This is a genomic window from Streptomyces orinoci, from assembly GCF_003121295.1.
Lineage (GTDB): Bacteria > Actinomycetota > Actinomycetes > Streptomycetales > Streptomycetaceae > Streptomyces > Streptomyces orinoci.
Map to the genome: position 1 here is coordinate 115344 of NZ_PHNC01000031.1, position 225757 is coordinate 341100.

Here is a 225757-nt window from a genome sequence, read left to right on the forward strand (position 1 = left end):
TGACGCCAAAGGTCTTGCCCGCCGAGGAGATGGTCAGGGTGCGCTCGCGCATCCCCGGCAGCGCCGCGATGGTCCGGTGCTCCAGCCCGTCATAGACCAGGTGCTCATAGACCTCGTCCGTCACCACCGTCAGCCCGTGCTCGATGGCCACCTCGGCCACCACCGCCAGCTCCCCGGCGGTGAACACCTTGCCGGTGGGATTGTGCGGGGTGTTCAGCAGCAGCACCCGGGTACGGGGCGACACCGCCGCCCGCAACGCCCCCTCGTCCAGGACGAAACGGTCACCGTCCAGGGCCAGCGGAACCCCCACCAGGCGGGCCCCGGCGAACCGGGCCCCCGCCGGATAGGCGTCATAGCAGGGGTCGAAGGCCAGCACCTCGTCCCCCGGGTCGCACAGCCCCAGCAGCGCCCCGGCCAGCGCCTCGGTGGCACCGGTGGTCACCAGCACCTCGTCCTCCGGCCGGTACTCCAGGCCGTAACGCCGGGCCTGGTGCTCCGCCACCGCCCGGCGCAGCTCCAGACGGCCCCGGGCGGGCGGGTACTGGTTCTCCCCCGCCAGCACCTCCGCCGCCACATCCGCAAGCAGCCCCGGCGGGCTGGCCAGCTCCGGCACCCCCTGCCCCAGATTGACCGCCCCGGTGCGGCGGGCCAGCTCGGTCATCTCGGTGAACACCGAGGTGCCCACTCCGGTCACCCGCTGAGCGGGCCTGAATCCACCGTCCATCTCCGCTTCCTCCCCAGTCATCCGGCTCTCGGTCCGCTCACCCTAGGGCCTGGCCGACGACCACTGGGGGCGCCCCGTCAGGGGCGCGGGGAACTGCGCGACCAGCCCAAGCGGGCCCGCAGCCGAATGGCAACGCTCGTCGGCAGACTCGGTCTCGTTGCCGGGTGCGCCCCGGTGGACACAACCGGAGGCGCCCCCTCAGGCGCACGGGCCAGTCGCACCATGCGGCTCCACCGCGTGTGCGCGACCAGCCACAAACGACCCGCACACGAAACGCGACCCCGCATACGGAGCCCCGCGCGGGCGCACACCCCGCACGCGCCCCACCACCCCGCACTGAACGGGCGGACGCTGGGCAAATCCCTGACGGAATCCCGCAATCCACCGTGCGCCCGAGCGGGTGGAAGCCACACCCCCCACGGCGTTTACGCACCCGCCCGCCGAGCGCACGCCGCATGGTCGGTATACCGCCACCCTCGTACCGGAGGTGCCTCCTGTGTCAGCCGACACCGCCGTCCCCGTACGAACGCCGGAACCGCGGGGCAGCGCCCGCCGCCAGCCCCGCGCGGAGCGCATCCGCGAGGCACTGCGCCGGGCCACCCCGGCCCTCGGGCTCTACGCGGCGGCACGGCTGACCGGACTGGCCGCGATGGCCGCCTGGGCCTGGAGCATCGGCCGCCATCCGCGCAGTCTGCTGGGCCACTCCTGGGACGGCATCTGGTACGCCGGAATCGCCCGCAACGGCTATGGCCTGATCATCCCTTCCCCCACCACCCGTGGGGTGGTCTTCAACGACCTGGCCTTCTTCCCGCTCTACCCCGGCCTGGTGCACACCGTGGCCACCCTGCTGCCGGTCACCGTGGTCACCGCCGGGCTGCTGGTCTCCTGGAGCGCGGCCGGGGCCGCCGCCTGGGGCATCTACGCGGTGGGCGAGCGGCTGTACGGCCGCCGGACGGCCACCTGGCTGGTGCTGCTCTGGGGACTGCTGCCGCACGCCATCGTGCAGACCATGGGCTACACCGAGTCGCTGATGACCGCGCTGTGCGCCTGGTCGCTCTACGCCCTGCTCACCGGCCGCCGCCTGTGGGCCGGCGCGCTGGCCCTGCTGGCCGGGCTGTCCCGGCCCAACGCCATCGCGGTGGCCGCCGCGGTGGCCTGCGCCACCGTGCTCACCCTCTGCCGGGACCGCACCGCCCGCGCCGACTGGCGGGTGTGGGCCGGGGCCGCGCTGGCCCCGCTGGGCTGGGGCGGATATGTCCTCTGGGCGGGCTACCGCTCCGGCGGCGGGATGCTGGGCTACTTCCGGGTCCAGCGCCGCTGGGGCTCCCGCTTCGACTTCGGCGCCGACGCCCTGCGCTTTATCCGCCACCTCTTCGTGGGCCGGGACTACCTGGCGTACTACGGCTCACTGATCGTCCTGGTGGTGGCGCTGATCGCGCTGGCCTTCCTGATCCTGGAACGCCCGCCCGCCGCCCTGCTCTGCTACGTCCTGGTGCTCTGTGTCATCGCCCTGGGCGGCTCCAGCTACTTCGCCTCCAAGCCGCGCTTTCTGCTGCCCGCCTTCCCGCTGCTGATCCCGATGGCCCTGGGCATGGCAAGAGCCCGGCCGCGCACCGCCGTGGTGACGGTCGGCGCGCTGGCCGGGCTCTCCTTCGTCTACGGGACGTATCTGCTGACGATCGCCCGCATCCCGATGTGACCGCTCAGCTGAACGGACGTCACGCCTCGTCGTCCGGCTTGCCGTCCTCGCCCTCGATCTCGGCCTCCAGACCCAGCTGCTCAACCAGCCAGTTGTCGAACTCGATCGAGGCACGGACCCAGCTGACCGTGCTGGAGACAAAGTGCTCCAGGGAGACGCCGACACCGATCAGCATCTGGGCCTCACCGATCAGACGGACGGTGCCGTCGTCATTGGTGTGGGTGTAGACCTTGGGCCACAGGGTGCGGCGGTTCCAGTCGTCGATCGCCTCAAGGATCTTTCCCTTGTCCTCGATGGCGTGCGGCCGGTCGTAGAACGTCCGGACCGAGAAGACCTGCTGCTCCTCCTCACCACGGAACATGAAGTAGGTACGGAACTGCTCCCACGGCGCGGCGAGGTCGCCCTCGTCATCGACGAGGTACTTCAGCTCCATCTGCTCCAGAAGCTGCTTGACCAGGTCCTGGTCGGGGATGACGGGGCCGGTCGGGCCCGCCTCGGGCTGCGGCTCTGGCTGGCCCCCGAAATTCGGAATCGAGGACGGGTCGATGCTCACCGTGGACTTCCCTTCGTACGGATACCGCCATCCTCCCTCACACCCGCCCCCGCGATGCAACCCCTGGCGGGACCCGGCTCAGATCGCTTCCGCCACGGCGGCCGTCACCGACAGCCCCTCGCCCCCCTCCGGCACCCGGTCCACCCGGACGGTGTCGCCGTCCCGGACCTCCCCGGCCAGGATCGCCCTGGCCAGCCGGTCACCGATGGCCGTCTGCACCAGACGGCGCAGCGGACGGGCGCCATAGGTGAGGTCGGGCGCGGCGCCCTCGGCGTCCTGGCCCAGGGCGGCCAGCCAGCGCAGCGCCGCCTCGCTGACATCCAGGGTGAGCCGGCGGTCGGCCAGCCGCCGCTGGAGCTGGTCGATCTGGATCCGGGCAATCCGCTCCAACTGGGCGGTGCCCAGCGGGTGGAAGACCACGGTGTCATCCAGCCGGTTGAGGAACTCCGGGCGGAAGGAGGCCCGTACGGTCTCCAGCACCCGCTCCTTCTTCTGCTCCTCCTTCAGCAGGGGATCGACCAGGAAGGTGGAGCCCAGGTTGGAGGTCAGGATCAGAATGGTGTTGCGGAAGTCAACCGTCCGCCCCTGGCCGTCGGTGAGCCGTCCGTCGTCCAGCACCTGGAGCAGGATGTCAAAGGCCTCATGGTGCGCCTTCTCCACCTCGTCCAGCAGGATCACGCTGTACGGGCGCCGCCGCACCGCCTCGGTGAGCTGGCCGCCCTCCTCGTAGCCGACATAGCCGGGCGGGGCGCCCACCAGCCGGGCCACTGCGTGCTTCTCGCTGTACTCGCTCATATCGATACGGACCATGGCCCGCTCGTCGTCGAAGAGGAAGTCGGCCAGCGCCTTGGCCAGTTCGGTCTTGCCGACACCGGTGGGGCCCAGGAAGAGGAACGAACCGGTGGGCCGGTCGGGGTCGGCGATCCCGGCCCGGCTGCGGCGCACCGCGTCGGACACCGCCCGTACCGCCTCCTCCTGGCCGATCAGCCGCTTGCCGATCTCCTCCTCCATGCGCAGCAGCTTCTGGGTCTCGCCCTCCAGCAGCCGGCCGGCCGGGATGCCGGTCCAGGCGGCGACCACCTCGGCAATGTCGTCCGAGCCGACCTCCTCCTTGACCATCAGGTTCCTGGCCTCGGCCTCCTGCTCGGCGGCCGCCTCGGCCTGCGCCGCCTCCGCCAACTCCCGCTCCAGCGCCGGGATCTCGCCATAGAGCAGCTTGGAGGCGGTGTCGAAGTCGCCGTCCCGCTGGGCCCGTTCGGCCTGGCCGCGCAGATCGTCCAGACGCTCCTTGAGCTCACCCACCCGGTTGAGGGACTGCTTCTCCCGCTCCCAGCGCGCGGTGAGCCCGCGCAACTCCTCCTCCTTGTCGGCCAGATCGCGGCGCAGCTTGGCCAGCCGCTCCTGGCTCGCCGGATCCGACTCGTTGTTGAGGGCCAGCTCCTCCATCTTCAACCGGTCCACGGCACGCTGGAGTTCATCGATCTCCACCGGCGAGGAGTCGATCTCCATCCGCAGCCGGGAGGCCGCCTCGTCCACCAGGTCGATGGCCTTGTCGGGCAGGAAGCGGGAGGTGATGTAACGGTCGGACAGGGTGGCCGCGGCCACCAGCGCGGAGTCCGCGATCTGCACCTTGTGGTGCGCCTCGTAACGCCCCTTGAGGCCGCGCAGGATGGCGATGGTGTCCTCCACCGAGGGCTCGGCCACCAGCACCTGCTGGAAGCGGCGCTCCAGCGCCGGGTCCTTCTCGATCCGCTCGCGGTACTCGTCCAGGGTGGTGGCGCCGACCATGCGCAGCTCACCACGGGCCAGCATCGGCTTGAGCATATTGCCCGCGTCCATGGCGGAATCGCCGCCGGCACCGGCCCCGACGACTGTGTGCAGCTCGTCGATGAAGGTGATGATCTGGCCCTCGCTGGACTTGATCTCCGCCAGGACGGTCTTCAGCCGCTCCTCGAACTCGCCCCGGTACTTGGCACCGGCCACCATGGCGCCCAGGTCCAGCGCCACCAGCCGCTTGTTCTTCAGCGACTCGGGGACGTCACCCTTCACTATCCGCTGCGCCAGCCCCTCCACCACGGCGGTCTTGCCGACGCCCGGCTCGCCGATCAGCACCGGGTTGTTCTTGGTACGCCGCGACAGCACCTGCACCACCCGGCGGATCTCATGATCCCGCCCGATCACCGGGTCGAGCTTGCCGTCGCGGGCCGCGGCCGTGAAGTCCGTACCGAACTTCTCCAGCGCCTTGTAGGTGCCCTCCGGGTCCGGGGTGGTCACCCGCTGCCCGCCGCGCGCCTTCTCGAAGGCGGCCAGCAGCTTCCTGGCCGAGGCGCCCTGCTGCTCCAGCAGCTCGCCGGTACGGCCGCCGCGGGCCGCCAGGCCGATCAGCAGGTGCTCGGTGGAGACATACTCGTCCCCCAGCTCACGGGCCCGCTCGGCGGCGTCCGCGATCACCGCCAGCAGCTCCCGGCTGGGCTGCGGGGCGGCCACGGTGGAGCCCTGCGCACTGGGCAGCGCGGCCAGCTGCCGCTCGGCGCCGCCGCGCAGCGCGGCGGCGTCCGCCTCCACGGCGGCCAGCAGGTCCAGCAGATTCTCGTTCTCCTGGCCGGCGAGCAGCGCCAGCAGCAGATGGGCGGGCGTCATATCGGCGTGTCCGGCCGACACGGCCCGCTCCTGCGCGGCGGCCAGCGCCTCCCGGCTCTTGTTGGTCAGCTCGGCATCCACGGCTTGGGGCTCCTCCTCGTGCCTGGCCTGTTCTTCAGTGCTGTATTGCTTCCAGCAACATGCACTAAGTTGAGTCTATTCCACTCAAGGTTGGTTTGGGGAGTGCGGCTAGCAGGGTGCCGTCCCTCTTGCGAGTGAAGCGGCGGGAGGACGGTCCTGCCAGCGCGGCCCACCGGTAAGACTGGCTTCCGATCACAAGGGGGTGCAGCATGACGGCTATGACGGACGAGCGGCCGCGCACGCAGCAGGAAGAAGAAGCCCTCCTGGAGTTCTTCCTCGCCCTGGACCCCCCGGAGGGGATCAGGGTCGAGTTCATCGAGGGGGAGATTGTCGTGTCGCCGGCGCCGGATGGTGATCACGAGGACGCCATCGAATTGGTTCTCGCTCAGGTTTACGAGCACTCGAAGGTCCGTATGCAGTTCGCAGGCAACAAAGGGATCAAGCTGCCACGCGGCGGACGGTGCCCCAAGAACTACGCCATCCCGGACGCAACCTTCGCTCCTCGCGAGATGCGCCTCTACCGCGGTGCGCCGACATGGATGGAACCTGATGGCATCGCCATGGTCGTGGAGGTCACAAGCAGCAAGCCCGATGGTGACCGCATCGCCAAGCGGCACTGCTACGCCCGCGCGGGCCTTCCGCTCTACCTCCTCGTGGACCGCGATCAGGGCACGGTGACGCTCTTCAGCGATCCGACCGAAGCCGACTACAGCGAACTCCACACCGCCGACTTCGGCAAGCCAATCACTCTCCCCGAACCCTTCGCCTTCGACCTGGACACTTCCGACTTCCTCTGACTGCCAGACCCCCAACTACCCTGGCACCCATGGCCCACGACCTGCGCAACCTCCCGCCCGCCTACCTCACCTTCTGGCGTGAGCGGCACTTCCCCACCCTCACCACCCTCCGCCCCAACGGCACCCCGCATGTCGTGCCCGTCGGCGTCACCTTCGAGCCCGAGACCCGTACCGCCCGCGTCATCACCCGCAAGCACAGCCGCAAGGTGGCCAATGTCCTGGCCGCGGGCCCCGACGGCGCCCGGGTCGCGGTCTGCCAGGTCGCCCCCGGCGGCTCCTGGGCCACCCTCGAAGGAGTGGCCCGCGTACGCACCGAGCCGGAGGCCGTCGCCGACGCCGTCGCCCGCTACGCCGAGCGGTACGGCCGTACGCCCGCCCCCAACCCCGACCGGGTGCTGATCGAGATCACCGTCACCCGCGCCCTGGGCAGCGTCACCGCGCCCTGACCACCCGGCACTGTCAGACCCTCCCCCTAGCCTCGGCGCCATGACGACAACCGAGGACGCGACGATGGCCCGGATCCATGAGGCCATGACCCTGCACCGCGAGGGCGACCCCGCCGCCGCCCGGCAGCGCCTCACCGCCCTCTGGGAGGAGATCCACCCCGCCGGCGACCCCTTCCACCAGTGCGTCCTGGCCCACTACCTGGCGGACGTCCAGGACGACCCCGAGCAGGAACTCGCCTGGGACATACGTGCCTTGGCGGCCGCCGACTCCGTCACCGACGCCCGCGTCAAGGAACATGACTCCACCCTGGCGATCCGCGGCTTCTACCCCTCCCTCCATCTCAACCTGGCGGAGAGCCACCGCAGAACCGGCAACCTCACCGCGGCCCGCGAACATCTCGCCCTGGCCCGTGAGTTCGGCGACGCCCTCAACCAGGACGCCTACGGCGACGGCATCCGCGCGGCCCTCGACCGGCTGGCCGCCCGCCTGGACGAGCCCCCGGCCCCGTAGCAGCCACGGTGTGGCGGAGAACCGCCATTGACGCCCCGGCCGTCCACCACATCTCCTAGTCCGGCGCGTCCCCCGCCCCGAGCGCCGCCAGCAGTGCGGGCAGCCGCCCCAGGGCATGGAAGGTGCCCAGCGTGTCCATGTAGTCCAGGGCGTGCGTGATCAGACCGTCCCGCACCCGCAGGATCAACAGGCCGGTGATCTCAACCGGTTGGCCACCGTCCGCATGGGTGGCGGTGGCCTTCCACTGCCCGACGACCACCTCCGGGTCGGCCCCGTCGAAGACCACCACATCCCGAATGTCCCGCAGCCGCACCGGGCTGGCCCCCCAGGCCGCCCGGTACCCCTCCCGCACCGCCTCGCGCCCCTCATACCGCTCGGGCCACCCGGGCGTGAGGAAGGGGAACTCATGCACCGCGTCCGGGGCGTAGAGATCGGCGAGATCATCGGCGGACCAGGCCAGCATGGCCCGGTGATAGGCGGCGAGGACATCACGGGGGCTCGGCGGCATTACGCGCTCCATGTTCTTGAACCATTGATCGAATTCAGTCAACAGTACGCCGCCTCCGCCGAGTTCAGCCCGACACCCGTGCCGTGGGCTGCTCGCCCCGTCCCGCCTGGCGGGCCCGCTCGACAACGGTGGTGGCCAGCCGGGTCAGCATGGCGACGTCCGGGCCACCCGAGTCGCTCTGATAGCCGACCGCGCACACCACATTTCCGGCCCGCAGCATGATCTGCCCCGCCTTGCCGGAGCCGGCCGGCCGGGCCAGACCGGTGGACTGGTCGCCCACGGACGGCACTTGGAGCGCCGAGGTCCCCTGCTCGGCGGAGACGGCGGCGACCGCACTGCGGTACCCGCCGACCGCCGCTATCTCACCGGGGTAGGTGACGACCGAGAACATCGCCCGGGCGGACGAGGTGGTGCGGTAGACCGCGCCCGCCGCCCCGGTCGCCATCCGGCACATGCCCGAGGAGCGGTCCTCACAGCCGTCGGGTGGGGTGGTGGGCCCCATCTCGGTCGTCCAGCCGGAGGGCAGGCTCCGCAGGTCGGGAACGATCGCCATGGCCTGGCGGCCGGTCGCCCCGACATCCTGGCCGGACGCCTCGGGCATGACAGGGGGCGGGGCCAGCGGTGACGCGGCGTACGGAGTGCCGGTGACGCCCGGCATGGACGACATGGATGGCATGGACGGCAAGGACGAACTGGGCGCGGACTGCCCCGATTTGGAGTCGGCACTCTGCCGGTGAACGACCCAGTAGACACCGAAGGCAATCCCCAGAATCGCCACAAGTGCCGCGCCGGCCAACGCGAACCGCGTACCCCGGTTCGCCGGCGCGGGCGCCGCACCGATGCTGATGTGCCCCCTCATATTGTCGCCCACATGGATGGTCGTCCGGTCACCGCCGATCTGATCGCGGCCGGCGGTGGTGAAGGCGACCGCCCACCGCCGCTCCAGCTCCTGCCTGAAGGCGGGGTCGGCAGTCAGCACCGCGATCAGCAGGTCACGCATCCCCGCCACCGCCGCCGGGTCGGCGGGCGCCGCGTCAAGCCTGTTCAACGCGGCCCGGCCCTCGGCCAGCTGGCTCAGCCGCCCCCGTACGAGATCGGTCACCCCCTGCTTCAGCCCGTTCCCCGCCCCACTGACCAGCCCGGTGAGTAACTGCACCGCGAGATCAGCCAAGTTGTCCGCTTCCATGTGCGCCCCCTGCGCGCCTTTGACCTGTGGCCCAATAGGAGCACGCGCACCGGTGAACACGGAAGGTCTGCCGAACCGTGCGATGCACCACCCGCGTGCCCGCCGTCATCCCAACAGCACGCGCCACCACGGCCGTTCGGCACCTCTGACCACCCGTTCCGGCCCGGAGGGCGATCAACGGCAAGGCCCGCCGCCCCTGAAACCAGGGCGGCGGGCCTTGAGGGCAGAGGGACCGGTCAGCGCTCGCGGTCGCGTCTGGGGCGCCAGACGACCAGTGCGCTGGTCTGCTGGACGTCCTGGTACGGGACCAGGTCGCGCCGGTAGGAAGCGTGCACCTGGGCCTCGCGCTGCTGCATCGCCGCGGCCGCGCCGTCCACCACCGCCTGGAGCTCCGCGACGCGGGCGCTGAGGGCCGCGACCTGGTTCTCCAGCTCGATGATGCGCTTGATGCCGGCCAGGTTGATGCCCTCGTCCTGGCTCAACTGCTGCACCTGCCGCAGCAGTTCGATGTCCCGGGCCGAGTAGCGGCGGCCGCGTCCGGCCGTGCGGCCGGGCGAGACCAGGCCCAGACGGTCGTACTGCCGCAGGGTCTGCGGATGCAGGCCCGACAGCTGAGCCGCGACGGAGATGACGTACACCGGCGACTCGTCGGTGAGCTCGTAGGGATTACGTCGGCGGCCGTCGCCGGTCGCGGTCATGGGGGTCACGCTCCCTTCGCTGCCTGGAACAACTCCGCGCGGACATCCTCGCCCGCGGTGGCCTCACGATAGGTCTCCAGGGCGTCCCGGGCCTTGTCGCCCAGTTCGGTGGGGACCGCGACCTCCACGGTGACCAGCAGGTCGCCCCGGGTGCCGTCCTTGCGGACCGCGCCCTTGCCGCGGGCGCGCATGGTGCGGCCGTTGGGGGTGCCGGGCGGCAGCTTGAGGGTCACCGGGGGCCCGCCGAGGGTGGGCACCCTGATCTCGCCGCCCAGCGCGGCCTCCGGGAAGGTGACCGGCACGGTGACGGTGAGGTTGTCGCCCCGGCGGCCGAAGACCGGGTGGGAGCCGACATGGACGACGACATACAAGTCGCCGTTGGGCCCGCCTCGTTCGCCGGGAGCGCCCTTGCCGCGCAGCCGGATCCGCTGGCCGTCGGAGACTCCGGCGGGGATACGGACCTGCATGGTGCGCGAGGAGGTGGCGCGCCCGCTGCCCTTGCAGACCTCACAGGGGTTCTCGGGGATCAGCCCGCGGCCCTTGCAGTCGGGGCAGGGGTCGGTCAGCGAGAATCCGCCGCCGGTGCCGCGGGACACCTGGCCGGTGCCCACACAGGTGGGGCAGACCCTGGGGGTGCCGTTCTTGTCACCGGTGCCGGAGCAGGTCTTGCAGGCCGCCGAGGAGGACATCCGCAGCGGGACCGTGGCCCCCTCGACCGCCTCGCCGAAGCTCAGCGAGACCTCGGACTCGATGTCCTGGCCGCGGCGCGGCTGGGTGCGGGTGGTGCCGCCCCGGTTGAACAGCCCGCCGAAGACATCGCCGAGCCCGCCGCCGAAGCCGCCCCCGCCGGCTCCGCCCTGGGCGCCTCCGAAGAGGTCGCCCAGGTCGAAGTTGAACGATCCGCCACCGCCCGGACCGGGCCGGAAGCCGCCGTTGCCGAAGAGGGCGCGCGCCTCGTCGTACTCCTTGCGCCGCTTGGCGTCGGCGAGTACGTCATAGGCCTCGGAGATCTCCTTGAAGCGCTCCTCGGCCGCGGCGTCGCCCTTGTTGGCGTCCGGGTGGAACTCGCGGGCGAGCTTCCGGTACGCCTTCTTGATCTCCGCCTCGGTGGCGTCCTTGGAGACGCCGAGGGCCTTGTAATAGTCCTTCTCCAGGAAGTCCTTGGTGCTCATCCCCGGCGTCCCTCCTCCCGGTCGCTTGCGGGTGTCCTGGCGTCAGCCCTCGTCCGGGCCACCGCTCTCCTCGGCATCGTCGTCCGCTTCCGCCTTGGGCTGGGCGCCCGGCTGCGGCTCGGCGACCGCCACCCGGGCGGGGCGGATGGTCCGTTCGCCGATCCGGTACCCCGGCTGCAGGATCTGCACGCAGGTGGTCTCGGTGACGTCCGGGGCGTAGCTGTGCATCAGGGCTTCATGGATCAGCGGGTCGAAGGGCTCGCCCTCCTTGCCGAACTGCTGAAGGCCCATCTTGGCGACAACCGTCTCCAGGGACTCGGCGACGGACTTGAAGCCGCCGACCAGCTCCCCGTGGTCACGGGCGCGCCCGATGTCGTCGAGCGTGGGGAGCAGCTCGGACAGGAGGTTCGCCACCGCGACCTCCTTGACCTGCACCCGGTCGCGCTCGACCCGGCGACGGTAGTTCTGGTACTCGGCCTGGAGCCGCTGGAGGTCCGCGGTGCGCTCATTGAGCGCGGCCTGGGCCTGGTCCAGCTGTGCCTGGAGGCCAACCTCTACCAGCTCTTCCCCGGCCGGGGCCGGACCCGCCTTGTCGGCGGGACCGGCACCCTGCTCCTCGGGGGTCTCGGCGTTGGAGGGGCCTTCAGGCTTCTCTTCAAAGCCCGGGGTCTCCTCCGTCACGCCTGAGCACCACCCTTCGGCTTCTCCTCGTCCACGATCTCGGCGTCCACCACGTCATCCTCGGCCTTGGCCTGCTGGCCGCCGGCCGCACCGGCACCCGCGGCGCCGGCGGCACCCTGGGCGGCCTGGGCGTCGGCGTACATGGCCTGGCCCAGCTTCTGGCTGACCGCGGCGACCTTCTCGGTGGCGGTGCGGATCTCGGCGGAGTCCTCGCCCTTGAGCTTCTCCTTGAGCTCGGCGACGGCCGTCTCCACCTCGGTCTTGACCTCGGCCGGGACCTTGTCCTCGTTGTCCTTGAGGAACTTCTCGGTCTGGTAGACCAGCTGCTCGCCCTGGTTGCGGGTCTCGGCGGCCTCGCGGCGCTTGTGGTCCTCCTCCGCGTACTTCTCGGCCTCTTCGCGCATCCGGTCGACCTCGTCCTTCGGCAGCGAGGAGCCGCCGGTGACGGTCATCTTCTGCTCCTTGCCCGTGCCCAGGTCCTTGGCGGTCACGTGCATGATGCCGTTGGCGTCGATGTCGAAGGAGACCTCGATCTGCGGGACGCCACGCGGGGCCGGCGGCAGACCGGTCAGCTCGAACATCCCGAGCTTCTTGTTGTACGCCGCGATCTCGCGCTCGCCCTGGTAGACCTGGATCTGCACGGACGGCTGGTTGTCCTCGGCCGTGGTGAAGATCTCGGAGCGCTTGGTGGGGATCGTGGTGTTGCGCTCGATCAGCTTGGTCATGATGCCGCCCTTGGTCTCGATGCCGAGGGACAGCGGGGTGACGTCGAGCAGCAGGACGTCCTTGACCTCGCCCTTGAGGACACCGGCCTGGAGCGAGGCGCCGATGGCGACGACCTCGTCCGGGTTGACGCCCTTGTTGGCCTCCTTGCCGCCGGTCAGCTCCTTGACCAGCTCGGCGACGGCCGGCATGCGGGTGGAGCCGCCGACCAGGACCACATGGTCGATGTCGGACAGGGAGATGCCCGCGTCCTTGATCACGTTGTGGAAGGGGGTCTTGCAGCGGTCCAGCAGGTCCGCGGTCAGCTGCTGGAACTGGGCGCGGGTGAGCTTCTCGTCCAGGTGCAGCGGGCCCTCGGCGGAGGCCGTGATGTAGGGCAGGTTGATGGTGGTCTCGGTGGACGAGGACAGCTCGATCTTGGCCTTCTCGGCGGCCTCGCGGAGGCGCTGGAGGGCCATCTTGTCCTTGGACAGATCGACGCCGTGGCCGTTCTGGAACTGCTTGACCAGGTAGTCCACCACGCGCTGGTCCCAGTCGTCACCACCGAGGTGGTTGTCACCGTTGGTGGCCTTGACCTCGACCACGCCGTCGCCGATCTCCAGCAGCGAGACGTCGAAGGTGCCGCCACCGAGGTCGAAGACCAGAATGGTCTGGTCGTCCTTGTCCAGGCCGTAGGCCAGGGCGGCCGCGGTGGGCTCGTTGACGATGCGCAGGACGTTCAGACCCGCGATCTCGCCGGCCTCCTTGGTGGCCTGGCGCTCGGAGTCGTTGAAGTACGCCGGGACGGTGATGACCGCGTCCGTGACCTTCTCGCCCAGGTACGCCTCGGCGTCCCGCTTCAGCTTCTGCAGGATGAAGGCGGAGATCTGCTGGGGGTTGAAGTCCTTGCCGTCCAGGTTGATCTTCCAGTCGGTGCCCATGTGGCGCTTCACCGACCGGATGGTCCGGTCCACATTGGTCACGGCCTGGCGCTTGGCCACCTCGCCGACCAGCACCTCGCCGTTCTTGGCGAAGGCGACGACGGACGGCGTGGTCCTGGCGCCCTCGGCATTGGTGATGACGGTGGGCTCACCGCCCTCGAGAACACTGACGACGGAGTTCGTCGTACCCAGGTCGATGCCGACCGCACGTGCCATTTTTATTCCTCCATGACTTGAGTGGAACAGGCTCAAGGGTGCAGGACGAACGGCCGCATGTCAACGGAGCTGAGTCCAGGCGACTCAACTTTTATACGAGGCTTACGATCAGCCGCCGTCGCCCGCGCGGCCAAGGGTCGCCTGCGCGATGCAGATCACCGGCAGGGCGGGTTCAGGGGTGCGGGAATCCTGGGTACTCTCGGCAAAGGCCGGATAAGTTACTGCCTAGTAATCCGGAGTCCGCTCTCGCAGGTTCGAGGAGCCCGTCCCATGCAACTCGCCGCGATCATCGTGGTGCTGGTCCTCAGCGTTGTCGGCGTTGCGCTGCTCGGCCGCGCCATCGCGCAGTTCGTCCGCTTCTTCCGGCTGGGGGCCCCGCTTCCGGCCGGTGCCCGCACCGATGAACCAGCCCAACGCACCCTCACCGTGGCCAAGGAGTTCGTCGGCCACACCCGGATGAACAAGTGGGGCGTCATCGGCATCGCCCACTGGTTCGTCGCCGTCGGCTTCCTCACGCTCGGGCTGACCATCGTCAACGCCTACGGCCAGCTGTTCAAGGCCGACTGGACGCTGCCGGTCATCGGCGACTGGCTGCCGTACGAGCTCTATATCGAGTTCATCGGCTCCACCACCACCCTGGGCATCCTGGCGCTCATGGTGATCCGCCTGATGAACCTGCCGTCCAGGGCCGGCCGCAAGTCCCGCTTCGCGGGCTCGACCGCCTGGCAGGCGTACTTCGTCGAGTACGTCATCCTGGTGATCGGACTGGCCATCATGGTCCTGCGCGGGCTGGAGGGCGCGCTGCACGGCGCCGGCCACTACGAGGCCGCGTACTTCGTCTCGTACCCGCTGGTCGCCGCCTTCAAGGGGCTCAGCGTGGGCACGCTCCAGAACCTGGTCTACCTGACCGCGATGATCAAGCTGGGCGTGACCATGATCTGGATGATCACGGTCGGCCTGAACACCGATATGAGCGTGGCCTGGCACCGCTTCCTGGCCTTCCCCAACATCTGGTTCAAGCGGGAGGCCGACGGGGACGTGGCCCTGGGCGCCCTCCAGCCGATGGTCAGCGACGGCAAGCCGATCAACTTCGAGGACCCGGGCGAGGATGACCAGTTCGGCGTCTCCCAGATCGAGCACTTCTCCTGGAAGGGCCTGCTGGACTTCTCCACCTGCACCGAGTGCGGCCGCTGCCAGTCGCAGTGCCCCGCCTGGAACACCGGCAAGCCGCTCTCCCCGAAGATGCTGATCATGGCGCTGCGCGACCACTCGCACGCCAAGGCCCCGTATCTGCTGGCCGGCGGCGGCAAGACCGCCGAGGGCGAGGAGAAGGCGACCGAGGAGCAGCTGAAGGACGTCCCCGCCGCCGCCCTGGCCGAGGCGGAGCGCCCGCTGATCGGCACCCTGGAGGAGAACGGCGTCATCGACCCGGACGTCCTGTGGTCCTGCACCACCTGCGGCGCCTGTGTCGAGCAGTGCCCGGTGGACATCGAGCACGTCGATCACATCGTGGACATGCGCCGCTACCAGGTGATGATCGAGAGCGCCTTCCCCAGCGAGGCCGGGACGATGCTCAAGAACCTGGAGAAGAAGGGCAACCCCTGGGGCCTGGCCAAGAAGCAGCGCCTGCAGTGGACCAAGGAGGTGGACTTCGAGGTCCCGGTCGTCGGCAAGGACATCGAGGACCTCACCGAGGTGGACTACCTCTACTGGGTCGGCTGCGCCGGCGCCCTGGAGGACCGCGCCAAGAAGACCACCAAGGCCTTCGCCGAGCTGCTGCACATGGCGGGCGTGAAGTTCGCCATCATGGGCGGCGAGGAGAACTGCACCGGTGACTCCGCCCGCCGCCTGGGCAACGAGTTCCTCTTCCAGCAGCTCGGCCAGCAGAACGTCGAGATGCTCAATATGGCCTTCGGCGAGGACGCGGAGGAGGGCGTGACGGTCGCCAAGTCCAAGAAGAAGATCGTCGCCACCTGCCCGCACTGCTTCAACACCATCGCCAATGAGTACCCCCAGCTCGGCGGCGAGTACGAGGTCATCCACCACACCCAGCTGCTCCAGCACCTCATCGACGAGGGCAAGCTGATCCCCGTCACCCCGGTCGAGGGTCTGATCACCTACCACGACCCCTGCTACCTGGGCCGCCACAACAAGGTCTACACACCGCCGCGCGAGATCATCGCCAAGGTGCCGGGCCTGCGGAACGAGGAGATGCACCGCCACAAGGAGCGCGGCTTCTGCTGCGGCGCCGGCGGCGCCCGGATGTGGATGGAGGAGCGGATCGGCAAGCGCATCAACAACGAGCGCGTGGACGAGGCCCTCGCCCTCAACCCCGACATCGTCTCCACCGCCTGCCCGTTCTGTCTGGTGATGCTCACCGACTCGGTCAACGGCAAGAAGAACGACGGCACCGCCAAGGAGTCCATCCAGGTCGTGGACGTCGCCCAGCTGCTGCTGGAGTCGGTCAAGACCCCGGTGGAGCCGGAGGGCGACGGGGAGGCGGCGGACGCCCCGGAGCCGGATCCGGAGCCGGTGAAGTAAGTCCGGACGCCCACACGGCCGGTGCCCGCGCTTGTCCGCGGCACCGGCCGTTGTCGTCGCCCTAAACCCCGACCTTTCCCCTAGGGGATGTCACAGCTCCGCAGCAAAGGGCGCCCTGGACACCCCGGCCCGGCACCGCCCTCACGCGGGAGCGGGTACGTTCGAAGGCGTGGCTGGATTCAGGATGGGACGCGGAGGGGACTCGAACGAGCCCGGCCCCGCGCGGCAAGGACAACACCCCGGGCAGGCCGCCCCCTATGGCGACGGCCGGCAGTGGCAGCGGCCGGGCGGGCAGGACGAGCCGGAGTACTTCGGCGGCGGTCAGCAACCGCAGTACGGGCAGTACGCCGCGCCGTACAGCCCCCCGTACAACCCCCCGTACAACCCGCCGTACGACCCCTACGCCGCCCGCCCCGGCGACCACCCCGGCCAGACCCAGCAGTTCGCCATGGGCGAGGCCCCGGACGCCTACGGTCCCCCCGGCGCGGACGACCCCTATGGCGCCCCCAGCACCTACGGCGGCGGCCCCGGCCAGGCGCCCGCCCCCGCCGGGCCGCCGCCCGGCCCCCGGCTGCACTGGAAGGAGCTGCTGAGCGGCATTGTGCTGCGCCCCTCCGCCACCTTCTGGCGGATGCGGGACCACGCCATGTGGGGCCCGGCGCTGATCGTCACCTTTGTCTACGGCCTGCTGGCCGTCTTCGGCTTCGACAAGGCGCGCAAGGACGTCCTCAACGCCACCCTGAGCTCGGCCGTTCCCCTGGTGCTGACCGCCGGGGCGATCGTCCTGATCTCCGGGCTGATCCTGGGCGCCGTCACTCACACCCTGGCCCGGCAGCTGGGCGGCGACGGCCTCTGGCAGCCCACGGTCGGCCTGTCGATGCTGATCATGTCCCTCACGGACGCGCCCCGGCTGGTCGTCGCAATGTTCCTGGGCGGCGACAGTCCCTTTGTCCAGCTGCTGGGCTGGGCGACCTGGGTGCTGGCGGGCGTGCTGTTCACCTCGATGGTCAGCAAGTCCCATGACATCCCCTGGCCCAAGGCGCTGGGCGCCTCGGCGATCCAGCTGATCGCCCTGCTGTCGATCATCAAACTGGGCACGCTATGACGACAAGGCCCTGGCCGCACAAGCGCGGCCAGGGCCTTGTTCACATTCCGCCGACCGTCAGGCGTCGAGGACCTGGCCCTCGCGCCGCACCACCGGCGGCTCCACGCTCCACGGGAAGTTGATCCAGTCCTCGGTGCGCTTCCAGACGTACTCGCACTTCACCAGGGAGTGCGACTTCTCGTAGATCACCGCGCTGCGGACCTCGGCCACATGCTCCAGGCAGAAGTCGTGCACCAGCTTCAGCGTCTTGCCGGTGTCCGCCACATCATCGGCGATCAGCACCTTCTTGTTGGAGAAGTCGATCGCATTGGGCACCGGGGCCAGCATCACCGGCATCTCCAGGGTCTTGCCGACCCCGGAGTAGAACTCCACATTCACCAGGTGGATGTTCTTGCAGTCCAGCGCGTAGGCCAGGCCGCCCGCGACAAAGACGCCGCCGCGGGCGATGGACAGGACGATGTCCGGCTCATAGCCGTCGTCCGCGATGGTCTGGGCCAGCTCTCGGATCGCCTGCCCGAAGAGCGGATACGTCAGGTTCTCGCGCTTGTCACTCACTGTTGCTTCTTGCCCTGTCCTGCTCTGAGTCTGCTCAGACCTGAGTGCGGTGGAAGTTCTGGAAGGACCGCGAGGGCGTCGGCCCACGCTGTCCCTGGTAACGGGAGCCGTGCTTGACGGACCCGTAGGGGTGCTCGACCGGGGAGGTCAGCCGGAACATGCACAGCTGCCCGATCTTCATGCCCGGCCAGAGCTTGATCGGAAGCGTGGCCATATTGGACAGCTCCAGGGTGACATGACCGGAGAAGCCCGGGTCGATAAAGCCGGCCGTGGAGTGCGTCAGCAGCCCCAGCCGGCCGAGGCTGGACTTGCCCTCCAGCCGCGAAGCGACGTCATCGGGAAGCGTGATGACCTCGTAGGTGGAGGCGAGAACGAACTCCCCGGGGTGGAGGATGAACGCCTCGTCGCCGTCCGGCACCACCTCACGCGTGAGGTCCGCCTGCTCGACCGCGGGGTCGATGTGCGGGTACCGGTGGTTCTCGAACACCCGGAAGTAGCGGTCCAGCCGCACATCGATGCTCGACGGCTGCACCATCGACTCGTCGTACGGGTCGATACGCACCCGACCGGCGTCGATTTCTTTCCGGATGTCCTTGTCTGAGAGAAGCACGGATCGAAGGATACGCGGAGACGACGAAATGCGCGGGCCCGGTCCGGGGGGACCGGGCCCGCGCAGCACACCCGCGGTTTATGATCAACGCTTCGCCTGCGCCACCGGCACCGAGTGCCGCAGCCGCGCACAGCGCGGGCAGCGCAGCAGCCGCCCGGGGCCAAGCCGGTCGGGGCCGAGATTCTGCATCGGGAACGAAACGGTGCTGAACACGTGCCCTTCGGCACAACGAACGATGGTGCGCTCCATCGAAGCTCCCTTTCCCCGAATGAACAACGACAAAAGCCACATTAGGGGATATAAGGGATCTCCTCGAACATGGCACTCCCAGCACCCCCGGGCCGCTTTCCGCGCCCACACGCTACGCCCCAACTCCCGCCGCCCGTACGCCCGTCCCCACCCCGTCCACACCACCCGCGCATACGGAAAGCCCCTCGGGGGACGGTGCACCGAGGGCTTGCATGAGGTAGAGTGTGCGACGATGCGACGCCCTGAGGGGCGGCCGCGCGGGCGTAGTTTAATGGTAGAACATGAGCTTCCCAAGCTCAGAGCGCGAGTTCGATTCTCGTCGCCCGCTCCAAGCAGAAGGCCCAGGTCAGCGACCTGGGCCTTGCTCGTTGCTCGGACCAAGTGAGGCGTTCCGCACCAGATCCGCACCAGAAAAGCAGTGCCCAGTGGGCATCAGTGATCTTCTCGCAACCAACTCCGGCCCCCGGCCTCCTGCGGAATAATCGACGTATGGCACTCCCGCCCAGCGTCACCGAGCTTCGTCGCGCCAGGTTCGCCCGGCGACTTCCTGTTGAACTCTCGGAGCTCAAAGGCCCAGTGCACGGCACCGTCAGGCTGCCGCTGCACATCGCCTGGTCCGGCCTGACCCAGTTCGACCTCGATCAGGCTCGGCTGCGCATGAGCTACTACCGAATCCTTCTCGCCGAAGGACAGCGCGAGGACCTGGTTCGCCATTTGAACCGAGAAGTGCTCATCAGCATGTGGCCGATCCTGCGCACACTCATCAGCCGAGACATCCGCGACGTCTGGGAGAGCGCCTTCGACGAGCTGGTACCTGGCAACCAGGCCGCCGCGTGAATCTCACGGATCTACACCGCCGTCTGCTCGCGGACCTCCTCTCCGTCGGCGATGCCTACCCGCTGGTACTCACGGGTGGCTACGCGGTACAGGCTCACGGGCTGGTCGACCGGCTCAGCCAGGACCTCGATGTGGCCACAGAGAACCCCGATCCGATGGAGGAGATCGCCGCAACGGTGCACACCGGATTGACCGAACGAGGCTGGCACGTACGGGCCTTGGAGACGGATCCACTGTCCGCTCGGTTGATCGTGACCGATTCCACCACGGGCGACGAATGCGAGGTGGACATCCTCAAGGAGGCACTCTGGCGCCCACCCGTGCAAACAGAGCACGGTCTGGTGCTCTCCCTCGAAGACGTGGTCGGCACCAAGGTCCGCGCGTTGGCCGACCGAGGACTCGCCCGCGATCTGATCGACGTCCAGGCCACAGCAGACCGCTGGACCCATACCGAGCTCGAAGAACTCGGCCGCCGTCACGCACGTGACACGTTCGACCTCTCCGACCTCCAGGCCCGGCTCGCCGGCGCAGACTGGATCGATGACGCCGAGTTCGCCGCCTACGGTCTCAGCGAACAGGAGATCGCTGAACTACGACGATGGGCACAGCGCTGGGCTGACGAGATCACAAGGCGACTCCACAAATTCGAAGAAGAAGACGAATCCCTTTAGGGAGCTCCGCCCCAGCCTGGCCCTGCAGGCCAAAACCTACTTGCACCATGGCGGGTTCCATCCGTGTTGCGCATCGACCTCTGCACGCTTTGTCGCCTTGGCAAATCGAGCAGCGACGACCGCTGCAATAATCGAAGCGATTCCGGGCACTCCTGCCACGGCCAAAGGGAGTTCCCACGATCCATCTCCCGCGCCCATCGCCAGATACAGCACCGCACCCCTCTGTGTAGTACCCGACCTCGCGTTTTATCTCTAGCCCATACAACCGACAAGCCTGACGGTACAGTTGGGATTCCTGGATCTCGTGCCAACCCAGGACCGATACTGCTGGTCCACAGGCTCCGTCTCGGGTGATCTCGTGACCTCAGTTGCGGGGCGTACCCTGTCGGCTGTGTACCCCGCCGCTTGCTCGTAGACTCCGCCGAACTTCATTCCATGCATGGATAACCTCTGCTGTCTTCGCCAAGACATCGCGGAGCTGTGATAGCAGCAGAGTCAGCGCTCCTGACAGACCAAGGATCAACAGGGCCAGGCTGTCCAAATTCATCGGGATCCACTCTTTCGACCAACCGGCCTACTGGGCCGACCAGTTCGGCAGGGCAGCACCCTGTCCAGCCACTCTCGATTGGCCTCGAGATCTTCCAACCTCTCTCGCACGCCATCGCCGTAAACAGCATCTCCCCACCTGAAGCGGATCTGCATCGCCCCTCGTGCATCAGGGTGCTTGTGCTCCAGATAGAACGTGCACTGATAGCCCCGCCTCGCTGTCGCCTGCAGGATGCAATCGCAGTAGTGGCGCGCGATCCTCAGTGGAAGGCCCCAGACATCGTCCGTGAGGCGATCAAGGAAGGCGTCGTGTGCGAGAGATACGTCGCGATGCGTATCCAGCTCGAAGATCCACTCATCCTTGGTGGTCCATGAACGGGTCAAGTAAGCCGTGCTGAAGTTCTGGAAGATCGCGATGCGGCGGAGAAGTCCTGAGCCGAGCCAGGCCAGATCCCGCTCTGTTTGCACGAGTGACGCGTACTCACGCTCATCCTCGAGCTCGTAGGGCGATGGTTCCGCTTCGTCCCACAGGGGCACGAAGCCGCCCTCTTCCAGACCGCGCCAGAAAAAGGGGCAGCGCAGTGCCGGGACAGGCCACCTATCCGGCCTAGCCAGCGATGGTGCCGCAGGAGCCTCGCATACCGCAAGCCCCTCTCCCGGGTAATCATCAACGGCCGCCATCCGGCACGCGCTCGCCTGTGGCCGGTCCGGTCATCCCGAAGGCCCAATCGGCCACCCCACGGCTCCGTGCCACAACGTGCCATTCGGAGGGGTGAACAGCCGTCATCACCGGCTCCGACACGCCTCACCCGAGACGCAGAGCGAGAAGCATTTCCGCAGGTCAGGAGCTCTCTCGGCCATTCGACACCGGTTGATTCCCAAGCTTAGAGCGCGAGTTCGATTCTCGTCGCCCGCTCTTCAAAGAAACCCCAGGTCAGGCGACCTGGGGTTGTCTGTTGTCCAGACCTGTTGCGGGGCGGCGTGCCCGCTGCGTGCCCCAAGTCGCGGGAACGCCCTGCCCAGGGCTTGTTTGCTCCCTCAAACCGACCGCCTGCTCGCCTACACGGAACTGCCCCTGCCAGTTGGGCAACCTCGTCCCTTGTCACCGTGCGACTGCGGCAGGACGATGCGCGCTGAGAGGGTGCGCAGGGCAACTGCTCCGATCACCGCGTGACCGAGGGAGGCGCGAACCGTGATCACCCTGACCGAGACGCTCGCTGTGGACACTGTGGACGAGTTCTTGACCGCAGTGGAAGTCACCCACCTCAGCCAGGCGATCGACAACCACATCAAGCGAACAGACTGGCACCCGGCCTATGTTGGCCAGGAGCTGACCGAGATACCGGACGAGGTGCAACAGGTCCTCACCGCAGCGCTGCACCAGCATCTGCCGGAGATCCAGCGCACGTTCCCATCCGCGACCGGGTGCTCGCCCTGGCAGTTCATCCAGTTCGAGGCCGGCGAGGGCGCCACCCGGCACATGGACGGCGTCGCCGCCGATCCGATGGTCGAGCGCGGGCACGTCGCCCGGATCCAGGTCGCCGTGGAGGAGGCAGTGCTGGGCGGCGAATTCTTCTTCGAGACGACATCCAGCGACGAAGTGTGGGATCCGCACTACGCGGACATCCAGGCTCCCGGGTTCGCGGCAGGCATGCGCTTCGCCCGTATCGCTCCGCACGACAGGGTGTCCCGGGACGAGCCGGACACGGCCTGGATCCACACCGTCCGCGGAAACCCGTGGACCACCCCGGCCGGAGCCGGAACCGCCGTCGTCTACGGAGCTCAGCTCATCCACGGCGTCAGCCCCGTCCGCAGCGGCCGCACCCGCCGGTTCATCACAGGCCTCACCACCGGAGGCTGACCCAAGTCACCCCATCGTCCAAAGCGCGTGAGGCCGCCCACGCCCGGTGGTGCAGACCCCGCGCGCCCTCGCGCACGCGCTGCGGCGCTGAGACTCGGGCACGCTTCCGCAGACGGCCGCCAGGCGGTGGGACAGCACGTCCTCCCGGGTAGCCAGCGTCCGAACAAACGGGACGCCGGTGACGCATCCGGCGCCCAGGGCCCCTGGGGGGAGACGTATGTTCGGTACGCGTGGTGTCACGGTGGCTCTGTGCTCGGCGGCCTTGACCGGCTCAGCCCTGATCTGCGCTCCTGCTTCATCCGCCCACGACGACGCCAACGGCGCCATCTGTACCGGCCGCGAGGACGGTTACTCCAGCCCGAGCCTCGGCCTGCTGCCACAGCCGACCCGCATCCACGCCCGGGCCCGCTACTCCTGCTCCGGCCGACCCGGTCAGGACCTCCCGGCCACCGGAACCTTCGAAGGCTTCTCCCCGGCCGCGTCCTGCATTGCGGTCAATGACAACCCCACGGGAAGAGAGGTCGTCCAATACGCCGACGGCCACACCTCGATCATCGTCTACGACAGCTCCAGCACCTTCCGCGCAGTCGGTGTCAACATCGTCCGGCTGGAGGGCAAGGTGACCGAGGGGCGTGGCAAGGGCCTACGAGCCCACCGCACCCTGACCACCCTCGCCGACGGCGTCGCGGCCGAGTGCCTGATCCACACCCGCGTCCATCACGCTCCGGGAGGAGTACAGCTGGAGGTCGGCCCAGAGTGACCGCGGCCACTGCACCGTCATGCCACGACATCAGCAGGTACGAGAGAAGGCGGGAATGACACATCGCTCCCGCCTTCTCGTTCATGCCTCTGTTGCTACCGGCTGCCGGGCTGCTGCCTTCTGGCGTGCGGCGCGGCCCCTCGCATCGATGCCCTCCGCGACCTCTTGCTGCCGCTCGCCGTCGGAGTGCTGGTAGATCAGTGCGGTCTTCTCCGAGGACTGCCCGGCCCGGACCATCGTGTCCTTGAGCGTGGCACCGGACTGGGTGGACAGCGTGTGGCCGGTATGGCGGAGGTCGTAGAAGCGGAAGCCGTCCGGCAGCCCGACCTTGGCCCTGGCCTTCCGCCACTTGCGGCCGAAAGTCGAGCGGCGGATGGAGGCGCCCCGCTCTCCCACGAACAGCAGCCCGTTCGGGTCCTTCTCTGCGAACCAGTCGAGATGCCGCTTGACCTCTATGGAGAGAAAGGCAGGCAGGTAGATGGTGCGCTTGTCGGCCGCTGACTTGGTGTCGCCCTGGACCCGGCGGCCGGTGCACAGCTCGGGCTCCGCGACGGTGACCCGGACCGCGAGGGGTTCGAGCGTGACATCGGGCCGCCGCAGGGCAGCCTGTTCTTCGGGCCGCATCGGGCCGTAGCCGAACACCACCCCACTGTGCCGAGGGATCACAACGAGACAGACATCGTCGTCGTTTCGCCGAGTGCCGTTCCGCCTGCACGGCAAGGACTCCGCCACCGAGGAGCAGCAGACCTGGGCCCTCGGCGCGGTCCGCCGCCCGGTCGTCGGCGCGGCCCGCTCGGCACGGGGCCGGGAACGCGTCGAGGCGCTGTCGGGCGCGTACGAGATGGCGCCGTAGGCGTCACGGTGCCGTCGGCAGGGAGACCTCGAAGCGGCAGCCGCCGGGGACGTTGCAGACGGTGACGCGGCCGGCGTGGGCCTCGACGATGCCGCGCACGATGGCCAGGCCGAGGCCTGCGCCGGCCGGGGGCGTACGGGCCTCGGAGCCCCGCCAGCCGGTGTCGAAGACCCGGGGCAGGTCGTCCTCGGGGATGCCGCCGCAGGCGTCGGTGACGGAGAGGACGACGGTGCCCGGCTCCTGCCGGGCGGCGATGGCGACCGTGCCGTCGGCGGGGGTGCGGCGGATGGCGTTGACGAGGAGGTTGCCCAGCACCCGGGTCATCTCCTTGCCATCGACCTCCACGGGCGCCGCGTCCACGCGATCCCCGACCAGGCGGACGCCGTGTTCCCGGGCGAGTGGCTCCGCCCCGGTGAGGGCGTCGTCCACCAGGTCGTAGACCGACATGCGGCTCGGGCTGAGCGGCAGAACGCCCGCGTGGATGCGGGAGAGTTCGAAGAGGTCGCCGACCATCGCGTCGAGCCGGTCGCTCTCGGCCCGGATCTGCCGGAGGTACCGCTGCGGCTCCTCGGCCACGCCGTCCTCCAGGGCCTCGGCCATGGCGCGCAGCCCGGCCAGCGGGGTGCGCAGGTCGTGCGAGATCCAGGCGACCAGTTCGCGCCGCGAGGCGTCAAGGGCGCGTTCCCGTGCCCGGGACTCCTCGAGCTTGGCACTGGTCGCCGCCAACTCGCGGCCGAGGGCAGTGAGTTCGGCTGTGGCGTCGCCGTCGGGGGCGGCGAAGCTGCCGCTGTGGCCGAAGTCGCGGGCGGCCACGGTCAGGGCTTTGCTGCGGGCGACGACCCAGCGGCCGAGCAGCAGCGCGGCGGCCAGCGACACCACGGCGGCCATGGCGCACACCATGGTGACCACGGTCAGGTCGTGGGGGGAGAGGAACATCGCCCGGGCCACGCTGAGCGTGCCGGCGAACATCGCCGTCACCGACACCGCGGCCACCACCGTGAGGGACACGGCGACGGAGCGGTGCCGCAGCCGCCACAGTGCGAGGGCGCCGAGCGCACCGGCGGCGGCCGCACCGGCGAGCGCATACAGCGCGATCAGCAGGACGTCACGCATCGTCCCCGGCCTCCGGGGTCCGGGTGACGTCCGTACCGGCTGCGTCGAAGCGGTAGCCGACCCCCCAGACCGTGTGGATCAGCCGGGGCCGGGCGGGGTCGTCCTCGATCTTGGCGCGCAGCCGCCGTACGTGCACGGTGACGGTGGACAGGTCGCCGAACTCCCATCCCCAGACCTCCCGCATCAGCTGCTCGCGGCCGAACGCACGGCCGGGATGGCGCATCAGATGGGCGAGGAGATCGAATTCCCGGACGGTGAGGGCGAGTTCGGTACCGTCCCTGCCGGCGAGGCGGGCCACCGGGTCCAGGACGAGTCCGGCGGCACGCAGCGGCGGTGCCGGTGCCGGAGCGGCGGACAGGGCGCGGGCCCGGCGCAGCACGGCCTCGGCGCGCAGAACCAGTTCGCGGGGGCTGAAGGGCTTGGTGACGTAGTCGTCCGCGCCGACCTCCAGGCCGAGGATGCGGTCCTCCTCGTCGCCGCGGGCGGTCAGCATGATGACGGGCACGGGCCCGGCGGCGCGCAGGGTGCGGCAGACCTCGAGGCCGTCCATGCCGGGCAGCATCAGGTCGAGCAGGACGAGGTCGGGGCGGACGTCGGCGGCGAGGCGGAGCGCGGTCGGGCCGTCGGCGGCCCGCTCGACCGCGAAGCCGGCCCGGCCGAGGTAGCCGGCGACGACTTCGGAGACGGTCGGGTCGTCGTCGACGACCAGCACGCGCGCGGGGACTTCGGTGGGCATGCCGTCAAGCCTCGCACTGCCCGGAGCCCGCCGGCGCGGCGCGCTGCCGCCCCGGGGGGCAACGTCCTTGTTTTGTAAGGACCTTGTGTCCGAGATGTCCGAATTCTCTTCGTAGGGTGAGTGGTGTGACTCACTCCACCACCCCCTCCGCGGATGTCGTACTGCCGTGTCTCGACGAGGCGGCCGCTCTGCCCTGGGTGCTCCAACGGGTGCCCGCGGGCTGGCGGGCCGTCGTCGTCGACAACGGCTCCACCGATGGCTCGGCGGACCTGGCCCGCTCGCTGGGCGCCACCGTCGTCCATGAGCCGCGCCGCGGCTTCGGCGCCGCCTGCCACGCCGGACTGCTCGCCGCCACCGCCGACTTCGTGTGCTTCTGCGACTGCGATGCCTCACTCGACCCCGGTCTGCTGCCCGCTCTCCTCGCAGTGGTCCGGGACGGCACCGCCGATCTGGTGCTGGGCCGGCGCCGTCCGCAAGGGGCGGGTGCCTGGCCGCCCCACGCCCGCGCCGGCAACCTGGCCCTGGCCCGTATGGTCCGGCGGCGCACCGGCCTGCCGCTGCACGACCTGGGGCCGATGCGCGTGGCACGCCGGACGATGCTGCTGGGCCTCGGTCTGACCGACCGCCGCAGCGGCTACCCCCTGGAGATGGTGGTGCGTGCCGCCGATGCCGGGTGGCGGGTGGCCGAGACGGACGTCCCCTACCTGCCCCGGACCGGCGCCTCGAAGGTGACCGGTACCTGGCGCGGGACATGGCGTGCGGTGCGGGACATGCGGGCCGTGCTCCGGGCGCCCGCCGTGGTCCGGGAGGGGGCAGCACGGTGACGGTGCCCCCTCCCGGCCGGCCGGGCCCGGCACCGGCCGGCCCCACCACGCTGCTCGTCGTCGCCAAGGAGCCCGTGCCCGGCCGGGTCAAGACCCGGCTCACCCCGCCGTACACGCCCGCCGAGGCGGCAACCCTGGCCGAGGCGGCGCTGGCCGACACCCTGTGGGCGGTACGGGCCATGCCTGCCCGGCGCCGCGTCCTCGTCCTCGACGGCCGGCCCGGCCCCTGGCTGCCGCCCGGCTTCGAGGTCGTCCCGCAGTGCGCGGGCGGCCTCGACGAACGGCTGGCCGCCGCGTTCGCCGACTGCACGGGCCCGGCCCTGCTCGTCGGAATGGACACCCCGCATCTCACGCCGCGTCTGCTGGCCCCCGCCCTCGGGGCGGGCGGCTGGGCGGAGTGCGACGCCTGGTTCGGCCCTGCCCGTGACGGCGGGTTCTGGGCCCTGGGCCTGGCAGAACCACGGCCCGCCCTGCTGCGCGGCGTCCCCATGTCCACCGCCCGGACCGGTGCCGTGCAGCGGCACCGGCTGGTGGCCGCAGGGCTCAGGGTCCGGGACCTGCCCGAGCTGCTCGACGTCGATACCGCCGCCGACGCGGCCGAGGTGGCGACAACGACGCCTGGCGGCCGCTTCGCGCAGGTCCACAGCCGCATCGCAAGGCGGCGGACCACCGGTCAGAAGGGGGGTGTCCGTGCCGACCGGTGAGCTGACGACCCGCACCCCGATCCCGGCCCCCTGGCACGGCGATCCCTATGCCGATGCGGTGCGGACCGGGCGCGGCCCCCTCTTCCTGCGCCGGACCGACGGCTGGCTGCTGCCCCTGGAGGTCGAGCGGTGGTGCGCCGAAGCCGTCCCCGCCGATATGACGGTGCTCGAGCGGTGCCAAGGCCCCGTCGTCGACATCGGCTGCGGCCCCGGCAGGCTCGTCGTCGCGCTGGCGGAGCGTGGCCATCCCGTGCTCGGGGTGGACATCAGCCGGGCGGCCGTCACCCGCACCCGGCGGGCAGGCGGCGCCGCACTGTGCCGGTCCGTCTTCGAGGCCCTGCCCAGCGAGGGGCGTTGGGGCACGGCACTCCTCCTCGACGGCAACATCGGCATCGGCGGCGACCCCCGGGCGCTGCTCGCCCGCGTCGCCCGCATCGTGGCGCCCGGGGGGCTCCTCCTGGCGGAGGCCGCCGAGGCGGAGGTCGATGAACGCCTGCTGGTGTGCATCGACGACGGCCGGGGCCGGTCCGGTCCGGTGTTCCCCTGGGCCCGCGTCGGGGCATCCGCCCTGACGCGCCACGCGAGCGCGGCCGGGTGGCGCACGGCCGAGCAGTGGACCGCCTCCGGGCGGGTCTTCGTCGCCCTGCGCCACCGCACCTGAGCCGTGGGGGCTTTCCGGCCACCGGAACGCCCCCACGTGTGTGTGCCGCGCGGCTCAACGCACCGTCATTTCCTGCCCGTTCGGTCCCGGCGTCGGGCCCGGGCACCTGCGAGGGCGGCCACGAGTGTCGTCGCGGCGACGAGCCCGAGCGCGAGCAGCCAGTTCCGCGCATAGGACAACGGCAGCACCGACGGATTCGGCAGCGGGCCGGGCCGGAAGAGGACCGGGCAGGCCACCGCCGTCAGGCTCGCGGCGACGAGCAGGCCGCCGCGAACCGCGCGCCGGGCGGGGAGCCGGGCGACGACAAGGCCCACCAGCAGCGTCAACGGGGCCATGACCGCGTCGTGCACGATCAGCGGGCCCACCACCCAGCGCGCGACCTGCCCCGGATCCTCGGCTCCCCGGCCCAGAACCCACACGCCCACGGCGATGAACGCGACCCCGCAGACCCCGAGGACGACACGGGCCACGCGCATCACAGCGCCTCCATCCGGGCAACCCACTTGGTCTGCAGGACGCCGGGCCGGTTCGGGGCGATGATCCGCGCCGGAAAGCCGTGGTCGGGCGAGAGCACCTCGCCGTTGAGGCGCAGGGCCAGGAGCGTGAGGGGATCGCGGGCGTAGGTATGGGGCATGATCATGACCCGGTAGGCACCGTGCTGCTGCAGGGAGGTCACCCGGACCAGAGCACCCTCCGGAGCACCGGCCCGGTCCAGCAGGTCGCGCACGCAAACCCCGGTCCAGCGGGCCGACTTGCTCCACCCCTCCACACAGGCGATGGGCAGCGTCACCTCCCGCTGCGGCATGGCACGCAGCTCGTCCAGGGTGAGCTCATACGGCTGAGGGCCGCCGACGTACAGCCGCCAGCCCCGCAGCGCCTGCGCGGTGATCCCGGCACGGGCCGCGGTGCGGTTGACCGGCAGGCCCTGCTCGCCATGACCGGGGTGGCGGGGAGCGAGCAGATCGAGGCCCGCAAGCGGGGTGAACGACTGGCCGGCCGTGGTCAGCGTCACCGCCCCGACGGCGGCGCCCGTGGCAACCAGCAGCGCCCGGCGATCGACGGCGTCCTCGGCCGGCAGGGCGGCCGTCCCGGCCGACCGCCGCCGCCAATACGCCGTGATCTGCGGGTACTTGACGGCCACATGCAGCAGCAGGGAGCCGAACAGCAGCCAGCCGACGGCAAAATGCACGGGGACGAACGAGAACGGCCATGGGTACCACTGCGCGGTGTTGAACAGCCCCGAGAACAGTTCGAAGAGCGCCGAGGCCACCAGCACCGCGACCGACAGCCGCTCCAGGGCATGCGGCACCGAACGCACCGGCGGCCGGACGAAGAGCCGCGGATAGACCGTCCACAACTTCACCAGCAGCAGGGGAATCGCCGCAATGCCACTCGCCACGTGCAGCCCCTGGGTGACCCGGTACCCCCACGCCGGGCGGCTGGGCAAGGCGTTCGCGAACACCGCCGGCGGGTGCTGCAGCACATGACTGACCAGCCCGGTCACAAAGCAGACGGTCAGCGCCGTCCCGAGCAGGCGGCCCACGGCGGTGGCCGTACGCGCATCGTGCAACCGGCCCGTGAACGAGGGGGACTTGAGCACGGGGAAGCGTGGGGAATACCTCATGCCCTCCATCACACCCCGGGCGGCGGGCCGAGACCGGCCCGAAGACCTTACGGAACGCGGACATCACCGCCGGGCGGCCCCGCATCCCCCCGCCCCGGTGCCAGGCTGAGCATGTGATCACCCTGCCCCGCCGCCCCATTGCCGCCACAGCCGTCACCGTCGCATCCCTCACCGCACTCACCACGGTTCTCGCGACGGCCGTCCATGGCGACACCTATGTGACCGACCCCGCCGCCCTCACCGGCTGGTACGCGGCGGCCTGGGCGCTGTTCGGCGTGGCCGCATGGACACTGCGACGGGTACCGGCCCGCCATGTCGCCCCCCTGGTGCTGGCCGGGTCCATGGCGGTGGCGGTGAGCGGGCTGGCCGCCGAACCTCGCACCAGCTCCGACATGTACCGCTACGCATGGGACGGCCGGGTGCAGGCCGCGGGCATCTCCCCGTACGACCACGCACCCGGCGACCCGGCCCTGGCCCGGCTGCGCGACGACTGGCTGTTCCCCCGGGGCGCGGAGTGCGCACGCCCCGAGCGGTTCACGGTCGCCCCGGCGGCAGCCCAGCAGTCGGGTGCGGCAGCCTGCACACGCATCAACCGCCCTGCCGTACACACGATCTACCCACCCATTGCCGAGGGGTACTTCCTGCTCGTCCACTACCTCTCACCACCCGGGGCACGCCACAAACCGTTCCAAGTGGGCGGAGCCATCCTGTCCGTTGCCGTCTCCGCCCTCCTGCTCGCCGCCCTGCGCCGCCGCGGCCGCGCCCACTGGGCCGCCTACTGGGCCTGGTCGCCCGCGATCGCCTTCGAGGCGGTCAACAACGCCCATATCGACGCGCTCACCGCGCTCTTCACCGTCGCGGGCCTGACGGCGGCCTGTGCACGCCCGACCCGCGGCGGCAGCCTGATCGGCGCGGGCATCGCCACCAAGCTCCTGCCCGCCGTCGTCCTCCCCGGCGCCCTCGGCGGCTCACGAGGCACGCTCCGGCGGGCCCTCACCCTCCTGCTGCCGGCGGCAGCGGTCACCGCCCTCGCCTACCTGCCCTATCTCCTGGTCTCGCACGGCTCGGTCCTCGGCTACCTCGGCGGCTACGCCCAGGAAGAGGGATACGACGACCCGACCGTCAAGAACCGCTACGCCCTTCTCCGGCTCGTCCTCCCGCCCTCCTGGGCCCAGCCCGCGGTCCTGGCCGTCATGGCCTCGGCGGTGGCGTACGTGCTGTGGCGCGGCGACCCGGAACGGCCGTGGCGGGGCGGCCTCCTGGTGACGGGCGCCGCTTTCCTCCTCACCACCCCCGGCTACTCCTGGTATGCGCTCCTCCTCGTCGCCCTGGTGGCGCTCGACGGGCGCTGGGAATGGCTCACCGTCGCGATGGCGGGGGCGGCCAAGTACATCGGGGGCCGGGCCGTCGCCGACCCCAACCTCCTGGGAACGGCGGCCTACTGTGTGGCCGGCGCCGCAGTGCTCACGGGATGGCTCAGGCGCCGCTGGGGAGCACACGCGAACTCCGTCATGCCCTCCTCGAAGCCCACCCGCGGCTGCCAGCCGAGCGCCTGACGCAGCCGACGCGACGTCGCCGTGATGTGCCGGACATCGCCCAACCGGTACTCGCCGGTGACCACGGGTTCGGGACCCCCGCATGCCGCACTGAGCACCCGGGCCATCTCCCCGATCGTGCGTGGCGCGTCGCTGCCGCAGTTGAACGCCTCGAAGCCGCCCGCCGCGTGCGAGCCGAGCGCTTCCAGGGCCAGGACGTTGGCCATGGCCACATCGCGGACATGGACGAAGTCCCTGCGCTGCCGCCCGTCTTCGAAGACCCGCGGCGCCTCGCCGCGCGCCAGGGCGGAGCGGAAGAACGACGCGACGCCGGCGTACGGGGTGTCGCGCGGCATGCCGGGCCCGTAGACGTTGTGGTACCGCAGCGACACCGCACGGCCGCCCGTCGCCCGGGCCCAGGACCGCGCCAGGTGTTCCTGGGCCAGCTTGGTCACCGCATACACGTTGCGCGGGTCCATGGCGGCGTCCTCGCTCACCAGGCCGGGCACGAGCTCTCCGCCGCAGTGCGGGCACCGGGGCTCGAAGCGGCGGGCCGCCAGATCCCCGGCCCGCCGGGGACCTGGGCGCACGGGACCGTGCTCCGGGCAGTCGTAACGGCCCTCGCCGTAGACCACCATGGACCCCGCCAGCACAAGACGGTCCACCCCCGCCTCCGCCATCGCGGCCAACAGCACTGCGGTGCCATGGTCGTTGCAGCTCACATAGGCAGGCGTGTCCGCGAAGTCCTTGCCGAGTCCGACCATCGCGGCCTGGTGGCAGACCGCATCGACGCCGCCCAACGCCCGGGCGACTTCGGCGGGGTTCCGTACATCCGCCTCGAGGCAGGCAACGCCCTCCGGCAGAGTCGGCCGCACCGGATGGACGGCCGGCAGCAGGGCGTCGAGGACGACGGGGTCGTGTCCCCGCTCGAGCAGGGCGGCAACAATGTGCGAGCCGATGAAGCCCGCCCCTCCTGTGACAAGTACGCGCATATTTCGACGCTAAGGCCGGTCCCGGCCGCGCCGTGGCGGTGCGCGCAGCACGTCATCACCTCGTAAGACCTGGGCGTGGAGATGGCGCGGCGACGACAGGATCGGGGAAGAGTGGACTCTTCCCCTGCCGACATGGCGCTGGGCGGACCACATCCGTAGCGGTCGGGCAGCCGACGGCCCGCAGACGCGCCGTCACCGACAGCCCGTACGGTCGGTTCCGGTCGGCGTGATCCGTGCCGCGCCGGGGCGCGGCGTTCCGCGGGCCCCGACTGCGTCATCCGTCCTCCTCGGCCCGACCGTTGCCCATGCCAGGGCGTCCACAGGGTCAGGATGCGGAGGTGGCGGGGGTGTCGATGCCGCGGGCGGAGACGGGGTGGGCGCTGCCGTCGGCGAGGCGGTAAGTCAGGCCCACCACGGCGGCCTTGCCGTCGGCGACGCGTTCGGCGAGCACCCGGGAGCGGTCCAGCAGCAGATCGACGGTGTGCCGAGTGTGCTCGGCGATGATGTCCTCATCGGCGGTGAGGCCGGCGGCGCGGGCGGCGAGCACGCTGGGGGTGACGCGTTCGATGACGTCGCGCACAAATCCGCCGGCGCTGACGCCTTCCTCCAGGGCGGCGCGGGTGGCGCCGACCGCGCCGCACGCATCGTGCCCGAGGACCACGACCAGGGGGCAGTCCAGCACACTCACCCCGTACTCGATGCTCCCCAGCACCTCCGGGCCCATCACATGACCGGCGGTGCGGACCACGAACAGGTCTCCCAGCCCGCGGTCGAAGATGATCTCGGCGGCCAGCCGGGAGTCGGAGCAGCCGAACAGCACGGCGAACGGCTTCTGGACCGGTGCGGTCTCGGCGCGGCGTGCGGCGTCCTGGTTGGGGTGCTGCGGCGCCCCGGAGAGGAAGCGCTGGTTACCGTCCAGCAGTATCCGCAGAGCTTCGTCCGGGGTCGGCGTTGAGACGTTGGTCATGACCGCACCGTACGTCCCGGCCCGGCCCACTGCACAGTGGGGTCGGACTGCCGGCCATCAGGGCTCGCGGCCACGCTGCCGTCGCGGTCCGGCACCCGGCCGGAGCCAGGCTCAGGGCCGCTGGAGGGCGGGGATGGCCTTGCGGAGCTGTTCGATGCGGAGCGTGCCCTTGCGCCGCAGCAGCGGAACGTCGCCGGTGATGTCCACGATCGAGGACGACACCGCACCGGGCGTCGGGGGAACCGACAAGCACGGGCGAGGGCATGGGGCGGCCCCGGCCCTCGGGACGCCGCACCCCGGCGACCGCCTCGCGATCGAAGGCATCGGCGCCGACGCCGTACACGGTGCCGGTCGGCAGCACCACCAGCTCGCTCCCGCGCGCAGTCCGCCGGCGTACTCCGATGCGTCGGGCAGCCCGGCCGCCACCGTCCGTCCCCCGGTTGCCGCGGCGCTGCCCCCTCGGCCGGCACGGTGTAGCTCTTTCCCACACCCGGGACGGCGCCCGGATACACCTGCGGCCGTACGCGACCCACCCTGCGGCCACTGCCGGTGCCGTGCCGGCGATCGTGGCGCCGGTGCCCGGGCCCGCACGGACCCGGGTGGCGAAAGCCGCATTTCCGCCATAGTTTGCGGTTATGGCGGACGCCGCGATGCCGACTCCCGGGCAAGCCTTCGAGATGCTGCTGGCCGGCAACCACCGGTTCGCCTCGGGCACCCCGCACCACCCGAATCAGGACGCCGCCCGCCGGGCCGAGACGGCGCCTGGTCAGCGTCCCTTCGCGGTGCTGTTCGGCTGCTCCGATTCCCGGCTGGCCGCCGAGATCATCTTCGACCGGGGGCTGGGAGACCTGTTCGTGGTGCGCACGCTGGGCCACGTGGTGGGGGCGGAGGACCTGGGCAGCATCGAGTTCGGGGTGAGGGTGCTGGGCTGTCCGCTGGTGGTGGTCCTCGGCCATGACGAATGTGGCGCCGTAGCCGCTGCCCGGGCCACGGTGGAGGAAGGTACCGCCGGGGAGGGGTACGTACGGGACGTGATCGACCGGGTGACCCCCAGTGTGCTGGCCGCACGCGCCGCCGGCCTGCACAAGGACCGCGACCTCGTCGCCATGCACGTCCGGCGCACCGTGGACCTGCTGCTTGAGCGGTCCCAGATCCTGGCCGAACAGGTCGCCGCCGGACGAGCGGCGGTGGTGGGCATGTTCTACCTTCTGGCCGGCGGCACCACCCATCTGATCGCGGCCCGCGGCCTGTCGGCGGACGCGGCTGCCTGACTGGTTCCGGCCGCCTGACCGGCCGACCGGACAAGGCGGTCAGTCGTGGCCCCGGCGGCGTGCGGCCGCTCCGCTCGCCAAGTACGCACGCGCGCCGGGATGATGACGTTGATGTGCGGGGGTGCCGCGAGTCCTCGCTCAGGGGTCCAACGCGGGCGTAGTCAAGGGAAGGCACTTCGCCTGCGGTCGGGTCGATCCAGCTGGGCGTGGACGAGCCGTTCCGCGGGCGCGGCGTTGGGCGGGCCCTGGTGATGGCGCTTGCCGACATGGCGCGGCAGCGGAGTTGCTACGGCATGTGGACATCACGGACGAGGACAACGCAGCGGCACGAGCGACTCACCGCCGTGCCGGCGGCATCCCGGAACCGGAAGAGGAGCAAGTGGTGCTCGTCTGGGCCTTCGACCAGGAGTAGTTCCACACGGTGAAGTGGTCCGGCGGCGGGCCCGGATGGCGCTGCCGACCGCTCAGCGGAGGAACGTGGCGAAGGGCGCGAGGGGAGCCCGACTTGGGCTACCTCACCACTGCACTCGACGTGCCGTTCAACGCGCCCGGATGGCGAGGAACGGCGGCAGCCCGGCCCGTTGTGGTTGTGCGGCCGCGAGTCCGGCATTCGGGATCGGCTCGGTGATGGCTTCCAGGACGAAACCGTGGCGGAGCAAGGACGTCAAGTACGTGGACAGCGTTCGGTGTTGGTTGCCGGCCCGGCGGGCGCCCTCAGGGTTGTCCGAGCGCCAGAACCCTTCGGCGAGGTAGTCGCCGACGACCCGACGGGCGGCGCCATCGGCGGTCCGCGTCCAAGTGGCGTGCGGCGCTTCGAAGCAGGGGTGCGGGATGGTGAGGACGAGCGAGCCCCCCCACCGTCAGCACGCGCCGTACGGCCAGGAGCGCGGCCTCGAGGTCGGGAACGTTGTTCAGGGACAGCCCGGCAGTCACCCAATCCACCGAGTCGGCGGCGACCGTGCTCAGTACGCATCCGTCGTCAACCGAGTAGATCACTGTGCCGGGCCGCGCTGCCCCTGCGGCCCTCGCGTGTTCGATCATGCGCGGTGAGGGGTCGATGCCCACAACCGAGGCCCCGCGCTTGGCCACTGCGCGGGCAATGATGCCTTCACCGCAGCCGAGGTCGAGAACACGATGGCCGCCGAGCTCCTCGGGGAGGTGCTCAAGCAGAACCTCACGGTTGAAGTCGTGCATCGCGGAGCCGGCCCGCAGCAGTGCCGCGTACCAGTCGGCGATGGTGTCCCAGGAGTCACTCATGCTGCACCGTAAGTCGCACCAAGCGTCACGCCCAGCCGGAACCGGCTCCGTCTGCCGCCCGGAACTGCGGCGCTCCATGGCCGACCAGCCCGTGGAAAACCATTGCTGCATATATCGACGACCGGTATATATTGATCACATGACTCAACGCCCCATGCAGGAGCCGACATTGCTGCTCCTGACCGCCCTGAGCGACCAGCCACGGCATGGGTACGCGATCACTCAGGAAGTCCTCGCCATCTCCGGCGGCCGGGTGCGGCTTCGGGCCGGCACCCTGTACGCCGCCCTTGACCGGCTGGTCGGCGAGGGGCTGATCGAGGTCTACCGCGAGGAGATCGTCGATGGCCGGACGCGGCGTATCTACACCCTCACCGGCGATGGGCGGGTACGCCTGGCCAACGAGGCCGAGCGGCTGTACGCCACGGCCCGCGAGGCCCGGCGCCGGCTGGGCATCGCCGCCCGGCCCGGCTTCGGACCGGCGCCGAAGGGGGCGACCGCGTGAATCCGCGCCCCAGGGCCCTGGCGCTCTACCCCCGCGCCTACCGCACCGCGCATGGCGCGGAGATAGCCGACCACTTCGCCGAGTCCACCGCGAGCGCGCCGCGGTCCGAACGCTGGCGCGAGGAAGCCGACTTGGCGAGCCATGCCCTGCGCCTGCGGCTCCGGCTGGCCTCGGACCACTCCGGCGGCCGGATGCTGGCCGCGGCCGCTCCATACGCCGTGCTCGGGGCAGCGATACCCGCCGTACTCGGCCTGGCCCAGTATGTGTTGCTGCTGACGCGGCCGTCCCTGCCGCCACACCTGCCCCATGGCATCCCGCTGGCGCTGCGGATGGCCGGGGACCTGGTCCTGGCGGTGGCCGGCCTCGCCGCAGTGGGCGGACGCTGGCGCGCCGCGCGTTGGCTGATGCTCCTCGGCGTCCTGGGCCTGCAGGCCCTGTGGGCCGTACACGGCATCTACCGGCTCGAGGACCACAGCCGTCCGGTGGCGCTCGCCATCGCCCTGGCCCTGGCGCTCGGCTGCCCGCCCGACACCCCGCCGGTCGGACGCGGCCAACGCGGGCGAATGGCCGCCTTCACCGCCCTCGTCCTGCTTCCCCCGCTGGCGCTGCTGCTGTCGGGAGACCTGGGTTCGCCCTATGCCTTCGCCGGCTATGTGCTGCCGCTGCTGGTGCTCTCCGTGCTGCTGGCCGTCGAAGGTGCCCGCTCGGCCACGCCGATGGCCCACGCCACCGGTCTGGCCTTGTCGGCACTGCCCTGGCTGGCCTTCCACGTGGAGGTCGTGCGCCGGAACGGTGCGGGCGCGCTGGTCATCCTGGGCGGCTGCCTCAGCATGCTCGCGGTGGGCTCCCTGGTCGCCTGGGGGCTGCGCCAAGGCCCGGTCAACGGCGAGCAGGACGGCGGCAGTCGGAGCGCATGACGCGCCGCGTCGCACCGCGCATGACGCACCGTTTCCGTCCCTCCCCTGCCCATGCTGAAACTTGCCGGTACATACCGGCACACACCGAAAGCCGACGCCCGCTTATGACCTCGTCACCCGCCCCCTTACCCTCCGAGTCGCCGGCGCCCGCCCGGCACCGGCTGCGGATCCGCATCATCAACTCCGGTTTCCCGGCGGACCCTTGGGAGGACATCCAGATCAGGCCGCTGATCGATGGCGTGGACCTGCTCGAGGACGCCTTTGAGTTCGCGGAGCACCAACCGGTGTGCGGTGATCCCCGGCTTTGGCTGGTCCCCGAAGGCCCGTTGACGGCGCGCGAACAGCCGCACCGGGTACAGCTCGCCGATCAGGACTGCGGCTGCCACGGCGCCGTAATGCTGACCATACGGCGCGACGGCGACACGGTGCTCTGGACCTGGCAGGTCGAGACCGAAGATGCCCGCCCCATTCCCGAGTCCCGGTTCGACGCCGAGCAGTACGACGCCGAACTGGAGCGCGCGGCATGCGACTTCGGCTGGGAGTGGCCGGCCCAGACAGTCGCCCGGCTGCTGGGGGACACCCTGCGCTCCCACACCTCATGGCTCGAACGCTGGTCGTGCGGGATCGACGACATATGGACGAACTGCCACGACCATGTCTGCATCCGCTTCTCCTCCACCGAGGTGGACGCGGACGGCAGGCTCGTCTGCGTCGAGACCTTCAGCGGCACACTGCCGGTCATAAACGCCGATCCCGTGCGGCAAGCGCAGTCCCTTGCCGCACGGTTCCTCGCGGGCGACCCACGGAAAGCCGAGGGAATGCACGCCGACGACCAGGCCGAGAAGCTCGCCCATGGCTGCGAGAACGATGGATACTCGCCCCACTCCAACGGCCCGGTGCCGTCCGAATACCGAATGCCGGCGGACACCGTTGGGACCGCGCCCGGAGAGGCGTGACCGTCCGGCCCCCCGCCAGGCCCCCGGTCCGGCAGTGGGGCCGTCCCCACGGCACCGTCTCCGATGGGGGTGCTGGAGATCATTCCGCTCCGACGCGGGCCAGCCCCGTCCGGTAGGCGATGACGACGAGTTGCGCCCGGTCGCGGGCGCCCAGTTTGACCATTGCGCGGTTGACATGGGTCTTGGCGGTCAGCGGTGTGACATGCAGCCGCGCGGCGATCTCGTCATTGGACAGACCGGTGGCGACCAGGGTGACCACCTCCCGTTCCCGCGGTGTGAGGGCGGCCAGGAGCGGCACCTTCTCGGGGTCGGGGACGGCGGGCTGGGACAGGAAACGGGCGATCAGGGCCTTGGTCGCGGCCGGCGACAACAGCGCGTCGCCCGCGGCCACCAGCCGTATGGCGTCCAGCAGTTCACCGGGGTTGATGCCCTTGCCCAGGAAACCGCTCGCGCCGGCGCGGATGGCCTCGGCGACATATTCGTCGTCCTCATACGGCACGCCCAGCAGTTCACAGATCACCAGGGAGGGGATCGGCAGCGCAAAGTCCTGGACCAGGTCGGCCGGGCCTCCGGCGGCGGCCATGGCGTCCAGCCGCTCGGCGACGATCCGCTCCACGGCGGGGGCCAGCTCCCGCATCCGGCGCACGGTGAACCGGCCGGTGAGCAGCCGGCGGAACCGGGTGTGCTCCGGCGCGTCCATCAAAATGAACCACCCGGGTGCGGGCGGCGGCACCGCGCCCTCCTCCAGCGGGATGCTCGCCCGCAGCATGCGCCGCCGGGAGCTGAACCGTGGATCGGAGAGCACCGTCCGGATGTCCGCGTACCGGGTGACCAGCCAGCCGGCCGCCCCGTCCGGGAAGGTCACCCGGGCGACCGGGGCCTCCTCCCGGAACGCCCGGTACTCCGGCGGCGGGTCGAACGGGCAGGTCCGTGTCACGGGCTGGGTGGCGGTGGCCGGGCATGCGTCGCTCACAGGCGGTCCCTTCCAGACGGTGCGAAGTCCTGCCGCCCACCGTGCCGTTGTCGCCCATGACCTGTCGTCGCCCGCCCGCAGACACTTGACCTACCGCGACCGCGGTACGAGAGGCGAGCGCGGCTACCGCGAACGCGGACGGCGGGCAGGGGCGCCGGCCGCCGCCCGCCGCCGCACCTGAAGCGCCGTCAGGCGCCGTACCACGGCGAGGGCGAAGCCGCAGGCCGCGATCATCAGCAGATTGTCGATGACCCCGGGGACCAGCAGCAGCCTCGACTCGGCGGGGTCGTCGGTGTCGTACCAGGCGTCCTGGCCCGGGACGGAGAGGCTGAGCAGCCCGTAGATCAGCTCCACCACCCAGAACACCCACCAGGCGTTCAGCACCGCCCGGGAGGCGCGCCGCGGGCTGTGGCCGTCGGGGTCGCTGGCGGCCCAGATGTCATCGGTGACCAGCTTGGGTATCCAGAGACTGGCGACGGGCGTGAACCAGCCGCCGAGCGCCCAGCCCCGGCGGTAGCGCTGCCGGGCGGGCTCGAAGACTTCGGCGTTGATACGGACCCGCCAGAACCAGAGCAGCCACATCACGATCACCGGCACCATGAGCAGCCCTTCGAGCAGCTCCAGCGCGGTGAACCGGGACTGGGCCCGGTCGGCCTGGGCACCGGGATAGTCCGCCCCGGTGGAGATGACATGGGTCAGCGTACGGACCAGGCGGACCTGGAGGGCGAGGTACCCGAGCATCACCAGGGCCAGCGCGGCCAGCAGCGCCTGGAGGGCGATCGCCATGCCACGCGGGGACTCGGTCAAGTCGGCCTCCTCCCGCGGCACCACGGACCCGGACGGCGGCGGTCCGAAGCCGGGCAGGGGGGCGGCTCCGGGTACGGCCATGGCCATCGCTCCGGGGTCGGCCCCCGGCCCGGGCATGGCAACTGCTCCGGGCCCGGACCCGGGCCGGGGCATGGCAGCCGCTCCGGGCACGGCCCCCGGCACGCCCCCAGGCCCGGCAACGGGCACGGCCCCCACCACACCCCCCCGCCCAGCAACCCGCCCAGCCGCGGCCGCCTCCGCGACGGGGACCCCGGCAGCGGGGACCCCAGCTGCGGGCACCGTCCCGCCGGAACGCACCCCGCCAGCGGGCCCCGGCCCCGCGGCCGGGGACTCCACATCCAGCAGCTGAGCCGCCTGTCTGCCCAGCCCCGCGAGCACCTCGCCGGGCAGCCAGGGCCCGGCGGCCGCCGCGTCATGGCGGGTGTACTCCACCAGTTCGGCGACGTCCGGCCGTCCGTCGGGGTCCTTGGCCAGACAGCGGGCCATCAGCTCGCGCAGGGGCCCGTCCGCCACCCCCGTCAGGTCCGGCTCCTCCTCCGCGACCCGGAACATCAGCGCGTGCAGCCCGCTGTCCGGCGTACCGAAAGGCGTCCGCCCGGTGGCCGCGAACGCCAGCACCGCCCCGTAGCAGAAGACATCGGAGGCACTGGTGACGCGCCGGCCCCGCACCTGCTCGGGGGACATAAAGCCCGGCGAGCCGAGCACCGCTCCGGTGCGGGTGGCGGGCCCGTCCGGCAGCGGGTGCAGGGCGCGGGCGATGCCGAAGTCGATGACCCGGGGCCCGTCCACGGTGACCAGCACATTGGAGGGCTTGAGATCGCGGTGCACCAGGCCCGCGCCATGGATGTCCCGCAGGGCCAGGGCCAGCCCGTGCGCCAGGGCCCACACGGAGTGCCCGGGCAGCGGACCGTAGTCCTCGGTGATCACCGTGTGCAGAGACGGCCCGGCAACATAGCCGGTGGCCACCCAGGGGATGGCGGCTTCGGTGTCCGCGTCCAGCACCGGCGCCGTCCAGGCCGCGCCGACCTTGCGCGCCGCCTCCACCTCCAGCCGGAACCGGCGGCGGAACTCGGGCTCATGCGCGACCTCCGGCCGGATCACCTTCACGGCCACCGTGCGCCCGCCCTCGGACCGGGCGAGGTAGACCTGGCCCATGCCGCCCTCGCCCAGCTTGCGCAGCACCCGGTACCGGCCGACCCACTGCGGTACCGGCGGCTGCACCGGTGACATTCCGCCCATCGCGCCCGATTCCCTCTCGTGATCGAAGTCGCGATCGAAGTCGCGTCTGCAAGGAGAGCATAAAGAGCAGGCGTTACGGTCCGGACGGCGCCAAGTCCCCGGCCACCGGCCCGTCTCACCGGAACCGGACGGCGCCGAGCCCCCGGCCACCGGGCCCTCTCGCCGGAACCGGACAGCACAACCGCAGCACCCCAGCACCGTTCACCCGGCCCCACCGCGCTCACCGAGCACCCGCAACGCCCGTAGCCCCACCGCGAGATCGGCCACCGCGCCCGGGTCACGCAGTGAACGGCCGGTCAGTTCCTCCACCTTGCGCAGGCGGTAACGGACCGTATTGCGGTGGCAGTAGAGGGAGCCCGCCGCCAGGGCCGTGGAGCCCGCGGCGGCGAACCAGTGCTCCAGGGTGTCCAGCAGCCGGGCCCGTTCCCCGGATGGCAGGTCCAGGAGCCGGGCGAAGACCGAGCGGGCCACCCGCCCGGACTCCTCCGGGGCGGCCGCCACCAGCAGGTCAACCGGGCTGTCGGCGAAGCGGGCCACGCCCGCCGCCCGGCCGCGCAGCCCGGCCAGGGCCAGCCGGGCCAGGCGCAGCGCCCGGGGTGTGTCCTGGAGCGGACGGTACGGCGGGCTGACGCCGACCCGGCCGGCCGCGGCCCGGGAGAGCACCCGCAGGATCGTCTCCTCACCGCCCCCGTCGGGGACCGCCACCAGCCCGACCTGGAGGTCGGGCAGCAGCCGCCAGGCCGAGCGGGCGCGGTCGGCCAGCAGCCGGGCCTCGATGCCGGGCAGCGCCTCCCGGCCCGGCGCGGGCACCTCGGCGGCCACCACCACAAACGGCCCCCCGGCCGGCAGCCCCAGCGCCCCGGCCGCCTCCCAGAGCGTGGTGCGGTCGGTGAGCAGCCCCGAGAACAGCGCCTCCACCAGCACCGACCGTTCCCGCTCGCGTTGCAGCAGCAGTTCCGAGGCGGCCTCCCGGTAGGCCTCGCCGGCCGCCGCGGCCAGCCCTTCCTGCACCCACCAGGCGGCCAGGGCGGCGATGGTCTCGGCGGTGACGTCCTCGGCATCGCGGAAGGCGTCGGCCAGTTCGGCCCACAGCAGCCCGGAACCGATCCGGTAGGCGTGCAGCAGCTCGCCCAGCGGCGTCCCCTGACGGGCCCGCTGCCGGCCGGTGTCCCGCGCCACCGCCTGCTCGGCGGCGTCCTGCCCGCCCGCCAGCTGCCCCAGGACCAGGGCCGCGTTACGGCGGCAGGAGGCCCGCAACTCCTCGGCGGACACATGGACTTGACTGCCGTAGTAGGGCACCTCGGCGGCGATACGGGCGGCCATCCGGTCGCCGAGTTCGGCGGCCCGTTCCAGCAACAGGGCCGCCACGGGCGCTATTCGGGCAGGCGGGGACGGAGTGCGGCACATGACCGGCAGGCTACAAAGCCGTGTCCGGCCGGGGCACTTGTTGTGCCGGGGCACAACGGGGCGGGACGAGCCCTGTGCTTCGGCACATGGCCTGGGCGGCGGCGGGCAGCGACGATACCGACAACGTTACCGGCCGGTTTCGTAAGTTCCTTTCCGCTGCCCCCGGCAGTTCGACTGCCCGCGTCAGTTCCGCTGCCCCCGCAGCTCCGCTGCCCGCGGCAGTTCAGCTGCCCCGTCCAGGAGGAACCGTGCCCACAGCCGCATCGAAGCGCACCCAGCTCCGCACCGGCAAGCGCCTCGGCGAGCGAACCGGCAAGCGCCTCGCCAAGCCCACCGGCAAACGCACCGGCAAGCCCCTCGGCAACCGGCCCCTGGCCCTGGCCGGCTGCGCCCTGCTCAGCACCACCGTGGCCCTGGCAGCCACCCCAGCCCAAGCCACGCCCGCACGCCCCGCCGCAGCCACCGGCACCTTCGTGGCGCTGGGGGACTCCTATGCGGCCGGCGCCGGCATCCCCGCCCTCTCCGCGGGTCTGTGTCTGCGCTCGGACCACAACTACGCCCACCGTGTCGCCGAGAAGCTGGCCCCGGCCGCCTACCGGGACGTCACCTGTGCCGCGGCCAAGACCGGCGCGCTCACCGCCCGGCAGACCGATGCCGGGATCCCGGTCAACGGCCCCCAGCTGGACGCGGTCACCCCGGACACCTCCCTGGTCACCCTCACCATCGGCGGCAATGACATCGGCGTCACCGATCTGGGGTTTGTGGATGTGGTGGCCGTCTGCACCGCGCTGGCCCCCACCAACCCCCTGGGGGCGCCCTGCCGCGACCACTACGGGGACGGCCTGGCCAAACGGCTGGACGCCACCGCGCCCAGGCTGGCCGACGGGCTGCGGAGGATCCACGCCAAGGCCCCGGGGGCCCGGGTGCTGGTGGTCGGCTATCCGGCGATCCTGCCCGCGGACCCGGTGAAGTGCCTGGGCAAGGTGCCCGTCACGGTGGGCGACACCGCCTATCTGCGGTCGGTGCTGGGCCAGGTCAACAGCATGGTGGCGCGCACCGCCGCCGCCAATGGCGCCACCTATGTGGATGCCTTCAAGGCCACCGAGGGGCACGACAGTTGCTCCTCCGACCGCTGGATCGAGGGGCTGCTGCCCCTGGCGCCGGCGGTGCCGCTGCACCCCAACGCCCGGGGTGAACAGGCGATGGGCGACGCGGTGCTGGACACCCTCAGCGCCCTCGGGGACGCTCCCCGGCGGGCAGCGTCCACTCGTTGACCAGCAGCCGCGCCCGTCCCGCGTCCCGGGCGAAGACCAGCACCTGAAGCCGCCAGCGCGAGCGGCGGCCGCAGGGCGCGGCGGTGGAGCGGATGCCGCGGCCGCCGAGGAAGGCACGGACCTCCTCGGCGGCCGCGGCGCTGGCCACCCGGGCCACCGGGACCAGCAGCCCGTAGGGGTAGCGGCGCCGTCTGCCGAACACGGCCGGTCAGTGCCGGACTTCGGCCGGCTCGTGGTGATGAGCCGCCAGCAGCGCCTCGTATTCCTCCCTGGTGACCTTGGGGATCTGGCCGGTGGGGCCGAAGTACGCCTGGGACATCCGCACCCGCAGCCGCTCCAGCCAGCCGATCTGCCGGACGTTGCCGTTCTCGTCCACCGAGGGCGGCATTTCCAGCGGCTGGTACTGGTGGTGCACGGTGAGCGCGTAGCGGTCCTCCTGCACCAGCGGTTCGTGCACCTCGACGAACTCGCCGTGCGGCAGCCGTACGATGCGCCCCGACTCGCGCCCGTGCAGCACCTTCTCCCGGTCCCGGCGCTGGAGCCCCAGGCACCAGCGCTTGGTGACCACAAAGGTGAGCACCGGCAGCACAAAGAAGCCGATCCGCACCGTCCAGGTGATCGCGTTGATGGAGAGGTGGAAGTGGGTGGCCCACAGGTCGTTGCCGCCGCCGATCAGCAGCAGGCTGTACAGGGCGAGCCAGGCGGCGCCGAAGGCGGTACGGGTGGGGTTGTTGCGGGGGCGTTCGGTGACATGGTGTTCGCGTTTGTCGCCGGTGACCCAGGCCTCGAAGAAGGGGTAGAGCCACAGCGCCAGCAGCACACAGGGAAAGACCAGCAGCGGAATCAGCACGCCCAGCACCAGGGTGTGGCCCAGGAAATTGATTTCCCAGCCGGGCATCACCCGGATCAGGCCCTCGGAATAGCCCATGTACCAGTCGGGCTGGGCGTCGGTGGTCACCTGGTCCGGGCGGTAGGGGCCGTACGCCCAGATGGGGTTGATCTGCGCGATGGCGGCGAACACCCCGATGATCCCGGAGACCAGGAAGAAGAAGCCGCCCGCCTTGGCCATATAGACCGGCATCAGCGGCATGCCCACCACATTCCTGTTGGTCCGTCCGGGCCCCAGGCCCTGGGTGTGCTTGTGGTAGAAGACCAGGATCAGATGGGCCACCAGCAGGGCGGCCATGATGCCGGGGATCAGCAGGATGTGCACCATGTACAGCCGGGGCACCCAGATGGTGCCGGGGTACTGCCCGCCGAAGAGGAACATCACCAGATAGGTGCCCACGATGGGCAGCGAGAGAATGGCGCCCTCCATAAAGCGGATACCGGTGCCGGAGAGCAGGTCGTCCGGCAGCGAGTAGCCCATAAAGCCGTCGAACATGCCGAGGATCAACAGCCCGGCGCCAATGAGCCAGTTGAGCTCGCGCGGCTTGCGGAAGGCGCCGGTGAAGAACACCCGCGTCATATGTGCCAGCATCGACAGAATGAAGACCAGCGCCGCCCAGTGGTGCAACTGCCGCAGCAGCAGCCCGCCCCGGATGTCAAAGCTGATATCCATGGTGGACTTGAACGCCTCCGACATCCGGACGCCGTTCAGCGGGGTGTAACGCCCGTGGTACACCACCTCGTTGAGGCCCGGCTTGAAGAACAGCGTCAGATAGACGCCGGTGACGATGATGATGAGGAACGAGTAGAGGGCGACCTCGCCCAGCATGAACGACCAGTGGTCCGGAAAGATCTTCCGGAGGTTGGCCTTCGCCAGGGAGAACAGGCCGACCCGGCCGTCGGCCCAGGTGGCGATCCGCTCTCCGACGGGGGGTTGGGAGGTGCGGCCCGCCTGAGGTGCCTGCTGTTGCTGCGACATCCGATTGCCCGATCTGTCCGCTATGTGCGATTTTCAGAACAATCGCACGCTTGTCACCAGTCCTCCATCTTCCAGGCTTTTGGCGACCAAATCGGGATTTGCCAGGGAGTGTCGGGTCAGCCGGTCAGCGGAACTCCGCCAGCCTCGGCCGCAGCCCGGCCACGGTCAGCGCGGCCGCCAGCAGCAGCGCGCCGCCCGCCGCCGGCAGCAGGGTGTCCAGGTCCGCACGCCCCCGCCGGGACTCATCGGTGAAGACGGCCTGGTTGATGCCGATGTCCTGGGCCAGCGCGGCCATCCAGGCGTCGAAGTGGGCATTGGACTTGCCCGGATCCCAGCTGATGCCGAAGTCGGTGGCCTCGCGCAGCCGCCCGGCCGCCACCAGCTGCCGGATCCGCTGGTCGTCGCGCTGGTAGACCAGATAGGCGTCCACCGCGCGCTCGGCGGCGGCCCGCTCCCCGGGGAAGGTGAGATTGTCCAGCTCGCGCCGGAACTCGCCGGTGAAGGCCGCGTCATGGTGACCGGAGCGGTAGTCCCGCCAGGAGGCGGCCAGGTCGTCGGGGTAGCGGGCCAGGGTGCTGCCCTGGATGCCGTAGAGCCGCTGCGACTTGTCGAAGTACGAGCTCTCGTACTGCCCGCGCCGCCCGGCGTCCAGCAGATAGCGGCTCTCGTCGGCGTTGGCGTCATAGGCCAGCGCCCGCGCCCGGGACAGCGCCACCACCGAGTCGAAGGAGTCATGCCGGGCCACCCGCAGCCGCTCCGCCGACCCGGTGAACAGCGCGCCGCACAGGCCCAGCGCGGCCAGCGCGCACACCGTGGCCGCCAGCAGCGCCGGGTTGACCACCCGCCGGAAGCGCCGGGCCAGATACCACTGGAGCAGGCCCAGCAGCGCCAGCAGCAGCACCCCCAGCACCACCGCGGTGACCAGCTCCGCGGTGAGCCGGGAAGCCGCGTCCCGGTACTCCCGCTCAAAGGCGGCGTCGGTGCCGTCCACCAGGGTCCGCGCCCGGGGCAGCAGGGTGCTCTGCAGCAGGTCGGTGGCGGTGCGGTAGTGGCCGATGGCCGCCGCCCGGCCGTCCGGACGGGCATCGTCCTCCCGGGCCCGGCCGATCAGCTCCTGGTAGCGGGCGAAGCCGTCGGTCAGCTCCTCGACCGCCCGCTCGGCGCTCCGGTCGCCCTGGGCGGCCACCGCCAGGGTGCGCAGCTGATGGGCGGCGGTGCGCAGGCTGCCGTCATAGTCGCGGCCCGCCTTGTCATAGGAGACCCGGTCGCGGTCGCCGCCGCCGTTGCCGCTGGACAGCAGGAGGTTGGCGGCCTGGGCGTCCATGTCGTTGAGCGCCAGGTTCAGCTCGGCGGCGCCGACGGTACGGGGCGCCTCGCTGCCGGTGATGTCGGACCAGTTGCCGGACAGCGCCTGCCCGGACACCAGGAACAGCACCGCCAGGCCGGCGGCCACCAGCAGCGCGGCGGTACGCAGCAGCCGCAGCCGGGCCGGCACGCTCGCGGCGCGGCGCCGGGCCCCGGCGGCCAGCGCCTCCCCCAGGGCGCGCATCCGGTCGCCGGACACCGAGGGCGCCCGGGAGGATACGGCCGGGGCACCGGCCTTGGCGGCCGCCCCCGGCCGGTTTGTCGCGGTGACCGCCACGTGCCTTCCCCCTTCGCATCAATGCGAGGGGAGTGTGCGACATATGTACGAGAACCGAACCGCCGTTGACGGACCCCTGATGCCTCAACGCCTTGATCTTGACGTGGTGTTGACGCCTCCGCTCACTCGTCCTCCTCGTACGGCGCCTCCTCGGCCAGCCGTTCACCGATGTCATCGGCCCAGCCCTGGGCCCAGGCCCGCAGTCCGGCGATCTGCTCCGGGTCCAGGCCGCAGGCGGCGAACTCCCGGTCGTCCAGCCACTCCACGCCCTCCAACCGGGCCTGGAGATCGGCCAGTTCCAGGCCGTCCCGGGCATGCCGCCGGCCCCACTCCTCCAGTTCGGCCGGCGAATGGTCCCGGGCGGCCGCGCGTACCACCGCCAGGTCCGCGGCCAGCCCCCGGTCGGCCAGCGCCCGCACCCGGATGCCCACCAGGTCCTCCAGGGCGAGCACCGGGCCATCGGCACCGGGCACCGGCGGGCGCCAGAGGGTCTCCTTGCCGATGCCGACGCGGTACTCCCCGCCGCCCGCCGGATCGGAGACCGCCAGCCGTGCCTCCAGCGGCTCCACCGACAGCTCCCGCACCTGCCGGCCGCGCGCCTCCAGCCCCGCCCGCAGCACCTCGGTGAGCTCCGCCATGGGCGTCTGGGCGTCGGTGGCCAGCTCCAGCTCCGCACCGGCGTGCGCGGCCAGGCCGTGTGCCTCGGCCGCGTGCCCGCCCGCGAGGAGCAGGGGGCAGGAGCCGCCCACCGCCATCAGATCCAGCAGCAGCCGCCGCAGTGGTTCGTCCAGTGCCATGATCGTCACTATCGCCCGGCGGAGCCGCATGGTGCTACCGCACCGGCGCCCCTGACGGCGCGCCTCCCGCCGTAGAATCGGTTCACCCGCGCCGAGCCGAGCAGGAAGCGATTCCGTGGCCAACGCACTGCAGCAGTTGATGAGACAGCGACTGGACGGGCAAGGGTGGTCCTACGGAGAGGTCGCCCGCCGCGGTGGCATCCCCCGCTCGACCGTGCATCATCTGGCCACCTCGGAGCGCCTGGTGCGGCTGCCCCAGCCGGCCACCCTGGAGGGGCTGGCCCGCGGTCTGGAGCTGCCGCTGGACCGGGTGCGCCAGGCCGCCGCCGAAGCCTGTGGCATCCATCTGTCCACCGCCTGCCGCCCCGCCACCGAGGCGGACCCGCTGATCGCCGGTGTCCAGCGGCTGTCCGCGGAGGACCGCCGACATGTCGCCGCCCTGGTCGAGTCCTTGCTGGAACGATCCGCCAACTCCCCTCGCCCGCCCGGGCGTTAGCAGCCATCCCGGAACGGCGGAAAGCCGCCCCGGTGGGGGCGGCTTTCGCAGGCGGTACGGGCTCAGTGGTCGTTCGCCGAACCGTTGCCGGACAGGATCGGGATGTGGTCCAGGATGTGCGACAGCGGGTTGTCCCCGTTCTGCATCGTGGAGTTCTCGGTGCACATCTGCTGCTGCTGCGAGGAGAGGATCGGGACGTCCTGGATACCGATGTTGACCAGGCCGAGGACGGACTGGAGGCCCAGCTTCCCGATGGCGATACACGGCTTGTTGAACGAGCCGTTGATCAAGCCCATTTGCGGGCTCATATAGCCGCCGGTCCAGGTGTTTCCATACATCTGCATTGCCTGGTTGGCATTGGAGATGTCCCCGTCATGACCGCGGAACGGGGCGGCCATGGGGACGGAACCGGCGGCCATCGCCGGACCGACCGAGGCGCCCACTGCGGAGACCGTCAGCGCGGCCGTCGCCACTACTTTCTTGATCACGAATTGCCCTTCGCTGGAGGCCGACGGATTTGGAGAGCAACATGTCCAACCGGCACACCGGCCGGGAAGTTATCCCGCTTCATTCGTTCGGACGACCGCCACCGGCCCCGGAATTGCCCCCGGAAACCGGAAACCGGAAAACAGGAAAAACCCCCGGCAGCGGGGCCCGCACACCCGCCGCCGGGGGAATTCCGGTACCGGTACGGCGCTCAGGCGCCGTTGCCCGATCCGTTGAGCGACAGGATCGGAATGTCGTCGAGGATGTGCGACAGCGGGTTGTCCCCGTTGTCGATCGTCGAGTTGTCGGTGCACTGCTGCTGCTGCTCGGAGGAGAGGATCGGGATGTCCTGCAGGCCGATGTTGATCAGGCCGACCACGGACTGGATACCGAGCTTGCCGATGGCGATGCACGGCTTGTTGAGCGTGCCCTGGATCAGGCTCATCTGCGGGCTTTCCTTGCCGCCCGTCCTGGTGTTTCCATAAGCGGTCTTCGCGCCATTGGCGTTGGCGACGTCCTGGTTGTGGCCGTCACCGAAAGCCATCGCGGGACTGCTGACGACGCCCACCGTGGAAGCCGTCAGCGCGGCCGTGGTGAGTACCTTCTTGAGCACGTCTATAGCCTTTCGATCGTGTAGCGCCCCCACTGAGAAAGCGTTCTGCCCAACTCCCCCCGTATTGGAGAGGTTCCGGGCTTTCACTCATTCGAGCCAGCGGCCGGAACCGCCGAATTCTCATTGAATTATCGGCTGCGCGGCCGGTGGACGGGGCCCGCCGGAGCGGCTTACCTGCCAGCGGGTCAGCTGGGTAGGCTGGGGCGACCGGCCCCGCTCTCGCCGGGACCGGCCGAGTGAAGGGACAGCAGATGGGCAGCAGTGCACCGCGCCGCCGCAGTGATACCCGCGAGCGCATTCAGCAGGTCGCGCTGAGGCTCTTCCTGGACCAGGGCTATGAGAAGACGGCGCTGCGCGAGATCGCGGATGAACTGGGGGTGACCAAGGCTGCCCTCTACTACCACTTCAAGACCAAGGAGGACATCCTCGCCGGGCTCTTCGAGACGGTGGGGGCCGAGTTGGACGAGGTGATCGCCTGGGGCCGCGAGCAGGGCGGTGAACTGGACGCCGGGCTGGAGCTGTTGGAGCGGTGCAGCGTGATCTTCGCCAAGTCCGCACCGCTGCTGATCATTTTGCAGACCAACCAGGCGGCGCTGCACTGCATGAGCGTGGGGCAGGACTTCCGGGCCCGGGTGGGGGCGCTGGCCGGGCTGCTGCGCCGGCCGGACGCCCCGGTGGCCATGCAGGTCCGCTCGCTGACCGCCCTGCTGACCCTGCACTTCGGGGTGTTCGCCCTGCAGAGCGTCGAGGGTGACATGGAGGAGAAGCGGCTGGCGCTGCTGGCCAGCGCCCAGGAGCTGCTGGCCTCCGCCTACCGGGAGAGCGGCGTCGGCTGAGGCTCGGCCCCGCCGGGCCGGTGCGCGAGGATTCCGGCGCGGACCGCCTCGGCCAGGCTCTGCGCCCCGGCGTCCTTCTCCGAGAGCAAGGGTGAGGAAGCCATGGACCCCCCAGGGACGTGCACCGAGCGCCCCGAGTCCGCGTCCAGCACGGTGGAGTGGTAATGGCCGAAGTCGGCGAACCGACCCGCAGGTCCACCACGATGTCGCGCAGGGCACCACGCAGAACCTATGGGGCGGCGATCAGGCGGCACTGGAGGCGTGGTCGGGAGCCGGACGGTCGGCGGGGGGCTCGGGGAGCGAGCGGTCGCGGCGGCCGTTGCGGACGAACCAGGAGACGGCCAGGCTGACCAGGCCCACCGCGGAGGCGTAGAGGAACACCTGGTGGATGCCGCCCGCCACGGCGTGCTCATAGGCCGAACGGACCTTGGACGGCAGCTTGTTGAGGCTTGCGGCGTCCAGCCGGGACGAGCCGCCGCCGACCCGGCCGGCCGACGCGCCCAGCCGGTCGGCCATCACCCGCCGCACCTGATGCGAGAAGACCGCGCCGGCCACCGCCACGCCCAGAGTGCCGCCCAGGGTGCGGGAGAGGGTGACACTGGAGGAGGCCACGCCAAGGTCCTTGAGTTCCACGCTCTCCATGGCGACCTGGATGGTGTTCTGCATCAACAGGCCCACCCCGATGCCCAGTACGGCCATATAGCAGCCGGTTTCGGTGCGGCCGGTGCCCACATCCATCCGCAGCATCAGCGCCACTCCGGCCACCAGCAGGGCGGAGCCCGCCACCAGGAAGAGCCGGTACCTGGCGGTGCGGGTGGCGAGCTGGCCGGTGGTGAGGTTGGCGCCGACGATGCCCAGCACCATGGGGAGCATCAGCAGACCGGAGTTGGTGGCCGAGGCGCCCTGCACGGTCTGCTGGAACAGCGGCAGAAAGGTCATCGCGCCCACCATCACACAGCCCATCAGAAAGGCGATGGCGTTGGCCAGTGAGAGGTTGCGGTCGCGGAACAGATGCGGGGGCAGCACCGGTTCGGCGGCCCTGCGCTCCACCGCGAGGAAGAGGGCGGTGGCGGCCAGAAAGACCACCGCCAGGGTGGCGATCACCGGCGAGGTCCAGGGGTATTCGGTACCGCCCCAGGTGGACAGCAGCACCAGGGCGCTGATGGCGGTGGTCAGCAGCACGGCGCCGGCATAGTCCACCCGGGCTTGGGACCGCTGTTGGGGCAGGTGCAGCCAGGAGACCAGCAGGGCCAGGGCGAGCACGCCCAGCGGCAGGTTGACATAGAAGCACCAGCGCCAGCCGAGGTGGTCGGTGATAAAGCCACCCGCCACCGGGCCGCCCACCATGGCCACGCCCATGGCGCCGGAGATCAGCGCCTGGTACTTGCCCCGCTCGGCGGGCGGGATCAGCGCGGCCATCAGCGACAGTGCCCCCACCATCAGCCCGCCGGCGCCCAGGCCCTGCACCGCGCGGAAGGCGATCAACTGGCCCATGGACTGGGAGAGTCCGGAGGCGGCCGAGCCGGCCAGGAAGATGGCGATGGAGGAGAGGAAGGTCCCCTTGCGCCCGTACATATCGCCGAACTTGCCCCAGAGCGGGGTGGCCGCGGCGGTGGCGAGCATATAGGCGGAGGCCACCCAGGAGAGGTGGTCCAGGCCGCCGAACTCACTGACGATGGTGGGCATCGCGGAGCCCAGGATCAGATTGTCCAGCGAGGCCAGCAGCATGGCGATGACCACCGCGCCGATAACCACCTTGGTGGCGCGGGGGGTTGGGGTGGCGCCGGGGGCGGGTTCCTGCGGCATGTTCTCTCCCCAGAACAGGTGCGGGAGCTCCGGCAACACCGGAAACTTACTTGCCGCCGGGCTAGTTTGATGAGGCAACCGTAGGCCGCTAACTAGCCGGGCGTCAAGTAAAACAACGGCTTGGGGACATAGGGGACGGCCCCGGGGAGCGACCGTCCCCGGGGCCGTCCTTGAACCTCCGGCGTCAGCGGCCCGCCGACCGGCGTACCGCGTCCAGCAGGGCGGCCTGGGTGAGGATGGCCGGGTCGGGGGCGGTACGGTCCCGGACCGCGCGGGCGAAGGCGGCCAGGGTGGCAGCCACCTGGTCCTCGGCGGTCAGCCGGCGCTCGGTCAGCCCGTCCCGGGTCTCGATCAGCAGTACGGGGGTGTGGTCGGCGGGCGGGGTGAAGGCGCGGTCCAGGGTGATCCGGCCCTGGCTGCCATGGAGTTCATAGCGGTTGCGGTAGGCGTGCTCCATGCCGAAGGTCAGCTGGGCACTGACCCCCTCGGGGGTGCGCAGCAGCGCGGCGCCCGCGGTGTCCACCTCGCGCCCGGCGCCATTGACCAGATGGGCGCCCAGCACCTCAAGCCCCTCACCCAGCAGGTGCAGGGCGGCGCGGACGGGATAGATGCCCACATCCCACAGCGCCCCGCCGCCCAGGTCGGCACGGTGCCGGATGTCGTCCTCGGCGAAGGCCGGGACGGTGAAGGTGGCGTGCAGGGCGTGGAGTTGGCCGATGGCGCCCTCGCGCACCAGCTCGCGGACCACGGTGTGCTGGGAGTGATGGACGAACATCACATTCTCCATCAGCACCAGGCCGCGCTCCCGGGCCAGCTTCACCAGCCCTTCGGTGCGGGCCAGTTCGGTGGTCAGCGGCTTTTCGGCGAGGACGTGTTTGCCCGCCAGCAGCGCCCGTTCCACCCACTCGGCGTGCAGAGCCGCGGGCAGCGGGACATAGACCGCGTCGATGTCCTCACGTTCCAGCAGTTCGGCGTACCCGCCCACGGCGGTGGCGCCGTACGGGGCGGCGGCCCGTACCGCCTTTGCGGCGTCGCGGCTGGCGACGGCCCGTACCTCCGTGCCGGTGGACGCCGCCATCGCGGGCAGCATCCGCCGGACCGCGATATCCGCACAGCCCAGCACACCGAAACGCAGCGAGGCCGTCATCGGGCGCTCCCCGAACGGGCGTTGAGACAGGCGAGCAGGGTGCGGCCCTGGACATTGAGGTAATGACCATGCCGGACCAGGCTGGTGAGCTGGCCCGGAGTCACCCACGCATAACCGGGCGGGACCTCAAGACCGTCCTCGGCCTCCACCAGCAGATACCGGCTCTCCGCATTGAGGAAACGCCCGCCCTCCTCCGAGTGCACCGCCTCATACCAAGGCGTCGCCGACCGCACATAGTCCAGGAACAACGGCCGCTGCCCGACCGACAGCCGGGCGTAGTTGTCCGGGGTGTACTGCACCGTGGGCCCCAGCTCCACCGTGTCCAAAAACCCGCCCTCCACCCGGGCGTGCACCAGCACATGCAGCACCCCATCGAACTCCCGCGTCAAAAACGCGGTCACCCCCAGGCCCAGCGGCTCGAACAACGGCTGGGTCCAGCGAGTCACCTCACGGTTGCCCGCCTCCACCGACACCGCCACCACCCGGAAAAACCGGCCCTCCTCATGCTCGATGGCATCCTCCCCGCGCTTCCAGCCCGGCAGACCCGCCAACGGCACCCGCTCCGCCCACACATCGTGCCGGGAACGCTCGGCGGTGAACCACGACAACAGCTCCGTATCGGAGCGCACCGCCCGCTGATCAGGGTCAGCAAAGGGCAGACAGGACAGCACCGTGCGCGCGTCCATGTTCACCACATTGTCCCGCCCCAGCAGTTCGGCGATCTGGCCCAGGGTCAGCCAGCAGAAGTCCTCCAGCAGCGGCACCTCCCCCACCGCCTCCACCACCATGTTCCGATTGGACTTGCGCCAGAACCACGAACCATGCTCCGACTGCAGCACATCGGCCAGCACCCGGCCCCGCCCCGGCTCGATGAAGTACTCGATGTACTTCACATCCGCACCCTGATGCACCTTGGTGTAATTGCTGCGCGTGGCCTGCACCGTGGGCGAGAGCTGCAACAGATTGCGGTTGCCCGGCTCCATCTTGGCCTGCATCAAAAAGTGCAGCACCCCGTCGAACTCCTGGGCCAGGATGCCCAGAATGCCCACCTCGGGCTGCTTGATGATCGGCTGATGCCACTCCGGGAACGGAGCCATCCCACCGGCGACCCGCAGACCCTCCACCGTGAAGAACCGGCCACTGCGATGCACCAGGTTTCCCGTGCCCTCCTGGAACGACCAGCCCTCCAGCCCGGCAAAAGGAATCCGCTCCACCCGGAAGGCATTCGCCGCCCCCCGCCCCGCCAGCCAGGACGCGAACTCGGCGGTGCCTCCCTTGGTGGTGGCCGCCGAGAGCGCCAGGCGCTCCGGCAGGCGGGCGTCCACCCGCGGTCGCGGAGTGAGGCCGGTGGTGGAGGGCCCGGCAAGCTTGGCCGACATCTGCTGACTCCCTGGACTCGGTTGCTTCCGTCCGTCACTGCGTGGGTCTCACACCACACTTGAGTGACGAACGAGTCAGTGTCCAGATGCGCGGCGAAGACGGATCATGAATGGCGGAAAATGCCACGGACCTTGAGTGGCAAACCGGCAGATACGTATCTTTACAGCACGGCCGACCGGCCACGCTGCAGGTGATCCGATCAGCGTTCCGTTGGGGGAGCAATGTCCAGGAGCCGTACCTCCGTTGAGCCCGTCCGGCCGGCCGGCCGACTGCCCGTACCGCGTCTGACCACCACCGTGCCCAGGGAGTTCGTCCACCGGGCCGCGGTGGCCGAGGTGTTGCTGACGGGCTGGAGACGGCTGGGCGAGAACCGTTTTGCGGTGAGCGCCCAATGGCCGCGCGGGCACAGCTTTTTCACGCCGGTGCTGGGCACCCAGCACGATCCGATGCTGATAGCGGAGACGGTGCGGCAGGTCGGCTCGCTGCTCTCGCACGCGGAGTTCGGGGTGCCGCTGGACTACCGGTTCGTCATGTGGCACCTGGACTACCGCAGCCACCCCGAGCATCTGGCGGTCGGCTGGTCACCGGCCGAGCTGGAGCTGCTGGTGGACTGCTCGCGGATCCGATGGCATGGGGATTCCTTCGCCGGGATGCACTATGACGTGGTGATCCGCCGGGACGGCGCGGTGGCCGCCACCGGCAGCGCCTCGCTGAGCTGCACCTCGCCCAAGGTCTACCGGCGGCTGCGCGGCGCCCGGCAGGTGCGGCCGCCGGCCGATCTGGGCTCCCCGGTCTATCCCCGCCATGTGGGCCGGGCCTCGGCCTTCGATGTGGTGCTCTCCACGGCGGACGGTGCCGCGCCGCCGGGGCGCTGGCGACTGCGGGCCGATGTACGGCATCCGATCCTCTTCGACCACCCGGTCGATCACATCCCCGGCATGGTGCTGCTGGAGGCCGCCCGCCAGGCGGTGCTCGCCCTCGATCCCGCGGCCCCCGTCTGCCCGGTCGCGCTCAGCAGCTCCTTCCACCGGTATGCGGAGCTGAGCAGCCCATGCTGGATCGAGGCCGAGCGGGGCCCGGCGGACGCGTCCGGGGCGTGCGACACGCGGGTCACCGGCCGCCAGGACGGGGAGTTGCTGTTCTCCTGCGCGATTACCTCGATGCGCCGTTCCGAATAGGACCTGGACAAGCCCTTAGGGACGAATATTGCCGATCAAGTAGCAGACAATCGCGATCACAATGAGCGTCAGAACGACAACTGTCTTTCTCTCCTTGCGCGACATGGATTCCATCACGTCTCCCAGACGACCATCCGATGGGTCGGACTGCCTGGCCTGGAAACTACCCGCGATCAGGTGGTGACACTACGGATCGATCGAAAGTCTGAGGTTGACTTGAGGTTGATTGCCAAACGGCGCGGCGCCGGGGGAATTTGACCGGATGACGTCCCGTCCGGGTTCTCATGCCGCAATACCCCCGACGCTTCCGCTCTCGGTCGTTATGGTCGCCCCGTGACTCTCAGTCTCACCGGCACCGCGTTCTTCGCTCTGCTGGTCGCGGTGACCGTGCTGGCCGTGCTGGCCACGCTGCTGCTCTGGGCCCGGATTCCCGGCCCCCGGCCGCTGCGCTGGCTGGGACGGGTGTTGCTGATCGGCCTGTGCCAGGTGACCGCGATCTGTGTGGTGGCCGTATGGATCAACACCAGTTATGGGCTCTACGCCTCCTGGGAGGACCTGCTCGGCCGGGACGGGGACACCGCCGGGCCGGTGTCCATGCCGGGCCCGCCGGCCCAGCGGGCCAAGTTCACCAAGGGGGACAACGGGCTGCGCGAGACCTACTTCCATGGGGCGCGCTCCTCGCTCTCCGGGCAGGTGATGGTCTGGACGCCCCCGCAGTACGACGACCCGCGCTATCGCAAGACCGGCTTTCCGGTGGTGATGCTGCTGCACGGGGTGCCCGGCTCCCCCCAGTCCTGGCTGGAGCAGGGCAAGATGCCGGGCTCCTACCGCAAATTGCTGCGCGAGGGAACGACCCGGCCGTTCATCCTGGCGGTGCCGATCATCAATCCCGGTGGGGTGGACACCGCTTGCTCCGATATTCGCGGTCGCAAGGTGGCCACCTGGCTGGCCTCCGATGTCCCGGATCTGGTGCGGCACCATTTCCGCACGGCACACGGCCCCGGTTCCTGGGCGACGCTGGGGATTTCCACCGGCGGATTCTGTGCCGCGAAGTTGCCGCTGCAATTCCCCAAGGTTTTCAGTGCCGGGGCGGCGCTGGATCCCGACCCGCTCAACGGAGACGGCGGGGCCATCACCGACCAGGAACTTCGCAAACGCAACAGCCCCATCTGGCTGGTGCGGCACACCCAGGCCAATGTGGCTTTGTTTATGGCCACTTCACGGCAGGACCGGGACAGCCCGCCCCGCTATATCGAGGATTTCCAGCGGGAGGCGGTGGGCAGCCAAGTGCGGCTGCGCACCATGCTGCTGGACCGGGGCGGGCACAACTACCGCACCTGGGTCACCCTTTACCCGGCGGCCTTCGCCTGGCTCGCCGAGCAGCTGCCCGGCGGGCCCCCGGCGGGCTGAGCCACGCCGGCAGTCACGCCGACAGTCACGCCGGCCGCCGCGCGGGCTACTTCTTCTTGGGCGCGTCCTGCGCATCCTGCGGGAAGGTGAGCTGCTGGCTCATCCAGGTCATCACCGGGGCGATCTCCCGCCGCCAGGTGGAGAAGTGGTGGCTGCCCTCGGGCAGGATGATGGTCGCCGCCTTCATCGGGTCCTTGACCGCCTTGAGGAACTTCTGGGTGGCGTCGAAGTTCTTCTCGCCATGGCGGCTGGAGGTGACCAGCACCGAGACCCGGGGCGCCGGCTTGTTCTGCAGCCGCCACATCAGGTCGTGCTCCCGCTTGTTCTGCTTGCCCTGCTCCCCGGAGCCGAAGAGGTTGCCGGTGGCGATGTCGTTGTCCAGCTTGTAGTCGCCGGACAGCGCCGCTGCCGCCGGGTAGACCTCGGGCGCCCGCATGGCCAGCTCCAGCGAGCAGGTGCCGCCGGAGGAGTAGCCCAGCACACCCCAGGCGGTGGCGTCATGGCCCACCCGGTAGGCGCTGCGCAGCGCCTCCGGCAGGTCCTTGGTGAAGAAGGTCTCGGCCTGCGGCCCGCCGGGGACGTCCACACATTCGGTGTCCCGGGGCTGGGCGATGGTCGGGGAGAGCATCACCACGATGGTGGGCTGCATCTTGTTGTCGGCCAGCAGCTTGGCGGCGGTCTCCGGCACCTTGAGGTGCTGGGCCACGCTCTTGCGGCCACCCGGGTAGCCGCTGATGACCACCATCACCGGGAAGCGGGCCCGCTGGTACTGCGGCTGGAAGTACTGCGGGGGCAGATAGACATAGGCCGGGTTGACCGCCTGGGAGCGCCGCCCGACGATGCGTACCGAGTCCACCCGGCCGGTCTTGGCCTCCGGCCCGCGCGGGATCCCGCCGACATGGCTCAGGCCCTCGTCGCCGGTCGGCTGGACCAGGCCGTTCTTGGACTCGTTGACCATGGCCGCGGGACCGTTGGCCGGCACCTGTTCGTAGACATTGACCGGTGCCTTGTCCACCCGGCCCAGCAGCTGGTTCCAGGTGCCGAAGAAGCCAAGGCTGGAGTTGACGGCCAGCAGCACGGTGGTGATGATCATCAGCTGGGTGAGCAGGATGGCGCCCAGCCTGCCGAGGACGGACAGCAGGTTGCGCTTGGCCAGTCGCGGCCACACCCACACCATGAGTGCCACACACAACACGGCGGCGAAGCCCACCGTGTACACCAGTGACCTGCTGGTCAGGCCCATGTGTTTCTCACTCCCTGCCACCCCGTGGTGGGCATCCGCGTTCGACTGAACGGCCCGGTCACCGGATAAGAGGCGGGAACCGGTGGCCAGGGTTGCCCTGTTTTCTTTTCTTCCCCGGCTCTTGTCCTGGCCGCTTCCTGGGCTTGTCCCGCCGTTCCCCGCCCGGAAACGCCGCGCCGGGCACCGTTCGACAGGCCGTACGGGCTGGTCGAACGCGCTCTTCCGCCGGATGGTGGTGACACGGCCGCACGGGGCGGGCCGGGGCAGCGGCGAAGGTGGCGAGCAGGAATGACCGAGGACCAGTCGAAGACGGCCAATCCCTACCTCGGCGGACTGTTCGCCCCGGCCCGGGAGGAGATCACCGCCATGGACCTGCCGGTCACCGGCCGGGTCCCGGACGCGCTGCGCGGCCGCTATCTGCGCAACGGCCCCAATCCGCTGCGGGTGGACGACCCGGCCGGCCATCTGTGGTTCAGCGGCGAGGGCATGGTGCACGGGGTACGGCTGCGCGACGGCCGGGCCGCCTGGTACCGCAACCGCTGGGTGCGCTCGGACGAGGTGGCCCGGCAGCTGGGCGAGAAGGTGCTGCACGGGCCGCGCCATCTGGGCATGGACTTCGCGCCCAACACCCATGTCCAGGAGTTCGCCGGGCATCTGCTGGCGCTGGTGGAGGGCGGCTCGCTGCCCTATGAGCTGGACCCGGACCTCTATACGGTGGGCCCCTTCGACTTCCATGGCACCCTGCCCGGCGGGCTGGCCGCGCATACCGTGATCGACCCCCGCTCCGGGGAGCTGCACACCGTGGCGTACTGCCCGGCCTGGAGCTATGTCCAGTATCTGGTGGCCGCCACCGACGGCCGGGTGCGCCGCTGTGTGGAGATCCCGGTCGAGGGCCGGCCGATGATGCATGACTTCTCGCTCACCGAGCACCATGTGCTGCTCTATGACCTGCCGGTGGCCTTCGCCGCCGGCTGGGGCTCGCCGCCGGCCTTCCGCTGGGACCCCCGGCGCCCGGCCCGGCTGGGCCTGCTGCCCAGGGAGGGCGGGGCGGGGCGGGTGCGCTGGCTGGAGATCGAGCCCTGCTATGTCTTCCACGCCATGAACGCCCATGAGCGGGACGGGCTGATCACCGTGCACCTGGTCCGCTACGACCGCTTCTTCGACCTCACCCGGCCCGCCCCGTTCCGGCAGCCGGCCTATCTGGAGCGGTGGACGGTGGCCACGGCCGATGGGACCGTACGGCGCCTGGAGCTGGACGAGCGCCCGGTGGAGTTCCCACGGGTGGACCCGCGCCGGCTCACCCTGCCGCACCGCTTCGGCTACGCGGTGCACCAGCCGGCGGGCGAGGAGCGCACCGGCTTCGGCACCGGCCTGCTCAAATACGACCTTGAGCGGGGCACCGCCGAGGAGTTCCCGGTGCCGCCGGGCGGTGACATCGGCGAGGGCGTCTTCGTCCCGGCCGGGCCCGGGGCGGCGGAGGACGAGGGCTGGGTGCTGGCCTTCGCCTACGATCCCCGGCGGGCGGCCACCGATCTGCTGGTGCTGGCCGCCCAGGACTTCACCGCCGGACCGGTGGCCCGGATCCATCTGCCGGTACGGGTGCCGGTGGGCGCCCATGGCAACTGGATCCCGGACCAGCCGCCGGGGCCGTAGACAGGGGGCAGGAGCGGAGTCCGGCGGCCATAACACGGGCCGGTGAGGGCATGTACCTGACGGAGCGTTAGCGATAGCCTGCATACAAACAACGGGCATTTCGCCTCATCACCTAACAAATCCCTCGCTCCACAGACAAGGAATTCTCATGGGCCTTCGCAGCCTGCTGCGGACCGCGTTCGGCCGGGCCAGGACGGACGAGCAACAGGAACCCGACCTGCCCCAGCAGAGCACCGGTTCCCCGGCCGCCCCACCCCCCGTCTCGGTGCCCGCCCAGCCCACCGGTGACCGCATCCCCGACCCCGGACCGCTGGAGCCCACCCCCAGCCCGGCACCGGGCGAGCCGGTGCCGGAGCCCGAGCCCCGGCCCCGTCCCATGCCAGAACCGCAGCCCATGCCGGAACCCCAGCCCATGCCCGAACCGGACGGCCCCGGCCCGGTCCCCGAACCGTCCCCCTCCCCGGAGCCGGAGCCCTCGCCCGCCGGAGCGGCGATCAGCCTGGAGAAGGTGCGCTCCACCGCCCCCGGCCTGGTCAGCCTCTACAAGTCGGCGGGCGTCTCACTGCACAAGCAGGGGCTGGCCGGCCAGCGGGCCGCGGTCTATCTGGTGCTGGACCGGTCCGGCTCGATGCGCGAGTACTACAAGAACGGCAGCGTCCAGCATCTGGCCGAGCAGGTCCTGGGCCTGTCCGCCAACCTCGACGACGACGGCACCGTGCCCGTGGTCTTCTTCTCCACCGAGGTGGACGGCATCGCCGACCTGGACCTGACCAACTACGCCGGCCGCATCCAGCAACTCCACGAGTCCTATGGGCACATGGGGCGCACCAACTACGCGGCCGCCATGCGGGCGGTGATCGAGCACTACCGCGGCTGCGGGGCCACCGACCCGGCCTTTGTGGTCTTCCAGACCGACGGCGGGCCGGTCAGCAAGGCCCAGGCCGAGCAGGTGCTGTGCGAGGCGGCCGGGCTGCCGCTGTTCTGGCAGTTCGTGGCCTTCGGCGAACCCGGCAGCAAGGGCTTCGACTTCCTGCGCTCGCTGAAGTCGCTTCCGGTGCCGGAGCGGCGGGCGGTGGACAACGCCGGCTTCTTCCACGCCGGGCGCGACCCGCACACCATCGCCGACGACCGGCTCTACCAGGAGCTGACCGCCCACTTCCCGGCCTGGCTCAGCGCGGCCCGCGCGGCCGGGATCGTCCGCTAGCGCCGCCGCGCGGCAGTTCCACGGTCACCCGCAGGCCGCCCCCGGCCGCATTGGGGGCGGCCTTGACCGTGCCGCCGTGGGCCCGCGCGATGGACCGCACTATGGACAGGCCCAGCCCGGCGCCACCGCCCAGCCGGTCCCGTCCCTCACCGCGCCGGAACGGCTCGAACAGCGCGGGCACTTCGGCCGCCGGCACCTCCGGCCCGGTGTTGACCACCGTCAACCTCCCCGGCTCCACGGCCACTTGGACCGACCCACCCGGACGGTTGTAACTCACCCCATTACGCAGCAGGTTCCCCGCCAGCTGGGCCAGCAGCACCCGGTTGCCGCTGACCGGAGCGGGCACGGTGCGCACCGCGATCCGTACCCCCTCCCGGGCCGCCCGCCCGGCGACCGCCGCCACCTCCTCGGTGACCACCTCCGCCAGATCCGTCAACTCCCGCTTCTCCAGCCCGCGTTCGCTGTTGGCCAGCACCAGCAGCCCGTCGATCAGCCGCTCCGACTTGCGGTTGGCGGCCAGCAGCAGTGCCTTGGTACGGGCCAGCTCCTCGGCGGAGGGCTCGCCCTCCAGCCCCACCTGGATGGCCGCCCGCTGGGTGGCCAGCGGAGTGCGCAGCTCATGCGAGGCATTGGCGATAAACCGGCGCTGGCTGTCCAGGGCCCCCTGCACCGGGCTGAGGAACCGGCCCGCCGTCCACCAGCCGACGCCCACCGCCAGCAGGGCGGTGGCCAGCAGCGCCCCCGCCGACCAGACGGTCAGCTCCCGGGAGGCCGCCGCGCTGACGTCCCCCGACACCCGGTAGACCTCGGTCCGGCTGAGCGCCCCGCCCCGTACCGCCTCCTGCACCGGCAGGGCGGTACGGGCGATCACCGCCGCCCGTTCCTCGGTGCCCTCCCGCGACAGCACGTTCACCGTCACCAGCAGGGCCGTACCCAGCACCAGGAAGATCGCCCCAAAGGCCACCGCGATCCTGGTCCGCGCCGCGATCACCGGCCGCTTCACAGCGCGTACCCCACGCCCTGCACGGTACGGATCAGCTGCGGCTCGCCCAGCTTGCCGCGCAGCTTGCTCATCGCCACCCGGACCGCGCCGGTGAACGGATCCGCGTTGGCGTCCCACGCCCGCTCCAGCAGCTCCTCGGCGGAGACCACCGCGCCATCCGCCTCCAGCAGCAGCTGGAGCAGAGCGAACTCCTTGGGCGACAGCTCCAGCTCCCGCCCGTCCCGGCTGGCCGTCCGCCGTACGGTGTCCAGCCGCAGCCCATGCCGCTCCAGCAGCGGCGGCGCGGGGCGGGCACTGCGGCGGCGCAGCGCCCGCACCCTGGATATCAGCTCCGGAAACTCGAAGGGCTTGGGCAGATAGTCGTCCGCGCCCAGGTCCAGGCCCGCCACCCGGTCCTCCATGGACCCCGCCGCGGTCAGCATCAGAATCCGGGTCCGCGAGCCATTGGCCACCAGGCTGCGGGTCACCTCGTCCCCGTGCACCCGGGGCAGGTCGCGGTCCAGCACCACCACGTCGTAGTCATGCAGCCCCAGGTAGGCCAGCGCGGCGTCCCCGCTGTACACGGTGTCCACCGCGAACCCGGCCCGCCGCAGCCCGGTGGCCACCAGCTCGGCCAGCATCTCCTCATCCTCGGCGACCAGCACACGCATGGCTTCCGCTTCCTCTCTGTGCGGGTCTGTGCGGGGCGGGTCGTACGGGTACGCCCCTTTCCTTCCAGGATGCGGTGTCTAGCAGAGGGGGTGTTTCGCTGATGTCTCCGTCTCGCGGATGTCCGCGCCGCCGGCTCTCGCGGCCGGTGGGCCTCGCCGTCAACGGCCGGGGACCGGAAACCGCCGGAATGGCGATGCCGTACGGGTCCCTGCGTGCGTACGGTTCCCGCATGGAGACCTATCCGCCGGCGGAAGCGCGGGAGCAGCTCGGACGGCTGGTCGCCCGGGGCCGGGAGAGCCACGAGCCCATCGCGATCAGCGAGGGCGGGGAGCCGGTGGCCGCGCTTGTCTCCCTCCCGGAGCCGGCAGAGCTCCAGTGCCTCAGGGGACTCTCCCGCCAATGAGGCGGGGGGCGCATGGCCGTCCCGGCCCGGAGGTCAGTCCGTGTACTCCTTCAGCTCCTCGGTGTCGAGCTTGAATCCCACCGGAGCCGGCAGCTCGACGGGGGTGCCGTAGGGGCGCGTGGTGATGTCGCGGTAGACGCCGTCCGCCAGGCCCGCGTGGACGGTCACGGAGCGGTACTCACGGTCGATGAGCAGATAGACCGGGATGCCCGCCTGGGCGTAGCCGTGCGGCTTGTCGCGCCTGTCGCGCTGGTCGGTGTCCGAGTCGTTGGAGGTCACCTCGACCACCATGAGGATGCCGTCGGGATCCAGCCACTCGCCTTGGCCGCTGGTGTGCTTGTCGGGCGCCAGGGCGCCATCCGCGATGGCGCGGCCTTTGCGGTAACTCTCGACTTTCAGGCCCTGCTCCCCGTACAACCACAGGTCAGGCCGGTGCTGCATGCACAGCTTCTGCAGCCACCTGATGATGTCGCCGTGGTATCCGTCAGGCACCTGCTTGACCCCGATCTTTCCGTTGATGAACTCCAGCCGGACGGTCTCGGGGGCACTGCGGGCGAGCTGCTCGAACTCCTCGACCGTCATCTGCGGCCGGTTCACGGACCTGGGTGTCATGGCGTCGCCTCCTCCCCCCAATGGTGCCCCGATATCCAGGGGCGCTGCTTGCAGCGTGGTCATGTGCATCCCTCAGAGTCGGCCGGAAGCGGGCATCGAGCCTGAACGGCTCATCGGCAACCTAGAACGCTTGAACAGACAGTCGCAAGCCAGTCACCTAACGTTAACTCAACCGAGTTAAGGGCGAGTTGACCCCGCAAACACACCCGCCCGCCTCCGCCTCCAGTACCCCACCGTCAGCACCCCCACCACCGGCCCCCACAGCACCAGGCAGATAGAGGAAGCCGACCACCGTGTGGCCGGTGGGGGTCATTCCGGTGTCGGGGTAGTGCCACCAGAACAGGAACGGTGTCCACAGGAGCAGCAGCACCGCGCACCCGGCCGCGGCCGTGATCGTCGCCGCCCGGGCGGGAATGGGCCGGCCGCCGAGCCATCCGGGCAGGGCCTCGCCCCAGGGGCGGACCAGCCCCAGGGTCAGCAAGGCCGCCCCCTCGGTGAGGACGGTCAGGGCGAGCGGCCAGGCCGCGCCCCAGCCGGTGATGCCCAGCCGGTGGCGGCCCTCCGGGGTGTAACCGGCGGAGAAACCGCAGACCAGGGCCAGTCGCCAGAGCCCGGACGGCAGGGTGAGCAAGGCGGGCAGATGGGCGGCGTGTACAGCCCAGCGGGGTGCGGTGGCAGTGGTCATGGTGACGATCCTGGCGGCGGACGGGCGGCGTTCCCTCGTCCTGCCGAACCGGGTTCCTCCACCGCACGGTGGAACGGCCATGGCGTTAGGTTGGACACCGGGGCGGAGAAGGGGACGGCTCGGCCATGGACCGCGAGAAGATCACCCTGCACGGCGTACCGGAGACCATGCTCTTCACCCTCTACGCCCGCGCGCTGGACAGCCGCTCCCCCGCCCCCGTCCTGGGCGACACCGAGGCGGCCCGGATGGTGCCGCGCATCGACTATGACTTCGAACGGGCGGGCATGGGCCGGCTCACCGCCGCCGGGATCGCCCTGCGCGCCCGTCAACTCGACGACTGGACGCGGCGGTTCCTGCTGACCCACCGCGAGGCCACGGTGCTGCACCTCGCCTGTGGACTGGACAGCCGGGCGCACCGCATCACCCGGCTGCCCACCGTCCGCTGGATCGATGTGGACCTCCCCGAGGTGCTGGCCATCCGCGAGCATCTGCTGCCCCACCCGGCGGGTGACTACCGCACCCTCGCCGCCTCCGTCACCGACGAGGGCTGGCTGGAGCACGTCCCCGCGGACCGGCCCACGGTGGCGGTCTTCGAGGGGCTGTCGATGTATCTGCGCGAGGAGGACGGCAAGCGGCTCCTCCAGCGCATCGTCCACCGCTTCCCCGGCGGGCAGTTGCTCTTCGACTGCTGCAACTCCCTGGCCCTGCGGGTTGCCCCGCTGGTGCCCTCGCTGCGCCGGGCCGGGAGCCGGTTCCAGTGGGCGATCGACGACCCCCGCGAGCCGGAGGGCTGGGCGCCGGGCCTGCGCTGCCTGGACGCGCTGCCGACGGCCGCGCTGCCGGGTGTCGAACGGCTGCCGTGGCCCGGGCGGTTGAGCGCCTGGCTCACCGCCCGGGTGCCGGGGGTGCGGGACATGGGGCGCCTGCTGCGGTACGAATTCGGAGGCTAAGCCGCCCGGCGCATCAGCAGATGTCCACGCCGGAAGCGCTCCCCTTCGAGCGGCTCCCGCAGCATCCGGCCCACCTCGGCGAACCCCGCCGCGCCCGCCAGCGCCGCCAGTTCGTCGATCGGCCAGCGGTAGGCCGTGGTCACCTTGTGGTCGAACGCGGTGACCGGCGCGCCCTCGGACTCGAAGAAGCCGAGCAGCAGATGTCCGCCGGGCGCCAGCACCCGCCCGAACTCGGCCAAATATGCGGGGATTTCGCCCGGCGGGGTGTGGATCACCGAGTACCAGGACAGGATGCCGCCCAGCGCGCCGTCCGGGAGGTCGAGAGCGTCCATGGAGCCGACCTCGAACCGCAGGTCCGGATAGGCGTCACGGGCGATACCGATCATCGCGGGGGAGATGTCGATGCCGAAGGCGTCCAGGCCCAGGTCCCGCAGCAGGGCCGTCATCTGGCCCGGCCCACAGCCCAGTTCGGCCACCGGCCCGCCGCCGGCCGCCCGTACACACTCCGCGAACGCGGCCAGGAAGGCCCGGTCCAGCGGCAGCGGGTCCAGCCCGTTGCGGACGAAGTCGGCATAGCGGACGGCCATGGCGTCGTAGGCGTCCGCCGTCGTACGGAGATGTGCAGAGTCATGGGTCACGGGCGAGGACCCTACGCCAGGCACCCCCGTCACATTCCCGCGCCGCCATCCGTCAGGGCGGTGAGAGCAACGCGAAGCCGATCTACGCCCGGGCCTCCGAGCACTTCCTGATCGCCAAGCCGGTGCCGGGACGGTCGTTTACCGATCCCTGGGCGTAGGCACACTCCGCTGTGTCCGGGTACCCCGACGAGGGGAAGGGACGGTCACCATGACGCTCATGGCGCTTCTCGAACTGCAAGCGCTGGTCGCGGACGACGATCGGGGGGAGGGATACTCCCCCGGGCGGAGAGATGAAAGCACCGCGAGCCTCCTCGTCTGCGAATAGGCGTCAGACACGGGCCGTCTGAGGCCGGTCGCGCAGTTCGCCGTGCCGCTGACGGGACGCCCCGTCGCGAACTCCGGCCCGCAGCAGGGCGATTCGCTGGCGTACGTGCTCCTCGGCGAGGGCGTCCGGCCGCTGAGGGCGGGGCGCCTCGCCCCGACAGTCCCGGCAGAGCCCGCCCGGGAGGGCCTCCGGGCGGCCCGGTACGGCGCACAGGGCGCACTCCATGATGCGCAACGGCTGCCGGGCGGCCGAGAGTTCGGGCGCGGGGAGTTCGGGCGGCATCTTGTCGGTCAGCCGCCTGCGGACCAGCGCGCCCGCGCAGTGCACCGGCACCGGAAGCCCCGCGGTCAGCGCGGTGGTCAGCTGCCCCTCGTCCGCCCCGCGCGCCAGCCACTCGGCGGCCAGCGGCTCCAGGGCCGCGCACTCGGCGGCGGAGAGGCTGAGCCGGGAGTCGGCGCACCCCAGGGCGGCCAGCGCGGCGTACGCCCGGGAGCGCGCGGGACGCCCGGCAGGGGCGCGCGGGGGTGCGGCGGGGCGCTCCTCCTCCGCCTCGGCGTCCAGGTCACCGTCGAGGAACCGCTGCCACCAGGCGTCCGAGCGGGCGCTCCGGGAGAAGTACGTCCGGGTCACCCAGCGGCGGCCGCCCTCCACGGCGAGGTGCTCGGTGATCCGCCGGACGTGCCCCGCCTCGCTGAGCCGCTTCAGCGCGCTACGGCAGGCCGCCTGCCCGTACTCCGGGCTGAGCGCGGCCAGCGTCTTGGCGTCCATGGCGGCACCCTCCGGCAGCCGGTCGATCAACGCCGCGAGGGCCGCCTCACGGGCGGGCAGGTGTTCGAAGTCCCGCCGGGTGCGCGGCGATTGCCCGGGTGCGTTCCGCTTGCCGTAGCCGGGGTTGGCCATGGTGGGTGCGGGGGTGGGGAGGGCGGGGCTAAAGTGCTGGGCAGCCACGGATCGACCTGCTTTCGATCTTGTTGGTCAGACCCCGGTTGGGTGGTGCTACACCCGGGCACGCGCCTGCATGCTCAGGCGGTCGGCATATGCCCTGTACCGTTGTCTGCCTACCGCCCGCTAGTTTGCTGTGGTGCACGAGCGCGCGGCCCCCTCAATGCGTCTGAGGGGGCCGCGCTGTTGTAGCAGTGGTCAGACTGCGGGCGTGTCCTTAATGGAGCCGACGAAGCTGGACCAAGTACCTGCTGGGAAGAGGAGCACAGCACCGGCAGGGTTCTTGCTGTCGCGGACAGGGACGGCTCCGGGGAGGTCGTCGGAGACCTCCACGCACTCGACACCTCCCTGGCTGCGAGACGACTTCCGCCAGGTCATGGCGGACGGGTCAACGTTTGTGGTCACTGGTACTCCTTGATAGCGGTACGGATGTACTCCGCGGATTCGTCGGGGGGAAGGGCCCTGGCCTGCACGTGATCGTAGAAGGTCGTGTACACCCCAACTTCCTCCAGGCTGGTGGCGAAGGAAGAGTTCAAGCCGCTTTCCTGGTAGGCGACTTGATGCCCATCTGAGAGGCTTAGGAGGGAAAGGACCGTTGAGGTGAAACCCCCGGGGATGGCCTGGCGAAAGGGCAGGATTTGAATGGCCACGCGGGGGCGAGTGCCCAGGTCAAGCAGGTGTTGGAGCTGTTGCCTCATGATGGCTGGGCTGCCGACAACGCGGCGGAGGGCCACCTCGTCCAGTACGGACCACAGCCATGGCGCATTCGGGCCGTCGAGAATGGACTGTCGCTCCAGCCTGTGCTGGACGCTTTCTTCCACGTCCAGACCGCCGACCAGGCTGTTCCACTCGGTGATGATGACCCGCGCGTAGCCTTCCACCTGCGCGATGCCAGGGATCATGTTGGCGAAGTGGTAGATGCGCTCCGCCTTTTCCTCGGCCTCGCGGTAGCTGCGTACGAGTGCCGCATACGGGCGTCGGGCGGCCATTGGCCAGATGTCCGTCAGCTCCCCGTCGGCGTCGAGGACTTCGTCAAGGCGTTGGACTACCTCCTCGCTTGGCAACTCCTTGCCACTCTCGAAGCGGCAGATGCGCGCCTGGGAGATCGGAACCAACCCGCCGAGGGCCTGCTGGGTCAGACCTCGACGCTCCCGCAGCCGGCGAAGGCGGCGGGCGAAAAGCTCTTGGGCTGATCGTGGCTGAATAGCCTGCTCTAACCCGTCAATGCACTCAAGTCCGTTTTGCCCATTCACACTTGGGCCTCCTCTCGGCATGCGGGAGCCAGCGAATATCTGGCCCCGAACCTGAATACCGCAGAGGTAGTGAGCCGGACCACATCCGCTCTACGGTGGGGTTCCTGGCCGGGCCTGACAGCCAAGGACGTCGCGGATACCGCGCGGACCGGCCGGACTCCCGCAATCACCCGTAGGTGGTCCTGCCCTGCCCAGATGCCGTCAACCACCATGTCGGCCACCAGCACGGCAGGTACCTCCCTCATGCAGAGGAACTGTCCCATGCCCCCGACCACCGCCCCCGCGGTCCCCCAGATCACCCTGGTCCCCAAGGACATCTCCTATGACCACCGCGCCGCCCAATGCGCTGTGCCGGTGGAACTCACCTACCAGGACGGTACCGTTGCCCCGGCCGCCCTCGTCATGACACCGGCCGAAATGATGCGGGTCTCGATCCAGCTCGACCGGCAGATTGACCGGCGGCGCCGTCTGCTGGTCGAGGACCGCGAGCGTGCCGAAGCGCCGCCCATTGCTGCGCCGGAGACGCCTGGCCAGGACGACCTGTAGTCCGCGCCTCACAGAATTCCCTGCCCGCAGCCGCAGGCAGGGACGACGCGGAGGACGGCCGCCCGGCCGTCCTCCCCGATCAGATGGAGGTTGTAATGCCCGACATAACCGCCGGCTCCGCCCCTTCGGGTGGGCTGCTGCGCTCGAAGCGGCTGATCGATGCGGCACGTCGTCGTGACCTGGTTCCGGGCGACGGCGGCGGCACCGGCAAGTCTGATGGCAACGACGGCTGACTGAGGACGACCACGCGATGACCGCTTTGCGCATCGCGGAGCGCCTGGGCGCGCAAGCGCGGTAAGCCCGAGATCACATTTCTCCTCGCTCCTGGGCCGCGAGAATATCGCGCACATAGGCCAGCAGCTCGCTGAGGACAACCTCGGCGTTGACCGGATCCGATAGCCGCCGGTTGGGCAGGTCCACTTCGGCAGCGGGGCGGATATTGAAGTCTATCGATGCCCCGGGGGGGACAATTTCCTGACGTAGCCACTGCGCGAATTCCGCTGCCTCGCCGGCGGTGCAGTCATTAAGCCCTACGCCGTCGGGGTCAGGGCCCGCATTGCCTTCCCGTTCCCCCTCTGACGTACGGAAGGTGAAGGTCAGCATGTCACCGAGAAGCGGTGACGACATCATATGGGTGAAGGCATCAGGGTCCCTCCTGAGGAGGGCCGCGGCGAAGTGCTCAAGTGAGAGCTCCCAACCGCGGGGGGTCTCATTGGGTGCTCCGAAGATGAACGTGGTTCGGAAGTTGTCAGCGCTGTCCTGCACGTGTGTTCCTCAGTTGAGTCGGTTTACGGAACGTAGCGGGCGTAGCCCTTGACTTCGTGAGCGGCCATCAGGGCATCCCAGTAAGGAACGGCGTTGGCGTCGTTGGTGTCGATTTCCAGGCCGCGTACCTGTCCACCGTTGGGCGGATGTTCCATTGCGGACTTGTATTTCACCAACTCTGTGTAGTCGTCGCGCATGAGGACGTTCCTCTGGAATCGGTCTGCTTTCTGCAGTTTCTCCAGGGTACGGAAAGTTCTGCCACACCCGGGTTCGCGGACATTTTTGGCCTCGACAGCCATGCCATCGGTAGAGCGCAGGCCGTCGGCGAGGATGGTGCCATTCGGCGACAGGCTGGGGTCGATGGGGATTTCCTTCTCCGGGTATCCGGCGACCCGGTACTGGTAGGCATTGTCGTCTGGAGTGCCGCCGGCGTAGTGGCTGTCGCGCAGGGTATTGGCCCAGGCGTCGAACTTTTTACGCTCGGCAGGGGTGAGCGGCGGGAACCGAGGATCCGGGGGCACGGGCGGGGCAACCGGTGGCCGGGCGGCGATGCTTCCGACCGGGGGCTTGTACCCGACAGGCACCATGAACGGCTCAGGTATGAAAGGAAGAAAGGGGGCAGGCGGGGAGCCAAACGGCGAAGTATCCGGTTTGGGCACTGGGACCCTTGCTTGAGAAGCATCAAGGGTGTGGCCCAGGCTGGCGAGGTCGAGTATGTGGTCGTCGGAGGTGACGGCCGTGTGCAGGCCACCGTCCTCGCCGTTGCCACCCAACCGGGGGTCGTCCAACAGCTTGTCCAGTCCTGACTTGCTGAGGAGGTCGTCGCCTTGCTGATACGGCGCCCGACGGTTGGCCGTGCGTATGTGGTCGGCGTACTTCTCGCAGGCTTTAGCGATCTGATCACAGGCAGCAGGCAGGTTGGCCAGCAGCGTGGAACTCTCGTGCACCTTGGCCGGCGGGTGGTCCTTCCCCACGAACGTGTTGAAGAAAGCGTTTACCGCGTCCGCGGTTTCCCCCTGCGCGCTGCGGGTGGCGGTGCGCCAACAGTCTTGGGCGTCGGACAGGACACGGGCGGTGATGTCCTTGGCCATGCGCCAGGCGTTGGCGACGTCCTCAAGCTTCTCCGGGCTGCCACGGAACCGGTCCCCGAAGAGGTACTGAGTGGCTGCCGTTGTGCCGCCCTGTACCTCGGGCAAGTCCTCGCCTTGCCCCAGTGGCGCGGGTGTGCAGTTCGGCTGGCCTGCCGCGCCGTCCCTCGGCGCAGCGCCGCTCTGGCCGATGGCGCGCAGCATGTTGGCGGCGAACTTGCTCTCGTGAGCCATGAAGCGGTTGGCAACCTGGAGTGTGGTCGCGCTGCCGCGGCCCATGATGTCGGTGGCTTGGCCAAGCTGGTTGACCGCGGTCCTGGCGGCGCTGTTGTAGAGAGTGGCGAAGGCGTGGCCGGCATCGTCGTCACCGGCCATGCCCTTCTGGCCGCTGAGTGCAGCGACCAGAGCGTTGACCGTTTCGACGAGCATCTCATTGAGGGTGTGCATACCCCAGGACGTGTCGATCAAGTCGATGGCGTGCAAGCGAAGTTTGTCGTCCATGTCCCCCTCCAGCCCCGTTTTCGCACGGCAGTCTCCCATACCCATGTGCGCCACTTGATCGGAACTCTTCGGTGGCCGGGATACGGCCAAAAAGTGCCCGTGCGCCCGGTTGCTGCGACCACCGCCGGCCTCCCCACCCATAGGCCCGTCGAGCGGAGCCCGCAACCGGCTCGGCGGCCCGATCGTGCTTGTCTGGGAAACGCCCGCATCCAACTCACGGCTTTGGTACGGGAGTTCATCACCGCCGCCACCAACTGGCTCACCGTCTTCCAACTGCCCTCGTACGCAGCGGACCTCAACCCAGTAGCGTGACGGTGCCCAAGCCGAGCAAGGGTCTGTCCAGCACAGCCACCATGGAGAAAGAGCATGACCGACGCACCCCCTGTCGAGCTGTATCTCGCCCGCCGTGACGCATACGCCGATTTCCTTTCCGCTGCTGACGCAGAGTCCCAAGTCGCCTGGTTTCGGAGCGAAGGGCGGTACAAGGACGAGACGGCCGCCATTGAAGCGGTGGACGCCGCATACGCCCATACAAGGGCCAAGTTCAACGTGATTGATGTTGAGGACGTCGGCCCGGTCAAGGAAGCCCGCTCGGTCCTGGAACGGCTGCAAGCCATGCACAAGGACGGCGGCAAAAACCCGGATTGGTATCAGTTCAAGAAAGCACGCGAAGACTTCCGCCAAGCAGCGGCCGCGTACCTGAGAGAGCTGCGCGGGAGGGTCTGACCCTCCATGCTGTGGCCCGCTGACGCCGACGGTGGTCAGCCCCCACGGGAGAGCCGGGCCGGCCGGGACAACCGTCACGGGTGGCGCGTGGGCGGGGATGGCCGCCGCAGGCGGGGAAGCGGCGATGCACCCGGCGGCGCCGGGATGGGCAACCCGCTCAACACGTCTGCGCCGCAGCTTTGGGGATCGCTTGCCTGAGCGGTGGCCCTATGCCTACGGTCGGTCTCCCGACAGCAAGCCCACCGGGGGGAAGCGGTATGGGAAGCACCGGCCAAAATGGGTGATCGGTTCGCCCCCGTCCCCCAGCCCGCAAGCACCCTCGAAGACCTGCGCGCCGCGCTGGCTCAGCTGGCCCCGGCAGCCCTGCCGATGTTCGACGCCGAGCGGGCGGAAGCGGTGCGGGAGGCTCGCGAAACCGTGAACTCAGCCCCACTGCGCAGGTTCGTGGGGCAATGGACGGTGTGCGTCGCCATCGAACGCCATCCGACTCGCGCGGCGCGATTGCGCGAGCTCGAAGCGCTCGTTGCGGAGAGCGGTGATCCACTCGCAGTCCGCGAGATGGTGGCAGAGATCGGCCGTATCCACGACGCCGCGTTTGTCGAAGCCGGCCTCAAGCCGGAGGGTCACACCACCGCGTAAGCGACGATCTGTGAGCCGGAGCCCCTCGCTGCGGTTCGCCTACTCCCGCCTTCGGCGGGTGGGCTCAGCAAACAGAGAAAGGCGCCGCACCCGGCGGTCAGCTCGGCGAAGGGGAGCAGGGCGGGGCACCCGGGTACGGAGCGACATCGCCCCGGGACCTCGCCGTGACCGTCATGATTCGCATGGAGGAGACGCCTTCGTACAAGCGGTCGGCGGCACAAGGGAATTGAGGGGTTCGCACTCACCCCTCGCGACCCTTTGGCCCCGGCGGCAATGTCTACGCTCCGTATTCACCGTCGAGGGAGATCAGGTCGCCGACAAGTGGGCATCGTAAGAGCGTGAACGATGAATTCCCTCCGCGCGCCCAGGCCCTACCAGCCTTTCCCGCCCTCGGCAGCTATGTCATCGACACCCGCACCGGACGCCTCGGCCAGGTCATGGACACCCACGCCGGTTACGTACAGCTACGGCCGCCCAGGGGTGGCATCGAGTGGTACTGCCCGCCCGCAGCGGTGAGGCTTCCCGAGGAAGAGGAGAGCGGGTGGGCTCAGTGAGCACCCGGAGCGTGTTCCTGTTCGGGAGATGGACCCTCCAGCCCGACCGGGAGCCGGACGCCGAGCCGGTGGTCTATGCCATGCAGTGCGCGGTGTGCGGCGCGGGCTCGGAGCCCGGGGAGGATCTCGCCACGGCCCAGCAGTGGACCTTCAGCCATGCGGGCAGCAACCCCTCGCACCACACCTACCGCGAGACCATCACCCGTCCCTGGCGGGCCTGGATGACCCAGTTGCACCGGCTCTGACCGGGGCGGCCCGCCGCCGGGGCCCCCGGCCCCGGGCCGCGCGGCTGCTTCCCGGTACTCGGATACGCTAAAGGTGCCCGTCAAGCAGCGGGCACACCCCCATCCGAGCAGCGACCAGGGAGCAGCCGCAATGGCTCGACACCTCATCACCAGCGCCCTTCCCTACATCAACGGGATCAAGCACCTGGGCAACATGGTGGGGTCAATGCTGCCGGCGGACGTCTACGCCCGCTTCCTGCGCCAGACCGGCCGCGAGACGATCTACATCTGCGCCACCGACGAGCACGGCACCCCGGCCGAGCTGGCCGCCAAGGAGGCCGGGCTGGCGGTGGACGCCTACTGCGCCCAGCAGCATGACGCGCAGAAGGCGATCTACCAGGGCTTCAACCTCTCCTTCGACTACTTCGGGCGCAGCTCCTCCGCGGAGAACCGGGAGATCACCCAGCACTTCGCCCGGAAGCTCAAGGAGAACGGCTTTATCGAGGAGCGCGCCATCCGGCAGGTCTACTCGCTGGCCGACGAGCGCTTCCTGCCCGACCGCTATATCGTCGGCACCTGCCCGCACTGCGGCTACGACAAGGCGCGCGGCGACCAGTGCGAGAACTGCACCCGGGTGCTGGACCCCACCGACCTGGTGGACGCCCGTTCCGCGATCAGCGGCAGCAGCGACCTGGAGGTACGGGAGACCAAGCACCTGTTCCTGCTCCAGTCCAAGCTCCAGGGCGAGGTCGAGGCGTTTATCGACGAGCACGGCAAGGACTGGCCGGTGCTGGCCTCCTCCATCGCCCGCAAGTGGCTGACCGAGGGCCTGCACGACCGCGCCATCACCCGTGACCTGGACTGGGGCGTGCCCGTCCCGGCCGACACCTGGCCCGAACTGGCCGCCGAGGGCAAGGTGTTCTACGTCTGGTTCGACGCGCCGGTGGAGTACATCGGGGCGACCAAGGAGTGGGCGGACCAGGCGCCGGCCGAGCGCGACTGGAAGTCCTGGTGGTACGAGGCGGAGGACGTCCGCTACACCCAGTTCATGGCCAAGGACAATGTCCCCTTCCACACGGTGATGTTCCCGGCCACCGAGCTGGGCACCCGGGAGCCCTGGAAGAAGGTTGACTACGTCAAGGCCTTCAACTGGCTTACCTACTACGGCGGCAAGTTCTCCACCTCGCAGAAGCGTGGCATCTTCACCGACGCCGCACTGGAGTTGCTGCCCGCCGACTACTGGCGCTACTTCCTGATGGCCAACGCGCCGGAGTCGGACGACACTTCGTTCACCTGGGAGCTGTTCGCGGCCTCCGTCAACAAGGACCTGGCCGACACCCTGGGCAACTTCGTCAACCGGGTGCTGTCCTTCTCCCGCAAGCGCTTCGGCGACCATGTCCCGGCGGGCCTGGAGGCCGGGGCGGCCGAGGCGGCGCTGGGCGAGGAGGTGGCCCGGCTGCTTCTGGAGTACCAGGAGCACATGGAGGCACTGCAGTTCCGCAAGGCGGCGCAGGCGCTGCGTGCGCTGTGGAGCGCGGGCAACTCCTACCTGGAGACCAAGGCCCCCTGGCTGGAGATCAAGACCAACCCGGACGGGGCGGCGCTGACGCTGCGCACGGCGATGAACCTGATCCACCTCTATGCGATCGTCTCCGAGCCGTTCATTCCGGCTTCGGCGGCGGTGATGCGGTCCGCTTTCCAGCTGCCGGACGACAACGCGACCTGGGTCAGCCATGACGAGGCGTGCTCGCTGTCCTTTGTGCCGGAAGGCACGCCGTTCACGGTGCCGCCGGTGCTGTTCGCGAAGATCACGGAGGAGGACCTGGAGTCCTACCGGGAGCGGTTCGGCTCCGCCGAGGCGTGACGGGGCGCCCCCGCGGGGGGCGTTGATCGATCGGCAATCGTTCGTTCAGCACGGTCCAGCAGTGTGTGGACCGTGTTGGACAAGCGAATCACCGTAAGTGTTTATGGCTCCGACGAGGTCGGACGGGCCCGGCTGGCCCGGCGGCTGCGCGGGCTGGACGACGTACGGGTCGTACGTGCCGGGGCCGAGGTGGAGGTTCTGCTGCTGGGGCGGCAGGACCGGAATGTGCTCAGGGGTGCGGTCGGGGGCGTGCCGGTGGTGGTCGTCGCCGAGGAGCTCGGTGAGACGGAGCTGATGGCTATCGCCGATTTCGGGGTCTGGTCGGTGCTGCTGGCTTCGCAGGCGTCGCCTCGGCGGCTCGCCCGGGCGATCCACTCGGCGGCGGGCTGCTGCCCGCCGGGGCCTCTGCGCTTGCCCCGCGCCCTGGTCTAGCCCGCCCCCCGGGACGCCGGGTGCGCCCCGATAGGGGCGCGGGGAACTGCGCGACCAGCCCAGGGCGGCCCGCACCAAATCACGATGCCCCGGCCACCCGGGCGGGTTTCCTTTCGGCTGCGGGCCGCCGTCGGCCGTTCGCGCAGTTCCCCGCGCCCCTGGGGGCTTCCCCTTGCATTTCGAGTGCGGGCCGTGCGTGGCTGAGCGCGCAGTTCCCCGCGCCCCTGGAGGGGCGCACCCCGAAGGGCAAAAGGGAACCCCCCGGGTGGGAACCCGGGGGGCGAGGGGGCGGAGCCCCGTTAGAGGGCCGGCTTGCGGAGGGAGAGGTGGAGCTCCTTGAGGCGGGACTCGTCCACTTCGCTGGGCGCGCCCATGAGAAGGTCCTGCGCGTTGCCGTTGAGGGGGAAGGCAATCGTCTCGCGAATGTTGGGCTCGTCGGCGAGCAGCATGACCATGCGGTCAACGCCCGGCGCAATCCCACCGTGCGGCGGCGCGCCGAACTTGAACGCCCGCAGCATGCCGCCGAATTCGCGCTCCACATCCTCCTTGGAGTACCCGGCGATCTCGAACGCCTTGTACATCACGTCCGGTTCGTGGTTACGGATGGCACCGGAGGACAGCTCCACGCCGTTGCAGACGATGTCGTACTGCCAGGCCAGGATGTCCAGCGGGTCCATCGTGTTCAGGGCCTCCAGGCCGCCCTGCGGCATGGAGAAGGGGTTGTGGGAGAACTCGATCTGCCCGGTGTCCTCGTTCTTCTCGAACATCGGGAAGTCCACGATCCAGCAGAACCGGAAGACGTTCTCCTCGAAGTGGCCGGCCCGCTTGGCGGCCTCGACGCGGACCGCGCCCATGATCTTGGAGACCTCGTCGAACTCACCCGCGCCGAAGAACACCGCGTGGCCCGGGACCAGTCCGAGGGCCTCGGTGAGCGCCTTGACGTCGTCCTCGATGAGGAACTTGGCGATGGGGCCGGAGAGTTCGTTGTTCTCGCCGACGCGGACCCAGGCCAGGCCCTTGGCGCCCTGCTCGACCGCGTACTCGCCGAGCCCGTCGAAGAACTTGCGGCTCTGGCCCGCCGTGTCCGGCACCGCCAGGGCACGGACGTGCTTGCCCGCGAAGGCCTTGAAGCCGCTGTCCGCGAACACCGCGGAGACATCCACCAGTTCCAGCAGCGCCCGCAGATCCGGCTTGTCCGAGCCGTACTTGAGCATCGCCTCACGGAAGGGGATGCGCGGGAACGGCGAGGTGACATGGCGGCCGTTGCCGAACTCCTCGAAGAGCTCGGTCATCACCTGCTCGATGACCTGGAAGACATCCTCCTGCTCGACAAAGGACATCTCCATGTCGAGCTGGTAGAACTCGCCCGGCGAGCGGTCGGCGCGGGCGTCCTCGTCACGGAAGCAGGGCGCGATCTGGAAGTAGCGGTCAAAGCCCGCGATCATCAGCAGCTGCTTGAACTGCTGCGGGGCCTGCGGCAGCGCATAGAACTTGCCCGCGTGCAGCCGGGAGGGGACCAGGAAGTCGCGCGCCCCCTCGGGGGAGGTGGCGGAGAGGATCGGGGTGGCCAGCTCGTTGAAGCCGCGGGCGGTCATCTTCTGCCGGATGGCCGCGATCACGGCCGAGCGCAGCATGATGTTGCGGTGCATCCGCTCCCGGCGCAGGTCCAGGAAGCGGTACTCCAGGCGGCGCTCCTCGTTGACGCCGTCCTCGGCGTTGATGGTGAAGGGGATCTGCTCGGCGGCGCCCAGCACCTCCACCTCGGTGACCTCGATCTCGATCTCACCGGTGGGCAGGTCGGGGTTGACGTTCTCGGCGCCACGGCTGCGTACCGTGCCGTCCACCCGGACCACGGTCTCCTTGGTGAGGTGGCTCAGCGCCTCGTTGGCGGCGGTGCCGGGGCGGGCCACCAGCTGGGTGATGCCATGGTGGTCGCGGAGATCGATGAAGAGGATGCCGCCCAGGTCGCGCCGATTGTGCAGCCAGCCACTCAGCCGGACGTCGGTGTTGACGTCCGCCGCACGGAGCTCGCCGCAGGTGTGGGACCGGTAACGATGCATCGTTCATCCAAGTCGTGGTCGAAGGCGTGGATCGAGAGGCGCTGCACTGGCTCGCCGCGTTGGCTCGCCGCACTGGGTTAGCGTGCATACAGCACTGAGCAAGGGTACTGCCACCGCCGCCCTCAGTGGTCTGCGATGGACAGACCTGCATAAAGTGGGGCAATGCGCACCGAGGACGTACTCGCCGCCGTCGCCACCGGGCTCTGGTACTGGGACGGCACCTCGGGCACCGTCACCTTCGACGCCGAGGCCGCCCGCCTGCTGGGCCTGCCCGCCGAACGCTGTGAGCTCACCGAATCCGCCGCCCGGGCCCGCTTCCACGCGGTGGACTGGGTGGAGATCCAGGGCGTGATCAACCTCGCGGTGGCCGAGGGCACCCTGGCCGAGGCCCGGCTGCGGGTGGTGGACGAGGCCGGGCGGGTACTGCGGACCGTACGCAGCCGCACCCGGGAGGTGCCCCGGGGCGAGCACACCGTGCTGGTGGGCACCCTCCAGGAGGTGCCCGAGCCCCAGCCCGGCACCGCCCCGGCCCGGGCCGCCATGGTCACCGGCGACTGGCGGCGCAACCGGGAGGCGTTCCTGCTGGACGCGGGCCGGGCGCTGGCCGAGGCCCGGTCCACCGCCGAGGTGCTGCGGGTGGCCGCCGGGCTGTCCATGCCCGGCTTCGAGCCCTCCGCGCTCGCGGTCTACGGGACCGAAGGGGGCCGGCTGACCATGCTGGGCCAGCACGGCTATGGCCCGGAGGACCTGGAGACCTTTCTGGACCTGCCGCTGGACGCCCGGCACCCGGCCGCCGAGGTGATCCGCACCGGCCGCGCCATCTATATCCCCTCCCCCGCCGACTATGAGCGCCGCTTCCCGGGCGTCTGGCAGCTGGTCTCCCGCTTCCACCGCCAGTCCTGGGCCTTTCTGCCGCTGATCAACTCGGGCCAGACCATAGGCGCCTGGATGGCCGGCTTCAGCCTGCCGGTGTCCTTCACCCCCGATGAGCGCTCGGTGCTCACCACGGTGGCCCGGATGCTGGCCCAGGCGCTCAGCCGGGCCAGCGACCATGAGGCGGAGAAGGAACTCTCGGTCGGGCTGCAACGCTCGATGATGCCCACCGTCCAGCCGGATCTGCCGGGGATGTCGGTGGCCGCCCGCTATGTCCCCACCGGCGGCGGACTCCAGGTCGGCGGCGACTGGTACGACATGATCCCGCTGCCCAATGGCAAGAGCGCCCTGGTCATCGGGGACGTCCAGGGCCATGACGTCAGGGCCGCCGGGCTGATGGGACAGCTGCGGATCGCGCTGCGCGCCTACGCCTCCGAGGGGCACCACCCCGACGCGGTGCTCTCCCGGGCCTCCCGCTTCCTGGCCGGGATCAACGACGGCTCCGGGGACGAGACCCTGGACCCCCGCTTCGCCACCTGCCTCTATATCGAGGTGGACCCGGCCACCGGGCTGCTGGTGATCGCCCGCGCCGGACACCCCGACCCGGCCATCCGGCTGAGCGACGGCACCATGCTGGTCCGCTCCACGGCCGGCGGACTGCCGCTGGGCATCGACCCGGACACCGACTACCCCACCAGCCGGCTGGTGCTGGAGCCCGGCGAGACCATGCTGGTGTGCACCGACGGCCTGATCGAGACCGGCGGCCACGATCTGGAGACCGGCTGGAACCGGCTGCGGGAGATCATCGAGGGCCATCCGATGGCCGCGGCCGCCGAGGACGGCGACGCCCTGGAGAAACTGGCCGACTCCCTGGTGCAGGCGGTGCACGGACCGTCCTCGCACTACACCACCGGGCCGCTGGTGGACCGGCGGGAGGACGACATCGCCATGCTGCTGCTGCACCGCCGCCCACTGCCCACCGGGGCGGTGGCGGTACCGCCGCGCCGTACCGTGCTGTCCATCGCCCAGGCCGAGCCGGAGCGCATCGCCCAGGCCCGCCGGCAGGTGCGCGAGCTGATGCACGACTGGCCGGACCCGGAGCAGATCGACTCGGCGGTGCTGATGGTCTCCGAGATGCTCACCAATGTCCTGGTGCACACCGATGGGGACGCGCTGCTGATGGCCGCGATATCCGGCGAGCGCGGCAACCGCCGGGTCCGGGTGGACGTCGCCGACTCCAGCGATGAACTGCCGCACCGCCGCCACCCCGGGGAGATGGCCTCCTCCGGGCGCGGCCTGGTGCTGATGGAACTGCTCGCGGGGGCGTGGGGGGTGGAGCCGCAGGGCGAGGGCAAGAACATCTGGTTCGAACTCTATGAGTCGGCTTCGCCGGTGGCGGCCGACTTGGAGTCGATCACCTGACATGGGGTGCCCCCGCCAGGGGCGCGGGGAACTGCGCGACCAGCCCACGACGGCCCGCACCAAATCACGATGCGGGTGCGCCCCGCCAGGGGCGCGGGGAACGGCGCGACCAGCCCAAGACGGCCCGCACCAAATCACGATGCCCCGGCCACCCGGGCGGGTTCATTTTCGCCTGCGGGCCGCCACTGGCCGTTCGCGCAGTTCCCCGCGCCCCTTACGGGGCTCTCCCTGGCACTTCGGGTGCGGGCCGCCTTGCGCTGAGCGCGCAGTTCCCCGCGCCCCTGAGGGGCGCACCTCATGCACCGCCGCTGGCCGGAAGCCTTCGCCGGGCAGCACCGCGGGGCTGGCCCGTCCGGCCGAGCGCGACCCCAACCGGCGCCTGCTGACGGGTGACTTGGGGCTGTGGGCGGTACTGGCCGCCGCGGATTCCGCCGGCGGCCGGATGGCTGGGCTCCGGCTCGCTGTTCGCCTGGAGCGGCTGGAAGCTGCCGCTCATCATCTGCCTGGCGGTGGCCCGGCCGTCCGGCATGACGCTGCCGGAGGACCCGGCCACCGCCGTTGCCCTGCATCTGGCGGCGGTGACGGCGGGCGCGGGGATGCTGCGTACGCTGCTCCGCGCCCGCCCCTGAACGTCAGGCCGCCGATGCGGGGATGGTGCCCAGCCGGCCCGCCTTGAAGTCATCGACGGCCTGGGCGAGTTCGGCATGGGTGTTCATCACAAAGGGGCCGTAGTGCATCATCGGCTCCCTGATCGGCAGCCCGCCCAGCAGCACCACCTCGAAGTTCTCGGTGCGGGACTCCTGAGTGCGGTCCGCCCTTACGGTCAGGCTGTCGCCGGTGCCGAAGACCACCGCCTGGCCCATCCGGAACGGGCGGCCCTCCGCTCCCGCCGAGCCATGTCCGGCCAGGGCGTAGGCCAGGGCGTTGAAGTCGGGCCGCCAGGGCAGCACCAGCTCGGCGCCCGGGCTCAGCGAGGCGTGGATCATGGTGATAGGCGTATGGGTGGCGCCCGGGCCCAGATGGCCCGCCAGGTCCCCGGCGATCAGCCGCACCAGCGCACCGCCGTCCGGGGAGGCCAGCAGCCGGACGCTGCCGCCCCTGATGTCCTGGTAACGCGGGGCCATCATCTTGTCCTTGGCCGGCAGGTTCACCCACAGCTGGAGCCCGTGGAAGAGACCGCCGGAGGCCACCAGTTCCTCCGGCGGCGCCTCGATGTGCAGCAGGCCGGACCCGGCGGTCATCCACTGGGTGTCGCCATCGGTGATCACACCACCGCCGCCGTGCGAGTCCTGGTGCACAAAGGTCCCGTCGATCAGGTACGTCACGGTCTCGAAGCCGCGGTGGGGGTGCCAGGGGGTGCCGCGCGGCTCCCCGGCCGCGTAGTCCACCTCGCCCATCTGATCCATCATGATGAAGGGATCGAGGTGGGCGTAGCTGATGCCGGCGAAGGCCCGGCGCACCGGGAATCCCTCGCCCTCCAGACCGCTGGGCGCCGTCGAGACCGCGAGCACGGGCCGGGCGACGCTGGTCCCGGCGGGTGCCGCGATACGCGGCAGGTTCAGCGGGTTCTCTACGGTCACTGCGGGCATGACGGCCTCCTCGGTGTTCACTTCCAATTTAGTTGAACACTGAACAACTCACAAGGTGGGATCATTCCGCAATGCGCCTCAACGCCGGCGGCCCGCGCCGGGCCGGTCTGACCGTCCTTATCGCCACGGTGGTGGCCCTGGCCGTGGTGGGCCTGCTGGTGGCCACCCATGGCGCGGCCACGGACGAGCCGCTCGCCCAGGGGGAGTCCTCCGGGCACTACCGGGAGCCGGCCGGGACCGGGAGGGCGACGGACGAGGCCATGCGGTCCGCGGTCCGGGTACGGACAGGCACGGAGCGGCCCACGGTGCCGCAGGCGGCGGACCGGGAGGCACCGCACACCGACCCGCTGCCCGCCTCCAAGCCGCTGGCGGCGCGGGAGATGAGCCCCTCACCCGCGATCGGGCCGCTGTTCTACACCGGACAGGGGGACCCGGGCCATGGCTGCACGGCGAGCGTGGTGCACAGTCCCACCGGTGATCTGCTGGTCACCGCCGCACACTGCGTTCACCAGAACGGCTTCCATACCGACATCGCGTTTGTCCCCGGCTACCACGATGGGGTGGCGCCCTACGGGGTGTGGGTGCCCACCGCGATCGATGTCGCCCCGGAGTGGATCAGTGACCGGGACGAGGACCATGATGTGGCCTTCCTGCACGTCCGCCAGGTGGGGTCGGCGACGCCCATCGAGCGGGTGACCGGCGCGGAACGGATCGCCTTCCGGCCCTCGGCGCCGAGACCGGCGCGGGTGCTGGGATACCCCAGCGACAGCGAGACACCGCTGGGCTGCCAGAACGCGACCCGGATGGAGAGCGCCACCCAACTGCGCTTCGACTGCGAGGGCTTGCCCAGCGGGACCAGCGGAAGCCCGGTGCTGACGGATGTGGATCCGGGGACGGGGCTGGGCACGGTCAACGGCGTCCTGGGCGGCAAGGACGAGGGGGGCGACGACGAGACCTCGTACAGCTCGTACTTCGGGGACGATGTACGGGCGTTGTACGAGCGGGCCACGAAGTAGCGCAAGGCGCGGGGCCGTTGCGTGGGGGCTGACCGCCGTCGGCATCGGCGGACCGTACCCCCGCAACGCAACCGGAACCCCTCAGCCGTACATCCGCCGCATCGCGAACTCCACCATCTGCTCAACCGCCTTGGCGTCGAACACCATCCGGTGATCGCCCTCCATATCGAGGACGAACCCATACCCCGTGGGCAGCAGATCGATCACTTCCGCCCCCGTGATCACAAAGTACTTGGACTCCTTGCCCGCATAGCGGCGCAGCTCCTTCAGCGAGGTGAACATCGGGATCACCGGCTGCTGGGTGTTGTGCAGGGCGAGAAAGCCCGGATTGTCTCCCCGGGGGCAGTACACCTTGGAGTTGGCGAAGATCACCTGGAAATCCTCCGGAGCCATCTGCCCGGTGGTGAACGCCCGCACCGCGTCCGCGAGCGACGGCGGCGACGGCTCGGGGTAGAGCGGCTGCTCCGGATAGCCGCCGGGCTGCTGCTGAGGCACATAGCCCTGCTGTCCCACGTTCTGGTCGTAGCCGTACATAAGCAGAAGCGTAACGAGTCACATCACCCCCAACAGGGGTTGCGCCTTATTACCGACCGGTAGCATCATGCAGCTTACTGACCGGTACGCACAGAGGCACTTCCGCCCGTCACCCCTTACGGAGCCGTCGTCATGGGCCACTACAAGTCGAATCTCCGCGATATCGAGTTCAACCTCTTCGAGGTGCTCGGACGCGACCAGCGGTACGGCACCGGCCCGTTCGCGGAGATGGACGTCGAGACCGCCAAGAGCGTGCTGCAGGAGATCACCCGCCTCGCGGAGAACGAGCTGGGCGCCTCGTACGCGGACGCCGACCGCAACCCGCCGGTCTTCGACCCGGAGACCAACACCGCCCCGATCCCCGAGTCCTTCAAGAAGAGCTACCAGGCGTACATGGACGCCGAGTGGTGGCGCCTGGGCATCCCGGAGGAGATCGGCGGCACCGTGGTGCCCCGCAGCCTGATCTGGGCGTACGCCGAGGCGATCCTGGGCTCCAACCCGGCGGTGTGGATGTACTCCTCGGGCCCGGCGTTCGCCGGCATCCTCTTCGAGGAGGGCACCGAGCAGCAGAAGCACATCGCCAAGATCGCGGTGGAGAAGCAGTGGGGCTCCACCATGGTCCTCACCGAGCCCGACGCCGGCTCGGACGTGGGCGCCGGCCGCACCAAGGCCATCCAGCAGGAGGACGGCTCCTGGCACATCGAGGGCGTCAAGCGCTTCATCACCTCCGGTGAGCACGACATGGCGGAGAACATCCTCCACTATGTCCTCGCCCGCCCCGAGGGCCACGGCCCCGGCACCAAGGGCCTGTCGCTCTTCCTGGTCCCCAAGTACGAGTTCGACTTCGAGACCGGTGAACTGGGCGCCCGCAACGGCGTCTACGCCACCAACGTCGAGCACAAGATGGGCCTGAAGGCGTCCAACACCTGTGAGATGACCTTCGGCGACAAGCACCCCGCCAAGGGCTGGCTGATCGGCGACAAGCACGACGGCATCCGGCAGATGTTCCGGATCATCGAGTTCGCCCGGATGATGGTCGGCACCAAGGCCATCGCCACCCTCTCCACCGGCTACCTCAACGCCCTTGAGTACGCCAAGGAGCGCGTCCAGGGCCCCGACCTGGCGGCATTCACCGACAAGACCGCCCCCAAGGTCACCATCACCCACCACCCGGACGTCCGCCGCTCGCTGATGACGCAGAAGGCGTACGCGGAGGGCATGCGCGCCCTGGTGCTCTACACCGCCGCCGTCCAGGACGAGATCCTGGTCAAGGAGGCGGCGGGCGAGGACGCCAAGGCCCTGCACGGCCTGAACGACCTGCTGCTGCCGATCGTCAAGGGCTATGGCTCGGAGAAGTCCTACGAGCAACTCGCCCAGTCCCTCCAGACCTTCGGCGGCTCCGGCTACCTCCAGGAGTACCCGGTCGAGCAGTACATCCGGGACGCCAAGATCGACACCCTTTATGAGGGCACCACCGCCATCCAGGGCCAGGACTTCTTCTTCCGGAAGATCGTCCGCGACCAGGGCCAGGCGCTCACCGCCCTCTCCGAGGAGATCAAGAAGTTCCTGGCCGAGGCCCCCGGCGGCGAGGAACTGGCCACCGCCCGCGAGCAGTTGGCCAAGGCCGCGGTGGACCTGGAGGGCATCGTCGGCGCCATGCTGACCGACCTCGCCGCCACCGAGAAGGACGTCAAGAACATCTACAAGGTGGGTCTGAACACCACCCGCCTGCTGATGGCCTCCGGTGATGTGGTCGTCGCCTACCTGCTGCTCAAGGGCGCCGCGGTGGCCGCCGAGAAGCTGGCCGGTGCCTCCACCAAGGACAAGCCCTTCTACACCGGCAAGATCGCGGCGGCGAAGTTCTTCGCCCGCGAGATCCTGCCGCACCTGGCGGCGGAGCGCGCCCTCGCCGAGACGGTGGACCAGTCCCTGATGGAGCTGGACGAGGCGGCGTTCTAAGCCGCGATCCAATCAGGCGCAGCCCGCGCCCCGGTAGGGGCGCGGGGAACTGCGCGACCAGCCACGGACGGCCCGCAGACAAATCCATCGCGAACCGTCCGTAACAACTCGTGGGCCCGCTCCGGGGAGGGAGCGGGCTCACGGCCGTTCGGGGGGCGGCACCCCGGGCCATACGCGGCGGCTCGGCACACCGGCGCCGATTGCCCCCCGTGCCTATCCTGGAGGCCATGAGCTCTGCGCACCGCTTCGACCGCGGCCACACCGACGACCTGCTGACCTTCCTCGCCGCAAGCCCCTCCCCCTACCACGCGGTGGCCAACACCGCGGAGCGGCTGGAGAAGGCGGGCTTCCGCCAGGTCGCCGAGACCGACCCCTGGGACGCGGCCGGCGGCGGCAAGTTCGTGATCCGCGGCGGCGCCATCGTCGCCTGGTACGTACCGGACGGCGCCACCGCCGCCACCCCGTTCCGGATCGTCGGTGCGCACACCGACTCGCCCAATCTGCGCGTCAAGCCGCTGCCGGACACCGGCTCGCACGGCTGGCGGCAGGTGGCCGTGGAGGTGTACGGCGGGACGCTGCTCAACACCTGGCTCGACCGCGACCTGGGCCTGTCCGGCCGGATCACCCTGCGCGACGGCAGCAGCAGACTGGTGAATGTGGACCGTCCGCTGCTGCGCGTACCGCAGCTGGCCATCCACCTCGACCGGAGCGTCAACGAGGGCCTGAAGCTGGACAAGCAGCGCCATATGACGCCGATTTGGGGCCTGGGCCCGGTGGACGAGGGCGGTCTGATCCGGTTTGTCGCCGAGGAAACCGGGACCTCGGCCGGGGAGATCCTGGGCTGGGACCTGATGGTGCACAGCGTGGAGCCGCCCGCCTATCTGGGCCGGGACCGCGAGCTGGTGGCCGGTCCGCGGATGGACAACCTCCTCTCGGTGCACGCCGGTACGGCGGCGCTGGCCGCCGCGGTCACCGGCGAACAACTGCCCTTTATCCCGGTGCTGGCCGCCTTCGACCACGAGGAGAACGGCAGCCAGTCCGACACCGGCGCCGAGGGCCCGCTGCTGGGCTCGGTGCTGGAGCGCTCGGTCTACGCCCGGGGCGGCTCCTACGAGGACCGGGCACGGGCCTTCGCGGGCACCGTCTGCCTGTCCTCCGACACCGGCCACGCGGTGCACCCCAACTACCCCGAGCGGCATGAGCCGGGGCATCTGCCGCTGCCCAACGGCGGCCCGCTGCTCAAGACCAATGTCAACCAGCGCTATGCCACCGAGGGCACCGGACGAGCCGTGTTCACCGCCGCCTGCGAGCGGGCCGGCGTACCGTTCCAGCACTTCGTCTCCAACAACTCGGTGGCCTGCGGCACCACCATCGGCCCGATCACCGCGGCCCGGCATGGCATCGCCACCGTGGACATCGGGGTCGCGCTGCTGTCCATGCACTCCGCCCGGGAGCTGTGCGGGGCGGACGATCCGCACCTGCTGGCCTCGGTGCTCACCGCGTTCCTGGAGGGTTGACGCGACGGTTCCCCCGGACTGCGGCATGATCTGGCCGTACCACCCGCAGCCATCCCATTCCGGGGGAACCTCCCATGAACACCCGCACCCTGCGTACCGCGGCCGCCGCACTGGCCGCCGTCGCCGCCCTGACCCTCACCGCCTGTGGTGGCGGCGGCGGTTCGGACAGCAAGGACAAGGACAGCACCAAGAACGACAAGGCCGACGCACAGACCGCGGACGGCGCCGACGGGGGTGACGACGCCGGCGAGGAGGGCGAGGACAGCGCCGGCAAGGGCGCGGCCAAGGGCGACGCCTGCACCCCCGCCGATGTCAAGATCGAGACCCGTAAGGTCACTTCGCCCGACCGGCATCTGCTGCTGGTGGCCACCGCCAAGAAGGCGTGCACCGCCTATGGCTTCCCCTTCCTGCGCTTCGACCAGGACCAGGCCTCGGCGGCCTCGGTGGACCAGAGCAAGCCCGCCAAGCCGGTGAAGCTGGCGCCGGGCAAGTCCGCCTACGCGGGCGTGCGTACGTCCTCCGCGGACGGCTCCGGCGGCACCGGCCGGGACGCCAAGCAGCTCAATGTCGCCCTGCAGTCGGAGGGCGGCGACCAGGTGGAGGGCGGCGAGACCCAGGCCGCGCTGCCCGCCACCCCGCTGCATGTGGACGACTCCTCGCAGACCACCTACTGGCAGGACAGCGAGGCCGCCGCGCTCAAGTGGTAGCCGGCCACCAGCGGTTGGCCGCCGCGAGTGGTTGGCCGGTCCCATCGGGGGTAGCCGAAGGGGCGGCCGACCACTCGTGGAAGGAGTTCTCCCATGGGTATGGGAGCCTGCATCGGTCTGATCACCGTCGGGGCAATCCTGACCTTCGCCGTCAACTGGCATATGCACGGCGTCAATGTGCATCTGGCCGGCCTGATCATGATGGTGGTCGGGTTCGTCGGACTGAACGCCTATGTCGCCATCTACAAGCGCCGCCGGGTGCAACCGCCGCCGCCGGCCGCGCCGGTGGTCGAGGAGGACCACCGGATGGTGCGGTGACTCTCCTCAGTGGGAGTCGAGTCCGGCCAGCACCAGCGGCAGCCGTGCGGCACCGTCCGCCGTCACCCGCACCGGAACTCCCCAGTCCTGCTGGTGCACATGGCAGGCCGGGTATTCGTTGGCCGGGTCGTCGTCACAGGAGGCGGCCATGGCCGAGACATGCAGTACGCCCTCGGTCACCCCGTCCGCCAGCACCAGCTCCCGGCGCAGCTCGCTGTCCGCGCCGGCGCCGTCCGCCAGCAGCTCCGGCGGGGTGGAGCTGACCAGCAGCCGGGTGGACGGACCGTAGCGGGTGTCCAGCTTCTGGCCGGGCGGGGCCTGGAAGACCACCTCCAGCAGCAGCCGCCCGGGAGCCACCTCGGTGGCCTCCCGCCGGGTGCGGTGGGCCACCGACTCCACCCGCACCGCCTCCTCCGGCAGCCGCAGCCGGGTCAGCCGGTGCCGGGCGGACTCCACCACCACGATGTCCTCCCCCGCCAGCACCGCGTCGGAGGGCTCCCTGAGGTCCGTCGCCAGCGTGCTCACCTGGCCGGTGGCCGGGTCGTAGCGGCGCAGCGCATGGTTGTAGGTGTCACACACCGCCACCGAGCCGTCCGGGAGCGCGGTGACCCCCAGGGGGTGCTGGAACAGCGCCTGGGCCGCGTCCCCGTCCCGGTGCCCGAAGTCGAACAGGCCGGTGCCCACGGCGGTGCGCACCGTGAACTCCTCCCCGTCCCGCTCCACCCAGCGCAGCGCGGAGGTCTCCGAGTCGGCCACCCACAGCCGCTCCCCGGCGGCCGCCAGCCCGGAGGGCTGGGCGAACCACGCCTCGTCGGCCGCCCCGTCCACCAGCCCCTCGTTGGTGGTGCCCGCCGCCACCCGGACCGTCCCGGCCGCCGGGTCGTAGGTCCACAGCTGGTGCACCCCCGCCATGGCGATCCACACCCGGTCGGCGAACCAGGCCACGTCCCAGGGCGAGGACAGGTCCACGCCCCGGGCGTCCCCGGCGGTCGCCGAGCCCTGCCACCACTGCCGCCCGGTCCCGGCGACGGTCCGTACCGCGCCGGTCGCCGGGTCGAAGGCCCGTAGCGCATGGTTGACCGTGTCCGCCACGATCACCTGCCCGTCCGGCAGCAGCGCCAGCCCCTGGGGCTCGCTGAACCGGGCCGGTTCAGCGGTGAACCCGCGCTCCCCGGTGCCGATGCGGCGCAGCACCGTCTCGCCGTCCGCCGCCAGTTCCACCAGCTGGTGCCGGGTGGTGTCGGACACCAGGAAGGTGCCGCCGGGCAGCGCCAGCGCCTTCCCCGGAAACCGCAGCTCGCCCGCCACGGGCTCCGGGGCCACATACGGCCCGTCCCCGCGCCGCAGTGTCCCCTTGGCCTCGTGCTCCGCCTCCAGCTCGCCGACCAGCCTCTCCAGCGCGTGCGCATGCCCCTCGCCGGCGTGCTGGGCCACGATGTACCCCTCCGGATCCACCACCACCAGAGTGGGCCAGGCCCGCACCGCGTACTGCTTCCAGGTGGCCAGCTCGGGGTCGTCCAGCACCGGGTGGTGCACCTGGTAGCGCTCCACGGCGTCCACCACGGCCTGATGCTCCGCCTCATGGACAAACTTGGGCGAATGCACCCCGATTACTACCGTGGTGTCCCGGTGCTTCTCCTCCAGCTCGCGCAACTCGTCAAGCACATGCAGGCAGTTGACGCAGCAGAAGGTCCAGAAGTCTACAACGACGCACTTACCTCGCAGGTCGGCGAGAGTCAGCTTCTTGCCACCGGTGTTGATCCAACCGCCCTTGCCGACCAGCTCAGGGGCACGGACACGGGCACGGCGCGGGGCTGGGGAGGTGGCGTTCATGGGATCAAGAGTGCCACCCCGGGATGAACGCCGGGTCACGGCAACTTGTCGCCCCTACTCTTCACGACTCACCTTCGCGTGGTCGGTCACGACGCGTCGGAAGAGATCGTGACCGGTGCGCCCGGTGTGGTGTAGAGCCCAGTCCTGAGCCGCTTCGTGCCCATCCTGAGGGCCGGAGTCCTCTCCGCAGCCTTTCGTAGTACAGAACGCTTCGAAGATCACCCCGCCCTCCGGCACGTGCGTGATCGTGTGCGGTACGAACCGGTACACGGCACGGGTGCTCACTTGCCCCCCACCGCCCGGACGCACTTCGCGTGCCGATACACGACCGCCGGGCCTGCCGACGCGCGTTCCACCTCTGCCCGGTACACGGGCTCAAGCTTCCCGATCGGCTTCCTGCACAGCGGGCACGTCTCACCCGCCGGGGCGTAGGTTACGTACTCGTCTTTGATCGCGCCCGCCACCGTCTCGCCATCCCCTCGCGTAGGTCGCGAAGGACGTTAAGGCGAAGCGGAGTTGGTGACGGACCCAAACTGTCCCCCTGCTCGAATGGGTTAGGCAGCAGCTACTCCCACAGCCTCAGCAAGCGCGACAGCATCGGCCTTCAGCGGGCCGGACGCAGCCTTGGCCAAGTCCCGGGCCAGGCTCCGCGCAAATGGCACGTAACGCACCCCTTCCGGGCTGATCTTGTGCGCCGTTGACAGGTAGTGCACCCCTGCCGCCGTCTCGTGCTTCTGGTGGTGCCCGGCCGCAATGTCGAGCAGCAAACGGGAGCGCCGTTCCAGGGAGCCGACGGCTTCCGGCGTGATGGCCTCAGCGCGCCGCAGAGCCTCCCCCGGCGTCAGCAGCCCCACACCGACGCTCACGCCGTGAATCGCGACGTTGGATGCGTCGAACGCTGACGGGGTGTGCGTGTAGCCAGCGGGCAGACGGGATGCCGTACGGTCAGCTTCCGCCAGATACCGCTCAGCGTCACCAGAGCGGCCGTCGAGTCCGCACGAAATAGCGGCTTGCAGGTTCAACGCCCCGTAGACTCCCAGGACTTCGAGATCGCCCTGTTCCAGCAGCTCCCGCAGCAGTGCCATACCGGCTTCGTCCGTCTGTACGGCCTCTTCCCCGAACCCTGCCGCGCGCTGCCCAATGGCCGTAGACCACGCCGCCAGAGCGAGAGAGACGGGGTTGTCGGACTCCTCGCTGTGCGCCCGTCCACGGTCCAGCGCGAGCCAGTACAGCTCGGGCTCACAGATGTGGGCGAGCAACCGCTGAACGAGTCGGTACAGGTCGGCTGTAGCAGCGTGAGCGGCCCTCCGGTCGTCCCCCTGGTGAGCCTTCACGCAGGCGTGCGCGTCCCGGATCAGGTCAGGCAGCAGCGCCCCGACCTCTGTTCGCTGGTACCGGCTGCGGTGCCAGAGCCGCCACGCGCCCTCCACACGGCCTTTCAGCGCTTCAGGGGAGCACGGCCCCACGGTCGGCGTGCCGACGAACGAGACGCCATGCAGAGCCGCCCTGATCGGTGTAACGGAAGCGTGAGACAACTTGCCGACGGCGTCCGCCGGGATGGCCAGCTCATCCCCGGTCAGTATGGCCACATCGGAAATGTGTAGCGCGTGAGCAAGCCGCACGAGGTGCGTGATCGACCTCAGCTCCCGCTCACCGTTCTCGATCTTCTTCAACCAGTCAGATGACCGACCGACCAGACCAGCGAGCACAGCGCGCGTCATCCCTCGGCGTTCGCGAAGGATGCGGACACGCTCACCAGTCGTCAACTCGGCGGGCAGATCAGTCATGTTGCACGCTCCCTTTAACGGGTGAGGCTCTGATACCCGCAGCGTACGCCCGGCAAGCGGCCCCGGTCCGTGACAGCAAGGGCCGTTCGCCACGATCGGTAGACGGCCCTGTCGGCACGGCGCGGATCGATGCCTTTTTGCGCCAGACCCCCCGGGTACCTATTTCGCGGAAAGGTGCGTGGACATGGGGGCCGGGTCCTTTTGGAATATCCCGTTAGAGAATGGAGTGCCCCCGGCACCCCATGTGTCCGAGTGGGGATCCTTGGTGGATCCACTGCCTGACGGTCAGTCACCCCGAGCGCCGTTCCACAAACGATGATTTTCGGCCCGGAATCCGCCGGGACGGCGAACGCCGCGTGAAGGCACGGTTCGAGACGGTCGTCCTGGACTCTCAGGGGCTGTCGTCGTGGGTCACCGCCGACCGCAGGACCCATGCACTGCTTCAGCGCTTCTTCACCATGGGAGCGGACTTCGTGGTCAGCGCCAACACCATCGTGGAGGTCAGCCATGACCGGGTGAACCCACCGCGTCTGAACTGGGTGTTGTCCCAGGTGAAGGTGGAACCGGTAACCGAGCAGGGGGCGCGAGCCGCGGCCCGGCTCCTCAAGTCCACCGGGCTGCACGGCCACAAGTACGCCCTGGACGCGACCGTCGCCGAGGCAGCGCTTCGCCAGCCGGGCCCGGTGGCCATGCTGACCTCGGACGTCGATGACATGACCAAGCTGTGTGGGGACCGGGTACGGCTGATCGGGATCTAGCCCATGCCAGTGGGCGGCCCGCTCACCGGGTTGCCCGGGTCGTCCAGCCGGGCGGTCTGCCCCTGCGCCGTGACGCTGAGGCCGAACCGCTCGAATCCCGGACGGCCGTTTGCCGGCCACCACTGGTACGCGGCCTCCACCTCGCCCCAGAGCCGCCGGGGGCCTGACTGCCGTACGCCAAGACCTATCCGGGTTCGGCCGGCTCCAGGACCGTGCGCTGGTACCGGATGGCGGCGAAGGCGGCCGATACGGGACGGTCCGGACGGCGCCGGCTCAGCGGCTTGGGTCGGTCGCGCCCGTGAAGCGCTTCACGGCCCGGTTCGGGGCCGGCCCGGCCCTGCGGGGCTTGGGCGCGGGCTCCGGCAGGCGGGCCAGCCGCCCGCTGATCGCCGACGCCGCGCGGCTCACCGCGTCGCACAGCGGGGGGATCAGCTTCGCGTCCAGGGCGGTCACCGCGACGGCGGCCACCACCTGGCCGGACGCCGAGTGCACCGGAGCCGCCACGCACGACAGCGACTCCACGCACTGCTCGTAGTCGAACGCGAGCCCCCGCTCCCGGATCCCCGCGACCTCACGCGCCCAGGCGGCCTCCGTCCACCCCGCGGGCCGCTCCGGCACCGGGGCGGCCGCCGCCAGGACCAGTTCGGCCGCGCTGCCGGGCGGCAGGACGACACCGGAGCGCAGCGGGAAGATCTCGTCCACCTCGCCCCGCATGCCCCCGACGACGACGATGTGTCCGGCTTCGGGCACCGACAGGCTCAGGCTCGCCTCACCGCTGACCGCCGCGAGTTCCCGTAACGGCTGAGCCGAGGCGGCTCGCAGTGCGCGCGCCGGATGCCAGGCCTGCCCGAGCCGGAACGTCCGCGGGCCCAGCCGGTAGCGGCCTTTATGACTCTGCACCGCGCCCAGTGCGACCAGCTGCCGGAGCAGCCGGTGGGCGGTGGCCTTCGGCAGCTCGGCATCACTCGCCAGCCGGGTCAGCCCCACCTCGTCATCGTGCGCGAGTACCTCCATGAGTGCGAACGCGCCTTCCAGCACGCCGCGTCCCTCAGTGCCGGATCTCGCCATGAGGGTCCCCCTCTCATGCCGGGCCGTCGATCGGACGGCCCCGCAATTCCCCCGTCAGACCCCTTCGACCTGGTGGACCCCATGTGACGTGTAAATCGGCGGGTGTTGGCTGCCGATGTGCCGAAAAGCAGTGCGGGATCAGTCGAAAGCACCGCCATTGCCCGTAGGGTCCGGTTCGGGCTGAACACCGGCAGCGGTGAACCTACTTCGGCCGCTGCCCTATGAGTAGTTGACGTCTGCACAGTGACGCCCCCCGTTGGTAACAAGGTGCACAGCGAGTCGGGGTTTTGGAACGGCTTCCCTCAGTCGCCGGTCCGTTGAATGGACCGGATCGTTGCCCGTGCGCAGTGATCGAGCCACTGTGTTTCCCGTCAACGGACGGAACGCCGGCACTCCTGCGGGAGTCAAGCGGACGTCCACTCGCGGCAAACAGGGGAGGCACATATGAGCTCCATCAAGACGAGCGCGAAGCAGTTCAAGTACGTCATGGGTGCGCTGACGGCGGTCTTCTTCGGCGGTTGTTCGTGCAGCTGACGTAAACCCCGGGGGTGGGGGCGGCCGGCCGCCCCCACCCCTTCGTCCTGTCCGAGGTGCGAGGGAGGTATCAGTGCTGGAGACGGCTGTCCGGCAGGTGCGGGTGGCCACGGCCATGGTGTTCGGCCGGCGGCTGAACGCACGGGCCGTGGAACGGCTGGTGGCCGACGCGCTCGCCACGCTGGAGGAGTTCGGCTCACTCGGCGACGATGTCGATGAACTGGCCGACGGACCGTTCACCGATCCGGCCGAGCGCCGCGATCTGCAGAACCGGGCGCTCCAGCGCACCGTGCGCAGGCTCGCCGCACGCTCGCCCTTCTACCGGGAACGGCTCGCCGGAGTGGACCCGGCCGGGATCACGACCGAGACGCTCCCCCGCATCCCGGTGACCCGCAAGGCCGACCTGATCGCCCGCCCCGCCGACTTCCTCTGCAGCGACCCGTACCTGGTGACGCAGACCACCGGCACCACCGGAACGCCGGTCCGGATCTGGCTCTCCCGCTACGAGATGGAGCTGTGGCCCGCCCTGATCGCGCTGTCCCTGGTGCTCCGCGGCGAACTCGGCCCCGGCGACCGGATGCAGATCAACCTCAGCTCGCGGGCGACCGCCGCCGTACAGGAGGACGTCGAGGTGTGCCGCCTCGCCAACGCCGCCTGTCATGTCGTGGGACAGGTCCCGCCCGAGGAGTCCGTCGAGCACCTGCTCGGCCGCTCCGGCCCCCGGCCGACGGTGCTCACCGGCAATCCCAGCTATCTCGCCCGCCTGGTGGGCGTCGCCCGCGAACGCGGTTACGGGCCACAGGACTTCGGGCTGCGCGCGGTCTACGCGGGAGGGGAGATGCTGTCGCGCAACCTGGCGGCCGCGTTCCGCGAGACCTTCGGCGCACGCACCGTCGGTGACTCCTTCGGGATGACCGAGCTGCTGCCCGTCAGCGGCCGTACCTGTACCCACCATCACCTGCATATCGACCCCAACATGGGGTACACGGAGGTCCTCGACCTTGAGACGGGCGAGCCCGCCGGGCCCGGCCGCCTCGGCGAGCTGACGGTGACCCCGTATTTCCCCTACCGGGAATGCATGCCCGTCCTGCGCTACAACACCGGTGACGTGGTCCGCACCCTGGACGGCGAGCCCGCCTGCGAACTCGCCTCGGTCCCCGCGGTCTCCCACATCCTCGGCAAGGCCGGACAGGTGTACCGCACCGCCGACGCCGTCGTCACCCCGCGCGACATCGTGGAGGCGCTGGACGGCACCCCCGGCCTGCCATGGCCGCTGCGCCACCGGGCCGAGGTCACCGCCCGGCGCCGGCTGCACATAGAGGTCGCCTCCAAGGAACTCGGCGCGGCCGACGTGACCGAACGGCTGCGGGCCGAGGGCATCGACGCCGATGTCACCGTCCTGCCGCTGGACGACGCGGAAGCGGCGCTGCGCTTCCCGCTCCGCTGCGACCTGCTGGAGCACACCTTCACCCGGAGCCAGGCATGACGGTCTTCTTCCAACTCGCGGTCAGCTGCGCCCTGGTACTCGCGGTGTGCGCCGGCGCCGTCGGCTACTTCCGCACCGTCCGCACCACCCGGCCGCCGATCGGCGTCTTCAACGGTGCCGACATCTTCCTGATGATGGGCTTCGTCCTGGCGCTGCCGTACCTGTACCTGGCGCTGCCCGGCGCGGTCCTGCCGGTGGTGCTCGCGGTGGCCTTCGCGGGCGGGCTGTCCGTCGGCTACCAGCCCGTCATCGGCGACGGAAGGCTGCGCTGGGCGCTGATCGCCGTGCTGATCGCGGCCGTGCTCGGCGCCCACCTTGCCTTCGGCGACACCGCCGCGCCGTACTGGATCGCCAACAGCTGCGTCGTCGGCCTGGTCGTGGTCTCCGCCACCAATATCAACGTCCAGGGCGGGATGCGGCTGAAGAACGTCGCATGGTTCCTGCTCGCGCTCACCGTCTATGACGCGTTCTTCGCCTGGGTCGTCCCGCTGACCGAGGAACTGTCCGACGCGGTCCAGGGCTACCCCTTCGCCCCCGCGGCCGGGTTGCGCCTCGGGGAGGACCTCGGCGCCGTGCTCGGCATGGGTGACCTGCTGGCCTACGCCCTCTTCACCACCGCCGCCTACAAGGCGTACGGGAAGGCGGGGCTGCGCACCGGGATCGTGCTGGTCGTGCTCTTCGGCGCCGTGGCCCCGATGGCCACCCTGCACATCGTCGGCGCGGTCACCGGGCACGCCCCGGCGCTGATCCCGGCCCAGGTGTTCTTCGGCCCGGCGGCCTTCGCCGGCCACCTGCTCCTGCGCCGCCGGGGCCCGGAACGGCGGATGGCCGAACTCGCGTTCCGCCGCGTCGCGACCGCCGGGACTCAGGCCGGGAACGTCCCGGCCCAGGCATAGATGCCGCGGCTCGGCAGCCACGAGAAGCACCGTCAACGCCGCATGGGCGGCACCGTGGCAACGGTGCCGCCCATGCGTCAGTAGCTCAGGTCAGCGGTGGCAGCTCGCCGGGAGGGCCGGGAAGGTCACCGTGGCCGAAGGGTGGCCGCCGCCCTCGAAGTTGAAGACCAGCTTGGGGTGCTTGGTGTTGGCGCCGACGATCTTGGCCATAAAGCCGTAGCGCTTGGGGAGCACGGGGTGCTTGCGGTCCAGCCAGACCGTGAACCGCTTGTGGGTGTCCCCGTCGAGGAAGGCGGCGTGCGGGCCGTTGAGATCGGTCTTCAGCAGCGCCATGGTGCCGGCGCCCGCGCCCGTCTCCTTGGTCACCTGGCAGTTGGGGACGGGCTTGACGCGGTCCGCGGTGATCTGGCCGGTACGGGCGTTGAGCTTGATCACCCAGCTGCCGTGCCGGTAGACCGGGTACTTGGCGCCCAGGACCGCCAGCTCGGCATTTCTGGGGGAGACGATGACCGCGGTGAAGTTGTGGGCCGACATCGGGTAGATGATGGCCTTGTTGCCGTCGGGGAGCCGCTTTTCGGTGATGGGTGCGTGGCCACTGGCCGAGGCCGGGGCCGCGTCCGCCGCGAAGGCGGCGGACACGGGGGCGAGGACGGCACCCGCGAGGGCGGCGGTGGCAAGGGTGACGCGCAGGGCAGTACGGCGACGAGACATGCGTGGCTCCTGAGTGATGAGCGCTTGAGGGATGAGTGTCCGCATGCCGCTTTCCTCAGCTGTGGGGCGGGTGAGTTGGGCGGTGCTGCTGAGGAAAAGCTATGGACCGGGTGTGAGCACGCCGTGCGCCTGATGTCACCAAACCGCTACAGGGAGCGGAACGTTGGTGTCCGGATAGCCCGGCCGGTTACCGCCCCAGCACCCGGTCCCGCAGCACCGGAAACTCCTCCCGGGTGCGGGCGACCCGTTCCGGGTCAAGGTCCACGGTGAGGATCTGCTCGTCGTGGCCGGCCTCGGCCAGGACCTCGCCCCAGGGGTCGATGACCAGGGAGTGGCCCGCCTGCCGTACGCCCGCGTGGGTGCCCGCCGTGCCGCAGGCCAGTACGTAGCACTGGCTCTCCACCGCGCGGGCGCGGGCCAGGAGGGTCCAGTGGTCGCGGCGGCGGTCGGGCCAGCCGGCCGGGATGACCAGGGTCTGGGCGCCGGCGTCCACCAGGGACCGGAAGAGTTCCGGGAAGCGGAGGTCATAGCAGGTGGCCAGGCCCAGGACCGTGTCGGGGAGGGCATGGGTGACCGGCCGCTCGCCGCGGCCGAGGAGTACCGCCTCGCCGCGGTCGAAGCCGAAGCGGTGGATTTTGCGGTAGCGGGCGGCCAGTTGGCCCTCGGGGGAGAAGAGGAGGGAGGTGTTGTAGAGGGCGCCGTCGGTGGCGCGTTCGATGATGGAGCCGGCGTGCAGCCAGACTCCCGCGCCGCGGGCGGCAGTTGACATCGCGGCGGCGGTGGGGCCGTCCAGCGGCTCGGCCCCGGCGGCGAAGCGGTCGAAGGCGAAGGCGCCCAGCGGCCAGAGTTCGGGCAGTACCACCAGGTCGCTGCCGCGCTGGTCGAGGACGAGGGCGGCGGCCCGGGCGCGGCGGGCCTCGGGGGTCTCGTCCTCGGTCACGGCGAGCTGGATCAGGGAGGCGCGCACAGTACCACCGCTCTCGGTAGGGGAAACCTCTGCCGGTCCGACCGGCCGCAGCGTAACTTAAGCCGAGGAGCATGCGATTGAGAGCACGTGCCACCGCCATAAGCCCTGCCCCGCCCGCACCGCCCGAGGGACCACCGTGACCGTCCACCCAAGCCTGCAGCCCGCCGTCGATGCCTGGACCCACTCCATCGAGGCCATCAGCGAACTGGTCAAGCCGCTCGCCGAGAGCGACTGGAACCGGCCCACCGAGTGCCCGGGGTGGTCGGTGCGGGACGTTGTGTCCCATGTGATCGGTGTGGAGTGCGAAATGCTGGGCGAGCCCAGGCCCATTCACACCCTGCCGCGTGATCTGTTCCATGTGACCGACGAGTTCAGCCGGTATATCGAGGTTCAGGTCGATGTCCGGCGCTGCCACACGGCGTTGGAGATGACCTCCGAGCTGGAGTACACCATCATCCGGCGGTCCCGGCAGCTGCGCAATGACAACCGTTCACCGCAGACGCCGGTGCGCTGGCCGCTGGGGACGGACAACGAGCGCACTCTCGAACGGACGTTGACCACCCGGGCCTTCGATGTATGGGTGCACGAGCAGGACCTGCGCCGGGCGCTGGGCGTGCCCGGCAATCTGGACTCGCCGGGCGGGCTGCTCACCCGGGATGTGCTGGTGGGCGCGCTGCCCCGGGTGGTGGCCGAGGACGCGGGCGCCCCGGCCGGCGCCACGGTGGCCTTCGATGTGCATGGGCCGGTGGAGTTCCTGCGCACGGTGCGGGTGGACGAGCACGGCCGGGGCTCGGTGGACGCCAGTGTCTCGCTGGGGCCGACGGTGGCGTTCTCGCTGGACTGGGAGACCTATCTGCGGCTGGCCTGCGGCCGGGTACGGCCGGAGGCGGTGGCCGACCGGGTCAAGGTGGAGGGGGACGGGCGGCTGGCGCGGGCGATCCTCGCCGCGTTCGCCGTCACCCCGTAACGCTCAGGCCGTGAGGTCACGGGCGGGAACATGGACGGTCTCCACCCGGGAGGCCACCACCCGTTCCCGCTCCCGGCGTTCGGCCCGTCCGCGCAGCCGCAGGATCTGGGCCAGGCCCAGCGCCTGGACGGCGAATACGGCGGAGAACGCGGCCCGGTAGTTCTGGCCGGTGGCGTCCAGTAGTACGCCGATGGCCAGCAGGGTGGTGATGGAGGCGGTGAAGCCGCCCATATTGACTATGCCGGAGGCGGTGCCCTGCCGTTCCGGCGGGTTGGCGGGCCGGGCGAAGTCAAAGCCGAGCATGGAGGCGGGGCCGCAGGCGCCCAGCGCCGCGCACAGGGTGACCAGCAGCGCCATGGGCGCGTGCCCGGGCCAGCCCAGCGCGGCCGCCCACAGCAGGGCGGTGGCCGCCACGGTGCCCAGGGCCAGCGGCAGCCGGGCGTCATGGTGCCGGGCGACGATCTGCCCGTAGACCAGGCCGACGGCCATGTTCACCAGCACCACCAGGGTGAGCAGGGCGCCCGCGGTCTCCCGGGACAGCCCCTGGGCCTGGACCAGGTAGGGCATCCCCCACAGCAGCAGAAAGACCATGGCGGGGAACTGGGTGGTGAAGTGCACCCACAGGCCGAGCCGGGTGCCGGGCTCCCGCCAGGCCAGGGCTATCTGACGGCGCACCCGGCGATCGGCGGGCGGGGCGGCGGCGGGCGCCGGGACGGCGTGGCCCTCGGGGTGGTTCTCTGGATGGTTCTCCGGGTGGCCCGCAGTCCGGCCCAGGGGATCGCCCCCGGGATGGCCCTCGGGATGGTCCTTGAGGAAGGCCAGCAGCAGGACCAGCACCACCACTCCGGCCGCCGCGCTGCCCGCGAAGGTGGCCGTCCAGCCGCGGGCGTGCAGCAGATCGGCCAGCAGCAGGGTGGACACCAGATTGCCGGCCATCCCGAACAGCGCCGCCACCTGGGCGATCATCGGGCCGTACCGGACGGGGAACCAGCGCGAGCCCAGCCGCAGCACGCTGATGAAGGTCATGGCGTCCCCGCAGCCCAGCAGCGCCCGGCTGGCCAGCGCCATGCCATAGGTGTGGGAGAGGGCGAAGGCCAGCTGTCCGGCGGTGAACAGCACCGTGCCCAGGGCCAGCACCTTCTTGGTGCCCAGCCGGTCCACCAGCAGGCCGACGGGTATCTGCATGCCCGCGTAGACCAGCAGTTGGAGGATGGAGAAGGTGGACAGCGCGGAGGCGCTGACATGGAAGCGGCGGGCGGCGTCCAGACCGGCCACGCCCAGGCTGGTGCGGAAGACAATGGCGACGAAGTAGACCGCTACGCCGATTCCCCAGACGAAGACGGCACGGCGGCCACCAGGAGGATCCGAGGGAAGGGCGGCGGCGGTGTTCACCGGACCTCGCCGCGGGCCAGGTTGCGTACCCAGCTCACATGCCGCCCGATGATCTCGATGGCCGCCTCGGCGTCCCCGTCCCGCAGGGCGGCGAGGATCTCGGTGTGCTCGGCGATGTTCTTGGCAATCCGGTCCGGATGGGCGTGCATCACCGCCACCCCCATCCGCAACTGCCGGTCGCGCAGCTGGTCATAGAGCCGGGAGAGGATCTGGTTCCCGGCGTTGCGGACAATCTCGGCGTGGAACGCGCGGTCGCTGACCGAGACCGCGGCCAGGTCGCCCGCCTCGGCCTGCCGCCGCATATCGTCCACCAGCTCTTCCAGGCGCTCGATCAGGAGCGGCGGCGCGGGCACCGCCTTGGCCGCGGCGTGCTGCTCCACCAGCAGCCTGGTCTCCACCACATCGGAGATCTCCTGGGCGGACACGGCGAGCACAAGCGCCCCCTTCTTGGGATAGAGCTTGAGCAGTCCCTCGCCCTCCAGCCGGAGCAGCGCCTCCCGGACGGGCGTCCGGGAGACCCCCACGGCCTCGGCCAGACCGCCCTCGGTCAACAGCGTGCCGCCCTCGTAACGCCGGTGCAGGACCGCCTCCTTGACATGCGCGTAGACCCGCTCGGCGGCCGGCGGCCGGCTGTCCTGGACAGTGGGAGCGAAAGACATGCGCACAGCATAGATACAACACAGATGCCTGATGAGACCCTGTCCGCGATCCGGACGCCAACTGGTACGGACCGGTGCGCAGTTCAGTCGGTCAGCGGGGTGATGAACACAAAGCGCAGATCGGGACGCTGTATGGGCAGCAGCACATGGCTGGCCACCCTGACCTCCGTATGGCCGTGGTACGGCAGACACAGGCGGAAGACATGGCCGTCCCGGTGCTCCACCACATCGTGTTCCTCGGACCAGATGCGCCGGCAGTCGGCGTCGGCGTCCAGGATCTCCCTTACCAGCGCCCGCAGTTCGGCGTTCGCCGGGTCACTGTTGGCGGCCACCCGCAGCATGGCCAGATACTGCCGGGCGCAGTTGTCCTCCCAGTCGAGCATCTGCTCCCGGGCCTCGGGGTGCAGCAGCGCCCAGCGCATCAGATTGGGGGCGGGGCGCAGCACCCAGGGGAACCACTCACCCATCAGGTCGTTGGCGGCCACCACATTCCAGGCGGTGTCGGAGAGATAGCAGGGATAGCTCACCTGCTGCTGGAGCAGGCTGCGGACGCCCTCCGGGAGGTCCTCGCGGGGCCGGGCCGGGAGGCCGGGCGGGCGGCGGCCGGTGACGGCCAGGAAGAGGGTCAGCGTCTCGGCGTCACTGAGCCGCAGCGCCTGGGCGACCCGCAGCAGAAAGCTCTCGGAGAAGTCCTGGCGGCGGCCGGCCTCCAGCGCCCGGTACCAGCCCTCGCTGACGCCCGTCATCCGGGCGACATGCGCCTGGGAGAGCCGCCGGCCCGGCCGGGGCTGCACCCAGCGCAGCTCGGGCAGGGTATGGGCGTCGATCCGGGCCCGCCAGGCACGCAGCAGGCGACTGATGGAATCGCCTTGCTGCTCCACGGTCCCTCCAGCACCAGAAACCGACACTGAAAGTGTCGGCCAATCTTAAGTAAATTGCCGCACACGGGCCATTCCACCCCCTGCCAGGGTGATGTCCCGAGGCCGCTCCGTAACACGGAAGAAGGGCCCGGACGCTGCTTGCGCTCCTCACGGGAGGGGGGTGAGGAGACAGCGCGCCGGGCCCTTCTTCCGTTCTGCCGCTTGGCTCGGCCCCGGGCCATCAGCCCCAGGTCAGCAGGCGCTTGGGGTGCTCGAGTACGGCCGCGATATCGGCCAGCACCTTGGAGCCCAGCTCGCCGTCCACCAGGCGGTGGTCGAAGGACAGCGCCAGCGTGGTGACCTGCCGGGGCTTGACCTTGCCCTTGTGCACCCAGGGCTGGAGCTTGATGGCGCCCACGGCCAGGATCGCGGACTCGCCCGGGTTGAGGATGGGCGTACCGGTGTCCACACCGAAGACCCCGACATTGGTGATGGTGACCGTGCCGCCCTGCATATCGGCGGGCGCGGTCTTCCCCTCTCGGGCGGTGGTCACCAGGTCGGCCAGCGCGGTGGCCAGTTCGGCCAGCGTCTTGCGGCCGGCGTCCTTGATGTTGGGCACCAGCAGGCCGCGCGGGGTGGCCGCGGCGATGCCCAGGTTCACATAGTCCTTGCGGACGATCTCCTGGTTGGCCTCGTCCCAGGCGGCGTTGACATCCGGATTGCGCCGGATCGCCAGCAGCAGCGCCTTGGCCACGATCAGCAGCGGGTTGATCCGCAGCCCCGCCAAGTCCGGGTCCTGCTTGAGCTGTTGGACCAGCTTCATGGTGCGCGTGACATCAACGGTGATGAACTCCGTGACATGCGGCGCGGTGAAGGCGCTGGCCACCATGGCCTGGGCGGTGGCCTTGCGGACGCCCTTGACCGGGATACGGGTCTCGCCCGCGACGGCCCCGGCGGGTGCGGCGGGCGCGGTGGCCTCGGCCACCGGGACGGCCGGGGCCGTCGCCTGCTGGGCGGCGGCATGGACGTCATCCCGGGTGACGATCCCGTCCGGACCGGTCGGGGTGACGGCCGCCAGGTCGATGCCCAGGTCCTTGGCCAGCTTGCGGACCGGGGGCTTGGCGAGCGGACGGGCGGCAACGGCCGGTGTGGCAAAGGCCGTTGCTCCTGCGGTCGTCGCGGCACCCTGCGCGGGGACGGCACCTATGGCGGCGGACACGCCGGCCTGACCGGGTGCGTACCCGGCGGCCGGCACCGCGCCGGTGCCGACTCCGGCGGGTGCGGCACCGTGCCCGTTGAGCTCCGCCTGGATTCCGGCGGTCACCGATGAACCCGCCCGGTCCGGCTGCGACTTGCGCGGCCTGCGCTTGGTGGAGGACGGAGCCGCTCCGTACCCCACCAGCACCGCCTGACGGCCCTGGGTGCCCGCCGTCTCCGCGTGCGCGGCCGGCTCGGCCGGCGGCGGAACGGCCGCCGAGGCGTCCGGCTTGCCCTGGCCCACCTCGGTAACCGGCTCCGCCGGACCCGCACCCGGCTGGGTGTCCACGGAGATGATCGGCACCCCGACGTCCACCGTGGTGCCCTCCTCGAAGCGCAGCTCATGCACCACGCCGTCGAAGGGGATCGGCAGTTCCACGGCCGCCTTGGCGGTCTCCACCTCGCAGACCACCTGACCGTCGGAGACGGTGTCCCCCACGGCCACGTACCACTTGAGAATCTCGGCCTCGGTGAGCCCCTCGCCCACATCGGGCATCTTGAACTCGCGGAAGCGCTCGCTGCTCGCAGTCATCGTCACGACTCTCCTCAGCCCTCAGTACGCCAGGGCGCGATCGACGGCGTCGAGTACCCGGTCCAGTCCGGGAAGGTACTCGTCCTCCAGCCGCGACGGCGGATAAGGGGCGTGGTAGCCGCCGACCCGCAGGACCGGGGCCTCCAGGTGGTAGAAGCAGCGCTCGGTGATCCGGGCCGCGATCTCCCCGCCGGAGCCGAAGAAGACCGGGGCCTCATGGACCACGACCAGCCTGCGGGTGCGCTGGACGGAGGCCTGGATGCTGTCGAAGTCGATGGGCGAGATGGAGCGGAGGTCCAGCACCTCCAGCGACTTGCCCTCCTCCTCGGCCGCCGCCGCGGCCTCCAGACAGGTCTTGACCATGGGGCCGTAGGCGGCCAGCGTCAGGTCCGTGCCCTGGCGCACCACCCGGGCGGCGTGCAGCGGGCCGGGGATCGCCTCGGTGTCCACCTCGGCGCGGTCGTGGTAGCGCCGCTTGGGCTCAAAGTAGATCACCGGGTCGTCGCTCTGGATGGCCTGCTGAAGCATCCAGTAGGCGTCCGCGGCGTTCGAGGGGGAGACCACCTTCAGGCCCGCCACATGCGCGAACAGCGCCTCGGGGGACTCGCTGTGGTGCTCCACGGCACCGATGGCGCCGCCGTAGGGGATCCGGATGACCACCGGCAGCTTGACCTTGCCCAGTGCCCGGGCGTGCATCTTGGCCAGCTGGGTGACGATCTGGTCGTAGGCGGGGAAGACAAAGCCGTCGAACTGGATCTCCACCACGGGGCGGTAGCCGCGCAGCGCCAGGCCGATGGCGGTGCCGACGATGCCGGACTCGGCCAGCGGGGTGTCGATCACCCGGTCCTCGCCGAAGTCCTTCTGCAGGCCGTCGGTGACCCGGAAGACGCCACCGAGCTTGCCGACGTCCTCACCCATGATCAGGACCTTGGGGTCGGTCTCCAGGGCGGTGCGCAGCGAGGCGTTGATCGCCTTGGAGATCGAAAGCTTCTCGATGGCCATCAGCGGCTCTCCTCGTCTGCGAACGAAGCCTGGTACGCGGCGAATTGCTCGCGCTCCTCATCGACCAGCGCATGGCCGTCGGCGTAGATGTTGTCGAAGATGGCCATCCGGTCCGGGTCGGGCATGGTGCGCACGGTGTCGCGTACCCGCTTGGCGAGCGCGTCGCTCTCCGCCTCCAGCTCGGCGAAGAAGGCCTCGTCCGCGTGGCCTTCGCGCTCCAGCAGCCGGCGCAGCCGCAGGATGGGGTCCTTGGCCTCCCACAACTCCCGCTCCTCGTCCCGCCGGTAGCGGGTGGGATCGTCGGAGGTGGTGTGCGCGCCCATCCGGTAGGTGAACGCCTCGATCAGCATGGGCCCCTGGCCGCTGCGGGCCCGGTCCAGCGCGGCCCGGGTGACCGCCAGGCAGGCCAGGACGTCATTGCCGTCCACCCGGACACCGGGGAAGCCATAGCCCTGGGCGCGCTGGTAGAGCGGGACGCGGGTCTGCTTCTCGGTGGGCTCGGAGATCGCCCACTGGTTGTTCTGGCAGAAGAACACCACGGGCGCGTTGTAGACCGCGGAGAAGGTGAAGGCCTCGGCCACATCGCCCTGGCTGGAGGCGCCGTCGCCGAAGTAGGCGATCACCGCGGAGTCGGCGCCGTCCTTGGCGACGCCCATGGCGTAGCCGGTGGCGTGCAGCGCCTGGGAGCCGATGACAATGGTGTAGAGGTGGAAGTTGTTCTCGTTGGGGTCCCAACCACCGTTGTTGACACCGCGGAACATGCCCAGCAGGTTCACCGGGTCCACCCCGCGGCACCAGGCGACGCCGTGCTCGCGGTAGGTGGGGAAGACATAGTCGTCGGCCCTGGAGGCACGTCCGGAGCCGATCTGGGCCGCCTCCTGGCCCAGCAGCGAGGCCCACAGGCCCAGTTCGCCCTGGCGCTGCAGGGTGGTGGCCTCGCCGTCGAAGCGGCGGGTCAGCACCATGTCCCGGTACAGGCCGCGCAGTTCCTCGGGCGTGACGTCGATCGCGTAGTCGGGGTGCTCGACCCGCTCGCCCTCGGGCGTCAGCAGCTGCACCAGCTGCGGCTCGCCGGCCGGCTTCCTGCTCCCGGCGCGTTTTCCGCCGCGCGTCTTGCGCGGAGCGGTGCTCTCCACGGTCACGTGTGCTCCTCCGTCTGTCCGGCCCCCGGGGTCGCCGGCGGCCGAAGGGGATCCCCCCGCCGTGGGGCTGGGGTTCTCGCTCGCGTCCCGGCCGGCACACGGGGTGGGTGTGCCAAGGCCCGAACCGGGCGTGACAGGTGTCCCGGCGAATGGCCTGCAATAAGCACGTTACCCAGACTTCGGCATAACCGCGAAACCCCTCTGACCTGCGATTTTGCTTGGATTTCCAAGTAAATCGAGAAAGCCGGGCCAATGCGGAAGCCAATGCACAGGTCACGGCCTTGCGGGCCGCCGGAACGACCGCACGTTATCCCGGACGACTTCGGCAGGGGAAGACTTGATGTGTGAGACTGGCTCTGTGCGCGAAGAAGGAAAAATCACGGTATTCCTGCTCGATGACCACGAAGTGGTACGCCGCGGCGTCCATGAGCTGCTCGTCGGGGAAGCGGACATCGAGGTGGTCGGCGAGGCCGGCACCGCGGCGGACGCACTGGTGCGCATCCCGGCCACCCGCCCCGATGTGGCCGTGCTGGACGTACGGTTGCCGGACGGCAGCGGGGTGGAGGTCTGCCGGGAGATCCGGTCCCGGGACGACTCCATCAACTGTCTGATGCTCACCTCCTTCGCGGACGACGAGGCGCTCTTCGACGCGATCATGGCCGGGGCCTCCGGTTACGTCCTCAAAGCCATTCGCGGCAATGAACTGCTTTCCGCGGTACGCGATGTGGCCGCCGGTAAATCCCTGCTGGACCCGGTGGCCACCGCCCGGGTTCTGGAACGTCTGCGTGACGGAAAGGGACCCAAGGGTGACGACCGGCTCGCCGGACTCACCGAACAGGAACGCCGCATTCTGGATCTCATCGGTGAAGGCCTGACCAACCGCGCCATCGGCGAACGCCTGCATCTCGCCGAGAAAACGATCAAAAACTATGTCTCCAGCCTGCTCGCCAAGCTGGGCATGGAACGCCGCTCCCAGGCCGCCGCCTATGTGGCCCGGCTCCAGGCGGAACGGCGCTGAGCGGGCGCTGTGCCGGATGCTCTGCGGCGATGGGGTGATTCGGGACCAACGTCCTGATCACTCAAGGGCGGGTGCCCCTACGTGGCCGAGTGGTGACCTGCTTCAGTGGTGCGCATGTCACCCGACGCTGACCGGGCCCTGGAGCTGCTCGGCCGCCAGCCCTACGGCCGGCTCTCGCTGAGCATGCGCGCGCTGCCCTTTGTCGTGCCCACCCGCCATATCGTCGTGGACGGGGTGGTGATGGTGCGGCTGCCCGGCGGCTTCGGTTACGCGGGCGCCGGCGACGGAAGCGTCATCGCCTATGAGGCCGACAACTTCGGCGGCCGCGAGGAGGGCCAGGAGGACGTCTGGTCCGTCCAATGCATCGGCGTGGCACGGGCGTTCACCCCCTCACCGGCCCAACTCGAACTCTTCGGCCCGGCTCCCCGGGCGGCCGACAATGCCCCCTTCATCCCCGAATATCTGTGCCTGGAACCGCAGTTCACCAGGTTCCACCGCCTTGAGGGCGTACCCGCGCGCCAGGCCGTACACGCTTGTTGAACTAACATTTGCGGCGTGCCGCGCTCAGATGTCTCCACCGCACCGCCCCCCGACACCGGCACGCTCCGTTCCCTGCTGCGCCGTTACCGGCAGGCCGGGGAACCGGTCACCTGCGAGCCCCTCACCGAGGGACTGCTCAACCGCGGCTACCGGCTGTCCACCACCCGCGGCCGCTTCTTCCTCAAACACCATCTGGACGGCGACCACGCGGCCATCGCCCGCCAGCACGCCGCCACCCTCCGGCTGGGCCTGCTGGGCGTGCCGGTGGCCCCGCCGGTGGAGCGCACCGACGGCTCCACCGTCACCGTGCTGGGCGGCCGCTGCTACGCCCTGCACCCCTGGATCGAGGGGCGGCACCGGGACGGCGGCGAACTGACCGCCGCCCAGTCCCGCCGGCTGGGCGCCCTGCTGGGCAAGGTGCACACCAGCCTGGAGGAGGTGATGGCGGGCTCCGAGGGCACCGCCCAGGACCATGAGGCGGCCGATCCCCAGGACACCTACGCCCTGATCGAGGAGTTGCTGGGGCTGATCCGCCGGCGCCGCCGGGACGCCTTCGACGAACTGGCCGAACACCGGCTGGTGGAGCGCCGCGCTCTGCTGGAACGGCACGCCCACCGCCGCCCCACCGCGGCCGCCACCCCGGCCCGGGGCTGGGTGCACGGCGACTTCCATCCGCTCAACCTGCTCTACCGGGACGGCGAACCGGCCGCCATCGTGGACTGGGACCGGCTGGCGGTCCAGCCCCGCGCGGAGGAGGCGGTACGGGCCGCGGTGATCTTCTTCCTGCGCCCCGACGGCACCCTGGACCTGGCCAAGATACGGCCGTACGCCCGCGCCTACCGCCGGGCCACCGGCGCCTCGCCCGGCGAGCTCGCCGCCGCCGTCCACCGGGTGTGGTGGGAGCGGCTCAACGACTTCTGGATGCTGCGCTGGCGCTACCAGCTGAACGACCACCGCGCCGACCCCGGTTTCCCGGCGTCGGCGGCGCTGTCGGTGTGGTGGACCGGCTCCTATGAGGCGGTCCGCGAGGCGTTCAGCGACTGAGCGGACTCAGCCGGTGAGGCCGAGGCTGGCGTTGCCCTGGGTCGTCCCCTGGGTGGTGCCCTGGTTGGCGTTGCCCTGAGTCGTCCCCTGAGTGGTCCCCTGGGTGGTGCCCTGGTTGGTGTTGCCCTGGGAGGGGTTCTTGCCGTCCGTGGGCTGGCTGGTGGGCCCGGTCGGGTCATGGCTGGGCGCGCCGGTGGAGGGGTTGCCGGAGGGCTGCCGCGGGTGGCGCGGCGGCGCCGTCCGCTCACCGGTGTTGTCACCGGAGTCGCCCGTGCCACCGGTGGTGGAGCCGTTCTCGTCCACCGGGGGAGGAGTGTGCCGGCGGTGCACGTCCGGGGACGGGGACTCGCTGGGGCTCTCGGAGACCGAGGGGGAGGAGCTGGTCTTGGGGGGCTTTGTCCCCGAGCCGTGGTCGGTGTTCTTGTTCATGGACATAAAGGCGACCACGCCCACCACCGCCAGGATGGCCAGCGCGGCGATGAGCAGCAGCCTGCCCCGGCCGCTCCCGCCGCCCCGGCCGCCCGGGACGTAGTCGTCCTGGCCCGGGCCGCCGATGCCCGGCGGCAGGATCCGCTGCGGCGAGGTGTCGCCGTGCGCCGGGTGCGGCATGGCCGTGGTGGCGCCCATGCCCACGCCGCCCAGCGCCTGGGTGGCGGCGGTGGCATGGGTGACCGGGCCGGTGCTCCAGGAACCGGAGTGACCGCCGGCCTCCTGGAGCATCTGGAGGCTGTACTGGACCAGCGAGCGCATCTCCTCGGCGCTCTGGAACCGGTCGTCCGGGTCCTTGGCCAGCGAGCGCATCACCAGGCCGTCCAGCTCCGGCGGCACCGAGCCCAGCACCTGGGAGGGCGGCACCGGGTTGTCCTGGACGTGCTGGTAGACCACCGACAGCGGGGTCTCGCCGGTGAACGGCGGGCGCAGCGCCAGCAGCTCATAGAGCAGGCAGCCGGTGGCGTAGAGGTCCGAGCGGGCGTCCACGGTCTTGCCCAGCGCCTGCTCGGGCGAGAGGTACTGCGGGGTGCCCATGACCATGCCGGTCTGGGTCATGGTGGACGCGGCGCCGTGCAGGGCACGGGCGATGCCGAAGTCCATCACCTTCACCGCGCCGGTGTTGGTGATGATCACGTTGGCGGGCTTGATGTCCCGGTGCACGATGCCGTGCTGATGGCTGTAGGCCAGCGCCTCCAGCACCCCGGAGACGATGATCAGCGCCTGCTCCGGCGGCGGGGCCTCGGCGTTGAGCAGCAGGTCCCGGATGGTCCGGCCTTCAACCAGCTCCATGACGATGTACGGCACGGTCTGCCGGCCGACCACGTCCTCGCCGGAGTCGTAGACGGCCACCACCGCGTGGTGGTTCAGGCCGGCCACCGACTGTGCCTCGCGGGTGAAGCGGGCCTTGGAGACCGGGTCCTCGGCCAGGTCCGCGCGGAGCAGCTTCACCGCGACGGTCCGGCCCAGGCGGAGGTCCTCGGCGGCGAACACCTCGGCCATGCCGCCCCGGCCCAGCCGGTGGGTCAGTCGGTAACGGCCGTCGCCCACCAGGCCGCCGTTACCCCACATTTCCGGCACATCGGGCATACCAGCCCCGTTGGCGTCAGGGTCGGACGGACCCTGGGCGCTCTGCGTCTGTGCCATCAGTCCTCGCCGTCGTGTCTGGCCGCTCACGTGGGGGCGCTATGCGTTGGGCTCTCCTAAGGAACGCTACAGGCTCCGCGGCGCGCTCCGGTCCGGGATGGACCGGCTATCAAACCCGTAGCGGCGCAAGCAAGGCAAATTCCGTGACACCTTGTCGCGCATCCCGTCACGGAACGGGCACGCGGCTTGACGTGCCCCTGGCCTGGGGCACACTTGGCCGGGATACCCGATCCAGCCGATCATCACCAGCCAAGTGTGCGCCAAGGGGGAAGCAAGACCATGAGCCAGGACGGCGCGCAGGGCCGCTATACGGGAGGCACCGTCGGCGGCGGCCGCTACCAGCTGCGGGATCTCCTCGGGGAGGGCGGCATGGCATCCGTCCACCTGGCTTATGACTCGGTGCTCGACCGCAATGTGGCGATCAAGACACTGCACACCGAACTCGGCCGGGAATCGTCCTTCCGCGAGCGCTTCCGGCGTGAGGCGCAGGCCGTGGCCAAGCTCACCCACACCAATATCGTCTCGGTCTTCGACACCGGCGAGGACACCCTCGACGGCACCACCATGCCGTACATCGTCATGGAGTACATCGAGGGCAAACCGCTGCGCTCGGTGCTGGACGCGGATGTGGCCCAGTACGGGGCCATGCCCACCGCCAAGGCGCTGAAGATCACCTCGGATGTGCTGGCGGCGCTCGAGGTCAGCCATGAGATGGGCCTGGTCCACCGGGACATCAAGCCGGGCAATGTGATGATGACCAAGCGTGACGTGGTCAAGGTCATGGACTTCGGCATCGCCCGCGCCATGCAGTCCGGCGTCACCTCGATGACCCAGACCGGCATGGTGGTCGGCACCCCGCAGTACCTCTCCCCCGAGCAGGCGCTGGGCCGGGGCGTGGACGCCCGCTCCGACCTCTACTCGGTCGGCATCATGCTCTTCGAGCTGCTCACCGGGCGGCTGCCGTTCGACGCCGACTCCCCGCTGGCCATCGCCTATGCGCATGTCCAGGAAGAGCCGGTGGCCCCGTCCACCATCAACCACTCCATCCCGCCCGCGGTGGACGCGCTGGTGGCCCGGGCGCTGAAGAAGAACCCGAACGAGCGCTTCCCCAGCGCCGCGGCGATGCGGGACGAGATCGAGCGGGTGGCCGGAACCGCGCATGCCGCGCCCTCGCCGGTGATCGCGGCCGCGGCGCCCCCGCCGCGGGACGGCTCCGGGGTCTCCTCGGCGGTCTTCCCGCCGGTGGACCAGCAGGCGGCGCCAGGGCCCCAGGGCGTCCAGACGCCGTACCAGCCGGGCCCGTACCACACCCCCTACAACGCGGCCCCGCCCGCGCCCACCCCCGCCTACCAGCAGCCCGCCCCCGCGTACCAGACCCCGCCGCCGATGACGCCCGCGCCGGCACCGGCGCCCGCGGCCAAGAGCAACAAGCCGGTGATCATGGGCTCGGCGGTGGTCGCCGTGCTGGCCGTCATCGGTGTGATCGTGGCCATCTCGCTCAAGAGCGGCGGCTCCGACGTCAAGGCCGACCCCACCCCCTCGCACCCGGTGCAGCAGTCGGCCACGCCCCAGGGCGGGGGCACCGAGGGGAAGTTCAAGGACGGCGACAAGACCAAGACCATCGACGCCACCAAGTGCACCCAGGCCACTGACTCCTACAACGACAAGACCAAGAAGAACGCGCCCGACTTCACCTATCTCTACATCGACTCGGTGAAGCAGTGCTTCCAGGCCGCCAACTGGAAGTACAAGGTGGTCTTCCAGGACGAGAACCTGTGGGGCAAGGGCATGGTGCTCGCCCAGAACCCCATCCCCGGGGACACCTTCGACCCCAACAGCACCATGACGCTGACCGTCTCCACCGGCCAGGCCGCTTCCTAGCGGCGGGACCGCGGGGGCTTGGGCACCCCCGCGGCAATCCGGCCGTGCTGACGGATAACGCGCTTACAGATACGGGCCGGAACGGGCACCGCCGTGCTGCTGATGCCCCTCCTCCTGGCCCTCCATGGTGAGCCCGGCGGGCAACGCCCGGCGCATCTGCTCCAGTTGGGCCCGGGCGGCCATCTGCTGGGCGAACAGCGTGGTCTGGATGCCATGGAAGAGGCCCTCCAGCCAGCCGACCAACTGGGCCTGGGCAATACGCAGTTCGGCCTCGCTGGGCACGCTCTCCTCGGTGAAGGGGAGCGACAGCCGCTCCAGCTCCTCCACCAGCTCCGGCGCCAGACCGTCTTCCAGCTCCTTGACCGAGCTGTGGTGGATCTCCTTCAACCGGGCCCGGCTGGCCTCGTCCAGAGGAGCCGCCCGCACTTCCTCCAGCAGCTGCTTGATCATGCTGCCGATCCGCATGACCTTGGCGGGCTGCTCGACCATCTCCGTCACCGGGACCTCGCGCGACTCGTCGTCACCCTCCCCGCCGCCGGGGTTGGTGCTGGCGAGAGCCATGCCGTCCTGGCCTACCACCAGGATGTGCGGGCTCTCCTGCGACCGTTCATTCCTCGGCATATCCATGCCGCCATTCTCTCGCACAAGTGATTTCCCCCTGGTGATGCCCCCGTACACGTGTGATCGAACGGTCCCTGGTGTCACCTACGGCGCAGCCGCAGGGCGAAGAAGCCCAGGCCCAGTCCGGTGAGGGCCAGCCCGGTGCCCAGCGGCAGGATGCGCAGTACCCGGCGGGGCGGCGGCGGCTGCTGCTGGGTGCCCCGGTCACCGGCGGCGCCGTCCAGCCGGGCGGCGGCGGGGGGCGCGGGGGCCCGGGTCGGGGGCGGCGTCGGTACCCTGCTGGGCCCCGGTGAACTCGGCGCTTCCCGCTCGGGGTTGTCCTCCTCGGCGGCCTCGGAGGGGTCCATGGCGCGGCCGGGGTGCGGGCGCCCCACGCCGGCGGCCGTCCCGGCGAGGCGGCCTTCGTCCGGAGGAGGAGAAGGACTGGCCGTACCGCTCAGGACGGCCGTCAGCAGCAGGGCGGACAGCGCTCCAGCGATCACATTCTCACGGTCACATGGACCGGGGCGTCGGGCGCGTTGAAGGGGGCGGGGCGGGTGACGGTGCCCCGGCCCCGCCGTACGGCCGTCAGGTGGTGAGCAGCACCTTGCCCACGTGGCCGCTCTCCTCCACCACCCGGTGGGCCAGGGCGGCGTCCCGCATCGGCAGCGTACGGTCCACCACCGGGCGGACCCGGCCGCCGGAGATCAGGGGCCAGACGTGCTCCCGGACCGCGGCCACAATGGCCGCCTTCTCCGCCAGCGGCCTGGAGCGCAGCGCGGTGGCGGTCACCGCGGCCCGCTTGGCCAGCAGCTTGCCCAGGTCCAGCTCGCCCTTGCGGCCGCCCTGGAGGCCGATGATGGCCAGCCGGCCGTTGACGGCCAGGGCGTCCACATTCCTCGGCAGATACTTGGCGCCGATGATGTCCAGGATGACGTCCGCGCCGACGCCACCGGTGACCTTGTGCAGCTCCTCGACGAAGTCCTGCTCCCGGTAGTCGATCAGGATGTCGGCGCCCAGCTCCCGGCAGTGCTCCAGCTTCTCCTTGCCGCCCGCGGTGACCGCCACCCGGGCCCCCACCGCCTTGGCCAGCTGCACCGCCATGGTGCCGATGCCGCTGCCGCCGCCGTGCACCAACAGGGTCTCGCCGGGCCGGAGATGGGCGATCATAAAGACGTTGGACCAGACCGTGGCGGTGACCTCGGGCAGCGCGGCGGCGGTGACCACGTCCAGGCCGTCCGGCACCGGAAGCAGCTGTCCGGCCGGTACGCACACCTGCTCCGCGTAGCCGCCGCCGGACAGCAGGGCGCACACCTCGTCGCCGACCGCCCAGCCGCTGACGCCGGGCCCGAGGGCGGCGATCCGGCCCGAGCACTCCAGACCGGGGTAGGGGGAGGCGCCGGGCGGGGGCGCGTAGTGCCCTTGCCGCTGAAGGATGTCCGCCCGGTTGACGGCGCTGGCCGCGACCTCGACCAGTACCTCTCCCTCGCCGGGCTCGGGATCGGGCACCTCGGCCCAGAGCAGTGCGTCGGGGCCGCCGGGTGTGGGGATGGTGATCGCATGCATGCGGGTGAGGCTACTCGGCTGTCTTCATCCGTAGCCGGGCAATCGGGCGGGTGGGCGGGTGAAGCCACGCCCCGCAGGGGCGTGCCCGCCCACCGGCGGTCAGCCGGACACCCACGGCAGGGCAAGCAACCACACGCCCGCCCGCCGGGACGGACCCCCGCCCGGCGGGATGACGGCCAGCCCGTCCGCCGCCGCCAGCCCCCGCAGCATCGCCGGGCCATGGAACCGCAGCGGCCGTACCGCGCCCCGCTCCCGGACCACCGGCACCAGCCGGGTGTCGGTGGGATGCGCCGGAACCGGCCCGGACAGGGCCACCCGCTCCGGCGCCCGTACCGCCCGTCCGGCGAGCCCCTGCAACACCGGCACCGCCAGCGTCAGCAGCCCCGCCACCGCGGCCAGCGGATTGCCCGGCAGCCCCACCAGCAGCCGCCCCGGCGCGAGCCGGGCCAGCAGCATGGGGTGCCCGGGGCGTACCGCCACCCCGTCCACCAGCGGCTCGGCTTCCAGCCGGGCCAGGGTGGGGTGCAGATGGTCGCGCGGGCCGGACGCGGTGCCGCCGGTGGTGATCACCAGGTCCGCGGAGGAGGCGGACAGCGCCTGGTACAGGGCCTCGGCGTCGTCCGCCAGCCGCCGGGGGGCGGTCACCTCGGCGCCCAGGGCCGTCAGCCAGGGGCCCAGCAGCGGGCCCAGCGCGTCCCGGATCCGGCCCTCCTGCGGCAGGCCCGCCGACAGCAGTTCGTCACCCAGGACCAGGACCTCCACCCGGGGCCGTACGGTCACCGGCAGTTCGTCGTACCCGGCGGCGGCGGCCAGGCCGAGCACCGCCGGGGTGACCGGGGTGCCCGCGGGCAGCAGTTCGTCGCCCTGGCGGCACTCCTGGCCGCGCGGCCGGATGTCCTGGCCCTGGGTGGCCCGGCGGTTGGCGTGCAACTCGCCCTGGGAGACGGTGCCGTGCTCGGTGCGCAGCACGGCGGTGGCACCGGCCGGGACCCGGGCGCCGGTGGCGATCGGCACCGCGTGCCCGTCGCGCAGCGGCCCGGCCTCCGGCGGGATGTCCTGCCCGGCCAGCACCCCGGCCGCGTCCTCGGGCCCCTCGGGCAGCCGCCAGGGGCCGGGCCCGGCCACCGCCCAGCCGTCCATGGCGGCGGTGTCGAAGGACGGCAGATCGGTGAGCGCGGTCAGCGGGCCGGCCAGGGTACGGCCCAGGGCCCGGTCGAGAGCGCAGGGCTCGCTGCCCAGGGCGTCCGCGGCGTGCGCGGCGATCCGCCGGGCGGTGCGCCAGTCGCGGCGCGGGCCCGGATCGTGGCCCGGGCCGGGGCCCGGGTCGTGGTCAACTCCCGTCTCGGGCACGGTGATCGGCCTCCCCTCGCGCGAACCGCCGGGGGCGGCATGGTCGTAGTAGCGCACGCCCGCGAAGGGCACGTCCAGCTGCGGGACTTCACGTGGCGCCTGGCGCGGCGCGGCGCGCGGCGCTTCACGCGGCCGGGCGGGCGCGGGGACCGGCCCCGGTCCGGCGGACGGGTCCTCGGCGAAGGGATCCTCGGCGAAGGGTACGAAGTTCGCCCTGGGGGCGCTGCCGGTCGTTCTGGGCGGGCGGAGCGGGAAGCGGTCCTCGGCGAGGATGGCCAGCGCCTCGTCGGTGGCCCGGTCCAGGGCGTCGCCCTCGCGGTCGGTCATGACCCGCCCTCGTCCGCCTGCTCGGCCTCCGCCGCCCAGCGGGCGGTCAGCTCCGTCGCCCGGCGGGCCGCCTCGGCCACCGCCTCCGGGCCGCCGCCGCGCTGAGCGGCCGCGTAGCCGATCAGAAAGGTGGTCAGCGGCGCGGCGGGGCGGGTCACGCGGTGCGCGGCGTCCCGGGCGAGATCCAGCAGAACGGCCAGGTCAACGTCGAGTTCGATGCCGAGTTCGGCCTTGACCGCGGCAATCCATTCATCCAGCACGCTCCCATCGTCCCTGATCCGGGCGCGGGCCGTACCGACGTCCTGCCAGGTGTCGCAGTCCAGTGAAGCGCCGGGGCGGTGCAGCCGCCGCAGTGTCAGCTCGGCGAGCGGCAGGCGCAGCGGCAGCCCGGCCAGGGTGCCGTGCTCGGCGGCGAGCAGGCCGAGTTCGCGGTACAGGGGCTCGGTGCGGTAGGCGGCGGCCAGCGGCTGGTCGCGTCCCCCGGCGTCGGTCAGCACGGCGCCGTCCGCCTCGGTGGCGGCGCCCAGCAGGGCCCGTACCGTGCCCGGGTCCAGGAACGGCAGGTCGGCGGAGAGGACCAGCACCGTCTCCCGGGTGCAGTGCCGCAGCCCGGCGGCCAGCGCGGGCAGCGGCCCGCCGCCGGGCGGGTGCTCCCGGGCCCAGGTCACCGGGCGTACGGTCGGGCGGCGGGGGCCGACGACGACGGTGGTCCCGGCGTCCGGGCAGGCGGCCAGGACGCGGTCCAGCAGCGTCCGGCCGCCGACGGTCACGGCGGGCTTGTCGGCCCCGCCGAGGCGTTGGGCGCGGCCGCCGGCCAGGATGACGGCGTCGTGGGGCGTGCTCATGGAGGGAGTATCTCCGAGTCCGCCCCACGCGTGGGCCGGGGTCCTACAGGGCCCGCAGCAGTACCGCCGGCCGTTCCACACAGTCCGCGACGAACCGCAGGAAACCGCCCGCCGTGCCCCCGTCGCACACCCGGTGGTCAAAGGTCAGGGACAGCTGGACGACCTGCCGTACCGCCAACTCCCCTTGGTGTACCCAGGGTTTGGGGACGATCCGGCCCACGCCCAGCATGGCCGCCTCCGGGTGGTTGATGATCGGTGTGGAGCCGTCAACGCCGAACACGCCATAGTTGTTGAGGGTGAAGGTACCGCCGGTCAGTTCGGCGGGGGTGAGCCTGCCGGTCCGGGCGGCCTCGGTGAGACGGGCGATCTCGGCGGAGAGGGCGGCGGTGTTCCGGGTGTGCGCGTCCCGCACCACCGGCACCACCAGTCCCCGCTCGGTCTGCGCGGCGAAGCCCAGATGGACGCCGGGCAGCCGGACGATCTCCCGGGCCTCAAGGTCCACCGTGGCGTTGAGCTCGGGGAACTCGGCGAGTGCGGCCGTACATATCCGGGCCAGCAGCGCCAGGAGCGAGACCTTCTCCCGCCCGGAGTCGTTCATCGCCCGCCGGGCGGCCAGCAGTTCGGTGGCGTCGGCGTCCACCCAGCAGGTGGCGTCCGGGATCTCCCGGCGGCTCCGGCTGAGCTTGTCCGCCACCGCCCCGCGCAGCCCGCGCAACGGCACCCGCTCCCCTTCGGCCACCGGCTTCACCGGCCGCGCCGCGGCCTCCACATCGGCCCGCAGAATCAGCCCCTCCGGCCCGCTGCCACGCACGCCGGCGAGATCAATCCCCCGCTCCCGCGCCAGCCGCCGCACCAGCGGCGAGATCACGGCCGGGGCGGCTCCCGCTGAGATGGTGGGCCCCCGCTGGTCGGCCCCGGGGGCGGGGGCGCCATGCGCGGTAGCCGCGTGGTCGGGGGCCGGGTGACCTGCAGCCGTGTGGCCGGTGGTCGCCGGTCCGGTGGCTGCCCGGCCGGTGACGCCCTGGCCGGTCGCATCGTGGTCGGCGACTGCCCGGCCGTTGGCACCGGGGCCGTCGGCTGCCGGACCGGTGGCGGCCGGGCCAACAGCACTGCCTGCGCCCGGCGTTGGGCCGTTGTGCGCCGGACGGCCAGGCATGGGCCCACCGGCCGCCGGACGGCCGGTCGTTGGCCCGTCAGCCGCCGGGCGCCCACCCGCCGGCCCGCCGGTCACGGTCGGACCTCCCCCGGACGGGGCGAAGTGCGATGGCCGTACCCGGGGGCGGCGCGGGGCCGGGGACTGGGTTCCGTAGCCGACCAGGACATTGCCGGAGCCGCCGGATGACGGGGCGGGATCGCCGGACGACGGGGCGGGCTGCCCGGGCGAGGGCGCGCCCTCGCCCACCGCCACCGTCAACAGCGCGGCGCCCACCGGGAGTTCCGCGCCCTCCTCGCCGTAGCGGGCGGTGACCACGCCCCCGTAGGGGCAGGGGACCTCCACCATCGCCTTGGCGGTCTCCACCTCCACCACCGGCTGGTCGATGGCCACCACATCGCCGACCGCCACCAGCCAGCGCACCACCGTGGCCTCGGTCAGCCCCTCGCCCAGGTCGGGCAGGGTGAACTCCTTCACCACGGCCATCCGCGCCCACTCCCCTCGGACCCCTCGGTCCATTCCGATTCCCACTGCAGGCGGGCCACCGCGTCCAACACCCGGTCCACGCCGGGCAGATGGTGCTTCTCCAGCATCGGCGGCGGATAGGGGATGTCGAACCCGGTCACCCGCAGCACCGGCGCCTGGAGGTAGTGGAAGCAGCGTTCGCCGATACGGGCGGCCAGTTCGCCGCCGGGGCCGCCGAAGCCGGATGCCTCGTGGACGATCACCGCCCGGCCGGTGCGCCGTACCGAGGCACAGACCGTCTCCTCGTCCAGCGGCATCAGCGAGCGCAGGTCGATGACCTCCAGGTCCCAGCCCTCGGCGGTGGCCGCCTCGGCCGCCTCCAGGCAGACCGGCAGCGACGGCCCGTAGGTGATCAGCGTGGCCGAGCTGCCGGGCCGCCGGACGACCGCGGTGCCGATGCCCGGCACCGGTTCCGGCTGCTCCGGCGAGAAGGCCGCCTTGGACCAGTAGAGCCGCTTGGGCTCCAGGAAGATCACCGGGTCGTCGGAGGCTATCGCCGCGCGCAGCAGGCCATAGGCGTCGGCCACCGTGCCGGGCGTCACCACCTGGAGGCCGGGCGTGGCCAGATACAGCGCCTCGGAGGAGTCGCTGTGGTGCTCCACCCCGCCGATCCCGCCCCCATAGGGCACCCGCACCGTGACCGGCATCGGCAGCGCCCCCCGGGTGCGGTTGCGCATCTTGGCCACATGGCTGACCAGCTGCTCCAGCGCCGGGTAGGCGAAGGCGTCGAACTGCATCTCCACCACCGGCCGCAGTCCGTACATCGCCATGCCCACGGCGCTGCCCAGGATGCCCGCCTCGGCCAGCGGGGTATCGGTGCAGCGGTCCTCGCCGAACTCCTTGGCCAGGCCGTCGGTGATCCGGAACACCCCGCCCAGGGCGCCCACGTCCTCGCCGAGGACATGGACGGCCGGGTCCTCGGCCATGGCGTCCCGCAGGGCGCGGTTGAGGGCCTGCGCCATGGTGGCGCTCTGCTGCCCAACGGCGGCGGTCATCGTGCCCCCTCCTCGGCGGCGGTCCCGGCACCGGCTCCGGCCACGCCATGCTCGGCGGCGGTCCCGGCACCGGCCCCGGCCGCAGCCTCCTCCGCCGCCGCCAGTTCCGCCCGCAACTGCGCTGCCTGCGCCCGCAGTTGACTGGTCTGCTCGGCGTAGACATGGGTGAACAGATCCATCGGGTCCAGCAGCGGTTCGCGGTTCATCCGCTCGCGCAGATCCGCCGCCAGCTCCTCCGCCGCCTGCCGCTCCGCGGCGATGCCGTCCTCGTCCAGCAGCCCGCGCCGGGTCAGCTCCCGCTCGACCAGGGCCACCGGATCGTGCGCCCGCCAGGCGGCCACCTCGGCGTCGCTGCGGTAGCGCTTGTCGTCATCGGCGTTGGTGTGTGCCTCCACCCGGTAGGTGATGGCCTCCACCAGGGTGGGGCCGCCGCCGGTACGGGCCCGGCGCACCGCCTCGGTCAGCACCCGGTGCACCGCGGGCGCGTCATTGCCGTCCACCAGCCGGCCGGGCATCCCATAGCCCACCGCCTTGTGCGCGAAGGAGGGCGCGGCGGTCTGCTTGGAGAGCGGGACGGAGATGGCGAAGCCGTTGTTCTGGAGCAGGAAGACCACCGGCGCCCGCCAGACCGCGGCGAAGTTCAGCGCCTCATGGAAGTCGCCCTCGCTGCTGCCGCCGTCGCCCACCATGGCCAGCGCCACCACCTCGTCCCCCTTGAGCCGGGCGGCGTGCGCCAGGCCCACGGCGTGCGGGAGCTGGGTGGCCAGCGGGGTGCACAGCGGGGCGACGCGGGTCTCCCGGGGGTCGTAGCCGGTGTGCCAGTCACCGCGCAGCAGGGTCAGCGCCTGCACCGGGTCCAGGCCCCGGGCCACGGCGGCCAGGGTGTCGCGATAGCTGGGAAACAGCCAGTCCCGATCCTCGAGCGCCAGCGCGGCCGCCACCTGGCAGGCCTCCTGCCCGGCGGAGGAGGGGTAGACCGCCAGCCTGCCCTGCCGGGTCAGCGCGGTGGCCTGGGCGTTGTAGCGCCGCCCGCGCACCAGCTGGCCGTAGAGCCGCCGCAGCAGAGCCGGGTCCAGCTCGTCGGCCGCCTCGGTGCCCAGCAGCCGGTACGGCTCGGCGTCCGGGAGCAGGGGTGCGGGATCGGTGCGGGGCTGCCAGGGCGGAGGCGAGGAGGGCCGGAATGAGCCGGGCTGCTCCAGAACCGTCATGACGAGCACCTCCTTAAGGGGACGCGTCCACAACGAGCTTGACCGGAAAGCGCCGTGCGCTCTCCCTACCGATTGTTCGGTTGATCCTGCATTTTGGCTACAGGCGACCTGGGCCTGTGGACAAACGGTTCAGCCGGCCGTGAGATATGGACAGGGTGTCCATGAAGGGGAGGCAGGGCGGCATGCCGGACGAACAGATGGCCACATCCGCGAGCAGACCGCCCGCGCGGCCGCTGGACGAGATCGACCGCTCGATACTGCGGATGCTGCGCACCGACGGACGTGCCTCGATACGCTCCGTGGCGGAGCGGGTGCATGTATCCCGGGCCAACGCCTACGCCCGCGTCAACCGTCTGATCGACGATGGCGTGATCCGCGGCTTCGGCGCCCGTATCGACCAGGAACGGGCCGGGCAGGGCGCATCCGCCTACATCACGCTGAAGATCGTCCAGAACTCCTGGCGGACGGTCCGGGAGAAGCTCCAGGACCTGCCCGGCGCCGCCCATATCGCCCTGGTGAGCGGCGACTTCGACGTCCTGCTGCTGGTGCATACCAAGGACAACCGGGCACTGCGCGAACTGGTGCTCACCCGCATCCAGGCCATGGAAGAGGTGCTGAGCACCCGTACCCTGCTGGTCTTCGAGGAGCGGGATCTGGACGACGGGCCGGACAAGGCCGAGGTCTGAGCGGTCAGGGCGTCGTACGCAGCCCCGCGAAGGCGGTACGGACCACCGCGTCGGCCACTTCCTCGCTGCTCGCCGAGCCGCCGCGCTCCGGCCGGTACCACTCCACAATGGAGTTGATCATCCCGAACAGCAGCCGGGTGGCCAGCCGGGACTCCACATCCGGGCGGATATCGCCCTCCGCCGCGGCCTCCTTGAGCAGTTCGGCCACCCGGTGGTCGAACTCCCGCCGCCGCTCCATGGCCCAGCGCTCGGTGCCGGTATTGCCGCGTACCCGCAACAGCAGGGTCACATAGGGCAGTTCGGACAGCAGCACCTCCACCTCGCGGCGGGTGACGTACTCCAGCCGCTCGATCGCCCGCCCCTGCCGGGCGCCGGGCTCCTCCAGCACCCCGAACAGGCCGTCCAGCGCCCGGCTTATCGCCAGTCGCAGCAGCTCTTCCTTGCTCTTGACATGGTGGTAGATCGAGGACTTGGAGATCCCGGCCGCCTTGGACAGATGCTCCATGGAGGTGCCGTCATAGCCCCGCCGGTTGAACACCTCCACGGCGACCGCGAGCAGCGATTCTGGGGTGTAGGTGTCACGTCTGGCCATGGTCATGATTGAACCAGGCTCTCTTCGAGGGCCGCGCGGCGGCGCAGGGCCTGGGAGGGGGCGTAGCGGCCGCCGGGGTATTCCCGGTCCATGTTCCGCAGGAACCGGATCAGCCAGCCGGTGTCCAGCCGCCGCCCCCACTCCACCGGTCCCAGCGGGTAGTTCACGCCCGCGCGCATGGCCAGATCGATGTCCTCGGCACCGGCCACACCCCGGGCGGCCGCATCCTCGGCGAAGTCCACCAGCATCGCCACGGTACGGGCGACGATCATGCCGGGCAGGTCCCCGACCAGGCTCACCTTCTTGCCCAGCGCCTGGAACAGGCCGATGGCCGCCCGGACGTCCGCCTCCGGCGCGGTCGCCGAGGGCGCCAGGGCGACGCGGGTGCAGGTGCGGTAGTCCAGCGCCAGGTCGAAGTCGATGCGCGGGCCGAGGCGGGCGGCGTTGGTCGGACCCCGGCCGTCGGCCAGGCGCAGCTCGGTGCCGCCGGGCAGCACGATGCAGCCGTCCGGGGCGGGCCGGTGGGCGTCCGGGGCGGCCCCGGTCCCGTTCCCGACCCCGGTCCCGGTCCCGGCCTCACCGCCGCCGGCTGCTGCCTGGCCGGCCGGCTCCGCCACGCCGCCGACGCCCGCCTCGCCGATCATCTGGGGCAGTACCGCGGCCGGGCCGGTCAGCCGCCCCCGGTAGCCGACCTCCCGGGGCGCCGCGCAGGGCTCCGCGGTGTGCGGCTCCGGCCGTACGGCGTCCGCGCCCGTGCCCTCCCCGTGCTCGTACCAGCCCCGCCCGCTCTTGCGCCCCAGCAGCCCCGCCTCCACCAGCCGCCGCTGGGCCAGGGACGGGGTGAACTTACGGTCCTGGCTGAACGCCTCATACACCGAACGGGTGACGGCCTCATTGACGTCCTGCCCGATCAGATCGGTCAGCTCGAAGGGGCCCATGGCGAAGCCGCCGCACTCCCGCAGCACCGCGTCAATGGTGGCGGGGTCGGCGCCCCGCTCCTCGTACACCCGGAAGGCCTCGGCGTAGAACGGCCGGGCGATCCGGTTGACCACAAAGCCCGGGGTGTCCGCGCAGCGCACCGGAGTCTTGCCCCAGGCGGCCATGGTGGCCCGGGCCCGCTCGGCGGTCTCCTCCCCGGTGGCGAAGCCCCGGACCACCTCCACCAGCGGCAGCAGCGGCGCCGGGTTGAAGAAGTGCAGGCCCAGAAACCGCCCGGGGTGGCGCAGCGCCCCGCCGATGGCGGTCACCGACAGGGAGGAGGTGTTGGTGGCCAGCACACAGTCCTGGCCGACAACCGCCTCCAGCTCCGCGAACAGCTTCTGCTTGACCGGGAGTTGCTCCACAATCGCCTCGATGACCAGGCCGGCACCGGCGAGTTGGGCGAGCGACCGCACCGGGCACAGCCGCCCGGCGGCCGCGTCACGCTCGGCAGAGCGCATACGTCCCTTGGCCACCAGCCGGTCCAGCCGGCCGGTGACGGCCCGCACGGCCCGCTCCGCGCAGCCTTCCGCCGCGTCGTACAGCAGCACCTGGTGCCCGGCGAGCAGGGCGACCTGGGCGATGCCCTGGCCCATGGTCCCGGCGCCGACGACGGCCACCGTACGGTCCGGCTGGATGCCCGGCTGGAGTGCGGTCATAACCGTGATCCTCCCCGATGAGTTGCGGACGGGTCCGCCGGGCCCTCTTGTCCCGACCGATCGTTCGGTTAATGTAGCTGCGAAAGCTCTCCGAAGTCGCCCCACCCACATCCGCTCTCGCATCGGATCCCGTATCCGATCTCGTATCCGATCTCGTATCCGAGCCGTTCGACGAGGAGTTGGTCAGCAGTGACCGCCGAGCTCAGCATCGACACCCTGGCCGCCGACCACACGGCCACGCTCGACAAGGCCCTGGAGACCATCCGCACCCGCGCCTACTGGTCCCCGCACGCCGAGCACCCCAAGGCGTACGCCGACGACGGCCGGGCGGCCTTCGAGGCACTGCGCGAGAAGCGCTTCGAGCTGGACCAGCCCGGCACCGACGGCTGGGCGGGCTCGGAGGTCTCGCCCTACGGCCCTCGCCTGGGCATCGAGTACCCGCACGCCGACCCGGATGTGCTGCTGCCCGCGATGCGCGCCGCGATGCCCGCCTGGCGCGCGGCCGGGCCCCGCCACCGGGCCCTGGTCTGCCTGGAGATCCTCAAGCGGATCAACGCCCGTACCCCGGAGCTGGCGCACGCGGTGATGCACACCAGCGGCCAGGCGTTCATGATGGCCTTCCAGGCGGGCGGCCCGCACGCCCAGGACCGCGGCCTGGAGGCGGTCGCCTACGCGCTCGCCGCCCAGGAGGAGGTGGAGCGCACCGCGGAGTGGTCCAAGCCGCAGGGCAAGCGTGAACCCCTGGAGCTCACCAAGGAGTTCACCGCCGCGCCCCGGGGCATCGCCCTGCTCATCGGCTGCAACACCTTCCCCACCTGGAATGGCTATCCCGGCCTCTTCGCATCCCTGGCCACCGGCAACCCGGTCCTGGTCAAGCCGCACCCGCGCGCCGTGCTGCCGCTGGCGCTGACCGTACGGATCGCCCGTGAGGTGCTGGGCGCGGCCGGGTTCTCGCCGGACCTGGTGGCGCTGGCCGCCGAGCGCGACGGCGAGGGCATCGCCAAGTCGCTGGCGCTGCGCCCGGAGATCCGTCTGATCGACTACACCGGCTCCAGCGCCTTCGGCGACTGGCTGGAGGCCAACGCCCGCCAGGCGCAGGTCTACACGGAGAAGGCCGGCGTCAACACGGTGATCATCCACTCCACCGGCGACTACCGGGGCATGCTCGGCAACCTGGCCTTCTCGCTGTCCCTCTACAGCGGCCAGATGTGCACCACCCCGCAGAACCTGCTGATCCCGCGCGACGGCATCGACACCGACGCGGGCCACAAGTCCTATGACGAGGTGGTCGCCGACCTCGCCACCGCGGTGGACAAGCTGCTCGGCGATGACGCCCGGGCGCATGCGCTGCTGGGCGCCATCGTCAACCCGGGGGTGCGCGAACGCCTGGAGTCCGCTCCCCGCCTCGGCGAAGTCGCCCTGGCCTCCCGCTCGTTGACCAACCCCGACTTCCCCGAGGCCACGGTGCGCACCCCGGCCATCGTCAAGCTGGACGGCGCCAAGCCGGACGCCGAGGCGGCGTACTTCTCCGAGTGCTTCGGCCCGGTCTCCTTCGCGGTGGCCGTGGACTCCGCCGAGGCGGCGGTGGAACTGCTGCGCCGCACGGTGCGGGAGAAGGGTGCGATGACGGTGGGGGCGTACACCACCTCGGCGGAGGTGGAGCGGCTGATCCAGGACGCCTGCCTGGACGAACTCGCACAGCTCTCCCTCAACTTGACCGGCGGGGTGTATGTCAACCAGACCGCCGCCTTCTCCGACTACCACGGCAGCGGCGGCAACCCGGCCGCCAATGCGGCGCTGTGCGACGCGGCGTTCGTCGCCGGCCGCTTCCGGCCGGTGGAGGTGCGGCGGCAGGCGTAGGGGTTGCGTTCGGGTGCGGGTGGCCTGTGGCTGCTCGCACCCACGCGCCCGAGCCGCGTGGTGCGGCCGCCCCTTACGAGGCACCCCCGCACGTCCAGTGGAACAAGGTCATGGCCACACTCGTGGCGAGGTTGTAGCTGGACACCTGCGGCCGCATCGGCAGGGACACCAACTGGTCTGATCTCGCCCGCAGTTCGGGCGAGATACCGTGCCGTTCCGAGCCGAAGGCGAGCAGCGCGCCGGAGGGGATGGTCATCGAGCGGATGTCCTCCCCCTCCGGGTCCAGCGCCAGCAGCGGCCCCTCCGGCAGTTCATCCAGTGCCACCCGCTCCACCGCCGTGGCGTAGTGCAGCCCGGCCCCGGCCCGTACCGCGTTGGGGTGCCAGGGGTCCATATCCCCCGTGGTGAGCACCCCGGCGGCCCCGGTTCCGGCGGCCAGCCGGACCACGGCGCCGACATTGCCCAGGTTGCGGGGGTTGTCCAGGACCACCACGGGGGCGGTACGGGCCGCCAGCGCGGCCAGGTTCGCGGCCCGCTCCCGGCGCGCGGCCAGGGCGGCCACCCCCGTGGGGTGCACCCGGGGCACCAGCTCGCGCAGGGTCCGCGCGTCCACCTCCACCAGCAGCCGCTCCAGCTCCCCCGCCACATCCGGCGCCAGCTTCCCGGCCAGCGCCAGCGCCGCCCCCTTGTCCACGGCAACCGCCGCCCGCACCTCGGCGCCGAAGCGCAGGGCGTGCTTGAGCGCATGGAAGCCGTCCAGGAGGACGGAGTCGGGGGCGTGCTGCTGCCACTGGGGCGGGGCGGTTCCGGTCATGGGCCAAAGCCTACGGACTGGGCTTGGGGGGTGACCTGCGGCGGCGGATGGCCCATACGAGCGCCGATCCGATCACCATGCCGCCGACTCGTCGCCGGACGTCTGTTCACTCACCCACCGCTGGGCCTCCGCGAGGTTCACGGCGGCGCCCACGGGTTCGTACGAAAACCCGTTCCACTCTTCCAGTGCCCGCGGCTCGTCGGGCCGGAGGTGTCCGCCACCGCCGTGGAGCGGGCGGTGCCGGCGCCGGACGTCCAGCGGCGGGCGGCGCCGCTTCTCGTACGCGGCGAGCGGGTCGCCGTCGTCCACGCGCGGGATCGCGCGGGACGGCTGGTTCGGCGGTCCGGGTCGGGAGTGCTTGCCCATGGCCTCGATGGTCTCAGGCGGCGACCGTGGTCGGCCGGGGCGCGGCGGTGCCCTGCTCGGGCTCGCCCTCGGTGAACAGCGCGTGCTGCTGCCACTGGGGCGGGGCGGTTGCGGTCATGGGCCAAAGCCTACGGACCGGGCATGGCGGGTGGACCCGGGCACGGTGCCGGGACCGGCCCGGCGGCCCGTTAGACCGCCCCATGAGCCGGTGCGGCTGCCTCGATGCGGCGGGCCAGTTCGATGTCGTGCTCGGCGACATAGCCGCCCAGGTCGCTTGAACTGATCGACACCCGCACTGTCCGGTAGCCGAGCGTCGCGTCCGAGTGGTGCCCGAGATCGTTCTGAATGGCCGCGATATGGACAATGAACGCGGCGCCCTGGATGTGCCGTACGGCGTAGGACCGCTCGATCTTGCGGCCGTCCGTGGACCAGCCCTTCAGGCCCTGGATCCGTGCCTCGATCTGTTCTCTGGTCAGAGCATCAGCCATGGTTCAAACCCCTGCCGCCGGTGGGCTCCAGCACCTCGCTCAGGTCCTGGCCGGACGACTCAGCTTGCCATGGCGCCATGGCCGCTTCTACGGTGCCGAGCTCCCGCCGGGCCCGTTCCGAGCCCGTCTCCACCACAATGTCAGATCGAAATCTTTACCCGTTTGGCGATCTTGTTGAGTCGCGGATTGCTTCGCTTGTGGAGCGACAGCAGGACGCGAAACAGCTCCTGACTGGTCGGATGCACCTTCGCGAGTTGCGGAGCCACCTCCCACGCCTGCTCAAGAGAGTCCAGTGCCCCATCCCGGTCGCCGAGCGCCAAGCGGGCACGCGCAGTGTCCAGGTGCATCGGACCAACTCGCGTTGCGGGAAGGGTGATTCGTTGTCGTTGCAGGTCCTGGGACACCTGAAGTGCCTTGCTGTGCCTCCGGAGATCGCCGGATGTCGAGATGACATGAACCGCCGTGTTCTGCGGGCCGAAGTGCATCTCATGCTTGATCACATCCTGCGGGAACTCCTCGGCCAATCGCTGGGCCCGTTCAATGTGCTTGTCGGCCTCGGTCTTGTCCCGCAGTCGGCCGGCGAGGGTCAGGCCCCGAAGGTGCAGGCAGCCCAGGCCGAACGCGCGCTCAGGCCCGGTCAACGTGGACTCCGCCTTTGAGATGGCCTGCTCGACCACGGCCAACCCACCTGCGAAATCGCCATTGTTGAGAAACATGCCTGCCTGGTCGCGGGCCGCCACGATTCCCACCAGTGGTGCCGACCGTTCGGCGGCGAGCACCTGCTTGATGGAAGCAAGCTCGCAGAGGTCCAGCCACCGGTGCCGGGCGGCCACCCAATAGACAGTGCTGTAGGTGTCAGCCACCAGCGCCCAGGCTTCTGGCGTCCCCGTCGCGTGGGCGTAGTTCTGGGCCCGGCTCAAGACGTCCGGGAGAAGTGAGAGCACTTCGGCGAGGTCCGTGTTGAAGCGGTGTGCGGTGAGCTTCGAGAGGTCCTGCTTCAACTCCTGGAGCGAACGTGGCGGTTCGCCCGCGAGGTCGAATCGGCGCATTGCCGCTCGAAGGTCTTTGAGGTTGTCCTCGCTTACCACCGGAGCCTTGCCCAGGACCTCATCCAGGGTGATGCCCATCGCGCCGGCGATAGCGGCGGCCATCCCCTGGGTCAGGGCCCGGTCGCCTGTCTCGATCTTGCTCAGCATCGACAGCGACACGCCGGCACGTCGCGCTAGCTGGGCTTGGCTTAGGTTGTGCTCCTTGCGGAGGACAGCGACGTTCTTACCCGGTCCCGGCGTACGTTCCTCGTGGGCCATCAGATCCCCTTCGGTGCAGTGGGTCGTTTCCATGTTCCCAACGTTCCGCTTCCTGGCACACCTCCACTGTGCAACTTCTGTGCAAGTCCACCTTGCTCGCCCGGAGTTGACTGGTTGTAGGCAGACAGTCACATCAAGGGGATGAGTGATGGGAACTGCGGCGGAACAGCGGATGCGGACGCGGACGCGGGAGGAATCGGCGCGGACGATCGCCGAGAACGCTGTGGCGGAGGTCAGGGAAGCCCTCATGGATATGAGGGTGGTCGGCGACGTGGATGTTGCCGGGGTCGTCAATGGGCACGGGCTGGTCAATGTCTCTCTGCTCTCGGCCGACGCATACGCGTTCGCTCGGTGGATTCGCGGCAGGGTTGCCGAGGAGGAGCAGGGGACGGCCCAGCGGTGAGCGAGAGGCCACGCGAAGCCACGCCACCGCCCGGCATGAGGATGTGGATCATTGGCCCGTCTCAGGTCCGGATCGGTGACCTGTTCCGCGTTGACGGCGAATGGCGTCCGGTGACCGATATGAGGGCGGCACAGGAGGCCCGGGTCCGGGTCTTGCACTTCGCCGATCGCGGTCCCGTGGCATTGAAGCCGAACAGCGTCGTAAAGGTCTGCCGACGGGTCGAGGTGGCGGGTACGACCACCGTCCGCCGTCTCGCTCGGGTGGAGTCATCTGCTCGGTGGAGGGGGAGATCATGAGCCGCTGCTTCCGGTACGTCCCATTCACGATCCTCCAGGACCGGACCGCTTGGCCGGAATACCGCGCAGTATGCGTCGCAGGGGAAGACGCCGATTGTGGCGCAGACTCCGGTGAGCTGCCGGGACCCGCTCAAGTCGAAGAGTGGGCGCGAAAGCACACCCAGGACACAGGCCATCTCCGGTACCGCCGCACCTTCAGCGACTATATGCAGCTCGAACCGCCCGAAGATCTCATGCCGGTGATGGTGAGCCAGGGCGAGACGGTTGAGCACGCCAGAGCGATAGAGGCATCCCCAATGCTCAGGCTCGCACGCGCGAGCGCAACCTCATGAGCACCCGCCCGGTCGCCCCGTTGGGTGAGGACGGTCCCGGCCGGGCGGGGCGAGGGCACGACAACGCGGGGAAAGCCCCGCGTTGATCCTGGCCAACGAGGAGAAGGGCACAAGCATGGCAACTCAAGCACTACCTGCGGAGCAGATCACCACTCGGCTTCTGTGGCTGGACCTGACCCGTAAGTGTCAGCTCTCTTGCAAGCACTGCTTCAACGAGTCGGGCCCCGAGGGGACTCACGGCACCATGTCCCGTGCCGACTGGGCCGGGGTCCTGGACCAGGCCGCCGCCTACGGCATCAGCGACATCCAGTTCATCGGCGGCGAGCCGACCATGCACCCGCACTTCACGGAACTGCTCGACCACGCTTTGACCATCGGGTTGAACGTCGAGGTCTACAGCAACCTCGTTCACGTCTCCTCGGAGTGCTGGAAACTCTTCCAGCGCAAGGGGTTCTCGCTCGCCACCTCGTACTACGCGGCTCAGGCCGAGGCGCACGACGCCATGACAGAACGACGTAGCCACCGCCTGACCCGAGCGAACATCGAAAAGGCCGTCCAACTCGCCGTTCCCCTTCGAGTCGGCATCACCACCAACGGGAGCGGACGGCACGCCGACGAAGCCTTGCGGGACCTCGCCGCCCTGGGCGTGGACAAAGCCAGGATCAGGGTGGACCGTATCCGGCCCTTTGGGCGTGGCGCCGATGGCCAGGCACCGGACATGGCTCAACTGTGCGGTCGGTGCGGATCCGGCAAGGCAGCCGTCAGCCCCACCGGTGAGGTCTCTCCATGTCCCATGTCGGCATGGCTGGGTGTCGGCAACGTCAAACGCGCGCCGCTCGCCGATATCCTCAGCGGCGCCGAGATGGCCCGCGCCAATGCCGCCATCCGAATCGAAGCCGGCAAGAAGGACAAGGGGAGCGGAGGCGGAAGCAGCGGCGGCAAAGGCGGCAAGGGCGGTAGCGGAGGCAGTGGGGGCAATGGGGGCGGTAGCGGCCCCTGTGGCCCGACTGAAGACGAGTGCACCCCGGGCTTCCCCGGTAGTTCGTGCTCTCCGAGGAACTGAGAAGGACACATGAGCCACCCCCTCCCCTCCCGAGACTTCTGGGCCCTGGTCCAACCGCACACCGGAAACCTGGCCGGCACCCGGCCCGTCCCGGGTGGCCACAGCTCGGACGTCACAGCCCTGGTCGAGGGTGAGAAGGGGCGGTTCTTCGTCAAGGCGGTCCCCAACCGGCCTGGGGGCCGCCGTGACTCCATCGTCCGGGAACGGCTGATCAACCCGGCCGTCGTCCCCGTCTCTCCCGCTCTGCGCTGGCACGCGGAGGATGACGAGTGGATCGTGCTCGGCTTCGACTTCGTCGAAGGGCGGTCGGCTTCGTTCGAACCTGGCTCCCCCGATCTTCCCGCGGTCGTCGGCCTCCTCAACCGCATTGGCGAACTGGGCCTGCCCGAGGTGGCCAGAGACTGGACGGAAACGCGGTGGGACCGATTCGCCGCCCAAGACGCAGACACCACGCTTTTCCGGGGCGATGCGCTGCTCTACACCGACATCAACCCGGGCAACCTGATGATCGGGGACCGGGGCACCTGGGCGGTTGACTGGTCGTGGCCGACGCGCGGTGCCGCCTTCATCGACCCCGCCTGTCTCGTCGTGCAGCTTGTCGCCGCAGGTCATAGCCCCGAGTCCGCCGAGTCCTGGGCCACCGGCTGCGCTGCGTGGTCAAACGCGGATCCGAGAGCGATCGATGCCTTCGCCGTAGCCAATCTGCGGATGCATCGTCGGTTCGCGGAGCGGAATCCGGATACCTCGTGGCTCTGGGCGATGCTGGCAGCGAATCAGGCATGGGCAGCCCACCGGGGCATCCGCGAAGAGTAGGTACACCGCCGTCCCTGATCGATCCATCCGCCGCATCCAGTCCTCGCGGTGGAACCAATCGACAGTCCGATGTACCCGTCGATCCAGGAGGCGACTTCCGCATGAGCAGCCAGCCTGTGCACCACCACAACGGGCCGTTGATCCCGATGCCGGAGCTGACCTGGCCTGCGCTTCGCCGGGCTGTCGCGACGGTGGCCCCAGGGCGGTTGCCGGAGATCTTCGAGGACATGCAGCAAGCCTTCGTTCAGGCCGCCCAGGAGAGCAGTGTCGGGCCAATCCGGATGTTCCACTTCAAATGGGGCGTCATCGTGGCCATTGAGCGCGATCCGGAGTGTGCTGTTCGCTTCCACGCGGCGGAGAAGACCTTCAACACCACCGCGGATGACGGGGAGCAACAAGCCGCTCTCATGGAGATTGCCGACATCTGGCAGACGGCCGAGCGCGAGGTGAAGGCCCTGGTGCCCGGGTGAGCGGCTGGACCTACCGCCCCGGTCCACCCCCTCCGGTCAGGCCCGCCCGTTCACCCGCCACCGGCGGGCCGCCCCGCTGCGCGGGAACCCGGGCGCGCACCTCGCGGAACCGCCGGGACACCGCATCCCCCGCCCACCGCAGGAACGACGTCGGCAGGAACACCGCGTCCGCGGCCAGCATGGCCAGGGAGAAGAAGGGGAGGCCCAACAGGACGGCGATGCCCAGGTGTTCGGCCATCATCACCACCAACAGGGCATTCTTCAGGCGGCGGTTGGCCAGGGTGAAGGGGAATGCCACCTGCATGGCGACCGTGGCATAGCTGAGGATCAGCACCATCAGGCCGCTGCCGGCCAGCAGATGGGAGAGCCAGGGCCAGGGGGTGAAGTAGTCCAGGTGCAGGGGGTAGTAGAGCGCGGTGCCGTCCTGCCAGAGGGTGCCTTGTATTTTGTACCAGCCGGCGGTGGCGTAGATCAGGCAGACCTCGGCCATGATGACCAGCAGCGCGGCATTGTGGATCAGGTTGGCCAGGGCGTCCAGTACGGAGCGCGGCTCGCCGGGGGCGTACTCGCAGGCCAGCCACCACAGGGCGTGCACCAGCCAGAGGCCCCACAGGGCGGCGGCCCAGCCCAGGCCGGGCAGCGGGCCGTGGTCCGTCCAGTGCAGCCGGGCTTCGGTGCAGGTCTGGACGAGGGCCAGGGCCAGTCCGCAGCAGATCCACAGGACCAGGCCGCCCGCCCCGCTGGTGGCGCGGCGCCGGCGGCGGGCGTCCAGGGACCAGACCCGGCCGCAGCGGGTGAGCACCAGATAGAGCGCCATCAGGTGCAGGACGTTGTCCCCGCCGTCACCGACGAAGACGGTGCGGTTCTGCAGGGACACCACACCGATCATGGACAGTACGGACATGGCCCGGGTGTGCCAGCCCAGCATCAGCAGCAGGGCGGAGGCCATGGCCAGCAGATAGCAGCTCTCGAACCACCAGTCGGAGCGGTTCCACAGCAGGGCGGTGAACGCCCCGTTGTCGGTGATGAGTTGGCGGGCCAGAGACCAGCTCCAGGGGCCGTCCGGACCGTAGAGCCGGTGCCGGTTGGGCCACTCGCGCAGCAGGAAGCACAGCCAGGTGAAGGACAGGCCGATGCGGATCACGGCCGTCTGGTACGGGCCCAGGGCCCGGTCGGTGAGGTGGGTAAGGCGGGTGAGGTCGGTGAGGCGGGTGAGAGGCCGTCCGGCCCGCTGGAGCGTGCTCATCGGTCCCCCGGCAGATCCTCGGCGGTGATGAGCCACCAGGCCAGCTCCCGGTAGGAGGGGGTGGTGTCGGAGTGCTGCCCGCTGAAGGGGGGCGGGCCCACCGGGGTGCTGACCAGGCGCAGTTGCACCTGGTCCACGGTGCGTCCGTCGCGCATGGTGCCTATCCGGGCGATCACCAGGCGGCGCAGATACGCCTCGGAGAGGCGGCCGCGCAGGCCCAGCGGATGTTCCTGCTGGTCATGGGAGTTGGAGTAGAAGTCCCAGGCCCGGCGCAGCTGGTTCTGCTGGGTGTGGCTGGGGAAGGGGTTGTGACGTATCGCGGCACCGTCCTGGGCGGAGAGGTCGATCCAGTCGCCGGTGATCACGCGGCCGTCGGGGCCGCGCAGCTTGGGGCGTACCTGGACGGAGATGTTCTGCTGGAGCGGGTTGGGGGCGAAGAGCTTCCAGTTCTGCTCGTACTCGGGCAGGACGTACTGGCTGATGGCCCGGGCGTGCTGCCGGCTGACCGTGTTGGGCGGGGCCACATGGAAGAACACCATCACCAGGTGGACGGCGGTGGCCAGGGCCACCAGCGCGCCGCCGCCCGCCACCACCAGCCGCCCGGGCCGGGACAGCCCGGCCCAGCCGGTCGGGGCGGGGGGTGCTGTGGGGGCTGATGGGGCGGGGGAGCTCCCCGCCGCCGGTGAAGCGTTCCCGGCTCTCGCCGGGACAGGGCCCTCCCCGGCCGCCGCCGGGATGGAAGGGCTCCCGCCCCCCGCCGGGGCGGAGCGCTCCCCGGCCGCCGCTGAAGGGCTCCCGTGCCCCGCCGGGACAGAACGCTGACCGGCCATCGCCGGGGCGGAGGGGTCCCCCTCAACCGGGACGGACGACCTCCCCTCCGCCGCCGAAGGATTCCCGGCCCCCGCCGGGGCGGGACGCTCACCGGCCGGCGCGGGGACGAGGGGCCTCCCCGCCGCCGTTCCCGTCTCGTCCGCCGGCATCACTTGTCCACAGCCCTGAGCACTGCCATCTCCACTGCCATCGCCATTGCCCTCAAACGCCCCGATTCCTATGGGTGCCGTCCGCTCACCGACGCCTGGTCGGGACTTGCCTGGAGCACGCTACCGACGCCCGCCACGCCTTGACACCTCACAAGCGGGGCCCGCACCATTGAACCGAACGATCGGTCGGTAGGGGGCCGCTCCGGGCGGGCCTCCGCGCAGACAGAGAGGCAGGGCACGGCATGACGACGACGGTGCCGCACACGGCGACCCCCGAGGCGGTCTTCGACGCCGCCGTGGCCGCCGACGAGCGCATCGAGCCCCGCGACTGGATGCCCGACGCCTATCGCGCCACCCTGGTGCGCCAGATCGCCCAGCACGCCCACTCCGAGATCATCGGCATGCAGCCGGAGGCCAACTGGATCACCAGGGCGCCCTCGCTGCGCCGCAAGGCGATCCTGATGGCCAAGGTGCAGGACGAGGCGGGCCACGGCCTCTACCTCTACAGCGCCGCCGAAACCCTGGGCGTGGACCGCGAGGAGTTGCTGGACAAGCTGCACTCCGGCCGCCAGCGCTACTCCTCGATCTTCAACTACCCCACCCTCACCTGGGCCGACGTCGGCGCCATCGGCTGGCTGGTGGACGGCGCCGCGATCACCAACCAGGTGCCGCTGTGCCGGTGCTCGTACGGCCCGTACGCCCGCGCCATGGTGCGCATCTGCAAGGAGGAGTCCTTCCACCAGCGCCAGGGCTATGAGCTGCTGCTGGCCCTCAGCCGGGGCACCGAGGCCCAGCACGCCATGGCCCAGGACGCGGTCAACCGCTGGTGGTGGCCCTCGCTGATGATGTTCGGGCCGCCGGACGAGCAGTCCGCGCACTCCGGCCAGTCCATGGCCTGGAAGATCAAGCGGCACTCCAATGACGAGCTGCGCCAGCGCTTTGTGGACATCTGTGTGCCGCAGGCCGAATCCCTGGGGCTGACCCTGCCCGACCCCGCCCTGCGCTGGAACGAGGAGCGCGGGCACTACGACTTCGGGCCCATCGACTGGGACGAGTTCAACGAGGTGCTGCGCGGCAATGGCCCGTGCAACGCCGAGCGGCTGGCCCAGCGCCGCGCCGCCCATGAGAACGGCGCCTGGGTACGGGACGCCGCCACCGCCTACGCCGCCAAGCACGCCACCGCACACCAGGAGGACCGGGCATGACCAGCAGCACCGACTGGCCGCTGTGGGAGGTGTTCGTCCGCTCCCGCCGCGGGCTGTCCCACACCCACGCCGGGAGCCTGCACGCCCCGGACGCCCGGATGGCGCTGCGCAACGCACGCGACCTCTACACCCGGCGCAATGAGGGCGTCTCGGTCTGGGTGGTGCCCTCCGCGGCGATCACCGCCTCCTCGCCGGACGAGAAGGACCCCTTCTTCGAGCCCGCCGCCGACAAGCCGTACCGGCACCCCACCTTCTATGAGATCCCGGAGGGGGTGAAGCACCTGTGACTCCTGTGGCACCTATGACGAGGACCGCCGCCCTGGCCCTGGGCGATGACGCGCTGGTGCTCTCGCACCGGCTGGGCGAATGGGCCGGGCACGCCCCGGTGCTGGAGGAGGAGGTCGCCCTGGCCAATATCGCGCTCGACCTGCTCGGCCAGGCCCGTACCCTGCTCTCCATGGCCGGGGACGAGGACGAACTGGCCTATCTGCGTGAGGAACGGGCCTTCACCAACACCCAGTTGACCGAGCAGCCCAACGGCGACTTCGCGCACACCATCGCCCGGCAGCTGTACTTCTCCGTCTACCAGCATCTGCTCTACGCCCAACTGGCAGCCGGGAACGGCCCGTTCGCCCCGCTGGCCGCCAAGGCGGTCAAGGAGACCGCCTACCACCGCGATCATGCCGAGCACTGGACCCTGCGGCTGGGCGACGGCACCGAGGAGAGCCACCGGCGGATGCAGCACGCCCTGGACGCGCTGTGGCGTTACACCGGCGAGCTGTTCGAGCCGGTGGAGGGCGTGGCGGTGGACTGGGCCGCGCTGCGCGAGGACTGGCTCACCCTGGTCGGCGGGACTCTCCGGGAAGCCACCCTCACCCTCCCCCAGGGCCCGCAGGGCGACGCCTGGACGGCCGGGGCCGGGCGGCAGGGCATCCACACCGAGCCCTTCGGCCGGATGCTGGCCGAAATGCAGCATCTGCACCGCAGCCACCCGGGGGCGTCATGGTGACGACCGTCCCGGAGGAGGAACTGCGCGCCCTGGCCGGGGCGGTGCCCGACCCCGAGCTGCCGGTGGTCAGCCTGGCCGAGCTGGGCGTACTGCGCGATGTCCGCCGCACCGGCCCCGGCCGGGTGGAGGTGGACCTCACCCCCACCTACACCGGCTGCCCGGCCATCGAGGCGATGGCGGCCGATGTACGGCGGGTGCTGCGGGAGCGCGGGGTGGCCGAGGTGACGGTACGTACCGTGCTCTCGCCGCCCTGGTCCACGGACGACATCAGCGCCGAGGGGCGCCGCAAGCTCGCCGAGTCCGGCATCGCGCCACCGCGCCCGGCCGGGCACCGGGCGGGGCCCGTAGCAGTCGCCCTGGGCCCCACGCGGACCGCCGAATCGCAGCAGGATCCGGTGCGCTGCCCGCACTGCGGCTCCCCCGACACCACCCTGCTCAGCCGCTTCTCCTCCACCGCGTGCAAGGCGCTGCGCCGCTGTGACCGCTGCCGCGAACCCTTCGACCACTTCAAGGAGTTGTGATGGCCGCGGCCCGCCATGGCGTCTTCCACCCGCTGCGGGTGACGGCGGTGGACCGGCTCACCGATGACTCGGTGGCCCTCACCTTCGCGGTCCCGCCCGGCCTGCGGGCGGTCTTCCGGCACGCGCCGGGACAGCATCTGGCGCTGCGCAGACGGGTGGACGGCGAGGAGATCCGGCGCAACTACTCGATCTGCGGCCCGGCCCCGGGGCCGGAGGGGCCCGCCTCGCTGCGGGTGGCGGTACGGCTGGTGGACGGCGGGGCGTTCTCCCCCTACGCGCTCAAGGAACTGGCGGCGGGGGACACGGTGGAGGTGCTGCCGCCGGCCGGCCGGTTCGTCCTCCAGCCGCGGCCCGGGCACTTCGCGGCGGTGGTCGGCGGCAGCGGCATCACCCCGGTGCTCTGCATGCTCACCACCCTGCTGGCCCGGGAGCCCCGGGCCCGCTTCACCCTGATCCGCAGCGACCGCACCAGCGCCTCCACGATGTTCCTGGACGAGATCGCCGACCTCAAGGACCGCTATCCCGGCCGCCTCCAGGTGGTGCAGACCCTCTCCCGCGAGGAGCGGCAGGCGGGCCCGGTCTCCGGACGGCTGGACGAGCAGCGGCTGGTCACCCTGCTGCCCGCCCTGCTGCCGGTGGAACCGGTGGCCGGCTGGTATCTGTGCGGGCCCTACGGTCTGGTACGGGGCGCGGAACGGGCGCTGCGCACCCTGGGCGTGCCCCGGGAGCGCATCCACCAGGAGATCTTCCACGTGGGCGGCGAGGTGGCGGCGGACCGTCCGGCCTCCCCGGCTCCGGCCGTGCACAGCACGGTGACCGCGCATCTGGACGGGCGGAGCGGCAGCTGGCCGGTACGGGAGGGCGAGACGCTGCTGGAGACGGTGCTGCGCAACCGGCCCGACGCGCCATACGCCTGCAAGGGCGGGGTGTGCGGGACCTGCCGGGCGTTCCTGGCCGAGGGCGAGGTGCGGATGGACCGCAACTTCGCTCTGGAAGAGGAGGAGTTGGCCGCCGGATATGTGCTGGCCTGCCAGTCGCATCCGGTCACCGAGCAGGTGGAGCTGGACTTCGACCGCTGACCGCCCTACCGTGTGCCCCTGGCTTTTTGACGCTGCGTCAGATCGGGGGCCCAGGCCGTGGACTTCACCTTCACCGAGGAGCAGCAGGCGGCCGCCGAGGCGGCCCGGGGCGTCTTCGCCCAGGTCACCCCGGACACCGTGCCCAGCCCGGCGCTGACGCGGGGCCCGGTCGCGGAGGACTTCGACCGGGCGCTGTGGCGGCGGCTGGCCGCGGCGGACCTGCTGGGCCTGGGCGTTCCCACGTCGGCGGGCGGTGCGGGCCTGGGCCCGCTCGCCCTGTGCCTGGTGCTCCGCGAGGCCGGGCGGGTACTGGCCCGGGTCCCGCTGGCGGAGACCGGCGCGGCGGCGCTCACCCTGGCCCGCTACGGCGACCCCTGGGGCCTGCTGCCGCGGATCGCCCGGGGCGAGGCGGCGGTGACGGTGGCCGCCGAGGGCAGCACCGGACATGGCACCGCCGAACTGGCCGTCTCGGCACGGCAGTTGGCGGATGGCGGCTGGGTGCTGGAGGGCAGGCACACCACCGTGCCCTGGGGCGGGTGCGCGGACGCGGTGCTGCTGCCCGCGCACACCCCGGACGGGCGGGCCGTGCTGGCGCTGGTGGCGCCGGGCGCCGCGGGCGTGACCACCGCCGCCCAGGTGGGCACCGATGGCGAACCGCTGGCCGAACTGCGGCTGGACCGGGCCCGTACCGAGCGGGTGCTGGCCGCCGAGGGCGCCTGGGCCTGGCTACGGGCCGTGCTGGCCACGGGGGTGTGCGCGCTGGCCCTGGGAGTGGGCGGGACGGCGCTGCGGATGACGGCCGAATACACCGGAAAGCGTGAGCAGTTCGGGCATCCGCTGGCCACGTTCCAGGCGGTGGCCATGCAGGCGGCCGACCGCTATACGGACCTGCTGGCCATGGAGGCCACCCTCTGGCAGGCCGCCTGGCGCCTGGAATCCGGGCCCGGACCGGCACCGGCGGAGGTGGCGGTGGCGAAGGTGTGGGCCGCGGAAGGGGTGCGCCGGGTGCTGGCCACGGCCCAGCATCTGCACGGCGGCTTCGGCGCGGACGTCAGTTATGCGCTGCACCGGTACCACGCCTGGGGCAAGCGGCTGGAGCTGGCGCTGGGGGCGGGGGCGGCGTGGGAGGAGGAGCTGGGGGGATGGCTGGCGGCCGGGGGGTAGCCGTCGCCGTCACCTGGTTGGCGGTTCCCGGGTGCGGGGGTGGTCCCGGGGTGCGTCCATGGGGCCATGGGCATCAATGACCAGTTCCCGGACACGACGGACACGGCAGCCCGGCAGGCCGAGGGCGAGAACGAGCCGGAGGAGGAGGGGCTGCGGGAGGCACGGGAGCGGCTGGATACGGACTACGACGCGTCGTAGTGCACCCGCCTTCGGCGGGTTGACCCCACCCGCGCACCACCCGTTACCCGGCGCACAGCAGGTTGCCGTCTCCATCGGTGGGCTGGGCGCCGTTGGCGTCGTACGGCCCGTGGGCGGGGAGGGCCCCGCCGCAGGCGGGGCGAAAGGCCGCAGGCGGGGCGAAACGGCGCCGCACCCGGCACCGCACGGATCGCTAGATCACGGAACCCGGCGCGCCACCCGCGCGCACCACCGGCCGCCCCGCCGCCTCCCAGACCTGCATCCCGCCGGCCACATTCACCGCGTCCAGCCCCTGCTGCACCAGGTAGTTGGTGACCTGGGCGGACCGCCCGCCGGAGCGGCAGATCACATGGATCGGCCCCTCCGGGGCAGCCTCCGTCAGCTCCCCGAAGCGGGCGATGAACTCACTCATCGGAAGGTGCAGCGCACCCTCCGCATGCCCGGCCTCCCACTCGTCGTCCTCCCGGACGTCCAGCAGAAACGCGTCCGGCGCCAGCTCGGCGACCTCGATGGTGGGGATTGACGCTCCAAAACTCATGGGGCCGACGCTACCCGACCAGCCCGGCCAGCCGGGCCTCCCGCTCGGCGATCTGGGCGCGCAAGCCCGCCGCGATCTCCTCCAGCAGCCCGTCCGGGTCCTCCGGCGCCATCCTGATCATGGAGCCGATCGCGGACTCCTCCAGCTCGGCCACCAGCCCGGAGAGCATCTCCTTGCGCTCGGCCAGCCACTCCAGCCGGGCGTAGAGCTCCTCCGCCCGGCCGGGCCGCCGCTGGGGCGGGACCGGACCCGCGGCCCACTCCTCGGCCAGTTCCTCCAGCAGCGCCTCGTCCCCGGCCGCGTAGGCGGCGTTGACCCGGACCAGGAACGCCTCCCGCCGCTCCCGCTCGGGCTCGTCCCGGGCCAGGTCGGGGTGGGCCTGGCGGACCAGCTCGCGGTAGGTCTTGCGGGCGGCGTCGCTGGGCCGTACCCGCTTGGGCGGCCGCACCGGCTGTCCGGTGAGCATGGCCATGGCCTCCGGGGTGAACCCGTCCTCCTCCAGCCAGCCGCCGAACAGCTGGTCAATGCCCGGCATGGGCGCCACCAGCGCCGCCGCCTCCTGGGCCTTGCGCAGGTCCTCGGGGTCACCGGTGCGGGCGGCCACCGCCTCGGCGATCCGGGCGTCCAGCCGGTCCAGCGTGGCGTACAGCGGGCCCAGCCGCTGGTGGTGCAGCCGGGAGAAGTTCTCCACCTCCACCCGGAAGGTCTCGACCGCTATCTCGAACTCGATCAGCGCCTGCTCGGCCGTGAGCACCGCCTGCTCCAGCCGCTCGGTGCCCGGTTCCCTGGATTCCGCCTCCGGATTCGTCACCCGCCCAGCGTACGAGCTCCCGGGGGCCACGGCGGTCAGACGCCGACCGCCGCCTCCATCTCCTCCTCGGCGTCCGCCGAAGCCGGAGCCGGAGCAGCAGCCGGAGCCGGGGCCGCGGCCCCCTCCCGCCGGGACTCCGCGCGCCAGGCCACCGCGACCATCGCCAGCCCCGCCAGCAGCCACAGCCCCAGCGTCCACAGATGTCCGCCCAGGCCGCTGCGGCCGAAGTAGAGCAGGCTGCGTACGCCCTCCACAAAGCCCGCGCCGTTCCAGAAGGAGTGCAGCGAGGCGAAGAAACCGCTCTGCATCTCGGGCCGGAAGACCCCGCCGGAGCTGGTGAAGTTGAGCATGACGAACAACACCATCACGCCCAGGGTGGTCCACCGCTTGAGGAAGGTGTGCAGCCCGGTGCCGATCAGCAGGATGCCCGCCGAGTAGGCCCAGGCCATCCCCCAGACCCCCCACAGGTCGTGCTCGACCAGGTGGAACACCGGCCTGGCCAGCACCACCCCGATCAGGCTCACCACCAGCGAGGTGGCCGCCGCCAGCAGGGCGCGGATCCGCATCGGCAGCGCCCCGCCCGCGCCGCCGATCACCGCGACCGAGGCATAGGAGCCGATGCTCAGCGCCACCAGCAGGAAGAAGATGCCCTGCCCGGTGGGGTCGTGTTCGGCGGGCGGCACCACATCGGTGACCTTCAGCGGCGCCTGCTGCCGCTCGGCGACCGGGGCGAAGACCTTCTGCACCACCGAGGCGGTGGTGTCCGAGCCCGCCGAGGCGGTCAGCAGCTCGGGCGCGCGGCGGTCCGGGACATAGGCGCCGAACACCCGCTGGTGCTCCAGCTGGCGCACCGCCTCGGCCCGGCTGGCGACGGTGCGTACCTCAAGCCGGCCGTCCCCGGCCTTCTCCTCAATGGACTGGGCCAGCACCTGGGCCCTGGGCCCGGAGCCGACCACCGCCACCGGCAGCTGGTGCGGGGAAGGGTCGGCGAAGGCGCCCAGGTAGGCGAGCCCCATGCCGAGGCACATCAGCAAAGGGGTGAGCAGATGGGTCAGGACATGACGCAGCGCGGGCCTCATGGCGGCCCCCTCTCGGGTCTTGGATCAGCCAGCCAGGGAAATAGTTGGCTTCTACAACTCATCGGTCAAGTTGTACTATACAACTACATGCGCCGAAAGGAATCCCCAGTGCCGGACCGAACCGATTCCCTGGAGACCATCCAGCGCGAGCTGACCAAGTTCGCCCGCCGGGCCCGGGCCACCGCCGCCCGGATGCACCCGGAGCTGTCCCTGGTCTCGTACACCCTGCTCACCCACCTCCAGGACCAGCAGGGATGCCGCGCCACCGACCTCGCCGCGCACTATCTGCTCGACAAGTCCACGGTCAGCCGCCAGGTCGCCGCCCTGGAACAGCTCGGCCTGGTCGAGCGCCGGGTCGATCCCGAGGACCAGCGGGTCCAGGTGCTCCATCTCACAGAGCACGGCACCCGCACCCTGGAGCAGGTCACCGCCAGCCGCCGCACCGCCTTCCAGCAGCGCCTGGCCGACTGGGACGAGGAGGACCTGGCCCGCTTCGCCGCCTATCTGCTGCGCTACAACGCCTCGGCCTGAGCGGCCCCGGGGCGGCCCGTACCACGGGAAGGCATACAACGAGAAGAGGTGCCTCCCGTGGTGACTTTCGTCACCGGGGAGACACCTCTTCGGTGGTGCGCGAGGGGGGAGTTGAACCCCCACGCCCTTGCGGGCACTGGAACCTGAATCCAGCGCGTCTGCCTATTCCGCCACCCGCGCATCTGGGTGTTGCCTTCGGGCTTTTCGCTTCCCTTCCGGGCCGCTCGCGCCTTCCGACATGCAGAACATTAGCACGCCTCGGGGGGTGCCTTACAAACCCGTTCCCGCTGCCCGGCCGCCCGCGCAGGCGGACGGTTGCGGGACACTGGCTTGCGGGCGCCTCTACGATCCGTGGTGCGAGCAAGCGCGACGGACCGGGGGCGACACTCGTCACTCCTGGCGCCGAAGGGGAACCAGCCGTTTTCCCCGGGCGTGGATACGATCAGTAAGCAGTACAAGGAACGGCACCGAGCATCACAGGCGTCACCGAGGGAAGGAGGTGCCCCGTGGGAGTACTGAAGCGCTTCGAGCAGCGACTCGAGGGTCTCGTGAACGGCACCTTTGCCAAGGTGTTCAAGTCAGAGGTGCAGCCGGTCGAGATCGCGGGCGCACTCCAGCGGGAGTGCGACAACAACGCCACCATCTGGAACCGCGACCGCACGGTCGTTCCCAATGACTTCATCGTCGAGCTCAGCGCACCGGACTTCGAGCGCCTCAGCCCGTACTCCGGCCAGCTCGGGGACGAACTGTCCGGCATGGTCCGCGACTACGCCCAGCAGCAGCGCTACACCTTCATGGGCACCATCAAGGTGCACCTGGAGAAGGCCGACGACCTGGACACCGGGCTGTACCGGGTGCGCAGCCGCACCCTGGCCGCCAGCGAGTCCCAGGAGGCGCACGGCGGCTACCCGGCCGCCCACCGCCCCGGGCCCTCCGCGCCCACCCAGGGCGCCGGATACCCCTCGCCGGCCTCGGCCCCGCCCATGCCCGCCGCCCCGCCGCCCGGCGCGGTCCGCCCGGTGCCGCCGCGCGGCACCCCGGGCGCCGGCGCCCCCGGCGGCCAGGTCCGCCGCTGGATCGAGATCAATGGCACCCGCCACCAGATCTCCCGGCCCACCCTGGTCCTGGGCCGCAGCACCGAGGCGGACGTACGCATCGACGACCCCGGCGTCTCCCGCAGGCACTGCGAGATCCGGGTCGGCACACCCGCCACGATCCAGGACCTGGGATCGACCAACGGCATCGTCGTGGACGGGCAGCACACCACCCGCGCTACGCTCCGCGACGGCTCACGCATCGTCGTGGGCAGTACCACCATCGTTTACCGGCAAGCCGAAGGGTGAAGCGGGGGCAATGTCAGAGCTGACCCTCACGGTCATGCGGTTGGGTTTCCTCGCCGTACTGTGGCTGTTCGTGATCGTGGCCGTACAGGTCATCCGCAGTGACCTCTTCGGCACCCGGGTGACCGCCCGCGGTTCCCGGCGCGGCGCCACCGACCGGCAGACCCAGCGGCAGGCCCAGGCCACCCCGCCGCCGCAGCGCCAGCAGCAGGGCGGCGGCCGCCGCGCCGAGCGCGGCCGCGAGGGCCGCGGCCGCCGCGGCGCGCCCACCAAGCTGGTGGTCTCCGAGGGCACCCTGGCCGGCACCACCGTGGCCCTGCAGGGCCAGACCATCACCCTGGGCCGCGCCCATGACTCCACCATCGTGCTGGACGACGACTACGCCTCCAGCCGGCATGCCAGGATCTATCCGGACAACGACGGCCAGTGGATCGTCGAAGACCTCAGGTCGACCAACGGCACGTACCTCGACCGGACCCGGCTGACCACCCCGACCCCGATCCCGCTCGGCGCGCCGATCCGCATCGGCAAGACCGTCATCGAGCTGCGGAAGTAGTAGGACCATGACGACCGGAGGGTGGGCAGCGAGGTGGCCAACGGCCTGTACCCGGAACCGACGGGCGAGGTGCGCATGAGTCTGACACTGCGTTTCGCCGCCGGGTCGCACAAGGGCATGATCCGGGAGGGCAACGAGGACTCCGGTTACGCCGGCCCCCGGCTGCTCGCCATCGCCGACGGCATGGGCGGCCAGGCCGCCGGCGAGGTCGCCAGCTCGGAGGTGATCTCCACCCTGGTGACCCTGGACGACGACATCCCCGGCTCGGACATCCTCACCTCGCTGGGCACCGCCGTCCACCGCGCCAATGAACAGCTGCGGGTGATGGTCGAGGAGGACCCCCAGCTGGAGGGCATGGGCACCACCCTGACCGCCCTGCTGTGGACCGGCCAGCGGCTGGGCCTGGTGCATGTCGGCGACTCCCGCGCCTATCTGCTGCGCGACGGCGTCCTCACCCAGATCACCCAGGACCACACCTGGGTCCAGCGCCTGGTGGACGAGGGCCGGATCACCGAGGAAGAGGCCACCACCCACCCCCAGCGCTCCCTGCTGATGCGCGCCCTGGGCAGCGGCGACCATGTCGAACCCGACCTGTCCATCCGCGAGGTACGGGCCGGCGACCGCTATTTGATCTGCTCCGACGGCCTCTCCGGCGTGGTCAGCCACCAGACGATGGAGGAGACCCTCGCCAGCTACCAGGGCCCCCATGAGACCGTCCAGGAGCTCATCCAGCTCGCCCTGCGCGGCGGCGGCCCCGACAATGTCACCGTGATCGTCGCCGACGTCCTCGACGTGGGCGGCGACGACACCCTCGGCCACCAGGTCAGCGACACCCCGGTGGTCGTCGGCGCGGTCGCCGAGAACCAGTTCCCGCTCGGCGAGAGCGCCATGCAGACCCCGGCCGGCCGTGCCTCCGAACTGGGCCGCACCCCCCAGGAGCCCTCCGGCGGCTTCGGCCCGCCCGGCAGCGGCGCCGGCCCCGACGGCGCCCCCGAGGGCGGCTTCGGCGCCTTTGTGGACGACTTCGACGAGGAGCCGCTGCACCCCGCCCGCCGCGGCAAATGGATCAAGCGCTCGCTGATCATCGCCCTGGCCCTGGGCGTCCTCGGCGGCGGCCTCTACGGCGGCTACCAGTGGACCCAGACCCAGTACTACGTGGGCGCCAAGGACAGCAACCATGTCGCCCTCTACCAGGGCATCAACCAGAACCTGGCCTGGGTCAGCCTGAGCAGGCTCTACCAGGACCACCCCGAGATCGAACTCAAGTACCTGCCGGTGGACCAGCGCAGCCGGGTCGAGGACACCATCGCCCTCGGCAGCCGCGACCAGGCCCTGCAGAAGATCAAGGACCTGGGCACCATCGCCGGCGTCTGCAAGAAGAAGGCCGAGCTGGACCAGGCCGAGAAGCAGCAGCGGGAGAACAGCAAGCGCAGCAGCGCCACACCCAAGCCGGAGACCAAGCCCGAGGTGAAGATCCCCGGTGAGCTGCGCCTGCGCACCGCCGAGGCCACCCCGGCGGCCACCCCCGCACCCAGCCCCGCCCCCACCCTGAGCGACGAAGAGCGCAAGCTGGCCGACCAGTGCAGCGTCGGCCAGCAGTAGGGCCACCGGGACAGCGAGCATGGCAGCGATCTCCCCCTTGCCGAACACCACCCCCACCGCGATCATCACGGTGGGCCAGCCCAGCAGGCGCAACACCGAACTGATCCTGCTGGCCTTCGCCGTGGTCATTCCCTGCTTCGCCTATGCGAACGTCGGGCTGGCCCTGGACGGCAGGATGCCCTCCGGCATGCTCGGCTACGGCATCGGCCTGGGCCTGCTGGCCGGCGTCGGCCACCTGGCGGTGCGCCGCTACGCCCGCTACGCCGACCCCGTACTGCTGCCGCTGGCCACCCTGCTCAACGGCCTGGGCCTGGTCATCATCTGGCGCCTGGACCAGTCGGAACGCTTCCGCGCCCTGAAGACCTTCGCCCCCGCGGCCACCCACCAGCTGCTGTTCTCCGCGCTGGGCATCGCGCTGTTCGTGGCGGTGCTGGTGCTGCTGAAGGACCACCGCATCCTCCAGCGCTACACCTATATCTCCATGGCGCTGGCGCTGGTGCTGCTGATCGCGCCGATGTTCTTCCCGCCCGTGAACGGCGCCCGGATCTGGATCAACCTCCCCGGCCTGGGCACCATCCAGCCCGGCGAGTTCGCCAAGATCATCCTGGCGGTGTTCTTCGCCGGCTATCTGATGGTCAAGCGGGACGCCCTCGCCCTGGCCAGCCGCCGCTTCATGGGCCTGTACCTGCCGCGGGGCCGGGATCTGGGCCCCATCCTGGCGGTCTGGGCGATGAGCATCCTCATCCTGGTCTTCGAAACCGACCTGGGCACCTCGCTGCTGTTCTTCGGCATGTTCGTGGTGATGCTCTATGTCGCCACCGAGCGCACCAGCTGGATCGTCTTCGGCCTGCTGATGTCCGCCGTGGGCGCGGTGGGTGTGGCCTCCTTCGAAAGCCATGTCCAGGCCCGGGTGACCGCCTGGCTGGACCCCTTCGCCGGCTGGGGCAAGTCCGAGGCCAGCGAGCAGATGGCCAAGGTGCTGATGACCTTCGGCTCCGGCGGGGTCTCCGGCTCCGGCTGGGGCCAGGGCAACTCCGACCTCATCGGCTTCGCCGCCAACTCCGACTTCATCCTGGCCACCGTGGGCGAGGAACTGGGCCTGGCCGGGACGATGGCCTTCCTGCTGCTCTACGGGCTTATCGTGGAGCGCGGCGTACGCACCGCACTGGCCGCCCGGGACCCCTTCGGCAAACTGCTCGCCGTGGGCCTCTCCGGCGCCTTCGCCATCCAGGTCTTCGTGGTGGCCGGCGGCGTCATGGGCCTGATCCCGCTGACCGGCATGACCATGCCGTTCCTGGCCCAGGGCGGCTCCTCGGTGATCGCCAACTGGGCACTGATCGCCATCCTGATCAAGATCAGCGACACCGCCCGCCGACCCGCACCCGTCCCCGTCAACAACCCCGACGCCGAGATGACCCAGGTGGTCCGACCGTGAACAAGCCCGTGCGCCGGATCGCGATCTTCTGTGGACTCCTGGTCCTCGCCCTGATGATCCGCGACAACTGGCTCCAGTTCGTCCAGGCCGACGAGCTCAAGAACAACAAGCACAACCTGCGGGTGACCATCGCCCGCTACAGCCAGCCCCGCGGCAACATCATCGTGGACGGCCAGGCCATCACCGGCTCCGAACAGGTCAACGGAGTCACCTACAAGTACAAGCGCAGCTACAAGGACGGCCCCATGTGGGCCCCGGTGACCGGCTACAGCTCCCAGGTCTACGGCAGCAAGTACCTGGAGGGCGTCGAGGACAAGATCCTCACCGGCGACGACGACCGGCTGTTCTTCAACCGCACCATCGACATGATCACCGGCAAGGGCAAGAAGGGCGGTGACGTGATCACCACCCTCAACGCCAAGGCCCAGGAGGCCGCCTTCAAGGAGCTGGGTGACAAGAAGGGCGCCGTCGCCGCCATAGACCCGCGCACCGGCAAGATCCTGGCGATGGCCTCCACCCCGTCCTACGACCCCTCCACCATCGCCGGGGCCAACGACGACGCGGCCTGGAAGAAGCTCAACGCCGACAAGGACCAGCCCATCCTCAACCGGGCTCTGCGCCAGACCTATCCGCCGGGCTCCACCTTCAAGCTGGTCACCGCCTCCGCCGCGCTGGAGAACGGGCTCTACGACAGCGTGGACCAGTCCACCAACTCCCCGCTGCCGTGGAACCTGCCGGACACCAACAACCTCCCGCTGAACAACGAGGGCTCGCTGCCCATGTGCAAGAACGGCAGCATGCGCGAGGCCCTGCGGGTCTCCTGCAACAGCGTCTTCGGCAAGATCAGCGCCGACCTGGGCAACCAGAAGATGATGGCCGAGGCCGAGAAGTTCGGCTTCAACCAGAAGGACCTCACCGTGCCGGTGGGCGTCGCGGAGAGCGTCTACCCCAAGGACAACCGCCCGCAGAACGCCATGGACGGCATCGGCCAGGCCTCCAACCGCGCCACCCCGCTGCAGATGGCCATGGTGGCCGCCGCCATCGCCAACAACGGCAAGCTGATGCAGCCGTACATGGTGGACAAGCTGCGCGCCCCCAACCTCAATGTGATTGACACCACCCAGCCCAAGGTGCTCAACACCCCGCTCACCCCCGAGCACGCCCAGCAGCTGCAGAGCGCCATGGAGACCGTGGTCAAGGACGGCACCGGAACCGCCGCCCAGATCGACGGCGTCAGGGTCGGTGGCAAGACCGGTACCGCCCAGAACGGCGTGGACAACAGCGGAAAGCCCTACGCCTGGTTCGTCTCCTATGCGATGACCGACAAGGGCTCCCCGGTCGCGGTGGCCGTCGTCATCGAGGGTGACAAGGACACCGCCCGCGACGATGTGGCCGGCGGCAAGCTGGCCGCCCCCATCGCCAGGAGCGTCATGGAGGCGGTACTCAAGACCTCGAAGTGACCCCGGTCACGCCCGGCGATAACGGTCGCGTATCGGGTGACGGCCCGGTGCCGAGTACGCCGGGTACCGTATGCGCGAACAGCACACCGCCGGACCCACGCCCCGTGCGGTCAGGAAAACGGAAGGCTGGAGCTATGGAAGAGCCGCGTCGCCTCGGCGGCCGGTATGAGCTGGGCTCGGTGCTCGGCCGCGGTGGCATGGCCGAGGTCTACCTCGCCCATGACACCCGGCTCGGCCGCACCGTCGCCGTGAAGACGCTGCGGGCGGACCTCGCCCGCGACCCGTCCTTCCAGGCCCGGTTCCGCCGTGAGGCCCAGTCGGCGGCCTCCCTCAACCACCCGTCCATCGTCGCGGTCTACGACACCGGCGAGGACTATGTGGACGGGGTCTCGATCCCGTACATCGTGATGGAGTACGTGGACGGATCCACCCTCCGCGAGTTGCTGCACTCCGGGCGCAAGCTGCTGCCCGAGCGCTCGCTGGAGATGACCATCGGCGTCCTCCAGGCGCTGGAGTACTCACACCGGGCCGGGATCGTCCACCGCGACATCAAGCCCGCGAACGTCATGCTCACCCGCACCGGCCAAGTCAAGGTGATGGACTTCGGCATCGCCCGCGCCATGGGCGACGCCGGCATGACCATGACCCAGACCGCGGCCGTGATCGGCACCGCCCAGTACCTCTCCCCCGAGCAGGCCAAGGGCGAGCAGGTGGACGCCCGCTCCGACCTGTACTCCACCGGCTGCCTGCTCTACGAGCTGCTGACCGTACGGCCCCCGTTCGTCGGCGACTCCCCGGTGGCCGTCGCCTACCAGCACGTACGCGAGGAACCCAACCCGCCCAGCGTCTTCGACCCGGAGATCGCGCCGGAGATCGACGCCATCGTCCTCAAGGCGCTGGTCAAGGACCCCGACTACCGCTACCAGTCGGCCGACGAGATGCGCGCCGACATCGAGGCGTACCTCGACGGCCGCCCGGTGGCCGCCACCGCGGCCCTGGGCGCGGCGGGCTACGGCGCCGGCTATGGCGAGGACCAGCCCACCACCATGCTCCGCCCGCATGACGCGGGCGCCCCCGGCCAGACCTCCATGCTGCCGCCGGTCCGCGACGGCGGCGGCTACGGCGGCTATGACGACGGCCCGGGCGGCGGGCACGGCGGACATGGCGGCGGCCGCAAGAGCAGGCTCTCCACCGTGCTGCTGGTGCTGGCCGGGGTACTGGTCCTGGTCGGCGCGATCTTCATCGGCAAGTCGCTGTTCAGCAGCGCCGCCGACAGCGGCGACACCTCCGTCCCGCAGCTGACCGGTGAGACCTTCGACTCCGCCCAGAAGCTCGGCCAGAACGTCGATCTCAAGGTCGTCAAGGACGGCGAGAAGAACTGCGACCAGGACAAGGGCAAGGTCTGCGACCAGGACCCCAAGGTCGGCACCAAGGTCAAGCGGAACAGCACGGTCAAGGTCGTGCTGTCCAAGGGACCGGGGCAGATCGACATCCCCAATGTGGTAGGCAAGCAGTACGACGAAGCCAAGTCGACGCTTGAGGAGAAGGGCTTCGAGGTCAGCCGCAAGAACAAGGAGTCTACTGAGTCGGACCCCAACACAGTGCTGTCCCAGTCCCCCTCCGACGGCGAGAAGGCCGACAAGGGCACCAAGATCACCCTCACGGTGGCCATCGCCCAGGCGAAGAAGCCCGTCCCCTCGGTGGTCGGCACGCCCTTCGACGCGGCCAAGAAGCAGCTCACCGACCTCGGCTTCCAGGTGACCCGGCAGGACCAGGACTCCGACCAGCCGGCCAACACGGTCACCGCCCAGAGCCCGGACGGCAACAGCCAGGCGGCCCCCGGCTCCACGGTCACCCTGACCGTCTCCAAGGGCCCCCAGCAGGCCGCCGTGCCCATGGTGACCATGAAGAAGCTCAAGGACGCCAAGAAGCAGCTCACCGACGCGGGCTTCCAGGTCGGCGCCATCAACGGGCCCCAGGACGACAACGCCGTGGTGACCGCCCAGGACCCGGCCGGCAACAGCCAGGGCGACAAGAGCAAGCCGGTCAACCTGTGGACTGCGGGCATGAACATCCCCGGTGACGTAGGCGGCAACAACGGCGCCAACGGCAACCAGGGCGGCCCACTGGGCAATTGGATAGGCGGACGGGACTGACAAGAAGCCCCCGGTGAGTGCGACTCGCCGGGGGCTTCCCGTTTACCGAACTCCCTGGGGAATCAGCGCAGTTCCTTCGGCAGCGTCCGCTTGACGTCCACCTTCGCGGTACGCACCAGCTCCGCCCAGACCACATACCGGTAGTCCGAGGTGTACATCGGCGTACAGGTGGTCAGCGACAGATAGCGGCCGGGCGGGGCCTACGGCGGCGAGGACCAGCCCACCACCATGCTCCGCCCGCACGACGCGAGCGCCCCCGGCCAGACGCTGCCGCCCGTGCGCGACGGCGGCGGCTACGGCGGCTATGACGACGGCCCCGGCGGCGGCCATGGCGGCAGCCGCAAGAGCATGCTCTCCACCGTGCTGCTGGTACTGGCCGGCGTCCTGGTACTGGTCGGCGCGATCTTCCTGAGCAGGACCCTAACACCCCGAGGACTACCGTCCTGCTCGATGGTCGGATCGGGCGGGCCCGATCCTGTGCCCTGCCCTTCCTAAGCTCCCAATCATCTGGCTGGAGCGCGATCACGTCACTGCTGACACGGCACTCGTCCTGCCCCACCACAACGGAGGCACCCGACAGCGCCAGCCGCAAGATCACTCTGATCCACTGGCAGTTTCAACTACCACGGGATTTTACCTGGCACCCCAAGTCGTTAATTCGTCAACAATAAGGCGGCGAAGTTGTCGAGGATCTCGTCGGCAGTCTTGCAGGCCACAAGGCATTTCTTCGCGTTTCGCCCTTCACAGACCCACCACTATGCGGTGGATTGAGACTTGACGCGAAGATCATGCGCACGTAAAGTCAAGCAGGTACAAACTTCCGAAGGAGGAAAGTGAAGACTCGGAAACTGTTCGCCGTAGGCAGTGCCGCAGCAGCTGTCGCGCTCTCCAGCGTGCTCATATCCGCGCCCACTGCTTCTGCAAGCGGCCCGTCCTGCAACCGGAATTGGTTCTGCCTCTACTACAACTCCAATAACCTGGGCGCGTGGTACGGGACTCTGACCGACGAGCCCAACCTCGATCGCTATACCTTCCAGCGGGTGGATGAATCGCACTCGGCTGGAGACGGTCAGCCAGTGAAGAACAATGCGGCGTCTGCCTGGAACAGGTCCACCCAGACTGTGCGCGTTTACTTCAACTCTGGGTACCGGGGCGTATATGACGTCATCCCGGCGCGGGACGCTTCGGGTGACTCGGCACCGAATCTCGAGAATACCAAGAACAATAATGCGTCGATCTTGTGGATGCAGTGATCACAGACCATTGATGAGTAGCAAATAAAGGCCGCACGGGCCGCCGCGTCCAAATGCGGCGGCCCGTGCGGATTTTTCTGGTTTTTGGTTTCTGGGTCGATGCGCCCCCGGGAGAAGAATCGATGGGAATGCATTTTAATGTAGGTCGCGGAGATCGCGGCTTCTGCATCGCCGCCATGTTGGCTGTCGCCCTTACCGGATGCGGTAACGAGCCGCAAAACCGGGCGGAAGGCAGGGGAGAGGCGGCGGGGCCCTCCTCTCATGCTCCGAGCAACCGCCGGGTACTTCCGATTGAGGCATATATGCTGTCAGATGATGAAAGGGGGCTGCTCCAGCGAGCCAAGGCCTCGATCACCCGCACCTGCATGAAGAGTTTGGGAATCGACTACTCGCCGCCACCTGCCAAATCATCGCCCAGGCTGAACCTGACCGATCGCCGCTACGGATTGGTTGACACAGCTGCTGCGCGTGACAACGGGTACCACCTTCCCAACACCCAGCAAAAATTCTCGTCGGCCGGTAAGAATCCCTTGACGGACGAGCAGGACCTGGCGCTTTGGGGCGGAAATAAGCACGACGGAAAAGCGGCGGAAAAGGAACCCAGAATCAACGGTGTGCAGGTTCCCAAAGGCGGGTGTATGGGGGCTGCCGAGAGAGGACTCTCAGGAGGGACGGAAATCTACGGCGAAGGCGACCTCGCCGTAGAAATTTCCAAGGAGAGCTTTAATCGCTCCCGTTCTGATTCGCGGGTGCGCGAAGCGATCCCGAAATGGTCTCTGTGTATGAAGAAGAGCGGGTACCCCTACACTGACCCGCTCACGTCCGGCGAAGATGTGATGGGCAAAAATGAGCCGTCCAGGCAGGAAAAGGCTGTCGCTGTGGTCGATGCCGAGTGCAATAATAGGACGGAGCTGGCGGAAAAATGGTTCGCCGTTGAATGCGAGATCCAAAAAGGCTTGATAGCGAAGAACAGAAAGTCTCTGGACCGGCTGCGCAAGCTGAAGGAAACAGAGATCGCCAGCTCTCGCAAAGAACTGTCGAAGAGCTGACACTGAGAAGCCCCTCTCCCGTTCGATTACGAGCACGGTCCTGATCGACCGGGATTCCTGGTCGCATGATCTCGGCCGGGTGGACACGTGAAGGCAGGATCTCCAGTGCACCACGAGGGTTACGAACCCTACTCGGGTGGACGCAAGTTCTGTTGACCAGCCTTGCGTGACGATGCCGGTCTCGTCCGACTCGCCTATTTCGGCGTAGGAGTGCCTTGCTCACCGGTTCGGGAACGCGGCCGGCCCCCGACCGGGCGCGGCGGTATCCCACTGACTGACGGACGCGTAGTGGCAAGTGGTGCGCGAGGCGATGCCGGTCCCGGCCTAGCTAGCCGGGGCCGGGGCGGACAGCCGGAGGGCAGATTCCGTCCGGCGGATCGTGATCGGAGCCGTAACCGGAGCGCGGCAACGGTGACGGTTCCGTGAAAGACGTAGGCCCGTTTGTCGTAGCGGGTGGCCATCGCTCGGAAGTTATAGGTCAGTTGGTGGTCCGCTCGGCCTCCTTGCACGGGCAGGTCCCACCACGGGACACCGGTCCGCGTCCGGAAGAGAATCCCGTTTATCACCTTGCGGTGACTTGCCCACTGGCTGCCCTGTTGCCGGACTTGGGCAAATACGGCTTCAGTCGGGTCGACTCCGCATTCGTCACCGGCAAAGAGGTCTCGCAGCCGGGAGCACCCGGGCCTGGGCGTCGGCAGACCGTGGCAGCTGATATCGGCGGCCCCTGGGGTTGCGCGAGCGATCGGCGGGACGCAGCTGCCCCATCCGGTTATCTGTGCCGACACACCGGCTGCTCAGCGCAGTTCCTTCGGCGGGGTCCGCTTGGCGTCCACCTTCTCGGTCCGCACCAGCTCCGCCCAGACCACATACCGGTAGTCCGAGGTGTACATCGGCGTACAGGTGGTCAGCGTCAGATAGCGGCCGGGCGCGGTCTTCCCGGACTCCTTGGGCACCGGGTCGAGCACGGAGACATCGAACCGCGAGGTCTCCTTGAGCTCCTTGAAGACCTTGTAGACGTACCAGACGTCCCGGGTCTCGAAGACCACCGGGTCCCCGGTGCCGATCTTGTGGATGTTGTGGAACTTGGCGCCGTGCCCGTCCCGGTGCGCGGCCAGGGTGACATTGCCCTGCTTGTCCCAGGGCATCGCCGACTTCACCGGCTTGCGGTAGTAACCGGCCACACCCTCGTTGAGCACATCGGTGCCGGTGCCCGGCTTCACCAGCACCTCGCCGTTGTGCATGGCCGGAACGTGCAGAAAGCCGATGCCATCCTTGGTGTCCAGCGCTCCCGGTCCGCTGGCCGCCCAGTGCCGGCGCACCTGGTCGCCCTGCCGCTTGGCCTCGCGGTCGGCCAGCACATTGGTCCACCACAGCGAGTAGACGACAAACAGCGCCGTCAATACCCCTGCGGTGATGAGGAGTTCACCGATGACGCCGACGGTGGCGGCTATCCGCCCGCGCCTACGGTCGTGCCGCTCTGCCACCGCTGCTCGTACCCCGTTTCCATGTTCTGCGACCTGGCGGTCACTCAAGGAGCGCATCCGGCTTCCCCTTGCTCCTCGGCCGCTCGTCCACCATCTTGCCCCACACGATCAGCCGGTACGTACTGGTGAATTCGGGGGTGCAGGTGGTCAGCGTGATGTAGCGGCCCGGCCCGGCGAAGCCCGAACCCACCGGAACCGGCTGGATGACGCCCACATTGGCGGGCGAGGTCTGGTCCAGCCGGCTGGTCACCTCATAGGTGTAGAAGGCGCTCCCGGTCTCCACCACGATCTTGTCACCGGGCCCCAGCCGGTTGACGTAACGGAAGGGCTCGCCATGGGTGTTGCGATGCCCGGCCAGCGCGAAATTGCCCTGCTTGTCCCAGGGCATCGCCGACTTGAAGGGCCGGGAATAGTGCCCCACCATGCCCTTGTCCAGCACCTGGTGCTTGCCGGTGCCCTCCGCGATGGGCGCCTTCACATCCAGCTTGGGGATATAGATGATGGCGAAGCCCTGGCCGGGCGAGAAGGCGCCCGCGTCCCGGTCCTTGCCCCCGCCCGCGTCCCAGGCGTGCTGGAGACTGCTGGCCGCGCCATGCGCCTGCCGGTGGGCGATCACATTGGTCCACCACAGCTGGTAGGCGACAAACAGCAGCATCACCACGCCCACGGTGATGAACAGCTCCCCGGTGAACCGGCTGAGCACCACCCCCAGGCCGTCCCGCCGGGCCCGCCGGGCGGCCCGCCGCCGCTCCGCCCGGCCGCCGGACGGACGCACCGGCACCGCCTCGATCCGGCGCAGCCGCATGGTGGCGTCGTCCTCCGGCGGCAGCGGCTGGGCCACCACCCGGGAGGCCGACGGCGCCGTTCCCCCGCTCACATAGAACGCACCGGAGCCATAAGCCACTTGGGGCGGCCGGAGGTCCTCGGTGGTCACGCCCCGGCCGTGCCGACCACCGGGGCCAGCCCGGCGGACCGTTCCACCGCGCCCTCGTCGCCACAGGCCACCAGCCAGTTGGCGAGCATCCGGTGGCCGTACTCGGTGAGCACCGACTCCGGGTGGAACTGCACGCCCTCCACCGGCAGATCGCGATGGCGCAGGCCCATCACCACACCCGACTCGGTACGGGCGGTGACCTCCAGCTCGTCCGGCCAGTGCCGCTCAAGGTCCACGGCCAGCGAGTGATAGCGGGTGGCGGTGAACGGGGAGGGCAGGCCCTTGAAGACGCCCGCGCCCTCGTGGACGACCGGGGAGGTCTTGCCGTGCAGCAGCTCCGGCGCCCGGTCCACCACCCCGCCATAGGCCACCGCCATGGACTGCATGCCCAGGCAGACGCCGAACACCGGCACCGAGGTGTCCGCGCAGTGCCGCACCATCTCCACACAGACCCCGGCCTCTTCCGGCGTGCCGGGGCCGGGGGAGAGCAGGACGCCGTCGAAGCCGTCCTGGGCGTGACGGGTGCTCACCTCGTCGTTGCGCAGCACCTCGCACTCGGCGCCGAGCTGGTAGAGGTACTGGACCAGGTTGAAGACAAAGCTGTCGTAGTTGTCCACGACCAGGATGCGTGCAGGACTCATCGGGCCACCGCCATGCCGTTGTCTACCGTCACATCATTGAACGGCAGCAGCGGCTCCGCCCAGGGGAAGACGTACTGGAAGAGCAGATAGACGATGCCCAGCACCAGTACCAGCGAGGTCAGCGCCTTCACCCATGCGTTGCCCGGCAGATGACGCCAGATCCACGCGTACATACTGTCCCTACTTGCCGAATGACTACTCGCCGAATGAACCACTCGCCGAAATGACCGAGTGTGGATTGCAGCCCCAGCCTAAGGGGCGCGGCCCCGCCGCGGGGCTCAGCCGGGCAAAGCCTTGGGTTTGCCCCCGGAGGCCGGGCTCACCTCGTCCAGATGGCCCCAGACGATCAGCCGGTGGCTGTGGCCCCACTCCGGATCGCAGGTGGTCAGGGTGAGATAGCGGCCGGGACGGGTCCGGCCCGCCTCGGCGGGCACCGGATCGAGCACCGTGGTGTCGTCCGGCAGCGTCCGGTAGGGCGGGGTGTCCACCCGGTAGGTGAACCAGCTGGTGCCGTCGGTGAGCACCACCGCGTCGCCGGGCCGCAGGCGCGGCAGGTCCTTGAAGGGGTCGCCATAGGTGCGGCGGTGCCCGGCCACCGCAAAGTTGCCCACCGCGCCCAGCGGGGCGGTGCCCGGGTAATGCCCCAGGCCCTTCTTGAGCAGCGCGGTGCCGGTGCCCTGCAGGACGGGCTTGGCCCAGTGGGCGCCCAGCCGGGGGATGTACATCACGGCGAAGGGGGCACCGGAGCGGTAGGCGGAGGGGGGCGGGGGCGGCTGAGCGGCGGGGACGGAACGGGAGCCCGCGGAACCGGATTGGGAGGGGCGGGTGTTGGAGCCGGGTTCTGCGCCGGGAGCGTCGGAAGCGGAGTCTCCGGATCCGTCGTGGCCGGGGTCCGGGCGGCCCGCCGCCGGGCCCGCCGACCACTGCCGGTGCAGCCGGTCCAGCTCACCCCGCATGGCCCCGTCCGCCCGTACCCCCGTCCAGTAGAGGAGGTAGACCACCAGCAGGACCGTCAACAGGCCGACGGTGAGGCAGAGTTCGCTGAGCGTACGGACCAACAGCCGCATCAGCACCTCCTGGTGCTACTCCACGGGCTTGGCGTAGTGGAGGTCAACTGTGCCCGAGTAGCCGGGAAGAGTCACCGCGTCGCGCTGGTCCACTTTCCAGCCGAGGCCATAGGCGGCCACATACTGGAGGTAGTTGCGGATCGCGGGGGACGCGTCCAGCGCCTTGCGCAGCGCGCCCCGGTCGCCGACCGCGGTCACCTTGTACGGCGGGGAGTAGACCCGGCCCTGGAGGATCAGGGTGTTGCCCACGCAGCGCACCGCGCTGGTGGCGATCAGCCGCTGGTCCATGATCTGGATGCCCTGGGCGCCGCCCTGCCACAGGGCGTTGACCACCGCCTGGAGGTCCTGCTGGTGGATCACCAGGTCATTGGGCTGCGGCGGGGGCACCCCGGGGATCTTCGGCCCGGCGCCGGGCGGGGCGTCGGTGAGGGTGACGGTCAGGCCGGGGCCGGTCAGCGGCTGGGTGCCGGCCGCCTCGGCCAGCGCGGCCAGCCGCTTGTTCTGCGCGGTATTGCCGCCGGTGTCCCGCCGGGCCAGCGCGTCCACCTGGGAACGCAGCGTGGCCGCACCGCTCTCCAGCTCGCCATTGGCCCGGCTGCGCTCCTGGATCAGGTCGGACAGCCGCAGCATCGAGGCGTCGGTGCGGATATTGGTGCCCTTGGCGGTGTTGAAGCTCATCCAGAAGATGAGCCCGGCCAGCGCGAAGACGGCCACGGTCAACAGCCGGACCGGCCGGAATCGTCGGGAGGGCTTACCGGTGGAGTCGGCGGAATTGCTCAACGTACCCTTGTCCTCTCCGACGCCGCGGAAGCACTACGCTAACGGACGCCCGGGGGAACCAAGCGCTCTCCACCGGACACAACAGCCCGACCCACAGCCCTTGTACATCCCCAGCGCGGTCACGCAGCGCATCGACAGGAGAGTTCCTCGTGCCGAAGTCACGGATCCGCAAGAAGGACGACTTCACCCCGCCGCCCGTCAAGCAGCAGAACATCAAGCTGAACGCCGGGCGCGGCTGGGTGGCGCCGGTGATGCTGGCGATGTTCCTGATCGGGCTGGCCTGGATCGTGGTCTTCTATGTGACGGGCGGCGACATGCCCATCTCGGCCCTGCACAACTGGAACATCGTGGTGGGCTTCGGCTTTATCGCCGCCGGGTTCGTGGTCTCCACCCAGTGGAAGTAGGGCGGGGTTATCCACACCCTCGTCCACAGTGGGGAAAAACTCAGAAGATCTGTGGATAACTTCCAGTGCGTTGACGCCGGTGTGACTGATCACAAGCACTGCGCTTCCTCCGTCACACCGGCGCCTTCCAGCGCAAACACCGCTCCGGCGGGCCACCGGTAGGCATTTCCCCAGTGGCTGTCCACCAAGTGGGGGATGCTGTGGACAACCCGGGCCCCCACCGGTGTGAGTGATGGCTAGCCGAGCTGGAACGTCCGTACGAGCACCATGGCGGCGATGGCCGCCAGCGCCGCTCCACAGGTGAACAGCTGGACCGCCAGCCGCTTGCCCCGGGGCGCGTGCACCATGCCGTACGCCACCGCGCTGCCCACCACCAGGCCGCCGATATGCGCCTGCCAGGCGATATTGCTCCAGGTGAATGTGAAGATCAGGTTGAGCACCAGCAGCGCCAGCACCGGGCGCATGTCGTAGTTCAGCCGCCGCATCAGCACGGCGGTGGCGCCCAGCAGCCCGAAGATCGCGCCGGAGGCGCCCAGCGAGGCACTGTCCGGCGGGGCCACCAGATAGGTCAGCGCGCTGCCGCCCAGCCCGGACAGCAGATACAGCGCCAGATAGCGGGCCCGGCCGAAGGCGGCCTCCAGCGGGGGGCCCAGCCACCACAGCGAGAGCATGTTGAAGCCGATATGGGCGGGCGACTGGTGGAGGAAGACGCTGGTCAGCAGCCGGTACCACTGGCCCTCGGCGACGCCCTGGAGGCCGTCGTCGGACAGCGGGAAGCGGCCGAACAGCTCCAGCCTGGTGACCAGGTCGTCGCCCACCGCCAGCACCGCGATCCACACCGCGACATTGATCCCCAGGATGATCTTGGTCACCAGGGCGGGGTCGGCATGGTGCGATCCCCCGGCCACCGTTCGCGGCCCGCTGTCCGCCGGCCGCCGGGCGCCGCCGGAGGGACCGGCCACACACTCCGGGCACTGGAAGCCCACCGAGGCGCTGACCATGCAGTCGGGGCAGATCCGCCGGTCACAGCGGGCGCAGCACACCCCCGCCTCCCGGTCGGGATGCCGGTAACAGCAGACGGCCTGGTCGTTCATGCTCTCCCCATCGCCCCGGTCGGCGGGCCGGCCCAGCACACGGCCCCGCCCGTCAATACGGACGGGCGGGGCGCCGGGTTCCCGGCGGGCGTGCGATGCGCCCTATCGGGTCTCGACCACCACGGACTCGATCCTGACGTCCTGCAGCGGGCGGTCGTTGCGGTTGACGGCGGTGCCCGCGATGGCGTCCACCACCTTCTTGCCGGCCTCGTCGGCGACCTCGCCGAAGATGGTGTGCTTGCCGGTCAGCCAGGTGGTGGGGGCCACGGTGATGAAGAACTGCGAACCATTGGTGCCCGGACCGGCGTTGGCCATGGCCAGCAGATAGGGCTTGGTGAAGGCCAGGTCGGGGTGGAACTCGTCGCCGAACTCATAGCCCGGGCCGCCGGTGCCATTGCCCAGCGGGTCACCGCCCTGGATCATAAAACCGCTGATGACCCGGTGGAAGACGGTGCCGTCGTAGAGCGGCTCCCGGGACTTCTTGCCGGTCGCCGGGTGGGTCCACTCCCGCTCGCCCATCGCGAGCTCGACGAAGTTCTTGACCGTCTTGGGGGCGTGGTCCGGCAGGAGCCGGAGCACGATGTCCCCCTGGCTGGTCTTAAGGGTGGCGTAGAGCTGCTCGGCCACGATCTACCTTCCATAGGGTGCGCTGACAGCCTCCGATCCTCGCACGGAGCGGCGGCGGGCGAGTAATGCCCAAAGCCCCGCACGCGACGGCGAACCATGGCATGGTCGAAGCCGAGCTCCCGATGACCCGGATGCCCGCTCGCACATGCCGGACCGCCCATCGGCAGGCATGATCTTCCATTGGGTGGAAAGGCGACAAACCATACGCCACCGAGGAGGAGGTTCTCGTGACCCGCAAGGACAGCGTGCGCGCCGCGACCAGCACCGCCAAGGACAGCGTGCGCCATGCCGCGGATGTGGTGGCGCCCTACGCCGGCACGGCCAAGGACACCGCCGTGCACTACGCCCACGAGGCCCGTACCCGGCTCGCCCCCAAGGTGGCCGAGGCCGGCCGGCAGGCGAAGGCGCAGTACGACGCCCATCTGCAGCCCCGGCTGGAATACGCCCGCGAGGCCCTGCCGCCCAAGGCCGTCCAGGCCGCCGAGCGGGCCCGCGCGGCCGCCGAGCCGGTACGCGAGGAGGCACTCGCCCGCGGCAGCGCCGCCCTGGCCGCGCTGCGCGGCCAGGTCTCGGCCGCCGATGTGGAGAAGCTGGTGAAGAAGCGCGGCCGCCGCTGCCGGGCGGGCCGGCTGGCCAAGCGGGCCGCGCTGCTGGGCCTGATCGCCGGGGGCGCCATCGCCGCCTGGAAGTGGTGGGACCGGCAGTCCAGCCCCGACTGGCTGGTGGAGCCCCCGGCCGCCACCGACCCCGGCCGCTCCCCGCTGACCTCGGTGGACGGCAGCGCCGACCACTCCGTCCTGGACCCGGAGGTACAGGCCAAGGAGGCGGAGGCCGACCGCCTGGGCGAGGGCGAGGACGAGCGGAACAGTTAGGGGCGCGGGGCGCCCCATAGGGGCGCGGGGAACTGCGCGACCAGCCCCCCACCGGCCCGCAGGTGACCAAGACGCCCTCCGACCGCACCGGGCCGGAGGGCGTCCGTGTCCAAGCCGACCGCCCGCTGCCGCCGTCAGAACTGGACGGGCAGGTGGCGCGGCCCCCGGAGCATGGCCGCCTGCCGGTAGGGAGGCGGGTCCTGGAGCAGGGTCGCGGCGCCGAGGCGCGGGATCAGCGCGCCGAGCGCGGTCTGGGCTTCGATACGGGCGAGCGGGGCGCCGTAGCAGAGATGGATGCCGCTGCCGAAGCCGAGGTGCTGGTTGTCCGTGCGGGTGGGGTCGAACCGGTCGGGGTCGTGGAACCGCTTGGGGTCGCGGTTGCCGGAGGCCAGCGCGAGCACCACGGAGGAGCCCTTGGGGATGGTGGTGCCGGCGATGTCGATATCGGCGAGCGGGATGCGTTGGCGCATCTGGACCGGGGGCTCATAGCGCAGCAGTTCCTCCACCGCGGCCGGCAGCAGGCCGGGGTCGCGGCGCAGCCGGTCGAGCTGGTCGGGGTGGCGCAGCAGGGTGAGCACACCATTGGTGATCAGGTTGACGGTTGTCTCATGGCCGGCGATCAGCAGCAGCACGCAGTTTTCAGCGAGTTCCTCCGGGGTGAGCCGAAGGGCGGGGTCGGGTTCGTTGACGAAGGCGGAGAGCATGTCACCGGTGGGGTGGCCGCGGCGCTGTTCGGCGAGGTTGACCAGGTACTGGCCCATCGCGACGCGGGCCCGCTCGCCCTCCTGGTCCCGCTCGGTGGAGGTGTCCTCTCCGGGCCGGATGTCGGCGGCGGCGACCAGCGCGTCGGACCACTGCCGGAACCGCGGCTCGTCCTCGCGCGGCACTCCGAGCAGCCGGCAGATGACCATGACCGGCAGCGGATAGGCGAAGTCGTCCACGACATCGACCTGGGTGCGGTCCCCCAGCCCGTCGAGCAGTTCCCCGGTGGCCCGGGCGATCTCCTCGCGCATGCCATCGACCCGGCCGGGGCTGTGCGGGGGACCGAACGGCCGCATGGTCAGGGTGCGCAGTCTGTGGTGCTCGGGGTCGTCCAGGCGCAGGAACGGCGGCTTCCGCTCCTCCCCGGACGCGGTGGTGCGGCTGCGGGGGTCCGCGCTGAAGCGCGGGTCATGGAGCAGGGCGGTGATCTCGTGGTAGGTGCCGACCAGGTAGCTGCCGTCCGTCTGCCGCACCACGGGGCCGGCTTGGCGCAGTTCCGCGTAGAGCGGATAGGGATCGGGACGGCTGGCGTAGTCGGTGATCCGTTGCAGCAGGGTGTCGGCGGGCATGGGGGTCGGCTCCTCATCGGTGGGCGGGACGCGGGTCGGCTCCTCTTGGGCGGGCGGGAACGCGGGTCAGCCGGCGGTCGGCACCACGGTCAGCCGGCGGTCGGGCAGATGACCGGTGAGTGCCACGGTGGGGCCGTGGGACAGGCCCTTGGGGTCCGGCACATCGGAGGGAATCGGGACTTCGGCCGCCAGCGGACGGTCGGACGCGCCGGGCGCGGGCGGGAACGGGGCGGCGGTCTCGATCAGGTGCTGGTAGTACTCCAGGGACTTGGCCATATTGACGGTGACCGCGGCGGTGACCCGGCCCTGGTAGCCGTAGACCATGGCGAGGCGGCGTTCCTCCAGCGTGCCCTGGGCGATGACCACCTGGTCGGAGAAGGTGGGGACGCCCACCGACTTGATGTTGAGGCCGAACTGGGTGGACCAGAAGGTGGGCAGGGCCAGGTGGGGACGGCGCAGCGGCCCTGGACTGACCATGTTGTGGGCGGCCACCTCGGCCTGGGCGACCGCGTTGCCCCAGTGCTCCAGAGAGAGCAGCTGATACCCGAAGAGCGGGTGGGGGAAGCGGGAGACATCGCCGGCCACGAAGACGTCGTCGGTGACGATCCCGTACATGTTGAAGGCCCGGCACCCGGCGTCGCAGGCGATGCCGCGCGGGCCCGCCGCCAGCCCCGCCTCGGCCAGCCACTCGACATTGCGGACCGCGCCCAGCGCCGCGACGCAGACATCCGCCTCCAGGCGGCTGCCGTCGGACAGGTCCGCGCCGGTGAACCGGCCGGCCGCGTCCCCGCGCAGTGCGGTGACGGTCACCCCGCAGCGCAGGTCCACGCCATGGTTGCGGTGCATGGCGGCGGCGAGTTTGGACAGGGTGCCGCCGAGCGCGCCGATCAGCGGCGCGGGGCCGCGTTCGGTCACGGTGACATCCAGTCCGCGTTCCCGGCAGGCCGAGGCGATCTCGGAGCCGGTGAAGCCGCCGCCGATGACCAGTACCCGGCGCGGCCCGGCGGCCAGCCGCTCGGCCAGGCCCGTGGCGTCCTCGCGGGTGCGCAGGGTGAACACCCCGTCCAGGGCGGCCTCTTGAGGGTTGGGCCAGGGTCTGGCCCGGGTGCCGGTGGCGATCAGCAGCCGGTCGTAGGGCAGTGGCTCGCCATCGGCCAGCAGCACCCGTTTGCCGATGGGGTCCAGGCCGGTGGCGCGTACGCCCAGCCGCCAGTCCACCTGCGGGTCCAGGCGCATCGGAAGCCCGGTGGACCGGGGCGCCGCCTGGCCGAGCAGCACCTGTTTGGACAGCGGCGGCCGGTCGTAGGGCGGATGGGGCTCGTCGCCGACCACGGTCAGCGAGCCGGTGAAGCCTTCCTCGCGCAGCTTCTCGGCGGCCCGCAGTCCGGCGAGCGAGGCGCCGACGATGACGATCCGGCCGTCCTTGAGGTCACCGCCCATCGGGGTTCACCTCCGCACCGAGGAGGATGGCCTGCACCGGGCAGGCCGCCGCTGCCTGGCGCACCCGCTCCAGTTGCTCGTCGGGGACGGCCGGGTTGTACAGCAGCCCCTCCTCACCGTGCAGTTGGAATACCTCCGGTGCGAGGAACACGCATTGCGCATAGCCCTGGCAACGGGTGAGATCCACCACGACCCGCATCCCCGTCACTCCCTCCGCCGTCCTACCCCCTCCTCGCCAGCCTGCGGGACAAACCGGACTTCCGCATCTGGATCGCCCGGCGGCGGGGTCAGCCCAGGGCGCGGTCGAGGTTGAAGGCGGCGCTGATGAGGGCGAGGTGGGTGAACGCCTGGGGAAAGTTGCCCTGCTGCCGGCCGGTGTGGCTGATCTCCTCGGCGTAGAGGCCGAGGTGGTTGGCGTAGGTGAGCATCTTCTCGAACGCCAGCCGGGCCTCGTTCAGGCGCCCGGCCCGGGTGAGGGCCTCGACGTACCAGAAGGAGCAGATGGAGAAGGTGCCTTCCTCCCCTTCCAGGCCGTCCGGGCTGGCCTTGGGGTCATAGCGCCACACCAGCGAGTCGGACACCAGCTCATCGCCGAGGGCGTCCAGGGTGGACAGCCACAGCGGGTCGGTCGGCGCGATAAACCTGGTCAGCGGCATCATCAGCACCGCGGCGTCCAGCACCTCCGAGTCCTCGTGCTGGACGAACGCCTGCCGGGCGGGCGACCAGCCCCGGTCCATGATCCGCCAGTAGATCTCGTCCCGGACCGGCACCCAGCGGGCCGAATTCGCCGGCAGGCTGTGCCGCTGGGCGATGCGCAGGGCCCGGTCGATGGCCACCCAGCACATCAGATGGGAGTAGAGGAACCTCTTGCGCCCGCCACGGGTCTCCCACACCCCCTCGTCCGGCTGGTCCCAGTGCTCGCAGACCCAGTCCACCAGGGCGCACACCCCGCGCCAGTGGCCGCTGGAGATGGGCCGGCACCACTTGTCGTAGAGGTAGACGGAGTCCAGCAGAGCGCCGTAGATGTCCAGTTGCAGCTGGGTGGCGGCGCCATTGCCGACCCGCACCGGTGCCGAGCCCTGGTACCCCTCCAGCTGGGGCAGCACTCGTTCGGGCAGCTCAAGGCGTCCGTCGATGCCGTACATCACCTGAAGGGGGCCGGACGGTCCGCCGCCACGGCGCTCGGTGTGCCGGGTGAGGAAGCCCATGAACGCCTCGGCCTCCCCGGTGAAACCAAGTCTGAGCAGCGCATAGACGGCGAACGCGGCATCGCGCACCCATACATGGCGGTAGTCCCAGTTGCGCCCGCCGCCGATCCGCTCGGGCAGGCTGGTGGTGGGCGCCGCCACGATCGCGCCGGTGGGGGCGTAGGTGAGCAGCTTGAGGGTGAGGGCCGAGCGGTGCACCATCTCCCGCCATCTGCCCCGGTAGCGGGACTGGCGCAGCCAGTTCCGCCAGAAGGCGACCGTGGCGGTGAACTCCCGCTCGGCCCGCGCCCGCGGGCAGCCGCGTGGCGCGGCCTCACCACGGTTCTGCTCCAGGGCGAAGACCGCGCTCTCGCCCCGGGCGAGCCGGAATTCCGCTGCCGCATCCCCGCCGTCGCACTCCAGCGGCACCGTGGCGGTCAGCCTCAGCGACAGCGACAGCGCCGCGCAGTCGAACACCGCGGCCCCGTCCGCCATCCGCACGGTGTGCCGCTCGGCGCCATAGCCGAACCGGGGGGCCACCCGGGCCCGGAACGGGATCGTTCCGCGAACGCACACCACCCGCCGGACCAGCCGGTGGCTGTCCGCCTCGCCGGACTCCGACAAGGGCATGAAGTCCTGGATCTCCCCCAGCCCCTCCTCGGTGAAGAACCGGGTGATCAGCACATTGGTGTCCGGGAAGTACAGCTGCTTGGTACGGGACGGAACGGCGGCGGCCAGCTCGAAGGCCCCGCCCCGGTCCGCGTCGAGGATGGCCGCGAAGACGCTGGGGGAATCGAACGCCGGGCAGCAGTACCAGTCGATGGTGCCGTCGGTGCCCACCAGCGCCACCGTGCGCAGATCCCCGATCAGGCCGTGGTCCGCGATCGGCAGATAACGCTCGGATGTGTCCCGTCCCGGTGCCCCGTACATCGCAGCACCTCCCTGCTGCGCCCGCCGGAAGGAGGCCAACCGCGGCATGCGCCGCCCGGCCGCCCCTGGACGTGCTCACCCCCACTGGTTCGGAGAATAACGCCGCCCGCCGCACGAGCGCTTCCCGCCGGCGCACGCCAAAATGCCCGCATGAGGCGTCGAGCTACACGCACAGTTCAGGCTGGTCGCACCCCGATCAGGCTGGTCGCACCCCGACTCGCCGACTTCCACCCAGGACGTTCCGCCGCCGTGATGCGGTGCCCTCATTGCCCACAGCATGCTCGGGCACCGCAGACTGCCAAACGGCAGAGCCCGCCCCGGCCGCCTACACCTCCGTAGGGGCGATCAGGCTGCGTACGACCGGCGTGGCGATACGCAACACGTCTTCCAAATCGGCCTCGGCGAGGTCGGGCAGGCACAGAACATACCGTTGAGTGGCGATGCCCATCATGATCGCTGCGAACAGGCCCGCCCGCAGGCGCGCGTCAGGCGCGTCCATGTTCGCGGCAACCCGGTCCACCGCCTCGGCGGTGACGTGGCGGCGCATGAGGTCGGCGGCCTCGTCGCTGGTCATACTGGCGCGCATGAGCACCGCCATGGGGCTGTCGGGGTCCGCGGCCCAGGTGCCCAGCATGCCCCGGAGGTAGTTCTCAACAGTGCGGCTGGGGTCGTCGGTGGTCAGTTGGTCAATGGGGATGGAGAAGTGGACGGCCTCGCGGAACAGCGCCTGCTTGGTGCCGAAGTAATTGATGACCGACGACTTGTCCACGCCGGCGGCCGCAGCGATGCCGCGGATGGTGGCGCGCTCGTACCCGAGTCGGCCGAACTGGCCGCGGGCCGCCTCAAGGATGCGCCGACGGGTGCGTTCACCTTTGCGTTCCGGCCGACCGGTGTCCTCACCGCCGTCCTGCGACCGGTTTTCCCCCAACGGTGCGAACGCCGGGTCGGCGCTGGGCATCTCGGTCTCCTTCCGCTTCGCGCTCTGCATCGTACTGGCGTATTGCACCGCTGCGCCGAGGGGCAGCCAGCCGGCGCCCTCGGGCTCGGCGACCACCCCCGGGTAATCCGTTTGCCATCCGATCGACAGGGGGCAAAAGTCATGCCGGACACGCAGGCCAGGAACCTCGCTTCGAGGCTGCGAAGAAGGTAACTGCACCGCCTTGGTCGCGGCGACGGCGCGGCAGAAGATCCGCGCGCCATCGCCCCGGCAACCACCGCCGTCAGCCCACCGGCGGATGGACGTCGCCGGGCTGCGGCTTCTTCGCGTTGACCGCGACGACTACGAGCAGCGCCGCCCCGGCGAGCACCGCAGAGCCCACCCCGAACGATGAGGTGTAGCCGTCGGTCAGAGCCACCTTGGCGCGCTCCACAAGCCCGAAGTCGTGGCTTGCGATGCCGCGGAAGTACGCGGCCCCGGCATGCGGCAGCTTGTTGTCGGCGACCGTCGTGGAGACCGTGGACAGCGCCGCGAGGCCCAGGGCGCCGCCGACTTGCTGGGAGGCGTCGAGGAGCCCGGAGGCGATGCCCGCGTCGTGTTCGCCGACACCGCGAACCGCTCCAAGTGTCAGCGGCACCAGGCACAGCCCGAGCCCGAGCGCGGTGACGAACATGGCCGGCATCAGGTGCGTGGTGTAGGAGGACGACGCGTCCAGCGAACTGAACCAGAGCAGCCCGCCCGCGCCGATCAGCGCACCGGGCGCGACGACGGCGCGCGGCGGGACGAAGGCTACGAGCTTGGCGCCGAGGAAGCCCGCCGAGATACCCATGCCGAAGGTGAACGGCAGATAGGCGAAGCCCGTCTTGACCGGGCTGTAGCTGAGAGTCTGCTGCATGTACAGGGTGAGGAAGTAGAAGGTGGAGAACATGCCGGCGCCGACAAGCAGCATCGTGGCGTACGAGCCCGCACGGTTCCGGTCGCGGAGCAGGCGTAGCGGCATCATCGGTTCAGCCACGCGCGCCTGCGTGAACAGGAAGACGCTCAGCAGGACGGCGGCAACCACGAAGAATGAGACGGTGATTGCGTCGGTCCATCCGTCCTCACCGCCACGGGTGATGGCGTAAACAAGGGACACCATGCCGGCAGTTGCGGTGATCGCACCGGGGACGTCCAGCCGCCCGTTGTCCCGGTTGGCGTCGCCCAGGAACCGGGTTCCGATGACGACAAGGAGCCCGATGGGGACGTTGACGAAGAGGACCCATCGCCAGTTGAGGTAGTCGGTGAGCACGCCGCCGAGCATGAGCCCGAGGGCGGAGCCGACGCCCGCCATGGCGGCGTAAACGCCCAACGCCCGGTTACGTGGCTTCCCTTCGGGGAATGTCGTGGCGATCAGGGACAGCGCCGTCGGTGATGCGATGGCGGCGCCCACGCCCTGCACAACGCGCGCACCAAGGAGCGTGGCTTCGTTGGGAGCGAGCCCGCCGAGCAGCGAGGCGAGGGTGAAGACGGCGAGGCCGAACCGGAACACCCGGCGTCGGCCGTAGAGGTCACCGGCCCGCCCGCCGAGCAGCATCAGACCGCCGAAGGCCAGGGCGTAGGCGTTGACGACCCAGGCAAGGTTGGCGGAGGAAATGTCGAGGTCGGTCTGGATGCTGGGCAGCGCGATGTTCATGATCGTGTTGTCCAGCACGAGTATCAGCTGTGCGGATGCGATGACGGCCAGGGCAAGTCCGGGATGACTCACCGCTGTTGGAGCCGACTGGACGGGTTGGGGGGACGTGGTGGTTGGGCTGTCGCTAGACATGGTTTCTCCAGCACGTGATGGGTGGACCGCAAGGGCGGCCCATGAAAGTGTACAAGCGTTGTTTTTTCTCTGGAGGTCGTCTAGCGTGGCGTCATGAACATCAAGTACCCGACTGTGATCGCAGGTGCCCTGCTGGCCCTCGCCACCTCAACTGGTGTGGCCAGCGCTGAGACCGAGTGCTCCACCAGCCCTGTGGGCGTGTGGTCCGGCACGGTGAAGTTCAAAGACCAGACCAGCCCGATAGACGTCTCGTTCGGCAAGGACGGTGCTGTCTGCCTGGAAACGCCCGTGAGCGTCGGCCAGGGCACCTGGGTGAAGACCGGCGGGCAGACCTTCACCTACGTCATCAAGGAAACGTTCAAGGACGGTTCAGGCATGAGCGGTTGGGTGTCCATAGACCAGAACGCCGTGCTGAACAGCAGTAAGGCCTTTACTAGCTCCGGCTTGTCGAAGGTGTACGACGCATCTGGCAACCAGGTGGGGACGACCGCGGCCACCACCGAAGCCACGCGCAAGAGCTACTCGGCGCCCGGTTGCCACAAGTAGCGGCCGAAGAAAGACACTTGCGCATTCGAACGGGGACGGCGCCCCCAACCCCCGGGGTGGCGCCGTCCCATCAGCGATGAGGGGATCACCATCGATACCGCGCTCCTGGCCCTCCATGTAACGCTCGCGCTGGGCCTTACCATCCTGCTGGGCGTCCAGTGCGCCGAACTCGCCCGCCTGCGACGGCTCGTTGGCGACCCGGCAGAGGCCCGTCCCCATGTCTCGACGGCGGTCGTCACTGCCATTCCGGTGGTCACGGTTGTGGTGGCCGTGACGGGCGGGGCGCTCCTGGGCCGCGGTTTCCATGGCGGACCGTGGGTTGGCGCCGGCGTCTTCTCTTGCTTGGTCATCATCACGGCGGCCGTCTGGACGTTGCGCGCACTGCGTGACACCGCTCCGGAGCGGCCGCGGACGGCCGCCCGCCTCGCCGCCGCCCAGTGGGGAACGCCCGCCTTCACACTGGGTGCCACCTTCCTCATGGCCGCGCGCCCGGACAGCGTGGGGGTCGCCCTGGCGCCCGTCGTCCTGGCGACGGTGGTGACAGCCGCCGCGTTCCGGCGGGGGGCGACGGCCCGTCCTGTACGCGCCGTCTGAACGCCACTCTCTCGGGGCGCCCTGCTCTGCCTGGGCGCCGGTGCGGATGTCAGCGGTGGCCGGTGCCTGATCTGTGAGTCGGGAAAAGGCGGTTCAGCCGTTCCCGCCGCCCGAGGGGTAGGGGGCCTGCTGAACCGCCTCTTCCCGAAATCGTTCAGGGCCTCCGGCCGCCCGACCCGGGGGATTTCAGCGGGCGATCCGCCGAACGCGGCCGGACCCCACGGACATCCTGGCCGCCAAACGCCGGGGCACCGCACGGGGGCTGCACGAGCGGACGGCAGGCCACTGCGAACGCCCGGGCAATCAGCCCGGCCACAGTGGTATCGACAAGATCCTCCGAGCGAGCCCGCTCTGGCCGAACCACCTCTGGTCGAACCGCCTGAGCCCGTCCGCTCTGGGCTCGGTCACCCTGAGCTGGCGCCATCTGGCGACGGGCTGCTCCGGCCCGCGTCAACGCGCTTTCAGTAGGCCTCTTCACGATGTGCTTCCTTCCCCCGTCGTTCCCTGGCCTGTGTCAGCGCCAGAGCTTGTCCTGAAAGTCCGGCCAGGTGACCAGTCCGGGACGCGGGCTCAGCGCCCCGCTGGCGCACCGAACCAGCGGCGCAGCGCCCTCGGCAGCTCATCGGCTCCCTGATCGGTCCATACGACGTAGCCGTCCGGCCGCACCAGAACGGAGCCGAAATCAGCCTCCCGCCAGCCGCGTTCGGGCCGCGCCACGGCCACGTCAACCCGGTCGGCCCAGCCCGCTGCCCTGGTCAGGAAGGCGGACGCCGCTCTGCCGGGCGACAGATCAAGGAGCAGCCCCCGGCCGCTCCGGAGCAGCGCTGCGGATGTGGTAGGTCCGCTCTCGGTCAGCAGCCGCATATGCGGCAACCGCGCGCCCAGCAGGGGATTGGATCCGGCACCGACGTCGTAGCGGATGTCGAGGCCGCTGATCATGCCGCCCAGGTGCCGACGGACGTCTGCGTAGGCTATCTGCTCGCCCAGGACCGCCCGCAATGCCTCCACCTCGGAGCCGCCGAGCAGCAGCAGCGCCTGCGCCTGGATGTTGGTGAGGACGCGGGTTCCCACGGCGCGCCGCTCGGCGTCATAGGTGTCAAGCAGTCCCTCCGGTGCGGCACCCCTCAGCTCGGCGGCGAGCTTCCAGCCGAGGTTCACGGCGTCCTGCAGACCGAGGTTGAGTGCCTGCCCGCCCACCGGCATCTGCGCGTGGGCGGCGTCGCCGGCCAGCAGGACACGGCCCGCGCGGTAGGTGCTCGCCTGCCGGCACATGTCCCCGAAGGCGTTCACCCACACGGGAGTTCCACAGCTGATGTCCTCACCGGTGACCCGCTTCCATGCCGCGGCCACCTCCGCATACTCCGGCGCAGCGGTCCGGTGGTCAGCCGGACTGCCGAACTCGTGCACCATGACGCGGGTGACGCCGCCGCGCGTCGCGGCGATGGCCAGCCCGTCCTCAAGCCGTTCGAAGCGTCTGTCAGGCACGTCCACGCCGCGCACATCCGCCCGCAGAAGCTCCCGCGTCGCATCCCTGCCGGGGAAGCCGATACCGGTCAGCCGCCGCACGACGCTGTCCTCGCCGTCGCACCCGACGAGGTAAGGCGCCCTGACACGGAGGGGGCCAGCGGGACCGGCCGCCTCCGCCTCAACGTAGTCGTCTCTGCGCACCACGCCGCACACTTCGTGCCCCCGACGTACATCCGCCCCCAGTCCGGCGGCCCACGTCCCAAGAAGCTCCTCGGTTCGTGCCTGGGGCACCTTCCACTGCCCCGGGTACGCGGTGTCGAGCCCTCCCAGGTCGAGGGGGATCCCGCCGAAGTGGCTCATGGCATCGTTCGGCACAGCCCCCAGCGGCTCCAGCAGGCCCCGCTGGTCGAAGACCTCCATGGTGCGGGAGTGCAGGGTAGAGGCACGGGACTCGGTGGTCGGCTCGGCCAGCCGCTCCAGCACCACCACCTCCGCACCGCCGAGTCGCAGTTCACCGGCCAGCATCAGCCCCACTGGGCCCGCGCCAACCACGATGACCTGCGTTTCCATGAACTCCTCTGCCATACCTCCCCCTCGCGCGTCCGGCTGTCCAGCCCCGCTCCGGCCCTGCCCGTTCAGCTCCGCGCCTCCGCGTAAGCCTTGGCATGCCCCAAGGTGGCCGTGCTGTTGGTGCTGAGCGCCGTGCGGACAAACCGGCGCGCCTCCTCGATGCCGGCGTCGGCGCCCAGGACCTTGGTGATGTTTTCGGTGTTGATCACCACTGTGTGCTGGGAGGTCGCGGCGACGCCGCCATCGTTCTCCTCCAGCCGCCAATACCCGGTGTGCAGTGTCATGAGGGCCGGCAGAACGATCTGCTTGTAGACGATCCGTTCGTGCGGGAAACACACCCGCACCGACTTGGTGGTGTGCGTGGATCCGTCCTTCGTCCGGGTGTCCATCTCCAGCATCTGAAGGCCGGGCGTCTCCTCGGTCAGCCCGACGCGAGCGACATGCGGCAGACGCTCGGTCCAGCGGTCAGCCTCGTTGAGGAAGTCGTAGACGTCCTTGGCCGAGCCATTGATCTGCACAGTGTCCTCGAAGGAGAGCATCAGCTCTTCGGCGCCGGACACTGCCGCCTCGACGTTGTCCTTGAGCGCGGCCAGTTCGGAGCGGCTGTTGCGGTCGACGGCCTGGTCTATCCACTCCAGCTTCGCCGGGTCGTCGTCAACGGCCCGGTAGTAATGCAGTAGCCGCACGCGCGACTCATTGCCCCCCAGCGGCTCGATGATCCAGGCGCCGCCCATGGCACCCACAGGAGGTGTAGAGACCTCCTGGCGGAAGTCGATGCGCAGCGCGGACGCGTCCAAGGTGCGGCGTGACGTCCAGCTCTTCGCCTCGCCGCGCGCGGTGGCCCAGATCCGAATGCGCTCCTCCTGGCCGCCGCGCTCCAGGTGCTCGACATGCACCGTGGGCGGGAAGATCTGCGGCCAGTTCTCTACCTCGGCGATGAGGCGGTAAACGGCAGCGGCCGGCGCGAGCACCGTGATCTCATGCTCGACCTCGCGGGATTCCGGCTGCGTCATGCTCTTCTCCTTGCTCGATGGGATTCCTGTTGCGCCCCGGCGCCGCCGGTCGGGGGCCTGCTCAGAAGTTGCCGAGTCCGCCGCAGACGTTGATGGCCTGCGCGGTGATGGAGGCAGCGGTGTCGGATGCCAGGTAGGCGACCAGGCCGGCAACCTCCTGCGGGGTGGAGTAGCGGCCAAGCGGGATCTTCGCCTGGAACTTCTCCAGGATCTCCGCCTCGGAGACCTCGTACGCCGTGGCGTAGCCCTCCCGGACGCGCTGCGCCATGGGTGTCTCGACGTACCCGGGGCAGACGGCGTTGACGGTGATCCCGGTCTTGCCGAGCTCGTTGCCGAGGGCCTTGGTGAAGCCGACCACGCCGTGCTTTGACGCCGAGTACGGCGCGCCGAGAACCACACCCTGCTTGCCGGCGGTGGAGGCGATGTTGATGATGCGCCCGCGGTCCTTATGCCGCATGCCGCCGGTGTTGAGCACCTCGCGCGTCATAAGGAAGACACTGTTGAGGTTGGTGTTAATGACGTCGAACCACAGGTCGTCAGCGATATCCGCAGTGACGCCACCTCCGCTGCGGCCGGCGTTGTTCACCAGGACGTCCACCGTGCCAAAGCGGTCAACCGCCGCCCGCACGAAAGCCTTGATGTCGTCGGCGGAGCGGACGTCGCAGGCGGTGCCGTCAACGTCGAGGCCCTCCGCGCAAAGCTCCTTGACTGTCGACGCCACACTCTCGGCGTTGCGGGCGCAGAGGAACACGCTGTGCTGCCGCTCCGCCAGCGCCCGGGTGACAGCGAGGCCGATGCCACTGGTGGCACCGGTGACGAGGGCTACCCGCTGCTGTTGCTGGGACATGTCTTCTCCGTGGATTCGATGGCTGCGGGGACTGTGATGTGCCGCGCTGCGGGCTGCGGTTACTGCGGCAAGCCCAGGAGTCCGCGGGGCACCTCCGAGGTCAGACCGAGGCGGCAAGCTGGGCGTTCACCAGTTCAATGAGCTCACGCGGCGTCTTGGCCGTGATCAGCGCGTCGTCGTCCCCGGCGAGGTGGAACTCGCGCTCGATGCGAGTGCTCGTCTCCAGCAGGGCGAGCGAGTCGTACCCGAGCTCTTCGAAGGTGGCGTCGGTGATGTCGCCTTCGAGCGCGGAGCCGCTGTCTGCGCCAGCGCCCTCCAGCAGGATGCGCTTGAGGTCTGCGAGGGTGAAGGTGTTCTGGGTCATGAGTGGCCTTTCTCGATTTGCTGTGTGTCGAGCGGAAGGAGTGACCGCCGTGTGGGTCAGACGGCACGCACGACGACGGCCGAATTGAAGCCGCCGACGCCGCGGGCGAGAACCAGTGCGGAGGTGAGCGGCCTCTCCCGCGCTTCTCCGGTCACCAGGTCAAGCCCATACCCGGGTGCGGCTGTGACGTTGACGGTCGGCGGGATCACGCCGTCCCGCAGGGCGAGCAGCGCCGCCGTCAGGTCGAGTGGCGCGCCACCGGAGTGCAGTCGGCCCGTCATGGTCTTCGGCGCGGTGACCGGGACAGCGTGCGGGCCGAAGACCGCGTTGATCGCATCGGCTTCGATACGGTCCAGCTCGGTGGTGCCGGCGGCGTCGGCGAAGACGACGTCGATATCCGCAGCGGCCATGCCGGCGTCTGCCAGCGCCACGTCGATCGCCCTGCGCAGGCCAGGTTCGCGGTCGCTGCCCGGCCGGGGGTCGAAGGTGGCGCCGTAGCCGGCGATCTCACCGTAGACGTGCTCCGCTCCCCGGCGCCGCGCCGCGTCCGCGTCCTCCAGGATCAGAATCGCGCCGCCCTCGCCTGGAACGTGACCGGCGGCGGCCTCATCGAAGGGCAGGTAGGCCCGGTCCGGGTCGTCGGCCGTGCTGAGCCGGCCGGTCGCGAGCTGCGGGACCCAGCCCCAGGGGCAAACGGAGCTGTCCACGCCACCAGAAACAATCAGGCTGACGCCCTTGCGGATCTGCCGACGGGCCTGTGCGACGGCGTCGAGCCCGCCCGCTTGGTCGGTGACCACCACGCCGCTCGGGCCACGCATGCCATGACGGATGGAGATCTGGCCGGTGTTCACCGCGTAGAACCAGGCGAAGGACTGGTAGGCGCTGACGTACTGGCTGCCTTTGCTCCACAGGTTCTGCAGCTCCCGCTGGCCGAACTCGAAGCCGCCGGAAGAACTGGCGGTCACCACGCCCATGGAGAACTCGGGCAGTTCTGCAGGGACAACGCCGGCGTCGTCCAGGGCCCAGTCCGCTGCGACAAGCGCCAGCCGCGTCATGTGGTCGGTCTGCGGCAGCAGCCGTCCGGGCAGATACTGTCCAGCGTCGAACCCTGGCACCTCGCCGGCCAGCCGGGTTGGGTACTTCTCGGCGTCGAACCGGGTGACGCGGCCGATGCCGGAGCGCCCTTCCAGGGTGGCGGACCAGTAGTCCGCCATGCCAAGCCCGTTGGGCGCAGTGACACCGAGACCAGTCACCACTACCGAGGCGGTCATGCGTTCCTCCTGTCCGGGGCGGTCAGCACCATCGCGCTCTGGAAGCCGCCGAACCCACTGCCCACCGTGAGCACGGTGTCGGTGTGGTGGTCGCGCGCGGTCAGCGGCACGTAGTCCAAGTCGCACTCAGGGTCCGGGTCGTGCAGATTCGCGGTGGGCGGGACCACGTTGTGCTCCATGGCCAGCACGGACGCGGCGATCTCGATGGAGCCGATGGCCCCGAGCGAGTGCCCGATCATCGACTTGATCGAGCTGACCGGGGTCCGGTACGCGTGCTCACCGAGACTGCTCTTGAACGCGGCGGTCTCATGCCGGTCGTTCTGACGGGTGCCTGAGCCGTGGGCGTTGATGTAGTCGATGTCCTCAGGATTCACCCGGGCCTCCCGCGTAGCCGTACGGATGGCTTCAGCCATCTCGCGGCCGTCCGGGCGGAGGCCGGTCATGTGGAAGGCGTTGCACCGCGAGGCGAAGCCTGCGATCTCGGCGTAGATGTGCGCTCCCCGCCGTCGGGCTCGCTCCAGTTCCTCCAAAACGAAAACGGCGGAGCCCTCGCCGAGGACAAAGCCGTTGCGGCTGTTGTCGAACGGCCTGGAGGCGTGCTCTGGGTCGTCGTTGCGCGGTGTCGTCGCCTTGATGGCATCAAAGCACGCAACTGTGATCGGTGAGATCGGCGCGTCGGTGGCGCCGGCCACCATGACGTCGGCCGACCCTTCGATGATCAGCTCGCGGGCGTACCCGACCGAGTCCAGACCAGAGGTACAGCCGGTGGACACCACCGCGGTTGGGCCCTCTCCGCCGACTTGCCAGGCCACCTCGGTCGCGATCGAGCTTGGCACCATGTGCCCGTAAAGGTGCGGCACCGCATACTCATGGTCGACCAGCCACTTGCGGCCGTTGTCGCTGACGACGCGGTATTCCTCCTCCAGGCCCATGGTGCAGCCAACCGCGCTCCCGATGGTCACGCCGGTCCGGGTCACGTCGAGGTCCAAAAGGTCCAGCCCGCTACTTTCGACTGCCTCCCGGGCCGCCACCATGGCGAACTGCGTCGCCCGGTCGGCGCGGCGGATCTGCTGCGGGGACAGGCCGTGCAGCTGCGGGTCGAAATCAACTTCCGCGGCCACCCGCGAGCGGAATGGTGATGCGTCGAACGAGGAGAGTTTCCTGGTCGCCGTCCTGCCCTCGCTCAACAAGCTCCAGAAATTCTTGACGCCGACCCCGCCCGGCGCCACGACTCCTATTCCGGTGATTACCACCCGACGTGCCACTGGCACAGCCTCCGTTCAGGGAACTCGCATACCCGGTGTCCGTCCAATCGCCGATGGAGTGGGCCGGTCATGAGTCCTGGGTCCAGTAGTAGAAGCGCCGTGCCATGGCATCGGCGGGCGACCGCCAGGTATCGGGGTCGTAAGCCTCGATGTGGGCCTTCAAGTCCTCACTGATGTTCACGAACAACGGGTTGGTGCGCGCCTCCTCAATGGCCTCTCCTCCGTTGTCCGAGTCGAAGTCCTGGAGGTGGAAGTAGAGGCCCTGGTACGAAAAGAGCTGCCGACGACGCGTGCCCATCAGTCCAGGCATCTCCGACTTGTCGAACTCGCCGAAAAGACGCGCGACTTCATCGGCCGACCCCGGCGCCATGCGAGCCACGATCAGGGTGCTGTGCATCCTGCTTCCTTCCTGATTCCCATAGGTGGAGTAGGTGGATTGGGCCGACGCGGTACGCGCGGCCCGTGGTCAACTGGCCCCGCGCTCCCCGCCCCGGTCCGCTGGGCCGGGAGCGCCGAACCAGCGCCGAAGGGCTTCGGGCAGAGCAGTCCGGCCGGGAGCGGCCCAGGCCACATGGCCGTCGGGCCGCAGCAGGACGGCGTCGGTCGCGGCGAACGGTTCGTCCGCGCCGGACACAAGTACCTTGGCCGTGACGATGTCCACCCGGTCCGCCCACCCGGCGGCCGCACCGCGCAGCCCCGCGTCGTCGGAGAAATCGAGCAGTATGCCTCTGGCCCCGCGCAGCAACGGGTAGATGCGGGAGGGGCCTTCGGCTGGGCCAATCTCAGCGTCCGGCATACGCCGACCAACCAGAGGATGGTCACCGGGCCCGGCCTCGTAACGCACATCCAGGCCGCTGACCATGCCGGCCAGATGCCTGCTGACGTCCTCATAGCGGATCAGTTCTTTGAGGACCTCGCGCAACGGCTGTACGGCATCACCGCCGAGCATGAGCAGCCCCTGCGCCTGGGTGTTCAGCAGCAGTCGGGCGCCCACAGGGTGCCGCTCGGAGTGGTAGGTGTCCAGCAGCCCCTCCGGTGCCCGGCCCAGCACCTCGGCGGCAAGCTTCCAGCCCAGGTTGACGGCGTCCTGGACACTGACGTTGAGGCCCTGGCCGCCTGCGGGCAGGTGGATGTGGGCGGCGTCCCCGGCCAGCAGCACCCGTCCTTGGCGATACCGGCTGGCCTGGCGGGTGGCATTGCCGAACGAACTGACCCACAGTGGCGTGCCGTTCCTGATGTCCTCGCCGGTGAGGCGCTGCCAGACAGCGGCCACCTCCTCGAAGTCAGGGGGGGCAGTACGGCGACGCGCGGGCCCAGTGCGCTCGCACATGATGACGCGCATCACGCCGCCGCCCAGCGGGGCGCACATGGCCATGCCGCCGGGCGCCGACGAGCCGATGGGCCGCGGGTGAATGTCGGCGCCCGCCACATCGGCCAAGAGCAGCTCCATGGTCGCCGCTGTGCCGGTGAACTCGAAGTCGGCCAGCCGCCGTACGGTGCTACGGCCGCCATCGCACCCCACTAGGTAGGAGGCCCGTAGCTCCCTTTCGCCGTCCGGGGTTCGGAACCGCGCGTTGACTCCGCTGCCGTCGTCGGCCAGGCCGACGAGCTCCCAGCCGCGCCGGATCTCCATATTGAGCCCGGTAACCCATGCGGTGAGCACTTCCTCGGTGCGCGCCTGGGGAACGCCCTGGGCACCAAAATGCCCGCTTTCAAGCACGCCGAAATCCACCGGTAGCCCGCCGAAGTGGCCAGCGCGACTCGTCGCCAGATCGCTGAACAATGGGAGAATTCCCCGCTGGTCGAATATCTCCATGGTGCGCGCATTGAACCCCAGTCCGCGGGATTCTCCGCTCGGCTCGGCAAGGCGGTCCACAAGGATGGCTTCCACTCCTGCCAACCGGAGTTCTCCAGCCAACATAAGTCCTGCCGGACCGGCACCCACAATCAGGACTGCCGTGTCCGCGGGCCTTTTCTCGGCTGCCACGAACCTTCCCCCTTGCTTTGTTCAGCAACGCCGTGCGGACTCAATTTTCTGATCTCCGGTGATTGGGATCAACACTCCCTTTCAATGCCTGTGTGAGGCTTCCGCAGAGAAACGTCAATTCTTCAGGAGAACGCAAGGTCAATGTCAGAGAACTTCAAAGTCTGCAGCAGGGAAGTGCTTACCACCGGCTTCCGGGGAGGGGCCACTGGCTCGCTGACACTCGCTACCCGGTGCCGTTGCGAGGCTGCGTCGGCAGTCCCGGCAGGAAGAACCCGGCTGCCGCGTAAGAGGGATATCAACGCCACGCTACGACCGAGCGGTGCTGCTTGCAGATGCGGAGCGCTGCTAACAGCCGCGGTCCGGCAGCGCAAGGTCACCACCTTCGGCCCGGGACCGCCGGCCGTCTTCCAGTCCTCGCTGGAGGCAGGAGATCCAAGGCACAGTCCTGTCGACCCCTCGGCAGACGCCTCTCCCCTCCCAAGTCCTCTGACACAGCCAAGTCAGCGGTGAAGGTGTTGGGAATTGCCAGCGAGCAGCGCCGGGTACGGTTCACCCGCTGCCGCGACCCCGGAAAGAAGAGAGGCATGGGCCTCCCGATGCTCTCAGGAGGCCCATGCCATGTATGTGCGGCCGGTGCTGGCCTGCTGTACCGCTCTACGCCGTTCTACGGTCCGCGTGTGATTCTACGGTTCGGGTGTGGTCCCAGGGGCGGCCGATCCGGAATCCAACACCGCGCACGGTGACGATCCAGGAAGTGGAACCCAGTTTGTTCCGCAGGCTACTGACGTGAGTGTCGATAGTACGGCCGGAGCGGCTCCAGCTGTCGTCCCAGACCTTCGACATGATTTCTCGTCTACTCACCACGCTGTCAGGCCTGGAGGCCAGGAGTGAAAGTAGGTCGAATTCTTTTCGCGTGACGTTGACAACATCTCCGCGCATGCGGACTTCGCGGGCGTCTTGGTATACGCACAGAGGTCCGTAGGTGATGATTTTCTCGGTCGGCCGCGTCGGGCGCGCACGCCGCATGACCGCTTCGATGCGGGCAGCGAGTTCCTGAAACCGGTACGGCCTCACCACGCAGTCGTCCGCGCCGGCCCGCAGGGCCAGTACGCAATCCAGTTCAGTACCCCTTGGCGACACGGCAATGATCGGCGTCTCACAGGCGACACGAATTCTCCGGCAGACCTCCAGTCCATCCATATCGGGAAGGTCTAAATCCACAATTACCAGGTCGACCGCGTAATAGGCCGCCAAAACGCCCCTCGCGGCGCCCACAAGCCGCGCTTCATATCCTTTTAGACGGAGGTTATGGGCGAGAGATTCACCTGCAGATGCATCCCCTGCCGCTATAAGCACTCGCATTTAAATGGCCCCCCGGCTGCCGTTCTTGTACGCAGTTGGACAGTATCAGCGGAACGGGCCACACTCAGCACACTGTGCACCTAATCACAAGAGGTAATACCCACTCTGTCGCAAGTCGGACACCGTTACCACGAGTATCACAAAGAAATCGGAAAACTGACCCCAAACCGGACATTTCATGCCGGTGGCCGACTTCATAGCTGCACCACTTGGATAACCATGCCGGACGTATCGGCGACCAGCTCATGAAAGGGAATTGGATCCCCTCAGACCGTTTGGAATGGAGCCAAAACCAATGGCAGGCCGGCCCTTCAGCTGTTTGGCTCATAGTCGAACCGGCCAGCCTGAATGTCGCTGATGAGGGATACCCACGACGGCTTCGACACTCGCAGAGCAGGGCGCCCTGTATCTTTCGAATCCCGGATGCCGACCTGCGAAGCCAGCTTAAATCACGATGGTGCGGCGGCTCTTCTTCGCCCTCGGTGCCCCCAGGCAGGGCTTTCCGTCCTCGTCACGCTTCCACGCCCGCTGGATGCGGAGGGCGGGGCGTCCGTTGCGGCGGCGGAGGTCCCGGGGCTGGAGCGCGGTGATCTCACCCTACCGGCCCCCGGTTTCCGCGAAGGTCTCGATGAGGTCCTTGGCGTCCTCGGCCATGCACTCGTGGATCCAGGCGTATTCCTCGCGTTCGAGAAAGACCATCTCCTCCTCGGCCTCTTCGCCGTCGAGACGGGCCAGGCGGGTGTAGTTGCACGGGTTCGTCGCGGCTGGTGCCGCCCTCCCCGTCACCCACCGAGTAGCTCTTGAACCACGGCGACATGTTTCTGTTCGACCAACCGGTGGTACTTGGCCTTGGTGTCCCCCTGGACGCCGGTGAGCAGGTCGATCTGCTTCATGGCGAAGGGCTCGAACATCTCGTCCGGGCTGCGCAGGTCCGCGGTGAACCCGCGGCCGCGTATCGCAGCCGGGCGGCCATTGCTGTCCGTGTCCGTTCGCCAGGTCCCGGAAGCGCTCAGCGGCTGTCTCGTCGTCGAAGACCTCTGACTCCTGCTTCGCGTCCCTCGCCCCGTCGGCACGGAACAGCACGGCGTACGACACCGTGCCGTCCTTTTTCTCCCGCTTCCCGATGCTGCCACGGATGGCACGTTATGGCCGAGACTTGTTGACACGGTGTTGACGCTATAAACACGGAGAGGCCCTCTGACCCGCGTTTCCGCAGGTCAGAGGGCCTCTCGGCGAGTGGAGCCTAGGGGAGTCGAACCCCTGACATCTGCCATGCAAAGACAGCGCTCTACCAACTGAGCTAAGGCCCCGTCCTGCACCAGACTACCCGGTGCCGGAGGTGTTCCCGACCGGGTATCGCCCGTACCCGTCGCTCTCCGTAGGATGCAGCGCAAGATTCGCGGCAGCGAAGCGAAGGGGAGAGCGAGATGGACGCAGCACAGCAGGATGCCACGGCCCGCGCACGAGAGCTGCAGCGGAGCTGGTACGGGGAGCCGCTGGGGGCCCTGTTCCGCCGTCTCATCGACGATCTCGGCCTCAACCAGGCCCGTCTCGCCTCCGTGCTGGGTCTTTCGGCGCCCATGCTCTCGCAGTTGATGAGCGGTCAGCGCGCCAAGATCGGCAACCCGGCGGTGGTACAGCGGGTTCAGGCGCTGCAGGAGCTCTCCACCCAGGTCGCCGATGGCAGCGTCAGCGCCGCCGAGGCGGCGGAGCGGATGGAGGAGGTCAAGCGCAGTTCGGGCGGCTCGGTCCTCAACTCCACCCAGACCACGGCCAGCAGCGGCGCCCCGACCGTCAAGCGGGTGGTCCGCGAGATCCAGTCGCTGCTGCGCTCGGTGGCCGGCGCCGGGGACATCATCGACGCCGCCGACACCCTCGCCCCCGCCCACCCCGAACTCGCCGAATTCCTGCGGGTGTACGGCGCCGGGCGCACCGCCGAGGCGGTCGCCCACTATGAGGCGCACCAGAGCTGACGGCGCCCGGAGCGGGGCTGATGGGTGAGCTGTTCGCCGGGCGGTACCACCTCGTCGATCCCGTCGGGCGCGGCGGCGCGGGGGCCGTCTGGCGCGCCTGGGACCGGCGCCGCGGGCGCTATGTGGCCGCCAAGGTGCTGCTGCACTCCGACGCCCACACCCTGCTGAGGTTCGTCCGCGAACAGGCGCTGCGCATCGACCATCCGCATGTGCTGGCGCCGCGGAGCTGGGCGGCGGACGACGACAAGGTGCTGTTCACCATGGACCTGGTGCGCGGCGGCTCGGTGGCCCATCTCATCGGTGACTACGGTCCGTTGCCGCCGCGCTTTGTCTGTGTCCTGCTGGACCAGTTGCTGGCCGGGCTGGCGGCGGTGCATCTGGAGGGCGTGGTGCACCGTGACATCAAACCCGCCAATCTCCTTCTGGAGGCCACCGGAACGGGGCGTCCGCATCTGCGGCTGTCGGATTTCGGGGTCGCCATGCGCAAGGGCGAGCCCCGGCTGACCCAGGCCAACTATGTGATGGGGACGCCCGGTTATTTCGCGCCGGAGCAAATGGCGGGCGAGGAACCGGACTTCCCGGCGGATCTGTTCGCGGTGGGGCTGGTGGCGCTCTATCTGCTCTCCGGGCGCAAGCCGGATGCCGAGGCCCTGGTGCGGCGGTTCGAGGAACAGGGCGTGCCCGGACCGCCGGACGAGGTGCCCGCGCCGCTGTGGGAGGTGGTGGCCGGTCTGCTGCAGCCGGATCCCGCGCTGCGGTTCCGCAGCGCCACCGGGGTGCGCAAGGCGCTGGCGCCGGTGCTGGAGCTGCTGCCGGAGCCGGGCGCCGAGGAGGAGCGGATCGAGGTCTTCGACCAGCTCGGCCCGCTGCCGCCGGGCTTCGGTCCGGCCGGGCCGGAGCCCGGTACGGCCGTGGCGCACGGTACTTGGGGCGCCATGCCCGCCGTGCCGCCACCGCCCGTACACCCGCCGCGGACGCCGCCGGGGACCCCGGTCCGGACGCCCGTGACGGGCCCCACGCCGCCCGCGCCGACGCTTCCCCTGCCTGCCACCCCGGGGGACGTCCGGCGGGCGTACGGGCCGCCCGCCAGGGTCGCGGTGCCGGTGCTGCTGCTGGCCTTGTTCTGCCTGGCGGTGGGGATCTGGGCGCTGGCCACCGCCTGACCGGGGGTATTCACCTTCGCAATCATTTTATTTGCGTTGGCAAATAGATCTCGGGTGTATGGCGGTTACAGCGGGAAAAGCGAACCGGGCCCCCGCCGTCATCACGGCCGGGACCCGGTCAAAGGGGCTCTATGTCTCACACACCCGAACCTGCGGGCACGGAGTCGGTCGCCTCCGTCCACAGATCCTGCTCGGCGCGATCCGCCTGGATCTGGCGGTACACGAGGAGCCCGCCGATGGCGGCCAGTGCGACCAGGAGGAGCTTCTTCACCGCGCGACCTCGTCTTTCCTTGACGTAAGGGGACTGCTGGTGGCCGATGATACACACCGGCCGATACCGATCGGTGACCTGTGCCCGGCCTTTGCCCGATCCCAACTGCCGTACCGGAAAAGCCGATCGGCCCGGACGGAGAAAATCTCCGTCCGGGCCGATCGCGCCGGTGGGGCTAACAGGACTTGAACCTGTGGCCTCTTCCTTATCAGGGAAGCGCTCTAACCGTCTGAGCTATAGCCCCGCGCTGCACCGAAAGATTAGCGCACTTGGGGCCCAGTCCCAAAATCGCGGTCAGTCGTCCTCGGCCAGGGTCAGTTCCACCCCGCCCACAAAGGAGGCGGAGAGGTTGTAGGCGAAGGCGGCCAGCGTCGCCAGCGCGGTGGCCAGCACCACCTCGATCACCGCGATGATCACGGTGAACATCAGCACCCGCGGCAGCGACAGGAAGGACTGCAGGTCGAAGCCGCCGCCCTCGCCGGAGGTGGCGTCACTGATGGTGCTGCCCACCGCGGAGAAGATCCCCATGGCGTCCAGCACCAGCCACAGCACCCCGACCGCCACGATGGTGCACACGCCCAGCGCCACCGACAGCAGGAAGCTGACCTTCATCACCGACCAGGGGTCGGCCTTGGCCACCCGCAGCCGCGCCGAGCGGGTACGCGGCCCCGGACCGTCCGCGGCCGGGGCCGGGCGCCCGGCGGTCTCCCGGACCGGCCGCTCGGCCTGCTGGGGCGGCACAGCGGCCTTGGCGCCGGTCTTGGCGCCGGCGGTGGTCTTCCCCGCCGGGGCGGCGGCCTTGGCGGCCGCCCCGGTGCCCTTCTTGGCCCCATTGCCCCCGGCCGCCTTGGCGGCCTCCGCCGGAGGCTCATAGGCCTTCGGCGGGTGGTACGGCTCTCGGGTGTCCGTCATGGTTATCCCCCTGCCCGTGGTGGACCCGCCCCGGGAGTCTGCCCCGTCCCCGCCGGGGACACGGGCGCCGGTCTCATCGGATGCGCTGTTCGCGGAACCGCGACGCCCACCCGCGGCGCCCGTGGCTCGACTCACGTCCTACTCCTCGGTGGTCTCGGCCGAGGGCTCCCCGCCCTCGCCCGTCTCGGGCGCCTCGCCACCCGTCACGTCCGCGGCCCCGGCCGACGGCTCCTCATCGACCTCTTCGGCCTCCCGGCCGGCCTCGGCGTTACGGGCGATGCCTACCACGGCATCCCGCTTGCCCAAGTTGATCAGTTGGACGCCCATGGTGTCACGGCCGGTTTCCCGGACTTCGCTGACCCGAGTACGGATCACGCCACCGCTGAGGGTGATCGCCAGGATCTCGTCCCCCTCCTCGACCACCAGCGCGCCGACCAGCGAACCCCGGTCCTCCACGATCTTCGCCGCCTTGATGCCCAGACCACCGCGGCCCTGCACCCGGTACTCGTCCACCGGCGTGCGCTTGGCATAGCCGCCGTCGGTAGCCGTGAAGACAAAGGTGCCCGGACGGACGACGTTCATCGACAGCAGTTCGTCACCCTCCCGGAAGCTCATGCCCTTGACGCCCGAGGTGGCCCGGCCCATCGGCCGCAGCGAGTCATCGGTCGCGGTGAACCGGATGGACTGCGCCTTCTTGCTGATCAGCAGCAGATCGTCGTCGGCCGACACCAGCTCGGCACCGATCAGCTCGTCCTCGCGGCCGTCCTCCATCTCCCGGAGGTTGATGGCGATCACACCACCGGAACGCGGGGAGTCGTAGTCCTTCAGCGGGGTCTTCTTCACCAGGCCCGACTTGGTGGCCAGCACCAAGTAGGGCGCCGCCTCGTAGTCGCGGATGGCCAGGATCTGGGCGATCCGCTCGTCCGGCTGGAAGGCCAGCAGATTGGCCACATGCTGGCCGCGGGCGTCCCGGCCGGCGTCCGGCAGCTCATACGCCTTGGCCCGGTATACCCGGCCCTTGTTGGTGAAGAACAGCAGCCAGTGGTGGGTGGTGGAGACAAAGAAGTGATCGACGATGTCGTCCTGCTTCAGCTTGGTGCCCCGCACACCCTTGCCGCCGCGCTTCTGCGACCGGTAGTCCTCGGTCTTGGTGCGCTTGACATAGCCACCGTTGGTGATGGTCACCACGATGTCCTCTTCGGCGATCAGGTCCTCGATGGACATATCGCCCTCGAAGGGCACCAGCATGGAGCGCCGGTCGTCGCCGAACTTCTCGACGATCGCGGTCAGTTCCTCGCTGATGATGCCGCGCTGCCGCTCCGGCGAGGCCAGGATGGCGTTGTACTCGTTGATCTTGGCCTGGAGCTCGTCGTGCTCCGCCACGATCTTCTGGCGCTCCAGGGCGGCCAGCCGGCGCAGCTGCATCTCCAGGATCGCGTTGGCCTGGATCTCGTCGATCTCCAGCAGGCCCATCAGGCCCGCCCGCGCCACCTCGACCGTGTCACTGCGCCGGATCAGCGCGATGACCTCGTCAATGGCGTCCAGCGCCTTGAGCAGACCGCGCAGGATGTGCGCCCGCTCCTCGGCCTTGCGCAGCCGGAACCGGGTCCGGCGGACGATGACCTCGATCTGGTGCGTCACCCAGTTGCGGATGAACGCGTCCAGGGAGAGGGTGCGCGGCACCCCGTCCACCAGCGCCAGCATGTTGGCACCGAAGTTGGTCTGCAGATCGGTGTGCTTGTAGAGGTTGTTGAGGACGACCTTGGCGACCGCGTCCCGCTTGAGGACGATCACCAGCCGCTGGCCGGTGCGCGAGGAGGTCTCGTCGCGGACATCGGCGATACCGCCGATCTTCCCGTCCTTCACCAGGTCGGCGATCTTCTGCGCCAGGTTGTCCGGGTTGACCTGGTAGGGCAGCTCGGTGACCACCAGGCACTGGCGGTTCTGGATCTCCTCCACCTCGACCACCGCGCGCATGGTGATCGAGCCGCGGCCGGTGCGGTAGGCCTCCTCGATGCCCTTGCGGCCCACCACCAGGGCGCCGGTCGGGAAGTCCGGGCCCTTGATCCGCTCGATCAGCGCGTCCAGCAGCTCCTCGGGCGTGGCCCCGGGGTTGGCCAGGTACCACTGGGCACCCTCGGCCACCTCGCGCAGATTGTGCGGCGGGATATTGGTGGCCATGCCGACGGCGATGCCGGCACTGCCGTTGACCAGCAGGTTGGGGAAGCGCGACGGCAGCACCGTCGGCTCCTGGTTACGGCCGTCGTAGTTGTCCTGGAAATCGACGGTCTCCTCGTCGATGTCCCGGACCATCTCCATCGACAGCGGCGCCATCTTGCACTCGGTGTACCGCATGGCGGCCGCCGGGTCGTTGCCCGGGGAGCCGAAGTTGCCGTTGGAGTCCACCAGCGGCATCCGCATCGACCAGTGCTGGGCCAGCCGCACCAGGGCGTCGTAGATGGAGGCGTCACCGTGCGGGTGGTAGGTACCCATGACGTCACCGACGACACGGGCGCACTTGTAGAAGCCCTTCTCCGGCCGGTAGCCGCCGTCGTACATGGCGTACAGCACCCGGCGGTGCACCGGCTTGAGACCGTCACGCACATCGGGCAGCGCACGCGAGACGATCACGCTCATCGCGTAGTCCAGGTACGAGCGCTGCATCTCGGTCTCGAGCCCCACCGGCTCGACGCGCATTCCCACGCCCTCGATGGCGGCCGGCTGGCCCTCGGGCGTGACGGGGGTGGGCGTGGGGGGAGTCTCGGGAGTGGTCTCGTCGGCCATTGTCGTTCAAAGTCCTTTCAAGCCGCGGAAGTTGGTCCAGGCCGACTCAGATGTCGAGGAAGCGGACGTCCTTGGCGTTGCGCTGGATGAAGGAGCGCCGCGCCTCGACGTCCTCGCCCATCAGCACCGAGAACAGGTCGTCCGCCTGGGCGGCGTCGTCCAGGGTGACCTGGCCGAGCACCCGGTGGTCGATGTCCATGGTGGTCACCCGCAGCTCCTCGGCGTTCATCTCGCCGAGACCCTTGAAGCGCTGCACCGAGTCGTCCCTGACCCGCTTGCCGTTCTCCCGGCCCAGCTGGATCAGGGCGTCGCGCTCGCGGTCGGAGTAGGCGTACTCGAAGTCGTCCTTGCCCCACTTGATCTTGTAGAGCGGGGGGCGGGAGAGATAGACATGACCGGCTTCCACCAGCGGGCGCATGAAGCGGAACAGGAAGGTCAGCAACAGGGTGTTGATGTGCTGGCCGTCCACATCGGCGTCCGCCATCAAGATGATCTTGTGGTAGCGGAGCTTGGAGATGTCGAAGTCCTCGTGCACACCCGTGCCGAAGGCGGAGATCAGCGCCTGGATCTCCTGGTTCTGCAGGATCTTGTCAACCCGCGCCTTCTCCACATTGAGGATCTTGCCGCGGATCGGCAGGATCGCCTGGTACTCCGGGTTACGGCCGGACTTGGCCGAGCCGCCGGCGGAGTCACCCTCGACGATGAAGATCTCGCACTTGGTCGGGTCATTGGACTGGCAGTCCGAGAGCTTGCCCGGCAGCGAGGCCGTCTCCAGCAGACCCTTGCGCCGGGTCAGATCCCGCGCCTTACGGGCCGCCACCCGGGCGGTGGCCGCCTGGATGGACTTGCGGATGATGTCCGCCGCCTCGTTGGGGTTGCGGTCCAGCCAGTCCGTCAGGTGCTCATAGACCGCCTTCTGGACAAAGGTCTTGGCCTCGGTGTTGCCCAGCTTGGTCTTGGTCTGGCCCTCGAACTGCGGCTCACTCAGCTTCACCGAGATGATCGCCGTCAGGCCCTCGCGGATGTCGTCACCCGTGAGGTTGTCGTCCTTCTCCCGCAGCAGCTTCTTGTCCCGCGCGTACTTGTTGACCAGCGAGGTCAGCGCGGCCCGGAAGCCCTCCTCATGAGTACCGCCCTCATGGGTGTGGATGATGTTGGCGAAGGAGTAGACACCCTCGGAGTACTGGGTGTTCCACTGCATCGCCACCTCGAGGGAGAGCTTGCGCTCGGTGTCCTCCGCCTCGAAGTCGATCACCGTGGGGTGGACCAGCTCGCCCTTGCGCGAGTTGAGGTAGCGGACGAAGTCCGAGATACCGCCCTCGTAGTGGTAACGGACCGAGAGCGGCTTGCCCTCCTCGTCCACATGGTCCGGACGCTCGTCGGTCAGCGAGATGGTCAGGCCCTTGTTGAGGAAGGCCATCTCCTGGAAGCGCCGGGAGAGCGTCTCGAAGGAGTACTCGGTGGTCTCGAAGATGTCGCCGTCGGCCCAGAAGGTGACCGAGGTACCGGTCTCCTCGGTCGGCTCGTTCTGCTGCAGCGGAGCCGTGGGAGCGCCCAGCTTGTAGTCCTGGGTCCAGCGGAAGCCGTCCGTCCGGACCTCCACGGCCACCCGCGAGGACAGCGCGTTGACCACCGAGACGCCGACGCCGTGCAGACCACCGGAGACGGCGTAACCGCCACCGCCGAACTTGCCGCCCGCGTGCAGCACTGTCAGCACGACCTCCACGGCCGGCTTCCCCTCGGAGGGGACGATGCCCACCGGGATGCCACGGCCGTTGTCCACCACACGCACCCCGCCGTCCGGCAGGATCGTCACATCGATGGTGTCCGCGTGGCCCGCCAGGGCCTCGTCCACGGAGTTGTCGACCACCTCATAGACCAGGTGGTGCAGACCACGCTCGCCCGTGGAGCCGATGTACATACCCGGCCGCTTGCGGACCGCGTCCAGGCCCTCCAGCACGGTGATCGCACTGGCGTCGTACGACGTCTCACCGCCGGGAGCGGAAGGGGTGGTGTTCTCGTTGGGGTTGCCGGAATCGGCCACGAAGCGCCCTTTCTGGCACAGCACAGACCTTCCCCTGACTGCTGCGGGGAGTTGCCCCCGGCCGGCGGTACCCGGCGGACAGGCAGGAGCGGCTGCGTCGTTCGACTTGTTCCGCGAATTGGCGACGGAATGCCACCAGTCTACCGGTAGCGCCGACATGAATGGGGGTTTGGCGGCGCCTGAGTCCTCATGTGCCGCCCTGAACCGGCCTCAGCCGACTCCCTATATGTGGCCCCGGGCTCCAAGGGGCTCACAGCGGCACTCAGCGCTTCGGGCTGTCAACCGCCCGCAACCGTGACCGGAGTCTCACCGGAGCCGCCCCGTCACCCCTCACCCATAGGTGTCGCCCGGACCACTGCTGCCCGGGGCGCGCAGCGGCCCGTACCGGCGCGCCGGACCGCCCGGCCCCAGCACCTTGATCGAACGCACCGTGCCCGGCCCCAGCCGCTCATTGAGCTTGGCCACGAACTGCGGCGCCAGCAATCGCAGTTGGGTCGCCCAGGCGGTGGAGTCACACTGCACGGTGAGCACCCGGGCCTCCTCCTCATAACGCTGCGGAGCACAGTGCAGCGCCACCTCCTGGCCCACGATCTGCGGCCAGCGGCCCATCACCCCGCCCACCGCGGTGGGCGTCTCCCACCCCCGCTCGGTGATCAGACGGCTGATCGCCGCCCCCAGCGGCAGCGGATCACGCCCGTCCGCCCGCGCGCCCGAACGCAGCCCGCCCCGCCTGGCCTGCTTCTTCTGCTGCGCGGCCGCGCCCCGCGCCCGCGCCTGCTCCCGGGCGGCCCGCAACGCCACCCGCGCCAGATCCACCCCGGAGGGCTCAGGAGTCCGCTCGCTCACACCCGCTCCACGGTGCCCTCGGAAACCGCGTACCGGACACCGGACAGCGCGTCCGGCACATCCTCGGCCACCGCGGCCGTCACCAGCACCTGCTCACCGCCGGCCACCAGGGCGGCCAGCCGCTCCCGGCGCCGGGCGTCCAGCTCGGCGAAGACATCGTCCAGCACCAGCACCGGCTCCGCGCCCTCCGCACGCAGCAGCTCATACGAGGCCAGCCGCAGCGCCAGCGCATACGACCAGGACTCGCCATGGCTGGCGTACCCCTTGGCGGGCAGCTTCCCCAGCCGCAGCACCAGATCGTCCCGGTGCGGGCCGGCCAGCGTCACCCCGCGCTCGATCTCCTGCTTGCGCGCCTCGCCCAGCGCGTCCAGCAGCACCTGGTACAGCTCCTCGCGGCCGCGCACGCTCTCGGTGCCCAGCGGACCCTTGTAGTCGAAGGCCACCGGACCGCCGCCGGGCGCCAGCCGCTCATACGCCTGATCCGCCAGCGGCAGCAGCGCGGCGATCAACTCCAGGCGGTGGGCCAGGAGTTCGGCACCGGCCCGGGCCAGATGCTGGTCCCAGACATCCAGGGTGGACATGTCCATGGAACGGCCACCATGCCGACGGGCCATCGCCGCCGACTTCAGCAGGGTGTTGCGCTGCTTGAGCACCCGCTCATAATCCGAGCGCACCCCGGCCATCCGCGGGGAACGGGCGGTGACCAGCTCGTCCAGAAAGCGCCGGCGCTCCCCCGGATCACCCTTGACCAGCGCCAGGTCCTCCGGGGCGAACAGCACGGTACGTACGATGCCCAGCACATCGCGCGGTCTGACCTGGGAGGAACGGTTGATCCGGGCCCGGTTGGCCTTGCCGGGGTTGAGCTCCAGCTCGATCAGCTGCTGCCGCTCGTCCCGCACCACGGCGGCCCGGATGACGGCCCGCTCGGCGCCCAGGCGCACCAGCGGGGCGTCCGTGGAGACCCGGTGGCTGCCCAGGGTGGCCAGATAGCCGACGGCCTCCACCAGATTGGTCTTGCCCTGGCCATTGGGGCCGACAAAAGCGGTGACGCCAGGGCCGAGCGGGACCTCGGCCCTGGCGTACGAGCGGAAGTCGGCGAGCGAGAGATGCGAAACGTGCATGAGTGCGCGCCGAGCCTCCTGGTTCTGCGGGGGGTGTTACTTGCTCTCGACCGCGTGGCCGCCGAACTGGTTGCGCAGCGCGGCGATCATCTTCATCTGCGGGGAGTCGTCCTGGCGGGAGGCGAAGCGGGCGAACAGCGAGGCGGTGATCGCCGGCAGCGGCACCGCGTTGTCGATGGCGGCCTCCACCGTCCAGCGGCCCTCGCCGGAGTCGGCCGCGTAACCGCGGATCTTCTCCAGGTGCTCGTCGTCGTCCAGCGCATTGACGGCCAGGTCCAGCAGCCAGGAGCGGATGACCGTGCCCTCCTGCCAGGAGCGGAAGACCTCGCGGACATCGGTGACCGAGTCCACCTTCTCCAGCAGCTCCCAGCCCTCGGCATAGGCCTGCATCATGGCGTACTCGATGCCGTTGTGGACCATCTTGGCGAAGTGGCCGGCGCCGACCTTGCCCGCGTGCACCGCGCCGAAGTCGCCCTCGGGCTTGAGCGCGTCGAAGACCGGCTGGACCTTCGCCACATGCTCGGCGTCGCCGCCGTACATCAGGGCATAGCCGTTCTCCAGGCCCCAGACGCCACCGGAGACGCCGCAGTCCACAAAGCCGATGCCCTTGGCGGCCAGCTGCTCGGCGTGCTTCTCGTCGTCGGTCCAGCGGGAGTTGCCGCCGTCCACCACGATGTCGCCGGGCGAGAGCAGCTCGGCGAGCTCGTCGATGGTGGACTGGGTGGCGGCCCCGGCCGGGACCATGACCCACACCACGCGCGGACCGGACAGGGAGTCCACAAGCTCCTTGAGGCTGTGGACATCCGCCAGGTCCGGGTTGCGGTCGTATCCGATGACGGTGTGGCCTGCGCGGCGAATGCGCTCACGCATATTGCCGCCCATCTTGCCGAGACCGACGAGACCGAGCTCCATCAGTTGATCCTCTATGCCGTAGTGGTTGCGGATTGTTCCCCGGTCCGAGCCTACGCCCGGGCCCTGGCGCACACCTGTCGGGACGGAGCGCTCAAACGCTCCGTCGCCTGGGGCCGCCTCAGCCGGAGAGCCGCACCGGCATGATCAGGTACTTGTAGGCCTCGTCGGCCTCCGCGTCCACCGCCGGCTTGCCGCTGAGCAGCGCGGGCTTGGTGGAGGTGGTGAAGGACAGCTGGGCGACCGGGGAGTCGATCGCGGACAGGCCCTCCAGCAGGAAGCCGGGGTTGAAGGCGATGGAGATGTCCTCGCCCTCCAGCCGGGCGTCCACCCTTTCCACAGCCTGTGCATCATCGCTGGAACCGGCCTCCAGGATCAGCACACCCTGCTCGAAGCTCAGCCGCACCGGGGTGTTGCGCTCGGCGACCAGGGCCACGCGCTTGACGGCCTCCACAAAGGGGGCGGTCTCGATCACCGCGACCGAGTTGAACTCGGTCGGGAAGAGGGTGCGGTACTTGGGCAGGTCGCCCTCGAGCAGGCGGGTGGTGGTGCGGCGGCCGGCGCCCTCGAAGCCGATCAGGCCCTCGCCCGCGCCGGAGCCGGACAGCGCCAGCGTGACGCTCTCGCCGCCGCTGAGCGACTTGGCGGTGTCCAGCAGCGTCTTGGCCGGGACCAGGGCGACGGCGGAGACATCCGGGGTCTCCGGCTTCCACAGGAACTCGCGGACGGCGAAGCGGTAGCGGTCGGTGGAGGCCAGGGTGACCGTGTCGCCCTCGATCTCGATGCGGACACCGGTGAGCACCGGCAGGGTGTCGTCCCGGCCGGCGGCGATGGCCACCTGGGCGGCGGCGGAGGCGAAGACCTCGGCCGGGACGCTGCCGGTGGCGGTGGGCATCTGGGGCAGCGCCGGGTACTCCTCCACCGGCATGGTGTGGAGGGTGAAGCGGGAGGAGCCGCAGACCACGGTGACCCGCACGCCGTCGGTGGAGATCTCCACAGGCCTGTTGGGAAGTGCGCGGCAGATGTCGGCGAGCAGGCGGCCGGAGACCAGGACGGTGCCGTCCTCCTCCACATCGGCCTCCACCGAGACCCGGGCGGAGACCTCGTAGTCGAAGCCGGAGAGGCTGAGCGTGCCGTCCTCGGCCTTCAGCAGCAGGCCGGCGAGGACCGGCACCGGCGGACGGGCCGGGAGGCTACGGGCCGCCCAGGCCACTGCCTCCGCGAGTACATCGCGCTCCACCCGGATCTTCACCGGAACCGCCTCCTGCTTGTTGCTGGCTCGTCGCCTTGCCGGCGTCGTCTTCGACTGTCTTCGGCCTCAGTAGCCGGAGACCAGTCTGACGCACACCGCTGACAGCTGTTGCTGCTCGGGGTCAAGTCGGCCCGGGTGGCGTTCGGCGGCCCGAGGCGAAGTTGTGCACAGGACCCACTTCGAAGCGATTTCCCCGCTTGAACTCTGTGGTCGTAGTAGTAGGCCCTGTGGAAACCGTGGAAAACCGGCTTCGCCCAGGTCAGGCCGGGATTTTTGTCCACTGGGCCTGTGGGCGGCGGTGGTGGAAAAGCGGGGGTCGCTGTGGAGAACGGAAAGTTCTGCACAGGCGGTGCACAGGGTGGGGGCACTTCTCCCCAGGGCCGTCCCCAGTTTTACCCGCGTTCCCCACAGGGCAACCCGGCAACTTGGTGTGACGCCTTTCACTCTCCCCGGTAGCTCCGGGCGTTTCGTTGCCGAACAGTGGACATCCGTGTGGAAAGGCTGTGCACAACGGGGCGCTGCCTGTGGGCGGACGGTGGACAACCGGCGGCGTGGCTGTGCACGGAGCGGTCGTCCACAGGGTGTGGAATCCCGTCAACCACAAATCCACACGCCGTTGACCTCCCCTGATGGACTATCAACAGGCCCCGCTGTGGACATCATCTGGATAACTTTCCGGTCCCCAGGGTGTGGACGCCGCTCGCGGGCGGATTCTGTGGAGAACCGCTGGTCATCGGCGCGTAATCGAACAAGGGGTGGGCGGTGCGGGGCGATGACGGCGGCGCGGGACCGCCCGCGAAGGGGCTCCGGAGCGCCTCGGGAGCACCTCCGGAACGCCTCCGGAACGGCGAAGGGCGCCCCGGGATCCGTCCCGAGGCGCCCTTGGCGGCGTGCTCGTGTGCCTGGCTCAGCCGTTCTTGATGCGGTTGGTCAGCTCCGTCACCTGGTTGTAGATGGAGCGCCGCTCGGCCATCAGCGCACGGATCTTGCGGTCCGCGTGCATCACCGTGGTGTGGTCCCGGCCGCCGAACTGGGCGCCGATCTTGGGCAGCGAGAGGTCGGTGAGCTCCCGGCACAGATACATGGCGATCTGCCGGGCGGTCACCAGCACCCGGCTGCGGGAGGCCCCGCAGAGGTCTTCCACGGTGTGCCCGAAGTAGTCGGCGGTGGCGGCCATGATGGCCGGCGCGGTGATCTCCGGGGAGGCGTCCTCGCCGCCCGGGATCAGGTCCTTGAGCACGATCTCGGTCAGGCCCAGGTCCACCGGCTGCCGGTTGAGGCTGGCGAAGGCGGTGACCCGGATGAGGGCGCCCTCCAGCTCGCGGATGTTGCGCGAGATACGGGAGGCGATGAACTCCAGCACCTCCGGCGGGGCGTTGAGCTGCTCCTGCACCGCCTTTTTGCGCAGGATGGCGATCCGGGTCTCCAGCTCGGGCGGCTGGACGTCGGTGATCAGGCCCCACTCGAAGCGGTTGCGCAGCCGGTCCTCCAGGGTCACCAGCTGCTTGGGCGGCCGGTCCGAGGACAGCACGATCTGCTTGTTGGCGTTGTGCAGGGTGTTGAAGGTGTGGAAGAACTCCTCCTGGGTGGACTCCTTGCTGGCCAGGAACTGGATGTCGTCCACCAGCAGGATGTCCATGTCGCGGTAGCGCTTGCGGAACGCGTCCGCCTTGCCGTCGCGGATGGAGTTGATGAACTCGTTGGTGAACTCCTCCGAGCTCACATAGCGCACCCGGGTGCCCGGGTAGAGGCTGCGCGCATAGTGCCCGATGGCGTGCAGCAGATGGGTCTTGCCCAGCCCGGACTCGCCGTAGATGAACAGCGGGTTGTACGCCTTGGCCGGGGCCTCGGCCACCGCCACCGCGGCCGCGTGGGCAAAGCGGTTGGAGGCGCCGATGACAAAGGTGTCGAAGAGGTACTTGGGGTTCAGCCGGGCGGTGGGCTCGGCCGGGCCGGAGCCGGCGGAACCGGAGCCGGAGCCGCCCGCGGGCCGGTCGGCGGAGGCGCCGCCGGGCGCGGGGCGCTCGCTCTGGGCGCCGCCGCGGGCGGGGGGCTCGGGCAGCTCACGGCGCTGCGGCTCGTACGCCGGTACGCCGGGGCGGTAGTCGCCCTGCTGGGGCTCGTACCCGGCGGACTCATAGCCGGATGACTCGTAACCGGAGGGCGCGGGCTGGCCGGCGTAGGGGTCGCGTTCAGCCTCGGTGAAGCCGCCCAAGCGGGGCTGCTGCCAGCCGTACTCGGCGCGCTCCTGGGCCGGCGGGGCTGAGTGGCGCGGCCAGGCGCCGGGCTCGGTGCGGGGCCGGTCGTAGTCGGGGTAGGCGGGACGGACGGCCGGCAGGTCCTCGGCGGCGGAGGGGCGGCCGTAGGGCTCCCGGGGCTCGCGGGCCTCATAGCCGCCGCGGGTGTCATAGCCCTCGTAGGGCTCCCGGCCCCGGTCGGCGGGGGGCTCGAAGCGCTGCGGGCGCTCGGGACGCTCCGGGGCGGCCGGTTCCGCGCCCACGGTGTTGTCCACGGTGATGGCGATCCGGATCGGCCGGCCGCACTCCCGGCTGAGGGTCTCGCTGACCAGCGGGGCCAGCCGGCCCTCCAGCACACCCTTGGCGAATTCATTGGGCACCGCGAGCAGCGCGGTGTCGGCCACCAGGGCCAGCGGCTGGCACCGCTTGATCCAGTGCTCGTCCTTGCTCTCGACGCCCTGGCCCTCGCTGAGCAGCTGTTCCAGCACGCGCGGCCAGACTGCGGCAAGATCGGCAGGCAGGTCAGCCACAGGGCACGCTCTCTCGGTCAGCTTGGGGAGCCCTTGAGTCCCACGAAAGTGTGGTTCTCGGGATGGGCGGGAAGGATTCGGAGTTCAGTCACGGTAGTCAGGCCGTGGTGCGTGGTTCAAGTCGTTGTCCACAGGGTGTGCACAACTGTGCCATGCGGCGGGCGTCCCGGCGTCCCCGGGCATGGCGTGGCCGGGGCGGGCCGGTGGGACCGCTACGGTGGTGGCTGGTGCGCTCCCGGTTTGACCGGATGGCGTAATCGCGCGTACCGTAGCCCGGTCGAGTTGTCGATGGCTGCTGCCGCCTGCCTCCGATGGGCAAGGGTCACTCTCCCGTAGACGGGAGATGATCGTGAAGCGGTGCACTTGCGCACTTGCGAGCTTCCTCGTGGGCGCACGGTGACAGCCAGGCGATGTCCCGCCATCACACGATTCATTTCTGGAGTCCCCGAGTGAGCAAGCGCACCTTCCAGCCGAACAACCGCCGCCGCGCGAAGACCCACGGCTTCCGGCTGCGTATGCGCACCCGTGCCGGCCGCGCGATCCTCGCGTCCCGCCGCAGCAAGGGTCGCGCCCGCCTGTCGGCCTGACCAGCCTGACATCAAGGTCCTGATGTGCTGCCTTCCGAGTCTCGGCTGAGGCGGCGCGAGGACTTCGCGACCGCGGTCCGACGAGGGCGCAGGGCAGGCCGCCCGCTCCTCGTCGTCCACCTGCGCAGCGGTGCAACGGACCCGCACGCACCTGGGGAGAGTGCTCCCCCGGCGCGTGCGGGTTTCGTCGTGAGCAAGGCCGTGGGCAAGGCAGTGGTCCGTAACCTCGTCAAGCGGAGGCTGCGCCACCTGATGCGTGACCGGCTGGAGCAGCTGCCCGCCGGTAGCCTGGTGGTGGTACGCGCCCTGCCGGGCGCGGGCGAGGCGGATCACGGTCAGCTGGCCCGCGACCTGGATACCGCGCTGCAGCGGCTGTTGGGTGGGGATGTTCCCGGTGCCGCCGGGGACAGGGCGCCGCGAAGCTGCAATCCCCCGGAGGGCGATCTCCGGACACCGGGCCCAGGCCCGGGAGGGAGCGCACGGTGAAGTATCCGCTGCTGTGGTTGATCAAGCTGTACCAGTGGACCATCAGCCCGCTGCTGGGCCCGGTCTGCAAGTACTACCCCTCGTGCTCGCACTATGGCTATACGGCCATCCAGGTGCATGGCGCGATCAAAGGAACGGCGCTGACGGCCTGGCGCATCCTGCGCTGTAATCCGTGGTCGCTCGGTGGCGTCGACCACGTACCTCCCCGGAAGCGTCCGGTCTGGCACCAGCGGCTGAGGAGCCGACTGGGCGGGCACCCCGTGCTGGGGCCCGTCGCACAGCCCGAGACTCAGCCCAACGCCCAAGGAGCCTGATTCGTGGACACGATCCTCCGTCCTCTCTATTACGCAGTTTCCTGGATCATCGTCCAGTTCCACTCGTTCTACTCCCTGATGTTCGACAGGGACAGCGGCTGGGCGTGGGGTCTGTCCATCGTCTCGCTGGTGGTGCTGATCCGTATCTGCCTGATCCCGCTGTTCGTCAAGCAGATCAAGGCGACGCGGAACATGCAGGCGCTCCAGCCGAAGATGAAGGCGATCCAGGAGCGTTACAAGAGCGACCGGCAGCGCCAGTCCGAAGAGATGATGAAGCTCTACAAGGAGACGGGCACCAACCCGCTCTCCAGCTGTCTGCCGATCATCGCGCAGTCGCCCTTCTTCATCTCGCTGTACCAGGTCCTCAACCACATCGCGCAGGGCAAGACGGTCGGCGTCATCAACCAGGACCTGCTGAACAGCGCCCGGCACGCGCATATCTTCGGTGCCCCGCTGTCGGTGAAGTTCATGGACAGCGCCCACAAGGTCGAGTCGCTCGGGGCCACCCTGACCGATGTGCGGGTGGTCACGGTCATCATGATCGTGCTGATGTCGCTGTCGCAGTTCATCACGCAGCGGCAGCTGATGACCAAGAACGTCGATCTGACGGTGAAGACGCCGTTTATGCAGCAGCAGAAGATGCTGATGTACGTCTTCCCGGTGATGTTCGCCGTCTTCGGCATCAACTTCCCGGTGGGTGTTCTGATCTACTGGCTGACCACCAATGTGTGGACCATGGGCCAGCAGCTGTTCGTCATCCGCCGCAACCCCACTCCGGGCAGCCTCGCCTACAAGCAGCGCCAGGAGCGGCTGCGCGCCAAGGGCAAGCTCAAGGAGGACCCGGCGGAGATCGAGGCCAAGCAGGCCGCCGAGGCCGCCCGGGCCGCGCGCCAGCAGCCCAAGCGCCAGACCAAGGCCAAGCGGCAGCAGACCGGCGCCCCCGCCGGTGCCGGCCAGCCCCGTACCCGGGCCTCCTCCGGCAATGGCGCGGCCAAGCAGCAGCCGGAGGACGCCAAGCCCGAGCAGGGCGGTTCCCCGCGCAGCGCCAAGTCCGGGCAGCGCAAGGGCCAGCAGCGGCCCCAGCACCCCTCGTCCAAGAAGTAAGAAGGAGTCCACCGTGACGGACACCCAGCACCAGACCAGTGCGGCCGCTGCCGAGGGCACCGACACCCTGTCCCGCCTGGAGCAGGAGGGCGAGATCGCCGCCGACTACCTCGAGGGTCTGCTGGACATCGCCGATCTCGACGGCGACATCGACATGGATGTCGAGGCCGACCGGGCCTCGGTCTCCATCATCAGCGACGACGCCGACAGCCGTGACCTGCAGAAGCTGGTGGGGCGCGACGGCGAGGTGCTGGAGGCGCTCCAGGAGCTGACCCGGCTGGCGGTGAACCGGGAGACCGGTGACCGCAGCCGGCTGATGCTGGACATCGCCGGGTTCCGGGCCCGTAAGCGGGCGGAGCTGGCCAAGCTGGGCGCCCAGGCGGTGGCGGAGGCCAAGTCCACCGGCAAGGCGGTCAAGCTGGACCCGATGACTCCCTTTGAGCGCAAGGTGGTCCATGACGCGGTGGCCGCCGCGGGCCTGCGGAGCGAGTCCGAGGGCGAGGAGCCGCAGCGCCGCGTGGTCGTGCTGCCCGCCTGACGCTTGTCTCCGGTAGTTGTGGTTCGGCCCCGTCTGCACGCAGGCGGGGCCGAACCTTGTCAGCCTGATAGCCCACAACGTTGTACGGAAGGACGGTTCCCCGTGGACGAGGCAGCGGAGCTCCCGCCGGCGCCCCCTGAGGCCCGGGAGGTTTTCGGCGACCGGTTTGCGGATGCCGTGCGCTACGCGGAGCTGCTCGCCGACGCCGGGGTGCGGCGTGGGCTGATCGGTCCCCGGGAGGTGCCCCGGCTCTGGGAGCGGCACCTGCTGAACTGCGCGGTGCTCTCCGAGGCGGTGGCCGAGGATGTCTCGGTCTGTGATGTGGGCTCCGGTGCGGGCCTGCCGGGTATCCCGCTGGCGCTGGTCCGTCCCGACCTGCAGATCACCCTGCTGGAGCCGCTGCTGCGGCGGACCACCTTCCTCTCCGAGGTGGTGGAGCTGCTGGGCCTGGACCATGTGACGGTGGTGCGCGGGCGGGCCGAGGAGATGCTGGGCAAGCTGCCGCCGGTGCATGTGGTGACCGCGCGGGCGGTGGCCCCGCTGGACCGGCTGGCGGGTTGGGGCGTGCCGCTGCTGCGGCCTTACGGCGAGATGCTGGCGCTCAAGGGCGACACCGCCGAGGAGGAGCTCAAGAGTGCCCGGGCGGCGCTGAGCAAGCTCGGGGTGGTGGAGACCTCGGTGCTCCAGGTCGGGGCCGGGGTGGTGGATCCGCCGTCCACGCTGGTGCGGGTGGAGGTCGGGGAGAGCCCCGGCGGAGTGCGGTTCGCGGCCAAGCGGGCCAAGGCGGCCCGGGCGAGCCGGTCGCGTCGTCGGCGCTGAGGCCGCTGCCCTGGGCTGATCCGCTGCCTCGGGCTGATCCGCTGTCTTGGGCTGATCCGCTGTCTTGGGCTGATCCATCCGCCCGTTCTGCTCAGGACAATGCTCCATACAAGCTGCCAAAACTACCCAAACCGGAGTGTCGTGGTGGGGTAGCGGTTGGGGCTATGCATCGTGTTTCACGTGAAACATCGCTCCTTGCTGCATGGGATCATCAGTCGCGGCCGGCTGGCCGCCGGTCGCGACCGCAGGCCGGTCGCCGAGATGGATGTCTCCACAAGGGAAGTGGATTCGTTCAGCACAGAGCGGGGCTTGCTGGTTCACGGCCCTGAAAACATGGCAGGCTCTGCACATCGCGAGCCTGATGTCGAGGAGAGTGAATCCTTGCGGTCCGACGCCAATATCGCGGGGCCGATGGCCGATCCGGTCCCCGGTCCCCGTCCCGCCGACTCCGATCCGGTGCCCGTCCCCCCGGCTCCCGGGAACGCGGTTTCACGTGAAACACCGCACCCGATGCCCAGGCCGGAGGAGACCCGGGTGGTGGTGGTCGCCAATCAGAAGGGCGGGGTCGGAAAGACCACCACCACGGTGAACCTGGCCGCCTCCCTGGCGCTGCACGGCAACCGGGTGCTGGTGATCGACCTGGACCCGCAGGGCAATGCCTCCACCGCGCTGGGCATCGACCACCATGCCGAGGTGCCGTCCATCTATGACGTCCTGGTGGACAACCGGCAGCTCTCCGAGGTGGTCCAGCCGGTACGGGATGTGGAGGGGCTGTTCTGCGCTCCCGCCACCATCGACCTGGCCGGTGCGGAGATCGAGCTGGTCTCGCTGGTGGCCCGGGAGAGCCGGCTGGACCGGGCGATCAAGGCCTATGAGCAGCCGCTGGACTACATCCTTATCGACTGTCCGCCCTCGCTGGGCCTGCTGACCGTCAACGCCCTGGTGGCCGGGGCCGAGGTGCTGATCCCCATCCAGTGCGAGTACTACGCGCTGGAGGGCCTGGGGCAGCTGCTGCGCAATGTGGAGCTGGTGCGCGGCCACCTCAACCCCAAGCTGCATGTCTCCACCATCCTGCTCACCATGTACGACGGCCGGACCCGGCTGGCCTCGCAGGTGGCCGAGGAGGTGCGCAGCCACTTCGGCAAGGAGGTGCTGCGCACCAGCATCCCGCGCTCGGTACGGATCTCCGAGGCGCCCAGCTACGGTCAGACGGTGCTCACCTACGACCCGGGCTCCAGTGGCGCGCTGTCCTATATGGAGGCGGCCCGGGAGATGGCACTGCGCGGGGTCGGTATTCACTATGAACCCGGCACGGCCGCCCACCTGGTGGGCCAACAGCAACAGCAAGACCAGCACAGCATGTCGGAGGGGCTGCAGTGAGTGAGCGACGTAGGGGACTGGGCCGTGGGCTCGGTGCGCTGATCCCGGCAGCGCCCAAGGGATCGGAGAGCGACGCGCCCATGACGGGGCCCGGTGCCACGTCTCCCACCGCGGTTCCGGTGCTGACCGCGGACCGGGGTGCGGCGCTGCAGGTGGCCACCCTGGCGGCGGAGCGGCAGGAGACCGTTTCACGGGAAACCGAGCCGACGGCTGTGGCGGAGGCTTCCCCGGGGGCTGCCCAGGGCACCTCCCCGGCTGGTGCCGCGGCCGGTTCTCCGGCTGGTTCCCCGGAGGGGGCGGGCGGGACGGTCGCCGGGGCGTACTTCGCCGAGCTGCCGCTGGACGCCATCACCCCCAACCCCCGCCAGCCCCGGGAGGTGTTCGACGAGGAGGCCCTCGACGAGCTGGTGACCTCCATCCGCGAGGTGGGACTGCTCCAGCCGGTGGTGGTCCGCCGGACCGCCCCGGAGCGCTATGAGCTCATCATGGGCGAGCGCCGCTGGCGGGCCTGCCGGGAGGCCGGGCTGGAGCGTATCCCGGCCATCGTCCGGGCCACCGACGACGAGAAGCTGCTGCTGGACGCGCTGCTGGAGAACCTGCACCGGGCCCAGCTCAACCCGCTGGAAGAGGCCGCCGCCTACGACCAGTTGCTCAAGGACTTCAACTGCACCCATGACGAGCTGGCGGACCGCATCGGGCGTTCCCGTCCGCAGGTCTCCAACACCCTGCGCCTGCTGAAGCTGACCCCGGCGGTCCAGCAGCGGCTGGCCTCCGGGGTGCTCTCCGCGGGGCACGGACGTGCGCTGCTGGCGGTGGAGGACGCCGGGGAGCAGGACCAGCTGGCGCGGCGGATCGTGGCCGAGGGGCTGTCGGTGCGGTCCGTGGAGGAGATCGTCCATCTGATGTCCTCGCAGACCAAGCGCCCGGCCAAGGCCAAGGGGCCGCGGGCCGGTACCCGGGTGTCCCCGGCGCTGAGCGATCTGGCCTCCCGGCTGTCCGACCGGTTCGAGACCCGGGTGAAGGTGGACCTGGGCCAGAAGAAGGGCAAGATCGTGGTGGAGTTCGCCTCCATCGAGGATCTGGAGCGCATTCTCAGCAGCATGGCGCCGGGCGAGGGCGGTGTGCTGGACCAGAAGCTGACCGGCGAGGAGGCCGAGGGCTAGGCCCCATGCGGTGACCGCCGAGGGCGGGTCGTGTTTCACGTGAAACACGACCCGCCCTTTGCCTTGGTCCGCTGTTCGCCCAACGGGCCTGCGGATACGATGCGTTGGAGTATGGCGGATCAGCACACCGGGTTGAAAACCTTGAGTCGTTGACGACAGGGGCGGGGCCATGCGAACGGTGAGCCGGGCCGGACTGGTGGTGACGGGCCTGAGCCTGGGGGCGGTCGGCGGGTTCGTCGGCAGCCTGCTCAGGGAGCGCAGCGCACTGAGTGCCGCCGGGGGTGCGGCCCGCGAGGGAAGGGAGGAATCGGCTCCATGGGGCGTCGGCTGGTACCGCTCACGCTGGACAATCTCCCGGACCTTCCCCAGCGTTGCCGCTCCTGTGTCTTCTGGGAGCTGGACCCCGTCAGTGGTGAAGCCGCGCTGAGAGCCGGCCGTCCGGAGCTGGAGAAGGAAGCCTGGATCTCCGCGGTGCTGCTGGAGTGGGGCTCCTGCGGCCGGGTGGTCTATGTGGACGATGCGCCGGTGGGCTTTGTGCTGTACGCGCCGCCGGCCTATGTGCCGCGTTCGACCGCCTTTCCCACCAGCCCGGTGGCGGCCGACGCGGTCCAGCTGATGACGGCCTGGCTGATGCCGCGTTACCAGGGCCAGGGGCTGGGGCGGGTGATGGTGCAGACCGTCGCCAAGGACGTACTGCGGCGCGGCTTCAAGGCGATCGAGGCCTTTGGCGACGCCTGCTGGAAGGAACCGGCCTGTGTGCTGCCCGCCGACCATTTGCTGGCAGTGGGCTTCAAAACGGTGCGGCACCATCCGCGCTATCCCCGGCTGCGGCTGGAGCTGCGCTCCGCGCTGTCCTGGAAGGAGGACGTGGAGCTGGCGCTGGACCGGCTGCTGGGCGCGGTGCAGAAGGAGCCCGCGCTACGGCCGCTGTAACGGCGAACGGGCCCGCCCCCAGCCGAGGGGCGGGCCCGTTTCACGTGAAACGGCGCGACTACTTGTGGGCCGAGAGGAACTGGTCCAGGTCACGCTGGAGGGCGGCCTTGGGCTTGGCGCCCACGATGGTCTTCACGACCTCGCCGCCCTGGTAGACGTTGAGGGTCGGGATGGACATCACACCGTACTTGGCGGCGGTGGCCGGGTTCTCGTCGATGTTCAGCTTGACGATCTCCAGCTTGTCGCCGTGCTCGGCGGCGATGGCCTCCAGGGACGGGGCGATCTGGCGGCAGGGGCCGCACCACTCGGCCCAGAAGTCGACCAGTACGGGCTTGTCGCTCTTGAGCACATCCTCGTCGAAGGACGCGTCGGTCACGGCCTTGAGAGCCATTGAGGTCTCCTTGGATCTTTCGGTAGGGGTGGGGGGCGGGGTCAGACGTTGGGGGTCTGCTCGGGCTCGCGGACGTTCTCGCCGTCGGCGAGGGCGGCCAGGAAGCGCTCGGCGTCCAGGGCGGCCGAGCAGCCGGTGCCCGCGGCGGTGATCGCCTGGCGGTAGGTGTGGTCCACCACATCACCGGCGGCAAAGACACCCTTGAGGTTGGTGCGGGTGGAGGGGGCGGCAACCTTGAGGTAGCCCTCGTCGTCCAGGTTGAGCTGACCCTTGAACAGCTCGGTGCGGGGGTCATGGCCAATGGCGATGAACAGGCCGGTGACGGCCAGCTCGGAGGTCTCCCCCGTGTTGACGTTGCGCAGGGTCAGCCCGGACAGCTTGGTCTCGCCGTGCACCTCGGCGACCTCGCTGTCCCAGACAAAGGAGATCTTGGGGTCGGCGAAGGCACGCTCCTGCATGGCCTTGCTGGCCCGCAGGGCGTTACGGCGGTGGATCACGGTGACGGACTTGGCGAACCGGGAGAGGAAGGTCGCCTCCTCCATCGCGGTGTCGCCACCGCCCACCACGGCGATGTCCTGGTCCTTGAAGAAGAACCCGTCACAGGTGGCGCACCAGGAGATGCCGCGGCCGGACAGCTCGTCCTCACGGGGCAGGCCCAGCTTGCGGTGCTGGGAGCCGGTGGCCACGATCACGGCCTTGGCGCGGTGCACGGTGCCGGCGGAGTCGGTGACCGTCTTGATGTCCTCGCTGAGATCCACCGCGGTGACGTCGTCCGGGACCAGCTCGGCCCCGAAGCGCTCGGCCTGGGCCCGCATGTTGTCCATCAGGTCCGGGCCCATGATGCCCTCGCGGAAACCGGGGAAGTTCTCCACCTCGGTGGTGTTCATCAGCGCGCCGCCGGCGGTCACGGCGCCCTCGAAGACCAGGGGCTTCAGCGACGCACGGGCGGTGTAGAGCGCGGCGGTGTAGCCCGCGGGCCCGGAGCCGATGATGATCACGTTGCGGACGTCGCTCACGGGTGTCTTCCTTGTCTGCCGACTGCTGACTGAGGTCCTTGCTGGGTCTCACCCCACCCAACGGATCCTAAGGGGCGAGCATTCCCCTTGGTGGCACCGCAGCGGCGGCAGCGCTTGCTCAGGAGCGTGGCACGGTCTGGTGCGCCAGCACCCGGCCCGGCACCGAGGGAGAAGCGGAAGCACAAGCCGCGGAGACCACATAGGCGTCTACCACCGAGTCATCGCCGGGATGCGGAAGCACCACCAGATAGGCCTCGGTCCCGGAGAAATTCTCCTGCCGGGTGGCCAGCGCGGGTTCGCTGCGGCCGATGCCCTCACTGACGCAGGCGGGGGCGGTGGTCCCGGAGTCCCGCAGGGTCTCGGAGGAGTTCTGGGCGCTCAGGCCGCGGCTCTCGCTGGGCTCATGAGAGTTCAGCAGGGTGTGCACTTGGCTCCGCAGATCGGCGGCGGCCAGGGTCTTCGCCGGGGTGGGGGTGCCCTGGTGCGCCCGGGTGCCGCCGTCCCCGCCGGACTGCAGCAGGAAGCTGCCCACCGAGATGACGGCGGCGGCACAGGCGGTGCCCAGCAGGGCGCGGGGCCAGCGCCGCCTACGGCCCGGGCCGGTGGACGGACCGGCGGACGGACCGCGGCCGGGGCCGGTGGCCGCTCGTGGACGGGCCGGCGGACGGTCGCCGGTTTCACGTGAAACACGGTCGGTCGCGGTGGCCTTGGTGTTGGTGTTGCCCGATGCGGTTGCCACGGTTTCCGCTGCTTCCGCGGTTTCACGTGAAACCGGACCAGGAGCGGGCACCGTGGTTTCACGTGAAACGGTGCGCGGTGCGGTGGCGTCCAGCAGGGCCTCGGCGGCGAGGGCGGCGTCAATCCTTCCGGCCACGTCCGCGGGCATCCGTACCGGACCGGGCAGGGTGCCCAGGCTGCGGCGGATCTCGTCCAGTGAGCTGCGTACGTCCGTACAGAGTGCACAGCCGGCCAGGTGCTCCCTGAGGTCGGCGGTCCGCCCCGGAGGCAGGACCCCCTCGGTGAGTGCGGAGATCTCCGCGACCTCCGGGTGCCCGTCCGTGCCGGTCGTCGAGGTCACGCTCGTCCACCTCCGCCCTTCACTGGATCCGTGTCACTCTGCCCCGCCGCTGGTGGGACGGCCGTCCCCTGCGACCGGTTCCTTTCCCTGTCGGCGGGAGGGCTACCCCTGCCGGCGGGACGCAGATGGGTGAGCATGGGCAGCAGTCTGGCCCGGCCTCTGGCGCAGCGGCTCTTCACGGTGCCCACCGGTACGTCCAGGACGGCGGCCGCCTCGGCCACCGGGTAGCCCTGCATATCGACCAGGACCAGCGCGGCCCGCTGGTCGGGCGGCAGGGTGGCCAGGGCGCTGAGCAACTCGCGGTGCAGATCGCTGCGTTCGGCGGGTTCGGCGGCCGACTCATGGGGTTCCAGGAGCTGTTCCAGCCGTTCCGTCTCGGCGAGCGGTGCGGTGCGCCGGGCGGCGGCCTTACGGGCCCGGTCCAGGCAGGCGTTGACGGTGATGCGGTGCAGCCAGGTGGTGACGGCGGACTGGCCGCGGAAGGTGTGTGCGGCCCGGTAGGCGGAGACCAGGGCGTCCTGGACGGCGTCCGCGGCCTCCTCCCGGTCGCCCAGGGTGCGCAGGGCGACCGCCCAGAGCCGGTCGCGGTGGCGCCGGACGAGCTCGCCGAAGGCGTGCGGGTCGCCCGCGAGGTGCCGGGCGAGGAGTTCGCTGTCGTCCGTCTGGGGTCTTTGCCGCCGGTCGTCTGCAGTGATCGCACTCACCCCGCCCAGAGAGCGCCGTCCCGCACCGGGGGAACGGCCGTTGCCAAGACCAACTTAGGCAGGAGGGGGTTTGGCTGGATAGGGGCAGCAAGGCCCGGCTGAAGAGGTTCAGCCGGGCTTTACCGATGGGTGGTCACTTGCCGAGGAACTGGACGTTGGTGATGGCCTGTTTGTAACCGGCCTCGGTGTAGGTGGCCGCATCGGCCTCGGCGTAGGGCACGGCGGTCATCCACAGCAGGACCCAGCGGGCCTTGGGCTGCTTGTTGAGCGCGAACTTGGCCGTGGTGCCCTTGGTCTTCACCGTCTTCAGCGGGGAGAGGTCCTTGGGCTGCCGGGACGGTGTCAGGCCGTCCACCGCGTAGAGCGACATGGCGGTGTAGTCGCCGCCCCAGCGCAGTTTGATGTCCACCTCGGAGAGCTTCTTCTCGGCGCCCAGGTCATAGACGATCCCCACGCCGTCCTTGTAGGGGGCGAGCTTGGGACCGTCCACGAAGGTGGCCGTGCGCCAGGGCTTGCCGTCACCGTGACCATAGGTGCTGCCCACCTGGTCAGGGTGCTGGCGCACCCCGTCGGTCACATACTCCTCGGCGCCGGCGATCTTCAGCTTCACCGGCTTCTGCTGCTTCTGCGACCCGTCGTCGCCGGAGAACGACGACCGCTGGTCATCACTGTCACTGTGCTTGAGCAGGGCATCCGCCAGCTGCCAACTGCCCAGCCCCAGCGCCACGATGAGGATGGTGCTGACGATCCACTTGATCGCGGTGCCGGTGCGGCTCTGCAGCGGGGGCGGCGGGGTGACCGGCGCCGGCTGTGGACCGTAGGTGCCCGGCTGGTAGGTGGTGAGCCCATAGGCCGGGGCGGCGGGGAACTCCGGCTCCGGCGGCCGGATCCGCGGCATCGCGGCGACCGCCTTGGCCAGCTCCTCCGGCGTGGTGCACGGCTGTTCCTGCCGTGAAGCGGTGGCCCCGTCGTTGACGAGCGCCCGCATCGCCAGCTGGGACAGGCCGCGGTGCACCCCCGCCCGCACCTGGTCGGGGGCGATCAGCCCGACGCCCTTGGGCAGGCCGGGCAGGCCATGGGCATTGCCCTCGTACGGCCAGCGCTGGGTGAGCGCGGCGTACAGCAGGGCGCCGATGGCCTCGGTGTCGGTGCGCTGGGGGTGCTCGGAGGTGATGCCGCGCAGCGCGGCCATCACGGCCAGGCCGCGGATGCGGTACTGGCCGGTTCCGGTGCGCAGTACGGCGCCCGGGCCCAGGCGCAGATGGGCCAGGCCCTCCCGGTGCGCGGCGGCCATGGCCTGGGACACCTGGCTGACGAGCTGGTACGCCTCATGCGGCGCCATGGGGCCGGAGCCGAGCAGGGTGGTCAGTTCGGTGGCGTCGGGCAGCCATTCATGGACGACGTAGACCAGGTCGTTCTCCTCCACCGCGTCCAGCACCTGGACGAAGCGGGGATCGCCGAGGAGCGCGGCGGAGCGGGCGGCGGCGAGCACCGAACGGGCCCGGGGGTGGTCGGCGGGCAGCAGGTGGACCCCGACGGCACGGCGCAGCTTCTCGTCCACCGCACGCCAGCTGCTGAATCCCTCCAGACGGGTGACGCACTCCTCCAGGCGGTACCTTCTGGCGAGCTTATGGCCGCTGTGCAGCTCCGGGCGCTGGGTGTCCTGGGCGGCACCCGTGCCGTCGGCACCCGTGCCTCCCTCTGGCGAGTTCTTCTCGGCCTCCGCCCCGTCGGCCGTGGCCTTGTCCGCCTTGGCGGTCAGCGACGCCTTGTCAGGGGTGTCGCTGCTGTCTGCCACGTCGACGGCAGCCGTGCTCCGTTCCGCCACCGCCGTTCCTGCCTCCCCATCCGTTGCGCCCTGTCCACAGCCACGTCAATTGTGCCCACAGTTCGACGCTATGCACGACACGTGAATACGGGCCAAGGTTGTGCTCCGGTCAACGGCCCAGGCGTCCGCGGACCATGCCCACCATGGCGGTCAGCTCCTCGACGCGCATCCGCTTGGCCGCGATATAGAACACCGCGATCAGCAGCAGGCCGCCACCGGTCAGTGCGGCGAGCGAGCCGGTGACCCCGCCGCCCAGCGTCTGGCCGATGCCATAGGCGGCGACCCCGCTGATCAGTGCGGCGGGGACACAGGCCCCGGCCAGCCGGGCGTAGGTACGCACCACCCGGGCCCCGTCCAGGTCGCCGCCAAGTCGCTTGCTCAGCCGCTTCCAAGCGACGCCGACTCCCACCGCGTACCCCAGTCCGTAGGAGACACCCATGCCGGCCACCGCCCACTGGGCGGGCAGCAGCAGATAGCTGAGGGCTGCGCCCGCCGCGTTGACGGCGGCGACGATCACCGTGTTGTAGAAGGGCGTGCGGGTGTCCTCGTAGGCGTAGAAGGCGCGGAGCACCACATACTGCACCGAGAAGGGGATCAGGCCGAGGCCGAAGGCCATCAGCACATGACCCATGGAGCGGGCGCTCTCCAGCCCGGAGGAGCCGAAGAGCAGGGTGCAGATCGGCACGCCCAGGGCGACAAAGCCGAAGGCCAGCGGCACGATGGCGACCGCCGAGGTGCGCAGCCCCTGGGAGATGTCGTCACGGACGGCCGCGGTGTCGCCGTCCACGGCGGAGCGGGAGAGCCTGGGCAGCATCGCCGCCATGATCGAGACGGTGAGGATGGCCTGCGGCATGCCCCAGATCAGCTGGGCCTGGAGGTAGGCGGTGATGCCGGTGCCCTTGTACCCGTGGTTCTCGGCGGTGTGCCCGGCCGTGGTGGCCAGCTGGGTGACCACGATGTTGCCCGCCTGGTTGGCGAGGACGAAGAGCATGGTCCACTTGGCGAGCTTGGCGGCCTTGCCCAGGCCATGGCCGCGCCAGTCGAACCGCGGCCGGACCCGGAAGCCCGCCGCGTGCAGATAGGGGACCATCGCCAGGGCCTGGACAACCAGGCCGAGCAGGGTGCCCAGACCCAGCAGCCGCAGGCCCTCCGGCGGGATGTTGGTGACCGCCATGCCGCTGTGGGCGGCGGTGCCGTAGACCCAGATGAACAGGGCGCACGTCGTGATCACCACGATGTTGTTGAGGACCGGGGTCCACATCATGGCGCCGAAGCGGCCACGGGCATTGAGGATCTGGCCCATCACCACATGGATGCCCGTGAAGAAGATGGTGGGCATGCAGTAGCGGATGAAGGTCACGGTGACCGAGTTGGCCGCGGGGTCGTTGGCGAAGTCGTTGGAGACCATGCGGACCAGCAGCGGTGCGGCGGCCACACAGAGCACCACCAGGACGCCCAGGATCGCGGCCACCAGGGTCAGCAGCCGGTTGGCGTAGGCCTCGCCGCCGTCGTCGTCGTTCTTCATGGCCCGGACCAGCTGAGGCACGAACACCGAGTTCAGACCGCCGCCGATGGTCAGGAAGAAGATCATCGAGGGGACCATGTTGGCCGCCTGGTAGGTGTCGCCCAGCACACCGGCACCCAGCGCCGCCACCAGCAGCGCCGACTTCACAAAGCCGGTCATCCGGGATACCAGCGTGCCCGCCGCCATCACCGCGCTGGACTTCAGCAGCCCGCCCGCCTTGCCGCCCTTGGCCGGGGCAGCCGCCGGGACCGGCTCCTGCTCGTCCAGCGGCTCGGCCGCCAGCGGCTCGGAGGGCGGCGGGACATACGGGCCGGGGCCCGGCACCGGCGCCTGCTGCTGTGCCTGCGGCGGCTGCGGTGCCTGCGCCGGCTCATAGGGCTGCGGCTGCTGCTGGTCGCGGTACAGATGCGCAAAGGCGTCCCGCTGCTGCTCGGGGGACTGGCCGGGGAAGCCGCCCACGATCAGCTGGGTCTGCTCCTCGGGTCCGTAACCGGGCGCCTGGGGCCAGGGCCGCTGCTGGGCGGCCTGGGTGGGTGCCTGCGCGGGGTCGTAGGAGGACTGGTCGTACGAGGACCGGTCGTACGCCTGGTCGAACGGCTGCTGGTACGGCGCGGGCGCGGCAGGCGCGGCGGGCGCCTGGCCCGGGTACGGGTCGGCGGTGTAGGCGTCCCGCAGGTAAGGGTCCTGGGCGTACGGCCCCGGCTGCTGCGGTTCCAGGGCGGGCGGAACCGGCGGGTACTGGGCCCGCTGGTCACCGCCCGCGCCCTGACCGCGGTCACCGTCGTACGGCGAGTTCATCGCTACCCCACCTCATCAGTCCGCGGCCGACCGGCCCCGCAACACGTCAATGTTCCACTTTCTCACCCGGACCGGACTGCTCACCGCTCGGCGTTCCGGTGTCCATGGTGCGGGCACCGTCCCGGCCGGGCTCGCCGTCGCCGTTTCCATCACCGTCCCGGCCGCCCTCGCCGCCGGTGCCAGGCCCGTCGTTCCCCGCCGGGCGGGCGCCCGACCGCTTGCGCTTGAGGTAGATCCTCAGTCCCGCCAGCACCAGGAGCAGCACGCCACCGGCGATGACCAGGAGCACCATAGGGGTGATCGAGGTGACATGCACGGTGAAGGTCATGGTCTGGCCGAACTGCTGATTGTCGGCAGTGTAGAGGCGGGCCCGCACCACCACCGGACCGTTGGCGTAGGCCCGGGTCTCGAACTTCACCGTCTGGCTGTGTCCGCCCTCGATTTTGATGGGCTGCGACTTGTCCACGCTCAGCCGGTTGGGCTGGCTGGACTCCAGCTCCAGGCGCAGCCCGGTGATGCCCTGCAGCAGGCCGTTCTTCACGGTCACCGGGATGGTGGCGCTGCGCCCGGAGAGGGTGGCGTCGGACTTCTTGACCAGCTGCACCTGCCCGGTGAGGCCCTGCAGATAGTCCTGCACCCCGCCCCGGAAGGCGGCCCCGCCCGCGCTGTCGCCGCGCCAGGAGCTGGACATCTCCCGCATGATCGTGTTGCCGAAGGGGGTGACCACCCGGTCCTGGGCGGTCAGGATCACCTTGAAGCCGTCCAGGGTGTTCTGGGTGCGCTGGATGTCCTGGAAGGCCTGGGCGGGCAGTTCCCTGGCGCGCAGCGCGGCGGGGTAGGAGCCGGGGCCGGGGACCTGCTGGTTGGCGGACGGGTCCGGCTTGGCCTTGGCCGCGTCGCCGAGGTCCAGCGGCTGGGTCCAGCGGCCGTCCGACAGCGCGTGCAGGGCGGCCGCCATGGCCTGGGCCTGGCTGGTGGTGGGCATCCGCTGGGGGGCGACGATGATGCTGCGCTCGTTCTCCGGGGTCTGCTTGTTGACCATCAGGCTCTGCGCCAGGAACTGCTGTACGGCCAGCGAGGCGTCCCCGGCCCGGGTCAGATCGCCCTGGAAGGCGGTGGAGAGCCGGGCGTCGGCGACCACCGCGGTGTTGCCGCCGCCGATCTGCCGGGCGGCGGTGGGGGCGTAGGTGGAGCCGCCCGACTCGCGCAGGCTGTCGCTGCGGGCGATGACGTTGTGCGCTCCGGCCGAGGTGGCCACGTCCACGATGGAGGAGTCCACGGCGCCGTCCACCGGCCAGGCGAAGTCGGTGCGCGCCTTGACGCCGAGGATGGTGTCCACGGTGGTGGCCGCCAGCTCGGTGGCGGGCTGGAGGTGGGCGAGCGCGCCCGGGACGTCCTTGCCCCGGTGGGCCAGCGAGGCCAGATCGGGGTCGCCGAAGGGCAGGGCCACCACCTGGTGGTTCGCCACCGCGTTCTGCAACTGGCTGAGCCACTGCTTGGCGATCACCTGGCCGCGGCCCGGAGTGGTGCTGCCGCCCGGCCCGGCCACCTGGTAGCTCTTGGTCATCGCCTCGGCGGTGGCCAGCAGGTCCGGGTCGATCACCCAGGTGACCGGGAGGTCCTTGCCCAGCGCCACCAGCTGCTGGAGCCGGCCGCCGGGTGCCAGCTCCGCCGTCAGGTCGTCATTGCGGAAGATCGGCGTCTGCTGCTGGTCGGGTTCGGTACGGCCGGTCAGGCGGGTGCTGGAGATCAGCGGCCAGAGAAAGGTGAGCTGGGTCTTCTTGCCGTCGCCGGCCGAGGGCTGCCAGGGCAGCAGGGTGCGCTTGATGCCCAGGACCCGGTCATAGGGCTGGTCGGCGGTCTGGCCGGAGAGGGTCACGCCCAGCGGATAGATGCCGTCCTTGTCCAGGCCCAGGTCCTTGGCGGGCAGGCTCAGGCTGAACTCCCGGGTGATCCCGGGCGGCAGCTTGTCGATCTTCTGGGTGTGGCCGGAGAGCTCGGTGCCGTCCGAGGCCGGGGAGTAGCCGGTGCGCCCGGCGATGTCGTCGATATCGCTGCGGGTGCTCAGCAGCGAGCCCACCCGGAGCCCCACATGGGCGTCGGTGATCACCGACTTGCCGTTGTTGGTGACCGTTCCGGTGATCGTGATCTTGTCGCTCTGGGTGGGCGCGGCGGGAGTCAGCGAGTTCACCGAGACGCCCGCGGTACGCGAGCCGATGGGCTCCGCATGGGCCGGGGGCGCGGCCGGCAGCTGGGCCAGGCCCAGGAAGAGCAGCACCCCGGCCAGCAGCACGGCCAGCGGACGGGACCGGCGCAGGGCAGGGGCGGACGGCGATTCCTGGGGCGTCACCTGGAAGGTTTCCCGGAAGTCTGCCGCCTCGGCCACGCGCTCGCCCGTCTCTCGTCGTCGTCAGTGGTCGTCGGATGTGCGTCCACGAATGGTAACGAGATGCGCTGTGGCGAAGTGCTGCGGACCGGTGTGCAAGATCGCCACGAGGGTTCGATGTCCTGCTCTGACTGGATTGTGAGGTGCGTCACCGGCCGCTCGCCCGGCGGGCCCTCGTCGGGAGGCCCCGTGGGCGCCTGGCCACGTACCCTTTCCTGTTGTGCCGAACGCCAACGACAACCACCACGCCCCGGTCAATGAGCTCACCCAGGTGCAGCGCCGCGCGGTGAGCGAGCTGCTGCGGGTCTCCCCCGTGGCCGACGACCTCGCCCGCCGTTTCCAGGCCGCCGGTTTTACGCTCGCCCTGGTCGGAGGGTCGGTACGGGACGCGCTCCTCGGCCGGCTCGGCAACGACCTGGACTTCACCACCGACGCCCGTCCCGAGGATGTGCTGCGGATCGTACGGCCCTGGGCCGACGCGGTCTGGGAGGTGGGCATCGCCTTCGGCACGGTGGGCTGCCGCAAATCGGGCTTCGACCTGGAGATCACGACTTATCGGTCGGAAGCCTATGACCGGACCTCCCGCAAGCCGGAGGTCTCCTATGGCGACTCCATCGAGGAGGACCTGGTCCGCCGGGACTTCACGGTCAACGCGATGGCCGTGAAGCTGCCGGAGAAGGAGTTCATCGACCCCCACGGTGGCCTGGAGGACCTGGCCGCCAGGGTGCTGCGTACCCCCGGCACCCCGGAGGAGTCCTTCTCCGACGACCCGCTGCGGATGATGCGGGCCGCGCGCTTCGCCGCCCAGCTGGACTTCGAGGTCGCGCCCGAGGTGGTCACCGCCATGCGGGAGATGGCCGGGCGCCTGGAGATCGTCTCCGCCGAGCGGGTGCGGGACGAGCTCAACAAGCTGATCCTCTCCGAGCACCCCCGCAAGGGCCTGCGGCTGATGGTGGAGACCGGGCTGGCCGACCTGGTGCTGCCCGAGCTGCCGGCGCTGCGCCTGGAGCGCGATGAGCACCACCGGCACAAGGACGTCTATGAGCACACCCTGATCGTGCTGGACCAGGCCATAGCGCTGGAGCAGGACGGCCCGGACCTGGTGCTGCGCCTGGCCGCGCTGCTGCATGACATCGGCAAGCCCAGGACGCGCCGCTTCGAGAAGGACGGCCGGGTTTCCTTCCATCACCACGAGGTGGTGGGCGCCAAGATGACCAAGACGCGGATGACCAGGCTCAAGTACCCCAATGACCAGGTCAGGGACGTCTCCCGGCTGGTGGAGCTGCACCTGCGCTTCCATGGCTATGGCACGGGAGAGTGGACGGATTCGGCCGTACGGCGCTATGTCCGCGACGCCGGCCCGCTGCTGGACCGGCTGCACAAGCTGACCCGCTCCGACTGCACCACCCGCAACAAGCGCAAGGCGCAGGCGCTGTCCCGGGCCTATGACGGGCTTGAGGAGCGCATCGCCGCGCTGAAGGAGAAGGAGGAGCTGGACGCCATCCGGCCCGACCTCGACGGCAACGAGATCATGGAGATCCTGGGCCTGGGCCCCGGCCCGGAGATCGGCCGGGCCTACCGGCACCTGCTGGAACTGCGGCTGGAGCATGGCCCGATGGAGCGGGAGCAGGCGGTGGCGGCGCTCAAGGAGTGGTGGGCGACGCAGGGCTGAGGGCGTTGTTTCACGTGAAACGCGACGGCCGGACGTCCTCGGGCGCCGTTGTTTCACGTGAAACCTCGCGGGCCAGGGCCACCGCGACCGCGACGTAGAGCAGGGCGACGACGATCAGCAGGGCCACCGACCGCCCGTCATGCGGCAGCATCAGGGCGGCGACCCCGGCCGCCGCGACAAAGGCGGCGTTGAACAGGACGTCATAGAGCGAGAACACCCGGCCCCGGAAGCGGTCCGCCACCGAGGCCTGGAGCACGGTGTCGGTGGCGATCTTGGCGCCCTGGGTGACCAGTCCCAGGACGAAGGCGGCGGCCAGCACGGGGACCCTGGCGAAGGACAGGCCCAGGGCCGGCTCCAGGACCGCCGCCGCCCCCGCGCAGGCCGCGATCCAGCCCAGCCGGCCCAGCCGCCCCACCGCCCAGGGGGTGAGCAGGGCGGCGGCGAAGAACCCGGCGCCGGACACGCCCACCGCCAGCCCCAGCAGGGCCAGCCCGGCGCTGCTGCTGTGGGTCCAGGCATAGCGGCAGAGCATCAGTAGAGTCACCGTCAGCGCGCCATAGCAGAAACGCATCACCGTCACCGCGGCCAGCGCCACGGCGGCCGGCCGCCGTCCGGCCAGATGCCGCAGGCCGGCCGTCAGACCGCGTACGGTGCCGCTCAGCGCCCGGCCGAACTCGGCGCGCGGCAGCGGGAGTTCCGGTCCCAGCAAGGTGCTGGGCAGCCGCAGCGCGGCCAGCGCGGCGGCCAGATAGAGCAGGGCGCCCGCCAGCACCACCATGGCGTCGGAGGCGGGGCCGCCCGGCCCGGCCAGGCGCACCCCGAAGGCCAGGGCCCCGCCCGCGGTGGCCGCCAGGGTGCCGGCGGTCGGCGAGAGGGCGTTGGCCATCACCAGCCGCTGCTGACCGTCCACCACATGCGGCAGCGCGGCGGAGAGTCCGGCCAGTACAAAGCGGTTGACGCCGGTGACCGACAGGGCGGAGACATAGAACAGCCAGTCCGGCACCCGGGCCGCGATCAGCAGGGCGGTGCCCACGGCCAGCGCGGCCCGCAGCAGATTGCCGTGCAGCAGCACCTGGCGGCGGCGCCAGCGGTCCAGCAGCACTCCGGCGAACGGCCCCAGCAGCGAATAGGGCAGCAGCAGCACGGCCATGGCGGAGGCGATGGCGGCGGGGGAGGGCTGTTTCTCGGGGGAGAAGACCACATAGGCGGCCAGGGCCACCTGGTAGACGCCGTCGGCGCCCTGGGAGAGCAGCCGTACGGCCAGCAGACGGCGGAAATCGCGCAGACGGAGCAGGACGCGAAGATCACGCGCAACGGGCATGCGGCCCAGCCTCACACAATGGACGGGCCCCCGGGAAACAATTCCCGGGGGCCCGTCCAAAGGAGCGGGGAACGAGGTCAGCGCTCGACTTCGCCCTTGATGAACTTCTCGACGTTGTCCCGCGCCACGTCGTCGAAGTACTGCACCGGCGGGGACTTCATGAAGTACGAGGAGGCGGAGAGGATCGGGCCGCCGATGCCCCGGTCCTTGGCGATCTTCGCGGCGCGCAGCGCGTCGATGATGACACCGGCCGAGTTGGGGGAGTCCCAGACCTCGAGCTTGTACTCCAGGTTCAGCGGGACGTCACCGAAGGCACGGCCCTCCAGGCGGACATAGGCCCACTTGCGGTCGTCCAGCCAGGCCACATAGTCGGAGGGGCCGATGTGGACGTTCTTCTCGCCCAGGTCGCGGTCGGGGATCTGGGAGGTGACGGCCTGCGTCTTGGAGATCTTCTTGGACTCCAGGCGCTCGCGCTCGAGCATGTTCTTGAAGTCCATGTTGCCGCCGACGTTCAGCTGCATGGTGCGGTCCAGGATGACGCCCCGGTCCTCGAACAGCTTGGCCATCACCCGGTGCGTGATGGTGGCGCCGACCTGCGACTTGATGTCGTCACCGACGATCGGCACACCGGCCTCGGTGAACTTGTCCGCCCACTCCTTGGTACCGGCGATAAAGACCGGCAGCGCGTTGACGAAGGCGACCTTGGCGTCGATGGCGCACTGGGCGTAGAACTTGGCGGCGTCCTCGGAGCCCACGGGCAGGTAGCAGACCAGGACGTCCACCTGCTTGTCCTTGAGGACCTGGACGACGTCCACCGGGGCCTCGGCGGACTCCTCGATGGTCTGGCGGTAGTACTTGCCCAGGCCGTCGAGGGTGTGGCCGCGCTGGACGGTGACGCCGGTGGCGGGCACGTCGCAGATCTTGATGGTGTTGTTCTCGCTGGCGCCGATGGCGTCCGCGAGGTCCAGGCCCACCTTCTTGGCGTCCACGTCGAAGGCGGCCACGAACTCGATGTCCCGCACGTGGTAGTCGCCGAACTGAACGTGCATCAGACCCGGCACGCGGCCGTTCGGGTCGGCGTCCTTGTAGTACTCGACGCCCTGCACCAGCGAGGCGGCGCAGTTGCCCACGCCGACGATGGCTACGCGAACCGAACCCATTCCGGTTGCTCCCTGTGTGTACTCGACGAAGCCCTGCGGGTCGCAGGACTCACTTGTCCGGACCGGTGCGTCTGTCACGCCCGGCCCGCTCGCTTTCGATCAGCTCGTTCAGCCAGCGGACTTCGCGCTCCACGGACTCCATGCTGTGCCGCTGGAGTTCGAGGGTGTAGTCGTCCAGCCGGGAGCGGGAACGGGCCAGTGAGGCGCGCATCTTCTCCAGGCGCTCCTCCAGCCGGCTGCGGCGGCCTTCCAGGACCCGCATCCGCACATCCCGTGAGGTCTGTCCGAAGAACGCGAAGCGGGCGGCGAAGTGCTCGTCCTCCCACGTGTCCGGACCGGTGTGGGCGAGCAACTCCTCGAAGTGCTCTTTCCCCTCGGCCGTCAGCCGGTAGACGATCTTCGCCCGCCGCCCGGCCAGGGACGCCGCACGGGCGTCCTCGGGTGCGCCGCCGGTCTCCTCCGCCAGCCAGCCGTTCGCCACCAGCGACTTCAGGCAGGGATACAGGGTCCCGTAGCTGAACGCACGGAACACCCCCAGTGAGGTGTTCAGGCGCTTGCGCAGCTCGTAGCCGTGCATGGGGGACTCGCGGAGCAGGCCGAGGACGGCGAACTCGAGGATGCCGGAGCGTCTGCTCATGTTTCGCCTCCTTGTCCCCCACAGCCTAATCCTTTGATCCCTAACCTTTATTGGTCCCTTATGCCGAGCTGATGTATCGACTCGATACATCCAGACGATAGAACGGCGATCACTCGGCGACAAGGGGAGGGACGGTGAACGAGGTCACATCACCGGTTCGGGGGACCCACGGGGCCTGATTTGGAGTGAACAGCCGCAGTAGTCGGGGTTTGACGGTGCGTAGTCTGTGCGCCACGCGGAGACGGTCCCACCCCGAGGAAGTAGTCCTTCGATGAGCGAGCATCGCCGCAAGCCGCCGCGGCCGCACGGCGGCGGCTCACGAGCCGCGGCCCGGCGCGCGGCCCAGCAGCCGCCGTCCGGCCGCCGTGCCGCACCGCGCAGCGGCTCCCCGGTGCCCGGCCCGCGCCGGGGAACTGACGGCGGCCAGGGCGGACGGGCCGCGGCCCGGCGCGCCGCCCGGCGCGGGGGCGGCGGGCGCGGACGCCCGCCCGGGCCCGCCCGGACGGGCCTGGGCCGGTTCATCGACTATCCGCGTGCCGGCAAGGCCGGGATATGGCGCTGGCTTCCCTCCTGGAAGCTGGTCGCCGGCCTGTGCGGCACCTTCGCGGGGCTGGTTCTGGGCACCGTGGGGGTGGCCCTGGCCGTGGTGCAGGTGCCCAGCGCCCAGTTGGCCTCCAAGGTGCAGAAGAACGTCTACTACTGGGCCGACGGCAAACAGATGGTGGTGGCCGGCGGCGGCAGCCTCAACCGCCAGATCGTGCCCATCGCACAGATTCCCAAGTCCATGCAGAACGCGGTGATCTCGGCCGAGAACGCCAGCTTCTACAAGGACTGGGGCGTGGACCCGATGGGCATTCTGCGCGCGGTGGTCAAGATGGCCGAGGGCGGTGAGACCCAGAGCGGCTCGACCATCACCCAGCAGTTTGTGAAGAACACCTATCTGAGCCAGGAGCAGACGCTCAAGCGCAAGGCCACCGAACTGCTGATCTCGGTGAAGGTGGGCGCCACCCAGAACAAGGACGACATTCTGGCGGGCTATCTCAACACCGCCTACTACGGGCGCGGCGCCTATGGCATCCAGGCCGCCGCCCGCGCCTACTACGACAAGGACTGCGCCGATCTGACGGCGAGCGAGAGCGCCTATCTGGCCGCCACCCTCAACGGCCCCAATCTCTATGACCCCTACGGCGGCCAGGGCCCGGCGGCGACCCCGGAGAAGAACCTCAAGCGGGCGAGCGACCGCTGGAAATGGACCCTGGACCGGGAGGTGCAGACCGGCCATATGCCGGCGGCCGAGCACAACCAGTGGGTGGCCAAGGGATTTCCCACCCCGCAGAAGCCCAGGCCCGCCACCAACCGGGCCGGACAGATCGGTTATCTCACCGATCTCGCCGACAACTACATCGTGGCCCACTCAAAGATCAGCAAGGGCGAGCTGGACAAGGGCGGTTACCAGATCTACACCACCTTCGACCGCGACAGGGTGGCCTCCCTGTCCAAGTCGGTGGAGGCGGTGCGCAAGGCGAACATCAAGCCGCAGACACGTAGCGTGGACCAGTTCGTGCAGTTCGGCGGCGCCTCGGTGGAGCCCAAGTCCGGCAAGATCGTGGCCATTTATGGTGGCGAGAACGCGCTGACCCATTACACCGACAATGCCGACTACACCGGGGTTCAGGTGGGTTCCACCTTCAAGCCCTTCGTTCTGGCCGCCGCCATGGAGCACGGAAAGCGCAATCCCGCGCTGGGACCGCAGCAGAGCGATGACCAGCGCACCCGGGTCTCCCCGGAAAGCGTCTACAACGGCGACAACATGCTGACCCTGCGCACCTACAGCGGAGCCGTCTGGCACGACCGGGACGGCAGCGAATGGCACCAGAAGAACGACGGCGGCGAGGACCGGGGCCTGATCAGCCTCCGCACCGCCATGCAGTTCTCGGTGAACACCCCTTATATCCAGCTGGGTATGGATGTGGGCACGGACCTGGTGCGGGAGGCGGCGCTGAAGGCCGGCCTGGACAAGGAACAACTGGCCTCGCTCACCCCGACCTTCTCGCTGGGCACTTCGGCGCCCAGCGCCATCAGGCTGGCCGGCGCCTATGCCACCTTCGCCGACAGCGGGCGGCAGATCGACCCCTATTCGGTGGAGAAGGTGGAGAAGAACGGCAAGCCCGCCTTCCAGCACGAGCAGCAGAGCAGGCAGGCCTTTCCGGCGAACGTGGCCAATAACGTCACCGATGTGCTGAGAACGGTGGTGCAGGCGGGCACCGGCACCGCGGCCCAGCTCGGCAGCCGCCCGGTGGCCGGGAAGACCGGCACCACGGACGGCAACCGTTCGGCCTGGTTCGCCGGTTACACCCCGCAGCTGTCCACCGCCATCGGGATGTTCCGGGTCGATCCCAACGCCCGTAACCAGGAATTCCTCTCGATGCGCGGGGTGGGCGGAAAGCCCACCATTCACGGCGCCTCCTTTCCGGCCGAGATCTGGGCGGCCTATATGAGCGAGGCGCTGCGCGGGCAGCCGGTGGAGGAGTTCGACGCGCCCCAGCCGATCGGGGAGAAGGTCTACGGCGGCGGCGCCAGCCCCTCGCCCTCCCCCGTGCCCACCGTCCCGGCCGCGCCCTCGGGCTCCCCCTCCGCCTCACCGTCCTCCACCGCCTCACCCACCGCCTCCCCGTCGCCCAGCAAGGGCTGTGCGCCGCCGGACCGGCACTGCACCCCCGGTGCCATCGGCGGCAACGGCGCCACCGACGACGGCGGCCCCGGCGGCCCGGCCGGCGGCGACCAGGGCGAGCCCCCGCCGCCGCCCCCGACCCGGCGGACGGGCGGCGGTGGCCTCTTCGGGGGGCCCGCGGGGTGAGCCGCCCCGGCTCCCGCCGGGTGCCCCACCGGACCGGGTGACGGAGTTGTCCACAACCGCCGCCCCCTCCACAGCCCCCAGCGGGCCCCGGCGCCTTACGGCAGGATGGGCGCATGAGCAGTGATCGGGACGAGCGGGTGGTACGGCCCACCGAGGAGGACGAGGTGGCCGCCGGGGGCAGTGAGCTCATCGGCGGGCCGGCCGGGCGGCGGGCGCTGCCCGGCGGGTGGCGGGCCGCCGCGCTGGTGATCGCCCTGGTGATGACCGGCATGTTCGCCCTGGGCATGGTGCAGAAGCTGCCCTGCTACAACCACGGCTGGTTCTTCGGCGCCACCACCCAGTACACCCACGCCTGCTACTCCGACATCCCGCACCTGTTCTCCGGGCGCGGCTTCGACCAGGGGCTGATCCCCTACTTCGACCGGGTCCCGCAGAGCGCCGGCGATATGGACTACCTCGAATACCCGGTGCTCACCGGGCTGTTCATGGAGGTCGCCGCGCTGCTGACCCCCGGGGGCGACAGCCTCCAGGCGCGCGAGCAGTACAACTGGATCGCCAATGCCGGGCTGTTGATGGTCTGTGCCGTGATCACGGTGATCTGTGTGGCCCGCGTCCACCGCCGCCGGCCGTGGGACGCGCTGCCGGTGGCGCTGGCCCCGGCGCTCGCCCTGACCGCCACCATCAACTGGGACCTGTTCGCGGTGGCGTTGACCGCCGGGGCCCTGCTGATGTGGTCCCGGAGCCGGCCGGTGGCCGCGGGGGTGCTGATCGGGCTGGCCGGGGCGGCCAAGCTCTATCCGCTGCTGCTGCTCGTCCCCCTGCTGGTGCTGTGCCTGCGGGCGGGCCGGCTGCGGCAGTTCCTCACCGCCCTGGCCGCCGGCGCCGGTGCCTGGCTGGTGGTCAACCTGCCGGTGATGCTCAGCTGGTCCGGCGGCGGCTTCCATATCCGGCCCGGCTGGGCCAAGTTCTACACCTTCAGCCAGGAACGGCCGGTGGACTATGGCTCGGTCTGGCTGCTGATCTCCCAGCGCACCGGTGATCCGCTGGGGAACGTCAACACCTATGTGGCAGTGGTGATGATCCTGGGCACCCTGGCCATCGCCGCCCTGGCGCTGTACGCGCCCCGGCGGCCGCGCCTGGCCCAGCTGGCCTTCCTGACGGTGGCCCTGTTCGTGCTGGCCAACAAGGTCTACTCACCGCAGTATGTGCTGTGGCTGGTCCCGCTGGCCGCGCTGGCCCGCCCCAGGTGGCGGGACTTCCTCGTCTGGCAGGGCTGTGAGGTCCTGTACTTCCTGGGGATCTGGTACTACCTGGCCTACAGCGGCAGCGGCGACAAGCGCCAGGGCCTGCCCCTGGAGGGCTATCAACTCGCCCTGGTGCTGCACCTGCTGGGCACGCTCTACCTCTGCGCCCTGGTGGTGCGCGACATCCTGGCCCCGCACCACGATGTGGTGCGGCTGGACGGCTCGGACGACCCCTCCGGCGGGGTGCTGGACGGGGCGCCGGACATAGTGACCCTCCCCGCCGTGCGCGATGCGCGGCCCATGGGGGAGCCGGAGGACGAGGCGGTCCATCAGTGGGCCGGGAGCGGCGGCACACGCTAGCGCCACCGCTCCGGGCCGGTCACTCAAGGGGGGATCAGTGATCGACCACGCGGTCGAACTGGGTGGTGGTGTGCCGCAGATGGGCCACCAGCTCGTCGCCGACCTGCGGCGCGGGCGCGTCATTGGGCACAAACAGGATCGACACCTGCATATGCGGCGGCTCGGCGAACCAGCGCTGCTTGCCCGCCCAGACGAACGGCGAGAGGTTGCGGTTCATGGTGGCCAGCCCCGCCCGGGCCACGCCCTTGGCCCGGGGCATCATGCCGTGCAGCGCCTTGGGCGCCTCCAGGCCCACGCCGTGCGAGGTGCCGCCGGCCACCACCACCAGGTAGCCGTCGCCGGCCGCCTTCTGCTGGCGGTAGCCGAAGCGGTCGCCCTTGGCGACCGGGGTGACGTCCAGCACCGCGCCGCGGTACTGGGTGGCGTCATGGTCACCGAGCCACAGCCGGGTGCCGATGCGGGCCCGGAAGCGGGTCCCCGGGAACTGCTGCTGAAGCCGGGCCAGGTCCTGGGCCCCCAGGTGGCTGACGAACATGGTGTGCAGCGGCAGATGGGCGGCGCGCAGCCGCTCCATCCACCCGGCGACCTCGTCCACCCCGGTGGTGCCGTCGGCCCGGTCCAGCGGAAGGTGTATCGCAAAGCCCTCCAGGCGCACATCCTCGATGGCGGCGTGCAGCTTGGGCAGGTCCTCCTCGCTGATGCCATGCCGCTTCATGCTGCTCATCACCTCGACCACCACCCGGGCGCCGACCAGGCCGCGCACCCCCTCGACCGAGGAGACCGAGCGGATGGCCCGGTCCGGCAGCGGGACGGGTTCCTCGCCCAGCCGGAAGGGGGTGAGCACCAGCAGGTCACCGCCGAAGAGGTCCTTCATCCGGGCCGCCTCGTAGGTGGTGCCCACGGCGAGGGTGTCCGCGCCGAAGCGGGTCACCTCATCGGCCAGCCGTTCGTGGCCGAAGCCGTAGCCGTTGCCCTTGCAGACCGGGACGATGCCCGGGAACTGCTGGAGGACGGACTGCTGGTGTGCCCGCCAGCGCTGGGTGTCGACATAGAGCGTGAGCGCCATGACCGGTCCTGGAGCCTTTCCCTGGGAGTGGACGGATCGGTGGGGTCAGCGGCGCGACATATAGATGTCGAGCGCCTTGTGCAGCAGCTTGTTCAGCGGGAAGTCCCATTCGCCGAGGTACTCGGCCGCCTGCCCGCCGGTGCCGACCTTGAACTGGATGAGGCCGAAGAGGTGGTCGTTCTCGTCCAGCGAGTCACCGATGCCGCGCAGATCGTAGACGCTGGCGCCCAGCGCGTAGGCGTCGCGCAGCATCCGCCACTGCATGGCGTTGGACGGGCGCACCTCGCGCTTGTGGTTGGCGGAGGCTCCGTAGGAGTACCAGACGTGCCCGCCGACGATCAGCATGGTGGCGGCGGCCACCGCCTCGCCCTCGTGGATGGCGAAGTACAGGCGCATCCGGTTGGGGTCCTCGGTGTTGAGGGCCGTCCACATGCGCTGGAAGTAACTCAGCGGCCGCGGGCGGAACTTGTCGCGCTCCGCGGTGATCTCGTAGAGGTGCTGCCAGGTCGGCAGGTCCTCGTAGCCGCCCTGGACGACCTCGACGCCGGCCTTCTCGGCCTTCTTGATGTTGCGCCGCCACAGCTGGTTGAAGCCCTTGTGGACATCCTCCAGGGAACGGTTCTGCAGCGGCACCTGGAAGACATAGCGCGGCTGGACGTCACCGAAGCCGGCCCCGCCGTCCTCGCCCTGCTGCCAGCCCATCCGGCGCAGCTTGTCGGCGACCTCGAAGGCGCGCGGCTCGATAAAGGTGGGCTCGACATCGCGCAGCCGCTTGGCGTCCGGGTCGGCGATGCCGCTCTTGATGGCGTTGGCGTCCCAGCGCCGGATGACCACCGGCGGGCCCATCTTCACCGAGAAGGCGCCCTGCTTCTTGAGGTGGGCCAGCATGGGCTGGAGCCAGTCCTCCAGGTTGGGGGCGTACCAGTTGATGACCGGCCCCTCGGGCAGATAGGCCAGATACCGCTTGATCTTGGGCAGCTGGCGGTAGAGCACCAGGCCGGCGCCCACCATCTGGCCGGTCTTGTCGAACCAGCCCAGGCTCTCCGAGCGCCACTCCGCCTTGACGTCCGCCCACGCCGGAACCTGCATGTGGCTGGCCGCGGGCAGACTCTGGATGTACGCCAGATGCTGCTCTCGGCTGATGGTCCTCAGGGTCAGGCTCATTGCGGGGCGCTCCTCGGCAGGTGTGTCCCCAGGGTCGGGGCTCCGGCTCTCGCGCCGAAGCCTACTGCGACCGGGGAGCGCCCCGTTTGGGCGTACCGCCCGCTATCCGACCACACCGCCCCACAGTCCGCCGTGGGCGATGCCCAGGAACAGCCCGATGGCGGCCGCTCCCAGGCCGATGACCAGGAAGAAGCGCTCGCCGGTGGTGGCCGAGATGAACTGCCCGTACGCCCCGCTCAGCACGCCCGCCAGCCCGCTCCAGGAGCTGAGCAGATGCAGGTCCTTGAAGGCCGAGGAGACAAAGGCCAGGGCGCCGAGCACCACGGTCACCGCGACCATGGTGTTCTCAAGGGGGTGGGGCTTGCCGTCACTGTTGAGCACGGCGTTGAGCAGCCCGCGGGGACTCCTCGGGGTCTGCCGGACTGCCTGTGTCATGGCACTACCTCCTGGAAGGCGGGCGGCGCGGTGTAGCGCCGGTCACACCGATGCGTCCAGCTTGCGGGGCCCGGGCCCGGGATTTCAACCGGACGGCAAGGTGCGGGTACTCTGTACGGTCTGCATCGGTATCTCTCCATAGCCGCACTCCTTGTCAGTGTCGGCCGATACCGTTGACAACGCATCACGACCCTCCTGCCACGGATCGACCGTGGCCGCTGAGTCCAAAGGAGGTGGGTTCCACATGCGTCACTACGAGGTGATGGTCATCCTCGACCCCGATCTCGAGGAGCGTGCAGTCTCCCCGCTGATCGAGAACTTCCTCTCCGTCGTCCGTGAGGGCAACGGAAAGGTCGAGAAGGTCGACACCTGGGGCCGTCGTCGTCTCGCTTACGAGATCAAGAAGAAGCCCGAGGGCATCTACTCGGTCATCGACCTGCAGGCCACGCCTGAGGTCGTCAAGGAGCTCGACCGCCAGATGAACCTGAACGAGTCGGTCCTCCGGACCAAGGTCCTCCGTCCCGAGACCCACTGAACCCCACCGGTTCAGCGGTAATCGGGCTGTATCGCAACGAGT

General features: G+C 70.1%; 220 protein-coding genes, 4 tRNA genes and 7 pseudogenes (1 of these 231 running past the window's edge). 98 read left to right on the forward strand and 133 right to left on the reverse strand.

Going from position 1 to position 225757, the window contains the following annotated elements:
- Positions 1 to 724, reverse strand: partial view of an aminotransferase class I/II-fold pyridoxal phosphate-dependent enzyme gene (locus tag CV755_RS22520; RefSeq protein WP_109282114.1) — the 5' portion only. It extends 446 nt beyond the left edge of the window; the window shows 724 of its 1170 coding nt (coding positions 1-724); the start codon lies at positions 722 to 724; its stop codon lies beyond the left edge, outside the window.
- Positions 725 to 1220: 496 nt separating this feature from the next.
- Between CV755_RS22520 and CV755_RS22525 the strand changes: the two genes are divergently transcribed.
- The gene (locus tag CV755_RS22525; RefSeq protein WP_193553459.1) at positions 1221 to 2423 is read left to right on the forward strand and encodes a hypothetical protein; all 1203 of its coding nucleotides are present in this window, start codon (positions 1221 to 1223) and stop codon (positions 2421 to 2423) included.
- A gap of 19 nt (positions 2424 to 2442) precedes the next feature.
- Here the strand turns inward: CV755_RS22525 and CV755_RS22530 are convergent, their stop codons facing one another.
- Together CV755_RS22530 and clpB are read right to left on the reverse strand one after the other, a co-directional pair.
- Complete coding sequence (locus tag CV755_RS22530) at positions 2443 to 2976, reverse strand: YbjN domain-containing protein (RefSeq protein WP_109282115.1); 534 nt, start codon at positions 2974 to 2976, stop codon at positions 2443 to 2445.
- A 78-nt stretch (positions 2977 to 3054) separates the two neighbouring features.
- The gene (gene clpB, locus CV755_RS22535; protein WP_109282116.1) at positions 3055 to 5697 is read right to left on the reverse strand and encodes an ATP-dependent chaperone ClpB; all 2643 of its coding nucleotides are present in this window, start codon (positions 5695 to 5697) and stop codon (positions 3055 to 3057) included.
- Between the two features lie 209 nt (positions 5698 to 5906).
- Between clpB and CV755_RS22540 the strand changes: the two genes are divergently transcribed.
- Genes CV755_RS22540 through CV755_RS22550 form a run of 3 tightly spaced genes read left to right on the forward strand, consistent with a single transcriptional unit; the run spans position 5907 to position 7451 of the window.
- Positions 5907 to 6494: a Uma2 family endonuclease gene (locus tag CV755_RS22540; RefSeq protein ID WP_109282117.1), complete on the forward strand. Its 588-nt coding sequence runs from the start codon at positions 5907 to 5909 to the stop codon at positions 6492 to 6494.
- Between the two features lie 29 nt (positions 6495 to 6523).
- The gene (locus CV755_RS22545) at positions 6524 to 6940 is read left to right on the forward strand and encodes a pyridoxamine 5'-phosphate oxidase family protein (RefSeq protein ID WP_109282118.1); all 417 of its coding nucleotides are present in this window, start codon (positions 6524 to 6526) and stop codon (positions 6938 to 6940) included.
- Between the two features lie 40 nt (positions 6941 to 6980).
- The gene (locus CV755_RS22550; RefSeq protein WP_193553460.1) at positions 6981 to 7451 is read left to right on the forward strand and encodes a hypothetical protein; all 471 of its coding nucleotides are present in this window, start codon (positions 6981 to 6983) and stop codon (positions 7449 to 7451) included.
- 55 nt (positions 7452 to 7506) lie between these two features.
- Here CV755_RS22550 and CV755_RS22555 read toward each other — a convergent pair whose 3' ends face one another.
- From CV755_RS22555 to dnaK, 6 genes are all read right to left on the reverse strand, one after another.
- The gene (locus CV755_RS22555) at positions 7507 to 7959 is read right to left on the reverse strand and encodes a nuclear transport factor 2 family protein (RefSeq protein WP_241561357.1); all 453 of its coding nucleotides are present in this window, start codon (positions 7957 to 7959) and stop codon (positions 7507 to 7509) included.
- Between the two features lie 64 nt (positions 7960 to 8023).
- Positions 8024 to 9145 (reverse strand): hypothetical protein, encoded by a 1122-nt coding sequence (locus CV755_RS22560; RefSeq protein WP_109282121.1) that lies wholly within the window; start codon positions 9143 to 9145, stop codon positions 8024 to 8026.
- Positions 9146 to 9381: 236 nt separating this feature from the next.
- A complete protein-coding gene (locus CV755_RS22565) occupies positions 9382 to 9843 on the reverse strand; it encodes a heat shock protein transcriptional repressor HspR (RefSeq protein ID WP_109282122.1) in 462 nt (153 codons plus the stop codon).
- Positions 9844 to 9848: 5 nt separating this feature from the next.
- The gene (gene dnaJ, locus CV755_RS22570; RefSeq protein WP_109282123.1) at positions 9849 to 11015 is read right to left on the reverse strand and encodes a molecular chaperone DnaJ; all 1167 of its coding nucleotides are present in this window, start codon (positions 11013 to 11015) and stop codon (positions 9849 to 9851) included.
- A 42-nt stretch (positions 11016 to 11057) separates the two neighbouring features.
- Complete coding sequence (gene grpE / locus CV755_RS22575; protein WP_109282124.1) at positions 11058 to 11696, reverse strand: nucleotide exchange factor GrpE; 639 nt, start codon at positions 11694 to 11696, stop codon at positions 11058 to 11060.
- Positions 11693 to 13555, reverse strand: coding sequence for a molecular chaperone DnaK (gene dnaK, locus CV755_RS22580; RefSeq protein WP_109282125.1), 1863 nt, complete (start codon positions 13553 to 13555; stop codon positions 11693 to 11695). The genes grpE and dnaK overlap by 4 nt, the downstream gene beginning before the upstream one ends.
- Positions 13556 to 13825: 270 nt before the next feature.
- On the opposite strand from dnaK, the gene CV755_RS22585 reads away from it, so the two are divergent.
- Both CV755_RS22585 and CV755_RS22590 read left to right on the forward strand, forming a co-directional pair.
- Complete coding sequence (locus CV755_RS22585) at positions 13826 to 16096, forward strand: (Fe-S)-binding protein (protein WP_109282126.1); 2271 nt, start codon at positions 13826 to 13828, stop codon at positions 16094 to 16096.
- Positions 16097 to 16265: 169 nt separating this feature from the next.
- On the forward strand, positions 16266 to 17201 hold the full coding sequence (locus CV755_RS22590) for a Yip1 family protein (protein WP_338323678.1): 936 nt from the start codon (positions 16266 to 16268) through the stop codon (positions 17199 to 17201).
- A 57-nt stretch (positions 17202 to 17258) separates the two neighbouring features.
- On the opposite strand, the gene CV755_RS22595 is transcribed toward CV755_RS22590, so the two are convergent.
- The 3 genes from CV755_RS22595 to CV755_RS35190 form a co-directional block, all read right to left on the reverse strand.
- Positions 17259 to 17756, reverse strand: coding sequence for a phosphoribosyltransferase (locus CV755_RS22595; protein WP_109282127.1), 498 nt, complete (start codon positions 17754 to 17756; stop codon positions 17259 to 17261).
- Between the two features lie 34 nt (positions 17757 to 17790).
- On the reverse strand, positions 17791 to 18366 hold the full coding sequence (dcd, locus tag CV755_RS22600; RefSeq protein ID WP_109282128.1) for a dCTP deaminase: 576 nt from the start codon (positions 18364 to 18366) through the stop codon (positions 17791 to 17793).
- Between the two features lie 84 nt (positions 18367 to 18450).
- Complete coding sequence (locus CV755_RS35190; protein ID WP_164503313.1) at positions 18451 to 18615, reverse strand: hypothetical protein; 165 nt, start codon at positions 18613 to 18615, stop codon at positions 18451 to 18453.
- A 257-nt stretch (positions 18616 to 18872) separates the two neighbouring features.
- On the opposite strand from CV755_RS35190, the gene CV755_RS22605 reads away from it, so the two are divergent.
- The 3 genes from CV755_RS22605 to CV755_RS22615 all read left to right on the forward strand — a co-directional run bounded on the left by CV755_RS22605 (position 18873) and on the right by CV755_RS22615 (position 20123).
- A tRNA-Gly gene (locus CV755_RS22605) sits at positions 18873 to 18946 on the forward strand.
- A 158-nt stretch (positions 18947 to 19104) separates the two neighbouring features.
- Entirely contained in the window at positions 19105 to 19452 is a 348-nt protein-coding gene (locus CV755_RS22610; RefSeq protein WP_109282129.1) for a transcriptional regulator, read from the forward strand.
- On the forward strand, positions 19449 to 20123 hold the full coding sequence (locus tag CV755_RS22615) for a nucleotidyl transferase AbiEii/AbiGii toxin family protein (RefSeq protein ID WP_109282130.1): 675 nt from the start codon (positions 19449 to 19451) through the stop codon (positions 20121 to 20123). Before CV755_RS22610 ends, CV755_RS22615 begins: the two co-directional genes overlap by 4 nt.
- 543 nt (positions 20124 to 20666) lie before the next feature.
- Here CV755_RS22615 and CV755_RS22620 read toward each other — a convergent pair.
- Entirely contained in the window at positions 20667 to 21206 is a 540-nt protein-coding gene (locus CV755_RS22620) for a hypothetical protein (protein ID WP_109282131.1), read from the reverse strand.
- Between the two features lie 655 nt (positions 21207 to 21861).
- Here CV755_RS22620 and CV755_RS22625 point away from each other — a divergent pair.
- Positions 21862 to 22530 carry a hypothetical protein gene (locus CV755_RS22625; RefSeq protein WP_109282132.1) on the forward strand — a complete coding sequence of 223 codons (669 nt, stop codon included), beginning with the start codon at positions 21862 to 21864 and terminating at the stop codon, positions 22528 to 22530.
- 262 nt (positions 22531 to 22792) lie between these two features.
- Positions 22793 to 23290, forward strand: a complete 498-nt coding sequence (locus CV755_RS22630) for a hypothetical protein (RefSeq protein WP_161968730.1) — start codon at positions 22793 to 22795, stop codon at positions 23288 to 23290.
- A gap of 81 nt (positions 23291 to 23371) precedes the next feature.
- On the opposite strand, the pseudogene CV755_RS22635 reads toward CV755_RS22630, so the two are convergent.
- Positions 23372 to 23926, reverse strand: a pseudogene (locus tag CV755_RS22635) (tyrosine-type recombinase/integrase); the annotation flags it as partial.
- Positions 23927 to 23987: 61 nt separating this feature from the next.
- On the opposite strand from CV755_RS22635, the gene CV755_RS34975 reads away from it, so the two are divergent.
- Entirely contained in the window at positions 23988 to 24143 is a 156-nt protein-coding gene (locus CV755_RS34975) for a hypothetical protein (protein ID WP_162605217.1), read from the forward strand.
- Between the two features lie 3 nt (positions 24144 to 24146).
- Here CV755_RS34975 and CV755_RS22640 read toward each other — a convergent pair whose 3' ends face one another.
- Positions 24147 to 25256 (reverse strand): sensor histidine kinase, encoded by a 1110-nt coding sequence (locus CV755_RS22640; protein ID WP_109282134.1) that lies wholly within the window; start codon positions 25254 to 25256, stop codon positions 24147 to 24149.
- The gene (locus CV755_RS22645; protein ID WP_109282135.1) at positions 25249 to 25992 is read right to left on the reverse strand and encodes a response regulator transcription factor; all 744 of its coding nucleotides are present in this window, start codon (positions 25990 to 25992) and stop codon (positions 25249 to 25251) included. The genes CV755_RS22640 and CV755_RS22645 overlap by 8 nt, the downstream gene beginning before the upstream one ends.
- A gap of 116 nt (positions 25993 to 26108) precedes the next feature.
- Between CV755_RS22645 and CV755_RS22650 the strand changes: the two genes are divergently transcribed.
- From CV755_RS22650 to CV755_RS22660, 3 genes are read left to right on the forward strand one after another with little or no spacing between them, the layout of a single operon-like run.
- Positions 26109 to 26816: a glycosyltransferase family 2 protein gene (locus CV755_RS22650; protein WP_109282136.1), complete on the forward strand. Its 708-nt coding sequence runs from the start codon at positions 26109 to 26111 to the stop codon at positions 26814 to 26816.
- Positions 26813 to 27520, forward strand: a complete 708-nt coding sequence (locus CV755_RS22655; protein ID WP_241561358.1) for a TIGR04282 family arsenosugar biosynthesis glycosyltransferase — start codon at positions 26813 to 26815, stop codon at positions 27518 to 27520. The genes CV755_RS22650 and CV755_RS22655 overlap by 4 nt, the downstream gene beginning before the upstream one ends.
- A 1-nt stretch (position 27521) precedes the next feature.
- Positions 27522 to 28181 carry a class I SAM-dependent methyltransferase gene (locus CV755_RS22660; protein ID WP_109283455.1) on the forward strand — a complete coding sequence of 220 codons (660 nt, stop codon included), beginning with the start codon at positions 27522 to 27524 and terminating at the stop codon, positions 28179 to 28181.
- 65 nt (positions 28182 to 28246) lie between these two features.
- Here the strand turns inward: CV755_RS22660 and CV755_RS22665 are convergent, their stop codons facing one another.
- Both CV755_RS22665 and CV755_RS22670 read right to left on the reverse strand, forming a co-directional pair.
- Positions 28247 to 28657, reverse strand: a complete 411-nt coding sequence (locus tag CV755_RS22665) for a hypothetical protein (RefSeq protein WP_109282138.1) — start codon at positions 28655 to 28657, stop codon at positions 28247 to 28249.
- Positions 28657 to 29805: a molybdopterin-dependent oxidoreductase gene (locus CV755_RS22670; protein ID WP_422070584.1), complete on the reverse strand. Its 1149-nt coding sequence runs from the start codon at positions 29803 to 29805 to the stop codon at positions 28657 to 28659. Before CV755_RS22670 ends, CV755_RS22665 begins: the two co-directional genes overlap by 1 nt.
- A gap of 113 nt (positions 29806 to 29918) precedes the next feature.
- Between CV755_RS22670 and CV755_RS22675 the strand changes: the two genes are divergently transcribed.
- Positions 29919 to 31361, forward strand: coding sequence for a glycosyltransferase family 87 protein (locus tag CV755_RS22675; RefSeq protein ID WP_338323679.1), 1443 nt, complete (start codon positions 29919 to 29921; stop codon positions 31359 to 31361).
- Here CV755_RS22675 and CV755_RS22680 read toward each other — a convergent pair.
- The 3 genes and pseudogenes from CV755_RS22680 to CV755_RS37225 form a co-directional block, all read right to left on the reverse strand.
- Positions 31244 to 32332 (reverse strand): NAD-dependent epimerase/dehydratase family protein, encoded by a 1089-nt coding sequence (locus tag CV755_RS22680; RefSeq protein ID WP_109282140.1) that lies wholly within the window; start codon positions 32330 to 32332, stop codon positions 31244 to 31246. The genes CV755_RS22675 and CV755_RS22680 overlap by 118 nt on opposite strands.
- Positions 32333 to 32657: 325 nt before the next feature.
- Complete coding sequence (locus tag CV755_RS22685; protein ID WP_109282141.1) at positions 32658 to 33299, reverse strand: carbonic anhydrase; 642 nt, start codon at positions 33297 to 33299, stop codon at positions 32658 to 32660.
- Between the two features lie 280 nt (positions 33300 to 33579).
- Positions 33580 to 34014, reverse strand: a pseudogene (locus CV755_RS37225) (hypothetical protein); the annotation flags it as partial.
- Here CV755_RS37225 and CV755_RS22695 point away from each other — a divergent pair.
- Both CV755_RS22695 and CV755_RS36300 read left to right on the forward strand, forming a co-directional pair.
- Positions 33935 to 34570 carry a carbonic anhydrase gene (locus tag CV755_RS22695; RefSeq protein ID WP_109282142.1) on the forward strand — a complete coding sequence of 212 codons (636 nt, stop codon included), beginning with the start codon at positions 33935 to 33937 and terminating at the stop codon, positions 34568 to 34570. The pseudogene CV755_RS37225 and the gene CV755_RS22695 sit on opposite strands and share 80 nt — an antisense overlap.
- Before the next feature lie 206 nt (positions 34571 to 34776).
- A pseudogene (locus CV755_RS36300) lies at positions 34777 to 34821 on the forward strand (hypothetical protein); the annotation flags it as partial.
- A 463-nt stretch (positions 34822 to 35284) separates the two neighbouring features.
- Here the strand turns inward: CV755_RS36300 and CV755_RS22705 are convergent.
- Positions 35285 to 35827 (reverse strand): class I SAM-dependent methyltransferase, encoded by a 543-nt coding sequence (locus CV755_RS22705; RefSeq protein WP_161968731.1) that lies wholly within the window; start codon positions 35825 to 35827, stop codon positions 35285 to 35287.
- A 139-nt stretch (positions 35828 to 35966) separates the two neighbouring features.
- Here CV755_RS22705 and CV755_RS22710 point away from each other — a divergent pair, with 139 nt between their 5' ends.
- The 3 genes from CV755_RS22710 (at position 35967) to CV755_RS22720 (ending at position 38202) form a co-directional block, all read left to right on the forward strand.
- A complete protein-coding gene (locus CV755_RS22710) occupies positions 35967 to 36329 on the forward strand; it encodes a PadR family transcriptional regulator (RefSeq protein ID WP_109282144.1) in 363 nt (120 codons plus the stop codon).
- Entirely contained in the window at positions 36326 to 37246 is a 921-nt protein-coding gene (locus tag CV755_RS22715; RefSeq protein WP_109282145.1) for a hypothetical protein, read from the forward strand. The genes CV755_RS22710 and CV755_RS22715 overlap by 4 nt, the downstream gene beginning before the upstream one ends.
- Before the next feature lie 104 nt (positions 37247 to 37350).
- Positions 37351 to 38202, forward strand: coding sequence for a hypothetical protein (locus CV755_RS22720; protein WP_109282146.1), 852 nt, complete (start codon positions 37351 to 37353; stop codon positions 38200 to 38202).
- 79 nt (positions 38203 to 38281) lie between these two features.
- Here the strand turns inward: CV755_RS22720 and CV755_RS22725 are convergent, their stop codons facing one another.
- From CV755_RS22725 to CV755_RS22735, 3 genes are all read right to left on the reverse strand, one after another.
- Entirely contained in the window at positions 38282 to 38902 is a 621-nt protein-coding gene (locus CV755_RS22725; protein WP_109283457.1) for a LuxR C-terminal-related transcriptional regulator, read from the reverse strand.
- Positions 38903 to 39298: 396 nt separating this feature from the next.
- On the reverse strand, positions 39299 to 41233 hold the full coding sequence (locus CV755_RS22730; protein ID WP_109283458.1) for a protein kinase domain-containing protein: 1935 nt from the start codon (positions 41231 to 41233) through the stop codon (positions 39299 to 39301).
- A gap of 210 nt (positions 41234 to 41443) precedes the next feature.
- Positions 41444 to 42649, reverse strand: a complete 1206-nt coding sequence (locus CV755_RS22735; RefSeq protein WP_109282147.1) for a PucR family transcriptional regulator — start codon at positions 42647 to 42649, stop codon at positions 41444 to 41446.
- A gap of 248 nt (positions 42650 to 42897) precedes the next feature.
- On the opposite strand from CV755_RS22735, the gene CV755_RS22740 reads away from it, so the two are divergent.
- Positions 42898 to 43923, forward strand: coding sequence for an SGNH/GDSL hydrolase family protein (locus CV755_RS22740; RefSeq protein ID WP_109282148.1), 1026 nt, complete (start codon positions 42898 to 42900; stop codon positions 43921 to 43923).
- Here the strand turns inward: CV755_RS22740 and CV755_RS22745 are convergent.
- The 4 genes from CV755_RS22745 to CV755_RS22760 form a co-directional block, all read right to left on the reverse strand.
- Positions 43877 to 44125, reverse strand: a complete 249-nt coding sequence (locus CV755_RS22745) for a hypothetical protein (protein ID WP_109282149.1) — start codon at positions 44123 to 44125, stop codon at positions 43877 to 43879. The genes CV755_RS22740 and CV755_RS22745 overlap by 47 nt on opposite strands.
- A gap of 6 nt (positions 44126 to 44131) precedes the next feature.
- Positions 44132 to 45790 (reverse strand): cytochrome bc1 complex cytochrome b subunit, encoded by a 1659-nt coding sequence (gene qcrB / locus CV755_RS22750; protein ID WP_109282150.1) that lies wholly within the window; start codon positions 45788 to 45790, stop codon positions 44132 to 44134.
- Between the two features lie 124 nt (positions 45791 to 45914).
- Positions 45915 to 47432, reverse strand: a complete 1518-nt coding sequence (locus tag CV755_RS22755) for a hypothetical protein (RefSeq protein WP_109282151.1) — start codon at positions 47430 to 47432, stop codon at positions 45915 to 45917.
- Positions 47433 to 47554: 122 nt separating this feature from the next.
- Positions 47555 to 48229 (reverse strand): hypothetical protein, encoded by a 675-nt coding sequence (locus tag CV755_RS22760; protein WP_109283459.1) that lies wholly within the window; start codon positions 48227 to 48229, stop codon positions 47555 to 47557.
- A gap of 115 nt (positions 48230 to 48344) precedes the next feature.
- On the opposite strand from CV755_RS22760, the gene CV755_RS22765 reads away from it, so the two are divergent.
- Positions 48345 to 48725, forward strand: a complete 381-nt coding sequence (locus tag CV755_RS22765; RefSeq protein WP_109282152.1) for a helix-turn-helix domain-containing protein — start codon at positions 48345 to 48347, stop codon at positions 48723 to 48725.
- Between the two features lie 62 nt (positions 48726 to 48787).
- Here the strand turns inward: CV755_RS22765 and CV755_RS22770 are convergent, their stop codons facing one another.
- Positions 48788 to 49213: a rodlin gene (locus CV755_RS22770; protein WP_109282153.1), complete on the reverse strand. Its 426-nt coding sequence runs from the start codon at positions 49211 to 49213 to the stop codon at positions 48788 to 48790.
- A gap of 209 nt (positions 49214 to 49422) precedes the next feature.
- Complete coding sequence (locus CV755_RS22775; RefSeq protein ID WP_109282154.1) at positions 49423 to 49824, reverse strand: rodlin; 402 nt, start codon at positions 49822 to 49824, stop codon at positions 49423 to 49425.
- 251 nt (positions 49825 to 50075) lie between these two features.
- Between CV755_RS22775 and CV755_RS22780 the strand changes: the two genes are divergently transcribed.
- Positions 50076 to 50660 (forward strand): TetR/AcrR family transcriptional regulator, encoded by a 585-nt coding sequence (locus tag CV755_RS22780; protein ID WP_109282155.1) that lies wholly within the window; start codon positions 50076 to 50078, stop codon positions 50658 to 50660.
- Here the strand turns inward: CV755_RS22780 and CV755_RS36780 are convergent.
- From CV755_RS36780 to CV755_RS22795, 4 genes are all read right to left on the reverse strand, one after another.
- Positions 50636 to 50764 (reverse strand): hypothetical protein, encoded by a 129-nt coding sequence (locus tag CV755_RS36780; protein WP_277751849.1) that lies wholly within the window; start codon positions 50762 to 50764, stop codon positions 50636 to 50638. The two genes, CV755_RS22780 and CV755_RS36780, sit on opposite strands and share 25 nt — an antisense overlap.
- Positions 50765 to 50903: 139 nt before the next feature.
- The gene (locus CV755_RS22785) at positions 50904 to 52466 is read right to left on the reverse strand and encodes an MDR family MFS transporter (protein ID WP_109282156.1); all 1563 of its coding nucleotides are present in this window, start codon (positions 52464 to 52466) and stop codon (positions 50904 to 50906) included.
- Between the two features lie 184 nt (positions 52467 to 52650).
- Positions 52651 to 53613, reverse strand: a complete 963-nt coding sequence (locus CV755_RS22790) for a Gfo/Idh/MocA family protein (protein ID WP_109282157.1) — start codon at positions 53611 to 53613, stop codon at positions 52651 to 52653.
- Entirely contained in the window at positions 53610 to 54992 is a 1383-nt protein-coding gene (locus CV755_RS22795) for an NDP-hexose 2,3-dehydratase family protein (protein WP_109282158.1), read from the reverse strand. The genes CV755_RS22790 and CV755_RS22795 overlap by 4 nt, the downstream gene beginning before the upstream one ends.
- Positions 54993 to 55214: 222 nt before the next feature.
- Here CV755_RS22795 and CV755_RS22800 point away from each other — a divergent pair, with 222 nt between their 5' ends.
- Both CV755_RS22800 and CV755_RS22805 read left to right on the forward strand, forming a co-directional pair.
- Positions 55215 to 56171, forward strand: coding sequence for a ScbA/BarX family gamma-butyrolactone biosynthesis protein (locus tag CV755_RS22800; protein WP_109282159.1), 957 nt, complete (start codon positions 55215 to 55217; stop codon positions 56169 to 56171).
- 333 nt (positions 56172 to 56504) lie between these two features.
- The gene (locus CV755_RS22805) at positions 56505 to 57581 is read left to right on the forward strand and encodes an alpha/beta hydrolase (RefSeq protein ID WP_109282160.1); all 1077 of its coding nucleotides are present in this window, start codon (positions 56505 to 56507) and stop codon (positions 57579 to 57581) included.
- Between the two features lie 46 nt (positions 57582 to 57627).
- On the opposite strand, the gene CV755_RS22810 is transcribed toward CV755_RS22805, so the two are convergent.
- Positions 57628 to 58824 carry an alpha/beta hydrolase gene (locus CV755_RS22810; RefSeq protein ID WP_109282161.1) on the reverse strand — a complete coding sequence of 399 codons (1197 nt, stop codon included), beginning with the start codon at positions 58822 to 58824 and terminating at the stop codon, positions 57628 to 57630.
- Between the two features lie 288 nt (positions 58825 to 59112).
- Between CV755_RS22810 and CV755_RS22815 the strand changes: the two genes are divergently transcribed.
- Positions 59113 to 60477, forward strand: a complete 1365-nt coding sequence (locus CV755_RS22815; protein ID WP_109282162.1) for a carotenoid oxygenase family protein — start codon at positions 59113 to 59115, stop codon at positions 60475 to 60477.
- Positions 60478 to 60625: 148 nt separating this feature from the next.
- Positions 60626 to 61681, forward strand: coding sequence for a VWA domain-containing protein (locus CV755_RS22825; RefSeq protein ID WP_241561360.1), 1056 nt, complete (start codon positions 60626 to 60628; stop codon positions 61679 to 61681).
- Here the strand turns inward: CV755_RS22825 and CV755_RS22830 are convergent.
- Together CV755_RS22830 and CV755_RS22835 are read right to left on the reverse strand one after the other, a co-directional pair.
- A complete protein-coding gene (locus CV755_RS22830; protein ID WP_109282163.1) occupies positions 61647 to 62684 on the reverse strand; it encodes a sensor histidine kinase in 1038 nt (345 codons plus the stop codon). The genes CV755_RS22825 and CV755_RS22830 overlap by 35 nt on opposite strands.
- On the reverse strand, positions 62681 to 63334 hold the full coding sequence (locus tag CV755_RS22835; protein WP_109282164.1) for a response regulator transcription factor: 654 nt from the start codon (positions 63332 to 63334) through the stop codon (positions 62681 to 62683). Before CV755_RS22835 ends, CV755_RS22830 begins: the two co-directional genes overlap by 4 nt.
- Positions 63335 to 63564: 230 nt before the next feature.
- Between CV755_RS22835 and CV755_RS34740 the strand changes: the two genes are divergently transcribed.
- A complete protein-coding gene (locus tag CV755_RS34740) occupies positions 63565 to 63738 on the forward strand; it encodes a type II toxin-antitoxin system Phd/YefM family antitoxin (protein WP_161968732.1) in 174 nt (57 codons plus the stop codon).
- A 33-nt stretch (positions 63739 to 63771) separates the two neighbouring features.
- Here CV755_RS34740 and CV755_RS22845 read toward each other — a convergent pair whose 3' ends face one another.
- Entirely contained in the window at positions 63772 to 64350 is a 579-nt protein-coding gene (locus tag CV755_RS22845) for a Uma2 family endonuclease (RefSeq protein ID WP_109282166.1), read from the reverse strand.
- A gap of 163 nt (positions 64351 to 64513) precedes the next feature.
- The gene (locus CV755_RS22850) at positions 64514 to 65035 is read right to left on the reverse strand and encodes a hypothetical protein (protein WP_241561361.1); all 522 of its coding nucleotides are present in this window, start codon (positions 65033 to 65035) and stop codon (positions 64514 to 64516) included.
- 125 nt (positions 65036 to 65160) lie between these two features.
- Between CV755_RS22850 and CV755_RS22855 the strand changes: the two genes are divergently transcribed.
- Entirely contained in the window at positions 65161 to 65985 is an 825-nt protein-coding gene (locus CV755_RS22855; protein ID WP_109282167.1) for a class I SAM-dependent methyltransferase, read from the forward strand.
- Here CV755_RS22855 and CV755_RS22860 read toward each other — a convergent pair.
- Positions 65982 to 66572: a class I SAM-dependent methyltransferase gene (locus tag CV755_RS22860; RefSeq protein WP_109283461.1), complete on the reverse strand. Its 591-nt coding sequence runs from the start codon at positions 66570 to 66572 to the stop codon at positions 65982 to 65984. The genes CV755_RS22855 and CV755_RS22860 overlap by 4 nt on opposite strands.
- Positions 66573 to 66840: 268 nt before the next feature.
- Here CV755_RS22860 and CV755_RS37230 point away from each other — a divergent pair, with 268 nt between their 5' ends.
- Positions 66841 to 66948, forward strand: coding sequence for a SapB/AmfS family lanthipeptide (locus CV755_RS37230; RefSeq protein WP_161968733.1), 108 nt, complete (start codon positions 66841 to 66843; stop codon positions 66946 to 66948).
- Positions 66949 to 66951: 3 nt separating this feature from the next.
- On the opposite strand, the gene CV755_RS22870 is transcribed toward CV755_RS37230, so the two are convergent.
- The 3 genes from CV755_RS22870 to CV755_RS22880 all read right to left on the reverse strand — a co-directional run bounded on the left by CV755_RS22870 (position 66952) and on the right by CV755_RS22880 (position 69143).
- Positions 66952 to 67896 carry a hypothetical protein gene (locus tag CV755_RS22870; RefSeq protein ID WP_338323681.1) on the reverse strand — a complete coding sequence of 315 codons (945 nt, stop codon included), beginning with the start codon at positions 67894 to 67896 and terminating at the stop codon, positions 66952 to 66954.
- A 192-nt stretch (positions 67897 to 68088) separates the two neighbouring features.
- On the reverse strand, positions 68089 to 68268 hold the full coding sequence (locus CV755_RS22875; protein WP_109283462.1) for a DUF397 domain-containing protein: 180 nt from the start codon (positions 68266 to 68268) through the stop codon (positions 68089 to 68091).
- A gap of 23 nt (positions 68269 to 68291) precedes the next feature.
- Positions 68292 to 69143 (reverse strand): helix-turn-helix domain-containing protein, encoded by an 852-nt coding sequence (locus CV755_RS22880; RefSeq protein ID WP_161968734.1) that lies wholly within the window; start codon positions 69141 to 69143, stop codon positions 68292 to 68294.
- 261 nt (positions 69144 to 69404) lie between these two features.
- On the opposite strand from CV755_RS22880, the gene CV755_RS22885 reads away from it, so the two are divergent.
- Complete coding sequence (locus tag CV755_RS22885) at positions 69405 to 69689, forward strand: hypothetical protein (protein ID WP_109282170.1); 285 nt, start codon at positions 69405 to 69407, stop codon at positions 69687 to 69689.
- Between the two features lie 95 nt (positions 69690 to 69784).
- Positions 69785 to 69922 (forward strand): hypothetical protein, encoded by a 138-nt coding sequence (locus tag CV755_RS35195; RefSeq protein WP_164503314.1) that lies wholly within the window; start codon positions 69785 to 69787, stop codon positions 69920 to 69922.
- 73 nt (positions 69923 to 69995) lie between these two features.
- Here the strand turns inward: CV755_RS35195 and CV755_RS22890 are convergent, their stop codons facing one another.
- Complete coding sequence (locus CV755_RS22890) at positions 69996 to 70454, reverse strand: hypothetical protein (RefSeq protein ID WP_109282171.1); 459 nt, start codon at positions 70452 to 70454, stop codon at positions 69996 to 69998.
- A gap of 23 nt (positions 70455 to 70477) precedes the next feature.
- Entirely contained in the window at positions 70478 to 72043 is a 1566-nt protein-coding gene (locus CV755_RS22895; RefSeq protein ID WP_161968735.1) for a restriction endonuclease fold toxin-2 domain-containing protein, read from the reverse strand.
- Positions 72044 to 72200: 157 nt separating this feature from the next.
- Here CV755_RS22895 and CV755_RS37235 point away from each other — a divergent pair.
- From CV755_RS37235 to CV755_RS22925, 7 genes and pseudogenes are all read left to right on the forward strand, one after another.
- A pseudogene (locus CV755_RS37235) lies at positions 72201 to 72346 on the forward strand (IS630 family transposase); the annotation flags it as partial.
- Positions 72347 to 72409: 63 nt separating this feature from the next.
- Positions 72410 to 72769 carry a hypothetical protein gene (locus CV755_RS22900; RefSeq protein WP_109282173.1) on the forward strand — a complete coding sequence of 120 codons (360 nt, stop codon included), beginning with the start codon at positions 72410 to 72412 and terminating at the stop codon, positions 72767 to 72769.
- A 276-nt stretch (positions 72770 to 73045) separates the two neighbouring features.
- Complete coding sequence (locus tag CV755_RS22905) at positions 73046 to 73408, forward strand: DUF6247 family protein (protein WP_109282174.1); 363 nt, start codon at positions 73046 to 73048, stop codon at positions 73406 to 73408.
- Positions 73409 to 73746: 338 nt separating this feature from the next.
- Positions 73747 to 73962, forward strand: a complete 216-nt coding sequence (locus CV755_RS22910; RefSeq protein WP_109282175.1) for a hypothetical protein — start codon at positions 73747 to 73749, stop codon at positions 73960 to 73962.
- The gene (locus CV755_RS22915; RefSeq protein WP_109282176.1) at positions 73950 to 74207 is read left to right on the forward strand and encodes a DUF7848 domain-containing protein; all 258 of its coding nucleotides are present in this window, start codon (positions 73950 to 73952) and stop codon (positions 74205 to 74207) included. The genes CV755_RS22910 and CV755_RS22915 overlap by 13 nt, the downstream gene beginning before the upstream one ends.
- A gap of 130 nt (positions 74208 to 74337) precedes the next feature.
- A complete protein-coding gene (gene metG, locus CV755_RS22920; protein WP_109282177.1) occupies positions 74338 to 76050 on the forward strand; it encodes a methionine--tRNA ligase in 1713 nt (570 codons plus the stop codon).
- Between the two features lie 72 nt (positions 76051 to 76122).
- Positions 76123 to 76482, forward strand: coding sequence for a hypothetical protein (locus CV755_RS22925; RefSeq protein ID WP_153068739.1), 360 nt, complete (start codon positions 76123 to 76125; stop codon positions 76480 to 76482).
- Between the two features lie 299 nt (positions 76483 to 76781).
- Here the strand turns inward: CV755_RS22925 and aspS are convergent, their stop codons facing one another.
- Positions 76782 to 78542: an aspartate--tRNA ligase gene (gene aspS, locus CV755_RS22930; protein ID WP_109282179.1), complete on the reverse strand. Its 1761-nt coding sequence runs from the start codon at positions 78540 to 78542 to the stop codon at positions 76782 to 76784.
- Between the two features lie 162 nt (positions 78543 to 78704).
- Here aspS and CV755_RS22935 point away from each other — a divergent pair, with 162 nt between their 5' ends.
- Both CV755_RS22935 and CV755_RS22940 read left to right on the forward strand, forming a co-directional pair.
- Positions 78705 to 80837, forward strand: coding sequence for an ATP-binding SpoIIE family protein phosphatase (locus CV755_RS22935; protein WP_109282180.1), 2133 nt, complete (start codon positions 78705 to 78707; stop codon positions 80835 to 80837).
- Positions 80838 to 81226: 389 nt separating this feature from the next.
- A complete protein-coding gene (locus tag CV755_RS22940) occupies positions 81227 to 81466 on the forward strand; it encodes a hypothetical protein (protein WP_109282181.1) in 240 nt (79 codons plus the stop codon).
- A 3-nt stretch (positions 81467 to 81469) separates the two neighbouring features.
- On the opposite strand, the gene CV755_RS22945 is transcribed toward CV755_RS22940, so the two are convergent.
- The gene (locus CV755_RS22945; RefSeq protein ID WP_109283463.1) at positions 81470 to 82426 is read right to left on the reverse strand and encodes a pirin family protein; all 957 of its coding nucleotides are present in this window, start codon (positions 82424 to 82426) and stop codon (positions 81470 to 81472) included.
- Between the two features lie 71 nt (positions 82427 to 82497).
- Between CV755_RS22945 and CV755_RS22950 the strand changes: the two genes are divergently transcribed.
- Positions 82498 to 83442: a trypsin-like serine peptidase gene (locus tag CV755_RS22950; protein WP_109282182.1), complete on the forward strand. Its 945-nt coding sequence runs from the start codon at positions 82498 to 82500 to the stop codon at positions 83440 to 83442.
- 81 nt (positions 83443 to 83523) lie between these two features.
- On the opposite strand, the gene CV755_RS22955 is transcribed toward CV755_RS22950, so the two are convergent.
- Positions 83524 to 83976, reverse strand: a complete 453-nt coding sequence (locus CV755_RS22955; protein WP_109282183.1) for an SseB family protein — start codon at positions 83974 to 83976, stop codon at positions 83524 to 83526.
- A 132-nt stretch (positions 83977 to 84108) separates the two neighbouring features.
- On the opposite strand from CV755_RS22955, the gene CV755_RS22960 reads away from it, so the two are divergent.
- The 4 genes from CV755_RS22960 (at position 84109) to CV755_RS22975 (ending at position 88477) form a co-directional block, all read left to right on the forward strand.
- The gene (locus tag CV755_RS22960; protein WP_109282184.1) at positions 84109 to 85935 is read left to right on the forward strand and encodes an acyl-CoA dehydrogenase; all 1827 of its coding nucleotides are present in this window, start codon (positions 84109 to 84111) and stop codon (positions 85933 to 85935) included.
- A 227-nt stretch (positions 85936 to 86162) separates the two neighbouring features.
- The gene (locus CV755_RS22965; protein WP_109282185.1) at positions 86163 to 87452 is read left to right on the forward strand and encodes a M18 family aminopeptidase; all 1290 of its coding nucleotides are present in this window, start codon (positions 86163 to 86165) and stop codon (positions 87450 to 87452) included.
- A 74-nt stretch (positions 87453 to 87526) separates the two neighbouring features.
- Positions 87527 to 88159 (forward strand): DUF4232 domain-containing protein, encoded by a 633-nt coding sequence (locus CV755_RS22970; RefSeq protein WP_109282186.1) that lies wholly within the window; start codon positions 87527 to 87529, stop codon positions 88157 to 88159.
- 93 nt (positions 88160 to 88252) lie between these two features.
- Positions 88253 to 88477: a hypothetical protein gene (locus CV755_RS22975; protein WP_109282187.1), complete on the forward strand. Its 225-nt coding sequence runs from the start codon at positions 88253 to 88255 to the stop codon at positions 88475 to 88477.
- Between the two features lie 6 nt (positions 88478 to 88483).
- Here the strand turns inward: CV755_RS22975 and CV755_RS22980 are convergent, their stop codons facing one another.
- The 3 genes from CV755_RS22980 to CV755_RS22995 form a co-directional block, all read right to left on the reverse strand.
- On the reverse strand, positions 88484 to 90310 hold the full coding sequence (locus CV755_RS22980; RefSeq protein ID WP_109282188.1) for an NHL domain-containing thioredoxin family protein: 1827 nt from the start codon (positions 90308 to 90310) through the stop codon (positions 88484 to 88486).
- Positions 90311 to 90364: 54 nt separating this feature from the next.
- Positions 90365 to 90619: a DUF7848 domain-containing protein gene (locus CV755_RS37365; protein WP_479681640.1), complete on the reverse strand. Its 255-nt coding sequence runs from the start codon at positions 90617 to 90619 to the stop codon at positions 90365 to 90367.
- Between the two features lie 245 nt (positions 90620 to 90864).
- Positions 90865 to 92097 (reverse strand): helix-turn-helix domain-containing protein, encoded by a 1233-nt coding sequence (locus tag CV755_RS22995; RefSeq protein ID WP_109282191.1) that lies wholly within the window; start codon positions 92095 to 92097, stop codon positions 90865 to 90867.
- Between the two features lie 356 nt (positions 92098 to 92453).
- Here CV755_RS22995 and CV755_RS23000 point away from each other — a divergent pair, with 356 nt between their 5' ends.
- Positions 92454 to 92855, forward strand: coding sequence for a DNA-binding protein (locus CV755_RS23000; protein WP_109282192.1), 402 nt, complete (start codon positions 92454 to 92456; stop codon positions 92853 to 92855).
- Between the two features lie 273 nt (positions 92856 to 93128).
- Here CV755_RS23000 and CV755_RS23010 read toward each other — a convergent pair whose 3' ends face one another.
- Positions 93129 to 93869, reverse strand: a complete 741-nt coding sequence (locus tag CV755_RS23010; RefSeq protein ID WP_241561362.1) for an IclR family transcriptional regulator — start codon at positions 93867 to 93869, stop codon at positions 93129 to 93131.
- A 661-nt stretch (positions 93870 to 94530) separates the two neighbouring features.
- On the opposite strand from CV755_RS23010, the gene CV755_RS23015 reads away from it, so the two are divergent.
- Both CV755_RS23015 and CV755_RS23020 read left to right on the forward strand, forming a co-directional pair.
- Positions 94531 to 95943: a phenylacetate--CoA ligase family protein gene (locus tag CV755_RS23015; RefSeq protein ID WP_109282194.1), complete on the forward strand. Its 1413-nt coding sequence runs from the start codon at positions 94531 to 94533 to the stop codon at positions 95941 to 95943.
- The gene (locus CV755_RS23020) at positions 95940 to 96839 is read left to right on the forward strand and encodes a hypothetical protein (RefSeq protein WP_109282195.1); all 900 of its coding nucleotides are present in this window, start codon (positions 95940 to 95942) and stop codon (positions 96837 to 96839) included. The genes CV755_RS23015 and CV755_RS23020 overlap by 4 nt, the downstream gene beginning before the upstream one ends.
- 90 nt (positions 96840 to 96929) lie before the next feature.
- Here the strand turns inward: CV755_RS23020 and CV755_RS23025 are convergent, their stop codons facing one another.
- Positions 96930 to 97550: a hypothetical protein gene (locus tag CV755_RS23025; RefSeq protein ID WP_109282196.1), complete on the reverse strand. Its 621-nt coding sequence runs from the start codon at positions 97548 to 97550 to the stop codon at positions 96930 to 96932.
- A 187-nt stretch (positions 97551 to 97737) separates the two neighbouring features.
- Positions 97738 to 98517 carry a carbon-nitrogen family hydrolase gene (locus tag CV755_RS23030; RefSeq protein ID WP_109282197.1) on the reverse strand — a complete coding sequence of 260 codons (780 nt, stop codon included), beginning with the start codon at positions 98515 to 98517 and terminating at the stop codon, positions 97738 to 97740.
- A 136-nt stretch (positions 98518 to 98653) separates the two neighbouring features.
- On the opposite strand from CV755_RS23030, the gene CV755_RS23035 reads away from it, so the two are divergent.
- On the forward strand, positions 98654 to 99484 hold the full coding sequence (locus tag CV755_RS23035; RefSeq protein ID WP_109282198.1) for a maleylpyruvate isomerase family mycothiol-dependent enzyme: 831 nt from the start codon (positions 98654 to 98656) through the stop codon (positions 99482 to 99484).
- A 3-nt stretch (positions 99485 to 99487) separates the two neighbouring features.
- Here the strand turns inward: CV755_RS23035 and CV755_RS23040 are convergent, their stop codons facing one another.
- From CV755_RS23040 to pdhA, 6 genes are all read right to left on the reverse strand, one after another.
- Entirely contained in the window at positions 99488 to 100876 is a 1389-nt protein-coding gene (locus CV755_RS23040; protein ID WP_109282199.1) for an MFS transporter, read from the reverse strand.
- The gene (locus CV755_RS23045) at positions 100873 to 101535 is read right to left on the reverse strand and encodes a GntR family transcriptional regulator (RefSeq protein ID WP_109282200.1); all 663 of its coding nucleotides are present in this window, start codon (positions 101533 to 101535) and stop codon (positions 100873 to 100875) included. Before CV755_RS23045 ends, CV755_RS23040 begins: the two co-directional genes overlap by 4 nt.
- Before the next feature lie 83 nt (positions 101536 to 101618).
- Positions 101619 to 102416: a helix-turn-helix transcriptional regulator gene (locus CV755_RS23050; protein ID WP_161968736.1), complete on the reverse strand. Its 798-nt coding sequence runs from the start codon at positions 102414 to 102416 to the stop codon at positions 101619 to 101621.
- Positions 102417 to 102636: 220 nt separating this feature from the next.
- Positions 102637 to 104184: a dihydrolipoamide acetyltransferase family protein gene (locus CV755_RS23055; RefSeq protein ID WP_109282202.1), complete on the reverse strand. Its 1548-nt coding sequence runs from the start codon at positions 104182 to 104184 to the stop codon at positions 102637 to 102639.
- A gap of 21 nt (positions 104185 to 104205) precedes the next feature.
- Positions 104206 to 105186 carry an alpha-ketoacid dehydrogenase subunit beta gene (locus CV755_RS23060; RefSeq protein ID WP_109282203.1) on the reverse strand — a complete coding sequence of 327 codons (981 nt, stop codon included), beginning with the start codon at positions 105184 to 105186 and terminating at the stop codon, positions 104206 to 104208.
- Entirely contained in the window at positions 105186 to 106328 is a 1143-nt protein-coding gene (pdhA, locus tag CV755_RS23065) for a pyruvate dehydrogenase (acetyl-transferring) E1 component subunit alpha (protein WP_109282204.1), read from the reverse strand. The genes CV755_RS23060 and pdhA overlap by 1 nt, the downstream gene beginning before the upstream one ends.
- 358 nt (positions 106329 to 106686) lie before the next feature.
- Here pdhA and CV755_RS23070 point away from each other — a divergent pair, with 358 nt between their 5' ends.
- The 3 genes from CV755_RS23070 (at position 106687) to CV755_RS23080 (ending at position 108930) form a co-directional block, all read left to right on the forward strand.
- Positions 106687 to 107346 carry a response regulator gene (locus CV755_RS23070; RefSeq protein WP_109282205.1) on the forward strand — a complete coding sequence of 220 codons (660 nt, stop codon included), beginning with the start codon at positions 106687 to 106689 and terminating at the stop codon, positions 107344 to 107346.
- A gap of 114 nt (positions 107347 to 107460) precedes the next feature.
- Positions 107461 to 107886: a pyridoxamine 5'-phosphate oxidase family protein gene (locus tag CV755_RS23075; protein WP_109282206.1), complete on the forward strand. Its 426-nt coding sequence runs from the start codon at positions 107461 to 107463 to the stop codon at positions 107884 to 107886.
- Positions 107887 to 107901: 15 nt separating this feature from the next.
- On the forward strand, positions 107902 to 108930 hold the full coding sequence (locus CV755_RS23080; protein ID WP_109282207.1) for a phosphotransferase: 1029 nt from the start codon (positions 107902 to 107904) through the stop codon (positions 108928 to 108930).
- 6 nt (positions 108931 to 108936) lie between these two features.
- Here the strand turns inward: CV755_RS23080 and CV755_RS23085 are convergent, their stop codons facing one another.
- Entirely contained in the window at positions 108937 to 110565 is a 1629-nt protein-coding gene (locus tag CV755_RS23085; protein WP_109282208.1) for a protein kinase domain-containing protein, read from the reverse strand.
- Positions 110566 to 110844: 279 nt separating this feature from the next.
- On the opposite strand from CV755_RS23085, the gene CV755_RS23090 reads away from it, so the two are divergent.
- Entirely contained in the window at positions 110845 to 112446 is a 1602-nt protein-coding gene (locus CV755_RS23090; RefSeq protein WP_109282209.1) for a protein kinase domain-containing protein, read from the forward strand.
- A 63-nt stretch (positions 112447 to 112509) separates the two neighbouring features.
- On the opposite strand, the gene CV755_RS23095 is transcribed toward CV755_RS23090, so the two are convergent.
- From CV755_RS23095 to CV755_RS23130, 8 genes are all read right to left on the reverse strand, one after another.
- Positions 112510 to 113073, reverse strand: coding sequence for a bacterial proteasome activator family protein (locus CV755_RS23095; RefSeq protein WP_193553462.1), 564 nt, complete (start codon positions 113071 to 113073; stop codon positions 112510 to 112512).
- A gap of 74 nt (positions 113074 to 113147) precedes the next feature.
- The gene (locus tag CV755_RS23100; RefSeq protein ID WP_109282210.1) at positions 113148 to 113549 is read right to left on the reverse strand and encodes a hypothetical protein; all 402 of its coding nucleotides are present in this window, start codon (positions 113547 to 113549) and stop codon (positions 113148 to 113150) included.
- 85 nt (positions 113550 to 113634) lie between these two features.
- Positions 113635 to 114612 (reverse strand): NAD(P)H-quinone oxidoreductase, encoded by a 978-nt coding sequence (locus CV755_RS23105; protein WP_109282211.1) that lies wholly within the window; start codon positions 114610 to 114612, stop codon positions 113635 to 113637.
- Positions 114613 to 114711: 99 nt separating this feature from the next.
- A complete protein-coding gene (locus CV755_RS23110; RefSeq protein WP_109282212.1) occupies positions 114712 to 116289 on the reverse strand; it encodes a molybdopterin molybdotransferase MoeA in 1578 nt (525 codons plus the stop codon).
- On the reverse strand, positions 116286 to 117134 hold the full coding sequence (locus CV755_RS23115) for an NTP transferase domain-containing protein (RefSeq protein WP_109282213.1): 849 nt from the start codon (positions 117132 to 117134) through the stop codon (positions 116286 to 116288). The genes CV755_RS23110 and CV755_RS23115 overlap by 4 nt, the downstream gene beginning before the upstream one ends.
- A 43-nt stretch (positions 117135 to 117177) precedes the next feature.
- Complete coding sequence (locus CV755_RS23120) at positions 117178 to 118773, reverse strand: 2-oxo acid dehydrogenase subunit E2 (RefSeq protein WP_109282214.1); 1596 nt, start codon at positions 118771 to 118773, stop codon at positions 117178 to 117180.
- Positions 118761 to 119807, reverse strand: a complete 1047-nt coding sequence (locus tag CV755_RS23125; RefSeq protein WP_109282215.1) for an alpha-ketoacid dehydrogenase subunit beta — start codon at positions 119805 to 119807, stop codon at positions 118761 to 118763. The genes CV755_RS23120 and CV755_RS23125 overlap by 13 nt, the downstream gene beginning before the upstream one ends.
- Positions 119804 to 121015: a thiamine pyrophosphate-dependent dehydrogenase E1 component subunit alpha gene (locus tag CV755_RS23130; RefSeq protein ID WP_109282216.1), complete on the reverse strand. Its 1212-nt coding sequence runs from the start codon at positions 121013 to 121015 to the stop codon at positions 119804 to 119806. The genes CV755_RS23125 and CV755_RS23130 overlap by 4 nt, the downstream gene beginning before the upstream one ends.
- A gap of 182 nt (positions 121016 to 121197) precedes the next feature.
- Between CV755_RS23130 and CV755_RS23135 the strand changes: the two genes are divergently transcribed.
- The gene (locus CV755_RS23135) at positions 121198 to 121701 is read left to right on the forward strand and encodes an Lrp/AsnC family transcriptional regulator (RefSeq protein ID WP_109282217.1); all 504 of its coding nucleotides are present in this window, start codon (positions 121198 to 121200) and stop codon (positions 121699 to 121701) included.
- Positions 121702 to 121705: 4 nt separating this feature from the next.
- On the opposite strand, the gene CV755_RS23140 is transcribed toward CV755_RS23135, so the two are convergent.
- On the reverse strand, positions 121706 to 122299 hold the full coding sequence (locus CV755_RS23140) for a TetR/AcrR family transcriptional regulator (RefSeq protein ID WP_109282218.1): 594 nt from the start codon (positions 122297 to 122299) through the stop codon (positions 121706 to 121708).
- The gene (locus CV755_RS23145; protein ID WP_109282219.1) at positions 122296 to 123930 is read right to left on the reverse strand and encodes a 3-hydroxyacyl-CoA dehydrogenase; all 1635 of its coding nucleotides are present in this window, start codon (positions 123928 to 123930) and stop codon (positions 122296 to 122298) included. The genes CV755_RS23140 and CV755_RS23145 overlap by 4 nt, the downstream gene beginning before the upstream one ends.
- A gap of 189 nt (positions 123931 to 124119) precedes the next feature.
- Here CV755_RS23145 and paaN point away from each other — a divergent pair, with 189 nt between their 5' ends.
- Positions 124120 to 125790, forward strand: coding sequence for a phenylacetic acid degradation protein PaaN (gene paaN / locus CV755_RS23150; RefSeq protein WP_109282220.1), 1671 nt, complete (start codon positions 124120 to 124122; stop codon positions 125788 to 125790).
- 73 nt (positions 125791 to 125863) lie between these two features.
- On the opposite strand, the gene CV755_RS23155 is transcribed toward paaN, so the two are convergent.
- From CV755_RS23155 to CV755_RS23170, 4 genes are all read right to left on the reverse strand, one after another.
- On the reverse strand, positions 125864 to 126604 hold the full coding sequence (locus tag CV755_RS23155) for a TrmH family RNA methyltransferase (protein ID WP_109282221.1): 741 nt from the start codon (positions 126602 to 126604) through the stop codon (positions 125864 to 125866).
- A gap of 72 nt (positions 126605 to 126676) precedes the next feature.
- Positions 126677 to 126970: a DUF6087 family protein gene (locus CV755_RS23160; protein ID WP_109282222.1), complete on the reverse strand. Its 294-nt coding sequence runs from the start codon at positions 126968 to 126970 to the stop codon at positions 126677 to 126679.
- Between the two features lie 188 nt (positions 126971 to 127158).
- Positions 127159 to 127458 (reverse strand): 4a-hydroxytetrahydrobiopterin dehydratase, encoded by a 300-nt coding sequence (locus tag CV755_RS23165; protein ID WP_109282223.1) that lies wholly within the window; start codon positions 127456 to 127458, stop codon positions 127159 to 127161.
- A 140-nt stretch (positions 127459 to 127598) separates the two neighbouring features.
- Positions 127599 to 128798: a helix-turn-helix domain-containing protein gene (locus tag CV755_RS23170; protein WP_241561363.1), complete on the reverse strand. Its 1200-nt coding sequence runs from the start codon at positions 128796 to 128798 to the stop codon at positions 127599 to 127601.
- 115 nt (positions 128799 to 128913) lie between these two features.
- Here CV755_RS23170 and CV755_RS23175 point away from each other — a divergent pair, with 115 nt between their 5' ends.
- From CV755_RS23175 to CV755_RS23195, 5 genes are all read left to right on the forward strand, one after another.
- A complete protein-coding gene (locus tag CV755_RS23175; protein ID WP_153068740.1) occupies positions 128914 to 129168 on the forward strand; it encodes a hypothetical protein in 255 nt (84 codons plus the stop codon).
- 292 nt (positions 129169 to 129460) lie between these two features.
- A complete protein-coding gene (locus CV755_RS37370; protein WP_479681642.1) occupies positions 129461 to 129796 on the forward strand; it encodes a DUF7848 domain-containing protein in 336 nt (111 codons plus the stop codon).
- An 82-nt stretch (positions 129797 to 129878) separates the two neighbouring features.
- Complete coding sequence (locus CV755_RS23185) at positions 129879 to 130859, forward strand: radical SAM/SPASM domain-containing protein (protein WP_241561364.1); 981 nt, start codon at positions 129879 to 129881, stop codon at positions 130857 to 130859.
- Positions 130860 to 130868: 9 nt separating this feature from the next.
- The gene (locus tag CV755_RS23190) at positions 130869 to 131672 is read left to right on the forward strand and encodes a hypothetical protein (protein ID WP_109282225.1); all 804 of its coding nucleotides are present in this window, start codon (positions 130869 to 130871) and stop codon (positions 131670 to 131672) included.
- Positions 131673 to 131773: 101 nt separating this feature from the next.
- On the forward strand, positions 131774 to 132142 hold the full coding sequence (locus CV755_RS23195; RefSeq protein WP_109282226.1) for a hypothetical protein: 369 nt from the start codon (positions 131774 to 131776) through the stop codon (positions 132140 to 132142).
- A gap of 10 nt (positions 132143 to 132152) precedes the next feature.
- Here the strand turns inward: CV755_RS23195 and CV755_RS23200 are convergent, their stop codons facing one another.
- Both CV755_RS23200 and CV755_RS23205 read right to left on the reverse strand, forming a co-directional pair.
- The gene (locus CV755_RS23200) at positions 132153 to 133388 is read right to left on the reverse strand and encodes an HTTM domain-containing protein (protein WP_193553463.1); all 1236 of its coding nucleotides are present in this window, start codon (positions 133386 to 133388) and stop codon (positions 132153 to 132155) included.
- A complete protein-coding gene (locus CV755_RS23205) occupies positions 133385 to 133978 on the reverse strand; it encodes a DUF5819 family protein (RefSeq protein ID WP_153068741.1) in 594 nt (197 codons plus the stop codon). The genes CV755_RS23200 and CV755_RS23205 overlap by 4 nt, the downstream gene beginning before the upstream one ends.
- A 632-nt stretch (positions 133979 to 134610) precedes the next feature.
- Here CV755_RS23205 and paaA point away from each other — a divergent pair.
- The 7 genes from paaA to CV755_RS36785 all read left to right on the forward strand — a co-directional run bounded on the left by paaA (position 134611) and on the right by CV755_RS36785 (position 139544).
- Positions 134611 to 135573 (forward strand): 1,2-phenylacetyl-CoA epoxidase subunit PaaA, encoded by a 963-nt coding sequence (gene paaA / locus CV755_RS23210; RefSeq protein ID WP_109282228.1) that lies wholly within the window; start codon positions 134611 to 134613, stop codon positions 135571 to 135573.
- On the forward strand, positions 135570 to 135860 hold the full coding sequence (paaB, locus tag CV755_RS23215) for a 1,2-phenylacetyl-CoA epoxidase subunit PaaB (protein ID WP_109282229.1): 291 nt from the start codon (positions 135570 to 135572) through the stop codon (positions 135858 to 135860). The genes paaA and paaB overlap by 4 nt, the downstream gene beginning before the upstream one ends.
- A 14-nt stretch (positions 135861 to 135874) precedes the next feature.
- Positions 135875 to 136582, forward strand: a complete 708-nt coding sequence (gene paaC, locus CV755_RS23220) for a 1,2-phenylacetyl-CoA epoxidase subunit PaaC (protein ID WP_109282230.1) — start codon at positions 135875 to 135877, stop codon at positions 136580 to 136582.
- Positions 136576 to 137103: a 1,2-phenylacetyl-CoA epoxidase subunit PaaD gene (gene paaD / locus CV755_RS23225; RefSeq protein ID WP_109282231.1), complete on the forward strand. Its 528-nt coding sequence runs from the start codon at positions 136576 to 136578 to the stop codon at positions 137101 to 137103. The genes paaC and paaD overlap by 7 nt, the downstream gene beginning before the upstream one ends.
- Positions 137103 to 138182, forward strand: coding sequence for a 2Fe-2S iron-sulfur cluster-binding protein (locus CV755_RS23230; protein WP_109282232.1), 1080 nt, complete (start codon positions 137103 to 137105; stop codon positions 138180 to 138182). Before paaD ends, CV755_RS23230 begins: the two co-directional genes overlap by 1 nt.
- Before the next feature lie 57 nt (positions 138183 to 138239).
- Complete coding sequence (locus tag CV755_RS23235) at positions 138240 to 139346, forward strand: acyl-CoA dehydrogenase family protein (RefSeq protein WP_109282233.1); 1107 nt, start codon at positions 138240 to 138242, stop codon at positions 139344 to 139346.
- A gap of 66 nt (positions 139347 to 139412) precedes the next feature.
- Positions 139413 to 139544, forward strand: a complete 132-nt coding sequence (locus CV755_RS36785; RefSeq protein WP_277751851.1) for a hypothetical protein — start codon at positions 139413 to 139415, stop codon at positions 139542 to 139544.
- 193 nt (positions 139545 to 139737) lie between these two features.
- On the opposite strand, the gene CV755_RS23240 is transcribed toward CV755_RS36785, so the two are convergent.
- The 3 genes from CV755_RS23240 to CV755_RS23250 are packed head-to-tail and all read right to left on the reverse strand — an operon-like array spanning position 139738 to position 141972.
- The gene (locus tag CV755_RS23240) at positions 139738 to 140082 is read right to left on the reverse strand and encodes a rhodanese-like domain-containing protein (protein ID WP_109282234.1); all 345 of its coding nucleotides are present in this window, start codon (positions 140080 to 140082) and stop codon (positions 139738 to 139740) included.
- A gap of 10 nt (positions 140083 to 140092) precedes the next feature.
- A complete protein-coding gene (locus tag CV755_RS23245; protein ID WP_109282235.1) occupies positions 140093 to 140893 on the reverse strand; it encodes a hypothetical protein in 801 nt (266 codons plus the stop codon).
- A gap of 35 nt (positions 140894 to 140928) precedes the next feature.
- Entirely contained in the window at positions 140929 to 141972 is a 1044-nt protein-coding gene (locus tag CV755_RS23250) for a YhgE/Pip domain-containing protein (protein WP_109282236.1), read from the reverse strand.
- An 87-nt stretch (positions 141973 to 142059) separates the two neighbouring features.
- On the opposite strand from CV755_RS23250, the gene CV755_RS23255 reads away from it, so the two are divergent.
- Positions 142060 to 142503: a MarR family winged helix-turn-helix transcriptional regulator gene (locus tag CV755_RS23255; protein ID WP_164503315.1), complete on the forward strand. Its 444-nt coding sequence runs from the start codon at positions 142060 to 142062 to the stop codon at positions 142501 to 142503.
- Between the two features lie 93 nt (positions 142504 to 142596).
- Here the strand turns inward: CV755_RS23255 and CV755_RS23260 are convergent.
- Positions 142597 to 142683, reverse strand: a tRNA-Leu gene (locus tag CV755_RS23260).
- A 326-nt stretch (positions 142684 to 143009) separates the two neighbouring features.
- Between CV755_RS23260 and CV755_RS23265 the strand changes: the two genes are divergently transcribed.
- The 6 genes from CV755_RS23265 (at position 143010) to pknB (ending at position 151052) form a co-directional block, all read left to right on the forward strand.
- The gene (locus tag CV755_RS23265) at positions 143010 to 143846 is read left to right on the forward strand and encodes an FhaA domain-containing protein (protein WP_109282238.1); all 837 of its coding nucleotides are present in this window, start codon (positions 143010 to 143012) and stop codon (positions 143844 to 143846) included.
- A 10-nt stretch (positions 143847 to 143856) separates the two neighbouring features.
- On the forward strand, positions 143857 to 144399 hold the full coding sequence (locus tag CV755_RS23270; RefSeq protein WP_109282239.1) for an FHA domain-containing protein FhaB/FipA: 543 nt from the start codon (positions 143857 to 143859) through the stop codon (positions 144397 to 144399).
- 75 nt (positions 144400 to 144474) lie between these two features.
- Positions 144475 to 146001 carry a Stp1/IreP family PP2C-type Ser/Thr phosphatase gene (locus tag CV755_RS23275; RefSeq protein WP_109283467.1) on the forward strand — a complete coding sequence of 509 codons (1527 nt, stop codon included), beginning with the start codon at positions 144475 to 144477 and terminating at the stop codon, positions 145999 to 146001.
- A gap of 19 nt (positions 146002 to 146020) precedes the next feature.
- The gene (locus CV755_RS23280) at positions 146021 to 147436 is read left to right on the forward strand and encodes an FtsW/RodA/SpoVE family cell cycle protein (RefSeq protein WP_109282240.1); all 1416 of its coding nucleotides are present in this window, start codon (positions 146021 to 146023) and stop codon (positions 147434 to 147436) included.
- On the forward strand, positions 147433 to 148896 hold the full coding sequence (locus CV755_RS23285) for a peptidoglycan D,D-transpeptidase FtsI family protein (RefSeq protein ID WP_109282241.1): 1464 nt from the start codon (positions 147433 to 147435) through the stop codon (positions 148894 to 148896). The genes CV755_RS23280 and CV755_RS23285 overlap by 4 nt, the downstream gene beginning before the upstream one ends.
- A gap of 134 nt (positions 148897 to 149030) precedes the next feature.
- Complete coding sequence (pknB, locus tag CV755_RS23290; RefSeq protein ID WP_109282242.1) at positions 149031 to 151052, forward strand: Stk1 family PASTA domain-containing Ser/Thr kinase; 2022 nt, start codon at positions 149031 to 149033, stop codon at positions 151050 to 151052.
- Between the two features lie 62 nt (positions 151053 to 151114).
- Here pknB and CV755_RS23295 read toward each other — a convergent pair.
- Positions 151115 to 151246, reverse strand: a pseudogene (locus CV755_RS23295) (class E sortase); the annotation flags it as partial.
- A gap of 34 nt (positions 151247 to 151280) precedes the next feature.
- Between CV755_RS23295 and CV755_RS23300 the strand changes: the two are divergent.
- From CV755_RS23300 to CV755_RS34325, 3 genes are all read left to right on the forward strand, one after another.
- Positions 151281 to 151547 carry a hypothetical protein gene (locus CV755_RS23300; protein ID WP_109282243.1) on the forward strand — a complete coding sequence of 89 codons (267 nt, stop codon included), beginning with the start codon at positions 151281 to 151283 and terminating at the stop codon, positions 151545 to 151547.
- A 338-nt stretch (positions 151548 to 151885) separates the two neighbouring features.
- Positions 151886 to 152305 carry a peptidase inhibitor family I36 protein gene (locus CV755_RS23305; RefSeq protein ID WP_109282244.1) on the forward strand — a complete coding sequence of 140 codons (420 nt, stop codon included), beginning with the start codon at positions 151886 to 151888 and terminating at the stop codon, positions 152303 to 152305.
- 65 nt (positions 152306 to 152370) lie between these two features.
- Entirely contained in the window at positions 152371 to 153354 is a 984-nt protein-coding gene (locus CV755_RS34325) for a hypothetical protein (RefSeq protein WP_153068742.1), read from the forward strand.
- Positions 153355 to 153737: 383 nt separating this feature from the next.
- Here CV755_RS34325 and CV755_RS36310 read toward each other — a convergent pair.
- The 7 genes and pseudogenes from CV755_RS36310 to CV755_RS23340 all read right to left on the reverse strand — a co-directional run.
- Positions 153738 to 153827: pseudogene (locus CV755_RS36310) on the reverse strand (IS5/IS1182 family transposase); the annotation flags it as partial.
- 321 nt (positions 153828 to 154148) lie between these two features.
- Positions 154149 to 154838, reverse strand: coding sequence for a class E sortase (locus CV755_RS23315; protein ID WP_241561365.1), 690 nt, complete (start codon positions 154836 to 154838; stop codon positions 154149 to 154151).
- Positions 154839 to 154878: 40 nt separating this feature from the next.
- Positions 154879 to 155772, reverse strand: coding sequence for a class E sortase (locus CV755_RS23320; protein WP_338323683.1), 894 nt, complete (start codon positions 155770 to 155772; stop codon positions 154879 to 154881).
- Complete coding sequence (locus tag CV755_RS23325) at positions 155769 to 156413, reverse strand: aminodeoxychorismate/anthranilate synthase component II (RefSeq protein WP_109282247.1); 645 nt, start codon at positions 156411 to 156413, stop codon at positions 155769 to 155771. Before CV755_RS23325 ends, CV755_RS23320 begins: the two co-directional genes overlap by 4 nt.
- Positions 156410 to 156586 carry a hypothetical protein gene (locus CV755_RS35210; RefSeq protein ID WP_109282248.1) on the reverse strand — a complete coding sequence of 59 codons (177 nt, stop codon included), beginning with the start codon at positions 156584 to 156586 and terminating at the stop codon, positions 156410 to 156412. The genes CV755_RS23325 and CV755_RS35210 overlap by 4 nt, the downstream gene beginning before the upstream one ends.
- A 105-nt stretch (positions 156587 to 156691) precedes the next feature.
- The gene (locus CV755_RS23335; RefSeq protein ID WP_109282249.1) at positions 156692 to 157480 is read right to left on the reverse strand and encodes a class E sortase; all 789 of its coding nucleotides are present in this window, start codon (positions 157478 to 157480) and stop codon (positions 156692 to 156694) included.
- Positions 157481 to 157495: 15 nt separating this feature from the next.
- Positions 157496 to 158260, reverse strand: coding sequence for a DUF881 domain-containing protein (locus tag CV755_RS23340; protein ID WP_109282250.1), 765 nt, complete (start codon positions 158258 to 158260; stop codon positions 157496 to 157498).
- A 149-nt stretch (positions 158261 to 158409) separates the two neighbouring features.
- On the opposite strand from CV755_RS23340, the gene crgA reads away from it, so the two are divergent.
- Entirely contained in the window at positions 158410 to 158664 is a 255-nt protein-coding gene (gene crgA / locus CV755_RS23345) for a cell division protein CrgA (protein WP_109282251.1), read from the forward strand.
- Positions 158665 to 158900: 236 nt separating this feature from the next.
- On the opposite strand, the gene CV755_RS23350 is transcribed toward crgA, so the two are convergent.
- Together CV755_RS23350 and CV755_RS23355 are read right to left on the reverse strand one after the other, a co-directional pair.
- Positions 158901 to 159758 (reverse strand): rhomboid family intramembrane serine protease, encoded by an 858-nt coding sequence (locus tag CV755_RS23350; RefSeq protein WP_109283469.1) that lies wholly within the window; start codon positions 159756 to 159758, stop codon positions 158901 to 158903.
- Positions 159759 to 159860: 102 nt separating this feature from the next.
- Positions 159861 to 160385: a peptidylprolyl isomerase gene (locus CV755_RS23355; protein ID WP_109282252.1), complete on the reverse strand. Its 525-nt coding sequence runs from the start codon at positions 160383 to 160385 to the stop codon at positions 159861 to 159863.
- Between the two features lie 227 nt (positions 160386 to 160612).
- Here CV755_RS23355 and CV755_RS23360 point away from each other — a divergent pair, with 227 nt between their 5' ends.
- Positions 160613 to 161257 carry a DUF5324 family protein gene (locus CV755_RS23360; protein ID WP_109282253.1) on the forward strand — a complete coding sequence of 215 codons (645 nt, stop codon included), beginning with the start codon at positions 160613 to 160615 and terminating at the stop codon, positions 161255 to 161257.
- 134 nt (positions 161258 to 161391) lie between these two features.
- Here CV755_RS23360 and CV755_RS23365 read toward each other — a convergent pair whose 3' ends face one another.
- From CV755_RS23365 to CV755_RS23390, 6 genes are all read right to left on the reverse strand, one after another.
- On the reverse strand, positions 161392 to 162588 hold the full coding sequence (locus CV755_RS23365) for a cytochrome P450 (protein WP_109282254.1): 1197 nt from the start codon (positions 162586 to 162588) through the stop codon (positions 161392 to 161394).
- A gap of 66 nt (positions 162589 to 162654) precedes the next feature.
- The gene (locus CV755_RS23370; protein ID WP_109282255.1) at positions 162655 to 164028 is read right to left on the reverse strand and encodes an NAD(P)/FAD-dependent oxidoreductase; all 1374 of its coding nucleotides are present in this window, start codon (positions 164026 to 164028) and stop codon (positions 162655 to 162657) included.
- The gene (locus CV755_RS23375; protein WP_109282256.1) at positions 164018 to 164227 is read right to left on the reverse strand and encodes a ferredoxin; all 210 of its coding nucleotides are present in this window, start codon (positions 164225 to 164227) and stop codon (positions 164018 to 164020) included. Before CV755_RS23375 ends, CV755_RS23370 begins: the two co-directional genes overlap by 11 nt.
- An 88-nt stretch (positions 164228 to 164315) precedes the next feature.
- Entirely contained in the window at positions 164316 to 166145 is a 1830-nt protein-coding gene (locus CV755_RS23380) for a glycoside hydrolase family 15 protein (protein ID WP_109282257.1), read from the reverse strand.
- Positions 166146 to 166470: 325 nt separating this feature from the next.
- Positions 166471 to 167199, reverse strand: coding sequence for a TetR/AcrR family transcriptional regulator (locus tag CV755_RS23385; protein ID WP_241561366.1), 729 nt, complete (start codon positions 167197 to 167199; stop codon positions 166471 to 166473).
- 166 nt (positions 167200 to 167365) lie between these two features.
- On the reverse strand, positions 167366 to 168886 hold the full coding sequence (locus tag CV755_RS23390) for an MFS transporter (protein ID WP_109282258.1): 1521 nt from the start codon (positions 168884 to 168886) through the stop codon (positions 167366 to 167368).
- Positions 168887 to 168979: 93 nt separating this feature from the next.
- Here CV755_RS23390 and CV755_RS23395 point away from each other — a divergent pair, with 93 nt between their 5' ends.
- Together CV755_RS23395 and CV755_RS23400 are read left to right on the forward strand one after the other, a co-directional pair.
- The gene (locus CV755_RS23395) at positions 168980 to 169432 is read left to right on the forward strand and encodes a hypothetical protein (RefSeq protein WP_109282259.1); all 453 of its coding nucleotides are present in this window, start codon (positions 168980 to 168982) and stop codon (positions 169430 to 169432) included.
- A gap of 342 nt (positions 169433 to 169774) precedes the next feature.
- Entirely contained in the window at positions 169775 to 170026 is a 252-nt protein-coding gene (locus CV755_RS23400) for a hypothetical protein (protein WP_153068743.1), read from the forward strand.
- Between the two features lie 570 nt (positions 170027 to 170596).
- Here CV755_RS23400 and CV755_RS23405 read toward each other — a convergent pair.
- The 12 genes from CV755_RS23405 to CV755_RS23460 form a co-directional block, all read right to left on the reverse strand.
- The gene (locus CV755_RS23405) at positions 170597 to 172078 is read right to left on the reverse strand and encodes an FAD-dependent monooxygenase (RefSeq protein ID WP_338323685.1); all 1482 of its coding nucleotides are present in this window, start codon (positions 172076 to 172078) and stop codon (positions 170597 to 170599) included.
- Positions 172079 to 172128: 50 nt separating this feature from the next.
- Positions 172129 to 173076 carry an aromatase/cyclase gene (locus CV755_RS23410; protein ID WP_109282261.1) on the reverse strand — a complete coding sequence of 316 codons (948 nt, stop codon included), beginning with the start codon at positions 173074 to 173076 and terminating at the stop codon, positions 172129 to 172131.
- A 61-nt stretch (positions 173077 to 173137) separates the two neighbouring features.
- On the reverse strand, positions 173138 to 173923 hold the full coding sequence (gene fabG, locus CV755_RS23415; RefSeq protein ID WP_109282262.1) for a 3-oxoacyl-ACP reductase FabG: 786 nt from the start codon (positions 173921 to 173923) through the stop codon (positions 173138 to 173140).
- A 100-nt stretch (positions 173924 to 174023) separates the two neighbouring features.
- The gene (locus CV755_RS23420) at positions 174024 to 174287 is read right to left on the reverse strand and encodes an acyl carrier protein (RefSeq protein ID WP_109282263.1); all 264 of its coding nucleotides are present in this window, start codon (positions 174285 to 174287) and stop codon (positions 174024 to 174026) included.
- A gap of 56 nt (positions 174288 to 174343) precedes the next feature.
- Positions 174344 to 175558 carry a ketosynthase chain-length factor gene (locus CV755_RS23425; RefSeq protein ID WP_109282264.1) on the reverse strand — a complete coding sequence of 405 codons (1215 nt, stop codon included), beginning with the start codon at positions 175556 to 175558 and terminating at the stop codon, positions 174344 to 174346.
- Positions 175555 to 176823 carry a beta-ketoacyl-[acyl-carrier-protein] synthase family protein gene (locus tag CV755_RS23430; RefSeq protein WP_277751852.1) on the reverse strand — a complete coding sequence of 423 codons (1269 nt, stop codon included), beginning with the start codon at positions 176821 to 176823 and terminating at the stop codon, positions 175555 to 175557. Before CV755_RS23430 ends, CV755_RS23425 begins: the two co-directional genes overlap by 4 nt.
- A 67-nt stretch (positions 176824 to 176890) precedes the next feature.
- Positions 176891 to 177220 (reverse strand): TcmI family type II polyketide cyclase, encoded by a 330-nt coding sequence (locus CV755_RS23435; protein ID WP_109282266.1) that lies wholly within the window; start codon positions 177218 to 177220, stop codon positions 176891 to 176893.
- 69 nt (positions 177221 to 177289) lie between these two features.
- On the reverse strand, positions 177290 to 178810 hold the full coding sequence (locus CV755_RS23440; protein ID WP_277751853.1) for an FAD-dependent monooxygenase: 1521 nt from the start codon (positions 178808 to 178810) through the stop codon (positions 177290 to 177292).
- Between the two features lie 654 nt (positions 178811 to 179464).
- Positions 179465 to 180172, reverse strand: a complete 708-nt coding sequence (locus CV755_RS23445) for a response regulator transcription factor (RefSeq protein WP_109282268.1) — start codon at positions 180170 to 180172, stop codon at positions 179465 to 179467.
- Positions 180173 to 180769: 597 nt separating this feature from the next.
- Positions 180770 to 180958 (reverse strand): hypothetical protein, encoded by a 189-nt coding sequence (locus CV755_RS35420; protein ID WP_193553464.1) that lies wholly within the window; start codon positions 180956 to 180958, stop codon positions 180770 to 180772.
- Positions 180955 to 181083, reverse strand: coding sequence for a hypothetical protein (locus CV755_RS36790; protein ID WP_277751854.1), 129 nt, complete (start codon positions 181081 to 181083; stop codon positions 180955 to 180957). The genes CV755_RS35420 and CV755_RS36790 overlap by 4 nt, the downstream gene beginning before the upstream one ends.
- Positions 181084 to 181409: 326 nt before the next feature.
- Positions 181410 to 181482, reverse strand: a tRNA-Ala gene (locus tag CV755_RS23460).
- Between the two features lie 117 nt (positions 181483 to 181599).
- On the opposite strand from CV755_RS23460, the gene CV755_RS23465 reads away from it, so the two are divergent.
- Positions 181600 to 182145 (forward strand): helix-turn-helix domain-containing protein, encoded by a 546-nt coding sequence (locus CV755_RS23465; RefSeq protein WP_109282269.1) that lies wholly within the window; start codon positions 181600 to 181602, stop codon positions 182143 to 182145.
- Positions 182146 to 182165: 20 nt separating this feature from the next.
- Positions 182166 to 183308: a serine/threonine-protein kinase gene (locus tag CV755_RS23470; RefSeq protein ID WP_109282270.1), complete on the forward strand. Its 1143-nt coding sequence runs from the start codon at positions 182166 to 182168 to the stop codon at positions 183306 to 183308.
- A gap of 136 nt (positions 183309 to 183444) precedes the next feature.
- Here the strand turns inward: CV755_RS23470 and CV755_RS36315 are convergent, their stop codons facing one another.
- The 10 genes from CV755_RS36315 to dnaA all read right to left on the reverse strand — a co-directional run bounded on the left by CV755_RS36315 (position 183445) and on the right by dnaA (position 196214).
- Positions 183445 to 183579: a DLW-39 family protein gene (locus CV755_RS36315; protein ID WP_003958712.1), complete on the reverse strand. Its 135-nt coding sequence runs from the start codon at positions 183577 to 183579 to the stop codon at positions 183445 to 183447.
- Between the two features lie 170 nt (positions 183580 to 183749).
- Positions 183750 to 183823 (reverse strand) — tRNA-Ile (locus CV755_RS23480).
- A 50-nt stretch (positions 183824 to 183873) separates the two neighbouring features.
- On the reverse strand, positions 183874 to 184626 hold the full coding sequence (locus CV755_RS23485) for a DUF3566 domain-containing protein (protein WP_109282271.1): 753 nt from the start codon (positions 184624 to 184626) through the stop codon (positions 183874 to 183876).
- A 3-nt stretch (positions 184627 to 184629) separates the two neighbouring features.
- Complete coding sequence (gyrA, locus tag CV755_RS23490) at positions 184630 to 187275, reverse strand: DNA gyrase subunit A (RefSeq protein ID WP_109282272.1); 2646 nt, start codon at positions 187273 to 187275, stop codon at positions 184630 to 184632.
- A gap of 46 nt (positions 187276 to 187321) precedes the next feature.
- Positions 187322 to 189343 carry a DNA topoisomerase (ATP-hydrolyzing) subunit B gene (gene gyrB / locus CV755_RS23495; RefSeq protein ID WP_109282273.1) on the reverse strand — a complete coding sequence of 674 codons (2022 nt, stop codon included), beginning with the start codon at positions 189341 to 189343 and terminating at the stop codon, positions 187322 to 187324.
- 306 nt (positions 189344 to 189649) lie between these two features.
- Entirely contained in the window at positions 189650 to 190165 is a 516-nt protein-coding gene (locus CV755_RS23500; protein ID WP_109282274.1) for a DciA family protein, read from the reverse strand.
- Positions 190162 to 191286: a DNA replication/repair protein RecF gene (recF, locus tag CV755_RS23505; RefSeq protein ID WP_109282275.1), complete on the reverse strand. Its 1125-nt coding sequence runs from the start codon at positions 191284 to 191286 to the stop codon at positions 190162 to 190164. Before recF ends, CV755_RS23500 begins: the two co-directional genes overlap by 4 nt.
- 36 nt (positions 191287 to 191322) lie before the next feature.
- Positions 191323 to 192198, reverse strand: a complete 876-nt coding sequence (gnd, locus tag CV755_RS23510) for a phosphogluconate dehydrogenase (NAD(+)-dependent, decarboxylating) (RefSeq protein WP_109282276.1) — start codon at positions 192196 to 192198, stop codon at positions 191323 to 191325.
- 118 nt (positions 192199 to 192316) lie between these two features.
- The gene (dnaN, locus tag CV755_RS23515; protein WP_109282277.1) at positions 192317 to 193447 is read right to left on the reverse strand and encodes a DNA polymerase III subunit beta; all 1131 of its coding nucleotides are present in this window, start codon (positions 193445 to 193447) and stop codon (positions 192317 to 192319) included.
- A gap of 907 nt (positions 193448 to 194354) precedes the next feature.
- Positions 194355 to 196214 carry a chromosomal replication initiator protein DnaA gene (gene dnaA / locus CV755_RS23525; RefSeq protein WP_109282278.1) on the reverse strand — a complete coding sequence of 620 codons (1860 nt, stop codon included), beginning with the start codon at positions 196212 to 196214 and terminating at the stop codon, positions 194355 to 194357.
- A gap of 449 nt (positions 196215 to 196663) precedes the next feature.
- Here dnaA and rpmH point away from each other — a divergent pair, with 449 nt between their 5' ends.
- The 9 genes and pseudogenes from rpmH to CV755_RS23570 all read left to right on the forward strand — a co-directional run bounded on the left by rpmH (position 196664) and on the right by CV755_RS23570 (position 203538).
- Positions 196664 to 196801 (forward strand): 50S ribosomal protein L34, encoded by a 138-nt coding sequence (gene rpmH / locus CV755_RS23530; RefSeq protein WP_003956500.1) that lies wholly within the window; start codon positions 196664 to 196666, stop codon positions 196799 to 196801.
- 24 nt (positions 196802 to 196825) lie between these two features.
- Positions 196826 to 197185, forward strand: a pseudogene (rnpA, locus tag CV755_RS23535) (ribonuclease P protein component); the annotation flags it as partial.
- A 98-nt stretch (positions 197186 to 197283) separates the two neighbouring features.
- Entirely contained in the window at positions 197284 to 197601 is a 318-nt protein-coding gene (gene yidD, locus CV755_RS23540; RefSeq protein WP_109282280.1) for a membrane protein insertion efficiency factor YidD, read from the forward strand.
- A gap of 3 nt (positions 197602 to 197604) precedes the next feature.
- Positions 197605 to 198705: a membrane protein insertase YidC gene (gene yidC / locus CV755_RS23545; RefSeq protein ID WP_109282281.1), complete on the forward strand. Its 1101-nt coding sequence runs from the start codon at positions 197605 to 197607 to the stop codon at positions 198703 to 198705.
- Positions 198706 to 198718: 13 nt separating this feature from the next.
- The gene (locus CV755_RS23550; protein ID WP_109282282.1) at positions 198719 to 199243 is read left to right on the forward strand and encodes a Jag family protein; all 525 of its coding nucleotides are present in this window, start codon (positions 198719 to 198721) and stop codon (positions 199241 to 199243) included.
- A gap of 102 nt (positions 199244 to 199345) precedes the next feature.
- Positions 199346 to 200062 carry a 16S rRNA (guanine(527)-N(7))-methyltransferase RsmG gene (rsmG, locus tag CV755_RS23555; RefSeq protein WP_109282283.1) on the forward strand — a complete coding sequence of 239 codons (717 nt, stop codon included), beginning with the start codon at positions 199346 to 199348 and terminating at the stop codon, positions 200060 to 200062.
- A 333-nt stretch (positions 200063 to 200395) separates the two neighbouring features.
- Positions 200396 to 201442 (forward strand): ParA family protein, encoded by a 1047-nt coding sequence (locus CV755_RS23560; protein ID WP_109282284.1) that lies wholly within the window; start codon positions 200396 to 200398, stop codon positions 201440 to 201442.
- Positions 201439 to 202605, forward strand: coding sequence for a ParB/RepB/Spo0J family partition protein (locus tag CV755_RS23565; protein ID WP_109282285.1), 1167 nt, complete (start codon positions 201439 to 201441; stop codon positions 202603 to 202605). Before CV755_RS23560 ends, CV755_RS23565 begins: the two co-directional genes overlap by 4 nt.
- Positions 202606 to 202920: 315 nt before the next feature.
- Entirely contained in the window at positions 202921 to 203538 is a 618-nt protein-coding gene (locus tag CV755_RS23570; protein ID WP_109282286.1) for a GNAT family N-acetyltransferase, read from the forward strand.
- A 58-nt stretch (positions 203539 to 203596) separates the two neighbouring features.
- On the opposite strand, the gene trxA is transcribed toward CV755_RS23570, so the two are convergent.
- From trxA to CV755_RS23605, 7 genes are all read right to left on the reverse strand, one after another.
- A complete protein-coding gene (trxA, locus tag CV755_RS23575) occupies positions 203597 to 203929 on the reverse strand; it encodes a thioredoxin (RefSeq protein ID WP_109282287.1) in 333 nt (110 codons plus the stop codon).
- A gap of 41 nt (positions 203930 to 203970) precedes the next feature.
- Entirely contained in the window at positions 203971 to 204945 is a 975-nt protein-coding gene (gene trxB / locus CV755_RS23580; protein WP_109282288.1) for a thioredoxin-disulfide reductase, read from the reverse strand.
- Between the two features lie 118 nt (positions 204946 to 205063).
- On the reverse strand, positions 205064 to 206023 hold the full coding sequence (locus CV755_RS23585; RefSeq protein WP_109282289.1) for a zf-HC2 domain-containing protein: 960 nt from the start codon (positions 206021 to 206023) through the stop codon (positions 205064 to 205066).
- Positions 206020 to 206727 carry an RNA polymerase sigma factor SigM gene (gene sigM, locus CV755_RS23590; RefSeq protein WP_193553466.1) on the reverse strand — a complete coding sequence of 236 codons (708 nt, stop codon included), beginning with the start codon at positions 206725 to 206727 and terminating at the stop codon, positions 206020 to 206022. Before sigM ends, CV755_RS23585 begins: the two co-directional genes overlap by 4 nt.
- A gap of 133 nt (positions 206728 to 206860) precedes the next feature.
- Positions 206861 to 208555, reverse strand: a complete 1695-nt coding sequence (locus CV755_RS23595) for a protein kinase family protein (RefSeq protein ID WP_109282290.1) — start codon at positions 208553 to 208555, stop codon at positions 206861 to 206863.
- A 109-nt stretch (positions 208556 to 208664) separates the two neighbouring features.
- Positions 208665 to 210878: a murein biosynthesis integral membrane protein MurJ gene (gene murJ / locus CV755_RS23600; protein WP_109282291.1), complete on the reverse strand. Its 2214-nt coding sequence runs from the start codon at positions 210876 to 210878 to the stop codon at positions 208665 to 208667.
- Between the two features lie 46 nt (positions 210879 to 210924).
- Positions 210925 to 213264 (reverse strand): DUF6049 family protein, encoded by a 2340-nt coding sequence (locus CV755_RS23605; protein WP_422070585.1) that lies wholly within the window; start codon positions 213262 to 213264, stop codon positions 210925 to 210927.
- A gap of 220 nt (positions 213265 to 213484) precedes the next feature.
- Between CV755_RS23605 and CV755_RS23610 the strand changes: the two genes are divergently transcribed.
- A complete protein-coding gene (locus CV755_RS23610) occupies positions 213485 to 214936 on the forward strand; it encodes a CCA tRNA nucleotidyltransferase (protein ID WP_109282292.1) in 1452 nt (483 codons plus the stop codon).
- A gap of 10 nt (positions 214937 to 214946) precedes the next feature.
- Here the strand turns inward: CV755_RS23610 and CV755_RS23615 are convergent, their stop codons facing one another.
- The 3 genes from CV755_RS23615 to CV755_RS23625 form a co-directional block, all read right to left on the reverse strand.
- The gene (locus CV755_RS23615) at positions 214947 to 216257 is read right to left on the reverse strand and encodes an MFS transporter (protein ID WP_109283475.1); all 1311 of its coding nucleotides are present in this window, start codon (positions 216255 to 216257) and stop codon (positions 214947 to 214949) included.
- Positions 216258 to 216334: 77 nt separating this feature from the next.
- A complete protein-coding gene (locus CV755_RS23620) occupies positions 216335 to 217417 on the reverse strand; it encodes an inositol-3-phosphate synthase (RefSeq protein WP_109282293.1) in 1083 nt (360 codons plus the stop codon).
- 49 nt (positions 217418 to 217466) lie between these two features.
- The gene (locus CV755_RS23625) at positions 217467 to 218054 is read right to left on the reverse strand and encodes a PadR family transcriptional regulator (RefSeq protein WP_109282294.1); all 588 of its coding nucleotides are present in this window, start codon (positions 218052 to 218054) and stop codon (positions 217467 to 217469) included.
- A gap of 271 nt (positions 218055 to 218325) precedes the next feature.
- Here CV755_RS23625 and CV755_RS23630 point away from each other — a divergent pair, with 271 nt between their 5' ends.
- Positions 218326 to 220911: a transglycosylase domain-containing protein gene (locus CV755_RS23630; protein ID WP_109282295.1), complete on the forward strand. Its 2586-nt coding sequence runs from the start codon at positions 218326 to 218328 to the stop codon at positions 220909 to 220911.
- Between the two features lie 113 nt (positions 220912 to 221024).
- Complete coding sequence (locus CV755_RS23635; RefSeq protein WP_109282296.1) at positions 221025 to 222515, forward strand: glycosyltransferase family 87 protein; 1491 nt, start codon at positions 221025 to 221027, stop codon at positions 222513 to 222515.
- A gap of 34 nt (positions 222516 to 222549) precedes the next feature.
- On the opposite strand, the gene CV755_RS23640 is transcribed toward CV755_RS23635, so the two are convergent.
- The 3 genes from CV755_RS23640 to CV755_RS23650 all read right to left on the reverse strand — a co-directional run bounded on the left by CV755_RS23640 (position 222550) and on the right by CV755_RS23650 (position 225180).
- Positions 222550 to 223581, reverse strand: coding sequence for an alanine racemase (locus tag CV755_RS23640; RefSeq protein WP_109282297.1), 1032 nt, complete (start codon positions 223579 to 223581; stop codon positions 222550 to 222552).
- Between the two features lie 45 nt (positions 223582 to 223626).
- Complete coding sequence (locus CV755_RS23645; protein ID WP_109282298.1) at positions 223627 to 224745, reverse strand: lipid II:glycine glycyltransferase FemX; 1119 nt, start codon at positions 224743 to 224745, stop codon at positions 223627 to 223629.
- Between the two features lie 102 nt (positions 224746 to 224847).
- Positions 224848 to 225180, reverse strand: coding sequence for a hypothetical protein (locus tag CV755_RS23650; protein WP_109282299.1), 333 nt, complete (start codon positions 225178 to 225180; stop codon positions 224848 to 224850).
- 244 nt (positions 225181 to 225424) lie between these two features.
- Here CV755_RS23650 and rpsF point away from each other — a divergent pair, with 244 nt between their 5' ends.
- Complete coding sequence (gene rpsF, locus CV755_RS23655) at positions 225425 to 225715, forward strand: 30S ribosomal protein S6 (RefSeq protein WP_049719052.1); 291 nt, start codon at positions 225425 to 225427, stop codon at positions 225713 to 225715.
- Positions 225716 to 225757: the final 42 nt, after the last annotated feature.

Coding starts and splice junctions, on each gene's coding strand:
- CV755_RS23255 (WP_164503315.1), top strand. CDS start 142,060: ATGCGCCGAAAGGAATCCCCAGTGCCGGACCGAACCGATTCCCTGGAG.
- CV755_RS23095 (WP_193553462.1), bottom strand. CDS start 113,073: ATGGATATGCCGAGGAATGAACGGTCGCAGGAGAGCCCGCACATCCTG.
- CV755_RS22560 (WP_109282121.1), bottom strand. CDS start 9,145: ATGGAAGCGGACAACTTGGCTGATCTCGCGGTGCAGTTACTCACCGGG.
- CV755_RS23115 (WP_109282213.1), bottom strand. CDS start 117,134: ATGAGCACGCCCCACGACGCCGTCATCCTGGCCGGCGGCCGCGCCCAA.
- paaD (WP_109282231.1), top strand. CDS start 136,576: ATGGTGACGACCGTCCCGGAGGAGGAACTGCGCGCCCTGGCCGGGGCG.
- CV755_RS23020 (WP_109282195.1), top strand. CDS start 95,940: ATGACGGTCTTCTTCCAACTCGCGGTCAGCTGCGCCCTGGTACTCGCG.
- CV755_RS23570 (WP_109282286.1), top strand. CDS start 202,921: ATGGGGCGTCGGCTGGTACCGCTCACGCTGGACAATCTCCCGGACCTT.
- CV755_RS23625 (WP_109282294.1), bottom strand. CDS start 218,054: ATGAGCAGACGCTCCGGCATCCTCGAGTTCGCCGTCCTCGGCCTGCTC.
- CV755_RS23620 (WP_109282293.1), bottom strand. CDS start 217,417: ATGGGTTCGGTTCGCGTAGCCATCGTCGGCGTGGGCAACTGCGCCGCC.
- CV755_RS23275 (WP_109283467.1), top strand. CDS start 144,475: ATGAGTCTGACACTGCGTTTCGCCGCCGGGTCGCACAAGGGCATGATC.
- metG (WP_109282177.1), top strand. CDS start 74,338: ATGGCTCGACACCTCATCACCAGCGCCCTTCCCTACATCAACGGGATC.
- CV755_RS22980 (WP_109282188.1), bottom strand. CDS start 90,310: ATGAACGCCACCTCCCCAGCCCCGCGCCGTGCCCGTGTCCGTGCCCCT.
- CV755_RS23395 (WP_109282259.1), top strand. CDS start 168,980: ATGAACATCAAGTACCCGACTGTGATCGCAGGTGCCCTGCTGGCCCTC.
- CV755_RS22735 (WP_109282147.1), bottom strand. CDS start 42,649: ATGTGCCGCACTCCGTCCCCGCCTGCCCGAATAGCGCCCGTGGCGGCC.
- CV755_RS23425 (WP_109282264.1), bottom strand. CDS start 175,558: ATGACCGCCTCGGTAGTGGTGACTGGTCTCGGTGTCACTGCGCCCAAC.
- CV755_RS36780 (WP_277751849.1), bottom strand. CDS start 50,764: ATGGCTTCCTCACCCTTGCTCTCGGAGAAGGACGCCGGGGCGCAGAGC.
- CV755_RS22860 (WP_109283461.1), bottom strand. CDS start 66,572: ATGGCCGTCCGCTATGCCGACTTCGTCCGCAACGGGCTGGACCCGCTG.
- CV755_RS22950 (WP_109282182.1), top strand. CDS start 82,498: ATGCGCCTCAACGCCGGCGGCCCGCGCCGGGCCGGTCTGACCGTCCTT.
- paaB (WP_109282229.1), top strand. CDS start 135,570: ATGACCAGCAGCACCGACTGGCCGCTGTGGGAGGTGTTCGTCCGCTCC.
- CV755_RS23145 (WP_109282219.1), bottom strand. CDS start 123,930: ATGACCGCACTCCAGCCGGGCATCCAGCCGGACCGTACGGTGGCCGTC.
- CV755_RS23615 (WP_109283475.1), bottom strand. CDS start 216,257: ATGCCCGTTGCGCGTGATCTTCGCGTCCTGCTCCGTCTGCGCGATTTC.
- CV755_RS22810 (WP_109282161.1), bottom strand. CDS start 58,824: ATGGGCCTGACCAGCAGGTCACTGGTGTACACGGTGGGCTTCGCCGCC.
- CV755_RS23650 (WP_109282299.1), bottom strand. CDS start 225,180: ATGACACAGGCAGTCCGGCAGACCCCGAGGAGTCCCCGCGGGCTGCTC.
- CV755_RS23010 (WP_241561362.1), bottom strand. CDS start 93,869: ATGGAGGTACTCGCGCACGATGACGAGGTGGGGCTGACCCGGCTGGCG.
- CV755_RS35190 (WP_164503313.1), bottom strand. CDS start 18,615: ATGGAGCGCACCATCGTTCGTTGTGCCGAAGGGCACGTGTTCAGCACC.
- CV755_RS22885 (WP_109282170.1), top strand. CDS start 69,405: ATGCCCCCGACCACCGCCCCCGCGGTCCCCCAGATCACCCTGGTCCCC.
- CV755_RS23645 (WP_109282298.1), bottom strand. CDS start 224,745: ATGAGCCTGACCCTGAGGACCATCAGCCGAGAGCAGCATCTGGCGTAC.
- CV755_RS23175 (WP_153068740.1), top strand. CDS start 128,914: ATGGGAACTGCGGCGGAACAGCGGATGCGGACGCGGACGCGGGAGGAA.
- dnaJ (WP_109282123.1), bottom strand. CDS start 11,015: ATGAGCACCAAGGACTTCCTGGAGAAGGACTATTACAAGGCCCTCGGC.
- CV755_RS23470 (WP_109282270.1), top strand. CDS start 182,166: ATGGGTGAGCTGTTCGCCGGGCGGTACCACCTCGTCGATCCCGTCGGG.
- CV755_RS23280 (WP_109282240.1), top strand. CDS start 146,021: ATGGCAGCGATCTCCCCCTTGCCGAACACCACCCCCACCGCGATCATC.
- CV755_RS22680 (WP_109282140.1), bottom strand. CDS start 32,332: ATGCGCGTACTTGTCACAGGAGGGGCGGGCTTCATCGGCTCGCACATT.
- CV755_RS23325 (WP_109282247.1), bottom strand. CDS start 156,413: ATGAGTCCTGCACGCATCCTGGTCGTGGACAACTACGACAGCTTTGTC.
- CV755_RS22835 (WP_109282164.1), bottom strand. CDS start 63,334: ATGCGTGTGCTGGTCGCCGAGGATGAGGAGATGCTGGCCGAGCTGGTG.
- CV755_RS22845 (WP_109282166.1), bottom strand. CDS start 64,350: ATGACACCCAGGTCCGTGAACCGGCCGCAGATGACGGTCGAGGAGTTC.
- CV755_RS22855 (WP_109282167.1), top strand. CDS start 65,161: ATGGACCGCGAGAAGATCACCCTGCACGGCGTACCGGAGACCATGCTC.
- CV755_RS22685 (WP_109282141.1), bottom strand. CDS start 33,299: ATGACCAACGTCTCAACGCCGACCCCGGACGAAGCTCTGCGGATACTG.
- paaC (WP_109282230.1), top strand. CDS start 135,875: ATGACGAGGACCGCCGCCCTGGCCCTGGGCGATGACGCGCTGGTGCTC.
- CV755_RS23025 (WP_109282196.1), bottom strand. CDS start 97,550: ATGTCTCGTCGCCGTACTGCCCTGCGCGTCACCCTTGCCACCGCCGCC.
- CV755_RS34740 (WP_161968732.1), top strand. CDS start 63,565: ATGGAGACCTATCCGCCGGCGGAAGCGCGGGAGCAGCTCGGACGGCTG.
- CV755_RS23380 (WP_109282257.1), bottom strand. CDS start 166,145: ATGTACGGGGCACCGGGACGGGACACATCCGAGCGTTATCTGCCGATC.
- CV755_RS22955 (WP_109282183.1), bottom strand. CDS start 83,976: ATGTACGGCTACGACCAGAACGTGGGACAGCAGGGCTATGTGCCTCAG.
- gnd (WP_109282276.1), bottom strand. CDS start 192,198: ATGGAGCTCGGTCTCGTCGGTCTCGGCAAGATGGGCGGCAATATGCGT.
- fabG (WP_109282262.1), bottom strand. CDS start 173,923: ATGTCCCAGCAACAGCAGCGGGTAGCCCTCGTCACCGGTGCCACCAGT.
- CV755_RS22710 (WP_109282144.1), top strand. CDS start 35,967: ATGACTCAACGCCCCATGCAGGAGCCGACATTGCTGCTCCTGACCGCC.
- CV755_RS23195 (WP_109282226.1), top strand. CDS start 131,774: ATGAGCAGCCAGCCTGTGCACCACCACAACGGGCCGTTGATCCCGATG.
- CV755_RS23055 (WP_109282202.1), bottom strand. CDS start 104,184: ATGACTGCGAGCAGCGAGCGCTTCCGCGAGTTCAAGATGCCCGATGTG.
- murJ (WP_109282291.1), bottom strand. CDS start 210,878: ATGAACTCGCCGTACGACGGTGACCGCGGTCAGGGCGCGGGCGGTGAC.
- CV755_RS22760 (WP_109283459.1), bottom strand. CDS start 48,229: ATGGCACTGGACGAACCACTGCGGCGGCTGCTGCTGGATCTGATGGCG.
- CV755_RS23090 (WP_109282209.1), top strand. CDS start 110,845: ATGAGCCAGGACGGCGCGCAGGGCCGCTATACGGGAGGCACCGTCGGC.
- CV755_RS22725 (WP_109283457.1), bottom strand. CDS start 38,902: ATGGACGCGCCGGAGCACACCCGGTTCCGCCGGCTGCTCACCGGCCGG.
- CV755_RS37370 (WP_479681642.1), top strand. CDS start 129,461: ATGAGCCGCTGCTTCCGGTACGTCCCATTCACGATCCTCCAGGACCGG.
- CV755_RS23085 (WP_109282208.1), bottom strand. CDS start 110,565: ATGGCACAGACGCAGAGCGCCCAGGGTCCGTCCGACCCTGACGCCAAC.
- CV755_RS22670 (WP_422070584.1), bottom strand. CDS start 29,805: ATGAGGTATTCCCCACGCTTCCCCGTGCTCAAGTCCCCCTCGTTCACG.
- CV755_RS23640 (WP_109282297.1), bottom strand. CDS start 223,581: ATGGCGCTCACGCTCTATGTCGACACCCAGCGCTGGCGGGCACACCAG.
- CV755_RS22730 (WP_109283458.1), bottom strand. CDS start 41,233: ATGTCACCGGTGCAGCCGCCGGTACCGCAGTGGGTCGGCCGGTACCGG.
- CV755_RS22555 (WP_241561357.1), bottom strand. CDS start 7,959: ATGCCGCCGAGCCCCCGTGATGTCCTCGCCGCCTATCACCGGGCCATG.
- CV755_RS23365 (WP_109282254.1), bottom strand. CDS start 162,588: ATGCCCGCCGACACCCTGCTGCAACGGATCACCGACTACGCCAGCCGT.
- CV755_RS22550 (WP_193553460.1), top strand. CDS start 6,981: ATGACGACAACCGAGGACGCGACGATGGCCCGGATCCATGAGGCCATG.
- CV755_RS23375 (WP_109282256.1), bottom strand. CDS start 164,227: ATGCGGGTCGTGGTGGATCTCACCCGTTGCCAGGGCTATGCGCAATGC.
- CV755_RS23405 (WP_338323685.1), bottom strand. CDS start 172,078: ATGGCAGAGGAGTTCATGGAAACGCAGGTCATCGTGGTTGGCGCGGGC.
- CV755_RS37230 (WP_161968733.1), top strand. CDS start 66,841: ATGGCGCTTCTCGAACTGCAAGCGCTGGTCGCGGACGACGATCGGGGG.
- CV755_RS22665 (WP_109282138.1), bottom strand. CDS start 28,657: ATGCGCGTGGCCCGTGTCGTCCTCGGGGTCTGCGGGGTCGCGTTCATC.
- CV755_RS36785 (WP_277751851.1), top strand. CDS start 139,413: ATGGGCATCAATGACCAGTTCCCGGACACGACGGACACGGCAGCCCGG.
- CV755_RS22875 (WP_109283462.1), bottom strand. CDS start 68,268: ATGACCTGGCGGAAGTCGTCTCGCAGCCAGGGAGGTGTCGAGTGCGTG.
- CV755_RS22975 (WP_109282187.1), top strand. CDS start 88,253: ATGGGTATGGGAGCCTGCATCGGTCTGATCACCGTCGGGGCAATCCTG.
- CV755_RS23410 (WP_109282261.1), bottom strand. CDS start 173,076: ATGACGCAGCCGGAATCCCGCGAGGTCGAGCATGAGATCACGGTGCTC.
- CV755_RS23630 (WP_109282295.1), top strand. CDS start 218,326: ATGAGCGAGCATCGCCGCAAGCCGCCGCGGCCGCACGGCGGCGGCTCA.
- aspS (WP_109282179.1), bottom strand. CDS start 78,542: ATGCATCGTTACCGGTCCCACACCTGCGGCGAGCTCCGTGCGGCGGAC.
- CV755_RS22935 (WP_109282180.1), top strand. CDS start 78,705: ATGCGCACCGAGGACGTACTCGCCGCCGTCGCCACCGGGCTCTGGTAC.
- CV755_RS22785 (WP_109282156.1), bottom strand. CDS start 52,466: ATGCCGCAGGAACCCGCCCCCGGCGCCACCCCAACCCCCCGCGCCACC.
- CV755_RS22645 (WP_109282135.1), bottom strand. CDS start 25,992: ATGCCCACCGAAGTCCCCGCGCGCGTGCTGGTCGTCGACGACGACCCG.
- CV755_RS23250 (WP_109282236.1), bottom strand. CDS start 141,972: ATGAGGCCCGCGCTGCGTCATGTCCTGACCCATCTGCTCACCCCTTTG.
- pknB (WP_109282242.1), top strand. CDS start 149,031: ATGGAAGAGCCGCGTCGCCTCGGCGGCCGGTATGAGCTGGGCTCGGTG.
- CV755_RS22945 (WP_109283463.1), bottom strand. CDS start 82,426: ATGCCCGCAGTGACCGTAGAGAACCCGCTGAACCTGCCGCGTATCGCG.
- CV755_RS23160 (WP_109282222.1), bottom strand. CDS start 126,970: ATGGGCAAGCACTCCCGACCCGGACCGCCGAACCAGCCGTCCCGCGCG.
- CV755_RS36790 (WP_277751854.1), bottom strand. CDS start 181,083: ATGTTCGAGCCCTTCGCCATGAAGCAGATCGACCTGCTCACCGGCGTC.
- CV755_RS22900 (WP_109282173.1), top strand. CDS start 72,410: ATGACCGACGCACCCCCTGTCGAGCTGTATCTCGCCCGCCGTGACGCA.
- CV755_RS22815 (WP_109282162.1), top strand. CDS start 59,113: ATGACCGAGGACCAGTCGAAGACGGCCAATCCCTACCTCGGCGGACTG.
- CV755_RS23130 (WP_109282216.1), bottom strand. CDS start 121,015: ATGACGGTTCTGGAGCAGCCCGGCTCATTCCGGCCCTCCTCGCCTCCG.
- CV755_RS23045 (WP_109282200.1), bottom strand. CDS start 101,535: ATGTCTTTCGCTCCCACTGTCCAGGACAGCCGGCCGCCGGCCGCCGAG.
- CV755_RS22540 (WP_109282117.1), top strand. CDS start 5,907: ATGACGGCTATGACGGACGAGCGGCCGCGCACGCAGCAGGAAGAAGAA.
- CV755_RS23200 (WP_193553463.1), bottom strand. CDS start 133,388: ATGAGCACGCTCCAGCGGGCCGGACGGCCTCTCACCCGCCTCACCGAC.
- CV755_RS23390 (WP_109282258.1), bottom strand. CDS start 168,886: ATGTCTAGCGACAGCCCAACCACCACGTCCCCCCAACCCGTCCAGTCG.
- CV755_RS22610 (WP_109282129.1), top strand. CDS start 19,105: ATGGCACTCCCGCCCAGCGTCACCGAGCTTCGTCGCGCCAGGTTCGCC.
- CV755_RS23135 (WP_109282217.1), top strand. CDS start 121,198: ATGCCGGACGAACAGATGGCCACATCCGCGAGCAGACCGCCCGCGCGG.
- dnaK (WP_109282125.1), bottom strand. CDS start 13,555: ATGGCACGTGCGGTCGGCATCGACCTGGGTACGACGAACTCCGTCGTC.
- CV755_RS22970 (WP_109282186.1), top strand. CDS start 87,527: ATGAACACCCGCACCCTGCGTACCGCGGCCGCCGCACTGGCCGCCGTC.
- paaA (WP_109282228.1), top strand. CDS start 134,611: ATGACGACGACGGTGCCGCACACGGCGACCCCCGAGGCGGTCTTCGAC.
- CV755_RS23190 (WP_109282225.1), top strand. CDS start 130,869: ATGAGCCACCCCCTCCCCTCCCGAGACTTCTGGGCCCTGGTCCAACCG.
- CV755_RS23335 (WP_109282249.1), bottom strand. CDS start 157,480: ATGCGGCTGTTGGTCCGTACGCTCAGCGAACTCTGCCTCACCGTCGGC.
- CV755_RS22705 (WP_161968731.1), bottom strand. CDS start 35,827: ATGAGTGACTCCTGGGACACCATCGCCGACTGGTACGCGGCACTGCTG.
- CV755_RS35195 (WP_164503314.1), top strand. CDS start 69,785: ATGCCCGACATAACCGCCGGCTCCGCCCCTTCGGGTGGGCTGCTGCGC.
- CV755_RS23635 (WP_109282296.1), top strand. CDS start 221,025: ATGAGCAGTGATCGGGACGAGCGGGTGGTACGGCCCACCGAGGAGGAC.
- CV755_RS22965 (WP_109282185.1), top strand. CDS start 86,163: ATGAGCTCTGCGCACCGCTTCGACCGCGGCCACACCGACGACCTGCTG.
- CV755_RS22565 (WP_109282122.1), bottom strand. CDS start 9,843: ATGACCGCGACCGGCGACGGCCGCCGACGTAATCCCTACGAGCTCACC.
- CV755_RS22790 (WP_109282157.1), bottom strand. CDS start 53,613: ATGACGGCCTCGCTGCGTTTCGGTGTGCTGGGCTGTGCGGATATCGCG.
- CV755_RS23435 (WP_109282266.1), bottom strand. CDS start 177,220: ATGCACAGCACCCTGATCGTGGCTCGCATGGCGCCGGGGTCGGCCGAT.
- qcrB (WP_109282150.1), bottom strand. CDS start 45,790: ATGTCGCAGCAACAGCAGGCACCTCAGGCGGGCCGCACCTCCCAACCC.
- CV755_RS22695 (WP_109282142.1), top strand. CDS start 33,935: ATGGCGGACGCCGCGATGCCGACTCCCGGGCAAGCCTTCGAGATGCTG.
- CV755_RS23110 (WP_109282212.1), bottom strand. CDS start 116,289: ATGACCGACCGCGAGGGCGACGCCCTGGACCGGGCCACCGACGAGGCG.
- gyrA (WP_109282272.1), bottom strand. CDS start 187,275: ATGGCCGACGAGACCACTCCCGAGACTCCCCCCACGCCCACCCCCGTC.
- CV755_RS23270 (WP_109282239.1), top strand. CDS start 143,857: ATGTCAGAGCTGACCCTCACGGTCATGCGGTTGGGTTTCCTCGCCGTA.
- CV755_RS22995 (WP_109282191.1), bottom strand. CDS start 92,097: ATGACTGATCTGCCCGCCGAGTTGACGACTGGTGAGCGTGTCCGCATC.
- CV755_RS22545 (WP_109282118.1), top strand. CDS start 6,524: ATGGCCCACGACCTGCGCAACCTCCCGCCCGCCTACCTCACCTTCTGG.
- CV755_RS22905 (WP_109282174.1), top strand. CDS start 73,046: ATGGGTGATCGGTTCGCCCCCGTCCCCCAGCCCGCAAGCACCCTCGAA.
- CV755_RS23155 (WP_109282221.1), bottom strand. CDS start 126,604: ATGACCGGAACCGCCCCGCCCCAGTGGCAGCAGCACGCCCCCGACTCC.
- rpsF (WP_049719052.1), top strand. CDS start 225,425: ATGCGTCACTACGAGGTGATGGTCATCCTCGACCCCGATCTCGAGGAG.
- CV755_RS23465 (WP_109282269.1), top strand. CDS start 181,600: ATGGACGCAGCACAGCAGGATGCCACGGCCCGCGCACGAGAGCTGCAG.
- CV755_RS23350 (WP_109283469.1), bottom strand. CDS start 159,758: ATGAACGACCAGGCCGTCTGCTGTTACCGGCATCCCGACCGGGAGGCG.
- CV755_RS22850 (WP_241561361.1), bottom strand. CDS start 65,035: ATGACCACTGCCACCGCACCCCGCTGGGCTGTACACGCCGCCCATCTG.
- CV755_RS23560 (WP_109282284.1), top strand. CDS start 200,396: ATGGCAGGCTCTGCACATCGCGAGCCTGATGTCGAGGAGAGTGAATCC.
- CV755_RS23170 (WP_241561363.1), bottom strand. CDS start 128,798: ATGGAAACGACCCACTGCACCGAAGGGGATCTGATGGCCCACGAGGAA.
- CV755_RS23140 (WP_109282218.1), bottom strand. CDS start 122,299: ATGACCATGGCCAGACGTGACACCTACACCCCAGAATCGCTGCTCGCG.
- CV755_RS23120 (WP_109282214.1), bottom strand. CDS start 118,773: ATGGCCGTGGTGAAGGAGTTCACCCTGCCCGACCTGGGCGAGGGGCTG.
- CV755_RS23445 (WP_109282268.1), bottom strand. CDS start 180,172: ATGCGAGTGCTTATAGCGGCAGGGGATGCATCTGCAGGTGAATCTCTC.
- CV755_RS23240 (WP_109282234.1), bottom strand. CDS start 140,082: ATGAGTTTTGGAGCGTCAATCCCCACCATCGAGGTCGCCGAGCTGGCG.
- CV755_RS23075 (WP_109282206.1), top strand. CDS start 107,461: ATGTCACCCGACGCTGACCGGGCCCTGGAGCTGCTCGGCCGCCAGCCC.
- CV755_RS23230 (WP_109282232.1), top strand. CDS start 137,103: ATGGCCGCGGCCCGCCATGGCGTCTTCCACCCGCTGCGGGTGACGGCG.
- recF (WP_109282275.1), bottom strand. CDS start 191,286: ATGCACGTTTCGCATCTCTCGCTCGCCGACTTCCGCTCGTACGCCAGG.
- CV755_RS23300 (WP_109282243.1), top strand. CDS start 151,281: ATGCTCCGCCCGCACGACGCGAGCGCCCCCGGCCAGACGCTGCCGCCC.
- CV755_RS22780 (WP_109282155.1), top strand. CDS start 50,076: ATGGGCAGCAGTGCACCGCGCCGCCGCAGTGATACCCGCGAGCGCATT.
- CV755_RS22960 (WP_109282184.1), top strand. CDS start 84,109: ATGGGCCACTACAAGTCGAATCTCCGCGATATCGAGTTCAACCTCTTC.
- CV755_RS22720 (WP_109282146.1), top strand. CDS start 37,351: ATGACCTCGTCACCCGCCCCCTTACCCTCCGAGTCGCCGGCGCCCGCC.
- CV755_RS22895 (WP_161968735.1), bottom strand. CDS start 72,043: ATGGACGACAAACTTCGCTTGCACGCCATCGACTTGATCGACACGTCC.
- CV755_RS35210 (WP_109282248.1), bottom strand. CDS start 156,586: ATGTACGCGTGGATCTGGCGTCATCTGCCGGGCAACGCATGGGTGAAG.
- CV755_RS22800 (WP_109282159.1), top strand. CDS start 55,215: ATGTCCAGGAGCCGTACCTCCGTTGAGCCCGTCCGGCCGGCCGGCCGA.
- CV755_RS23125 (WP_109282215.1), bottom strand. CDS start 119,807: ATGACCGCCGCCGTTGGGCAGCAGAGCGCCACCATGGCGCAGGCCCTC.
- CV755_RS23370 (WP_109282255.1), bottom strand. CDS start 164,028: ATGGGCGGTGACCTCAAGGACGGCCGGATCGTCATCGTCGGCGCCTCG.
- CV755_RS23420 (WP_109282263.1), bottom strand. CDS start 174,287: ATGACCCAGAACACCTTCACCCTCGCAGACCTCAAGCGCATCCTGCTG.
- CV755_RS22640 (WP_109282134.1), bottom strand. CDS start 25,256: ATGCGTGACGTCCTGCTGATCGCGCTGTATGCGCTCGCCGGTGCGGCC.
- CV755_RS22585 (WP_109282126.1), top strand. CDS start 13,826: ATGCAACTCGCCGCGATCATCGTGGTGCTGGTCCTCAGCGTTGTCGGC.
- CV755_RS23105 (WP_109282211.1), bottom strand. CDS start 114,612: ATGCATGCGATCACCATCCCCACACCCGGCGGCCCCGACGCACTGCTC.
- CV755_RS23165 (WP_109282223.1), bottom strand. CDS start 127,458: ATGGCTGATGCTCTGACCAGAGAACAGATCGAGGCACGGATCCAGGGC.
- CV755_RS23060 (WP_109282203.1), bottom strand. CDS start 105,186: ATGGCCATCGAGAAGCTTTCGATCTCCAAGGCGATCAACGCCTCGCTG.
- CV755_RS22795 (WP_109282158.1), bottom strand. CDS start 54,992: ATGTCGGCCAAGCTTGCCGGGCCCTCCACCACCGGCCTCACTCCGCGA.
- CV755_RS22825 (WP_241561360.1), top strand. CDS start 60,626: ATGGGCCTTCGCAGCCTGCTGCGGACCGCGTTCGGCCGGGCCAGGACG.
- trxA (WP_109282287.1), bottom strand. CDS start 203,929: ATGGCTCTCAAGGCCGTGACCGACGCGTCCTTCGACGAGGATGTGCTC.